The sequence below is a fragment of the Brevibacillus sp. HB1.4B genome (assembly GCF_013284285.1).
In the GTDB taxonomy this organism is placed as follows: domain Bacteria; phylum Bacillota; class Bacilli; order Brevibacillales; family Brevibacillaceae; genus Brevibacillus; species Brevibacillus porteri.
The window spans coordinates 57,672-287,578 of sequence record NZ_JABSUT010000005.1 but is presented as its reverse complement, the minus strand read 5'-3'; the positions used below and the strand labels follow the sequence as shown (position 1 = coordinate 287,578).

Below are 229,907 nucleotides of genomic sequence, written 5' to 3'. Positions count from 1 at the left end.
ACTTCTCCTGATTCACCCTACCCTTGATCCATTCCTTTGACAACCGAAAAGGCATCCGCATATACTTCGGGGTGAAAAGGAGCAGCATCTCCAACATCTCCATGAAAAAGCCTGCCTCGTACCATTTCGCTTGATGACGCTTGGTGATCAGAATCGTTTGGATCACGAATAAAAACGGAATCAGAAACAGGTTGAACAGATGAAAATGCGGATTGGAAAATAGAAAAAAGGTAAAGGCCAATAGAAAAATCGGAAGCGTCCATATCCAGTCGAATACTTGCTTTCGAGAAAAGCGTATAGGAATGCGTTGCCTAGCCTGCCAAATAAAAAGACCATACAAGCCGATTACGAACAATAGATAAGAGATGCCAAATCCTTTACCGTAAAACATCCAGTCAAACAGTAAGCCGATCCCAAATGCCCCCAGCAATAGCCACTGTAAGCCTTTTTGTTCTTGCGTAACATCAGCCACCTTTTTCACTCCTTACTCATGCTTTTTCCTTAAAAAAGTCAAGAACAGACCCCAATAAGGAGCTGCTCTTGTAAATACGCGCGCATCTGGATAAATGTTACATTTTTGGTTAGGTGTATCTATTTTAAATTCTGGGAAATCATCAGTAAATCTTTTTTCGTCAGAACAGGATTCATGGCAACCACTTCGATGAGTCTATTCTTGTCCTCTTGATAGACCTTTACGACCTTTTCTTCGGTTCCATCCATTAGCTTGCCAGCTATATACAGTCCCTCATAGTTTTGCACTTTCACTTTTTCTACGATGGCATCCTGTCCTGCTTCTTCCTCGATGTATTTCACACCTTCAAAATTCGTGATGGCGATGTATACGTCCCCGTCCCGCTCTTTTCCTTCACTCCCTTTGTACAACGTATAGACTCTATCAAAATTTGACTTAGGAGATACCTTTCGCACAACGATTTGCTTCTTCTCGTTCTCTGCTTCCTTGTACATTTCTTCGAATAATTCTGCTTGGCTATAATCAAATGGGTAATTTACATGCCCATTTACAAATTTGTAACCACCCGCTAGCTCAGCTGGTACCTCATAAAAGCTCCCCACTTCTTTCTGTAGTGGCGGTGTGGATTCATGAATAACAGGAATATAGGTGAAAGAAACACGTTTTTTCGGATTATCTGGGCCAGCCATATATACAGCTGCTCCCTCTCCTGGCTTAAGCGAATCCCTTACATCTTGAAAACTCTTCCAGTTTCCAGATTTACTTTGCGGTTGTGGAGTAGCAGTCTGCTGCACTTTTACAACGGCTTCCCCTTTTTCATTCTTCAATTCGTATACCTTCATGGCTGCATATGCGGATGTTCCCCCAAACACAAGAATCGCTGCGATAAGTAATCCCCATCTTTTTTTCACTTGCTTCCCCTCCGACCTCATTTTTTGTTCCTTCATTTTTTGAAGGACCTGTTCCTTGACATCGAAATCATCGGCGGCGGCAGTTAACTGTTGTTTCCAATCATCGGGTTGCTGAGATCGAGTCATGTCTATCACCGCCTTCATTCACGAGCATGTAGGATTTGCACTTTTTCAATGCCCGTTCATACTGTTTGCGCAGCGTAGCTGGCTTCGTATCAAACAACAAGGCCAGCTCGTCGTAGCTTCGGTCTTCCACCACACGCAAAATCAGGAGATTACGCTCCTTTACAGATAGCTTTGCTATTGCTACATGAAGAGGGTTGTTCAAATACTCCGTATCTTCTACCTTCTTTTCTCCCTCATGGCGACTGACCGTCTGAATCCCCGCTCGCAAAAAAGTGAACACACGATTCAGCTTCGCTCTGTTTAAGAGGTTCAGACAATGATGATACGCAATCTTATACATCCATGCCGAAAAAGAAACAGTGTGCCGATAGCTGTCCAGCTGCTCGAATGCTTTCAAGAAAACCTCCTGGACAGCATCCTCCGCTTCCTGTCGGTGTCCCAGCATGTGATAGCAGTACACGAACAACGGCTTTTGCATCGCATCGATGATCAAACCAAATTGGTCGATATCCCCGGCTCTGACCTCCTTTAGCGCATGCTCCATTTCGTTATGATCCAATCCCTCTCACCTCCGATTCGCACGTATAACAAACAAAGGCGTCATTTTGTGACACGATTTGGAAATTTTTTAACCGAATACTCCCAACAAAAAAACCTCTTCAACTCATGCGCAATATCTGCACAAGTCAAAGAGGTTTCTATTACTCTTAATCACCAAATACTAGCAAAAGGCCTTAGTCGTCACATTTCTCCGCTTTACCTTCAGCGAGTGCCGTCTTAAACGAAGATCCACAGCCACAAGAAGCGACTGCATTCGGATTCTCGATGGAGAAGCCTCCGCCCATCATCGATTCCTTGAAATCAATCTCTGTACCTTTAATGTATGGATAGCTGTCCTTGTCGACAACAATTTTCACACCGTTTTGCTCGAAGGTCTCGTCGCCTTCTTTTATCTCTTCGTCCCAGCCCATCCCGTAGGTAAAGCCGCTGCAACCACCAGTTCTGACACCTACCCGCAAAAACACATCGGGCTTACCTTCTGCTGCCAGCATTTCTTTTACTTTCAGACTGGCGCGCTCTGTCAATGTAATCATGCTTCTTTCCCTCCTTCACAGGCTCATTATTCCTGCACTTGTTACAACCAGTATATTCAGTTTACTAAGAAACGCTTCTTCCCACAAGGTTCCCCTGCACTTTACGCGTTCATTCTTTTCAAAATAAAAAAGAAGGGTTTCCCCTTCCTATGCAAAATGTGCATTGTTTTCCATTAGATAAAATCTATAAGCTTTCTTCCGGTTCCCTGCCTTAGACAGACTATGATCGATCTGGTTCAGTTCGTTGTGTAGTTGATCAATTTGTATACTGTATTCGAGGACATCTGGATGATCTAACCCAAACTCTAACCCCATATATACCATACGCTGTCGAAGGAGTTCGATTTTCTCGAGCAAAACGTCCCGCATTTGAAGCTCCTCCTAGTAATAGATCAGGCTTTCTTACTATATTTTACAAGAACAGCTAGAATTTCGCAAACAAAAATTCCTTTATTTCCGAAAATATACCAAAAATACGACGGTAATTGTTATATTTTTACATCCATAACTTCCTTCTAGAGAGTTGGAGAACTTATGATATTGTTCGTACTTACCAAGAGGTTTATAATATAGGTGCTCTTGTTGCCCGAGATTTACTCTATTCCTAAGAGCCTTTCCACTCCCATGGAACGAATATCGATTGGGTATGACTGGATTAAAGCTCTTTCATCTAAGAACCATTGACTTTGAAAGGAAGTGTTTGGAATGGCGCTTGAAACGATTGCCATACAAGACAAATCTCTCGCCGGAATCGCAGAAAAAGTTATGCATGGCGAAAGACTTACCTTGGAAGACGGTGTCACCCTTTTTAATTCCAACGATCTTTTGACGATTGGACAATTGGCTAACGTTGTTAACTATCGCAAGAATCAGGATAACGTTTACTTTTTGCAAAATCTGTACATCAACCCAACGAACGTATGTGAAGCTCATTGCAAATTCTGTGGCTTCCGCCGCGATGAAGGGGATGAGGGTGCCTACACGATGAGCACAGATGAGTTGCTTCATTATGTAGAAACGCGCTTCCATCCAGGTATCCGTGAATTCCATATCGTAGGCGGACATAACCAGCACAAGCCATTTGAATACTACCTCGACACCATTCGTACCTTGAGAAAAGCGTACCCGGATGTAACGATTAAATCGTATACAGGTGCAGAGATTGAGTTCTTCTCCCGCATTTCCGGTCTATCCATCCGCGAGGTTTTGCAAGAGCTGATGAAAGCTGGTCTTCAAAGCCTTACAGGTGGTGGCGCTGAAATTTTGACTGAGCGCTATCGTATGAAAATGAGCCCGGAAAAAGCAAGTACAGACATGTACCTGCAAGTACACCGCACGGCTCATGAGTTGGGCTTGAAAACACATACCACCATGCTGTACGGCTCCATCGAGACATTGGAAGAGCGCGTGATTCACATGCTCCGCCTGCGCGAGCTGCAAGATGACACAAACGGCTTCATGGTGTTCATTCCATTGGCTGTTCAACCGATCAAAGCAACAGCTGGTATCAAACGCCGCAACTCTGCCATTGATGATTTGAAAACAATGGCGATCAGCCGTCTGATGCTCGATAACTTCCAGCATATCAAAGCATACTTCATCAACATCGGTACCCAGCTCACACAACTTTCTCTGCAAATGGGAATTTCCGATGCTCACGGAACCTTGATCGAGGAGCGTATCAGCCACTCAGCCGGTGCACTTACCCAACAAGCTCTGACTGTAGATGAGTTGGTTTGGTTGATCAAAGGCGCAGGAAAACGTGCGCTGGAACGCGATACCTTCTACAACGTAATCAAAGAACATTAATCCATGAAAAAAAGCTGATGCTCCCTATCACTTGGGCATCAGCTTTACTATTTTGAAACATGCACGGTTGATCATGCTCCCCAATGAACATCCTAAGAGAACAACCTAAAGAGGAAAATCTGCATTCAGCAACTCTTCTTCCTCACGTAATTTCTTCTTGATTTTTACCAGTAATTCATCGGCTGTTGGAGCTTGTACCAATGTGCCGTTTACGAGCGCGAATGGCTCCATGTAGCATTCACCGCAATACCCCAGACAGCCGTACTCGAGTACGTCCACGTCCAGATCAGGATCATTTTCCAATGCATCCACGACGGATTGCGTATAGGAGGAAACATTGCTCGCGCAAAATTCTACTAGTGGTTTCATCTATTGTCACCTACCGATTATTTCGACATCATCACGTACTTTATTGTACCGCGACTTTGATAAAAATCCAGCGGAGAAAACGGGAAAAAGATTCTGCTTGCATTTTTAGTGAAAGAGACTAAAAATAGAGTGGGTGCTGTAAAAAACGGACAGAAGAAAGGACTAGACCTTCTATGAAACGACTTGTGATCCTTGGAGGAGGATACGGGGGTCTTCGTATTATTGAGCGAGTCCTGTCCCCTGATTTACCAGATGACGTGTTTATAACCCTCGTAGACCGTATGCCGTTTCATGGCTTGAAAACAGAGTATTACGCTCTGGCGGCAGGTACTACACCGGAATCTCACCTGCGTGTTAATTTTCCAAACGATCCACGCCTGACCGTCAAATACGGTGAAATTGCTGGTGTGGAATTGGACGAGCAGGTCGTCAATTTTGCTAACGGGGACACCCTCTCCTACGATTGGCTTGTAATCGGATTGGGTTGTGAGGATCGTTACCATGATATCCCTGGTGCTGAACAATTTACGTGTTCGATTCAATCCATGGGAGCTACCCGCAACACATACATGGCAATCAATAATGTGAACCCATACGGCACGGTTAGCGTTGTGGGTGGTGGTCTTTCCGGGGTGGAAATGGCTGCTGAGCTACGCGAGAGCCGTCCCGACCTGAATGTACGCATCATCGACCGCGGTCAAAGCATTTTGAGCCCATTCCCGAAAAAGCTTCAGGAATACGCATCTCAATGGTTCATTGAGCACGATGTACAGCTTGTTTCCATGGCGAATGTCACTAGCATCGAGCAAGGGATCGTGTACAACCACAACCAGCCTGTTGAAAGTGATGTTATCGTATGGACAGCAGGTATTCAAGCGAACAAAATCGTGCGCTCTCTGCCCATCGAAACAGATAACATCGGACGCGCCAAACTAAATCAGTATCATCAAATCCAATCCCATACGAACGTGTATGTGGTAGGTGACTGTGCAAGCACCATCATCGCGCCAAGTGCACAAACAGCTGAGATCCAGGGTGATCAAATTGCCTTGATGTTGAAAAAAGACATCAAAGGTGAGGAGTATCCAGCTTCATTGCCTGCTCTCAAGCACAAAGGCTTCCTCGGTTCCCTCGGCAAAAAGGAAGGCTTTGCCAGCATGGGGAAAATGTCTCTAGTCGGTCAGATGGCTCGTGTCATCAAGAGCGGTCAGCTATGGATGTACAAAAAGCATATGGGATAAAGCACAAGCCTGTTGGCCGGATGGTCTAACAGGTTTTCTTTTTGTATCATCTAAGGAACCTGGCTGATCATCGAGGCTCTATCGTCAAATAATTCGAACAATAAAACACCAAAGCTTATTCCAGACTTTCTTTTGGAATAAGCTTTTTGCTTAGAATTATATCAAATCCGTTTATAACGCGATAAAAATGACTCTACATCATTGTACAGCCCGCCCTGATTGGCATATTTCACGTAATTTTTAACTGTTCGCAGCCAGTCAATGGTAGAAGGATGTGTGGATGCAATGGATTGCTTCAAATCATTCATCTGGATTGGGCGTTCAACACCTGACTTCATAATTTCCGCAATCACCATTTCTGTAGCAATCTCGACGACATTCTCGATGTCTGCCCCAGAATACAGGTCCGTTTCCTTGGCTAACCAGTCGTAATCGATCTCAACCACTGGACGTTCGGCCAGCTTGATTTGAAAAATGGTCTTCCTCGCTTCTTCATCTGGAGGTGAGACAAAAATCATCTTGTCGAAACGACCCGGACGTTTAAAGGCAGGGTCTACATCCCATGGCATATTGGTCGCACCGATGATGAGCATCTTATCTGTGCTGGTATCAATCCCTTCGATCTCGGTTAAGAGCGTATCAACAACTGTCCGCATCGTATTAGACGAAGCACGGCTGCGATTGTAACCGAGCGCATCCATTTCATCGAGGAACAGGACACTCGGCTTGTTCGCTCTCGCAGACGAGAAGATCTCTCGGAGGTTTTGCTCACTAGCGCCGATATAAGGATCGAGAATATCCGAAATATGTATGGGCACAAAGCGGGCACGGCATTCCCCTGCTGTGGCTTTGGCAATGAACGTTTTCCCGCATCCTGGAGGCCCATACAGGAGGATTCCACCCCCTATTTTTTTCTTGAAGAGCTCGAACAGTCCAGGAGACACAAACGGCTTGATAATTTTCATATGAATGGCATTCTTCACTTCGTGCAAACCACCAACATCCTCGAAGGTCACGTGATCCTTCACCTTATCCCGTCTTCCTACTTGTCCGCCAGGAATGACTTGAAATGAATTGTGGTCATCATGAAGTTGTTCCTGATTATCCACTTCTTGGGTAGCTTCTGAGGCTCCTACCATAGCCTTTTGTGGCATGGAGCGCTGGCTAATGGAAGACTGGCTAGATGTAGTGTTTGCAGAAGCAATCTTTCCTAGCTCTACTATGATTTGCTGCTGAAGTGCATGATCGCTATAACGAAGCGCCTGGGTGAACGCTTGCAGCGCTTCGTTATTTTTGTTAATCTGCGCATATTCCAGACCTAACAGATACCATGCAGACCCATTTTCCGGATTGCTTTCTGCCATTTGCTTGACGACATCGATTTTATTCAAACGAAATTCCTCACTTTACAAACAATTTATAAACAAACCCCGAAATCCACGTGTAAACATTAAAGATGAGCAGAAAGAGAAGAATAGCCCCAAATGCTGGTGGATACAAGTAAATAGCCAGTAAAATGAGCCCCACACTCGCTATCCATGAACCAATAGGTCCTCCCAGCTTACGCACAATCCGGTTCGGAAAAAATAGGAAATGGGTCTCCTTTTCAATTCCGTCCAGAAGTTCCTTTACTCGCGAATTTGTCGGGTCTAGCATAAAAGCTTGGACCAGAGCTTCCTTCGCTGTTTTGTAATCATCTCGAAAGTAAGCCTCTTCTCCAATTTTGATTAGCTTGTACAAATCGTCTTCGGCTACTTGCATATACCCTGTCAGCGCTTCGTGCTTTTCTTTTTTCTTTCCGTCGATCATGCTCATATAAAACTGGTATTGCAGTACGGTTGAGTCCATCGGGTCTAGGCGTTTCGCTTCTTCCATCAGCAGCCTGGCCTTTTTTAGATGGCCCGTCTCGTACATCAAGAACGAATACGTAGCAATGATACTCGGTTCGCTGGGGTTTAAGGACAACGCAAAAAGCATCGCCTGCTCCGCTTCATACCATTCTTTTTGCTGTATCAGAATCAGTCCAAGGGTATTATATACATATTCTGTGACCAAGCCCTCATTGATGGCGTATGTACAAAGCTCATAGGCTTCTTCGTAATTGTCCAGTTGGTATTCACAATATGCCATCATATACAGCAGCCTGGGATGCGTTGCGTTTTTGGCCAATACCTGCTTAAATTGTTCTCTTGCCTGTTCATAGCGCCCCATCTCATAGTAGTGCTCGCCTAGCTGATAGAGGACAGAACTCTCCAAAACTTCAAGATCCATATAATAATGGCACTCCTTTTACTATATAAGCCACTTCGAGCATCCTGCCTACGAAAGAGCACCCAATAGCTGTTTGGAGCATTGGCTGAATTGTGGCATGGATTCCTTTATGAACCTTATATCTTCGTTCCATTAAAAAGTAATACGCAATCCCAATCCATGTCCCTAAAAAAAATCGGAGTATCCCTAGTGGTAAGACGAAATAAAGAATAATTCCCACTACCAAAATGATGCTACGCAACAGAGGGTTAGCCCGTAACCATACTGCATTTTGCATCCCCAACACAAGCGCGGGTAAAAAACCACCAATCATACATGCATACAGATAAGAGGTCAGATTGTACGATTTGGTTTCATAGTTTACACCAGGCTTCAGACTCGGTTGAAACAATTCTGGATTCATTCATTCACACTCTTTCTTTAACTAATCAACCAACTCAGGCTGGAAGCGCTGGGCCAATAATCGGGTCGCTCTCGCAGGATCAATCTCATACACGAGCAGTTCCTCGCTCCCTGAAGCTGCGACACACAGTCGTTCCCCCGTAGGCGAAATCAAAGCCGTTGTCACCTGTTGATTCGGAATCGCATAGTTCACGCTGGCAAAGTAGATGTTGTTTTCCAAGCTTCGGCAAACCATTGCCCCGTTGTAAAAATCGGGATTGCTGACTTCCCCTGTAAACATCGGATGGAAAACGATACTTGCCCCGCGGCGTGCCGCCCACCGTACCGTCTCTGGATACCGCCATCCTTCATGACAGATGACAATTCCAAAAGCCACGCCTTCCATTTCAAACAACTGGCGCCCTTCACCAGGAACATAATCGAACAGATCCTCATCTGGATCAATCTGATTTTTGATTTGCATCCCGAGGTCTTCTCCACTTTTTCCGATGACAAAGGCGACCAGATGATACCCGCGCTCATCCTTCCATTCTATCGGCAAAATCACGGCGAGCTTGCATGCCTTTGCCATCGCACGAATCTCCCCTAGTGCTCCCAGCTGAATCTGGTGATCGTAGGCTTCCACTTCATAGCCTACTCCTCGCAGCCCCGGAATGACGGATTCAGGAAAGCAAATCAGATCGCAGTTGTGGTTGGCGGCATTTCTCATCTGCTGCTTAATGATCGCAAGCCCCTCCGCCGCTGATTGGGGAAACCTCGTCTGGGCCAAACCTATTTTCATGGGTAGATACCTCTTCTATGTTAGATTTCCTTTTATCTTTGTGAAAAATTCAAATGTGTCAGCCTGTTCGGGCAGAGCAGACACCTGTGCATCCCCTAGCTCGAGGATGGTCCACGAGCCATTTTCCAGCTTTGCGATGTCCATGGTAAAAAAGCGGCTCTTAATTTTTTTCGCTACCTCTAAAAATGTCTGGAGGTCTGGCGGCGTATCGTCATATTGTCCTTCTTCCCAGTAATTTGCCATGTACATGGGTTCGCCATCCAAAAAGAAAACGCGATATTCCTGAGATAATGGCATGTTGCTCTGCGAGTGATGGGTCAAAAATTGAAGCTTCACAAATTCTCGAAAGACGATTCCCTCATTCAACTCATCCTGCTGCAGCTCCAGAAATCGATTGGTCACTTGCTGTACCTTTTCTTTATCGGAAGCATCGGGGATATAGCAAGCCTCATTCCAATCGTGCTTTCGAGATTTTACAAAATCTTTGATCATAATCGGAGACTGACCAAATCTATTTACGATCCGATACACGCTCTCAAATGACGCGTCTATCTCTTCCTTATACAGCCAGACCGAAAGCGGTGTGAAATCTTTGATGACTTCATAAGATTCAGGCAGGTAATGGCAATGCACGTACTTTTCGGGTGTATTGATTAACTCTATATTTTGGGCTAGCAGGGCGTTGTACAATTTTTGGTACAGGAATGGTTTTAGCATCCATCCCCTGTAGATAGCCGTTACTTTTTCAGGAGCGGGTTGTATTTGTTTCACAGCCGCTAACGGGTTGTCATGGTATATCAGTTGTTCCAAGCTGATCAGATGAATGTCCAAGCCGAGTTGTTTTGCGCACGTATACTCATATTCGTAGGTTTCATCGACTTTGTTTTCTTGAAATGGCTGGCTGCAAAATAAGACTTTCATCTGCACGATCCTCCTCCAGATGCTAGAGAAAAAGTAAGGAAAAAACAGGGATTTTCTATATCCTTCCATTATACAAAATAATTCTTTCCATGCAAAAAAACCGTCAAGATTAGTCCTGACGGTTTCCTCATTTTGCTAGTTTATCGCTTTTGGACACGTAAAACGGGTACTTTTTTCGGTTCAAAGGTGTCTGCCAACACCTTCTCATGGATGACATTCAGCTTGAGCAAACTCGAAATTTTCCCGGTATCCGCCTTCGACATGAGGCGCCAAAGCGAAGGATCTGGCAAGGCGTTGTAGAGGCGATCATCATTGTATTCTCGCCGCTCCTGATAGGAGATCAGCAGCTTGAATTCGCCTTCCTCTGCGCTGCCTGCTTCGCTGTAAGCTTCAATCAGTTTCCCCCGCAGCTCGTTCAACTCTTCCTCTACCTGCTTTTGAATTTCCTTCAACTCGTAGTAGCGAGCAATCGGTTGGTCCATCCGCTCTTCCTCCTTTGGTTACCCCTGTACCCAAAATCCATATGAGAAAAAGTCGGTTAGTAGAACCATTCGCTGGTAACGAAAAACAGCCTCCTTTTTCATTTCCGTCATGAAAAGGAGGCTGCGTATCAAGCTCTACAATTTTTACTTTTCAATCATCGTGTTGATCGCTTCACCCGGGTGTTTTTTCAAGAAAGTAGAATACTCTACTTCCCATGGATTCCATTTGCCGTCACCTTGGTAGCCCCAAACAGAATTAATGCGGGAAACGGTATCTGTGTTGTTCATACCTACAAGTCGTTGCTCTCCTACCAGCTCAAATGTACCGTTCGCATCCATATCGACTGGAGTCAGGGAACCGAATGGATAGGAGAATACAGAAACAGCATCTTCTGTTGGCTGTACTTTGCCTGCTTTGTCATACAGCTTGGCAGCTACGTATACATCCTGGTTGGCACTCACATCAAGCGTCAGCGGCTTATCCAGATGGGAGCCTTTGCCTTCTACTTTAAAGCCATCTACGAATTTCCCCTCGTACCGGATTCCTTCGTTTTCCTTTTCACCAAAAATCACGGCTGGCTTGTTGTTTTCAAAAGTAGCGATTACGTGGCTGTAAACACCGCCGCTTCCGCCAGTCGCTGTTTTAACGAAAGCATCTGCAACATGATCACCCGTGAAGTCTACGAGAGTCAGCTCGCCTTCATAGCCGCCCAACTCTTTGATATCCGTTTGACTATAAGCGCCGGATTTTCCGTCTTTCACTACGATGTTCATATTGGAAGCATAGATGTCATCTGCTTTTTCCTTTTGGCCGACCAGATATACGATGTCATCCTTTTTATCGCCATTGACGTCAGCCGTTTTTTGATCGATCACATAGGTGTTTTTGTCGAGTTTCAGTTCAGCCGCAGCCGAGAAAAGCTTTCCTTTTTCAGAGTCTGCGTGAGCTACTTGTGTATTCATTGCAGAAAATCCAGCTACGCCTACAACCCCTGCAAGCAGCAAATATGTAACAGGCTTCATCCATTTTTTATTCATCGTTATGGCCTCCACTAAATGGTAAGTTATTGGTTACATTTACTACTATAGGACGACGCCTGTTCCATTTCGTTACAAAAGGTTTACGAATGATATACAAATAGTAAACAGCCCATTACTTGACGTTTTCTAACACACTTTTGATAATGGCTGGCGAGTCTTGACGAATGTTCAGATTGTAATGCTATCTGACTGCCTGATAGACGGCATCTACGTTTTTGCTGCTTTTATTTTTGCGATAGGCAGCCACTTGCTTGGCAAACTTCGGATGGTGGATGAGATCACGGCTCCAGTCCCATACGCGGGGCTTCATCGCATCCTTGCGTGCCAACTCCAGCATCTTGGGGAAACGCGGAACGAAATACTGAAAAATTTTTCCCCTTGCATTCTGGTATTCCTTCGTTTCATCGATGGAGTACTCTCCGTTGTCCTTATATGGTTTGCCATTCACAAGGATGAACTCACGGAGTTGAACAGGCAGCATGCCATCTAACAGCTTGACTTGGTAATACTCCCAACCCTCGGCCGTCTTTTTCCCCGGCAGAACGAGCGTGATAAAGTGAAACAAGCGTTCATAAGCATATTCCTGCCCGTATTCGTTCGGACCAGGGTCCATGCTAAGTGGTGACTTTGGATAAATATATCCTTCTTTATCGACTTCAAATCCAGGCAAGCCTACCTCGACTGCCCACCGAACGGCAACATTCTCCGAGTCCTTCAGGTCAATCCCCCCATGATAGGGTCGGGTTGCTCCAAACATACGGTAGAGTACCGTTGCGACGAATTCCTTCGTTGCCATCTCATCATCAATTTCGTCAGGCATGACGTATCCAGCCTGGATGAGTGGCTTCAGTCGAGCATCCATATGGATTTGGGCACGACTTTGGATTACTTGTTCGTCTTCACTTGTTAGACGTTCGAGGCTCCTGATCCGCTTGTCCAGCTCATCCAGATTCACATCTGCGGGATAAGCTGGGGGAAGTGTTCCGATAAAATCGTACACATTCCATAGAAATCCTTTTTTCGAGGTTTGAAATTTCAGGTTATAAGAGTAGTACATTTTGTTTAGTGATTGTGGATCACCACCACCATGCATGTCCGAGTCACCAGACGAATAGGGACGCACCCCTACTGGAAGCGGTTGCGGATTCGTAATAGAGACCATCTGTTTATTCAAAAACAAGTACTTTTCCGGATTCGGCGGTAGCTTGTATGTAATCTGATAGGTAGCTGCTGCTGCCTGCGTTTGAGGCAAGGGAGCAGTTAACATACCGGCAAAGCAAATTGTACATGCCAGAGCACCGATCACCATTCTTTTCCTATTCATCCCAAAATTATCCTTTTTATCATAATACTCAGTAGACGAAAAAATGAACAATGTCGTTTCTCACAGATAAAAAAAACGACCAGGCTCATGCATCTGGTCGCTGTAAAAAATGTTTGTGGTTGCTCTTATGCTGTTATTCGGCATCGGCTGTAGAAGCAATCGGCTGCACGCCCATGTTCTCCAGCTTTTCATAGATATCCTTTAATTTCGGATTTCCCTCACCGACAATTTCCCCGGAAATTACGACAAGCGGATACCATAAATCTTCCTCGATAATGCGATTCGCCCAGCTTTTGTCATCGTCTGTCTGCGGCTGTTGAAAGTCGCTATAAACGATGCGGATGCTGTCACTCCCATATTTGCGAGAGAGTGCCGCCTCCAGCCACTCGGCTGTTTCCTTTGCAGATGGCAAATTGACGCAGCTTGCGCACAATTGCTCTGTCCCAAAAACCTTGATATCGACAGTCACTATATCCGCCCTCCCCCGGGTCAGCTAGCTTAGGACAATGCTTGTTCCAGGTCCTCGATCAAGTCCTGAACATCTTCAATACCAACAGAGATGCGCACCAAGCCATCCGTAATGCCCAGCTCAGCACGGCGCTCTGCCGGGATAGATGCATGTGTCATGCGTGCAGGTACGCTGATCAAGCTCTCCACTGCACCCAGTGATTCAGCCAACGTGTAGTATTTTACCTTTGCCAACACTTCGTCAGCACGCTCTGCGCTTCCTACGTCGAAGGAAATCATACCACCAAAGCCACGAGCTTGCTTTTGAATCAGCTCATGACCAGAATGGCTGGACAGTCCAGGGTAAATGACGCGTTTGATGTCACTGCGCTCAGACAGCCATTTTGCTATCGTACGTGCGTTGTGCTCATGCTCTTCCATCCGAATTCCCAGCGTCTTCATACCGCGCAGCAAGAGCCAAGAATCTTGTGGCCCGAGCACTCCGCCAATTGCATTTTGCACAAAATGGAGGTCTTCGCCCACTTGCGCATCTTTTGCTACGACCAGACCTGCTACTACGTCGCTGTGTCCGCCCAAATATTTCGTTGCGCTATGGAACACGATGTCAGCACCGAGATCCAGCGGATTTTGCCAGTATGGTGTCATGAACGTGTTGTCTACCACGAGCAGCACGCCTTTTGCTTTCGCGATGCCTGCCAACGCGCTGATGTCGCTTACTTTCAGCAGCGGGTTTGTCGGTGTTTCCATAATGATTGCTTTGGTTTCCGGGCGAATTGCCGCCTCTACTGCTGCCAGATCACTCGTGTCTACATAGGTTGCTTCCAGACCCATACGGGAGAATACACGTGTAACGACGCGGTAAGTACCACCGTATACATCGTCACCTACCACGAGATGGTCGCCTTTGTTGAACATGGAGAGGATGGTAGAGAGTGCCGCCATACCAGAACCAAATGCAAAGCCACGAGCGCCGCCTTCGATTTCTGCGATGTATGTTTCCAAAGCGTGACGAGTCGGGTTCCCGGTACGGGAGTATTCGAAGCCCTTGTGAACGCCAATTGCTTCCTGTTTATAAGTACTTACCTGGTAAATTGGAACGGATACGGCTCCTGTATGTGGATCTCCATCGATTCCGCCGTGGATCAGACGAGTTTTGATACGCATCTTAAATTCCCCCCTGGTAAATTTTCTTGCTTAGATAACGTTCGCTGCCGTCAGCAAACAGTGTAACGATATTCGTCCCTGGAGCAGCTTCTCTTGCTTCGCGCAGTGCCGCTGCCATAGCTGCACCTGAGGAGCTGCCTACGAGCAAGCCTTCCTTGGCAGCCAGCTGCTTGACCAGATCGAATGCTTCCACATCGAGAATCGTGTGAATAGCATTGAAGTAGCTCGTATCCATGAATGGAGGCAAAAACTCCATGCCGATCCCCTCTGTTTTATGCGGGCCGGATTCTCCCCCATTCAAGATGGAACCTTCTGGCTCGACAATTACCGTTTTTACGTTTGGGTTTTGTTCTTTCAAGTAACGAGCAGCACCCATGAAAGTACCGCCAGAGCCAGCGCCTGCCACAAATACGTTTACTTGACCGTCCATTTGACTCCAAATTTCCGGACCTGTTGTTTTGTAGTGTGCGTCTGGATTTGCCGGGTTAGCAAATTGCTGTGGTACAAAAGCACCTGGAATCGATTCTGCGAGTTCTTTTGCCTTGGCAATTGCACCCTTAATCCCCAACTCTGTCGGTGTATTGACGACTTCTGCTCCGAGGGCACGCATCAGCTCTTGCTTTTCCTCGGAAAACTTCGCTGGTACGCAGAAGATGACTTTATAACCAGTTCCTACAGCGGCCAGCGCTACACCAATTCCTGTATTTCCTGCTGTCGGTTCGATAATGGTACCACCTGGGGCCAATTGGCCATTCTCCTCTGCGGCACGAATCAACTCCATGCCGAGTCTGTCTTTTACGCTGCCTCCTGGGTTAAAATATTCCAGCTTGGCGAACAAGCGGACACCTTCAGGGAGCTCAAATTGTGTAATTTCGACGATCGGCGTATTACCAATCAGTTCCTTCACATTACGAAATACGTTCACGAAGATCTGACTCCTTATATTGAAGTACTTGCTTCTTTCTTTTTCATTATAACATGCAAAGATTACAAAAAGTCCATGCTACTAAACTTCGGTGTGTCAGCGGAACTTCAAAGTGTCAACAGGGCATGTAAGCCATGGATTTCTCACCATGGTATGATTATAATAAAGGAGAGGTTGGAAAGGAGTGAATGTAACATGGATATCATGGATCAAGTACAAGAAGTTCTCGATAAACTGCGTCCTTACCTGCAACGTGACGGCGGAGACGTACAACTCGTTGATGTAGAAGATGGCATCGTGAAGCTGCGCCTGATGGGTGCTTGCGGTAGCTGCCCTTCCTCTACCATCACCCTGAAAGCAGGAATCGAGCGTGCACTGGTGGAAGAAATCCCAGGCATCAAGGAAGTTCAACAAGTATTCTAATCCAGTCACATCGACATGAAAGCAGCTACAGCAACCGCGTAGCTGCTTTTTTCATTTCCTCTTCCCCATTCCCTTTTCCAAAAAAGCTACGACGCGCTTCTCGTATTCCTCTGGAACTAACGGATAACTGCGGACGTGACCCGCTCGCGGTACGATCCAAATCTCGGAATCTTTATCTTGCGTCAGCTCAAATAGTCGTTCGCTGTTCACCATGGGGATCGTCGTATCGCCTGTTCCGTGTATAAAAAGGATGGGTTTTTCCGCTTGCTTGACTGCCTGATACGGATTGACGTCACTCGGATTAGCTCCTAGCAATATAGGACACAAGGTAAGGATGAGCCAGTTGAATGGAAAGCGAGGCAGGCCCGTCCACTGCGGCAAGTTCTCAACCAAGTATTCACGCAAGGAATAGAATGGAGAATCCGCTACAATCGCAGTGATGCGTTCATCCACTCCTCCCACCATCAAGGAGGTTGCCGCCCCCATGGAAAATCCGACGAGACCCAGTGTATGTTCCGGCTTCTTGGCTGCCGCAAAATCAATGGCCCCCCGCAAATCCTGCTGTTCCCGAAGACCAATCGTAGTCAGCGCATCGCTGGACTCACCCGCATTTCGAAAGTCAAACATCAGGACGTCAAAGCCGGCATGAACAAGTCTTGCCGCTAGTGACAGAGCGGGAAGATGCGGTTCTAATCTGTTTTGGCTATACCCATGGGCGAAGACTACAGTACGTCCATTGGAGACTTTCCCATTTTTTTCAGCTGACAAGTACCATCCAGCTAACGAAATGGTCGTTTCCCTGCTCGAAAAAACGATGGATTCCACCTGTTCAATCCCAAAATCTCGGGGGTCCATGTTAACCCGCTTTCGTACGGGATGCGTCAAGCGCCAGGTTACGTGAAACGACACGGCTACTGCTGCAATCAAGAGTAGCAATAAGAGTCCTGTGATTCCTACAAAGAACGTGTTCATATGGCAGTCAGAGGTTCCCTCCCACTTAGTACAGCTACGATGTTAGCAGCAGCCAGCCTCGCCATCTCCGCCCTCGTTTGCACAGTTGCACTACCGATATGTGGCAATGCGACTACATTTGGCAGCTGCAAGAGCGGGTTATCCATCGGGACAGGCTCGACCGCAAAAACGTCCAGACCTGCCGCCCATATTTTTTTGTCTACCAACGCTTGATACAATGCGGACTCATCGACTGTCCCACCACGAGAAACATTGATAAACACAGCGGTTTCTTTCATGAGCGAAAATTGTTTTTCCCCCATTAACATGCGTGTGTCCTCTGTCAGCGGTGTAAGCAGAACGACGTAATCGGACTCTTGCAGAAGCTCCGCCAAATCAGCATACCGTGCTCCTGTCTCTTGCTCAGCCTGCGGTTTGCGATTCCGGTTGTGATACAAGATCCGCATGCCAAATCCTTTGGCGCGTCTCGCCACAGCTTCCCCAATTCGCCCCATCCCAATAATCCCCAGGGTCGAACCATATATATTTTGTCCAGCCATGAGGGTCGGACTCCACGATGTCCATTCCCCCTGCAATAAAAATCGATTGGCTTCCGTCAATCGGCGGCCTGTTGCCATCAATAAAGCGAAAGCCAAATCGGCTGTAGACTCTGTCAGCACATCAGGCGTGTTGGTTACGATGACCTCGTGTCGCCTGCACGCTTCCCAATCAATATTGTCGTAACCGACCGCCATGTTCGCCACGATTCGGAGTCGTTTTGTACGCGCCAAAAATTCCTCATCCACGCGTTCTGTCAGCATGGTCAAGACGGCATCTACATGTTCAATCTTTTCTAGCAACAACTCACGCGGGATCGGCGTATTTTTTGTCCATTGCTCGACCTCGGCTACTTTTTCAAGCATCGCGATCACTTCAGGATTGAGTTTCCTCGTAACGAAAACTTGTTGCTTGATCATCTTTTTTCCTCCACAACCAGTCAATTTGTGGAATGGATACGTCATAACGCTGTGCAATGAATAGGGGATACTTTCGAAGTCCGTCTTCCATTTTGGTTAGCTCGTCTTCCAACTGCGTTTGCCATGCTTGGATGTTGACTTCCTGGCGCTCTTCTACTGGCAACTCCATATAGGTCTCCACGAGCCTCAAGAACCTGCCTGGGTAGAGCATGAGCGCATAAATCACGGCATATTCAGCTGGCTGTAGTGCAGAGACGCTGTTGTAGCCGTCGAGAAAGCTGGTCACAGCCTCTTCATTCCAGCCGTTTCGCTTTGTCTCGGCTTTAATCCACTGCCCAACATCACGAGTACGCATATCAAGAACCCAGTTCCATTCACCTGCCATTAGACGTACATCCTTCTCTTTCCATAGCATATACCCTTGATCAAAATTTTGGTAGGCTACTTTCCCGAGACTAGCTGTTTCCTTCACAACTTTATCGTATCCAGCATCCAACAAATATTGAACGGACAATTCACCAAGCTGAGTAATGTAGGTGAAGCAGGTCAACAAATATTCATCCATTGGCGCGAGCTCTACATTATCCTCATCCATCTCATCCCGGTACTCATTAAAATTCCGTAGCTTTTTACGCCACATACTCGGCCAGTTGCCAAGAGAGCTATAAGGGATAAACATCTTGTCAGATGAAAAATCACTCGTGGCCAGATGGAACTGTGCGAGTGATTGGCCGCTGGCATAAAATGGATTGTCAGGAACCGCCTCCCGCACGCCTCTGTATAAATAGTAAAGCTGCTCATCATCAACGATATGAGCCTGCCCGCTTGTTGTATTCACCAGCTTTAACAAGCGAATGTTTTGCTGTTGACTCAAATGATTTTTTACTTTTTCAATAAACTTGCTTTTGTATTTATATCCGGCTGGCGCCTCGAACATGTAGTAAAGGCCTCGATCCGTTTCCAGTACCTTGCTTGCCCCCGTCGTGCGATATCCCTGGAGTTCAAAACCGTACTTCTCCTGAAGAAGCTCTTTTTCTTCCATACAGTCGTTCACCCTCCTTGCATACTGCTCTTCTGGCATTGTATGTCGTTAGATCGGGATAGGTGCCTATCTGTATGCAGATACTAGATACATTCATGCCGACTTTCTGGGTGCTGAAAAGTCGACGTTTTGAACTCGCACGTGAAAAAGGAGGAACCTCAAGCATGAGTGAGCATCCACTAAATAGTGAGAGTTGTCTGGACTTCGTTATTGAGCTTTTGGAAAAACGAGGAGTCAGTATGAACGACATTGCTGAAATTGTCATGTTCCTACAGTCAAAATATATCCCGGACATCACCTTGGACATGTGTCTGGACAGCGTCACTGCCGTCTTGAAAAAACGTGAGGTCCAAAACGCGTTGCTGACTGGGATTCAACTCGATATCCTCGCAGAACAAAAGCAGCTGCTGCCTCCGCTCCAGGCGATTATTGAATCAGACGAGCCTCTCTATGGCATAGACGAGGTACTCGCCCTCGCCATCGTCAACCTGTACGGGAGCATCGGATTCACCAACTTCGGTTATGTAGACAAGCTGAAGCACGGCAAACTCGCCGACCTCAACGACAAGCGTTTTGGTGTCCATACTTTTTTGGACGATCTCGTCGGTGCGGTCGCAGCAGCCGCCTCCAGCCGTATTGCCCACCGCCAGAAGCAGCAGGAAGAATGCGCAGAATCATAGGGAGATTCGTCGCTGCCATTCAGGCAAATCTTCGGCAATATGGGTAGGCGCAGCATGATGCTTGTCTGCTTCTTCGCGGGTGGAATAGCCTGTCAAAACGAGCAAGCTGTCCAAGCCGCTGTTGGCACCTGCCTCAATGTCCGTATATAAATTGTCCCCGACGATCAGCGTGTCAGCCGCAGCAGTACCAAGCTGATCCAGAGCATATCGGACGATGATGGACTCTGGTTTGCCAATCACGATTGGTTTGGTCGCAGACGCAACGGAGACGGCTGCCACCAGTGAACCATTGCCTGGGAACAGTCCGGCATCCGTCGGCAGGGCTGCATCTGCATTTGTAGCGATAAAGGTTGCTCCTGCACGGATAGCGCGTGCGGCGATCGCCAGCTTTTCATACGTAAAAGTACGATCAATCCCAACAATGACATAAGCCGGATCTTCTTCTGTAATCACATAACCTGCATCCGTCAGCTGATCATGCAAGCCCGCCTCTCCAATCACGTAGACGCGTGTACCCGCTGGTGCTTGCTCTCGTAAATAAGTAGCGGTCGCCATGCTCGTGGTATATACGTCCCGAGCCTCTGCCTCTATGCCCATTGCCACCAGCCGTTCCGCCACGTGCTTTGCAGAGGCTGAAGAATTGTTGGTCAGGAACAAATACGGAATCTGATGAGTTTTTAAGTGGGTGATGAATGCTGCGGCTCCCGGAATCGCTTCTTTTCCCCGATAAATCGTTCCATCCAGATCAAGTAAATAGCCTTTATATGGTTTCACGTTGTTCCATCTCCCATCTGTTTCGTAAGCCGGTTGTACAAGCTCTCCCCTCTTAGTGTAAACCTTCGTCCTTTCTATCGCAAAAAAAGAGGACCCGATCGGCCCTCTTTTAACGAACAATGCACGGAAGTCCACTTATTTCTTGAATTTAACCATGATTGGCTTGCCGTCTTCTAGGTTCATTTCCCCTTTATGACGGACATACACGGTCTGGTTCCCTGGAAATGTCGGTGGATTTTCGGGATCAAAATCCCGCCAGTTTTTTTGCTTGCCAACTGCGTACTCCATGTATGGCGTCGCGTTGACAAGCACATTATTATCATCATCTGCCTGTACATCCGGCGGCAACTGCTCGATTTTTCCATTATGGATGCCGAGCTTCTTAATGACTTTGTCGTGTTGGTAGTCATACGCTTGGATGACGACATCATTACCGTACACTTGCAAGCGCAGTCCTTGCTTGAAAGCCCCTCCATCCGGCGCGACTTTTTCGCCGCCGTCTGGACCGGCTGACATCCATCCCGTTTCAATCCCGCCTGTGTTTACGACGGTAAAACCGCGTTTGTCTCCGCCTTTGACTTTCTTTTTGCCTGCCCAGTCCGGTAGGTTCAGATCCCAATGGGTGTGACTCGTGAAGAAAACGACTTGCGGATAGTCTTTCAAGATGTCAAGGAGCTTGTCCACCTTCAGGTAATCGTTCATGTATGGATTTTGTTTGGAGCCGGAGACACTGTCTGGAAGCACATGGTGGGAGAATACGAAAATGGGCTTGTTCTCGTCCTGCTTGCTGTAATGCTTCAGATTTTCTTTCAGCCAATCCAGTTGCTCGTCGCTCATGTATACTTCATCCCACAATTTTGAATCGTGGTATTTCATGTATTTTTCTGTGCCGAGAAAGAGAAAGGGATATCCATTGATTTCTTTCTGGTGATAGACTTTGTCTTCTCCGCTGAATTCGTAGAAGTTATCGAACAACTCTTCTTCCGTTGTGCCGTTTGGCCAGCTACTTTGTGCAAGCGTTTGGGGATTCTTCCACTTCGGCACATAAAACTCATGATTACCGATGCTGTACCACACCTTTTCAGGGTGAGGATTTTTATCGAGTACATCTTGCACGGCTTGATATTCAAAATCATAGCCGCGAGGAGTAATATCACCGTTAATGATCAGCGCTTCGGAATTTGAATTTTCCTCATTGATGTCTTGCAAAACGTGATCAAAATCTCGGAGGTCTCCTTGGATGTCACTGATCACGTCAAATGTCATCGTCATCTTTTTCTCTTTTGCATGAGCGGAATCATCGACTGGAAGGATTCCACCCAACAAGATGGCAGAAGCAGCTATACTTGATACCATTTTTTTCATTACGGATCACTCCTCATCTGTTTTCGTCACGACACCCACCCGAATAACCAATATTATCCTGCTATCATTCCGCCTTTCTGTTGTTTTCCCTGTGTTTTGTTGTTTTTTACACCATAAATAGTAGATGTCCAACATAAAGAAAACGTTAAAACAACATTAAGATTGCGAGAATGTAGTAAAAGGGTACTTAATACCTGCCTGTTTACAGAAAAAAGGCACAGGATCCTAACCGAATCCTGTGCCGGGGAAATCTTGTAAACAAAAGAAAAAAATCCACCCGATTTGAGTGGACTTTCGTTATAGCTCGTTATTTCGCTTCCTTGATGTGGAACACGCATTTGTCTCCGCCTTTTGCCATGCACGTGGTTTGCTCGACATTGGCATTCAAGACCCGACGGAACAACGAGAGTTCACAGCTACACGCTTGGTTGAATTCACGAGCTACTTGCGAGATTGGGCAATTGAACTCCTGAATCCGATAGCCGTCTCCATTTTCGTCCTTTTCCCATTCCACCATGTAGCCTTTATCGTTTTGCAGCTCGGCTAGCTTGGCTACACGCTTTTCCAAGTCACCTTGCATGTGGGAGCGATAAGTCTCCTCCAAGCGATTCTCGCGGCGTCTAAATAGCATTTCTATTTTGGACAAACCATCGATTTCCTTTATGTCTTGTAAAAAATCTAATGTCAAATGAGAATAATTGCGCGGGAACAGTTCGTCTGCTTCCTGCGACAATGAATAAACATTCGTTGGGCGTCCCATCGCTTGGCGAACAAGCGTAGACTTGATCAAATTATCTCTCTCCAGGGTGTTCAAATGACGTCGAACCGCCATTTCAGTAATCCCTAGCTCGACGGCCATGTCGCTGACAGGGAGTGAACCTTTGACCTTGAGCATGTGCAGGATTTGATCACGAGTGGACGTTCCTTCGTTTGTCATACGTATCACCGTCCTTTCTCCCTATTGTAGTGGATCAAGACGTTTTAGTAAACAAACGAAAGTCTTTTGTATAAAATATCCGCTACCTAGTGTTGGAATGAAAACATTTTAAAACAGTTCTTTTTTCAAGAAGGCTCTCACCTGTGGCTCAAACTGACGAATGGCACCGGCAGCTTCTTCTACCAGGCTGTACATCTCATTGACCGGCACACTTGTATAATCATTAACCAGATGCTTGCGGAAATCAGTAACACGTGTCAGGATCAAAGCCTGTTCATCCGTGATGACTTGCTCATCCCGCAAAATTTCCACGATGTCGCTGTAGCTTCCTGGATCGCGCATAATGAATCCGTCGATCAGCGCGTTTCCGACATCCACTATTCCTTCGATAGACAAGTGCAGGGCTCGCTCCATCGCTGCAACAGCTACTTCATCTGCCAAAACCGCTTTGGCTCCTCGTTCGCTGAGCTTGTCCAACAGATCAAGCATACGAGACATATGTTCCAATACTTGGTCGATTCGTTTTGTATTCACGTCGTACATATATTTCTCCTTACTTTCGCTTTTTTGATTTGCGTTTTGAGTAGTAAACGGTAAACACAAATGTTAGCACCAGGACGAGAAGCACCAATTCCCCTTCCTGCAAATAGGAATTGCTCACCGGTTTCACCTCTTTTCATCCCTCAGTATACCAAATTTGTACGACCTGTCACGAATCACGTTCGTCTTTTGATCACGCAGTTGTGATCGTTCACTTTATGTTACAATGATGGGGTGAATTTTTGTCGGCAAGCATAAGGGGAGGAACACACTGTGGAACGCGAATTGGCTCTGGAAATTGTGCGGGTAACGGAAATGGCTGCACTCGCCTCTTCTCACTGGATGGGACGCGGGAAAAAGAATGAAGCAGATGGAGCAGCGACCAGCGCCATGCGCGCCATGTTTGATACGATTAACATGAGGGGTACCGTCGTCATTGGCGAAGGTGAACTGGATGAGGCCCCCATGCTCTATATCGGTGAAAAGCTCGGTAACCCGGAAGCAGGCGGGCCTGAGGTAGATGTGGCGGTTGATCCGCTAGAAGGAACGACGATTGTCGCCAAGGGTCACAACAATGCCATGTCTGTTATCGCCATCGGCGACCGTGGAACACTGTTGCATGCACCAGACATGTACATGATGAAAATGGCCGTCGGCAAACGTGCTGCCGGACAAATCAACCTTTACGATCCCGTGGATAAAATGATAGAGGTTGTAGCAAAAGCAAACAACAAGCGCGTGCAAGATGTAACGGTCATTATTCAGGAACGCGACCGCCACCAGGCGATTATTGACGCCATTCGTGAAAAGGGTGCGCGAGTGAAGCTTTTTGGAGATGGCGATGTAGGTGCTGCGATTGCTGCCTGTCTGCCGCATACAGGGATTGACCTGTTCTTGGGTATCGGTGGTGCGCCTGAGGGCGTGATCAGTGCCGCGGCGATCAAGTGCCTGGGTGGCGACATGCAAGCCCAGCTCAAGCCGCAAAACGACCTCGAGCGCGAACGCTGCATCAAAATGGGGCTCGACAATCCGGAACAGCTCTTGACGCTGAACGATCTGGTCAAAGGGGACGACGCCATTTTCGCGGCAACAGGCGTCTCTGATGGAGAGCTGTTGCAAGGCGTGCGCTATCTCGGTGATGATATGGTGGAAACTCATTCGATCGTCATGCGTGCCCAAACCAAAACCATTCGCTTTGTCCGCGCTGTACACAATACCGAACACAAACCAAATCTTTTATGGAAGTAGAGGGATACCTATATGGCAAATGATTTGTTTTACTTGTACGACGAAGCTGAGGATACGCGAACGCGCTTTGTCAGCTTCACGGGCGAAGCTACACGTTTTGACCTCGCGATTACAACGACCAACCGTTTTTATGGGAAGGCGATTGTCATCAACATTCAAAATGGACGCTCCGCTATTATTGGACATGATGATCTGGAAGAAGAAGGCTATCTGGAATTCGCGTTCAACTTGAACGAGAGTGAAGCAGAAGAATTGAAATCATTTTTGGAAGCAGCTATTTAATTCACCAAAGGAAGAGCGATTGAGGGCTCTTCCTTTTTTTATTTGTAGCTCCCGCCCATTTCCTACTGGACAATGCTCCTTACAGGCGTATGCCTCGTATACTGCTACTGCACAGATGCACAGACAGATAACGAGAGGAGTGCGAATCGCATCATGCAATCTTATCCATACGACCAAAGCTCATACGATCAAAGCTCATACGACCAAAGCTCATACGACCAAAACCAATACCATCAAACTCAATATGATCCAAACGAATACGATCAAAACCAATTTGTTCCCGCTCAATATGACCAACCACCTTATTACTCAGCAGACCAGGATTTTCGATACATTCCAGAAGATCAGGCACATCCAGTCTTTTTCCGAAGAAGACGAGGTCCTGAAGTCGTTGTCGTCCCACAGCCATATCCTTGGTGGGGATGCAATACATGCTGGCCTGGCTATTGGCCCACATGGGGCTGGCCTGGTTGGGGACCCGGTGGGTTTGGTGGTCCTGGTGGGTTTGGTGGACCCGGTGGTTTTGGTGGTCCCGGTGGTATTGGTGGACTCGGTGGTATTGGCGGACCCGGTGGTATTGGCGGACCCGGTGGTTTTGGCGGACCCGGTGGTTTTGGCGGCGGTTTTTAGAAGAAAAACGAAAAGAGCCCTGACATACAGGGCTCTTTTTTATGCTTCGGTTATTCTGAGTCATTTTTAGGATTCACGTTTCGGCGTATTTGGTCCTGTTGGGACTTTATCGCGTTCGCGATTGGGTTTCAATTGATTGGGACGGCGCTCTCGTGAGTTGGAATCCTTGCCGTTTTTATCGGGTCGATCCTTTTGAAACTTTGGCTTCTCCCCGCGCTCGTTTCTCCCTGCCCCATTGCGATCAGCGCCAGCATTGTTCTGGCGATCCTGTTTATTTTGACGCGGGTGATAGCGTCTGCGATCTTTTCGTTCTACAAAAGGCGAAGAGCCACCCTCTTCACGGGGGATGTCCTGACGAATATCAATGATGACATCAAAGCCAGATTCGTCATGCCCGCTCTGGTCGTCACCGTTGCCAACGTTTGCTTTTACCTTGCGTAAAACGAAGTACGGACAACCAAAATTGCAGAACTCATGCAGGTACTCATCCAAAGCGGCGATCCGCTGCTCGAACGGTACTTTGCGATTAGCGTCAGTATAAAACCCACGAAGACGAAGCTGACCATAGCCCCAGTCCCCTACAATATAATCGTACTTGTCGAGGATGTCGCTATAGCGCTCCTTGAACGCTTCAAGGTTCCAGCCGTCTCGATTTACTTCCATGACTTCATAAGTACCGGCTTGCGTGCGAATCAAACTCGCTTCCTCCTTACGCATGTATACTATGTCCATCTTATCATATTTCACGCAACATGAGCTAAATTTCCCACGATAACTGACCTGTGCCTTTGGACATTCTATCGTGTAGGGGGTGTTACCATTGAAAAAGACATGGTTGTATCCTGCGATTGCAGGGATTGCGCTCTTAGCTACTGGTTGTTACAACAATGCTGCGCCTAACTACACACATCCGAACAAGACGATGTCGTACCAGTCTGCTCCGCACGTTCGAAATTTTGATGGAATGCACGTCCGTAACTACGATGGCATGCGCTCGACAAACATTGACGGGTATCATCACACTCGTAATTACAATGGCACAAGCACCACAAATTTCGACGGCATTCACACCCGCAGCTACGATGGCATGCGTGACGGGCTTCATGTCCGCAACTACGATGGCATGGGACTGACCAACAATGCTGGGATTAACAACGGTGTCTATCCACATGGTACCTCTCCACGAGCAAATGTAAACAACTACAACGCCTTCACCAGCGGGATGAGACCGTACAATGCCTTTACGGATCATAAAGCTGGTATGGGTACGGGTACAGCAGGTGTTTACAATACTCCGACTGGAAGACACCATTCCATTTATCAACAGCATTCTTGGAATCGCGGTGGAGCAGGAGTCATGCAAACCGGAATGCCACGCATGGGCTATGCGCAGACTGACCGTCAGCATATGAAAACCGCCAGTGTAACAAACGTCTATGTAGACCGTGATGCATTGGCAAAAGCTGTAGGGAATGTCACTGCCAGTTGCCCTGGCGTTCAGCGTTCTACGGTCTTGGTAACGGATAAAGAAGTTTTTGTAGGTGTGCACACACAAGGAGCAGATGCGCACACAGCGAAAAAACAGGCAAAAATGAACGCTGAATCGGTTTCACCACGCTATTACAAAGTGTATGTTACCGATAATCCGAATGACATCCAAGAAATCGCTCGTGTAGCAAGCCGCTCCAGCAACGTGAGTACAGCACGTACAGAAGATGCGAAAAGCATTGAAACGCTTATCAAACGTATGGGTGGAACATCCCATAACGTGAAGGCAACTCACAAAGCTACAACCAGTCGCTAAAGCCCTCTCCCCCATATAGTGAAAAACCCCCTCTTTTCCGCTCGTGTAGAGCGGCTGAGGGGGTTACTTATTATTGCGCTTTCGGCATGGATTCTTTCGCAATCGTTTCCTTCGCGGCACTCGCCTGCTCATGAGCGTGGTACGAGCTGCGTACTAATGGACCTGACTCTACGTGACTAAAGCCACGCTTCATGCCTTCATCCTTCAAGTGAGCGAATTCATCTGGATGGTAAAATTTTTCTACCTTCAAATGCTTCTTGGTCGGTTGCAAATACTGGCCAATCGTCATGATGTTGACGTCGACAGAACGCAGGTCATCCATCGTTTCGATGATTTCCTCCATCGTCTCGCCTACACCAATCATCAGACTGGACTTCGTCGGAATGCTCGGCTGGAATTCCTTCGCCTTTTTCAACAGTTCCAGCGTCCGATCGTACTTGGCTCTTGCCCGTACGCGATCTGACATCCGGCGAACCGCCTCAATGTTGTGGTTTAGTACGTCAGGCTTTGCGTCCATGACCACTTTTAACGCATCCCAGTTCCCCATAAAATCGGGAATCAATACTTCTACAGAGGCAAACGGCAGTCGACGACGAATCGCACGAATCGTATCGGCAAAAATCTGTGCGCCTCCATCTGCCAAATCATCACGAGCAACGGAAGTAACAACGACATGCTTCAAACGCATTTGTTCTGCTGCTTCTGCTACACGTTCTGGTTCAGCTGTATCCAGCTCCGTCGGTAGTCCCGTTTTTACTGCACAAAACCGACAGGCTCGGGTACATATATCACCCAAAATCATGAAAGTTGCTGTACCGCTTGCCCAGCATTCATGAATGTTGGGGCATTTTGCTTCTTCACAAACGGTATGTAGCGTCTTCGTGCGCATGGTTTGCTTAAGCTCTTTAAAGCTGGCTAGTTCTGATCCTGAAACAAGGTTGATCTTGAGCCACTCCGGCTTGCGTTGCGTCATAGGGCTCACTCCTCATGTGACATCATGATACAAGACAATAACAATCTCCATTATAGAGGTTGGATTTCGGAGGGGCAACCTCTTTCCTCCCCCGGAAACAATTACCCGATCCGATGCACGGTATGACGGTTCTCTTGACGAAGCAATGGCTCCAGCATACGCAGCTCTCGTTCATGACAGGTGAAAAGAAACACTTGCTGTTCTTGTGCCAGCATCGCGACATAGTCAAGCGTTCGACGCAGACGCTCTTCATCATAATGGACAAAATGATCATCGAAAAACAGCGGCAATGGCTCCGACTGCTTGGCATGATGCACCAATGCCAAACGCTGGGCAAGGTATAGCTGATCAATGGTCCCCGTGGAACATTGGTCCTGTTCGAGCACCATTTGTTTGGTCGGCGAAAGCAAACGGATGGCAAATCCGTCACGGGGATCGAGTCTGACATCCCGATACGCTCCCCCTGTAATATGCTCGATGACCTCCGAAGCCTGCTGATTTACAGCAGGAGTGCTATCCCGTCTCCATTCCCCTACTGCCTCCTGAAGCATTTCCCGAGCCAACTGAAGGGCATCCCGCTTATTTTGCAGCTGACGAAGTGCTGCCTGCGCTTCCTCAAGCTCATCAGTCGCGCGAGATAATGACAGGCTCTCATGAACCGCCATCTCCCCATTTCCTCTGGCCATTTGTTCCCGCAGCTCCTGCAGTCTCTCCTCAATCTCCACCATCTCGATACGTAATTTGCCTTGCTCTGTCTCAAGCGCGTTTTTCTCCTGATCAAGTAGGGTTCGAAGTGCCTCCCCCCAGCTTGCAGACAGATTAGCCTCCTGCTTCGTTTTCGCCATCTCGGATAGTAGCTGCTCAGATTGTTGCGTGCGCGTGCTTTTCAGTAGCTCTTCCCGTCTTTCCAAAAATGTATCCCAATTACTCGCCCCCCATTTCTGAACGAGTATGGCGAGTTCAGCATCGAGTGAAGCGATCTCTTCTTGTACTCTTTGACTTTCCTGTAGCGTATCATTTTCTGCTATCTGTTTCGGTTCGCCCGTACTCTCTTTTACTCGCAGCAAGAAAACCCCAAAGCCGAACAGCAACAAAGCGGCAGTCACAGAAACTCCTCCCAGAACGGGATGTCCACTCACGAAGCCGATTACCCCAAGAACAGAGAATATCCCTGCGCCGCCCCACATGAGTGCAGCTCCCCGCTTCCTTTTCGCCTGATTGCCTTGGCGAGTCCTTCGTGATGCTGTACTTCGCGGACTTGTAGAAAGGGCCGATACAGCCAGTGACGCCAAACGAATATGCAATGCTTCTCGCTGTTTGAGCAATTGTACGCCTTTTTCATAATCGTGCTGTAAGGGTATGAGCTGGTCATCACTCTGTTGTACGACTACCGTCGGCATGTTTACCTGAGTGAAACCACGTCTTGCCTCTTCGTGAATAGCCAGCTCGGCTTCAAAGCGAGCCGTTTGCTCCCACCACGTCCAGTCTTGTTGACTGACAGGGGCATAGCTTCGTTGCCAGCGTTCCTGCAACGCTTTTGCTTGTCCGGTTGAGCGATCCAGACGCTGCTCCAATCTGCTGCGCCGCAGTTCTAATTGCTGACATTCTTCTGTGGCTTCCGCTATTTGCAGCGTCAGTTGGCTGATCGTTCGCCACGCTTCTTTTGCGTTTTCCTTCTCCTGCTCTTTTTGCGCCACCTTCGTAGCGGCTTTTCCCAAAAGTGTATTTTCGGCCCGTTCTTTTTTGCCGATGACCGCAACCTCCCGATCCAGCTCCGCCAAAATTAGTTGGACAGCCGGATTGGCTTCTTCCGCAGTCGTAAAAGTCGGAATCAAATGCTCAGCCGCCTGAAGCGGTTCCCTCCTGATCCACGTCAAATCCGTAAATAGACTGCGTGTAAGGCCCGTATGCTTTTCGATAAAATTCCGTTCCTTGCGTCTGTCTTCCAAATAAAGCTCAGTCATTTCCGTCCATTCGGGGTCCAAAAAGAGGCGCGCATCCTCCCGTTCCTTCGTCAACTGACGATGAAGGCGATAGGTTTTGCCCGCTAAATTGTAAGTAATGATCGTTTCGTACGCACCACTCTGCCACGGACGGTATTTTTCATATTCAGGCAAGTATCGCGCGGATTTGACGTAATCGCGCTTCATTCCATACAAGGCAGCGAAAATACCTTGTAGGATCGTTGATTTTCCTGACTCATTAGGGGCATAAAACAGATTGATGCCTGGAGCAAAACGAAAGGTAGCATCCTGCCATTTTCCGAAGCCCCCCAGCACTAGCTCCTCTATTTTCATCGAATGGTCCCTCCAATCCGCGCCAAAGCCTCTTGCTTGGCTAACCTGACGATTTCTCGCTCGTCCTCATTTTGCGCACGGGACTCCGCCTCTGCCAGCTTGGAAAGCCATCTCCCCCAGACGCCACCCTCTGCGATCAGCTTGTCCTCATCCACATCAGGCCAGGTCCGGTCTGTCAGCTGCAGCACAAAAAAACGGGAAAATCGCTGTTGAAGGACGGACACTGGAGGCTGAAAATGCGCAGCACGTTCTCCTGTCAGCGTGATGTACATCATATCGGAATCCTTTTCCTCTGCGAGTTGCTGCTCCATCCGATCAATGAGCTGCTCAGTCGTTTCGACTCCATTCCCTTTGATATCCAGCTTTCTAATTTTGCGTGACTGGACAGGAATCGCCGTGAGCCGCAATCTGCCATCATGATCTAGCTCTCCATACAAAACATTACGTTCTCCCCCTTCCTTACTCGTCAATCCTTCTGGAGAGCCGGGGTAAGCTGCGAACGGTTGTTTTTTGACAGGATGTATGAATTGCTCCAGCTTGTGAATGTGTCCCATCGCAACATAGTCCATGCCCGTCTGTACGAGCTGCTGCAAGGTGACAGGCGCATACGGATGATGCTCTTCGGTACCTGAATCGGAAAGCACACTGGCATGCAGAACCATCAAATGATGGGCATACCCTTCCAATTTGCCTGGAAACGTCTCGAGTGGCGACTCGTACACATGTGGCTGCCCAAAGCCCCAGCCATAGATCACGCACGACTTTTCGGGAAATTCATACACACCCCACTCGGGTGTAAACCAGTAGACGTTCCCTGACCATTCCAACGTTTGATAAAACGAATCTGCTCGCCACGGATCGTGATTGCCAGGTGCGATCACAACAGGAATTGGTGCGATGCTGGCAAAAAGATCACGTAAAAACATCGCAGTTGATCGTCTTCCCCCGTGGTATTCCAGCAAATCTCCGGCAATGAGCCAGAAGTCTGCTTCCTTTTCTCGGACGAGGTCACAGATTCTTTTCATCGTTTGACGAAAATCATCCTGACGCAGCTCGTAACGCTCCCCCAACATTTGAAGCGGCGCATCCAGATGGACATCCGCTGTATGAATAAATGACAGCACGATCAATTCCACTCCTCACATGAAACAGACGAACATACTTTCCCTTTATGATACAGAGGAAAAGGCTGGATGAAAAGCATCTATCAGAACGAAAAAACTTCCGCCAGCAGTGACGGAAGTTGGGGGGATTTGGTTTTTACTTGAGCAAACGAAGGAATTCACGCATGAAGCCTGGCAGGTCTGGCCATGCATGTCCGGAAACAAGATTGCCATCGACATGGAGCGTTTCTGTTTGGTAGATCGCTCCGCACGCCTCTACATCGGGTCTGCATGCCTGGTAAGCTGTGATTTCACGTCCGGCTAAGTGCTCGCGAACGATGGTCAATACTTGGGAACCATGGCAGATGGCTGCGACTGGCTTGTTGGTCTCGAAAAAGTGCGCCACAATCGGCTTCAAGTGCTCATTGAGCCTGATATGCTCAGGTGCCCGTCCACCCGGAATAATCAAGGCGTCAAACGCCTCAGGGTTAATATCTGAGAATGCAGCATGGGCGGGAAGCTGATAAGCTGGCTTTTCTGTGTATGTCTCACTGTGTGCTTCGAAATCATGGCAAACGGTGTGTAGGGTTTTCACGCTGGGTGCTGCAATGACCGTTTCATACCCTTCTTCCAAGCAGCGGTAATACGGATAGAAAACCTCCAGTGCTTCTACAGCATCACCTGTTACAATCAACACTTTTTTGCTCATCACACAGCCTCCTCATGACGATTTTTAAGGAATACACTCCTCCTGATTTCAATTCTTTGGCTGTACGGTATGCTCCTGCCTCCTTTTCTGCAAATTTACAAAACTTTCCCCGACAACAACCAAAACGCTTTCCAAAAGTATCTTGGATAATCCACTCCAACTGGCAGAAACTACAACAAAAGACTACGAGGCTGGAGGGAGACGGCATGCGAGTTTTCCGCCTAATCATTCAGATCAGCTTGTGCGTGGTTGCAGCTATTTCACCACTAGAATCCGTCGCCGGAGTTGCTCCGTCCGCCAATGAGCAAGACCCGGTTCTTCAAGAGCGCTTGCAAGTTTTTTTGCGCTTGGAATCGATGTACGGCATTCCGTGGAATTATTTAGCAGCCATTGATCAATACGAGCGAACCATGAAAATACGCCGGAAGAAGCAGGAGCAAGAAAACGTTTCACGACTAACTGCCGTGGACATTCCAAGCGATCGTTGGGCAGGTGCATTCAATCCTGATGCAGAGGATACGAATCCGGTATCCATCCAATTTTTTAAAGGCATCGGGATGGATGGAGATGGCGATGGTGTCGCAGATCGTCACAACGATCTCGATGCACTCACTACCTTCATTCACTACCTATCCCAATACGGCTTCTCCCATGAGGATTGGCAAATTGGTCTTTGGTCGTACTACCAGCGGGATCGTTCTGTGAAGACGATCAGGCAGTTCGCGCAGGTGTATGCAAAGTATCACCATCTGCACCTGGATGAGCGGCATTTTCCTATCCCCGCGAGGTACGATTACAGCTACCGCAGTACATGGGGGGCTCCACGTGGCTGGGGTGGTCGTCGGATCCACGAGGGGACCGATATTTTTGCGAGTCACGGCACCCCAGTACTCAGCACAGCGTACGGAGTCATTGAGGTAATCGGCTGGAACAGGTTTGGCGGATGGCGGATCGGCATGCGTGACATGGGCAATGTGTACCATTACTTCGCACATCTTTCCTCGTTTAAAAAGGGATTGAAGCCGGGTGACATCGTGGAGCCAGGAGAAGTGCTCGGATATATCGGCAGCTCTGGATATGGGAAGCCCGGCACCTCAGGCAAATTCCCTCCCCATTTGCACTACGGTATGTATCGGGAAACAGGTGGCGCAGATTGGTCATTTGATCCTTATCCGTATTTACGTCGTTGGGAACGGCAAAAGAAGCGGCAATGAAGCCGCTTCTTTTTTATGGGCAGCTCTTTTCATTGACAGACATCATCCGTAAAAATACAATAAAAATAGAAAAACTGGACAGTCGTCCAAAAAAAAGAGGTGAAAAAGTGACTACCCAGAAAAAAGCCGAAGCAAAACGGGCATTTTTGATTGAGCAAGCGACTGCTTGTCTGGCTGAAAAAGGGTATGCACATGTTTCCTTGCGCGACATAGCCAAGGAATCTGGCGTCTCACTTGGCATTCTGCATTATTACTTCGCAAGCAAAGAAGAGCTTTTGCTCGCTGTCATCTCTAGCTACAAAGGACGTTTCATGGAAGAGTTGGAACGCGAAGTGATCGCAGCTCCATCTGGTGAATGGTCAGCAGCTCTAGCTCGTGTCTTGTGCCGGAGTCTACAAGAGGATCGGAAGCTGCATCGACTCTGGTATGACTTGCAGGTACAGGCCATGTACGTTCCTGCGTTTGGTGAGCAGGTAAAAGTCATTCGGTCCCGTCTGCATCAGCTCATCTCTCGTATGCTCGTACGGTTACAGCGCGAAGAACAATCCTCATTGACCATCGACGAAGACTCCGCAATCTCCCTCATTTACTCTGCAATCGACGGATTCCTTTTTCAATTTTTGCTCGATGAGTCACAGAAACCGGAAGAAGCGATTGCCCGTTTTGAACAGACCTTTGCCTATTTGATGCATACACTCTTCTCTTCTGAATCTTTATCTTCTGAATCGAGGTGAATCATGATGGCAATCATGTCCATGCAAAATCCCGCCACTGGTGAGCTGCTTGGTTCTTTACAGGAAGCGACTCCAGAACAAGTAGAAGACGCGATGGCACGTGCGCGTCTCGCCTTTCCAGCTTGGTCCACTACATCGTTGGCTGAGCGTCTGGACTATTTGACACGGCTGCGGCACTATTTAGTCGATCACGGCGAAGAAATCGCCCGAAAAATTAGTGAGGCTACCGGAAAAGTTACATTGGAAGCGTACATGACCGAAATTTTCGTCACTGTCGACACGATTCGGTTTTATGAAAAACATGCTTATCAGATGCTTGCCGATCAGCCGGTACCAACCTCCCTCGTGCTGTGGCCGAAGAAATCGTATATCCACTACAAGCCGATGGGTGTCGTCGCGGTTATCTCTCCGTGGAATTATCCTTTTCAGCTTGCCGTTATTCCCGTATTATCTGCCCTCGTAGCAGGCAATACCGTTATTTTAAAACCTTCCGAGGTGACTGCTACTACCGGACTGCTCATGGAAGAGGTGTTTTCCGCTGTTTCTATGCCGGATGGAGTCGTTACCGTTCTGCATGGAGGACGCGAAGCTGGACAGGCGCTGGTAGCTGCTCGCCCAGATAAAATCTTTTTCACAGGCTCTGTCGCGACAGGCAAAAAAATTATGGCGGCATCATCGGAGCATTTGATCCCGGTAGAACTGGAGCTTGGCGGAAAAGACCCGATGATCGTGTTTGAAGACGCTCATCTGGAACGGGCAGCAAATGGTGCGGTATGGGGGGCTTTTACGAACTCCGGACAGGTATGTATGTCTGTTGAACGGCTTTTTGTCCATGAAAGGGTCTATCCTGAATTTCTCAAGCTGGTCACCGAAAAGACAAAAGCATTGCGCCAAAGTTATCCGAATCAGGCCGAGGTCGGTTCGATGACGTCTTCCCAACAAATCGGAATTGTCCGTGAGCATGTGAACGAAGCACTGGCTGCGGGCGCGACAGCAGTCACCGGAGGACTCCCTTCCTCTGACAGCATGTATATCGCGCCGACCATTCTCACAAACGTGACATCTGACATGAAAATCATGCGGGAAGAGACCTTTGGTCCGGTATTGCCGATCATGACTTTTGCCACCGAAGAGGAGGCTGTCCGCCTGGCTAACAGCTCACCGTACGGGCTGAATGCCTCGGTATGGTCAGCCGATAAAACAAAAGCGGATCGCGTAGCTCGTCAGCTCGAAAGCGGCAATGTGTGTATCAATGACGTCATTATCAGCTACGCCAATCCCCATCTTCCTTTTGGCGGGGTCAAACAGAGTGGCATCGGCCGTTATCGCGGACCTTCCGGATTGCAAGCCTTTACGCACAGCATCTCTGTCATCCATGATCCGGGCAAACGCAAGCGTGAGTTCAATTGGTATCCGTATACGAAAGATCAGGAGCTCACCTTTGTTGGATTGACGAACCTCTTGTACGGCAAGCTCCAAAATGTAAATCGTCGGACTTTGGGTGCGATCTGGCGCGAATTCAAGCGTCTGTTCTAACCACGCCGGAATGCTATCGCTCCTTATTTCAGTGTGCCAAAACCGACGATATCCACATGAACCTTAACGTTGATTTTCGCTTTTCTATAAAGGGCGAGACCCGTTTGCCGTGTCCATTTGCCATCATATTTTTGGCGAATGCTCTCTTCTAGCTGCGCCGGGTCAACCCCTTGCTTTTGAAAACGTACCAGCATCTCCATGCTTTCCTTTTTGATTCTTTTCTCAAGTTCTTGAACCATGGTCCGAAATTGAGCCCGCTTCTCCAAATCCTTGCTGCCTGAATAGCCTACCAGCATCCCTCTTATCCGAAGCTCGATATTGATGACAGGCTTTTTCAGGCTGCCTTTGCTTCTTACCTTCGTTTTTGCTCGCACAAAATCGAAGACGACCTTTTCCGTTTGTTTTTTACCTGTCTTCGTCTCGTGCTGGAACTCGAAGCTCATACGGGGCAAGCGTTCTCTTCCCAAAAACCCCTGAACCAGCTTCCCCTCTCGCTGCGTGTACATTCCGATCATCCTGTCTACTCGAAAAAGAGCCGCCTTGATGATCTGAATCTCTCCGTTGCTGTGAATGAGATAAGGAAGATTGGGGTCCATCGTGTTACTGGTCATCATAAAAACAAAATCGTGAATGGTCGAAAAAGACGAAAAGGCCGTTTCCACTCGCGGACGAAGCAAGTTGTTCAAATACGTGTTGATTTCCGGCCTGTGGTTATAGGTTCCTTTGATGACATCTTTCGCTTTTCCTTTTACGACGGCAATGTATACATTTTCTCCTACAATCGGATTGCGATAGAGATCAAGGATGACTTTTCCAATCCCGACTTTGCGGGCGTATTCTTCACTGAACAAAATCACACGCAATTGCGAGAGGGACATGGTCCTCTCTGCTTTTGTTGCGAGATTCAGCATTGCCTCGCTCGTCATCGAGGCATGAGTCGAGTACACCTGTGTCGATTCCTTATTTTTGGAGGGAACCGGTACCGCTACGGTGATATCTATCTTTTCACGATCCACATAATCGAAGCCCATAACCCCAATCATGGCCATGTCTTCCAGTGCCGGCCGTTCGAGTTCGCGCCCACAACCGCAAAGGCTGAGCAAGAGGATAACCGAAACAATGAGCCAGCTCGCCCTCTTCATGATACTCGCTCTCCTCTACCAAACCTAAAGGAATGCAGCAATAACAAAAAAATCGGCCACAAGATCAATCCATAGGCCATATAAACAGTCACCTTGTCATAAATGTAGCGTTGTTTTTCTACAGATAATGGCCCCACAATGAATAGAAACGAAATGATTGTCGGTACAAGTAGATGCCACAGCCTCGTCTTGTCTGCCATTTCTTCAAGGCCGGTACGCGCAACCCACAAGTATCCCGTACTCGTACTGAGAATGAGGAAGACCCAGAGACCAATCCCGAGATTTTCGATCCGCTCCAAAAAAGACAGCTCTACAGCCTTAAACAAATTCAAAATGGGATAAATGAGATTGTCCATTTGCCATTCGGAAAAATAAGACACACTCGTGAGCAGAATCATGACGTACAACAAAACAACGATCCATACCCCAATTAGCACATGCTTGTGTGCCTTGTTCTTCTCTTGGATATAGGGGTAAAAAAACAAGACCAATTCATACCCAAGCATGCTCGCGTAAGAATTGTGCACCGTTTCGGCTATACTGCGCCAATCTGTATGAAAAAGAGGAAAAATATGCATCATTCCTCCCTTTTGAAATCCGTACGGCAAAAGAAAAATCATCCAGCCCGTAAAAAAGAACGTTAGCAGGCAAAAGCGCGCGATCAATTTGATGCCGCCGTTTGTAATGTAGACCATGACTAATGTCAATCCTAGCAAGGGCAATGTGACAGTCTGATTGTTCAGCATGGAGGTTTGCACCAACCTGATATATCCTTCATTCGCAGTAGATACATTCAGAATGGCGTAGACGATAATCAGGATATTGAAACAGCCTCCCAGCCATTTTCCCAACAGCTTTTCGTGAATCCGAAAAAGATTATCCTCTGGATAACGACGGCACAAGGCCATCATCGGGATTAGCGTTAAGCTGACGATACATCCCAGCAAAATCGGAGACCACCACAGATTGTAGCCCATTTTGCTCGCATGATGAGCCAGTCCAAGTAAATTAACCCCTACCATCGTATTCATAATCAATCCGATTACCAGGATCGGATTCAGGCTGTGAATTCTCCCTCTATCCATCTACCCTAGTCCTCCCCAACTGGCCGGACATGCTTTTGCTTTGCCCGGGACATGCGGTTGCGATTGACGATAAATCTTAATGGTGCACGTACCAGACTATTCATCAAATCAGTCCATTGACGCGGAACCCCCGGAGCCATGTACGGCGTCCCGAGTGAAGTCAGATTGAGCAAGTGCGCGAATAAAAACGCCAGTGCCAGTATCTGGCCGTACATGCCCAATGCACCTGCCATCAAGATGAAACCATAACGAACGAGCCGAATCGCATTACTCATCAAAAAATTGGGTGGCACAAAAGAAAGCAGTGCCGATACAGAAACAAGGACGATCAAGATATTACTGGCTAACCCCGCTTGTACAGACGCTGTCCCGATCACGATACCACCAACGATACCGATGGTCTGGCCGATTTTAGTCGGCATGCGTATCCCCGCTTCCCGCAGGATCTCGATGACAAGCTCAATAATGAGCACCTCAATCACAGGCGGAAATGGCACCCGGCTGCGCGATTCAGACAAAATCGTCAGTAAAGCGGGGGGAAGCATTTCCGGATGATACGTCAAGACAGAGACGTAACTGGATGTGAGCATAATGGTGATAAATAAACCGAAAAAGCGAATCATCCGCAGCAGGCTCGCCGTTGACCAGCGATTGTAAAAGTCTTCAGGACTGCTAAACATCTCCAGAAAGGAAGTCGGACAGATCGCGGCATCCGGACTGCCATTCAGCATGATCACGATTCTACCGTCCAACAAAGCTGCTGTTGCATTGTCCGGCCGACCCGTCAAGCCAAACTGCGGGAACGGAGAGTATGGCTTGTCCTCCAGCATTTGCTTCAATATAGGCATCCCGACAAATCCGTGGTAAATGACATTGTCGATCCTTTTTTTCACGCGCTCCACATTTTCCGCGTTCGCGATATTGTCCAAATAAATCACAGCTACCTTGTTCTGTGCCTGGGTACCAATCGTGTAGCTCGATACTTTCAGATGAGGCGTAGCCAGTCTTCTCCGAAGCAAAGACAAATTGATCTCCAGCATTTCAACAAAGGAGTCTTGCGGTCCAAGGACGGTCGCCTCTGTCTCGGATTTCGTAATGGAACGGTGCGCCACCTGAAATGTATTCACATGCAGAATGAGGTCTCTTTCCAGGAAAAACAAGATGGTATGACCGCGTAGCAAGTTACTCATCAACGTCTCCATATCGTCAAGAAGACATTCCTGTGAGAAAGGAAGCGCCTGCATCGGATCTCTACCATCGGAACGCTGCAACGGAAGAAAGACATTCTCATAAATCTGGGACACATCCACCAGCGTATCGAGAAAAAAAACGTGTACCTCTTCGTCATTCATCTTCAATGACAAGCTACTGAGGTCATCCACGTTTTGCATGCATTGTTTTACCATATCGGGTGTAATTTGTTCGCTTCGCCGCGCATGAACCGAACCGATGCGCCGCTTTGCTTGTATGGCCTGTACTTGCGCTCTCCACCAATCAGTCGGCTTCACGCTAGATCCCCCCTTTTTTCAGGAAAATCTTTCTTACTTTGACCTGTCCGTGGTGATTTTATCCAAAAAAATAGAAAACGGGAGCCGAAGCCCCCGTCGAAACATCTCGTTCCCTATGAAATGATTAAGCGAACTGCTTAGATAAATTAGCCATTTCGATCGCTGCCGTTGCTGCTTCCCAGCCTTTGTTGCCTGCTTTTGTTCCCGCTCGCTCGATGGCTTGCTCGATATTATCTGTCGTCAAAACACCAAAAATAACGGGTATCCCAGTCGATAGAGATAAGGACGCAACTCCTTTTGCGGTCTCATTGCAGACGTAATCGAAGTGCGGAGTGGAGCCACGAATGACAGCTCCTAATGTAACAACCGCATCATAGCGACCGGATTCCGCCATTTTCTTAGCGATCAACGGAATTTCAAATGCCCCCGGTACCCATGCCACGTCTACCTGCTCATCTTCTACGCCATGACGCTTCAGGGCATCGAGAGCCCCTCCGACCAGCTTGCTCACGATCAATTCGTTAAAGCGTCCTGCCACAATCCCTACACGCAAACCTGTTCCAATCAAATGTCCTTCGAATGTTTTCATGCTTATTCCCTCTCCTTATCCGTGCAGATGAAGCAGGTGACCCAGCTTCTCTTGTTTTGTTGATAGGTACTTTTTGTTGTGCAGATGCTCCGGCATTTGAAGCGGCACCCGTTCTTCCACTGATAATCCGTAACCGATAAGCCCGCGGATTTTTCGTGGGTTGTTGGTCAAAAGCCGCATGCGTTGCACTCCTAGATCACGTAAAATTTGCGCACCGATACCGTAATCGCGCAGATCAGCGGCGAACCCTAGCTTTTCATTGGCCTCTACGGTATCCAAGCCTTCCTCTTGCAGCTTGTAGGCACGCAGCTTATTCAGCAAGCCAATACCTCTGCCCTCTTGGCGCATGTACAATAAAATGCCGCGTCCGCTCGCTTCGATCTGTTCCAAAGCAGCGTGTAGCTGTGGACCGCAATCGCAGCGATGAGAGCCGAAAATATCTCCTGTCAAGCACTCCGAGTGAACGCGGACGAGAATAGGCTCATCCGGTCCAATCTCTCCCTTGATGAGAGCCACATGCTCTTTTCCATCCAGCTCGTTCGTATAGGCCGCCATCCGAAAATCACCGTAGGCAGTCGGAAGCTGCACTTCGATTTCCCTTTTCACCATGGATTCCGTCCTCATCCGATACGCGATCAAGTCTGCAATCGTAATTAGCTTGAGATCAAAGCGGCGCGCGATCTCTACCAATTGCGGCAGACGTGCCATAGAGCCATCCTCGTTCATAATTTCGCAAATGACTCCCGCTGGAATGCTCCCCGCCAAGCGAGCTAAATCAACTGCCGCCTCCGTATGTCCCGCTCTGCGCAATACACCGCCAGACTTCGCGATCAACGGAAAAATATGTCCCGGTCTGCGGAAATCTTCTGCCGTCTTCTGATCGTCCAGCATCGCCAAGACCGTCAAAGAGCGCTCATGAGCGGATATCCCTGTGTGTGTACTCCCTTCATCGATGGACACGGTAAAAGCCGTTCCTTGCTTGTCTGTATTGGACTTCACCATCGGATGGAGCTGCAAGCGAGTTGCGTGCTCTTCTGTCACCGGTACGCAAACGAGTCCTCTCCCATGTGTAACCATGAAGTTGATCATTTCAGGCGTAGCCGCTTCGGCCATGCAGACAAAATCCCCTTCGTTTTCCCGATCCTCATCATCTACCACGATGACCGCCTTACCCTGACGCAAATCTTCCAATGCTTCTTCTATGCGATGAAACATGCTTTCTCCCTCCTCCTCACGCGAAGCCGTTTTCCTGCAAAAAGGCTAGACTGAGCCCGCCAGATTTTTCTGTACCGCCATGATTTTGATAGCCTAACAAACGCTCCACATATTTGCCGATAACATCTGTTTCGAGATTTACCAAGTCCCCAGGTCGTCTGTCTGCAAGACTCGTATTCGCCAGCGTATGCGGAATGATCGAAACGGTAAAACCGTTATCGTTTACGTCCACCACGGTGAGACTGATGCCGTCTATGCAAATCGATCCACGGGCAATAACATACTTCAACAGCTGCGGTTGGGCCTCCATCCGAAACACAACAGCATTCGCATTCACCTCTCGTGAAGCAACCATTCCGGTCCCATCTACATGTCCGGAGACGATATGCCCGCCAAAACGGTCACCCAGTCGCATCGCTCTCTCCAAATTCACTCGCTGCCCGCTGCGTAATTGCCGTAAGCTCGTCTTGTTCATCGTCTCTGGCATCACATCGACGCTAAACTGACGATTCGTATAAGAAGTAACCGTAAGGCAAATGCCATTGACCGAGATACTGTCCCCGAGCTTCACCCCTTCGAGTACCTGCTGTGCGCGGATGACCAGTCGACTCGCCTGCTCGTTCCCTTGAATCGATTCCAACACGCCCACTTCTTCGACCAGTCCCGTGAACATGCTCTCTCCTCCTCATTTGCTACGTCTGATCCTCCCATTGTGGGTACCCGATGATCTGTATATCACCTTTCCCGATCGGCGTGATCGAGACATTTGTCAGCGGTACCGCCTCTCCCATCGTCGCAAAGCCTTGACCACCGAATGGCGAAGGCGCGCCACTTCCTCCGATCAGCTTTAGCGCGATATGGCTCACGACCTTTTGAATCGCTCTCGCCTGCAAAAAGGAGCCATTGACTTCCTGCCCGCCTTCCACAAGCAACGAGGTAATCCCCAGCTCACCCAACGTATCCAGCACCTTTTCCACGCGAATTGGCCCTGCCGTTGTGATGACCCTTACTCCTCTTGCCACAAGCAGCTCCTGCTTTTCCCTTGGGGCTGCATCTGTCGTAAAGATCCACGTCTTCGCATCTGCATTCTGGACGACATGGGCATCCAGCGGCGTCCGTAATTGGCTGTCCAAAATCACTCGAACTGGCTGCCTTCCAAAACGCTGCTCTTCCTGGCGCGCCGTCAACAATGGGTCATCCGTGAGAATCGTCCCAACCCCGACCAGGATCGCATCGTGCTGCCGGCGCAGTTCATGCACCTCTGCCCGAGCCTCTGCTCCAGAAATCCACCGGCTGTGTCCCGTGAACGAAGCGATTTTCCCGTCCAATGTACTGGCCGTCTTTACCGTCACAAATGGACGTCTGGTCTGAATGTAATGGAAAAAGACCTCATTGAACACCCTCGCTTCCTCTTCGCTCACGCCCACCGCCACTTCCAGCCCTGCTGCCCGCAGCATCTCCATTCCTCGTCCCGCCACCAGCGGATTCGGGTCGAGTGTCGCTACAACGACACGACGTACATCAGCTGTAATCAACGCCTCTGCACACGGCGGTGTTTTCCCGTAATGACTGCAAGGCTCAAGCGTCACGTACACGGTCGCACCTTGCGCTTTTTCCCCAGCCATCCGCAGTGCGTGCACCTCCGCATGGGGCTCTCCTGCCCGCAGATGTGCTCCCATTCCCACGATGGTTCCATCCTTCACAACCACAGCTCCGACCATGGGATTCGGACTGGTTTGGCCTCGTGCCGATCGTGCCAGTTCCAGCGCCAGTTCCATGTACTTGCTGTCCTGTTCCATACCGCACTCCTTTCTGTCCAGCATTCCAGCCAAGCACAACGCAAAAAGCCCTTGAAACCTCAAAGCGTTTCAGGGCATAGGGAAAGAAGCCTTACCTCATCCGTTTTTCGAAAAAAACAAATGAAGAAAGCACAAAAATCTTCTTCCATCCGGACTGTACCGTCGGCTCTGGGTTTTCACCAGATCAGTCGCTGCAAGCGTGGTCAGCGAGTCGCGGGCTCAGACGTACGTACGCCATTACCGCCGGTCAGGAATTTCACCTTGCCCTGAAGATTGTCGCTATGAGGTTTTATGAAAAATAAAAACGCCCATGAATATTATGCTCAGGGCGTTCAGAAAGAAGCCTTGTTTCTACCGTTTTTTGAAAAAACAGCGAAACAGGCCGTTCCAAATACCTTCTCCCATCCGGACTGTACCGTCGGCCTTGGATTTGCACCAAGTCAGTCGCTATCAACTGCTTACGATAGCGAGTCGCGGGCTCAGACGTGCGTTCGTCATTACCGCCGGTCGGGAATTGCACCCTACCCTGAAGGCTGGTATTCAGTTAGGCAAAGTATAGCACATTTTTCGCTATTGTCTGTAATCATTTATTGGAGAAGTGCACATTCCCCTTACTCGCACTCTTCAAGGACAGTCAGGAGTTGTTTCAAATCATTTATGTACGCCCTTGGCACAACGCCATTTTGCTCCATGTCCTGCTCGTTCCCTTGATAGGCAATAAAAGCGACTTGTCCGTCACAGGCTGCCTTACCATCGATCCACGAATCCCCGATCATCGTCCAAGCTGAAACAGGCCAGCCCGGCTTGCAGCTGCGAATATAGTGAATGCCCGATGGAGATGGCTTCAAGGTCGTCATCTGCTCGCGGGCGACGATTTCGTCAAAGTAGGAGGCGATTCCCGTCTCGTTCAACGCCTCCTCTGCCGCGGCGTAGGCGTTGTTGGTCAGGATATACAAATAGTAGTTCTCTTTCAAGCGATCCAGCACTTCCACCGCATGCTTCTCCAATACAGCTCCATGCATGCCTTCCTTCTCAATCGCGGTTACTGCTTCCCACATAGCTTGTTCCAATTCACTCGTCATCTGCTCCGATTTTCTGCCAATCTCAATGAGCTGTGATGCGGTATACTTCTCCCAATCGAGAGTCGGCTCTACAATTCCATTGTTCGCCCACAGTTGAAAAATGGCCCGTTTCATCGCGGCAAAGTTGATTCGGGATTGCAGCAAGGTATTGTCCATATCGAAAATAATGCCTTTTGGATAGGATTTACTCATTTGTGGTCTCCTTTTTTAACAACTCGCCATGTCTGTTCAAGAGCAACGGTGTAGGCTTGAGCGTCGCCCGTCGGTGCCAGTTGATCATTAATCCACAAAGTCGCCGCTATATATTGCTTGCTGTCCTTCAGGCTTTGTCCAACGATCCCTCCCGGCTCTGCCCCAGCTTTTGCGAGTACGTTGTTTTCGCTTCCACAGACTACGCGAAGAACTTGAGCGCTCTCTAATCCATCCAGCAACTGACGATCATCGCTGTCTGTGAGCTTCGAGAAAAGCTGTACAGAAATGGCTTCATATGTCTGGCTCTGCCCTGTCTGATGAAAAATAGGATCGTGATCCTGCTCCATGAAAGATTGATAGTACTCTCTACTCTCCCAAACAGTAAGAATACAAGCTTCCAACGGCTGATGCTGATTCCACCCTCCGACTTGTCCCAGAAAGCCTTTTATGTCCTCTAATGATCTCCATTTCGCTTGGGCATGGGAAAACGATTGCTTCTGATTTTCCGTTACTTTACATGTAATCCATTTGATCAGCATTTCCAAGCCTCCTACGATCTTTTACAAAAAAGGAAAAGCAACAGTTCTACACTGTCGCTCTTCTCCACACACTACGGATTTTCCTTTATTGTTCCTTTTTCTTCGGGCTAGGAAACAATGCAGAAGTAACAGGGGGTAAAGAATTTGCTGCATCAATAAATTTCTGCTTGGCTACATTACCTGAAACAACAATTATCTTTTCAGTATCAAAGTAATACAAGTAGCTATTATTCAAATGATCCTTACCTATATATGCTTCGTTGCCATTTTTTAGTAAGACTGTTTCTCGATCAGAACTGGGTGTAAACGGAAAGCGTTTATATACGGTAATCGTAACGATCTCTTTTTCGTTTGCAAACACCCAAGCATTCACTTCTTTTTCTGGAATATTCATTTTTGTTGCATTGAACTTTTCGAAAGGTAATTGTAAACCCTCTTTATCTGTAAACTCTGTATTCCCCAACAACCTTACAAGCCCATAAACTCCCCAACTAGATGAGGGATTATGTTCATACAAAAAAACAGCAAAATTGTTTTTCCCCTCTGGAGAACGTATAGCCACTATACTCTTTTCTCCAAGGGTCGTTTCGAAAATGACAGAATCCTTCTTAGGAAATTCTGTGGTTCCATCTCTAAACCCAACCTCGTATTGATGGACGACAGCTTCAGAAGGAGAAGAGACATTTTGAGGTGGATCAACAACCTTTACCCACTCCACTTCTTTTAATGCATGATCCTCCGGTTTTGGAGCTGCAGTATTATTAGGTAGCACTTTATCGTTCGGTTCCTTAAGTTTATCTTCTTGGCACCCTAATAAGAGGCTGCATACAGCTAGGAGTATTATGGGTATTAGGAGTCTATTTCTCATTCTCAACTCTTCTCCTTCTTAGCAGTAATTAGAATTTTTCAGTTCTTGCTAGTTTGGCTTTGTGTTTTGGACCTATTACCTTGATTCTCTTTTTGTCTTGAATTTTGCAAGTGGGGGTTACATAGTAATGGTCTCCTTCCCAAGTCTCCGTATAAGCACCATAATCAATCCATCCCCACTCACCAGGGCCTACTGTAATGGTAGTTGACTCTTCTGTCGTCCATGTTATGCTACCGCCTATTTCGAAGCCTGCTGTCGCTTCGATTACACCCCAATTCCATTTTCCTGATCCAGTAACTTTACCTGAAATCGTAGTGCTGGAACTTAATTTCGACGTTTCAGTCAAATCTCTACTGGTTTTATTGATAACTCTCGTTCCAGAATCCCCTAGTTTGAAGCCGCTTGCTGTTCTTTTCGCTGTAAATACCCATTCACCTTGATCACACCCAGCTGTGGGTCTTACTTTACGCGCATCCCCTCTATATGACGTCGTTGATGTATTTGAGGTAACATGCGGCAAATTCGTGATTCTATTTTCATTTACGAAATTATAAATCTCGCTGTTCGGTACTTTATACTCAATTCCATCGATGTAATAATAGCCACCCTGAATATTACCAATATTATGATCAGTTTTTGCATTTGCTTGTAATCCCCCAGAAGTTACAAGAGAAGCACCAATAATTGTAGCCATTGCTACTGAAAACAGTTTTGATTTTTTGTTCATTCCCGTTTACCTTCCTTATTTTTATATTTTTACTATTCCGGTTTATTATACCAATATTTTACAAATATTCCACAAAAATAGAGATAATTCTCACAATGTATTGTTAAGCACAAAAAACAGAGGCTATCCCAACAGTAGATATTTCTACTTGAGAACTGCCTCTGTTCTTTTCATCTACTGTTGCTCAAATTATGTGCAAACGAAAGGGACAGCCCCTTTTAGGGGTCAGATGCCGAGTTCCTATTGCTTCTTCTTGGCGCTGTCTACTTCATACGGCACATCCTTTGGAACTCCTCCAGCTGGCCAATCCTGTGCCTTTTTGGCAAAGTCTGGACGTGGCTTGGACAAGATATAGGCTGCTAGGTCCGCTGCTTCTTGATCCGTTAACGAGCCTTGCTTGATACCGCCCATTTCACCTAGAGGCATATTGCGCTGAATGTAGCCAGCAGCTTTGGAAATTCGGGCCATACCTGCACCAATATTGAAGGAGTTATCTCCCCATAGCGCTGGTCCAGAGTTTGGTCCTGTTCCTGAACCATCAGCTGCATGGCATTGCAAACACGATTTTTGAAAGAGTGCTTCTCCATTTGCCACATTCGGTTGAGGTACGCTCTTCATATCATTTTTCTCTATCCACGGACGCTCTTTAATTCCTACTGGTACATCTGTTGAGATATACGTCAGATAGGCAACCATCGCTCTCATTTCATCGCTGTTGTAAGGCAATGGCTTTCCGTTCATACTTCGTTGAAAACAACCATTAATGCGATCCTCAATGGTAACCACTTTGCCAGACCTTGGAATGTACTGGGGATAGACTGCGGTGACACCCGTTAAAGGAGAGGTAGCATCCATTCCGGCATTCCCGTGACAGCTGGAGCAGGAGAGCTTATTCCCTGTGTATTCAGGGATCGCTGTACTCGTTTCATTCATTAACTTATGTCCATACTTAATCGATTCTCCCAATGGCCCCTCTGGTACCTTGTCCATACTAGGCGGGGTGTAGGTATCTAGATTGCTCGCTCCAGTTGCCCCACTCGCTGTTTTATCTTTGGCCTCACTCGCTGTTGGGGTGGGTTGAGCAGTCGGCTGTGTAGCGCAGCCTGCAAAGACCAGCATCGCCACTACTACCATAGACAGCTTCTTCCAGCCTGTCTTCTCTTTTTTAATCATAGGTCTCACTCCTCCATGTTGATCGTGCATTCACTACAGGAGAGTAGCAAGAGGCGTGCCATACGATAGATGCAGGAAAACGAACGGCCTAACGCTTCCAAACAGCAAGAAAAAGAAAAGACCATGCCAAAATGTCATGGTCAGTACGCGACAAAATGTCACGGTCGCAGCTCATACTCTTCGATTTTTCGGTACAGATTGCGTACGCTAATCCCCAGCTTCTCCGCTGTCTTGGTTTTGTTCCATTGCAGAACGTCCAGCACATGCTTGATATGTTCTCGCTCTACATTTTTCAGTAAAAACGCCTCTTCCTCCCCAGATTCTGCTGATGAAATAAGCTTCCTATCTGACGGGTTGTGAGGTACTGGCTGTTCGTGAGGAAAGAGATCCTTGTCGTCAATTTCCTCCCCTTTTGCCAAAACGACAGCCCGTTCGATCATATGAGCCAACTCCCGAACATTCCCAGGAAATGAGTAGGCCAAAAGAGCTGCCTGCGCTTTCACAGAAAGCGGTTTGACTGGATACTTACGCTTGAGTCGATTCAAAAAGAAAGCCGACAGTGGCAAAATGTCCTCTCTTCTCTCTATGAGAGGTGGAATCGTTATATCCATGACATGCAGCCGGAAATAAAGATCGGATCGAAACGTTCCTTCTTCCACTTTCTTCTCCAGATCAGCATTGGTAGCAGCAATGATACGAACATCCACCTTGTGCAGAATCGGGCTCCCTATTCGGCGAAATTCACCGGTTTCCAGAAAACGGAGCAGCTTGACCTGCAAAGGAAAAGGCAAATCCCCTACTTCATCCAAAAAGAGCGTCCCCAGATGGGCAATCTCTACCAGTCCCTTTTTCTGCGCCGTTGCGCCTGTAAAAGCTCCCTTTTCGTGCCCGAACAGTTCACTTTCCAGCATCGTTTCAGGTATCGCCCCCAAATTGATCGGTACGAATGCCTCTGCTGCTCGCTCACTACATTCATAAATGAGTCTCGCGATGACATCCTTCCCTGTTCCACTTTCCCCTTTTAAGAGAACGAGAAAATCCGTGCTGGCTACTCGCCTAGCAGTTGCTAGGACCTCTTTTAGCCTCGGGCTTTCCGCAACGATTTGAAACGTCGTTTTCCCGTTTGTCGATAGCACTTCTTTCAACTGTTGGTTTTCCTCGGTCAACTGCTGTTTTTCGACGGCCTTGGAAATCAAAACCTCCAATTCATTGAGGTTGTAAGGCTTTGTCAAATAATCATAAGCGCCGCGTTTCATCGCTTCGATAGCTGTTTCGATTGTTCCGTGTCCGGTCACAACAATGATTTGAATGGCAGGAGAGGTTTCCTTGCACCATTGCAAAAAGGAGAGGCCGTCCATCCCGGGCATTTTCAAATCAAGCAGAATGACATGAATCGTTTCGCTGGTTACTAGCTTCTGTGCGCTGATTCCGTCAGATGCTTCCAGCGTGGTATATCCCTTTCTCTTTAATCGACTGGTTAATAGATGGCGGAAATCTGCTTCGTCATCAACGATGAGTATACGTGTGTCTGCGTGCATCTTTTGTTCATTCCCCCTTTGCTGACGGCAGGATGACCGTAACAGTCGTGCCTTTGTTTGGTGTACTTTCGATCTCGATTTCTCCGCCTAAATTCGTCACAATCCCGTAGCAGACCGATAACCCGAGACCAGTCCCTTTTCCAGGAGGCTTGGTTGTATAAAACGGCTCCAAAACATGGGGCAAATCTGCTGCGAGTATACCGCATCCATCATCTCTGATCCACAGACGGAGTCGATCATTCGATGGAGAATCAGTTGCTATCTCAATATTTCCTCGCTCCGTGGTCGCGTACAGCGCATTGGTTAACAGATTGAGCACGATCTGCTGAAGTTGTCCAGGCGTAGCGAGAAGATACGGAGCAGAGGCCAACAAAGACTGGTTCACCGTTACCTGTTTGACACGTATTTCATGGGACAGAAGAATGAGAATGTCTGATAGGACTTGATGAATATCTACTTTTTCTACGGTAACGGGTGATTTCCCCGAAAAGTGCAGCAATCGGGTCGTGATTTCCTTGCAACGGTTAATTTGTTTATCCATCGTGTCCAAGTATTGGGTAAGCTCTCCTGTATCCTGCAAATCTCGAATATCCTCGTCCACGAGACGGTCTCGCAAGTCTTGTCCATACACCGACAGAATACCTAATGGATTATTGATTTCATGAGCGATGCCCGATGCCAAGAGTCCAATAGCAGCGAGCTTGTCTGCTTGTGCAATAGCGGCTTCTAGCTCTCGTTTCTCCGTGATGTCCTCGATGACCTCTAGAAAAGCAGACGACTCTTTCTCCGGATGCAGAGGGAAAACCTGATGTCGATAAGAACGGACACGTCCATCCTGATCGACTCTGGAGGAAATAAGGTCAGTCTGTTTTTCGTTTACCATTTGTCGCGTTCGGAGCATGCAACCACTGCATGAGCTGAATTGCTGACCAATCGTCTGATGGCAGTCTTTTCCCAGGAGATTAGACGCATCCTGGAACCACGCCGACGCTGTTTGGTTAATCCAGCGAATGCGAAACGACTCATCTACGAGAATCAGCCCCATCCCCATACCACTGACGACGAGATCAAGCCGTTTCTTTTCTTCGAGAAGCTGATTGGTCTTCATCTCCAGACTTTGTGCCATTGCATTACAGGACGCTGCTAACCTGCCAATTTCATCTGAGGTCGTCACTGGTATTCGTACGGATAAGTCGCCACCTGCGATTTTTTGCACAGCCGATTCGATCTTTTCCATTAATCGACTAAACGAGACAGAGAACACAATGCTAATCCCTAGAACGATAAGTGCGATAAATAAGGTCGTAAAGAGCAGAGATTGTTCCAATTTTGAAAAGGCAGCAAACGCCGTTTGGCTCGACTGCTCCAGCATAATGACCCAATGTGTGACCGAAGAGCGCATGGCATAGTTGACCATGACATCTCCATTGGAAGCTTGATACGTACGGATAACAGGCTTTTCCATTCGATCTGGTAGTGTCCAGGAGGGAGGAACCGCTTGTTCATAATAGGTCAAAGAGCCATCAGAAGGCTTGCCCAGCATAAATGGATCGGCAAACCTATCGCTTTTCCCATCTGTGACGAACAAATAGGCCTCGTTTTCATAGCGAGCTCGCAGTGTGACTTGTTCGAGTAACTGTTTTACATTGAGCTTTGCGTACATGCCGCCTTTTACACCGTTGGCAGATACATGAGGGATCGCGACAGTTACCAGTAGCTTCCCTTCTGCTGATCGGACAATGCTTCCGATGTATGGTTTTCCCGACTGGATCGTGGAAAGAAGTTGGGTGTCTCTCTCCTTGGGTGTGTCCTTCCTATGGTGTTTCCAGCGATTCAGCAAATACTGCGGCTCTCCATCCTGATGAAAAAGCGCGACTTCCTCCATGTAAGCTGACGTTTTCAATAACGTATTCAGCAAGAAATAAGCATCGTCATCGCTAGGGCGCTCATTGAGAAAACGCTGCTGAACCACCTGCATGGATTGGGACGTATGTAAAAAAAGCATATCTAACTGCGCCAACGTATTTTCCACGTAGATCTGATTGGCTCTGTCTACCTCTTCTCGAACCTTTTCTTTACTGGTATGCAAATTGATATAACCAAGAATCAGAAAAGGGATGATGGACATGAATAGCCCAAACAGGAGCATTTTTGTCTTCAGTCGATTGATGCGCGGTAGTCTGCTCCTCCTCATTTGTTCCTCACTCCATACCATTCTTGTGCCAGTGACCACTGTTGGTCGGTTACGGTAATAGGAAGCTTAGACAGAGAAGTGGCATTGACAGCTAACCGCACGTCATTCGGCCATTCGATTGACAGAGCTGTTGGAGGCACTCCATCCAACACCCGAGCCACCATATGAGCAGCCTGCATGCCTTGTGCATGAAAAGAAACGCCGTAAGCGGCATACAAACCAGCCTTCACCTGCTCGGGGTATGCGCCCATGACAAACAATTGCTTCTCGATCAAAAGAGGTAAACAATCGATAATCGCATCTTCCAGAACGTAGCTAGGTAAAGGAAGCATGGCATCGTATTCTCCTGGAGAGAGCCCACTGAGCAACTGCTCTAAGTCTTTTGGGGAGGCAACCTGCTTCACTTGTAAGCGAATGCCAAGCGAGGCAGCAGCTGATTGTGCTTCTACGATGGCTTGCTCTGTCGTAGGAGCATGAGAATCGGCAATGACCAGAAAGCGCTTGGCGTCAGGCAACAAACGAGTTGTCAGCTCCAATCTTTTCCCAATGACATTCATTTGGCCATTACTGATGCCACACGTAACCGTTCCCTCAGTCTCAACAAGGGGTAGCTCTGCCATTGAGGCGACACCAATAAAAACAATCGGAACCGTCGTTGTCTCCTGTTGAATCAAAAAGGTCTCATGCGCTCCTGTCGTTACGATTACATCAGGCTTTTTTGATATCAAGTCCTGGACAAGGGAGCGCTCCTCTTCTAGCGTCTGAACCGCATTCAAATAAACGGGCACATACTGAACACGTGCGCCTTCACTGAGACCTAACGATTGCAATCCCGCCTTTAATCCCGCTACTTTATCTTTTCTATCCTCATTGGCAATCACAATTCCTATCGTGTAAAGATCGACGTCCTGTTTTTGCTGACTACTGGACCAATCGAGCAGAGTTCCTGCCACTAACAAGATGAGAAAGAGGATTTTCCTTTGTTTCTTCATAGGTATCACATCCATCTCTCATCATAGCGGCAAATGATTGCAGAAAATGTGAATAATTAACAAACCTTGGTCTCTAACGAAAAAACAAAAAAAGCGACAGCCAAGAGCTGCCGCTTTTTCCTATTCCGCGATTACGGAGTGCTATTCGGTACATCCCCAGGAATCCGCGGCACATCCGGCTTGCCTTCCGGGTTGTTGTACAAATACGTCGGTACATCGCCAATGATCAAGGAGTGGGTGATCGGGATTTTCGTCGTGACCGTCTGCTCCTCAGTCGCAAAAGGGATAACGATGCGCAGATCGACCTCCACAAAAATATATACCGTCGCCAGCACCATGTTGATGCCTGCTTCTTTCAGCTCTGTCTCCAGCTTGGTCTTGACCGAGCCGATGGGCACGAAAGTCACTGGCAAATTCGGTCCCATCGATGCCAAAAAGGAGTTTCCGGTAGCCAAACCAAGCGGGATCGTGCGGTCTACTTTATCTTGTTCGAACTCTTGGAGCTTGTTCTGGACTCTCGCTGTTGTTTCGCCCACGATTCTCGCATATTCCTTGAAGTTGAACTGATACGCCTGAATCTGCCCCTCGTTGTTCTTCTCGATTTTGACAATCTGATTGAAGTCGACGCCTTGCTGTGAAATCCGCTTGGTTACGGCATCTGTTATCGCTTCTTTCGCCAATTGTTCAGCTTTTTGCGTAGCCAGGATCAAGAGAGTAGGCTCCAATCGATTTTGCAAAAACACAAGTGTCTGTATCGTCAAAACAAAAAAGATAACCAACGCGATCAAAAACGCTTTCGTACGTGAAAGCGGGTTTCTCCAACGCCGCCGGGGTCGAAATACGGCCAATCCCGACACCTCCCAACTGGTACATCCTATGGCTAGAAGGTGAAAAAAAGACTACGTGTATCAGGAGACCGATTTCGATTTTTTGGGAGAAATAACAAGGTACAAGCCAAATCCGATCAGCCCTGCGACAAACATCAATTGGGCAAAGACCAGCATCCCCAATAAAGTGAAGGCACCCGCCAAGAATGGAGCCATGAGAAAACCAGCGAAGTACCCGCTTCGACTCAAGAGCCCCTGCACCCCCATCACCTTGCCGCGCAGCTCATTTTGGGCTTGTTGCAAAAGTGTGCTCTCATAAACCTGTGCTGCGCCGGAAAATAGACCCGCGAAAATCAAGAGCAATAGCACAGCCACAGCATGGTTTGCCGCGAATGCCCCTACAATCCCCACGGAAAAAACAGCATAAGCAACGAGCATCCCATTCACCAGCTTCACCTGCAAGCGAGCTGCCACATAGGAGCCAATCAAGCCTCCGACGCTCATCGCCGTCCACATCAATCCGTGCAAGGTAGCGTCACTACCGCGCAACTGATCCGCCAAAAAAGGCAATCCGTAATTATACGCAGATGTACTCAGCGATACGAGAAAAGCTAACAGGCTAATCGTCAGAAGTACGGGTGTGTCCCGCAAGTAACGAAGGGTGACACGAAAGCCACTCGCTGCTTTTCCTCTGATATCCGCGTCAGATGAAGTAGCAAGCGCAGCATTCTCCTTCTCCTCCCAACGAAGTTTCGTCAGAATCCATGCAGAGAAAAGAAAGCTGGCAGCATCCAAAGCGATCACAATCGTATAACCATAGTGATCAGTCAGCCATCCTCCCAGCATGAAGCCCATGATGCCTACCAATGACTCCAGCCTGACCTTTAATCCATTGACCTGAACCAGTTGCTCACTCCCAAATATTTGTGGCAAGGATGCCTGAAAGCTAATATGAAACAGCGTATACAGCATTCCATTGAGAAAAGCCGCTGCGATTAATACATACGGTGTCGGATAAAATGCGATGGCCAAAATAGCAAGACCGGCCCCCAAGTCGCTTACGATCATGGTACGCCTTCTGTCCATTCGATCAGCCAACATGCCTGCCAGAGGACTAAACAGCATCCCCCCTAGCTGTCTTGCAACGAAAAAAGCAGTCATCCAATAAGCACTATGTTCAAATGTAAAAATCAACGCGCTACACGCAATCAAATTCATCCGTGATCCCAAGGATGACAACGCATTGACATACAAATACCATTTCTTATTCATCTACATCCAAACCTCCCGATCATGACAGGTGGTTTGAATCAACGCCCCCCTCTAGTGGGTGCGTACACTGATTATGGCAGTTGACATGCGCATGCCTCCTCTTGAATGAAAATCAAAAAAAGCTTATGTTACTCGAAACATTCGGAAGGGGGACGTTCCCCAAATCGTCCTGTACGGCATTTATTGCCGTACTTCCATAATAGGTGGTGGGCCAGCAGATTGTCGATAGCACAAAAAAGGACGCTTTTTCTTTAAAAGCGCCCTAAATTCAAGTAATCCTGTTGATTTACAATGTAATAATAATGGTAAATAATTCCCTTTTGGACGAGCTCAGGCTATCACTACTCTTGAAATTTGATCATATGGTGTAGGAAGTATGACTTTCGTTTGGGAGGTTTTTTATGAATCTGGAACGTCTGGAACAAGCATTTGGGTCTCTCGTTTCACCTACTCCTGCCCAGCTTAGACACGCTCTCATTTCCTTGTCCCCCTGCATGGAACAACTCGGTCCATACATCCCGGAGCCACTAAACCTGCCCTATGGACGCAAAGTATTATTCTCCACGCCACATGTAGAGGTTGTCTTGATCCATCTACCGACAGATCAGGAATCCATTCCCCATAATCACGGTGACTCTTTTGGATGGGAATTGGTAGTCTCAGGTACGCTAACGAATATGATTTATGTCCAAACGAATAATGAAAATGAAGTACAACGAGCACAAACCACTCATGTCAGTACGGGTGAATACTATTTTGTAGAGCCTGGGGAAATCCACGCCATTCGCAACAATGGACAAAGTCCGGTTGTTTCCCTAAACGTCTACAGTCCTCCATTGCGTAATTGCCGCCACTATTGTTCCCTTTGAACTAAAAAACTTACTATTTTTTACAGGTTTTCCGTTATTTCCGATAGTTCATCCGCAGAGCTGGCTACCTGTGCCACCGCTTGGTTCATATCTTCCATGACTTTGAAGAAGTTTTCCAGCTCCCGCTGAATCCGTGAGCTCTGTTCTTTACTGTCTGAGACAGCGCTCATGATTCCTTCAAAAAAGGCATTCGTCTCGTTTACTACCGCAGTGCTCGATTGGACCAGCGCCTGAATTTCTACCACGACAGACGAGAGGACCACTGTCTGTTGGTTCGTCTTCTCGATCAGCTCACGCACACCGAAAACCGACTTTTTGGTCTGTTCTGCCAGCTTGCGTACCTCATCAGCTACGACGGCAAATCCGCGTCCCTGTTCGCCCGCACGTGCTGCTTCAATCGCAGCATTTAGCGCCAAGAGATTCGTCTGCTCAGCAATTGCCGTCACGACCTCTACAATCCCTTGGATTTTTTCTGCGTTTTTCTCCATCGCGTTCATTTCTTCCGAGATTTGCTTGACGCTGCTCTGAATCAAGCACATTTGTTCCTGTTGTTTTTCCAGCTTTTCTTTGCCTTCACGGGACAGGTCTTGTGCTTTCGTGGAAAAGCCCGTGCCATTTTCAGCGAAACGAAGCACTTCTCTCGACTGTTCTGTCAATTGTACAACAGACGCGCTGTTTTCTTCTGAGACCGCTGCCAGCTCATGCGCAGAATTGGTCAGGAGGATTCGCAGCTCGTCCTTTTTGTCTTGTTCCGCTCGCCGCGCCTTCTCATGCTCGTTTTCATATTCCTCCAGCACAATTTGCTGTTCGATGCTGAGAATCTTCGTGACGACCGTGAGGGCTTGTACGAATTCGTCCTTGTCCGCGATATTTTTATGCAAGAGATCAATCAAGGAAACCATCATGTTTTGAAATGCACTCAAGTACCATTTTGGTTCCAAGCCTATTCGCATATGAATAACCGCAATTCTACTGCGCTGTTCAATGTAAGCGCTGTCGATGCGTCCGCTAAACATCTCGCAGATATGGCGGTTCAACGTTAATTTCAACCGTTCAATCGTACTGTTTTGGTTTACAATCTTCATTAAAAGCGGTTCTTTTTCAATACTGGTATAAAAATAGTCGACAATAGCGTCAATATTTTGAATGATAAGTGGCTGAAGTGCTTTCACAATGGCCAATTCTTCTTCGGTCAAATTGATCATTGCTAGTTGCTTCGCGAGGGTACTTTTCCCTACAATGTGCACTTCCCCCTTTTCCTTCACCCCCTGAAAAAAAGATTCACTTTTTCCTTTCCCTTTCAAACCAAAAAAGGTGGAAAACGGACATGTGCTCATAGCCTGAACTCCTTTTATCCGAGTACATATAACTCTGGAATATCCTTTCAATTATATACCCCTTTGCAAACGGGTGTAAACCGCCCACATGGGCTATGGGCGGTTGTTTGAGCCTAGCAAACACCTACATTTCCGCTTTCCTCACGACTGCCCGTTGCAGCTTCCAGCTTGTCTTGTCCCATTTCCAGTACGACTCCACATACGCGATCGTATCCGCATTGGCTACACCGCTGACTCTTTGTTCTCCTTTTAATTCACAAATACCATCACGATTCTCATCGATGGGCATGAGTACGCTGAACGTGTTAGGCATGACCTCTACTGGAGAAACTAGCTTCCCGTTCTTGTATACCCCATTTTCTTCATAGATTTTTTTGCGATCTGACAAATCCAGAACGACGGTCTCCCCCGTCTCCTTGATCGTCAATGACACTTTGTAATGATCCTGGTAGGAGCCCGAAATCGTCAAGGGCTGAGGAACAGGCAGAATCGCCGGCTTATTGTCCTTGTCTGCGAACAAATAAAACTCAGACGTCCCTGCACTACCCCCAGTCGGCGCCTGAAGTAAAATTTGTTGCACACCCCCGCCGGTAAAATCACAAAAGAACATCTCCGGCTGATAAGCGCCATACGGTGTTGTAAAAAAGGTTGTTTTTTTCGCAACGGGATCTTGAACCATGATTTTTAGGTGCTCGAAGTAAGGACTGTCTGCCGCAAACCTCTTTCCTAGCAACGTAACGAAATCCGGCCGACCATCGCCTGTCACATCCTGCCGTTTGATCTGGATTTGCTCGAACACAGTTGGAGGAGGCTGTACGTCTCTCCCCTCCAAGGCAAGAGCGACTTGTCCCCACCCGGCTCCTGTCAACATCCATACGATACAGCCAATCATACCTACCCTCTTGTTTGTCCACATATCGATACATCCACCTTTTCATCTGTTCAGCTTACCTGTAGTATGCAAAAAATGGCTTTGGTCAAACCGCTCGAAACGGTAAAATAAGAGAGAGGGATCGCAGAAAGTGAGGAACACTATGGCAATGAAACGTGCGGTATTATTTGGAGCGACCGGACTCGTCGGCCGTGCATTGCTACAACATCTCTTAAAAGATGACGCATATGGAAAAATCATCGCTGTCGTCCGCAACGCGCTCCCTTTCACGCATCCTCGCTTGCAGACAGTCGTCATTGACTTTCGTCAGTTGGGGGATTGCCGACAGTTTTTAGAAGGAGCAGACATCTTTTGCTGCTTGGGGACAACCATGAAAAAGGCTGGTAGTCGCGAGGCGTTTCGCACAGTGGATTATCAGTACCCGCTCGAAATTGCTCGATTGGCAAAAGAAGAAGGAGCCAGCCAGTTTCTCATCATCACAGCAATCGGCGCAAATAGCCGATCCGTCTTTTTCTATAATCGTGTAAAAGGTGAGCTGGAGGAAGCACTGCGCGAGTTGGCGCTTCCGAGTCTGCATTTGTTCCACCCTTCCCTTTTACTGGGCCCGCGACAGGAACACCGGCGATCGGAAGAGCTCGGTGCGAAGCTATCACACTCACTTTCGTTTCTCTGGATCGGACCGTTACGCGCCTATCAACCTGTCACTGCAACAGATGTCGCAGGAGCCATGCATCACATCGCCTCTCTTGGACTGGCAGGTGCGCATGTGTACGAATCAAGGGAATTACCACAGTTAGCCGCAGCGGGAAAAAGGACGAGTTGACGTTCATACGTATAGGATGAAGGCTTTTATCGAGGAGGCGAATTGGCATGACGACTCCCAAGCAACAGCGTGCATCACAGGCTCCGCCTAGTCGCCGAGCACTTCGTTCTGCTTATGAACTGATTCTCACACAGATCTGGCCCCGTCTACCCGCCGCAACCGAATCCACTAGCAGGAGAATCGTTCATGAAGATCAGACTCGTACAAAACGGAATCATCACTGAGATAGAAGACATCGAAGAGGCTGCTACTCCACCTGTGAACGGGTTTTACTGGATTCATGCCGCACCATTCGATTTGGATATTTTACAGCCGCTGTTCGGACTGCATCATCTGGCTGTCGAGGACTGCATCGACGAGGAAGAACAGCGGCCCAAGCTGCAACATTACGATGATCATTACTTTATGGTCATCAATGGCATTACCTTCCACAATCATGATATCTTCTTACGCGAGATCAATATTTTTTTGGGCAGCAGCACCATTATCACCGTAACGAAGCAGGAGGCCCCCGAATTCACTACCATGCTGTCAATCATCCGAGAAAAAGAAGTCAATCGGCCCGATGCGTTTCTGTACTACTTGGTAGATCAAATTGTCGATCGTTATTTTGATGTGACGGAAAAAATTGAAGACCTGCTTGAAGACCTGGAAGAACAAATTTTGATGCACACGAAAAAATCCCATCTGGATCAAATTATCGGGCTGCGCAGTGAAATCTTGTACGCTCGTAAAATGCTCGTTCCCCAGCGGGATTTGATTGACGCCCTACATAAAAAAGAACTCCCGCTGATTCAACCTTATTTGCGGAAGTACTTTGGCGATATTGTAGAGGATGCCAGCAAAATTGTAGAGAGCTTTGAAGCTTTTCGCGAACTCATCGGAAACTTGCGCGAAGCGTATCAAGCGGCGCTTGCTGGCAGAGCCAACGATATTATGCGTGTTTTTACCGCCTTGACGACGATTTTTATGCCGTTGACCATTGTGACCGGTATATACGGGATGAACTTTGATGTGATGCCTGAGTTGCGTTCACCCTACGGCTACTACATCGTGCTGGGAAGTATGGCGGCGATCGGCACGACGATGTTTCTCATTTTCAAAAAGAAAGACTGGCTCTGATTATACCAAATCTCCACAGGCGATGATCATGAGCGTCAGCATTTTGGACAAGTCACACTCATAGGGTTGCTCGACATCCCGACCTTCTTCATCCACCAGGACTCTGACGATCGGACGGCTCGGCATTCCTTTGTTCGAATCAACGACGACACCAGACATACCATTGTTCAGGCTGACGGTCAGACCAACAGGGTAGAGTGCAATCGTATTTCGCAAAGCCTCTACATACACATGGTCAAACAGTTTGCCTGAACCGGAGTAGAGCACCTCCATCGCTTCATGAGGGAGCATTCCGCGACGGTATACCCGATGTGACGTCAGGGCATCGAATACATCGGCCACTGCCATCAAGCGACCAAACGGATGAATCTCTTCTTTTTTCAGGTGCCGCGGATAACCGGAGCCATCCCAGCGCTCGTGATGCTGAAAAGCACAGTGGGCTGCAAGCAAAGGGATGTCGTCTTGACGACGCAGCATTTCAAAACCGATCTCTGCATGTCTTTTCATGATTTCAAATTCTTCTTGCGTAAGGCGGCCCGGTTTTTGCAAAATGTCGTCTGGGATATGCACTTTTCCTATGTCGTGGAGCATACCGCCAATACTAATCTCCAACACATCTTTTTCCGAGCAGCCAGTATTTATGGCGAGAGCTGTGCTATACAAGGCAACGTTAAATGAGTGCGTGAATATGTAATTGTCGAAGGCGCAAGCATCTGCCAATAAATTCATGGCTGAATCACTACTGTTTAATTCATCCGCAACGGTTTGCATGACATCCCGCAGCTTACGTCCCAAACCCTTGTCCGAAAAAAGCTGCTGCCATTTATCCGGAACTTGATGAACGGTTCGGAATGTATCATGAATCATGGACATTGCTTGTCTGCGAGTATTTTCGGAAATGACTGTCTCCACAATAATATCATCCGTGCGCTTGTCTTGGATGTAGAGACTGTTCACGTTTTTGTTTTTGAGTCGAGTTATCATTCGTTGGGTTAGTTCTACTCCAGCGCCAACGAGAATCGTTCCGTTCTCTGTATAGATGGAACGAGCCAGTTTATCACCCGGCTGGCATTTTTGAATGGATTTCAGTCGCATTTCCTTTCCTTCGCCTTTCCTCAGGGTATCCCTATTATAGCGTGATTCGACTTGATTCTACATGAAATTTTTTCTAGATTTTCTTTTTATGTCTACCGAGGAAAGACACTGGAGACGAGTTTGTCTGGAAGAATCCTTGTTTGCAAGGGAGACGATCGTATGTCGCTTATCGAAAAAGAATTAACGCAGCCTCTTTCATTATGTGATCAGGATGGCCGCTTGCTTCCCGAAGCGATTGGTTGGTCCCGTTATCCGTTGCATGACTGCCAATTTAGCGGGCATTGGCTTCGCCGGAAAAAATGGAATTTTTGGTTTATCACTGCACCTGAATGTGCGATGTCGATTGCGATGGTCAATCTGGATTACGCTGGCATTGTCTTTGTCCATTTTATTGATCTAACGACAGGGGAGACCGCGGACAGTGCCGTAACGGTTCCTTTTGGTGCAGGGATTCGACTGGGTGCCACCGTAGATGAGCCTTGTCATTTTGTGAGTCGCAAGCTCTCTGTCTCCTTTCAGCCAGGAGCCAGCGGAACGAGCGTAGAAGCGACTGCCATATGTCCCGGCGATAAAACTCTCTCGCTCGACATCGTGATTGATCCGCCATCCGAATCCTTAAATGTCGTGATACCGTGGAGTGCGGAGCGCTTTCAGTTCACTTCGAAGCAAACGGCCCGGCCTGTGCACGGCACCATTGCCTATAACGGGAAAACCTATTTGCTCGATCGGCAGAATACCTTTGCCAGTCTGGATTTTGGACGTGGCGTTTGGCCATACCACACTCGTTGGAACTGGACGACCTGCTCTTTCCGTCACGCGAAGGGTGTCGCAGGCTTTAACTTTGGCAGAGGCTGGACGGACGGAACGGGTATGACGGAAAATGGCTTGATGATTGATGGTGTCCTCTACAAGCTGAGCGAACAGATTCGTTTTTCCTACGATCCTGACAACCGGATGCTCCCTTGGACGCTTGCGAGTGAAGAATCTTCTGCGGTACGCCTCACCTTTACGCCGCTCTTTGCTCGAACCGAGCACAAAAATTTTGCGTTGGTGCGAACCACTTTGCATCAAGTAATCGGCCGTTACGACGGGACGATCTCAACAGATGATGGAAAAACCATTGCGGTGCAAAGCAAGATCGGAATCTGTGAAGAACAATCAGCCCGTTGGTAAACAAGGCCCGAGAAAACTAAAAAACCTTTGTCATGGGACAAAGGTTTTTTCTTATGGGCAAACCATTCTTTGTTTACAGCATTTTCACAACAGCATCCCGACCAGTCATACCAGCCGTAATCCCCTTCTGCTCCGCCGTCGTCGTCACAGACTCCAGCGGCGCATCCAGCAATTCCTGTATGGTCTTGACCCCTACCGCACGACCGGCAAGAATTTCCCTCGCTGCTAACCGCTCGTTCAAGAGCCCCACATCCAGTGCTCCACACATGATGTAGCCATGATCGGTCGTTACAGCCAATAGCGTCGTCTTGGGCAATCGAACGGTGACAGCAATAGCCGTCCCCTCTGGAAAGTGGATTGGCACTACCTCGACCATCAAGATTCCTCCTTTTTCTCTCCTGTCTGTTGGCGTTACCATCCTATGACATTCAGAAGAGAAAGGTGAGGTCTCTAAGAGGTGGTTCAAAAAGTTATGTTTTGATCACGAACTTGATCTTACGTTAATGCATGACGCTTGTCGGAAAGTGCTCATCCTCCATCGCGACTTTTCGTTTCATGACTTCAATCATATACGTCGCGAGCATATGAAACAGCTCTTCCTCGTCCATTTCCTCGACCAAATCCAGCAAATCATCCCGAGACTGCTCCGCGAGAATGCCGACGACAACTGCTGTAATGTCCTCTTCATCGCCATTAAAATGTCCTCTGTACAGCTCGTATACTTCATCTATGAAGCGCATCGCTCGTCTCCTCCCGTTTTTCGATAGCATTCCCGAAAAACCGGTCTCTACGATTGGTTTTTTGACGTTGACGATATCTTTTCCCAACGTGGACGAAACGCATTTTGCAGCATCTGTTGATCCTTTATCGTGGTGGCGAGCACTTCACGCAGCATCTCGGGCAAGAAAAATGTAACCTCACTGCCGAGCAGCAAATCGGGAAACATGCGATTGTACATAAACATGTCGATCGTCCCGACTCGATACAGACGCTCGCGATCAAGCGGTTGCCCGTTGACTTCAATCTTGATAATTTGCGGTTGGTCATCCTCACTGTAGCGGATGTACAATCCGTCCACACACATCCAGCCTTCTATTTTGCCGCGAAAACCGTACCCTCGCAGCTCCCGATGAACCATTTCCGGTTGAATCGCTTGCTCCAGAACAGTGGTGAGCTGCTCGCCTGTAATTGTGACCGCACAGGCATTGATCGGGTGAGGCATACTGTGCAGCAAATCGGCAAAGGACAAGCTACCCCGCGGCAAATCAGCAAGCAACAGCCCTCCATTTGCCATGCCGATCTCAGCACCCGTCCATTTACGAATACTCGCTGCGATGAAGGAACCATAGGGGGTCTCCTCCGTCCAGCCTATGTGCATGTCTTGCTCCAATTGAACTATCGGCTGAAACAAACGATTCTCTGCCCATACTTTTTCACTCTCAATGAACTGGCTCAATGATTCGTCTGACTGGTACTGTTCTGTGTGAAAAAGCTCTGCGCGCACGTCTTTGATGCCATTATGAATCCCGTCCCAGACGAGCTCTACATGACCGACATACTCGCCAAATCGCCCCGCTTGTGTGATTAAGGTACCGCCTATACGTTCTCCATGAGGCAGCGTCCGGTGAGAGTGTCCGCCCAAAATGATATCGAGCCCATCGACTTCCTTTGCCAGCAGACAATCTGTCTGATAGCCAAGATGCGATAGCAAAATGACAACATCCACAGACGAGCGCAGTGCCGCAATCTGCTCACGCAAAATCGGGATCGGTTCCTTGATCTCCCATCCCATACTTTGATAGGAAGGGCCAAAGGGAATCGTCATTCCCAAGATCGCCAGCCGCAGCTCGCCTACGGTATGAATGGCGTATGGTACAGCCCAAGACGGGACAGAATTTGTTGTCGGTTCAAACAGATTGCCCGTAATGATCACAAAACTCGCATATGTGTACAGTTCATTCAGCTTGTCTTTTGGGAGTGTGATGCCTTCGTTGTTTCCAATCGTCGCGTATTGAATCCCGCTTCTGTTCATGATCTCGACGTTACTTTTCCCAAAGCTCGCTTCCGATCGGATATCCATTCGATCCATATGGTCTCCAATATCGACCGTCAGCACATGCTCTCCCCTGGCCTCCCACTCTTCTCGGTGCTTCCTCAGGCAGGTTGCAATTCGCGGCATCGTATCAAAATGGCTGTGCAAGTCATTCGTGTGCAAAATGTGTAAGGTACAGGTGTCAGCCACGACTTTCCCCTCCCTCTCGTCTCATTATCCAAAAATCGCTTCTCCGATCATTTGTATGGCAATTCCCAATATCAGAACACGCAAAAATAGCACGATGGTGCGCCCCTTCATTTTACTGGCAACAATCGCTCCGAGCTTTCCGCCCGCCCATGCTCCTGGCGCGAGCATCGCTGCATACAGCCAGTGTACGTTGTCGTGGAAGATATTCGTGATGGATCCAACCACCGCTGATAAAAAAATGACCAGCATGGATGTAGCGGTAGCAATGTGTGGCGGAAAGCGAAACAAAATGATCATGGCTGGAACCATCAGAATGCCGCCACCCACGCCAAATAGCGACGAGGTAATCCCGACAAAGAAAGCAAGCGTAATCACGGACCATTTGCTATACCCGTACACATATTCATTTCCTTCGTTGTCGATGAAGTGGCGTTGGACTTCCCACTCCATGCTGCGTGGTTTGATTTTGTCTTTGACCATCAATACGACGAACATGGAGAGCTGAAACAAGCCAAACAGCAGCGAAAAGCCCCCTACTGCTAGTAATGTATTAAGATAAACGCCCACAATAGCACCCGGCGCACTCCCGATAAAAAAGAGCAAGGCACTCTGCTTATCTACTTTATTTTGCTTGAGATAAGAAAGGGAAGAAGAAAGGGCGGTTACCGCAATCACAATCAACGAAGTCGCCGCTGCTACTTGCGGGTTCATCGATCCAGGCATGTACCAGTTCGCAAAATACAGCAGAGCAGGCACGAAAAAAATCCCACCACCCAGACCCGCGATACTGCCAATGACGCCAGCCAGGACTCCGATGATGACAAATAAGATGGCAATTACTACAAGCATGAACTCCCCTTCTTTCTTGCTACGTGGAGAACAGGTCCATCTGACGAGGATTCAGACCAGTAGGTGCAAGGCCAAGCATCTCCGAAAACTGCTTCGCATTCGCTGCTGCATCTCCTCCAGAGTTATTGTTGAACAAAATGCAGACTTCATCCGCTTGCCGTTCGAGCAGTCTGATGTGTTCCACCCATTCTGCAAGCTCTGTCTCACTGTATCGATATAAATAACGGACATCCCGCCAATTTTGTCCCTCTCCGGGATCTCGCCAGCCCGCTTTGTTGCGCCCATGAAAGCGAACCAACGCCAAGGTTGGCTTCGTCACGGCAGGAACAATCGGGACCGAGCCTTTTCCCACTTGTGGTTCATCACATACGACATGTGTCGCTTCGATGTTATGCAAGAAATCCAGTGTTCGCTCCGAATACCGTGATTCAAACCAGCTTTGATGGCGAAACTCAACCGCAAACGGATACGCCTGCATGGCTTGGCGACAAGCGGTCACATACTGGACATGCTCTCGGGTACAATCAAACCACGGCGGAAACTGAAACAGTAACGCTTTGAGCTTGCCAGCCTCCACGACCGGCTGAATGCTCTCTTCGAACTGACGAAACAATTCCCGTCTGCTTCCCGAAGCGTCCCCCCGTTGATGCCCCGTCATCCCTTGATGAGGCTTGACGATAAAGCCAAATCGTTCAGGTGTATCCTTCACCCACGATTCGTAATTTCGCTGTGGTAAAATAGCGTAAAAAGAACTATCCACCTCTACAATTGGAAAGTGGCTGGCATATACCGACAGCTTGTCTCGACTGCGTACACCTTGTACGTACAATTCGTGCTGATCTCCCCAGCCGCAAACTCCCACTTGTATCGTAGTCATCGAATGCTAACCTCCAAATCATGGTCGAATAGAGAAGAAGGACGGAAGCCGAATGAAAAATCCCGCTTGGTTGGGTGAACCCTTTGCGATTAAGGATAACAAAATATTCCTGACGAAAAAAGTAGCGAAACGCCTCCTGGCCGAAGCACAAGAGGCGTTTCCTTATGAGTATTCTGCTTTGCTCGCAGGTCGTGGAGCAACGATTACGGCCTGTGTACCGATGCCCGTCTCACCCGACAAGCACGTGTTCGCTTGGGATGGGAAAACATTTCTTCAAGGCTTGCAGTACATCCGCAAGCACAATCTTCAATGGTTGGGGGTCTTGCATACACATCCCCATACGCCGCCAATCCCTTCTACACGCGACATAGCTGGGTGGCATTATCCCACGCTCAGCTATTGGATTGTGGGACTCGCATCCGAACAGCCAGAATGGCGTGTCTATCAATGGGTGCAGGATGGAAGTTGCGGCTCATTTGCAGCACGCGACTACACTTTGACAGAAGTGGATTGTGACGATGAGGAAACCAATGATTCCTCGGCTCCAAAAAACTCTTGATACAAAGCAATCACAGCACGATCTGCCTCTTCGGCTTTTACCCCGAACATCATGCTTACTTCTGATGACCCCTGATTGATCATTTCCAGATTGATTTTCGCAGCAGCCAACGCAGCTGTGGCTCTCGCTGTTGTCCCCACAGATTGACGCATGCCCTCCCCGACAATCATGACGAGTGCAAGACTATGCTGAACAGCGACATCATCAGCGAACAGCTCTCGGCGGATGCGTTCTACAATCCGCTGTTCCTTCTCTTCCGTGAGATCGCGCTCTCGCAGAATGACGGAAATGTTATCAATTCCAGATGGAGTATGCTCGTACGAAAGCTCCTCCTCCTCCAGAATTTGCAGCAGCTTGCGGCCAAAGCCAATTTCACGGTTCATCAAATACTTGCTGACGTAAATGCTGCAAAAGCCGCTATCACTTGCAATACCCGACACTCTGTTTGTAGCAGATCCTCGCTCGGCCACAATCATCGTACCAGGCGCAGACGGATTATTCGTATTCTTGATGCATACGGGTATATCTGCTTGATACGCAGGAATCAACGCTTCCTCGTGAAACACACTAAAACCGGAATAAGACAGCTCCCTCATCTCTCGGTACGTAATCTCTGTCACCTTCTTCGGATCGGCAATCAGGTTCGGATTGACCACATACACAGAATCGACATCGGTAAAATTCTCGTAGACCTCTGCCTGAAGCGCCGCAGCCAAAATCGATCCCGTAATATCCGAGCCACCGCGCGAAAAAGTAACCAGATCACCGGAACGTGAATAGCCGAAGAAGCCAGGGAAAATGACAATTCCCTCCCGCTCTCGCAATGTTGCCAATTTGGCATACGCTTCAGGGAGGATATGAGCATTGCTTGCTTCGTCCGTAACCAGCATGCCTGCATCCTTTGGATTGATGTAGGTCGCGACCTCGCCCAAGCTCTGCAAGTAACGAGCGACAATTTTGGCGCATGTATCCTCTCCCGCAGCTTTGACCGCATCCATGAATCTTTCCTTGGACAAGCCCTCCTTGTTTGCCAGAACCTCCCCGAGCTCCACTTCAATCGCTTGACCAATCTCGGCAGAAAGCCCGAGACCTGCCACAATCTCCTGATAGCGCAAGAATATTGCTTGTTTCGCTTCCTCTGTAGGCTCTCCAGCCAAAAATCGCTCAGCATATGCGATTAACAAATCAGTAACCTTCGTGTCTTCCTTATGTCGTTTCCCAGGCGCCGATACAACAATGAATTGTCTGTCCCGATCCGCCAATGCAATTTGGCATACTTTTTTTATTTGCTCGGCATTCGCCAGTGATGTTCCCCCAAATTTTGCTACCTTCATGATCGATTCCTCCATCTAACTCTCACGTCTTATGCTTTTACTAGCTTAAATTATCCGCATAAAAAGAACAAGTGTCTTTTCCCTGAGGACATTCAGGAATAATCATCAAGATTTGTCGCATAGTAACGGGGAGTACATCATCATGTACAGCTACCTAGCAGGAAAGTCTCTGATAAAGAGGTGAACGAATGAAAAAGCATATCCTCTTTTTCCCACTTTTGCTAGCTGTCATTCTTGCTCCTTCCTTCAGCGAGACAGCCAATGCAATCCGGGAAAAAAATCGCGAGTATTATGAAACAAGAGGAGATATCGTTTGGGAAGTGCCGACAGAGAGCAAGGTGATTGCCCTTACCTTTGACGATGGTCCTGACCAGGTATACACTCCGCAGATTGCAGCGCTGTTGAAGCAGTATCAAGCGAAATCCACCTTTTTTGTCGTAGGAAATCGTGTGAGCCAGTACCCGGAAATCGTCAAATCTCTCGTGAATGATCAACATGAGATTGCCAATCACACTTACAGTCATCCAGATATTCGAAAGCTGTCAGCGAATCGACTATTAGAAGAGGTGCAAAAAACGCAGGAGACCATTTATTCGGCAACAGGGGTTCGTCCCACCCTCTTTCGTCCTCCGGGAGGATATTACGACGAGAAAGTCGTCGATACAGCGAAGCAAGCCGGTTTTCTCCTGATCATGTGGTCGTGGCATCAAGACACACGTGATTGGAGCGATCCCGGTGTAAAAAAAATCGTCAACAAGGTTTTGAACAACGCGCGGAATGGAGACATCGTGCTATTTCACGATTACGGAGGCAATCGAAGACAGACCGTACAAGCCCTCGAGCAAATATTGCCTGAACTGAAAAATAGAGGGTATAAATTCGTAACGGTCAGCGAATTGTTGAGAGGATATGGACGTGCTAAGCAGGTAGACTATCCTTGATTTTCTTCCCACGAAAAAGTGCCCCTCGCTATAAAGGGGCACTTCTCCTCTGATCAGTTTGATTATTTGTTTTCGTTCTCCAAAACAGAATCCGTCTCTACCTGAACTTTTACGGGTACAGGCTGTTGCTGTGTGGGTACGGTACCACCCTTTTGCATAAAGTCTGCGATCATCTTATTCATATCCAAACCAGATACGTCTTTCAGCATCTCTGGCAGTTGGGCCATCAGCTTCGTAACATTCCCGCTCAGACGATTGATTCCATCTCCCTGACCGCCTCCTGCATCCACGATCGTTACCTTGTCGATCGCCTTTATTGGCTCGGCAATTTTCTCAGCCAGCTCAGGGAGCATTTTCGCAATAATATCGAGTACAGCCGCATGACCAAATTTTTCAAATGCTTCAGCCAGCTTCTCTTTCCCTTCTGCCTCGGCTTCGAGCTTGAGGCGCGTGACTTCTGCCTCAGCGCTACCACGTGCTTTTTCAGCCTCGGCAATCGCCAAACCTTCCAGACGCTTCTGCTCCGCATTTGCTTTTGCTTCCGCTTCAATGCGGTACTTGATCGCGTCTGCTTCTCTCAGCTTCTTCGCTTTTTCCGCTTCTGCCGCCTGTTCCACAGAGTAGCGGTCGGCGTCGGCCTTTTTCTTCACTTCCGCATCATATTGCTTTTCGCGGCGAAGAATTTCTTTTTCCTCCAGCTCGATTTCCTTCTGCTTGCGGACGAGATCGACCTTCATCTCTTCTTCTGTAACCTGCTGTTTGGCGACAGCTTCTTGCAGCTTGTAGGCTTGGTCAGCGCTCGCCTTCGCTTTGTCCTGCTCTTGCTTAAACGCCGCTACCTTCAGCTCTTTTTCCTTTTCTGCTTCGGCAATGTTCGTTTCCTTCAACAGCTCTGCCTTGCGTGCCTCTTCCTCTGCCTGTGCCTGCTTGATCCGCGCTTCTTTGTCCGCATCAGCCTGCGAGATGGTCGCATCGCGCTTCACTGCAGCGATTTGCGGTATTCCAAGGGCAGCTAAATAGCCGTTTTTGTCCCGGACATCCTTGATCGTGAAGCTGACAACGGACAGCCCCATTTTCTTCAAATCCTTTGTCGCTACCGATTGCACCTCTTGCGCGAATCGCTCACGGTTCTTGTAAATTTCCTCTACCGTCATACTGCCGAGGATTGCCCGCAAATAGCCTTCGAGTACCTCTTGTGCCTCTCCGCGCAGTGCCTCGTCACTCTTGCCCATAAATTGCTCGGATGCGGTGGCGATATCTTCAATCGAGCCGCCTACCTTGATGATCGCTACGCCATCTGCCATGACAGGAACGCCCTGCTCGGTGTACACCTCTGGCGTCGATACATCCAGCTTATGAGACAGAAGACTCAGAAAGTTTGCTTGTTGAAAAATAGGGAGGATAAATGCGCCGCCTCCGCGGACGATCTTCATTTTGCGGCCGGATTCGTCACTTAGTACATTTTTCGAGCCGAGATAGCTACCCGTCACGATCATGGCTTCATCTGCACCCACTGTTTTGTAACGGGCCCAAAAGGCAATACCCAAAACGAGAAAGACTGCGACGACAACACCTACTATCGTCAAAACACCAGGATCTACCATCACTTCTCATCTCCTTCGCCAGATTCAGTGTAAAAGGGGATCACATACAAGACATGGTCACGCACCTCGACCACGACGACACGGGTTCCTTGCGGGATAATCTCGCCCTCAAGACTCGCCGCCATATGGTAAGTCGTTCCACTAATCATCGGCAGCAGCACTTCTCCCAGTCCTTCTGCTGGGATCGTTGTCCCGACTTCCCCCAGCTTTCCTCCTAGTTGACTCATGGAATAGCTCGTGGAATTTTCCGCATGGCTCATCGGCTTTACCCACAGGAAGTATGAGACAAAAGCCAAAGCGATGCCAATGACTGCAGCCAGCATCAACACGACAAGCGTACCAAGAGAAGTGTATCGAGATAGCAAATACCCCGCTCCACCAAAGGCAGTCATGCCACTAACCAACAAAATGGGCTGTGCAAAAGGCAGATGCAGATGTCCCAGCCAATCCGAGAGCGTATCGCCAAACAACAGCGAGATGACCGTGTAGATTAGACCAAGTACAAGGCAGACCATGTAGACGGTTTCAAGTACGCCCACGACTGTCCCCCCTTTCTAAAATTGCCTCTATAGTGCATACGAGTGAGATGGGAATTAGTTTCATAAATAAGGAAATATTCCCTTTTCTTATCGCTTTTTCTGCTGAAGGACTCTTTGGATACGGCGTATTCCTTCCTCGATATTTTCCGGGCATTCCCACGAATAGGTCAGTCGCAGCCAGCCCGCTTCCGCTCCATAGACGCTACCAGGTGTAAATACGACACCTTCCCTAATCGCATCATCTAGCAATTCCTTTTCGTCCCTGGGAGCAAGCAACCGACACCAAATATGATAGCTGCCACCCGGCTCATTCCATACGGCGTAATCGGTGAGATGATTGTGCATAGCACGTATCATCGCTTGTTGCTGTTCCAACAAGTAACGAGACATTCGCTCCTGCTGATTGATCCAGCTGGCTCGCTCAACAAATTGCCGAGCGAATTGCTGGGAGACGCTGCTCGTGCCAAAGTCCATTTGCTGCTTGGCATCGGCTAGTCTTTCTACGACAGATCTTGGTCCTACCAGCCAGCCAATCCGTAAGCCTGGCGCAATCGTTTTCGAAAGGCTCCCGACATACAGAACAGCACCTGTCTTGTCGATGGCTTTGATCGGCTTGGGAGGTCTAGGGCTTCCAGCCAGTGTCAGTGCGCCGTAAGCGTCATCCTCCACAAGTGGCAAGCGCAGCTCCTGACAAATATCGAGCAACTGGGCTCGCCGTGCCTCGCTTAATATCGTCCCGGTTGGATTATGATAGGTCGGGTTCGCGAAAACCATGCGAATGCGATGTTCTCGCTGCAAATCGTAGACAGCCTCGGGTACAATACCGTCCTCATCCATCGGCAAACGAAATAAACGCAGGCCAGCTGAACTGAATAAGGGAAGAGAATACGAATAAGAGGGTCCCTCCATTGCGATTGCGTCTCCGGGGTTCAAGAGACATAGTGTAATGAGATGCAGTGCTTGCTGCGCTCCTGACGTCACCAAAATTTCGTCGGGAGAAGCGTGAATGCCGTAGTTTTCGTGCAAATGCACAGCTAGTGCCTCACGCAGACGCGGCTCCCCCTTTGGATGCGCGTAGCCCAGCTCAAGCTTGATCTCGTTTTTTTCCCCCTCCGTAGTTGGGATCAATGACGGGATCATCGTCGTCGCCAATTCTGCCTTTGCCAGATTGATAATCGAGGAATCGAAGCATGCATCCTGTATTCGTTTCGCGAGTGGATAAGCTGGCAAGAATGCCCCACCATTTGTGTAGGTATACCAGTTTGGCATCTGTTTGACGCCCCATAGATCACGACTGACCCAAGTACCGCTCCCTTGCCACGATTGTAATATACCTTTGGCCCGCAATTCTTCATACGCTGCCGATACCGTCCCACGATTGACGCCAAAGCGCCGTGCCAACACTCTTTCTGGCGGCAGAGATGTACCAGGGGGCAGCACTCCCAATACAATCTGTCGTTCCAGCTCTTTGGCGATTTGCATATAGATCGGAACTCCTGCGTCTTTGTCCGGCTTCCATTCCATCCCTATCCGTCCCCCATACTTGCTGTTTTCCTCCCTTTCGACAAATTGGCTTACTGCTCCTGCTGCCAATTGGCTCTACCGTTTATGCTTGGTCGCCTCTAAGATGGAACAACAGAAACTTTACTTCGACAAAGGATGGGATTCGGATGAGCGGACAGCTTCCGATCGAGAAGCAGGACGTACAAAAAGAGCAGTCAACTACTCCTGAGCAGCTGCATATAGAGAAAACGGGCTTGCTGTATGGCTTCATCGGGGTACTTAGCTTCAGCTTGACCTTGCCTGTAACGAAGGTGGTTGTTACCGTGCTCTCTCCCCTCTCGGCAGGGTTGGGACGAGCGTTGATCGCAGCAGTACTAGCGGCTTTGGTACTCAGCATCAAACGAGTACCGTTTCCTACCTGGCAAGAGACCAAGAAACTGTTGCTTGTATCTGCTGGCGTAGTAGCGGGCTTCCCGTTTTTCTCGTCATGGGCAATGGAGAGAGTGCCTGCTACGCACGGCGCAGTCATCATTGCACTATTGCCATTGGCTACGGCAGGCGCAGCTATATTTTTTTCAGGAGAACGCCCTACCCGAAAATATTGGATTTCTAGTGCGATCGCCTGTGTAACGATTCTCGCCTACGCGATCAGTTCTGGCTTTGGTGCCCTCCAATGGGCGGATCTCGCCTTGCTCGGGGCGGTCATCAGTGCGGCGATCGGATACGCGGTTGGCGGTGAGCTCTCCAAGACAATGGGCGGTTGGCAGGTCATCAGTTGGTCGTTGATCTTTGCCTTTCCTTTTCTCGTCGTTCCGCTCGTCGGTCCTCTGCTCGCTGAATTAAAACAAGCCACTTGGCCTGTCTGGATCGGTTTTGGCTATATTAGCGTAATCAGTATGTTTCTCGGTTTTTTCGCCTGGTATCACGGACTGGCAATCGGCGGCGTCTCCAAGGTCAGTCAAATTCAATACCTTCAACCCTTTTTATCAATCATCGCAGCCTGGCTCCTCCTGTCCGAGCCATTGACACTTGGCGCTGTTCTTTCGGCTGTCATTGTCGTGTTGGCTGTCGCAAAAGGAAGAAAGACTTCCGTTCAGCAAAAAGCGTAAGTAAAAAAACACCGCTCCTCTTCACTAGGAAAAGGGCGGTGTCTTTCGTTTTTATTCTGCTCGGCTAAACATATTTCCCAGGTACATCGGTTGATAAGTGGGGTCAGACAAGACTTGCTTGACTTGATCCGGGCGTGTCTTGTGGTCGTTCGGCAGTTGCTTCCACTCGTCTAGCGTGACCCAGCCAGCCCATTCGATTTCTTCATCGACGATACCGCCTGGCGTAGGGTTCGTCTCTTCACCGATGAGCTTCGCCAAAACTCCCACTCCGACTGTATGCTTGCCGTTCCCTTCCTGATCGATCCGGTCGTCTATCCAGATCAATCGCTCCATTTCCACGAGGAGTCCGGTCTCTTCCATCACTTCTCTTTTCGCCGCATCTGGAATCGCTTCTAAATATTCTACGATTCCCCCTGGCAGGTTGTAAAAGATGCCTCGTTGTGTCTGCTCACGGATGAGGAGGACTTTCCCTTCGTGTTCCACTACTACGGTGACTCTCAAGCGAATCGCTGACATTTCGCTCGCTCCCTTCTCAGATGGCAGGCGTACGCGTAACATTCAGGGAATCGACACCGGAGTGCGCTAACCATTCCTGTAATGCCATAAGTCCATATTGTTCTAAAAACTTTGCTTCAGAATCCGCGATTGCATGAAGCATCATGAACCTGATTACGTCCTTGCCGTTTGTATAATATTCAAGTCCAGCCTCTTCATAATAGGCAGGGGTCAATACCATATGATTCAAAACCGATTTTTCCACGATTGTATCCCCGAGCGAAAAGATGCTCCCAGACTCCATGCGGGTCGTTTGACTCTCCCACTGACGAATTACCTGGGCCGCTACTCTCGCCAAATGCGTAATCATTCTCTGCTCAAACTGATAAGAATAGACGAGGTACTCCGTTGCCCCCATCTTGTGCAGCTCAAGTGTGGCATACGTCCACCAACCTCGATTGCGTGTAGCCGGATAGACGGCAATCAGGATATCCGCATCCTCGGATTGATACAGCTCACCTTGACTCCCAAAAAAGCGGTGGCAATGATCCATTAATTGCTTTACCACTATCATATGTGCAACCCCGCTCCAAAAAGTATGAAAACCTCTACGGCTGCCTGCTCATAGAAGAGCAACTGCATCTTTGTGAAATGGTTGTGCTCGCCCGAAAAAAGCATGCCTGGATACGTAGGCATACTTCGATGATGTTGGGCAGCATTTTCTTGTATATACGAACATTTTATCATTGTGTGAAGCGAATGTACATGTTTGAGCACGTACAAAAAAGCCCCCGATTTTTCCGAGGGCCTTGTTCTTGTTTATTTCGTGACTTTCACCGAAATCGTCATGCTTTTTCCATAGTATTACTAATGGAAAGTCGATTCATCAGCTCTGCACCGCCCTCATAGACTGTCAGCTCGGATATTTTTCCGGCATATTTGGCTGAAATGACGGTCACACCCGGCGCAAGCCCGATGATTTCTCCGTTCTCATTGACCGTATCGAAAAAGTAACCAATATTCTCCATTTACGTAATAAAACGTGTAAGGAGTGAATTGCGCATGACCGACTTCGTATCCATCATATTGATAGCACTCCCCCTACTTAGTTGGGGGCTTATCGTAAATTCCCAGTCACTTCGTAAAAGATGGCTATACGTACTGTTCACATTCATCCTTTTTTGGGGGATTGTCGAATTAGTATATTACTTTGCCCCTCCATCCCCTCACTATGAGTAATCCATGAACTAAACTAATGGTGCGGTTTCCTCACAATTCTTACATATCAACTTGAATACAGGGAGTAATTTATCTATGAAATTATTTTTAAAGCTCACAGTGGGTACTTTAGCAACTGGCTGGTTCTTTCTTCTTTGGTGTAAGCAAATGATTCTTGCAAGTGACATTCCGGTAACAATTTCATTCGATGAAATGCAAGATTTCCTTGAGATTTTCAGCATTTCTACTATCCTTTCTCTTGTCTATATCAGGTTTGTTGATGATACAAAATTGCATTATTTTCTTGTAATCCCCATCCTATTATGGGGTGACAACACAATTCGAGATTTGAAGTACAATTACCATCCATACGATACATTAATGAGCTGTGTAAGTCTTAGTGGATGTCTGCTCATCTTTCTATACTCATTATTAAAACAGCGTCATAAGTTAAACTGACTCGATCATTACGACTTTGATATGGTACGATTTAGGAAACATTTTTGGAGGTGTTCCCGTGTTTAAAAAGTTTCAGGAATACACTCACATCGTATTGATGTCCATTTCATTTGTCATCGACTGGATAGCATCATATAGAAGGATTTCTTTTGCCCGATCCAATGGTCGGGCTTTCTATTTTCCCGTTCTACTGTTTTTCCTCCAGTTCTCATGTTTTCCTTGCTGTGCGACGGATCAACATAAATCAAAATGTATCTGTACATCTTTCAGACTGCCTGGATAGCCGTGGCACTTCATTTGGAAATTTGTAAATAAACAAATTTCGTGATACATTTTTTGTAAATTTGTTTCCATAGGTGAGTATTATGAAAAAAACAACTTTGCAAAAGACAGGTTCAATTATCATTTGCTTGATAGGCCTATATTTATTGTTAACGAGTGTGGCAAACGGATTGTTTGGTTTCCTCTATTTAGTTATTGGAATTTGGTGTGTTTTTACGTACTTTGGCAAAAGTGACGAGTGATTTAACTTAATTGGGCCTGTGCAGCTGGCGTTATTTTGTCACGAGCGAAGAGAATTGTCCTATTGATATTTTTGGGTTGCTCTCGTTTCGTCAAAAAATGTTTACCCACTCAAATCAGCACCGCAATAAGCGTCGGCATAAGATTAATCAAAATGATGCACTGGCTCTGCACAAATGAAGTACGAGAACACTTCAAAGAGCTTTGAAAAAGAGAAGGTATCCCCTTCCTTTCCCCTTATGCACTTAGACATTACCACGCAGTCTACGGGAGCAATAAAAAAACGTGTCTGAACAAATCAGACACGTTTTTACACGTTATCGAAACGATTATCCGATAGAACCTTCCATCTCGAACTTGAATACTGATTAATTTCATAGCGTTGCAACTCATCAGGAAAACATTGATTTACGCTATCTCAGAAATGTTGACTCGTCAAAACAATTCATTACTTTTCATCTTAAGTCGGCACAAAATCGGCACGTTAGAGAGTCCTAGAGATTATGTTCTAGGGCTTTCCTTTTTACTCCGCCTTCACAAATTTTTCAATGTATTTTGCGCGTTCTTCCTTGGTGAAAAACTTGTTCACAATTTCATTCCGCCACTTGTCTTTATCAGTTTTAGTTTCAGCAAGGTTTACCTTCAAATAATCCTCGATAGTCGCTCTATCAATCTCAGTGGTATATTTTTTTCCATGATTCAGTGTTACCTTCACCTTTTGCAGTTCAGGGAATTCCTTTAGCAATCGGATCGGCTCTTCCATCAAGGCTTTGTTGATCGCGTCTCCAGACTCCCAATAGTTCTTTGCATCTGCTTCTGTCATTCCGGTTTCAGGTTTAGTCTTTTTCAAAGTTGCAAAGTCTGCATAGGTGATTACCGCCTCGTTTTGGTTAACAATCTCTGCCTGGGTAATAAATGGCCCACCCTTTAAGTTCGGAGCGTACTCCTTAAATCTACTCACTTCCTCGGCTGACATAGTTTTCTGTTCAGAAGCAGGGGCTGGTGCAGATGAGGTAGTTGTGGCTGATGGAGCTGGCGTGTTATTCTCTGGCGTTGTACCGCAGCCACTTAACACGATGCCTAATGACAATGCAAGAATTGATGCTCTTTTCACTGGTAAAATCCCCCTGATTTTGGTAGTCACCCTCACCATAAGCCATAATCTTACATGGGACAAGATTTATCGACAAAAAGCCTCCGGTAAATTTCTCTGCCGGTGGCTTTTTCGTTAAGGATTCAATTCTTTTGGAGTCATCCTAAAGCAATATACTAATGGTACTTAATTTACGACCCCGTTACCGCTTTTACATCCGTGATGTGATCCATATTGATCCACTGACTATCTTCATCGGTCACAAGCTTAATTCTCCTGGCGTTTTGGTCAATCCACTTGACCACGCCCCACATCATGCATGTTGTTCCCAGGCTACCTTTCACTTGCTTCCACCAAGAAAGGGTAACAGCATAATCCTCCCGAGCTGCATCCCTTATGATGTACTGGAGCGATTCAAGCTCGTCTTGTTCAAGGATCGGCATGGGCACGAGTTTATCGTCTTCTTTCATTTGTAAGTATAGTTCACGTTGCTCCGGCAGCACAAAACGACTTGAAAAAGGATTTTCTATCTTAGAGGCCATTTCAACGCACCATCCCTCTCCCAAGTTTCAAACACTTCCATCTTATCAGGCTCTGACCTATGCTACTCAATACGTTTGATCTCGTAGTAACGCTGCCTACTCACTCCGATCTGTCGGGCTATGAAGTTATTTTTCTCTCCGTCCATAATTGCATCCAAAACTGTCTTTTCCTTTTCGTCTGTGATACATTCCACTGCCTGATCAATACGTTCCACAATTTCCTGTAGCTTCGACAGGCGCTTCCACTTTCTTTCCCTTCTTACAACCTCGGCGTGGGTTTTATCGCCGTTCTTTCCCTTTCCTTTTGGCTGAAAAGCGTCAATTCCGTATGCGCCAACTGTGCCCTCTCCAGCGTCTTTCAGATATCCTTTCAGACGGTCTATTTCGCGTAGCATGAAGGGATAGTCCCTCAGCTCTTCTTCTGTTCGTTGCAACCATTCCATTGCTGGTTCCAGGTCCGCGAAAGCGGTCTGTCCATCGTGATACTTCAATCCTCGCTGGCTTACAATATACTCGTCCCACTCCGGGCAGGTTTCGATTTTACCAACGTGGAGGTTGTGGACACTACAGATCGACTTCTTTCCCCATTGTGTAGCGGGGCACTTTTCACATACTCGTTCGATCAGCTTATCTTTCACCTACACCACCTACTCTTTTCTAGTAACATGAATGCTGTCGCCAGCTTCCTCAATTTAATTAATAACTCCATGTTTCTCTTCTGCCTCTATTGTTAATTCGTCTACATGCCCCGACATACATCCCAAGCAGCAAAAGTGATCAACAGAGGGTTTCTTGCTTATCAATATCCATTCGGGCTTGTCCGCTTCGATATCATGATCACAAAACGTACATTTCATCACTATTCCCCCTTACCGTTGTGATAAATCGACTTCTTGCCATTTGGCCCAATAATCCCATTCATAACCTTCTTCTTTTGGCGTGCACTTCGTCATTCTTTCCACATCTTCAATAGCGACCGCTCTTTTGATCACGACATAGTCTTCAAAATCATCTTCGCTACAAACCAGTTCGACAAAGCTGCTTTCGTCGATACCTTCTGACATTTGCCGATCTTTTGTATATTCATAGCAAGCCTCTGCCTTCTCGATATCATCAAATTCCTTACTTCCCCAGGATTGAGTATCCACCCGATATTTTTTCATCCTCGCCCCTCCTCCTTCTCTCCCTAACTATTAAGTTAAAAATCCCTGTCACTCAAACTGTAATATGATTGAAACTATTTGCTACTTTGTCCGTCTACGTTATAAAAGAACCTGATTGGAGATGTGAACAAATGCCATATATCAACCTTCAAATTACAAAAGGTGCAACACGTGATCAAAAAGCTCAGATTGTGAAAGAGTTCACTGAAACTCTTGTTAATGTTCTTGGCAAAAAGCCTGAACATACTCACATCGTTATTGAAGAGATTGACGATGAAAACTGGGGGTATGCGGGCATACTCACTGATGATTTCAGAAAACTTTAAGCATGTTTCGTAAAAGTTCCAGTTTGATACTGGGACTTTTTTTATTACACATTTTGTAAAACTAAGGGTTGAACGTTCTGTAACGTATTAGGGATTACGGCTGAATCACTCGCACAAGCCAAACTAGATGAAATGGAAACAATTGCAGCCCATCATGATGGAGAAGATTGGACCGAGGAAGAACTTGAGGAAATTGAGCGCTTTAAAGAGTTTGTGAAACTAAAGAGAAAACAGCAGGAGTGACGGAATGACCTACGAGGAACTAACTTGGGAGGCCGTACACCAGGGACTAGACATCTATGAAATGCCTTTGAAACCAAGGATTAAAGGATTATACAACAACAATGTAATTGCAATTAATAAATTTATTTCAACCAACGTGGAAAAAGTTTGTGTATTAGCCGAAGAACTTGGGCACCACCACACATCTTCTGGAAATATCTTAGATCAAACGAAAATCGTCAATCGGAAACAAGAGAAACGGGCAAGATGCTGGGGATATGAGAAACTTATTCCCCTCAATGCCTTTATTCAAGCCCATAAACAAGGTGTCAAAAATCGATTCGAACTCGCTGAGCATCTTGGCGTAACGGAGGAATTCCTAGACTCCGCTATTAATAGGTACATCGAAAAGTATGGTACTCATGTAAAGGTTGGTCTATCTACGGTCATCTTTGAACCACTAGGCGTTTTAGAGCTATTTGAGTAACTTTGCGCTTCCCAGCCGCAAGGCTGTTTACTATATACCTAAAACCGAACGAATGTTCCAGGAAAGGAGAATTGTAATGGCGACATTTCGAAAACTCCCTAGTGGTAAGTGGCAAGCAAGGGTGTCTCGTGATGGGAATGAATTCAGCATTGGGACCTATCGAACGAAAAAAGAAGCGGAAATCGAAGCAGCAAAAGTGGAAGAACGGATTTACTACGGGCAGACCTTAAACGATCGCAATAGGATGTTTGATGAGGTAGTAGATAGCTGGTTGGCCCATAAAAAGAACGAGCTGAAAGAATCGACTTTTAGGCAAATCGAAGTTATTATTCGATTGCACATTAAGCCAGAATTTGAAAACAAAAGAATTATGAAGATAAGACGGGCCGACATTAAGAAATGGATACAAGATTATGTGGACGAAACTGACAAAAGTGGCCGCCCAAAATATTCACTCGGATCTTGTCTGAAATACCTGTCCGTGATGAAAAGCATTTTTCATTACGCTGTTCACGAGTTAGAAGTATTGGAGAAGAGCCCGGCAGATCGCCTAAAGGTGCCAGTGAAGGACTCGACAGCAGAAAAAAAGAAGATTAAGTATTTCTCACTTCAAGAGCTGAACACACTGTTAGATTTCATGAAAAATTATAAGCACCAGCGCTTTGAAGGATACCCGCTTTACTATATGCTCATGTACTTTTTGAGCCGAACCGGATTACGCATCAGTGAAGCTCTGGCCTTGCGATGGACTGACATTAATGGTAATCAACTCACAGTGGAACGCCAAACGAGTAGAGACGATAATAACAACGTGAAACTGACCACTCTTAAAAATACGTCATCTTATCGCACAATCGGCCTGGAAGATGATCTCTTAAAAGAACTTAAAAAGTTCAAAGCGAAACAAAACGAGCTTATTCTTGGAAGTAAAACATTTCGTCAAAACGAGGATCAAATTATTTTTCAAAACTACCTAGGGAACTATTTAACGCCCTCGACAATACGTGAATCGATTCAGGAGTATTGTGAAAAAGCAGGAGTAGAGTACAAGGGTACCCATGGGTTTCGACACACTCACTCCGTCCTATTGCTCGAGTCTGGAGCCAGTCTAGTATATGTATCAAAGCGACTTGGACATAAGACGATCAAAACGACCGCCGACACATATCTGTCCATCACCGAAAAAATTGAAGAAGACGAACTTAAAAAGTTCGCCTCCTACACCAAAAGAACAATTTGAATCGGCACGAAATCGGCACGATTGTTTTTCTTACTTCGTATTCCACTTATAAAACGTTGGGACAACAACGTTTTATAGTTTCCTACCCGATACTGCCTTCCATCTCAAACTTAATGAGACGGTTCATCTCTACCGCGTATTCCATCGGCAACTCTTTCGTGAATGGCTCGATGAAGCCCATTACGATCATTTCAGTAGCTTCTGCTTCTGACAAACCGCGGCTCATCAGGTAGAAGAGCTGATCCTCGGATACTTTGGATACAGTCGCTTCGTGCTCAAGCGTGATGCTGTCGTTCATGATCTCGTTGTACGGGATCGTGTCGGACGTGGACAGTTTATCCAGAATCAGCGTATCGCACTTGATGTTGGACTTGGAGCCTTCCGATTTGCGTCCAAACTGGGACAGACCACGGTAGGTTACTTTTCCGCCATCACGTGAGATCGACTTGGAAATGATCGTCGATGTGCAATCTGGCGCCAGGTGAATCATTTTCGCACCTGCGTCTTGGTGTTGTCCTTTTCCTGCTACTGCGATGGAAAGAACAGTACCTTTTGCGCGAGGTCCTTTCATGATAACTGCTGGGTATTTCATCGTCAGCTTGGAACCGATGTTACCATCGATCCATTCCATGTTCGCATCCGCGTAAGCAACCGCACGTTTGGTAACGAGGTTGTATACGTTGTTGGACCAGTTTTGGATCGTGGTGTAACGGCAACGAGCGCGTTCTTTTACAATGATTTCTACAACAGCAGAGTGCAAGGAATCCGTGCTGTAGATTGGAGCTGTACAGCCCTCTACATAGTGAACGAAGGAATCTTCATCCGCGATGATCAGCGTACGCTCGAATTGACCCATGTTCTCGGAGTTGATGCGGAAGTATGCTTGCAGCGGAGTTTCCACTTTTACGCCTTTTGGAACGTAAATGAAGGAGCCACCGGACCATACTGCCGAGTTCAGTGCAGAAAACTTGTTATCTGCTGGAGGAATCACTGTCGCGAAATATTCCTTCACGATTTCTGGGTGCAGTTTTACTGCGGAATCCATGTCGCAGAAGAGAACGCCCAGTTTTTCCAGGTCTTCCTGCATGTTGTGGTAAACAACCTCAGATTCGTACTGAGCAGATACACCAGCTAGGAATTTTTGCTCAGCTTCTGGAATACCCAGCTTATCGAAGGTTGCCTTGATTTCTTCTGGTACCTCATCCCAGCTACGGCCTTGCTTTTCAGAAGGCTTTACGTAGTAGGTGATGCTGTCAAAATCGAGGTCATCCAGGTCGCCGCCCCATTTTGGCATCGGCATGCTGTTGAAGATGTCCAGCGATTTCAAACGGAATTCCAGCATCCAAGCTGGCTCATCCTTGATCTTCGAAATTTCTTCGACGATCTCGCGGGTCAAACCCTTTTTCGTACGGAATACGGAAACGTCTTTATCGTGGAAACCGTACTGATACTCCTGTATTTCTGGGCCTTTAACAGCCATCGTTGCTCACTCCTTCGTGTTCATGTCCCTTACCTATCCCTATTCCTGCTCTGCCTGTTTGACGCCTTGCTCCAATGCTTTCCAAGCCAATGTCGCGCACTTGATTCGCGCTGGGAACTTGGCTACGCCAGACAAAGCTTCAATATCGCCAAGATCAATCGAGTCATCGATTTCTTTACCTTGCATCATATCGGAGAATTTCTGTGACAGCTCCAGTGCTTCAGCAACTGGTTTGCCTTTGATCGCATCCGTCATCATTGACGCAGATGACATGCTAATCGAACAGCCTTCTCCAAGGAACTTGGCATCTACCACCTTGCCATCCTCCACTTTCAAGGAGAGCGAGATGCTGTCACCACAGGTCGGGTTATTCAAATTTACAATGAGTCCTTCGGATTCTTCCAGCTTCCCGCGGTTGCGTGGTTTCTGGTAGTGATCCATAATGACGCGGCGGTATAAATCATCAAGAGAAGACATTGCCGAAATACTCCTTCGTCTTCTTCAAGCCCGCGATCAGTACATCTACTTCTTCTTCTGTATTGTACAGATAGAAGCTTGCCCGAGCGGTAGCCGTCACATTCAGCCAACGCATCAGCGGTTGTGCGCAGTGATGACCGGCACGAACTGCGATTCCGTAGCTGTCGAGCACCGTCGCCAAATCATGCGGATGTACCGTATCCAGGTTGAATGTAATTAAGCAGCTGCGATCCTGCTGTGGGCCGTAAATCTTCAGTCCTTCAATCTCGCGCATTTGTTCCATCGCGTATTTCACGAGATGTTTTTCATGACGCTCGATATTGTCCATTCCGATCTCTTCCAAAAAGTCAATCGCTGCTCCCAATCCGATAGCTCCTGCGATGATCGGTGTACCTCCTTCAAATTTCCAAGGAAGCTCCTTCCAAGTGGAGTCGTACATATCCACATAGTCGATCATTTCTCCGCCGAACTCCATCGGCTCCACACGCTCCAGCACCTCACGCTTGCCATACAGGACACCTACGCCTGTCGGACCAGCCATCTTGTGCGCGGAAAACGTATAAAAATCGCAATCCAAATCCTGGACGTCGATTTTCTTGTGTGGAGCACCCTGCGCTCCATCAACAAAGAGAAGTGCACCATGCTGATGGGCGATTTGGGCAATTTCCTTGATTGGGGTAGTATCCCCCAATACGTTGGAAACATGGTGAATGGCAACGAGTTTGGTATTGTCCGTAATCGTTTCCTTAACCGCTTCCAGAGTAACGGTGCCGTCCTCTGCCAGCGGAATGAACTTAAAAGTCGCTCCGGTCGCCTTGGCTGCCTGCTGCCAAGGAATGAAATTGGCGTGATGCTCCACCAATGTGGTCACGATTTCATCTCCCGGCTTAAGGAACATGCGAGCATAGCCATACGCTACCGTATTACAAGCAGATGTCGTACCACGCGTAAAGACGATTTCTGCGGCTTCACGGGCGTTGATGAAGGCGCGAACTTTTTCACGCGCGCCCTCGTACCCATCTGTCGCTATGTTGCCCAAGGTGTGCACGCCACGGTGCACATTAGAGTTATACTCCCTGTAGTATTTAGCCATCGCCTCAATAACCTGAATCGGTTTTTGAGAGGTTGCACCATTGTCCAAGTAAACGAGCGGATGTCCGTTTACTTCCTGGTCAAGGATGGGAAAATATTTCCGAAGCTCCTTGGCGTTCATTAGCCTAACTTCCTTTCAAGCGCCTGACGGAGTCTGTTTTTCACTTCTTCTACTGGAATCTCAGCGACAACTGGCTCCAGGAAGCCGAGAATGATCAGACGTTCTGCGCCTTGACGGGAAATACCACGGGACATCAAGTAGAAGATAGACTCTTCACTAAAACGTCCTACCGAAGCTGCGTGACCCGCTTTAACGTCATCCTCGTCGATCAACAGGATCGGGTTGGCATCACCGCGAGATTTATCGCTCAGCATCAGGATGTTCTCCGCCTGTACGCCGTTTGCCTTTTCAGCGCCTTTTTCGATTTTCGTGATACCGTTCAGGATACTCACTGCTTCATCCGTCATAACAGCCTTGCTCACCATGTCAGACTCGGTGTGCGTGCCGATATGCTGAACTTGGGAAGTGAGGTTTTGACGTTGGGAACCAGTACCTACAGAAATGGATTTGGTCTCTGCGATCGAAGCAGTTCCCTTGAGGATGGTGGTATTGTTGGCAACGGTATTGCCATCGTTCATCTCACCCAAAATCCATTCCATTTTTCCATCGCGCTCAACGGTTGCACGACGGAAGCTGTAGTCGTGAACGTCTACAGACAGAGAACGTACAGAAGCTACTTGCACAGATGCGCCCGCGCCTACATATACTTCAACAAGGCTGTTCGCAACCATGCTTTTGCCTTCGCCAGATACATATGTATCGACGTAGGTTACTTTGCTGTTCGCTTCTGCCACGATCAAAACATGTGGAGCCAACAGAGCGTTGTCGCCTGCGATTTCATACACAGCTTGCAGTGGAACATCTACTTCCACGTTTTTCGGAACGTAGAGGAATACGCCACCATTCACGACTGCCGTATGCAGAGCAGTCAGCTTGTGCTCATCAAGTGCGATTACGTTCAGCAAATATTTTTGCACGAGATCGCCATGTGTTTGCAGTGCATCAGCAAACGTCGTGAAAATCACGCCTTGTGCCTTCAGCTCATCGGATACTGCTTGAAAAACGGTAGAAGCATTTTTTTGTACCAACAGGTTTTTCACGCTGTCGACATCGATTTGTGCTTTTACCAAATCGCTGAGTTCATTCGCCGCTGCCACCTTTGCAGTGGTTTGGAACGGATCGAAATCAACGGTATTCCATTTATCAATCTTCGTTTTCTCCAAGGCAGGGAGCGCCAGCTCTCCCGCCGCCTTCAGTCCAGCGAGGCGCTTTTCCAGGAACCAGGCAGGCTCCTGATTAGCTTTGGAGTACTGGGTGATCGCCTCGGAATCGAAGCGTAGCTGTACATCCACACTCATTTCACTGCTGCCTCCTTCATCCTACACGTTGGCGTTTACGGTTTCGTCCTCGATGCCGAGTTCTTCCTTGATCCAGTCATAGCCTTCTGCCTCCAGGCGTTCAGCCAGCTCAGGACCACCGGACTTCACGATACGACCTTGCATCATGACGTGTACGAAGTCAGGCTTTACATAGTTCAGCAAACGCTGGTAGTGCGTAATAATCAAGAATCCGCGGTCTGCGGAGCGCATTTCGTTTACACCAGCTGCAACGATTTTCAATGCGTCGATGTCCAAACCGGAGTCGATTTCATCCAGAATACAGATAGCTGGCTCCAAGAGCATCATTTGCAGAATCTCGTTACGCTTTTTCTCACCACCGGAGAAACCTTCGTTCAGGTAACGGTGGGAGAAAGACTCATCCATTTCCAGCGTGTTCATCTTTTTGTCCATCTCACGGATGAATTTCATCAGGGAGATTTCGTTTCCTTCGCCACGGCGTGCGTTGATCGCAGAGCGCAGGAAGTCAGAGTTAGTTACACCGCTGATTTCGGACGGGTATTGCATCGCCAGGAACAGACCTGCACGTGCGCGCTCGTCTACTGCCATTTCCAACAAGTCTTCGTCATTGATCAGCACTTCGCCATCGGTTACCTCATATTTTGGGTGACCCATCAACGTGGATGCCAATGTCGATTTACCGGTACCATTTGGTCCCATGATCGCGTGCACTTCGCCGCCCTTGATCTCCAAATTCAGGCCTTTGAGGATCTCTTTGTCCTCGATCTTGGCGCGAAGGTTTTTTATTTGCAAATGCGGTACTGCTGTCATCTGAATTCCCTCCATACACGTCAAAAGTGAGTTGGTAAATTCTCAATCCATTCTCAATAACTATCTTATAATAAGAATAATTATAAATCAAGGAATGAAACATATCTGTATTTTTTATATCATTATATTTAGAAAGTCCGTTTTTGCTCATGAATCCTTCCTAAATATTGTTGCTTCCGCAGCATTTTTCCCTATGTAACTTTTGGACATACGTTTCCGTCTAAATTCTAGGTAATTTTTGCAAAAAACACCACTGGATACCTAGAAAGGGATGGAGCATTTTGAAAAAGAGTAACAAGAAACTCGCTATTGTCTTACTACTTGTAGGTGGCCCACAGTCTTCGCAAAACGGACACAGAGAAAATATCTGCTCGTTTCTCCAACATTAAATTGATAGTCAATGACCACGTCGTCAAAACGAAAGCAGAACCATTCATATATAATGGTTATGTATCGCTATCACACTATTGAAGGGCTCCCTTGGGAAGCTTACCTGACTCTTTTCCGTCAGTCAAATGGAAAAGTTGTCCCAATCAATACCTCGAAAGTATTCGATGGCAGCAAGTAACGGATGAGCTAAAAACCGTCGGTCACTGACGGTTTTTTCTGTTTTCACGAAGAAAAAACGGATAGACCTTATTGTCTACCCGTTTCTTTCTTGTTCGATTACTTTACTTTAGGACCCGCTTTCGCAATATCTGCTGCATTCGGGAATTTTTTCTCGAAGTTCTCAATGAAGCGTGCAGCCAGATCAGCCGCTTGCTTGTCGTAATCTTCCTTGTTTGTCCATGTATTGCGTGGTTGCAGAACTTCAGCAGGAACGTTCGGGCAAGAAGTTGGTACTTGTACCCCGAAAATCTCGTCAGCTACATAGTCTACTTTTTCCAGCTCACCGTTCAATGCTGCTGTTACCATCGCACGCGTGTAGGACAGCTTCATACGTTGCCCAACACCTACCGGGCCACCAGTCCAACCAGTGTTCACCAGGTATACTTGAACCTTGCGATCGTCAATCTTCTTACCGAGCATTTCTGCATATACTACAGGATGCAGTGGCAAGAATGGAGAACCGAAGCAAGTAGAAAACTCTGTTTGCGGAGCAGTTACACCACGCTCTGTACCTGCCATTTTGCTGGTGTAGCCAGACAGGAAGTGATACATGGCTTGCTCTTTATTCAGCTTGGAGATTGGAGGCAATACACCGAACGAATCGGCTGTCAAAAAGACGATGACATTTGGTTGCCCGCCCACGCCTGGAATCACAGCACCCGGAATTGCTTCCACTGGGTATGCAGCGCGTGTATTCTCTGTATATTTGGTGCTATCGTAGTCTGCTACACGAGTCGCTTCGTTTACGTCTACATTTTCAAGTACGGTACCGAACTGGATTGCTTTCCAGATTTGCGGTTCGCCTTCTTCAGACAGCTTGACGCATTTTGCATAGCATCCGCCTTCGATATTGAACACGCCATTGTCAGACCAGCCGTGCTCATCGTCACCGATCAAGAAGCGGTCCGGGTCAGCAGACAGCGTTGTTTTTCCTGTACCGGACAAACCGAAGAACAGGGCAACGTCACCGTCTTTACCTACGTTCGCAGAGCAGTGCATCGAGAGTACGTTGCGCTCTGGAAGCAGCATGTTCATGACGCTGAAGATCGACTTTTTCATTTCGCCAGCATACTCAGTGCCACCGATCAATACTGTCTTTTGCTCAAAGCTCATCACGATGAAGGTCTCGGAGTTTGTTCCGTGTACCGCAGGATTGGCCTTGAAATTAGGCGCATAAATAACCGTGAATTCTGATTCATGCGCAGCCAGTTCTTCTTCGGACGGACGGATGAACAACTGACGTGCAAACAGGTTATGCCATGCGAATTCGTTCACTACGCGGATTGGCAGGCGATAGGTTGTATCTGCACCCGCAAAGCCATCGAAGACAAACAGTTCATCTTTTGATTGTAAGTATTGGAGCACGTCTTGTTGAAGTGCTTGGAATTTTTCAGTACTGATTGGTTGGTTAACCGGACCCCAGTTGATTTTATCGTGTACGGAAGCTTCGTCCACCACAAATTTGTCCTTTGGCGAACGGCCGGTAAACTTCCCTGTTAGCGCATTGAGCGCCCCCTTATCGGTCAAAATCCCTTCGCCACGCTTCACTGCCATCTCAACAAGATTAGCTACAGGTAAGTTATGATACACTTTTGTAGCTCCAAGAATGTCAGTAAGCTTTTGAACCGTATTGGTTTCCATGTGTGAACGATCTCCTTCCCAAAATGTGTATCATTTATTGTGACTTTCTAATTGTCGCTCGATTTGTAATTAGTATATCACATTTAGCTAAATAAGCTACATAATTTTATAATCTCTCATGGAGAATGTGTGAATAACCCTCCTCATGCGTATTATTCCCCAACAGCAGTATTTTGTCCACAAACCAATCAGTCTATCGACTATACGGGAAGTACACAGAGACATTTTCCCCACAAAAAGAGCAACACCAAGAGTTTACTCCCTTAGTGTTGCTCTCACAAGGCATAAAGATTTACGTATTTTCAAACGTTTTTACGACTGTCTGACACAAAATCGCCACACCTTTTTCCAATGCAGAGCGGTCAAAGTGCATCAGCGGATGATGCAGCCCTGGCACCAAATCACATCCAAGAGCCAGCATCGTCGCCTTGATATGAGGGCGCTCCACCGTATAGTAGTGGAAATCCTCCGCTCCCGGACTGACAGGAGCCGCTCGCAAATTCTCTTGACCGAGCACATCTACGATCGCCTGCTCCATAAATGCCTTCGCTTGATCATCGACCTCCGCCGCCACCATGCGAGAACCGGACTCTACCTCTATGCGTGCCTGAAAAGACTCCTCGACTCCGTTAATCATTTGACGAACGCGATTCTCGAGGGTCTCCATCGCCTCATTCGTCTGCGCTCGCAGATCGAGAGCAAAACGCGCCTTGTCCGGAATAATGTTGTAGCTCTCTCCCCCGGCTTGCAGCATGGTCATTTTAACGGTAGCAGGCACCATCGGATTGATATGTATATGCCCGAGTCCAGAAATAATGGCTCCCGCTACTTCTATCGCATTGATCCCGAGATGCGGTCTCGCTCCGTGCGCAGCCACTCCTGTGATTTCCCCGTAGAGAAACATGGCTGCTCCATTGTAGATTGCGGGTCCCGCCGTTCCATTTGCCATCTCCTGAATCGGTCTTAAGTGAACACCGTACAAATAATCGATGTCATCGGCGACACCCTTCTCCACCAGCTTCAATGCTCCCGTTCCTTTTTCTTCTGCTGGTTGGAACAAAATTTTTAACGTTCCCGGCGGTTGATATCCAGCGGCAACCAATGCTTCTACCGTTTCCACGATCAATGTCATATGGGCGTCATGACCGCAGGAATGATTCGCGCGCCATTCACCGCCCACTTCTTGCCAGAGAGCATCGATATCTGTGCGCAAGCCAACAACTGGCTTCCCTTCGCCCCATTCAGCTACTAATCCTGTACAATCGTCAAAAGTCGTAACACGCAGTCCCAAGGCACGCATGCGCTCCGCCAAATAACGAGTCGTTTCTACTTCCTTCCAGCTTATCTCCGGATTCTCATGTAGATGACGGAATGTTTCGGCAATAGCATCTTTACGTGCGGCAACCGTCTGTTGCAACGACATAACAGTAGACATTAAAGCGCCTCCTCCAAAACCGTTTCTTCCTATTATATCACACTGCCCTAATAGACAGTTCACCGACAGGTCAGTCGCAAAATGGCATCGAGCTTCAATTGGTCGCGCAATGGCCCTGCTATTTGCACCTTTTCTTTGGCGAGCGCATAGACGAGCTCATCGCCGCCAAACAGCATGTGCATTTGTTTCTCCGCTCCCCGGATGATCAGATCGGCAGACTGTTCTTCTGTCCACACATCCCAGGATGCAACGCCTTTTACTATCGTCAATTGCCACTGTGAAGGTGAATCATCGACCACAATTCCGATCCTGCGCTCCCATCCTGCTGTTATGAATCGCAAGTGTGCTTTTCCTTGCAGTCTCTCGCCCAGTTCAAAAAGCAGTCTGCCCATTCCGATCATCTGCACGCCACCCCTCTCTTCCCAATTGGGTTCGTGGCCTGTCAGGTCGAATCCTTTGGCGAGGAATGAGAGTCACTGTCGGCTGTTGTCAGGGTAGCTATCTTTTTCTCGACATTTTAGAAAGACCTTTAAAGAGGGCTTTTGAGTCAACATCGTGGAGGAGAAGAAAAAGCACAGTTCTCTTCGACTCTGACACGCCCGCAAAGGGATTCACTGACTGTCTCCACTTAATAAAGGGGACCGTCGAGCCAAAGCCACCCTACGGGCGGGAGTTTCTCAAGGAAGAAGTGTTCGACAAGCGTGGTCCCTTTTTTTAAGTTCCGACTGGGGAGGCTTTGTCAAGGTCTACGAGCCCTGTGCTTTTTCTTCTCACCAGCTTTGTTTGTTCATCGGTACCTTCTAAAACTAAAAAAACATCCGCAACCGCTTTTTTCGCACCACAGTAGTGAGATGGCAAATAAAAAAAGCATCTGCTTTACGCAGATGCTTCCTGAAACACTACTCATCAAACTCGTCTTTATCGAGTCGCACCTCAAGGTGGTGACCATCGGGTGTCTCAAAATACAAATTATAGCTAGTAGGCTGTGTAATTGGGCCACGATAGCAAATATTCTCTGCCTCCAGCTTATCGACCAGATAGTCCAGCTCAGCTCGGCTTTGCACAGAGAAGGCGAGATGATCGACCTGCCCTACGCCGCCTTTCCCAGCTTCCCCGCCATGAGGATGAAGACCGATCCGTGTGTATGTGCCAATTTGAAAGTAGACAGGTGCTCCTTCCGTCATATTCTCTTCCGGGATAGGGACTTCCAAAATGTCCTTAAAAAAACGAGCTACCTTCACAACATCACTACAATTCAATGCGATGTGGTGAACGGCTTTCAAATGAAACATTCACACTGCCTCCCACGTCAACTCAGGTCATGCGCTCTTGTGCGACATTAGCTTTTCTTTTATTGTACTGCTTCAATCGCTCGCTTAACCGTCTTAAACGAATCATCAATGCTTCCCGCCAATCGTCATCCTGTAACTCCTTGGCGACTCCGAGCAGATCAAGTGAAATATCGATCTGCTGCTTTAATACTTCGGCGAAGCTGGCCGCTTCATCCGTCATGGTACAATTCTCAAACAACTCGGATGTATTGTCAACACTCACAAAGTCAGCAAAATCCACTTCTGGAGCCTGATCTCCCTGAGCATATTCTACTAAAATTTCGTATTCTCCCTCAATACCGGGATGAACCTCAATTCTGTCACATACAGGACAAAACATGATGGGGACATTGTGTACAAGCGTTTTATAATGACGGACTGAGCCTACGGAACCTACCATTCCAGCACCACAACAAAAACTCATATAGTCTCCCTCCCTATTCGCCAAATGAAACGTCCATGTCCGTTTCTTGGTCGAAACTTCTGTCTGTATCCGCATTGTAGCTTATATACCCATTAACACTCCACCCGCAAATGATACCAATGAAGGAAATCGCATAAAGATTTGGTTTATCTATTTTACTCGATTTACTTTGATTTTTGCAACATTTTCTGACTAGTGTGAATATTTTCCCTCATTTGCCTAAATCCATCATACAAGATAGTCTTAATCTATCCGATAATAAGGAATAATAATCGTTTTAGCAAAAATTCAAAAGGAGAGCGGTTTCATGTTTCGTTTCAAAAGTCTTCGTGCTCGGACTCTGACTATTACCCTTCCTGTCATTATCTTGACACTTTTGCTCGTTGTGGGTATCGGTTTCTGGTTCTCTGTCGACCAACTGAACCAGGAAATTGAGGACAAAATGAATTATCAACTAGATATGGTCGGCAGCAATGTAGAAAAGCAACTGGAAGCCCACAGCAAGGTAACCCTGAGTATGGCTCGCTTTATTGAAATGGCTCCTATTACAAATTCGCTGGAGCAGTTAAATTCCCTGCTGTCCAAAACCGTTCTCATTAATGACACGACGGTTGGAATGGGAATTTTCATGGAACCTTACGCATTTGACCCGAACAAAAAACTCGTTGCTACATACGGGGCAAAGACTGACGGCAAGGTTAACATTACAGATGAATACAGCAGCGACTCCTATAACTATCCAAATCAAGACTGGTACAAGGTCGGCATCACGACCACAAAGAAAAGCGATTATTCAGAGCCGTACTTTGACGAAATTTCCAAGGTGTCAATGGTGACGGTAGTCGCTCCTTTTTACACCCCGGATAAAAAGCTTCTGGGTGTGGCCACAGACGATATTACCCTCACTGACGTGGAAAAGCTCGTCTCCAGTACAAAAGTAGGCGAAACAGGCTGGGCCTTTTTGGTGGATCAAAAAGGGAGATACCTCGCTCATCCTCAATCAGACAAGCTGATGAATCATTCCGTTCAATCTGACGAGAATGCTTCCTTGGCAGCAATAGGTCCTTCTCTTCTAGAAGAGAAGTCAGGCATGAAGACGTTTAACGATGAAAACGGCATCAATCGTGTTTATTTTCAAGAGCTCGGAGATACAAACTGGACAATCGCTCTCGTTATGCCAGAAAAAGAAATTGCAGATCCTCTCTATGACTTGTTCTTCGAGCTTTGTACGGTGAGCCTAATCGGTCTGTTGATCATGATTGCTGTCATTTATTCCTTCAGCAAATACCTGACCAAACAAATCGAGCGAGCCAACCAGCTGTCGCAAGCCCTCTCCAACGGCGATTTTACTGCTTCCATGGATATTCAGACAGTTGATGAGATAGGGGTTATGGCAAATCGCTTTAACTCCATGACGGCAACCTTGCGCGAAACGCTGGGTCAAGTCAGCTTCAACGCTCAACAGGTTGCTGCTACGTCTGAGCAATTGATGGCAAGTGCGGAACAGACGAGCAAAGCAACAGAGCAGATCGCTCAATCCGTTCAAGAAATTGCCTACGGTACTGAGCAGCAAGTGGATGCCACTGTTCAAGGCTATGAAGTCATCAACGAGATTGCCGTACACATTGAAGCGATGGAAAAAGGAATTGAGGATGTAAATCTCTCTACACAAGAAGCGAACCGCCAAGCCACAGATGGCAATCAGATGGCAGCTAAAACGGTCGAGCACATGGATGTGATCCATAGCCAGATGGCCAAGACCTCTACCATCGTCAATACGCTAGGCCAGCGCTCCCAAGAGATTGGAGAAATGATCTCACTCATCACGACGATCGCCAATCAAACCAACCTGCTCGCTCTGAACGCCGCTATCGAAGCAGCTCGCGCCGGAGAACAAGGACGAGGCTTTGCAGTTGTAGCCGACGAGGTGCGCAAGTTGGCCGAGCAGTCCAGCTCTGCCGCTGAGCAAGTCAGTCACATCGTCACCGTGATTCAGCAGGACACAGGCTCAGCGATCGCGGCAATGAATCATGGCGCTTCTATTTTGGGAGAAGGCATGACACTCGTTCGCTCAACAGGAAATGCATTTGAGCAAATTACTGGCTCCACGTCAGGGCTGCTCGACCGTATGAATGAAGTGACAACAGAAATGAGCAAGATCAGTCAGCAAATGCAAACGATTGTATCCGCTATAACGCATATTACACAAATCGCAGAACAATCAGCTGGCAACTCTCAAACAGTTGCAGCAGCAGCGGAAGAACAAACCGCTTCCATGGAGGAAATCTCTTCGGCTGCAACGATGCTAGCGAAAATGGCAGAAGAGCTTAATGATGCAATACGAACATTCAAGCTGGAGTAGTCCATCCCTATATAAAGAAAAGCCGGAGCATAAAAGCCCCGGCTTTTTTGTTTCCTATTCTTTTACCATCGCTTCGTATTTGTCTGCATCCATCAGCTTGTCCAGCCCAGCTGCATCAGACAATTCGACGACGATCATCCATGCTTGCTCGTATGGCGAGGAGTTAACCAGTTCAGGTGCATCTTCCAGTTCGCCATTTACTTCTACTACTTTACCAGTTACAGGAGCGTACAGTTCAGAAACGGTTTTTACCGATTCCACGCTGCCAAACGGCTCATCCTGTTGGATTGTCGTGCCTACCTCAGGCAATTCGACAAACACGATGTCACCCAGCTCTGATTGAGCAAAAGAAGTGATTCCGATGTACGCCTTGTTTCCTTCTACTCGCACCCACTCATGCTCTTCACTGTAACGTAGATTTTTCGGGAATTCCATCGTTTACATATCCTCCTATCGGGTACAATCCATTACACATACATAATTAGACGAACATTCTAGGATTCCTCTTCGATCCCCAAAATTCTGAACAAGCGTTTTTTTACCAGTTGGAGACCCTTCTCTCCTGCCTGAAAATGACGTAACTGAAGAGCCTCGTCAAACAAATAAAAAGCGGGGACGTATTCATTCTGGAATGCATCGGCTGTCTCTCTATCATTATCGATTGCAATAGGGTGTGTCAAATGTTGTTCTGCAATCGCCTTCTTGATCATCTCGATGTCTGTATCTTTTTCCGATTGAGGCATATGAATTCCAATGACTTTCAAACCGTTAGCAGCGTATTGATCTCGCCATTCGTTTATGCTTGGCATCGATTCCTTGCACATGTAACAACTGACGGACCAGAGATGCACCAAGACAGGACTTCCAACCAAATCAGCTTTGGTTACTTGCCCGTTGATCCACTCTGTAATCCCAGGAAAGTCAGGCATTTCTTCGTGCAAACGCATGAAAGCTCATCCCCTCTTTTTGGACTTCAACCGCTACACACTTGTTTTCATGTGAAGAATCCCGGATTGATCGATGGCAGCTACAGCCTCTAACAGGATCTCGGGAGGTTGAACGAGAGCAATTCGTACATACCCTTCTCCTTCTTCGCCGAAGGCACTTCCCGGAACGACGACGACTCCGGCTTTCTCCAGTAAAGCGAAGGCAAACTCTCGTGACGTCCAGCCGTTCGGTACAGCTGCCCAGACGAACATGGTCGCCTTGGGAGATGGAATGCTCCATCCTGCCTGTGCCAATGCCCCCAGCAGCACATCACGCCGTTCTTGGTAAACGGGTGCGACTGTGTTTTTCTCACCCGATTCCCGATCCCTTCGCAAAGCCTCAATGGCCATTTGCTGTACAGGCAAAAAGACGCCGTAATCGATATTGGATTTGACAATCGCAAGCGGCTTGATGATGTCTGCATTCCCTACAACGTAAGCGATCCGGCAACCTGCCATGTTGAAACTCTTGGAAAACGAATTAAATTCAATTCCCACTTCCTTCGCTCCTGGCACTTGCAAAAAGCTCGGTGCTTGGTCGCCGTCAAACACCATTTCCGAATAGGCCAAATCATGAACGACGATAATGTCAAAACGCTTGGCAAAAGCCACGACCTCTTCAAAAAAGGCAAGGGTAGCGACCGCGGAAACCGGATTATTCGGATAGTTCAGAATCATGAACGTTGCACGAGCCGCTATCTCCTCTGGGATGTCTGTCAGCTTTGGCAAAAATTCATTTTCTGCCCGCAGAGGCATCCGGTAAGGTACCGCTCCCGCCAAATGAACACTGCCTTCGTAGATTGGATACCCAGGATCAGGTACGAGGACGATATCTCCAGGATCGGTCCATGCCAAGGCAAAGTGAGCCAAACCATCCTGTGACCCCATCAAGGAATGAACCTCCCCATCAGGCGCCAGCTCCACCCCAAAACGATATTGATACCAGCGGGCGACCTCTTCTCGGAAGGCCGCCGTTCCATCGCTCAATGGATAGCGGAAAGCAGTTGGTTGCTGGATGGCATGGATTAACGTTTGCAGTAGCTTCTCGTCAGGCTGCTGATCAGGACTGCCGATGCTCAAGTCGTATACCGTTCTTGTTTTGGCAACTTCCCTTTTGCGAGCCTCCATCTCTGAAAAAATGTCGGCGGAAAGATGGTTCAGTCTGTTGGAAGGTTGGCGCATCATGCCTTCCCTCCCCAAGCCTTCTCCAGCTCTTCTTCTTTGAAACCAAGGGTTACCGTACGATCGCTTGCGATAAGAGGCCGTTTGATCAGCTTGCCATTGGAAGCCAACAGCTCAAGCATTTCATCCTCTGACATCGTAGGAAGCTTGTCCTTCAAGCCGAGCTCGCGGTAATGAACACCACTCACATTGAAAAACTTGCGCAAATCGAGACCGCTTGTCTGCCAAATTTGACGCAGCTCCTCTTTAGACGGCGGTGCATCAACAATCGGAATTTCTTCGAAGTCAATATGTTGATCCGTGAGCCATTTTTTCGCTTTGCGGCATGTATCACATTTGTTGTATAGGTAGGCTTTCGTCGTCATATTCATTTCCTCGCTTTTTCGTTTCTGTCATTTATTTATTGTATAAGAATTGGTAAACGTGTAGCAAACAAAAACGACAGCCGTCCCTCTCTTCTGGCTGTCGTCATACGTTTCCTTCTCATGTGGTATCTGTTATTCGGTGCGCTCGGCCTTAGCATAATCCTTATCATTCGTCTGGTCAGGATTTACCTGCCACATTTGCGAAAGCGGCGAGAAGGGCACCCCTAGTTGCTTGGCATTCTGGTCTTCCACAGCCTCAGCCAGTGTCCCGGTTAAAGGCATGGTGTACTCAATGTGCTCATCCATCTGCCCATCCTCCTTCACATTTCCTAGTGTGAGGAGTTTGCACGTCATTATGCAGACGGTTTTGCTTTGATCTCGACTTGGTAGCCAGCGTGCTTTCTCGTCTGGAATACACCATTGTCAAAAATCAAATACTGTGCTTTCACACCGATCAATCGCCCGCCGAGCTGTTCTTCTTTATCGAGTGTCTTGGAATTAATTTTATCTAGTGACTCCAAGATTGGATAGGCAATATCTACCCATTCGTCCTCGCGATATTGGAATGCTTTAAACTGTTCAGGAAAATGACCGTACACTTCGTCACGCATGGCGAGCAAGTCAATTTCCTTCACATCTCCCTTGAGCATTTTGCGCCAGTTGGTCTTGTCCGGCAAAAACTGACTCAAATGGAATTCAAGCTCCCCAGCCATCCGACGAGTGGGAAGCTCCGCAATCGGAATCGCGCGAATCGCACCTTGATCCACCCAGCGTCTCAATTCATTATGCTTGCGAGTCAATCCTACCTTTATATCACTCGATACTGCCAGATAGACAAAATGAGGAATCATGCAATATCTCTCGCCGAAGCTCTCGTCGCGGCAAGTCCCCAAGTCAAAATGACATTCATGCGGCTTGACGATGCACAAGTCATTTTCCGGCAGTTTGGTAAAACAGGGATAGCAATACCCGCTGTTAAACGTCTTGTTTGTTTTGCGGCCACAGGCAATGCAATTTTTTTCGCCCAAAAACGAAATCGTCAATTCACTGCCCAGCCATTCATTAAGCGGAAGGCGATCTTCACCGATATTCAAATAGTAGTCTACCGGCTTGTCCCCTCCATGGTACTCGTGTGTTAGTCCTTGCAAAATACCGCGGAGTTCCACCAAACTCTCTCCTCTCCTATGTACGGTTCTTCCATTTTAACATAACCGCCACCTACTCTGACCGCTGTTTTCTTTTGGTAGCATGTTTTCCCTGGCAGGAGGTGAACCTAATCACATCCCAGAAGAAGGAGGCGATTGTTCATGCGCAAATGCATACGGTACGCCTTGCTTTTCGCCTGCCTTCTTGGCTACGGCACCCTACCTACCTTTGCCCAGCAAACACTACCTTCGTATGAGCCGATCCACAGAATCGACACAGAGAAAAAGGTCGTCGCTCTCACTTTTGATGATGGGCCGGATGCTATCTACACGCCCAAAATTCTTGAGGTGCTGCACCAGTACAATGTTCGCGCTACGTTTTTTGTCCTTGGCTCACAAGTGGACAAGCATCCAAAGGTCATGCAGTGGATTTACAAGGCCGGGCATGAAATCGGCAACCACGGCTACCACCATTTTGACCTGAACAAGCTGACCGAGCATGAAGTGTACGAAGACATCAAGCATGCAGAGCGCTCCATTTTGAAGACGACCGGCATTTTGGCGCAATACTACCGTCCACCCTACGGCATCCTGACACATGACGTCATGAATGCGGTTCAATCCAGTGGCTACGACATCATTCACTGGTCCATTGATCCTCGTGATTGGTCTTTGGCACGCACGGCTAATGTCATTGCCAAAAGCGTCAAAAGCAATGTCTCCTCCGGGGATATCATCCTGTTTCATGATGGGGGTCTGAACCAACGGCAAACAGTCGCTGCGCTTCGGGAGCTCATCACGGATTTGCGTTCGCAGGGCTATCGGTTTGTCACGGTCAGTCAATTGTTGGATGCAGCAAAATAATACGGCACCAGTGCCTCGTTTTTCATGAAATGAAACGAAGCAACTGGTGCCCTTCTTTTTTACGCCAATACCTTGCCCAAGAACGAGCGTAAGCGATCGTTCTTGCTGTTGCCAAAAACCTCGCTGGGATGACCTTCTGCCATGATGATACCCTGATCCATAAAAATGATGCGGTCGCCCACTTCCTTGGCAAAATTCATTTCGTGTGTAACGACTACCATTGTCATGCCTTCTTTGGCTAAATTTTTGATGACGGCAAGCACCTCTCCTACCAGCTCCGGGTCTAGGGCGGATGTCGGCTCATCAAACAGCATAACCTTTGGATTCATGGCGAGCGCCCTTGCGATTGCGACTCGTTGCATCTGCCCACCAGACAGCCGCTCGGGATACACATCGGCCTTATCCTGGAGCCCCACCTTCTGCAAGAGAACCAAGCCTTGCTTGCGGGCATCTTCCTGGGACATTTTCTTCACTTTTACAGGGGCCAGCATGACGTTTTCCAGCACCGTTTTATGCGGAAAGAGATTAAAGCGCTGAAAGACCATCCCGACCTCTTCTCTGACTTTATTAATATCGGTCTTGGGGTCTGACAAATCATGTCCGTTGATGACAATCCTTCCGCCGCTCATTTCCTCCAGCTGATTCAAGCAACGTAAAAACGTGCTCTTGCCCGAGCCAGACGGACCAATGACACAGACTACTTCCTTTTCTGCTACCTGAGTCGTAATGCCTTTCAACACTTTCAGATCGCCGTAGTTCTTCGTCAAATCCGACACCTGTATAATCATTTGTCTGTCCCCCTATTGCGATAAAACAAGCTTGTAGTTCTTGTGATTTCATTTTACCGCAATAGTCTAAAAATTGCATGAATTTACTATCAGCCTACCTCATTCCCATTTTTTCCAGTGCTAGTCCTATGCGTAACTCTGCCCTCGACGGCTCATGCTAAGTGTGAGGTGGTTTTCATGCATCGAAAAAAATGGGTCGCACTCGTAATCGTACTGGTCGTTTTTCTATTAGGGCTTTTGGTGGAGGGTATTTACGGGACTTATACAGATCTCGTCGACCATCCTGGGTTCGCTTGGGAAGAAAATGTGGTATCGGGCTATGGCAACAGCAAAATTGTGCAGCTATTTGTAAACGGCGTTATTTCGGGGCAGCAAAATAACGCTGGGCTGCCTTCGATGACGGAGCTATTGACTGAACAGCTACGCCGAATTGAAGAGGATGAGATGGTGAAAGCCGTGGTCCTTCGCATTGATAGTCCAGGGGGAGAGGTCGTCGCTACCGATGAACTACACAGACGCTTGCTGCGGCTCAAGCAGGTTCGCAATCTTCCTATTGTCGTCAGCATGGGTTCCACAGCAGCCTCAGGCGGCTATTACTTGGCCACAACAGGCGATGCGATTTTTGCCAATCCCAACACACTAACCGGCAGTCTCGGCGTCATTTTCAATCTGTTTAACTATAGTGAAGCTGCGAACAAGCTAGGTGTACATCAATACGCGATCAAAAGCGGACGCTTCAAGGACATCGGCAGTCCAGCCCGGCCACTGACGGACCCAGAACGGCACATTTTCCAAACACTCGTCAACGAAAGCTACAACAATTTCGTCGACGTCATCGTCAAGGGCCGCAACCTCTCGCGTCAGCGCGTGCTGGAAATCGCTGACGGCCGTGTCTATTCGGGTGAACAAGCAAAACGCCTGGGGCTCATCGATGAATTCGGCGATTTGGAGGAAGCGACACGCTATGCCCTCTCTTTGTCTGGAGAAAAAGAAGCCATGGTCATACGCTATGCGGACCAACTCTCCATCAGCAAGCTGTTATTCAGTATGAAGCAATACTGGTCGAATCCTGATCCGCTTGGTCTCAATCGAATATGGGACCGCCAAAGTTCACCTCGCCTGCTGTATCAGTTCATGCCTTAGCCTGTTAAAACAAAAAAGGAGTGGCTTCTTATGAACCAGCTTCCCGACGAAGAAAAAGCACATGATCCTGATTCCCTTGATCCATATTCAGAAGCCCAACCACAACATTTGTATGCTGGCTTCTGGATTCGTGTGGTGGCGTCGCTCCTTGATTCGATGTTCTTGATCGGCATTAGCTACCTCATTTTCAATCCATTACGACGTTTTTTTGCCGTTCCATACGCCTCTTTTCATTTCATCGATTTGGTAGAGGCGTTGTTTGATCTCCTCTATATGATCTTGCTGACCTGGTGGACCGGACAAACCTTGGGAAAGCTGATCACAGGCATCCGTGTCATCAGTGCCAGACAGGCGCGAGGCAATCTGTCTGGCGGACAGGTATTTTTACGAGAAGTCATCGGCAAATTCCTCGCTTCACTCGTATTCGGATTGGGCTATCTATGGGTTGCATGGCACCCACGTAAGCAAGGCTGGCATGATCTGATCGCCAAAACGTATGTCATCCGGGATCGTAGACCATAACCTCCGCTCTATAGCGGGGGTTTTATTTTTGCATCCTTGGTCCCTATTTTTGTAGGAGCTTCCTGCCGATACCATTACCAACAAGGCAGATCCTATCCAACCGAGGAGGAAGATACATGCGAAAACAGAAAGTAACCAGCATCCTCGCCCTGAGCCTTTCGCTGGCTCTGCTCGGCCACGTTGCCCCTGTCCTTCCTGTTTCAGCTGCATCTGCTGCCCCTCAAGCAGCAGCCGTTAAAACGAATGTCGTCTATAACCTTCAGCTAGGAATGAGCACCGCACAGGTAGAACAAGCATTAGGCAAGCCTGCCCGCATTGATCCAAGTCATACGGGCGTGGAATGGTGGATTTACAATCAAGATTTGAACAACTATATTCAAGTCGGCATGCAAAACGGCAAAGTCGTGACGTTGTTTACCAATGGAGCCAAGCTGAATCTGAATGGCATCACGATTGGCTCTACTACAAAAGACCTACAAAACAGCTGGGGTGCACCGCAAAATACGCTGACGATCAACCCGAGTCTGCGTATCCAAAAAAATACCCTTACTCATCCGACCTATCTCCAAAACAATCAGGCGATCACTTTCTCTATTGATCAGCTGGGTGGAAATAAGGTCGCAGGGGTGCGCATCTCTACTCCTGAGCATTTTGCCACTATTGCGATTGGCTTGATGTATCCCATTTCCTATACGAAATTACCTGAACTGCCGAAACTGACAGACGCACAGATGAAGCAGGCAGCGCTCGCATACGAGAAACAAAATTTGGACTTGCTCAACGTGGCAAGGCAACGTGCCAAGCTGCCCGTTATCACGTGGGATGAACAAGTTGCAGCAGTTGCAAGAGCACACAGCCAAGACATGGCCCAGAATAACTTTTTCAACCATACCTCCCCATCTACGGGAAGTCCGTTTGATCGTTTGAAGCAAGCCAGCATTCGTTACAGCGCAGCTGGTGAAAACATTGCCTACGGACAGCTAGACGGGATCGAAGCCCACATGAGCTGGATGAACTCCGCAGGGCATCGTCAAAACTTGCTCTCTCCAAATTTCAAGCAGCTCGGTGTCGGTATCGTTATGAAAGATGCCCGCCCATATTTCACCCAAAATTTTGTCACCCGCTAACACTACAGCAAAAAGACACGCCTTCGTAAGTGGCGTGTCTTTTTTTCATGAACACAAGGGCAAAGCTATGGCTGCGAAGTTGCATTTGTAGTGGCAGGTGCAGGTGCAGACGGTGTCGGAGCCTGGCCGTCATCTGAGAAAAACGGAATGATTACCAGACTGAGCACGAAAAATAAGATCCAGGCAATGCCTCTTCTGAAAATGCATGGTGTCAGCATCGGGTAACCCCTTCCAATCATGCTGTTCTACTTACTATTCATACGCTTCCCACCTTGATGCCCGTTTATGCTTTTTTGGGCAAAAAAATAAAAGCCTCGCCAAAAGCTTGGCGAAGCTTATCCATCCTTGTTTTTACCCTTGTTTTTACCCCTGTTTTTGCAAGGGCATCGAATACGTCTGTTCTTGGGTTGCCTTTTGTTTGAAAAACAGGCAAGCTGCCGCGAAAACAATGAGTAGCGATCCCATCAGCCAAAAGATCGTCCACGGCTCCCACACGTCCATCAGCAGGCCATTCACATTCGGAGCCAAAATACTGGCGACACCAAAATTGACGCCCGCGATAATTCCTGCGGTAGGAACCATCGATGCTGGTAAAATATCTGCCGAAAAAGCCAAGCCTAACGAGTAAAAGGAACCGACAGCCGCTCCAGCTATAGCCAACAACAGCATCATCAGCCATACGTTTTCACCTGCAAACGGGAACAGGAAGAAGGCCAATCCCCCTACAAGCGCACACGCGAGCATGACCTGCTTGCGACCTATACGGTCACTCAATGCTCCCAGCGGCATCTGCAAAATAATACTTCCCACGACAAACGACGGAAGGATCAAGGAAACCCATTCAACAGACAAGCCAGTACGCAAAGCATAAACGGGAAAACTGCCGTTGAGTGACGTCTCCATGAATCCGAACAAAAACGAAGGAATCAGCGCCAGCCAAGCAAGTCGCAAAACAAATGCGTATTTGTTTTGCTTCTTTTCCGTTTGTTCGATCTGTGCAGGGAACTCATTTTTGATCCGGGATAATAATAAGAAGGCAATCAGATACAGAACGAGCAAGCCTCCAAAAGGTACCCAAATCCCCAAATGGAGCACGCTTAAGCCTAATGGACCAATGCTAAAGCCCACGCCATATGCCAGCCCGTAAATGGAAAGATCGCGTCCTCGATTCTCGGGAGCTGCGATCTTGGTCACCCACATTTGGCTGGCGTAATGTAAACCACTATCGCCCACTCCCATCAGTAAACGTAATACGAACCAGATCGCCAAATGGCTGAACATCGGGATGAGCGCTGTTGCGATCGTCACCAACAGCAACCCCCATAATATTGTGGATCGGTATCCAATGCGCCGCAGTGGGATTTCCAAAAATGGATTGACCATGACCATTCCAATATACAAGGCGGCGGCGTTGAGTCCATTCATCACGGATGAAACACCTTGTTTTTCCAATAAAACCGTCAGCATCGGGATCGTCAAGCCTTGGCTTAACCCCGCAATGCCGACAACCAAAATCAACACCCAAAAGGTGTAACGTGACTGTGACATGGTGTTGTTTCTCCTTCCTAGCTCCCTACTAAGCACTCTCTACGGAAGCACTCCCCTGTTGAAGCTGATACATTTTTTGATAAAGACCATTTTTCACCATGAGTTCATCATGTGTACCTCGCTCCATGATTTCTCCACGGGACAAAACAAGAATCTGGTCGGCGTGCTGAATCGTCGACAATCGATGAGCAATAATGAATGTCGTCCTACCTTTTGATAGTACATGCAACGCTTCCTGAATGGCTAGCTCTGTTTCACTGTCAATGCTTGCCGTTGCTTCATCCAAGATCAGCATCGCGGGATTAGCAGCCAGTGCCCGAGCAAAAGAGATCAGTTGGCGTTGGCCTGCGGATAACGTCATGCCTCGCTCGACGACTGGTTCGTCATAACTGCCCGGCAGCTTGGAAATGAATTCGTCAGCACGTACCGCTTTTGCCGCCCGCTTCACTTCTTCATCCGTAATCGTATCGTTGTACATGCGAATATTGAATCCAATGCTTCCCGTAAACAAGAACGGGTCCTGCAAAACCAGTCCGACATGACTGCGCAGCGAGTGCGTATCAATCTGTCTCATATCTTGCCCGTCGATCAAAATGCTCCCTTTCGTCACCGGATAGAACCCAAGCAGCAAATTCATCAAAGAGCTTTTTCCCGATCCGGTGTGCCCTACCAGTGCAATCGTCTGACCAGGCTGCGCCGTAAAGGAGACGTTTTTCAAGACGTAATCGTCACCCTGATAAGCAAAAGATACGTTATCAAAAACAACCTCTCCACGCGGGCGCTCGATTTGTGCACCAGCTTCTCTCTTCTCCGTAGTCTCATCCATAATTTCGAAGACGCGCCCCGCCGAAATGGTCGCCTGCTGCATTTGTGACAACCGATTCATGATCATGTTGATCGGCTCGAAAAAACGCCCCATGTAATCAACAAAAGCAAAAAGCGCACCAAAGGAAATTGCGCTGTGGAAGGAACTCGAGCCGTAATACCAAACGATCAGGGTCAAGGAAATTTTCCAGATCAGATCTACCGCTGGGCGCAAAAGCAAGGATTCGAGATTGATTTCTTTCATCCGCACCTTGAAGTAGTCTTCATTTACATCAGCAAACTCCTTTTGTACACCTTTCTCCCGACGAAAAGCCTGCACGATCGTCATGTTCTGGATCATTTCATTGATCGTTGTATTCATATCACCAAGCTTCGCGCGAATCACCGCATAGTAGCGAGAGCTGTACTTTTGATACACGTAGACCAACAGTACGAGCACTGGCACCGTCAAAAAGCAGAAGAGAGCGAGCTCAGGCTGCAAGATGTAGAGCGCGATCAAGATTCCGATCAAATAAAGACCATTCTGCACAAACGTCGCGAGTACACTCACATACAGCTCACGAATGGCTTCTGTATCATTGCTCACACGGGAGACAAGCGCACCGACTGGCGTTTTGTCAAAAAAGGCAACCGGGAGCTTTTGCAAATGGATAAACAGCTTCATCCGCATTTGCTGAATGATGCGCTGCGCGATCTTTTGCAGCCACAAAATCTGGACGTAGTTGAAACCAGCTGAGAGCAAGATCAGTGCTCCATAGCCTGCGGAAAGCCAGACAATGGGCAGGACATCCCCTTGATACATCGCCTTGACTTCCTCTGCGGTCAGCCGAATGCCTGTGGAGGTCATCTTTTGACCTGATTGATCCTTCGTTGTTACCTCGAAGCGTTCCCTGCCGTTTTCGGGCGTAATTGGGGTGAATTGCTTCTCCGTGTTTGGATTCACCTTGCCGGAAACCAAGTAATAGGTCGTGCCTTCTGTCAGCACGGTTCCTTCTTTTTGACGGATACTATCCAAAGCAATACCCGTCTTTGCTGCGACATCTTCACGAATATAGTTCGTACCGTTCAGTGAGGCGACCTGCCCCGCTGCTTGTGGTGGCACTTCGTCCAGTTGATACCAAGGCTTTTGGATCGCTAGGATGTGATTATCGATTATGACCTTGGCTAAAAAAGGACCCGCCAACTCTGCACTCGTTCCCAGCAAGAGCAGGAACAGCGCGCCCAGTATTTGCTTTTGAAATGGCCTGGCGTACTCGGTCAAACGCCCCCATACATTTTCTTTGCTCATGAAACGCTTTCCCCCTCTCTCAACCAGTCACATCCTGTTCCATTTGCTGACGACGGTACTGTTCTGCATACCAGCCGTTGCGCTGCATCAGCTCGTCATGTGTCCCCCGCTCAACGATCCGCCCCTCATCCAGCACGAGAATCAGTTGTGCATGCTGTACGGCAGACAGACGATGAGCGGTAATAATCGTCGTTTTATCTGCGCGTTCCTGTCTCAGATGACGCAGGATACTCTCCTCAGTCCGCGCATCCACAGCCGATAAAGAATCGTCGAGAATCAAGATACCCGCATCCATCAAAAGAGCGCGCGCAATGGAAATGCGCTGTTTTTGCCCACCGGAGAGGGTGACCCCCTTCTCTCCAACCATGGTTTGCAATCCATCTCTGAATTGCGCCAGATCTCTCTTCATCTCCGCAAGCTCCAACGCATGCATCACGTCATCGGTCGTCACTTGTGGTTTCCCAAATGTAACATTTTCTGCAATCGTCCGTGAGAACAGCAAATGCTCCTGAGGCACATAGCCGATTTTTTCTCGCAGCGTATCGAAAGCAAGTCCCTCAATCGGGATGCCCCCGATAAACAGAGCTTGTTCCTTCATCTGATATTGATGCAATAAAGCACGGCATAGCGTCGACTTGCCGCTTCCTGTCCGTCCGACAATCCCAAGCGTTTCTCCTTCACCCAAACGAAACGAGATGTCGGTGAGTGCCTGCTTGTCAGTCCCCGGATACGTAAAGGAAAAATGGCGTGCTTCTACGGTATTGGCGATTTGGCTCGTGACCGGATTCGCTGCCTCCGTCACATCTGGCTGCTCCACCATTAGCTCTGTAAAACGCTTGTGGGAAGCACCACCGCGCTGCAACACATTGACTAGCCAACCAAAGGCGAACATCGGCCAAATTAAAAGTCCCAAGTATAAATTGAACGCAACCAAATCCCCTAAGGAGATGACGCTGGTGAACACCAAATACGTCCCATAGCCCAGCCCGATCAAAAAGCTGAAGCCAATAATAATCGCGATTGTCGGCTCGAACAGGGCGTCGATCCGCGAAACGCTCACATTTCGCTCCAACGTTTTTTCACTGACCCGGCGATATGCCTCGATATCGGCCTTTTCTTGAACAAATGCTCTCAACACCCGAACGCCCGATACGGATTGTTGGACATGATCATTCATCTCTCCGAAGGCTTCCTGCGCTAAGTAAAAGCGCTCATGCAGCAACCTTCCATAGTACGCTGTTGACCAAGCCAAAAACGGCATCGGGATCAGTGCAGCAAGCGTCAGCTTCCAATCAATCGCGGTCACCATGACGCCCAGCGTTAACAAGGTCATGAACAACGCATCGACAAGCGTAAGCACTCCTGTACTAGCTGTTTGTTCAATGGCAGGAATGTCGTTGGTAGCGACGGCCATCAGATCCCCACTGCGTTTGCGATGAAAAAACGACGGGGTCATTCTCGTCAAATGGGCAAACAGTCGCTCGCGCAACGTCCTCTCCAGTATCAGGGCTCCCCCATTTAACAAGAACCGCCAGAGAAACCGCAATCCATACAAGCTAACACCCAAAACGAGCAAGATGACCACTGTTTGCGTCAAGTCAGCGTTTGTCAGGGAACTGTTGCGAATCGAATCCACCGTGTCCCCGATTAATTTCGGTGGCCAAAGCATGAGGACATCAATAATAAACAACACAGAGATTCCAATGACGTACCGTTTCCAATAGGCACGGAAAAACCAAGATAATTGCCGAAGTGTCTGCATGTAAATCACCTCTATTTATTCAAACCTAACAGCACGACTAAAAAAGGGCTTGCGAATCACACGCAGCCCTCTTGATCTGTCTTCACCATCGTAATTGACAGAATTTTCATTGTCAATCGAAGCATACAGTTCAATCCACTATTTTTTATCGGTTTTCCAGTCCAGCCATTCCTCTTTTAGCAGGCTGTAAGTGGCATGATCCACGTAATGATCGTAAAGGAATTCATTCCGGCGGAGTATCCCTTCCAGTTGAAACCCTAATCGTTCTGGAATTGATCTGCTCTTATCGTTTTCCGTAGCAGCCTGAATCGTTACTTTTTCCAAATCCCATGACCCGAAGATCAATACGTCCAAGTAGGTCGCCACTGCTTCTGTCATCAGGCCTTTGCCTTGAAATTGTGAACCCAGCCAGTAGCCAATAGACGTCTTTTTGTTGATCCAATCCACCGTATGTACGCCGACTGTACCAGCCAGACGTCCTTGGTACCAAATGCCGTAGTTGATGCCGCGATTATCGTTGTACTGATGGATCGTCGCTTTGATGAATTGGCGAGAATCCTCTACCTTCTTCGTATAATTCAGCCACGGCAGCCATTCCATAAGATTCTCCCGGTTCGAATCCGTAAGCAAAAATAACTCCTCAGCATCTGCTAATTCTAATTGTTTCAAGTATGTATCTTCATTGATTGCTATCCGTTGAATCGTTTGCATACGAATCTCCCCTTTTCTTGGATATTTTACTGGAAAACACCAAAATGAGCAAAAAAGCGCCCGCCAGCAACAACAGGGCGAACGCTTATCCATCATTCTTTTATGGTTTGCTATTGCCGATCTCTTCCGGCTTGAAAATGCCTGTCTCCGTGACGATCGCTGTAATGTACTTCGCAGGCGTTACATCGAACGCAGGATTGTACACCTTGATTTCGTCTGGAGCTACCTGTTTGCCCAAGCCATGGGTAATTTCCTCGGCTGGACGCTCTTCAATCGGAATATCTGCGCCTGTCGGTGTGTCTAGATCGACGGAGGACAAGGGAGCTGCCACGTAAAAAGGAATGCCGTGAGCTTTTGCCAATACCGCTACCCCATACGTGCCGATTTTGTTGGCGACATCGCCATTCGCTGCTACGCGGTCTGTACCCACGATGACAGCCTCTACTTTGCCTTGGGACATAACCATCGCCGCCATGTTGTCGCAGATCAGCGTCACATCAATCCCTGCTTGCTGCAATTCGAATGCAGTAAGACGAGCGCCTTGCAGGACAGGACGGGTTTCGTCCGCGTACACCTTCAGGTTCCAGCCGCGTTCCTTTGCCAAATAAAATGGAGCGGTAGCCGTACCGTACGCTGCTGTAGCCAATGCGCCTGGATTACAGTGCGTGAGAATTCCCATACCGTCATGCAACAGAGTGAGCAGATGCTCTCCAATGGTCCGGCATACTTCAGCGTCTTCCTTTTGAATCGTCAGTGCTTCATCGAGCACAGCCGCCTTCAACTCGGCAATCGACGCTCCGCTTTCTTTTTCAACACGAGCTTTGATGCGATCCAACGCCCAGAACAGATTCACGGCTGTCGGACGGGAAGAGCCCAGGTAGTCTGCCTGCTGGTTCAGTTCCTGCCAAAACTCGTCGTAGTTACTCGCTTCACTGCCACGAATACCAAGGTAGAGCCCGTAAGCCGCCGCCATGCCAATCGCCGGTGCGCCTCGTACTTCCAAGCGACGAATGGAACCCCATACTTGCTCGGAGGTAGTCAAGTTCAAATAGATCGTTTCTACTGGCAGACGCGTCTGGTCAAGCAAGACCAATGCGTCATTCTCCCACTTAACAGGTGCCAATTGAGTGCTGGTTGTCATACTGTTGTAGCCTCCTGATAGTAACGTTCGGTGACAGTGCGTACGATGTCCGTGATATCTGTCGATTCGTCGATGCCGCCGCGACCGAGAATCAGCGCTTCTCCAATCGAGAGAGCCAGACGCTCTGCTTCTGCGCGAGTCTGGTCGTCTTCAATGGCATTCAGGTCCGCTACGCCTGCCAAGCCGATGACACGGCGCAAGATTTTGCATCCGGCATAGCCTGCTGTATCCTGAATCAAGCGCTTCACGTAGCTTTGCCACAGTCCCTCGACATGGGCGCTGCGCTCTTTGGCTTGCTTGTGCCAGAGCTGAACGAATTGCGAAACGAATTCATTCCAGACATCCTCGACCGTTTCCAGTAAGTATTCGCGGTACGCTTCCCGTTCTCCTTGATCTTTTTGCAAACCGTGCTGTCCTGCGTAGTTGAGCAATAGATTGGCAATGACCGCCCCGATGTCAAAACCGATTGGACCGTAGTAAGCGAACTCTGGATCGATTGCTTTCAAGCTGTTTTCCGTGATGAAAATACTTCCCGTATGCAGGTCACCATGCAGCAGCGCTTCCGATCGCGTAAGGAAATCGTATTTCAGCTTGGCGATTTCCAGCTTCAGCGGCCTGTTGTTCCAGATCGCCTCGACTTCCCGGCGAATCAACGGGTTGAAGTCGTTGGTAGGCGCATTTTCATACGGATCGGTAAAGACGAGATCTTCCGTAATTTTGCATAATTCTGGATTTATGAATGTTCCGACTAGCGCTTTTTTATCGTACGGATGCGCGCCCAGATCGGAGGTGAAGAACAAGGTTTGCGCGAGAAAACGACCAATTTGCTTCGCGAATAGTGGGTACCGCTTTCCTTCGATCAGACCTTTGCGCATGATCATGTGGTCCCCGACGTTTTCCATAACAGTCAACGCAAGTTCCCCATCAAAATGATACACCTGCGGCACCAAGTCTGGAACGTATTTGTGCTGAATGCGGAGTGCCTCGCTCTCGATACGAGCCCGATCAATCGTAAGTGGCCAAGATTCTCCCACGACGCGGGCAAAAGGCAGTGCTTGTTTGACAATGACGCTCTTACCGGTTGCCAGCTCCTGAATGTCAAAAACCAGATTGAGATTGCCATCCCCGATTTCACGGCTGGTCAGCTCTGCTCCTTCGCTAAAAAGACCCGGTATTCCTTTTACGTACTCCACTGCTTCCTGTTCAGTCAATGCGCGATATGCCATGATTCCAAAACTCCCCTCTACGTATTTTTCCTCTATCTCTACTTGTTTTGTTTGAGTACCTGGAGCAATAAAAAGACCTCTTTTCCCGAAGAAAAGAGGTCGCTGTCGTCACGTGTAAGAACCGTGTTGATGTCCCCCTTATCTTCCAGACTACTTTTGTTTCTGCAGGAATTAGCACCGTGCATGTCGCCTGTCAATCAGTCGCTTCCTCGCGTCTGAATGGCGTCATGTCGGTTGCCGGGTATCATCGGGCCAGTCCCTCCACCTTCTCTGGATAAGGTATCCAAAACGTATTCGGTTTTTGATTTAGTTTGAATCATACAACCAACGCTTCCACGATGTCAACACCCTTTTGTGCAAAAATTCGCACCTTGCTATCAGTAGCTGTATTGTGTTCCCAATGCCGCAGGTGGCTCCAAATTCCACCAGTCTTTCTTGCCTAGAAACGCTGCTGTTATCGACTTTTCGGCCTTGAGCTTCAGCAGTTCTTTGGTAGGTCCGGTGAGGACGGCTCCGTAGATTCGCACTCCGTTTTGAACAGCCAAGGCCGTACTTTTTCCCCACGGTAGTCGTCCAAGGAAGAGTAGGCGCGACAAAAGGTTTCCTGTGTCCGCTCCTCTGCCAGCCTCTCATCTCGTGTCAGCCGGAAAAGATAGCGGTACATATCGTTTACATGCAGCCGGTACACATCCTCCAGACCTACTTTCCCAAGCCGTTCACACCCCTTCATCCCTTACCACGAAGGAAGTGCCAAATAGTTTCACCTTCGTCTCATTTTTCTTCTAACCTGCTGCACATTCTCTGCAAAAACAAGGATTGACTCCTGACAATGAACGTCATATCATGGGGGAAACGAATAACTCTTATCGCGAGCTGGCTGAGGGACTGGCCCTATGATGCCCGGCAACCGGCGCTATACCATGAATCGTACGCGGATGATGCGTACCTTGGATAGCGAAACGGTGCTAATTCCAACGGATAAGAGTCGAGATAGAGCCTCTTTGGCTTGTTTCGGCTACTGACCCGAGAGATGAGAGGAGACGAGACGCTTTCATAGTCGACAACCGCCTCCCCGCTCAATGGGGAGGCTTTTTTTAATCATTCAAGGAGGATGAGACGTACCATGAGTGAACAACGTATCCTCGTCACCTATCTCACACAAGCAAAAGACTTGAACAAGAAAGCGCAAGCCATTGCTGTCGGCATGACAGTCGGTTCCTGGACGGACCTGCCGCTTGCCAAGCAAGCTGAGCTAGCGCCGTATCTTGGTGAAGCCGTGAGTGCAACACCGCTTGCGACACTGGAAAACGGAGAAACACGCGGTTTGATTACCGTCAGCTATCCGACCCGCAATTTTACAGCAGACATTCCATCCTTGTTGACCGGAATATTCGGCAAACTGTCGATGGATGGCAAAATTAAGCTCGTCGACATCGTTTTCCCTGACTCATTCCTTCAGGCTTTTCCTGGACCGAAGTTCGGCATTGATGGTCTGCGCGAACGTTTAGGGGCACATAACCGTCCGCTCTTGATGAGCATTTTCAAATCGTGCCTGGGCCTTCCTTTCGATGACCTGAAGACGCAATTCCGGGCACAAGCCTTGGGCGGAGTCGATCTCGTGAAAGATGACGAAATCTTCTTTGCAGATGACCGCGCTCCTTTTATCGAACGGATCAAAGCGTTCAAGCAAATCGCCCAGGAGACAGAAGCCGAAACAGGCAAGCCCGTCCTTTATGCAGCCAACCTGACTGGACCAGTGCATGAGCTGAACGAAAAAGCGAAACGTGCGGTAGATGCAGGTGCTGACTGCCTCTTGTTCAATGTGCTGGCCTTTGGATTCGATGCCCTGCACCGTTTGGCAGCCGATCCCGATGTACGCGTACCGATCATGGCGCATCCAGCATTGGCAGGCGCTTACTATCCATCACCTGACTACGGTATCGCCACCCCGCTTCTGCTCGGAACCTTGATGCGCGTAGCTGGTGCAGATTTGGTACTCTTCCCATCTCCATATGGCAACGTCGCCTTGGACAAGACAGAAGCGTTACAGCTCGCCAAGCATTTGACCGACCCACTGAATGGTGTGCGCCGATCCTTCCCGGTTCCATCTGCCGGCATTCATCCTGGGCTGGTTCCACAGCTTTATCAAGACTTCGGTCTGGATCAAATTGTCAATGCAGGTGGTGGAATCCACGGTCATCCCGGTGGAGCAACCGCAGGAGCGAAAGCATTCGTCGCCGCGATTGAGGCTGTCACCGCAGGCCGAACACTGGAAGAGGCTGCCGCAGAATCGCAAGAACTGGCGATCGCCCTGGAAAAGTGGGGTGGTGCACGATGAGCAAGAAGCTCGTCCTGTTCTGCGATTTCGACGGAACGATTACCGAAAAAGACAACATTGTAGCGATTGTCCGCAAGTTTGCTCCCCCTGAGTGGGAAGCCTTGACGGAGCAAATCCTTTCGCAAAAAATAAGCGTTCAAGAAGGGGTAGGCAAGCTGTTTCAACTCTTGCCCTCCTCCTTGCGCCAGGACATTATCGATTTCATTGTCCAAGAAGCGACGATTCGCCCGGGATTTGCTGAATTCGTGAGCTATTGCCGCGAAGAAGGCATTGACCTGTTGATCACGAGTGGCGGCATCGACTTTTTCCTGGAGCCTATCCTGGCACCCTTCGATCTTACCGATGTACCGATCTACTGCAATGGCAGTGATTTCAGCGGAGAGCGCATCACCATTACGTGGCCCAACGCGTGCGATGAGCATTGCACGAACGGCTGCGGCATGTGCAAGACGACAATCATCCGCCGGTACGAACCAGCAACCCATTTCCGCATCGTCATCGGCGACTCTATCACTGATTTGGCTGGAGCCAAAATCGCTGACTATGTGATTGCCCGTCACTTCCTCGCTGACAAGGCGGAAGAGCTGCAATTGCCGCATAGCAAGTTTGCCACTTTCCACGATGTGATTCGCATTTTACAGCAAATCCAACAGGAGGTCGTCTAATTCATGACTGCAACACTCGAACAACGTCTGGATGCCTTTCGCCGTCTGGATGACGCCAAGCTGACATTTGCCCGCCGGGATTGGTTTCCCGGCACCAGCGGCAATCTCTCTATTAAAATACAAAACGATCCCTTGCAATTTGCCGTAACCGCAAGCGGCAAAGACAAAACCAAGCTGTCCCCCGAAGATTATCTAGTCGTAGATCAAGACTCGCGTCCGGTGGATGAAACTACGCTCAAGCCTTCCGCGGAAACGCTCATCCACGCCATCGTCTACAAATCGTTCCCGAAGGCGGGTGCTTGCTTCCACGTCCATACCGTGTGGAACAACCTCATTTCCGAGCTGTACTTTGGACAACGAGCCTTCTCCATTCAAGGACAAGAGCTGATCAAGGGACTCGGAATCTGGGAAGAAAACGCGCGCATTACTGTTCCGATTGTTGAGAACTTTGCCGATATTCCGACCTTGGCTACCGAAATTGAAAAAGTGATCACACCAGAAGTTCCCGGCGTACTCATCCGTAACCACGGTATCTACACGTGGGGCGGCAATGACTTCGAGGCCAAGCGCCACCTGGAAGCTTTTGAATTCCTATTCGAGTATCACGCCCGCTGGCTGCAATTACGCCAAGCAGTCGTGTCCACTACAACCACCAATTAAGGAGGAATAAACGATGGCACAAATTCGTTTTCACGACAACAATGAGTACATCTCAGCACCCGAGGAAGTTGTCTCCTTCCTGGACACCCAAGAGATCATTTACGAAAAATGGGGCGTGGATCGCCTTGATCCAAAGCACCGTGATAACTACAGCCCGACAGACGAGGAAAAACAAGAGATTCTCGACACCTTCAAGTCAGAAATCGATGCGATCAGCCAACGTCGCGGTTACTTGACAGCGGACATCATCGTCCTCTCTGACAAAACGCCTAACCTCGACGAGCTGTTGGTGAAATTCAAGGGCGAGCATCACCACACAGACGATGAGTGCCGCTTCTGCGTCGATGGTCACGGTATTTTCGCCATCAAAGGCAAAGATGATCGCTACTTCGACGTCGAGCTGGAGCCAGGCGATCTGATCTCCGTACCGCCGAACTACCGCCACTACTTCACCCTGATGGACGACCGCAAAATCAAAGCGATTCGCCTATTCGTCACTCCTGCAGGCTGGGAAGCAATCTATTAATAACGAACCCCTTGGCATTTACTGATTGCCAGGGGGTTTTGTCTTTCACCCTTCACTTTATGACGCCATTTCCCTTAATCGATACGTCAGGCTTGATTTCAACAGTGGCATTGGAAAAGGCTTTCGTCCAATCATCCTCTACCTTTTTGTATTCCTTATATTCATAGGCACGCGCATAGAGACCAAACCCAAATGGGTCTACACCGATTTCCTGGCATTTCTTGATTAACTTCGTGTAATCCTTCTGTAACTCGTCACTGATCATTCGCTCCATCTTTTTGTAGTCCTTTTTCATGTCGTACGGAAACATTCGCTCCGATATGGACACTCGCAATTTGAAATGAACGTCAAAATGAAACCGACCGTTCTGATAGGATGTTTTCACTTTTTTTTGGACGCCCTTGATAAAAAAACTGATCCTGTCTTTCACAATTTGATTGTGTTCGTTCGGCTCTTTAATCGGGATGGTGACGGACAGTTCCCCTTGTTTTTCATGGAGCAGCGTTTGCAAAAGAATGGTATCCCGCGGTTCTATCGAGCCTGCGTACGTTCCATTTTCTTTTAACAAAGCCGTCCCCATTACCTTTACCGCCTTCTTTTCTTTCTTCAACTCAGTCAGGGTAGGCGTCATCCCTTTTTCAAACATTTGCCGATGGAGCTCCTGCGCCCTCGTCTTTACCGTCAGATTTCTGCTATTGGCTGTGTCTATCAGCTTTGTAACATGAATGGACAGACGAGGCTTGTCCTTTGGTTTAAAATCAAACAACTCATTCACTGGACCATCATGTACAGCCATGCGGGCGTTGACACTAAACTTTGCATCCCGAAAAACGACATCTAGCAACCGAAACCAGTCCGGGTGAGCCAGCAGTTTTTTCCCCATTACAAGCACCTGAATTTTGCCTGGTTGGGTCAAGCCTGTCACTCGCTCATCAAAGCCCATTCTCGCCTCTCTAATCGTAGATGACCGGATACCGTATTGCTCAGATTTTTCCTTTGCTTCCCGACTGAACACAGGGCTTGAGATATAATAGAGAAGCTCGTTTTTTTCGTTCAAATCAATTCCGACCATCAGCGATAAAGTGGTATCCTCCAAATTGATCTGGTCCTTGCATCCTGCCAACATGATTACCAGGAAGCTACATAACAGAATCTGAAATACCCTCATGCTTTTTTCCCACCTTCTGCTCGTTTCGATAGCCTGATCGGTCCCCAAGCTAGTAACGGAAGCGCATAAGCAAAGAACAATCCTGTATAGCTCCAAATTTGTGACGCTTTCTTCAGATCGATAAAGGATGGCGTATATAACCATACCGCCACTGGAACCAAAAGAAGGAACAGACGCAAATGCTTGCGGTGATCCTTCATGCCAAATAACTGACTGGATGAAAAGACACAAAAATAGATGTACGGCGTTGCAGTTGTTGACAATATAAACAAATAACTAGAGAGAAATAGAATATCGACACGTTCCAAAAAACGGAACTCGATGGCTTTCCATAGATTGAGCGTAGGCCATGTATACTCCGTGATTTCATCGGGGCTAAAATAAGCAAAGCAAACGATGATGACAGATATATACACAAGCATCGTCAATGTATTCGCAATGACAATGCCGAGAGACGCATATTGTTTTTTTTGCAAAAAAGGGTAGGCGAAATAACCAAATTCAAATCCAAGAAAAGAGAGTACCGTGGATTTGCTCGCTTCCCATATTGGGTGCCAGCCATCCTTGATTACTGGCAGCAGGTTTAACCACTGAACTTCTCGATAAGCCGTCGTGAGAACAAAAGGTATCCAAAGTGTAAGATAGAACACGAGCTCGGCGTACCTTCCAATCGCACGAACCCCTCCCTGGATAATAAGATAGGTCGGCAGAGCAAAAAGGAATACGACGACATAGGCTGGTGTCTGAGACAGGAGCCACACATTAATGATTCCCGTGGCATTTATCATCAAAACGAACGCCGCTATCCCGCAATAAATGGACATCAAAGCAATAGCGACACGACCGAGCCACTTGCCCAGGATCAATGGAAATATATCGATAATCGTCTTCTCCGGGTACTGCTTCATCATGTTCGTGATGACAAGACTGACTAGCGTTGCCCCAAGCCATCCAATCACAAGCGATATCCATCCATCGGTGCTCGCCTTCTCCGCCAATTCTCTGGGAATCGTCAATACTCCGATCCCTACTTGTGCCCCATGAATGAGGAGAATGTACTGGAGGACGCTCAATTGGTTGTATGTATACTTTTTCATCACCCGTCCTCCCTTGGCCGATTATTCCCCTGCCTTTGCTCCTCAATCGTGTGGGCTGACAGGGGACGATCTTTCATTTTCCATAGTGGCAGGCGGATAAACAAATCTTTCCAATCTCCGAAACGCACAGGGGCAAGAGGGCTTCCATAAGGAACACCTAATGATTCCAGCGTAATCAAATGGCCAATCAGTGTCATTAATCCCACTATAATTCCAACGAACCCAAACATCGCAGCAAGTATCATCATCAAAAATCGCATTAGCCTAACTGCCGAGGCCATATCATAGTTCGGGATAATAAAGGATGAGATCGCTGTAAATGCAACGACGATCACCATAATGTTGCTCACAATCCCCGCTTGTACGACCGCTTGACCAATCACGATACCTCCTACGATACCGACTGTTTGTCCGATAGGCGCTGGCAAGCGAATTCCCGATTCCCGAAGCATTTCCAATGTGAGCTCCATAATGAATGCTTCTAACAAGGGAGGAAACGGGACCTTTTCTCGGGATTCCCCTACTGACAAAATCAAATCCAGCGGGATGACCTCATAATTGAAAGAAATCAACGCAATATAAATCGCAGGCAAAAAAGTAGCAATCAAGAAAGCCAAGTAGCGAAGCAAGCGAATGAACGTAGCGACAGGCCAGCGCGTACCGTAATCGTCAACATTTTGAAAAAAGGAAACGAAAGTAGCTGGTCCGATTAATACGCTTGGAGAGCGATCGACAACGACAGCAATCCTCCCTTGCAAGATGTGAGAGGCGACTGTATCTGGGCGTTCTGAAGTCAAAAACTGCGGAAACAGAGAGTAAGGATTATCCTCGATATACTCCTCCAGTTCAGACGCATTGAGAATCGAGTCAACCTTGATGCTCTTGAGCCGATCTTCCAACTCCTGTAATATTTCCGGATTCGCCACATCAGCCAAATAGATGATCGAGAGCTTTGAAAGGCCTCGTTCTCCTAACCACATTTCTTTTATTTTCATTTCACGGTTGGGAATATAGCGGCGAATGAGGGCAATGTTCTGCGTGTCCGTTTCGACAAACCCTTGGTGTCCACCCTTCAGCGCAGCCTCCAACTGCGGGTCTTCTATCGCCCGCTGCGGCCATCCATTCGTTTCAATCACAAGCACTTCTTTTCGACCCTCGATAAATAATAGACTGCTCCCAAGCAAAATCTCAGTTTCTACTTTCCGAAAGTCGTAGGCAACTGATACCTTTCCGACAGATAACAGGTCAAAAATACTCGATTTCTCACCCGCTGGATGTGACAAAAGTGGACGAAGCACATTGTTGTTAATCGAGTTTTTGTCAACCAAGCCGTTCAAGTAGACGAGTGTAACCATATCCTCTATATGCTGACAAGCAAACGTCCGAATGACCAAATCAGGTGTCAGCGTGAAAATCGCATTCAGCTCCGCAAGGTTATCACTTAATCGCTCACTGATCTCTCGTACACGGATAGGCTCACTCGAGTGGCTCATCCTGTCTTTGACAGATGTCTTTTTTCTTCTCAGCCACCCTCTCATCGCCATCTCCTACAGCTCCCGCCCTTTTACGAAGTATGTTCCATTAGCGTTCGTGAGAGCTTCCCAAAATATGCATGCGACTTGGCACATTCTGCCGCTCGATCGAATAAATCCCAACGCCCTGCAAATACTGTTGGGAGTACGAGATTACTTTGGCGGGGAAATCATGAAAAACGGATTATCTTTTACACAAATCGTCGTCATGCTGCTTTTAACCAACGGATTGATGAACCATGTCATCGTCATTCCGATGATGCTAGATTCGGCCAAAAGAGACTCCTGGATCTCGGTTTTGTTAGCTGGGGTGCTTTACTTGTTGTGGACTGTTTTACTCTATTCGGTCTATAAAAAAACAGAGAATGAGCATCTATTCCAGTGGATCAAAAAAACGTACGGCTTCCCGCTCTATTGCGTATTGGCGCTGCTGACATGTGTCTACTGCTTTACAATCGCCACCATGACGATGACCGATACGATTACGTGGGTCAATTTATCGTTTGCTCCAGAGACACCGCTGGAGGTACATACGATCTTGTTTGCAGTCCTTTGTCTCGTCAACGCGATGTTTGGAATCCGCTCCATCGCAATGACCTCTTCTGTACTTTTGCCATTCGTCGTCCTTTTGGGATTTTTCGTGATGTCTACTAACTTTCCAAACAAAGATTACAGTCTGCTCCTCCCTATGATGGAAAACGGGATTGCCCCTGTTTTACGAGGAATGATGTATGCGGGCACAGGCTTTGTCGAACTGATCCTCCTGTTATGTATGCAGCATCACCTTCAATCGAGAGTGCCGTACTATCAACTTTTCATTTTGGCGTTTGTCATGATTGGCCTCACATTCGGGCCAACCTTAGGTGCTATTGTAGAATTCGGTCCGGATAAAGCCGGAAAATTGCGCTATCCTGCCTATGAGGAATGGCGACTCGCCAATATAGGCCTATATATCGAGCATCTCGATACCCTGAGCATATACCAATGGTTTAGCGGTGCCTTTACGCGCATTTCTCTCTCGCTTTTGCTGATTGTCGAAATACTGATGATTCCGTATGGAAAGAAACGGATTTGGTGGTTAATCGGGCTATTTTTCTTCTCATCTGCCCTCTCCCGCTATCCCATAAGTGCGATCCAATTTTACAGCTTGTTATCGAAACAGCTTTTACCCAGTCTTTTCGTATTGGCCCTGTCTCTTTCCATCGTTTTTGCTCTCTTGACAGCCTTCGCCTCTAGGAGGAAACAACATGACGAATCGTAGGTTTGCCAAGGTCAAAGGGTACACGCCAGCAACAACCGTTAAAGAATTGCCTTCGATTTCGCTACAGGCATTTCATGATTTGTTTGAAGACTGCAATGACATATGCATAGATACGCACTCCCTCGTCCCAGGACACACTCCCACTCGCGTGCATTTTATCTACTCCGACTGCTTGTGCGATTTGAACCAGATCAGCGAGTATTTGATGCCACAGCTCGTGCAGCTTTTTGTGAACGAAAACATCCTAGATGCTGAGGATTTATTTGAAAAACGGCTCTTTTTCATGAATGAGCTGACACAGCCGACGAATGTTGATTGGATTTGCAGACACGTTTTCTCCGGAAATTTGTTGATGGTGTTTGAAGACTTTCATACTGTCTATTATGTAGAGACGGGAAATCCCCCCCGACGCGAACCTGAGGAAACCAATACCGACGCATCGATTAGCGGCCCGCGCGATGGATTTACGGAAGAAATCAATACGAATCTGGGTCTGATCCGCAAAAGGCTTCGGACGTATCAGCTAAAATTCGTTCCATATATCGTCGGGAGCCACACTCATACGCGCATTGGTTTATTGTATTTGCAAGACCAAATCGATCCGATTTTGTTGAAGGAAATTCACGACAGAATGGATTCACTTGATAGCAAGGGCATTGTAAGCGGTATGCAAGTAGAAGAACGGTTATCTCGATCCCCCTTTACTCTTTTGCCAGAATTTCAGTACACCGGAAGGCCTGATTATGTAGTGAACGCTCTTTTAAAAGGTCGGTTTGCCATGTTGATCGATGGCTCACCTATTTCATTAATTGGCCCGGTTAACTTTTTCATGCTGCTAAACGCTGCCGAGGATACCAGCTCATCTGTTTTTTCCGTAGTGTTTGTCCGTATTCTGCGGATGGCCTGCGTGATCATTGCGCTCTTTTTACCCGGCCTTTGGGTCGCGCTTATTACCTATCATCAGGAACAGCTTCCGTACACCTTGATTGCCACCATTGTGAAGTCGCGACAAGGCGTTCCGTTGCCAGCTGCATTGGAAGTTTTGCTCATGGTGCTCTTGTTTGATTTGTTTAAAGAGGCTGGTTTGCGCCTTCCTCTATCGATTGGTCAAACACTGTCCGTTGTTGGAGGCCTGATCGTTGGACAAGCAGCGATATCGGCCGGTTTGACCTCTACAGGCAGTCTGGTCATTGTCGCGCTTTCCGTAATGGCTACCTTTACGTTATCGAATCAACATATCGTCTCGTCTGTTACCCTGTTTCGGTTCGGGATATTGCTCTTATGCTCCCTTCTCGGGATGTTTGGCTTCATGATGTCGCTTCTAGCAATGGTTCTATTCTTTTCCAACATGCGCTCCTTTGGCTTGTATTATTTGTCGCCGCTTGCCCCGACCTCTTGGCCTGACTTGTATAAAACACTGTTCCGCACACCTTGGCGAAAAGTAGAGAAAAGCCCTGAATTCCTGCATGATCCCTCGAAAAGGAAGGGCTCCTGATATGGCTCGCATCCGTGTAATGGCCGTCATCCTCCTCCTCCCGCTCCTGCTTAGTGGCTGCTGGAACGCACGTGAAATTGAAAATCTGCTTTATGTCAATGCACTTGGGGTCGATTATGTTGACAATAAATTCGAGGTGTACGCCCAATTGCTGAACTTCTCTACCATCGCCAAACAAGAAGCGGGAGGAGAACGATCTGCAAGCGGGGTGGCCATTGCAAAAGGAAGCGGCGATTCTTTTGTGAGCGCCCTTTTTAGTCTGTATCCCACGAATCAGGCGCAAATGACTTGGAGCCATATTCGTTCCTTGGTTCTCAGTGAACAGGTATTGAAACGCCCACTTCTCGATCAAGTCATCGATGAGCTCGACCGGTTTTACGAATTTCGTTACACCATCTGGACGTATGTGTCCAAAGAACCACTGATGGATATTCTTACGCCCAAGCAAGTATTCAACCAGCCTGCCATTTACTCGCAATTGTCCAATCCACAGGATCTTCACAAGCAAAACTCGGCGATTTATCCGATGAAGCTGTTTCAATTTGTCAGGAAAAGAGATGAACCCAACAAGGTCGTCTACTTGCCAATGCTCTCCATTAACAGAAAGACCTGGTCGGAGGACAACAAACCTTTGCCCCAGCTTAAAACAACCGGTGCCTGCATGCTGCAAAACAAGGAGGTCAAGGGTTGCTGGCCGCGCTCTGAGTTGCTCGGATTGCGCTGGCTAGACGAGCATACCAATCGATCGTTACTGACCGTAAAAAAGGGCAAACAACCTCTGGCAAATCTCGTCCTGCAAAAACCAAAAGTAAAGATACAGCCGCTACTGCGAGACAATCAAGTCACGTTTCAGATCGATGTGGAGCTGCTGGGCTTCATACCGCTATACCATCACATAAGCCCCGTTCGGGAAATCGAGAAAGAAGCCGCGAAAAAAATCGAAGAGGAGATTCGGGGGTTGTACGAAAAAGGACGGAAGCAACAGATGGACACGCTTCAACTGGGGCACACCCTTTATCGCAAATATCCGAAAGAATGGAAACGAATGCAGCAAAATGAAACGCTACCGCTTAACCCGTCCTCTCTGGAGGCGGTGAACGTCAAAGTAACGATTTTCGATGGCGGGATTTCGAAGGTGAAGCAAGAGCGTTAAATGGGAAAGGAGCAAAGCGTTGAGCTTTGCTCCTTTCTTTGTCTTCTATTTGGAACTACACCACATATGCTCCCGCTTCGATCACACGATCCGCAATCGAACGTTTGAGTGCCACCGTATTGATCGGCGTGCGGCGGGTCAGCTTTTTCAGGATCGAGAGGCGCAGACGAAGCTCGTCGCCCTCTTCCATTGCCGCCAATGCTTCCTTCGCCCAGCCTTCGATACGATCGAATGCCTCATGCACATAGACAGCGGTCATTTCCAGCTTTTGCTGCTCGGCTTCGATGCCATTTGCCGCCATTGCTTTCTCTGTACGCTTCACGATGCTGTCCATTGCATATAGCTCTATCAGCATGTCAGCCGCGAATGCCAAGAGTTCTTGTTCTTTGGACATCGCTTGTTGGTATTTCATCAACGCAGAACCAGCCACCATCAAAATGATTTTGCGCGTGATGTTGATCAGATGCTTCTCCATAGCTAAAGGTGCATCTTCAATCTCTTCTGGATAATAGCTCATCAGATCTGCTTGCAGGCTGCTTGCTGCTTGCATGAGTGGCAGTTCGCCTTTCATCGCCTTTTTCACGAGCGTATCCGGGATGAGCATGCGGTTGATTTCGTTCGTTCCTTCGAAAATGCGGTTAATCCGCGAGTCACGGTACATATTCTCGATCTCATACTCGGACATAAAGCCGTATCCACCGTGGATTTGCACGCCTTCGTCCACGCAGTAATCCAAAACCTCAGTGGCAAATACTTTATTGATCGAGCATTCGATTGCATAATCCGCAATCGCCTTCGCAACCTCCGCGCCATCATCCGCTTTTTCACCCAAGCGAGTCAGTGCTGTATCGAACAGACCCACTGTCCGATAGACGGAGCTTTCAGCCGCATACGTTTTTACTGCCATGTTCGCCAGCTTGTTTTTGATTAAAGTAAAGTTGGCAATTGGCGTTTTGAACTGCTTGCGTTCTTTTGCGTAGTTCGACGCGAGTTCCACCGCTTTTTTCGCGGAGCCGACTGCACCCACCGCGAGCTTGTAACGACCAACGTTCAAGATGTTGAACGCGATCACGTGACCTCTTCCAGGCTCACCTAGCAGATTGTCTACCGGTACAGGTACATCTTGCAAAATGACTGTGCGTGTTGAGGAGCATTTGATCCCCATCTTCTTCTCTTCCGGCCCAAACGAAACACCTGGGAATGTCCGCTCGACGATAAAGGCAGTAAATTTCTCGCCATCGATTTTCGCGTATACGATAAATACATCAGCAAAGCCAGCGTTTGTGATCCATTGCTTCTCTCCATTGAGAATATAGTGCGTGCCATCTGCGGAGAGAGTCGCTGTCGTTTTCGCACCCAGCGCATCTGAGCCAGAGCCAGGCTCTGTCAGGCAGTAGGCAGCGATTCGTTTTCCAGATGCCAGATCAGGCAGGTAGCGCTGTTTTTGCTCTTCGTTTCCAAAATACACGATCGGCAGTGATCCGATACCGACGTGGGCGCCGTAGCTGAGCGCAAAGCCGCGAGCCAGCGAGAACTTCTCTGTGACGAGTGCAGTGCTGACTTTATCCAGCCCCAGTCCCTCGTATTTCTCTGGAACGTCTCCAGCCAACAAACCGAGCTCCCCTGCTTCCTTCAACAGACGAACCGAAATATCAAATTGGTGGTTTTCAAGCTCTTCCAAATGAGGACGAACTTCATTATTGACGAAATCCTCCGTCGTCTTGGCAATCATCTTTTGCTCATCGGTGTATTCTTCTGGCACGAATACATCATCAGCTGAACCTGCATCGATCAAAAAGCTTCCACCGCGGATCAAATCTTTTGTTTCTGCCATTACTATCCCACTCCTTATTTTAAATTTAGATCATCTCAAAAACGCCAGCGGCTCCCATTCCACCACCGATACACATCGTAACGACTCCGTATTTGCCACCTCTGCGCTTCATTTCGTTCAAAAGCTGGACGGTCAGCTTGGCACCACTGCAACCAAGTGGATGCCCTAATGCGATTGCCCCACCATTTACATTGACCTTTTCAGGATTGAGTCCCAGCTCGCGAATGACGGCAATCGATTGAGAAGCGAACGCTTCATTTAACTCAAACAGATCGACATCCTCCAAGCTGATTCCCGCTAGTTTCAATGCTTTTGGAATCGCGACAACCGGACCAATCCCCATGACATCAGGGTCTACGCCGCCAACCGTAAAAGAACGGAACTTTGCCATCGGCTCGACACCCAGCTCGGCTGCTTTTTCAGCAGACATCACAAGAACTGCCGCTGCGCCGTCGCTCGTTTGTGAGGAATTTCCTGCCGTTACGCTGCCTTGCACATGAAAGACCGGCCTGAGCTTGGCGAGTGCCTCCATCGTCGTGTCCGAGCGCGCTCCTTCATCCTTGTCAAAAACACGTTCCTGGACGTGAACTTTGCCAGCTTCATCTACAAAATGCTGCTTGATTGTCAATGGTACGATTTCATCTTGGAATTTCCCTGAAGTTATCGCAGCTGTCGCACGCTGATGGCTTTGCAGAGCAAAAGCATCCTGATCCTCACGAGAAATGTTGTACCGCTTCGCTACTTCTTCAGCCGTATGGCCCATGCTCATGTACGCTTCCGGCTTCGTTTCTACCAGAGTCGGATTAAGTGCGATTTTGTGACCGAGCATCGGCACCAGACTCATGCTCTCCACCCCGCCAGCGACAACCACATCGGAGCTGCCGACCATGATCTGCTGAGCAGCGTAAGCAATCGTCTGCAAACCGGAGGAGCAAAAGCGATTGATCGTGATACCCGATACATTGGTCGGCAATCCGGCACGCAGTCCGATCAAGCGAGCCATATTCATGCCTTGCTCAGCTTCCGGTACAGCCGTCCCTATGATGATATCCTCGATATCAGCCGGATCGAGCTGTGGCACGCGGCGCAACAGGTCGCTTACAACTGCGGCTCCCATATCGACTGGGTGAAAATCTTTGAGACTTCCTTTTTTCGATTTACCGATAGCGGTGCGGGCGCCCGCGACAATAACTGCTTCTCTCATCGTTATCCCTCCCTCTCCCTAGTTACGCAAAGGCTTGTTTTTGGTCAGCATGTGCTGCATCCGTTGCTGGCTTTTCGGTGTCTTAATCAGTTCGAGGAACGCTTGCTTTTCCAGCTCCAGAATGTAGCTCTCTGTCACTTCTGTACCCGCTGACACGTTACCACCGGACATGACATAAGCAACTTTGCTTGCGATCAGTTCATCATGCTCGGAAATATATCCACTCTTCTTCATGGCATAAATATTTTGGCGCAGGTTCGCATAACCCGTTTCTCCGATGACGCGAATTTTGCGTGGCGCTGGCGGCGTGTAGCCCTCTTTATCCATCGTGAGCACCAGCTGCTTCGCATCGTATAACAAATGATCGGCATTCACGCTGATGCGATCAGTCGGTCGCAGGTACCCTAGGTTGATAGCTTCCTGACCACTCGTAGATACCTTTGCCATGGCAATGGCTTCAAACGCCTTCGCCACGAACGGGAACGGATCAACTGGGACGCTGCCTCCCTCTGGAACGTTTTCCATTGCTCGGAACAGCATCTCCTTCGTTCCTCCGCCACCAGGCAAAAGTCCTACTCCCACCTCTACCAGTCCAAGGTATGTCTCTGCCGATACCTGTACACGATCCGCGAGATAGGCCACCTCGACACCGCCGCCCAGCGTCATGCCGAACGGTGCTGCGACGACTGGACGATGCATGTAGCGCAGTGCCCGTGCTGTTTTGTGGAAGTTCGTGACGAGCATATCGAGCTCCAGCCAGTTCTCATCCTGTGCTTCCATCAACGCCATTGCGAGATTCATCCCGACGCAGAAGTTCTTGCCTTGATTACCGATGACCAGACCAGCGAAGTTCTTCTGCACTTCCTCTGCGGCCTGACTTGCCATGTGCAAGACATCCATACCGAGCGCATTATGCGGAGAGGTGAATTCCAGACATGCGACTCCATCGCCCAAATCGATCAAGGCGGCACCCGCATTTTTCTTGATCAGCTTGCCTTGCTCCTTAAGTGCTGCCAAGTTGATGTTTTCTTTGCTCTCTTCGACGTCCTTGTAGGTGCCTCCGATGGAAAACACGCTGCGCTTTCCTTGCTCTTGTTGATAAAAGGAGGTCTTCCCACTCGCGAGCAGCTCCTCGACGAGTGCCGGAATCTTCTCGTTTTCCTCACGCATTCTTGCCACTGACTTTTCGAGACCGATGGCATCCCATGTTTCGAACGGCCCCATCTCCCAGCCGAAGCCCCACTTCATGGCCTGATCAACAGAGACGATATCATCCGCGATCTCATGAGCCTTTTCCGCAGAGTACAACAATACCTTTTTGAAGACACTCCAGACAAACTCACTGCCCTTGTCCTTGCCGTAAGCGAGCGCTCTCAACTTCTCAGGCAATGTCTTGGCTGTTTTAGCTGTTTCGAGGGAAGGGAACTTCGGCCTCACACTTGGACGGTATTCCAGCGTGTCAACTGACAGTGCCAGGATCTCTTTCCCTTTCTCCGTCTTCACCTGCTTGAAAAAGCCTTGACCAGCTTTTTGCCCAATCCATCTTTTCTCTACCATTTGCAGAACAAACTCCGGCACTTCAAAAACCGAGCGCTCCTGTTCATCCGTGCTTTTGTTCCTGACGTTTCCCGCCACATGTACGTACGTATCCAGTCCGACGACATCGAGTGTGCGGAACGTAGCGCTCTTCGGACGGCCGATGACCGGTCCTGTCAACGCATCTACCTCATCTACCCCAAGCCCCAGTCGCACCATTTCGTGGATCGAAACCTGCAATCCATATGTACCGATGCGATTCGCAATGAAGTTAGGCGTATCCTTGCAAACGACCATTCCTTTTCCGAGCACATGCTCACCAAAATGCTTCATGAAAGAGATGACTTGCGGGTCTGTATCAAGACCTGGGATCAGCTCCAACAGTTTCAAGTAGCGCGGTGGGTTAAAAAAGTGCGTGCCGAGGAAATGCTTGCGGAAGTCATCAGAGCGTCCCTCTGCCATTTCGTTGATAGAAACACCGGACGTATTGGAAGACACGATTGTCCCTGGCTTGCGATGCGCTTCTACCATAGCGAAGACGCTTTTCTTCACTTCGATATTCTCGACGACTACCTCAATAATCCAATCGACCTCGCTCAAGCAAGAAAGATGGTCTTCGAAGTTACCAACTGTAATCAGGTCGATGTTCTTTTTATCGTAGAGCGGCGCCGGCTTCTCCTTCAAAAGTCGGTCACGGCCCGCTTGTGCGATCCGATTTTTCACCACGCTATCAGACAAAGTAAGTCCTTTTGTACTCTCATCTGCTGTCAATTCACGCGGCACGATGTCCAGTAAATAAGTGGGAATACCGACGTTGGCTAAATGTGCTGCGATCCCAGCGCCCATGACGCCTGAACCGAGAACTGCCGCCTTGCGAATTTTGCGTTCCATCTCCAAATCCTCCTTTTTAAAAACCTAGTCATGGCTTATTCATGGTCAAAAGAATGGCCTCGCAACAGTGAATACCTAATATTCAGACTAGAGGAGCATTTTTAAAACTTCTACTTTCTCTATAGATATTCCTGTGTACATCAGCACATGTCTCTTATTGAATGAATGCTCATTCAGTATGTGGGTTAAAAAATGACATCCCACGTTTTGGCTGTCTTACATGCCCGGAGATGTTACGCTCCCACCAACTGAATCACCGTTCAGTTTTTATTGTAATCGAAAATTCTGTCAGTTGCAATCGTCTCTTGTCGCTTCTTTGTAAGAAAGAAAAGAAAAGGGACACTCGATTTTCCAGTGCCCCTTTTCCTGTGCTATTTTTGCGAGTAAATCAGCGTGGTGATCTTGCGTCCGTAAGTGTTGGACGCATCTCCTTCCAATCGGTATTCAATCTGGAAGTCTCCGTTTTTCGGGTCTAGATAATGTGCAATCACCCAGAGGGTTTTCGAATTGTTTTCGTCTGCCTTGACCGATACTTTTACTGGTCCGTTATATGTGGGCACTTGCTCCAGCTTTGTCATGCTTTTGAGCGCATCGTCTGTAAAGAGCACAGACAGCTGCTTCTGATTTTTTGTTTCGTACGCCAAATTCGCTGCTCGTAAATACACCTGCGCGATATGCTGCTGATTCGCAGGTGAACCACGGAACTGCGAAGCTACATCCATCCGGTAATAATCAATCAGTCGATCCATCACGACAACGTATTCTGCACGCGTCAGGATCTTGTTCGGAGAAAAGGTCTTGTCCGTGAGAAACAGATTGAATTCGCGGATCGCCAGTGGGTACGGTGAATATGTATCCCGATAGAATCGGTCGCGCTTCCATTCGTAATGGCTGTTAAAGAAAGAGACTGTATCTTGTGGTTTAATATTGGCTGTACGGAATTTTTGGGGTGCCAGCATATGAAACAGCATCAAGCTGGCCTCTTCTTTCATCAATGGCCACTGCATCCCGGCACTGGACATCCACCAGTTCGGATTTTCCTTCTCTTGCTTTTTCATCAGGTGTCCGGTTTCAGCCAAATATAGATAGTACAGCATCCGGTCTCCTGGATCAAACTTGCCCAAATCGTCTGTTTCGATTTTCATCATGGTCTTTAGATTGCTCAGCAGTTGATCTACTTCCCCCCGGAGTAGATAGCGATGATCCAGGTTTGGCTTGCGTTCTGGCTTTTCTATCGGTCCATATACCGTCTCAAATACGCGATTCAGCATAGCCAAAGCTTCGCCTCGAGTAATTGGCTTGTTTGGGTAAAAAGGCTGATATCCCTTCCTCTTTACGATGCCCAGATCCGCCATTTTGTTGATGTGCTCACGCGCCCAATGTTCCTGTATGTCCGTATACATGCCAGGTGCAGCCGCATTCGCACTCCCTGAAAAAACGCTTTGCACTACTAGCAGTGCCAAGAGAAAAACGATAGCAAAACGCTTTACCATGACTTACGATGACTCCTTTCTTTCCATGATCATTTCCTTACTCCCTTTTTTTGGAATTCGTCCCCAGTAGCATCCATTCCTGCCATATTGGTCTATTTTCCTGGGTCTGATCTCTCCCTTTCTTGTATCGGGATGAAAACGGAACTTTGTTATACTTTTTCAAAACAAATGAAAAAGAGCCGCACTTTGTAGTAGCGGCCCAATTATATCCTTTTTCTCTATGCGCTGACTATCCTTCAATCTGCTCTAACCAGCCTGGTCCCTTGGTTACAAGCAACCGATATAAGAAAATGTTAATGAGAGTGAACAGGACGATAATCCCAAGAGCGGTCCCTAACATGGATGTCCCCAGCGAAAAACTGGCGAGGACGACTAGACCTCCTGCCATAAGGCCTATTACCAGCGGGAAAAGGGGATTGAGATTTTGCTTGATGGCCTCTTGTTCGGAGCTCCAACGCAGCTTAGGCAGCTGTAAATCCACCAAGATTCCGATCATGTTGATAAAAATCAGCCCCGGAATTCCACTCACGATGGCAAGTATGATAAAGGCAGGCGAAAGCTGTAAAAACCATACGGCCTCTGTAAGAAGCAGCAGCATACTCACTGCACTTAGCACTAATCCTGGGAACAGCTTTGCCAACAGGATGTCGCGATATGGCATAGGCAGTAGCTTGTTCGTAAAGAATCCCTGTCCTTCTCTGGATATGGCAGTTACGGAGGTGCTATTCATGGCACCCATGATAAGAAAAGCAGCAAAGGCGATGGCTATGCTCATACCCGCTGCCGAGCCTTTCTGCATGACAGTTTGAATGAATGAAATCATTTCCCCGCTGTCACGACGGCTAAGTAATGGGATCAACATGAGTATCGGAATCAGAATGCTGGATAGCGTACAGTTCATCAAAAATGCCGGTGTCCGCCATAACATTCTCCATTCCTTGAGCGCGTATGCCAGCATAGCCGGACGTTTTTGGACAAGCTTGGCAAATGCAGTATCGACAACTTCTTTTCGTTTGGCGACTGACTCACTCATTCCCATCACACCCGAAAAGTAGAGATACGCTCCGGCGTAGAGAAAGGCGGCTATACCTGTAATCGCCACGAAAAGGAAAGCAAACAGATAGCCGAGAGAACCCCAAGTACCGCTGTCTATCAAAGCAAGGGCAGCCAGATTACTTCCAGGGAACAGCTGAGTGACAAAGCCCAACAGCCCATTTTCTTGTGTCAACAGCATTTGCTGAATTTGCTCAATACCAAATTCACTTCCGCTAGACTGACGTTGGAACAGCGCTTGAAAACCAACGACAATTCCAATCCCGATCAGCCCTCCAATAATACGGAAGCGCTCTTTGTATTTTTTGACGTTCGTAAAACGCATGAACAGCATCACGACAAGAGCAGCCAGCACAAGCGGCAAAACAGGAACAACCAAAAAGACAAGGATCGCTAGTAGATAATACATGATCCCTGCGCCGCTTTTCACGCCAAACGTAATGAACAGAGGCCCCAGGAAAACCACTGCTGTATAATATTCATACACGAGTGCAAGAGTAAATTTGGCTCCGAGAATATGTCCTGGAGCAAGCGGCATCGGCAACAAATGCTCAACATCCTTGGAATAGTAGAAAACACTCAAGACATACAAAATCCCGAATAAAAAGATGACAAGAGACGTCATGGCTACGCCAAATCCGAGTAAAGCCCCCTGCTGTCCGATCAGCGCCAATCCGTCATACAACTCAGAAATCACCAGTACAGCCGAAGCCATCATGGGAAGAACACCTAGTGCAATGACAATAAGCAACAGAGCGGTCTTCCAGCCACTCCCTTTCTCCACTCTCCAGGCTGGCTCCGCGTTTTTCATCATCATCTTCGTCAAAATCAGCACTTTATTCATGCTTGGTCAACTCCAGGAACAAGCTTTCCAGTGATACGTCTGACTGAAAATGCTCGCGCAGCTCAGCAAAGGTTCCACAGAACAAAATTTTACCTTTGTTGATGATCCCGACTCGATCGCACAACTTCTCAGCAACATCCAGCACGTGTGTGGAAAAGAATACGCTTCGACCGCTATCCGCATGTTCACGCATCATTTCTTTTAACGTAAAGGATGACTTGGGATCGAGTCCAGTCAAAGGCTCATCGAGAATCCACACTTCTGGCTGATGGATGAGCGCACCCATGATCATGATTTTTTGACGCATACCGTGCGAATAGCTCTGAATCGGATCCCCCAATGCGTTCTTCATGTCAAAGCGATCCGCCAACTGCAAAATCCGTTTTCCTCGTACCTCTTGAGGCACCTCGTAAATATCTGCCATGAAGCTGACATATTCCAGACCTTTCAGTCGCAAAAAAAGATCAGGGCTATCCGGTACATAACCGAATTGACGTTTTGCTTCCAGTGCTTCGGATCGAATATTTTTTCCATTGATCGTGATCTCACCGTGATCCGGACGTGTGATCCCTGTGATCATTTTGATCGTGGTTGTTTTGCCAGCTCCATTTGGTCCGAGGAAGCCAAAAATTTCTCCTTTGGGCACTGTGAGATTCATTTGATCAACTGCTTTTATGATGCCGTTGTAGCTTTTCGTCACATTGACAAGTTCTATCATCGCTGTGTCTCCCCTCTCCCCCGCTGTTTTCAACATTTTTTCCAATTTACTTCCACTCCATTTATTACGAGTGGTTCAAAGAAAAGTTCCGGAAAAGAAAAAGAGCCGTCGGTTATCCCAACGGCCCTCGTTAAAGCTTCTTAGTCTTGTGGTACAAAGCTGCCATCACGTAGCATAGTCAATTCACCCATGATGAATGCTAAATCTTCGCTCTCGCCGAACTTGCCACTTTCCTCCAACGCTTCCAAACGACGCAAAAGCATGTTAGCAAAATCTTGAATCTGTATCGGCTGCGCCTCCATATCTGCATCATCCAAAACTTCAAAACTAGTCAAGGCTTCCAAGTGGGTTACGATACGGAAACCGCCGATTTCCCCCAGGAACTCTTGCTTGTTCATTTTTGATTTCTCCAATTTTTGCAGCATGGACAAAATATCATTCGCTACCACGCTCGGAAAAGCAACCTGATAAAAGTTGCGATTTTTCGCTTCCTCGGTTTTGATTATCAAAACATCAATACCATCTGGCTTTTTTGCTTTTTTGCCAAACCCAAACATATATTCCACCTCAATCGTTCGATCTGTCCAACTCTCTCCATGATAGACATAATCCGAGAGTCAGACAACCCCTATCCATATATTAACTGGGCTATTTGTCTTTTTTGACACACACGCTAACGTAAAACGACTGCTTCCAAGTGAGGTGTGCCATGAAAGTCAACTGGAAAAATTGGATGTTTATTCTCGCTCTCTCTTTGCTCGTCACAGGATGCATGACGCAAGTAAAGCAGCAGCAGGCAAAAAACAAGGCCAAAACACAGAGTAAGCCTGCCAAGCAGTCTGCCATCCAAAAGCTTGGCGATAACAAAATGGATGTGGTCCTCTTTTTGAAGCAAGCCGAGCATCAGCTGGAAAATGTATATTATGCTGCTGCGGACAATGCGAAGGGCAAATCTGAGTTTGAGGATGGTCTCGTCTTTCGTGAATTGCCTGAGCGCTTCGACAGTAAAGACAAGATAACGGGGTACTTCGGCCGTTTTTGGAGCCGTCCACTGGCAGAAGCCATGTACGACAACATGACAACCAAGCTGGTGAAGGAAAAAGTATACGTAGCAATCCCACGCGTCGACTATCCGACTCTGATCTCGGTACGAAACACGACTGTTCAAAAAAACAATGGAGAACTCAGTGTGACCGTGGAGGATGTAACCGATTCTTCCTTTGCTTCTGACCGCACGCTGCGCTACCGACTCGTTCGCGATCAAAAGACCAAACGGTTCGAAATCAAATCACGGGTGGGCGCTTATGGGAATGAACAATTTCAATAAGCCTCTTGACATTTCTTGCAGACCAAGCGAATAATAGTGAATTAATAAGCACATAGTGAGCGGCAATGACGGGGAATAGTAAAACCGCCCTTCAGGTCCAGAGAGCGAAATCCACCGGCTGAGAGGTTTCGTCCTTGAATCGATTTGAACCCACCCCAGAGCATCCAGGGAAGACCTGGACAGGTTTCTTTCACCTGTTATCAAAGAAAGAGAGCCGGGCGTTTCTGGCTGAAGTATGCCTTCAGTCCAAAACGTCAAATAAGGTGGTACCGCGTGAGGTTATCAAGCCCTTTCGTCCTTATCAAAGAGACGAGAGGGCTTTTTTGTATGCAAGAAGGGGGTTTTACGCATGAAAAAGGGTAAGTTGCGTTTGGTAGTAAAGGTGGGGAGCAGTTCGATTGCAGCAGCTACAGGCGGTGTTGATCCGGCGAAAATGTCGCTGCTCGTCTCGGCTATCAGCCAATTGCGCGAAGCGGGTCATCAGGTTGTCTTAGTCTCCTCGGGAGCTGTCGCCAGCGGCTATCAAAGTCTCGGCTATCAGCAGCGACCGCGATCCTTGGCAGCCAAGCAAGCAGCGGCAGCTATTGGGCAAAGCTTGTTGATGCAGACCTATACACAAATGTTTGGCGCCCATAACTTCAGCGTGGCGCAAATCTTGCTGACACGCGGTGACTTTTCTCACAAGGAACGGTATCAGCACGCGTTTTCCACATTGTCACTGCTTTTGGATAAAAATATTTTGCCAATCATCAACGAAAACGACACGGTATCCGTAGCGGAATTGACCTTCGGAGACAATGATATGCTTGGCGCACTCGTCGCTGGTCTCATCCATGCTGATTTGTACACGATCCTGACTGATACGAATGGCTTGTATGATAAAGACCCACGTTATCATGCTGATGCCAAACACATGGGCTGGCTCGAATGTGTGACAGACGAAATCGAGGCACTTGCAGGCGGAGCTTCCCAACTGGGAACAGGCGGTATGCGCTCCAAGCTGATCGCAGCAAAAACCGCCCAATCATTAGGAATTCCGAGCTTTATCGGAAAATTGACGAATACCACTGATTTGTTGGCTGTCCTTACTGGCAACGGGAATGGCACCTATGTCAACTATCATCCAGAAGCACCTGCACCGAACGGCGTTCCTACACGCAAGCAATGGATTGCGCTTCACTCCCCTACCCGCGGAAAAATCACGGTTGATAGCGGTGCAGCGGAAGCGATTTTGGAAAAAAGCAAAAGCTTGCTCTTGGCAGGTGTCCGCGATGTATCCGGCATGTTCGAGCAAGGTGAGGTTATCGAGGTTTACTGTGAGGGTACGTTGATCGGTCGCGGTATCAGCAGATTTACCGCAGCACAGTTAAGTGATTTTCTTTCCCCTGATAACGTAACGCGACACAGCGGTACTGTTATACATCGGGATGAATGGACGCCTGTCATCTAAACGAATCCATGTAGATAGAAAGAAGGAGTTGGAGAAACCATGGAAATCTTGAAGGAAAAAGTGCATACACAAATAAGCCTGGCCAAACAGGCTTCACGAAAAATGGCAATACTCTCTCGCAAAGAAAAAGACCAGGTGCTCGTCGCAATTGGCAACCAGCTGCTGGCTGATGAGGACGTCATTCTCTCAGAAAACGCCAAGGACCTCGCCCTCGCGGAAGCAAATGGTCAGCCTGCTTCCTATCTGGACCGTCTCCTGTTGACGCCGGAGCGAATTGCACAGCTCGTGGATAGTCTAGCGCAGCTGGTATCCCTCGATGATCCGGTCGGGGAACGAATCGACTCGTGGACACGTCCAAACGGACTTTTTATCGAACAAATCCGCGTCCCTCTCGGCGTCATTGGAATGGTGTACGAAGCCAGACCGAACGTCACCGTTGACGCAGCAGCTATCGCTATCAAAACGGGCAATGCGATCGTCTTGCGCGGCAGCCACAGCGCTGTTCACAGCAATCTCGCGTTGACGACTAGCATTCGTCAAGCGCTCACTGCGACCGGACTTGACGCAGAAACGGTGCAGTACTTGCCTTTTGCCGAACATGCGTCTGTCGATTACTTGTGCACCGCCAATGGTCTCGTCGATGTCATCATCCCTCGGGGTGGCGCGGGACTGATTCAGCGGGTTCTGCAAATCGCAAGCGTACCTGTACTCGAAACAGGCGTCGGAAACTGCCACATTTATGTGGATGAAGCGGCTCAGTATGACATGGCTGAAAGCATCGTGATCAATGCCAAAACGAGTCGACCTGCCGTATGCAATGCTGCTGAAACACTGCTCGTGCACAGCAGTTGGCCACAGGAAAATCAACGAGCCTTGCTCCAAAAGCTACTGGCGAAGGGCGTTGAACTCCGTGCTTGTGAGCGTACGATAGAGCTGCATTCCGACCTCTCCACTCAACTGCACCATGCAACGGCAGAAGACTGGGATACGGAATACTCTGCGCTGATTCTTTCGGTTCGCACTGTTGATAGCCTGGGCGAGGCCATTGAACATATTACAGCGCATACTTCCGGCCATTCAGAGGCAATCGTAACGGAAGATGAAGTCGCAGCCCGTCAGTTTTTGACTGCGATCGATGCCACAGCGGTTTATCACAACGCCTCTACCCGCTTTACAGATGGTGGAGAATTCGGCTTCGGTGCCGAAATAGGCATCAGCACGCAAAAGCTTCACGCTCGTGGGCCAATGGGCTTGCCAGCGCTCACTTCTTACAAGTATGTCGTACGGGGAAACGGCCAAATCCGATAGTCCAAAGGGAGGGAATCACCATGAGTAACCAAGCAACAATGATTACAGAAGGGCGGATCGGTTTTCTCGGTGCAGGCTCGATCGTGGAGGCCATGCTTTCCGGTATCGTAAAGAAAGGCTTACTCCCTTCTGAGCGTATTACCGTCTCCAACCGCAATAATAGGGAGCGTTTGGAACAGTTGGCAAATGACTACGGGGTAACTGCTACTCAGGACAAATTTGAGGTAGTCCGCTCTTCCGATATTTTGATTTTGGCCATCAAGCCGAAGGATGCAGCAGAGGCTTTGCACGATTTGCGTGGAGTTGTTCGTTCGGACCAATTGATCATTTCGGTGGTTGCTGGCGTCTCCACCAGCTTGATCGGTGAGTGGCTCGGTGCAGAGTGCCCGATCATCCGCACGATGCCCAATACATCGTCTGCGGTTGGTTTGTCCGCTACAGGACTGTGTGCGAATCCTTTTGTCCAGGAAGAGCATCGCGAGCTAGCTACCAAACTTTTCGAAGCAATTGGCACCGTATATGAAGTCGCCGAGGAAGAGCTGGACATCATTACTGGATTGTCTGGAAGCGGTCCTGCTTATATTTACTATTTGGTAGAAGCGATGATGGGGGCAGGTGCCACAGCAGGACTGGATCGGGAAATGGCACGCCAATTAACACTGCAAACCGTGATCGGCGCGGCACATATGCTGCTCGATACACGCGAAGAGCCTTCTATTCTCCGCCAAAAAGTAACGAGTCCGGGTGGAACGACCCAGGCAGGACTGGAAGTATTGGAAGCCTATCAATTCCAGGAGGCCGTCACTGCAGCCATCCTGCGCGCTGCGGAAAGATCGCGGGAGATGGGGGCACAATACCAGTAAATTCGTTTTGTCCCCCCTCCTTGTCATGTATAATAAAAAAGATCAAGCATAGTCGAGAAAATGACGAAGGAGGTCCCATGGAAATTTACGCCTTGTACGGCACCAGTGGAACAGGAAAAAGCACCAGTGCATTAGAACTTGCTCACCGAATGAACATCGACGCCATTATTGATGATGGCATCCTGATTTACCAGGGACGCAAGGTGGCCGGAACCTCTGCCAAATATGAGAAGACAAAAATTCAGGCGGTAAAACGAGCTATTTTTCATTATAAGGAGCACGCTGAAGAAGTACGGCGAAGTCTCGGCGAGATTCAACCTAGCCGACTACTCGTGTTAGGAACTTCGCAGCGGATGATTGGTCGTATCGTGGAAGCTCTGCATTTGCCTTTGCAGGTGGACTTCATCCCGATTGAATCCATCAAGCCTCCGCAGGAAATCGAGGCTGCCCGCTACGTGCGGGAAACAATGGGCAAGCACACGATACCAATTCCGCGTGTCGAGGTAGAAAAAGATTTCCTCCAGCGCCTCATCTCCTCTGCCCAACAGATTTTCAGCTCGAAAAAAGAAGTGATTGGGGAAACAACCGTAGTTCATCCTCCGTTCTCAGGCGGACGTATCATGATTCATCCCCAGGTGTTGCGAAAAATCGTAGAAGCGACCTGCGACCAATTTGACGAGGTCCATCATGTGGTCAAGATCGTCTCCAGCTTTGAGGATTTGCCTCGGTTTCAGGTTTCGATAGCTCTTCAACTGCCTTACATGACAAATATTCCAGCACTTATCCATGCCCTTCAATCTACGTTGTACAAAGAAGCTCAATATTGTCTCAATATCGCTCCCGCAAGCATCGACATCGTCGTTTCTTCGCTGGAGCTATCCTGATCCGGTCCTTTGCGACCGGATTTTTTTTGGCTGCAATCCTCAGGGGTTACATCCTGACTTGTTGCTCATCCTAAACATGATTCCATCTGAAAGGAGCAACCCGATGCCATCCATCCTGTCTTCCAAACCCTTTACACAAGCTCCCATTCCTGAACCACCTAAGGTCATTACGACAAAGGACTTGAGCTATCTCAAGGATGCTTTGTCATGGGAACTGATCGCTTTCAAAAAGCTGCATGCTTTCGCACAACAAGCTACTGATCCCCAGGTCAAGCAATGTCTGGAGCAGCAAGGACAAATGCACCAGCGACACTACCAAAAACTACTGAGTCACCTGCAAAACAACAACACCGCAGTGATGGCGACCATTCCGCAGACACAGTCCCAGCAACAGCAATCCCAGCCACAACATCAAATGCAATAAGGGAGGAATCGGGATGCCAAACCAAAACCAGATCGCCAATCCGCAATCCAGTCAGCTGCCACAAGTAAAAGGTCCGCAAATGAACGATCGTGACTACCTTAACGACTGTCTGGCTACGTGCAAGTATTTGACGGATAACTTTAACGTCGCCGTTCGGGAAGCCAGCCACCAGCAGCTTTATGATGACATGGTACAAATTTTGAATGAAACCCATCAGTCAGCACGAGATGCTTTCAATCTCATGTTCCAAAAAGGATGGTACAAGCTGGAGGCTGCCGAACAGCAACAACTGCAGCAAGCTTATCAGCAGTTTAGCGGGTACTCCACGCAGTTCCCTTATCATTGAAATAGCAGAAGACACCTGACCCAAGCAGGTGTCTTCTTTCCATTAACCCTTACCACGGAGGAGCTGAGATAAGACAAATAACGCCTTTTCCATGTCGGCTTCCTCTGCATACACATAGGACAAGCGAAGATGATGACTATCCGTCTGATCATAAACAAAGCCCGGATTTAACAGGACACCTTTTGCCAATGCTTCCGTAAAAAGCTTGCGCATCGAAACCGCCTGATGCAGACGAAGCCAAATATAAAAACCGCCATGTGGTATACGCCAATCTGCCAAATCATCAAACCAGCGAGTAAGCCATTCGCACATCCTGTCCCTTCTGTGTCGCAGTGCCGCTCTTAGCTGATCCAGATGCCGAGAATATCTCTCGCTTGTGAGCCATTCTGTCGCCACCCATTGGGAAATAGCACTCGCTCCGTAGTCCGTCTGCATTTTCACATCCGCGAGGCGTTCAATGACAGGCTCAGGCCCTACAATCCAGCCAATCCGCAGCCCCGGACTGAGTGTTTTGGACAAGCTGCCCAAATACAAGACCAGCCCGCTCTGATCCCTCGCCTTCAACGGCAATGGCCCCGGTTCGTCTAACCACAATTCTCCATAAACATCGTCTTCCAACACAGGCAGTCTCTCCCGCTCGCATGCTACCAGCACTTCCTCCCTTCGATTCTCTGATAGGCTAATCCCCGTCGGATTGTGGTAAGCCGAAATCGTATAGAGTAGGGCAGCGTTATGCACCTGTTTTTGTCTCGTAAGCACTTGGGGAGAGATTCCTTCCTCATCCATCGGTACACCGACCAGACGCATTCCCGATGATTGAAACAAAGGCAGAGAGAATAAATACGAAGGCTGTTCGAGCAAGATGGCAGATCCACGGTGAAGAATGCCAATCGATATCAACTGCAAGGCTTGAAGCGCCCCCGAAACGACCAAAATAGAAGCCGGAGAAGCTTCAATCCCCCTGCTCCGCAAATGGTTGCTGATCGCCTGGCGCAACGGCAACAGCCCTTTTGGCTCCGAATATCCGAGATGTGTCATTTTGCCTTGCAAGCTAGCCATGACCTCTTCCATCTCCGCAACAGGAATCAAGCTAGGCGATAGCTCACCAGTCCCCAGGCGAATGTACCTCGGGTCTGGCTCATAACGATTGATATCCTGAATCGTCGGCGAGTTGGGTAGATGCGCCCCTGCCTGAACGTATCCCAGCCAATTCGGGGGAGGGGCGGTCGTCAGCAAGGACCACGTATTGTTGCTAACGACGGAACCACTGCCCACTGTTGCTTCAATGAAGCCATCCGCTTTTAGCTCTTCCAACGCCGTCACTACCGTGCTGCGGTTTACATCAAAGGCTTGCGCTAACGCTCTTTGTGTTGGCAATTTACTATTGATCGGCCACTCACCGCCTGCGATTTTCCCCTTGATATAAGCCACGATCTGCGCGTAAATCGGTATGTCAGATGATTTGTCAGGCTTCCAGTCAATCGTCAACACAAGCACATTCCTCCTCGTCTTATCATTGTACAAATTGGTTGGTTTAGATGTAAACCAATTGGCTGGAGACAACAGATTCACAACCGTGAATAATGACAGTAATGCAAATAGCCTTTGCATCCAGAGAGAAACGGGGAGGAAATGATCATGCTGGAAGCGATTTTGCACGGCTTTGTGCTTGCTTTTGGACTTATTTTACCGCTCGGCGCACAAAATGTTTTCGTTTTTAATCAAGGGGCTCTACAACCTACCTTACTTCGCGCCATGCCCGTCGTACTGACTGCGGCACTCTGTGATACCCTGCTCATTTTATTGGCGGTATTAGGAGTCTCTTTGGTTGTATTGACAGTCACTTGGCTAAAAACGGTTCTATATGTCGTCGGCTTCGTCTTTTTGATGTACATGGGATATTTAACGTGGCGTAGTCGTCCCAATACGGAGGATGGAGAGAAAGAACGCTTTTCTGCGAAAAAGCAAATCATGTTTGCTGCCTCTGTCTCTTTGTTGAACCCGCATGCAATTCTCGATACGATCGGCGTGATCGGCACCAGCTCGCTCAGCTATACCGGAACAGAGAAATGGGGCTTTACAATTGCCTGCATCCTCGTATCCTGCCTCTGGTTTTTCGGCCTTTCCGTAGCTGGTCGTACCGCAGGTCGATTGGATCGGTCTGGAAAATTGCAGCGTGGCCTGAATATGGTTTCCGCTGTGATTATGTGGGGAGTGGCTATCTATATGGCAGCCCAATTACTCACGACGTAAAGAGTTCGTGAAAAAGTGCATAATCCCCACCTCCTCCACTCAAAATACTCCTATTCGGGTTTTCGAAGTGGAGGTTTGTTTATGCTTTTTACCAAATCGGACGCACTCTTGGATGACTTGTATGAGATTGCGAAAAATGTGCATCAAACAGCGATCTATTTTAATGAATACAAGATTACTTCATTGGAGACTGTCAAAACCTTTTCTACAGAAATGAAAGAGTACGAAACAAAAGGCGACAAGCTCATCCATGAAATCATTGTGCAAATCAACAAGACATTTATTACCGCCATCGAGCGTGAGGACGTCCTGGACCTTGCCGTCAAACTGGATGACGTACTGGACGGATTGGAGTTTTGTGCTTCGAGACTCTATATGTACGACATCATGGAAGCAGATGAAACGATGGTGAGATTCGGGGAACTCATCGAAGACGCTACCAAGCAAATTCTTCTCGCCATCGAGCTGCTCCAAAAGCAAAAGCTGTCCGCTATGAAGGAGTACATCATCCGCATTAACGATTTAGAAAGCGAAGGGGATGAATTGGTGAGGGGGAGCATCCGGCAATTGTTCAAAACCTCTAGCGATCCAATTCACATCATGCAGCTCAAAGAGGTGTACGAAGTGCTGGAAGATGTCATGGATCATTGTGAGGATGTCGCGGATGCGATGGAATCTGTGATCATGGGCAACTCTTAAACCAAGGAGACCTACTTTCATGCATACGAGCCTTCCTCTAGTTATTGCGGTTATCATCCTGGCTGTTTCCTTTGACTTTATTAACGGATTTCACGATACAGCCAATGCCATTGCAACCACCGTATCCACCAAAGCTCTCCCACCTAAGATTGCCATTGGTCTGGCAGCTATCATGAACTTTATCGGTGCCCTGACATTTACCGGGGTCGCCAAAACGATCGGTGGAGATATCGCCGATCCAGCCAAGCTGGAATTCGGAGTGCTTGTAGTCATGGCTGCTCTCCTGTCTGCGATCCTTTGGAATTTGATTACATGGTGGTACGGTATCCCCAGCAGTTCGTCTCACGCTCTCATCGGCTCACTCGTAGGGGCAGTCCTCGCTTCCGCCGGGAGCGCGCAAATCAACTGGGCTGGTTTTTTAAAAATCTTCCAGGCGCTCATTGTGTCACCGGTTATCGCGCTGGTAGCTGCTTACCTCATGATGAATTTGGTTTATTTCATTTTTAGTCGGATCATGATCCCCCCTACCAGGGTCAATCGGGGTTTTCGCCTCTTTCAGATTTTCACGGCGGCCCTGCAATCCTTTACACATGGAACCAATGACGCACAAAAAGCGATGGGCATTATCGTATTCGCTCTCGTAGCCGCTGACCTGCATGCAGATACAAGCACCATTCCTTTCTGGGTGCAGTTCATTTGTGCCCTCGCGATGGGCTTGGGAACCTCTGTGGGAGGCTGGAAAATCATCAAGACGGTCGGGGGCAAAATCACCAAAATCGAACCAATCAATGGTGCAACTGCCGATCTCACCTCGTCCACGATCATTTTTACCTTTACGCAGCTAGGATTGCCTGTCAGCTCTACCCATGTCATCTCTTCCGGGATCATGGGGGTCGGCGCAGCCAAACGGCTGAAAAGCGTCAATTGGGGCGTCGCCAAACGCATTGTGATCACCTGGTTTATTACGCTGCCTATCTCTGCCTTGCTCGCTGCAGCTACGTATTTGTTGCTGCATGTATTTATCTAAAAGCAAAAGGGACGAGTAACAGGCTCGCCCCTTTTTTCGTTTACGTCCCTCATCAAATATTATATTTCCCCAAGAACTCCTTGTGTTTTTTGCTGCCTGCATGGCCCGTCTTTTACTTTTTCGTAAGAACCTTTATGCCTTCTTCTACAAACGTGTCATCCCGCAATTTGTCCTGCACGCTTGTACTCCATTTTTCTTTTGTCAAAAGCGATGCCAAATCCTCACCAAAGAGGCCTTGAATAGCAACTCGTGTGGCAACAATCGTCGTATCAGAAAAACGATATTCTACGGTTTGCAAATTGTCTACCAGCGCAAAGGCTGACACGGAGTTATACAGCATCGTTTGCTTGAACAATTTCGCCTCGACGTCGGTCGTCATGTCCTCGTAATGAATCTCAATCGTAAACTTCTCCGGACGGAGCTGAAAGGTGCGCTTGAGATGACTCAACGGCAGATGTTTGAACATGACCAAATTCGAAGTAGCGCCCATGTACTTGTTTTTGTATGGCAAAATGGATGCCAAATCGTGAGTCAGCGGGCTTTGCTGAGCTAATTGATATTGCTCTGATTGCGCTTCGTTCTCCGGGATAATTACGATCTGAATGACCATGAACAGGACAACCCCGATGAGAACCAAGGCAAGAATCATTTTATTTCGCAATGATGTCACCTTCCCCTGCATCGTATTTCAAAATCAGCCGCGGAATGGCGTGGAGCCATAGTGGTATGAGTATGGAGAGAAAAGGCAGCGCATACGCTACGGCAATGTTAGCGAATTGATACGGTCCAGTAAGATTCACTGGCTTTGAAAACCATAGATTGCTCCCAAAATAGAGCGCAGTCGTAAAAACGAGTGTCCCGACAATATAAAGCGCCCAAAGCATCCAGCCCGTTTTCCGCAGCAAAAAGGCAGACCGGACATTCATACTGGTCAAATTTTGCGTAGAAGCCGGTCGGTTGATCCCCAGCAAAATCAAATAAATGATTCCGATGAGTATGCAAATCGCAAACAGACCATAGTTCAAAAAGATACCCATGCCCCAAATTCGCAGTGGCATAGTCACAATCCAGGCAATGAGTGTGTACAGCAATCCGAGCTGCAGCAGTTCTTGCAGGAGTGGAAGTATGTAGACTTTGCGGCGTTCTCCGACAATCGAATCAATCGAAGGGAGATTGGCCTTTGCTTTTTTCACCGCTTCATCCAGTGATAGCCCATCTGCAACCAGGTCGGCGACCTTTGCCTCCAAATTGCTCAATACTTCCCATTTGAGCTCCTCGATTTGTTTACTTCCTCTATATTTTTGAAACAATTGATCGACATAGTGCTGTAAATTCTCCATCACACTTCCTCCCGCCTTTCGATGAGCTGGTCAATCAATTCTTTGGCGACTTTCCAGGATGCCAGCGCTTTTTCGTACGCCTCTCTGCCTGCTTCTGTCACCTGATAATATTTGCGTCTGCCCCCCTGGCTCTCATCTCCCCAGTACGAAGCGATCAGCTTGTGTGACTCTAATCTTTTCAGACTGGTATACAAGGAAGGCTCTTTCAGTTCGTAGCGACCGCCGCTGTTTTTGAAAATGGCTTTGATGATTTCGTACCCATAGTTATCGCCGTCACACAGGACACGGAGAATAATCGTATCGATATGACCGCGGATAATGTCACTGCTGATACTACTATCACTCATCTCGTTCACCTCGCAACTATAGCATAACACATATTACTATGTGTGTCAGAGTAATATGTGTTAAATTTCTTCTACTCACACAAAAAAAACAAGACCACTCAAAAAGTTGAGATGGTCTTGAACAAATAGGCAGCCCAGTCGTTTTATTGTTTCACCTGGTACACCAGATAGGGTGCTGGCGTCCGTTTTCCGTTTAATTCCGGCCAAACATAAAGCAGTTCCAGTGAGGGACTATTCTCCTTGTTAGGTTCTGTAGATGACTCGCCTATCTCTGAAAAATTCCCTTCCAGGCCTACTACCTGTCTGCTGGTGCTATCCACCCACACCTTATACCTGTGACTCTCCGCTCTTGCTCCTTGTGTAATGGCAATGAAGTCTAGCCTGATTGCTGAGTCTTCCACCGCCGCGCCCTCCATTGCAAGCTGTGTGATTTGTCTTGGCAAATAGTACGCCAGTTTTTTGGCACCGATTTGGGCTACTTCTGCTTGGGACAGCTCCGGGGAAGTATGTGACTCCGTATTTGTTTTCATCCGATACGCCAGCAGTTGACCAGATTTCTTGGCAAACCTCGCAGTGAGATAAGTAGCATCTGTCATTTTCCACGTATATTCCATGTGCGATTCTTGTTCTTCTGTTGATAATGGACGGTTAACCTCTTCGATACGTACACCGAACTCTTTTTGGATCAGAGAGGCTATCTCCTCATCTGAGTTGGCCATGAGCAGCTTACCTTGTGCCTGAATCGGGATGAGGCTATAGCTACCAGTTGCCGCCACGCTCTGAAAACGACGATCGAGGACTTCCCCGTTCAATGCGTTGATATAGCCCGCAAAAGTCGCTACTTCTTCTTGCTTCAAGCTGGCTGTCAGCCTTTGTACTGCGTCCTCTTTGGAAATTGCTTTTTCTGGATTGGGAAATAGCGAGAGATCCACTTCTGCATCGAGATTCTCCTCAATGACCATACCCGCTGGTGATCCATCTGACTCCAAGGGAACCTTCACGACACTGTCGGCGAACGGTATACCGTTAATGACGCGTTGAAAAACAGCCGTATCTTTTTCCAGATGGTTAGAAGCGAGTTGATATTGCTTACTCTTTTCGCCTAATTTCTGCTTCATATATTGCTCGACAGACAGCGTTGGCGTATTGCTAGCCGTGGTTGCCGTTTTGGGCAGTATTTGGCTTTTTGGGAGCGATTGTGATTGCGTAATGACACTCTGTTCTTTCTGTTTGGGCTGTTCTTTCACCTGGCTTATTTTCCGCTGCTCGGTAACAGGAGGAATATTCCTTTGCTCCGGTATGTCCTTCTCTTTTGCCAGTGAAGGCGCATTCTCTGTACGCTGCTCCGTACGTACACTGCTGGTCCCCTCTGGTGCTTCTTTTCCGTCAGGCACAGCTACCAAGAGAGCCAATACGACAGTTGCAGCTGCACCTCCTGCCATCGACAAGATACGGCCCACTTTTTTCCTCTGCTTCATCTGCCTTGCCTGTTTAACCAGCGTCTGATCCAAATAGGTGACAAATTCCTGACGAGGGGGTGGGTCTTGCCTTCTTAACCCTCGCAGTTGGACCGTCAGCTTCTCATCCTCTAGCCCACTCATTTAGAAAGCCCCCTTCCTCCGTATCATTCATCATTTCTTTGACCAGCTTTAATGCCCGATGGGTGTTTACTTTCACCTTGGATTCCGATACACCCAGGATTTCTGCCGTCTCCTTGACGCTGTATTCCTCGATGCAGCGCAAAATCAGAACCAGACGATAATGGGGCGCTAGCTTTTGGATCGCTTGCTTCAGCTCACGAACGTTTTCCCTCTTGGTCAGGACGTTTTCCGGACCCCCTTCCTTGGTCGCCAGCTTCATCAGCCAGTTTTCTGAGAAAAAGGACTTGACCTTCTGCTTGCGATGCTGGTCGATCGCCGCATGCTTGGCAATGGAGAAGAGCCATGTTTTCAGAGTGACTCTGCCATCAAATCCGGCGAGCCCTTTTAACACTCTCGTAAAAACCTCCTGCGTCAAATCCTCGGCATCATTCTGGTTGCCGGTAAAATGGAGCAGAAAGTAGTAAACGTCCTGATAGTGAGCATGATAGATCGCGCTGATCCGCTGCTCGATATCCTCCTGCACGGGTTAGCCTCCTGTCTTAGTACGGACTGTAATGAAATTCAGCTGTAGTAGTAAATTTGCCGGTTAGGGCATCAATTTCTCGGTGGTCTAGAGATATAGCTGTTCTGTACACCAGAATGGGTTGATAGTTTCGGTTATCCGACTCAATATCGGCATCTGATGTGAAATATTGCAGCTCCAGTGGACGTACTTTCAAGTATTCCTTTAGCGCCTGCTCATGTGATACAGCCTTTTTGGGGTCAGGCAGAATGAGTGGTTCCCAAGATACATCCTCCATATGCAGACCTATCACCTCTCCCGTGATACGGTCTATTCTGATAAAAATCTCATCATCCAGAACGGGAATGCCTTCGTGCACATTTACAAACCTGAAGCCCTGCACAGCGCCTCTCTGTTGAAACTCTGCTTTGCCAATCGGCATCACTTCTTTTAAATGCTTGGGTCCGTACTTTTCCAGCGCAGCAATAGCTAGTTTCATCGATTCTTCTGGCGTTAGCCATTTCTTTCCGTTTGGATCTTCTTTAGGGAATTTTATTTCTTTCTTTCTCTTGTCAACCACACGGTAGCTCATGAATCGTCCTGTTTCTTCCTCCGTTTCAATTTCAGCATCAAAGTCTTTATTGATTTCATGTGTATATTTCTTACCTTTTGTATCTTCAGAAATGCCTTCTTTTATTTTTTCAGCTTTGCTCTCGATCCCAAAAGCAGCGAACATAGCTGCTGCTTCCTCTGTCGTCTTTACGGTTACTTCCTTACCGACAGGATTCACTCTGACAATGGGATTATATGCACTCCCCGAACCGTTCGCCGAACCGACATAAGGAGGAACTTCCTCGCCTGTTTTGGCATCGATAAATTCCGAGAATTCCGATTTGTATCGTAATGTAGGAGAGCCATACAAGTATTTCTTCGTTTTCTCGTCATATCTCTCTACTGGCTGTTTCAAATAAAAGAGCTTCAGGTGTTTGGCGAAGGCTTTTTCAGCCTGATCCTTGGATATGGCTTCCTTTGGATCAGCAAACTTCATATTTTCCAAGGCGGGTGCATCGTCTCCAAGATTATATTTATGTAAACCTGATCCTTTCGAAATAATTTCTCCTTTGCTGTTTACGGTTAGACGAACATTTATATTCAGATACGGAAGTCCGTTTACCAATTTTGTAAAATGGGCCTCGTTGTCCCTTGAATAGTTAGGGTTATAGGCAAAGCCGCCCATATCTGGACCATACCATTGTTTCATAAAATCTGTTGCTTTGCTGACTACCTTGTCATGCTCAATCTTCGGCCTTCCTTCTTCGGGAAATTCCTCGTCGTAGCTAAACCAATCGGGATTCCCTTGTTTATCCAAACCGAATTCAAAAGACGGCTTCTTCTTCTCCTTGGACGTTTGCAAGATGATGGTTATATCATTCGTTCCATCATCTTTTTCTAAAATCTTAAGCGTACTGTAAGAAAAATCGGCTAAATATGGCAGCCTTTCCTTTACCTTTTGGATTGCAAGCTCTACCTTCACTTTCCATTCAGGTGCGAGCTCCTTTGCCTTGCTCTCCTCCGCCAGCACTTGACCATTATTCGTCAGATGGATTGGCGTAGTAGCAAGTAGAGTTGCAGTTGTTACCGAAAAAATCACCTTATTGAGCTTTTTCACCATTTACATCCTCCCGTATTTTTTCAATGTTAATTAATCGTAAAAAATACCAAAAGGTTACAAAAAATACAAAATAAAAAAGCTGTTGAATCAATATCAACAGTCTTTTTTATTTTGCATGACAGGGAGAGATACGTTTTTCCACTCCTTCTTCAATCGAATAGGGAAAAAGTGTTTATCCCCCTCCGGGGACAGGATACTAGTAACTTCCCATGCTATTGCCCTCAAAGGCGTTGAAAACAAAATGTCTCGTTGATGATCGTCAACACCGATACGCGCCCTCACAATCTATCCATTCGTGATCTAAACCTTACATCCACAGAATTGAAGCCGACTCAATCGACACTCTTACAGTTTTCAGCCGATAAACGCGGTCGGTATCATTTCGTATCAGACGCACCTGGCTATCCGGAAACAGGCTTCCAAGGCATGCTCGTCATTGACTATCTGGTTGCCGGTAAAATGGAGCAGAAAGTCGCTGATCCGCTGCTCGATATCCTCCTGCACGGGTTAGCCTTCTGCCTTAGTACGGACTGGAATAAAATTCAGCTGTAGTAGTAAATTTGCCGGTTAGGGCATCAATTTCTCGGTGGTCTAGAGATATGGCTGTTCTGTACACCAGAATGGGTTGATAGCTTGGGTTATCCGACAAAATATCGGTATCCGGTGTGAGATATTGCAGCTCCAGTGGACGCACTTTCAAGTATTCCTTTAGCGCCTGCTCATGTGATACAGCCTTTTTGGGGTCAGGCAGAATGAGTGGTTCCCAAGATACATCCGTCATACGCAGACTTATCACCTCTCCCGTGATACGGTCTATTCTGATATAAATCTCATCATCCAGAACGGGAATCCCTTCGTGCACATTTACAAACTTGAAGCCCTGCTCAGCGCCTCTCTGCCGAAACTCTGCTGTCCCAATCGGCATCACTTCTTTTAAATGCTTTGGTCCGTACTTTTCCAGCGCAGCAATAGCTAGTTTCATCGATTCTTCTGGCGTTAGCCATTTCTTTCCGTTTGGATCTTCTTCAGGGTATTCTCTTTCTTTCTTTTTCTTGTCAACCATACCGTAGCTCATGAATCGTCCTGTTTCTTTCTCCGTTATAATGATAGCCTCAAACTCTTTATTGATTTCATGTATATATTCCTTACCTTTCGTATCTTCTGAAATGCCTTCTTTTATTTTTTCAGCTTTGCTCTCGATCCCGAAAGCAGCGAACATAGCTGCTGCTTCCTCTGTCGTCTTTACGGTAACTTCCTTACCATCAGGATTCACTCTGACAATGGGGTTATATGCACTCCCCGAACCATCATAATGAGGAACTTCCATGCCTGTTTTGGCATCGATAAATTCCGAGAATTCCGATTTGTAGCGTAAGGTAGGAGAGCCATACAAGTATTCCTTCGTTTTCTCTTCCCATCCCTCTACTGGCTTTTTCAAATAAAAGAGCTTCAGGTGTTTGGCGAAGGCTTTTTCAGCCTGATCCTTGGATATGGCTTCCTTTGGATCAGCAAACTTCAAATCTTCGAGGGCAGGTGCATCATCGCCCCCGAGCCCGTATAAGCCTTTCCCTTTCGATATGACTTCCCCCTTGCTGTTTACGGTTAGACGAACATTGATATTCAGATACGGAAGACCGTTTACCTGTTTCGTAAACAAAGCTTCATTTTGATCCGAATAATTAGGGTTATATTTGAAGCCACCCATATCTGCTCCGTACCATTGCTTCATAAAATCTGTTGTTATGCTGACTACCTTGTCATGCTCAATCTTCGGCCTTCCTTCTTCGGGAAATTCCTCGTCGTAGCTAAACCCCTTGGGATTCCCTTGTTTATCCAAACTGAATTCAAAAGACGGTTTCTTCTTCTCCTTGGACGTTTGCAAGATGATGGTTATACGATTTGTTCCATCATTTTTTTCTAAAATCTTAAGCGTACTGTAAGAAAAATCGGCTAAATATGGCAGCCTTTCCTTTACCTTTTGGATTGCAAGCTCTACCTTCACTTTCCATTCAGGTGTAAGCTCCTTTGCCTTGCTCTCCTCCGCCAGCACTTGACCATTATTCGTCAGATAGATTGGCGTAGTAGCAAGTAGAGTTGCAGTTGTTAGCGAAAAAATCACTTTATTCAGCTTTTTCATCATTTACATCCTCCCGTATTTTTTTCAACGTTAATTAATCGTAAAAAATACCAAAAGGTTACAAAAAATACAAAATAAAAAAAGGCTGTTGAATCAATCATCAATCGAATAGGGAAAAAGTGTTTATCCCCCTCACTCCGAGGACAGGATAATAATAACTTCCCAAGCTATTGTCCTCAAAGGAGTTGAAAGCACAATGTCTCGTCACTGGTATCGGCTGCTTCGTTATCCAATCATCGCTCTGGCTGTGACATTAACGCTACTTTGGACGCATCATTACCATCGCCTGCCCGCTTCGTACGCTGTCGCGACACGGACACATACCGTTACGATTTCTAGCGCTGGCTTTTTGCCTAATCAATTGACCGCACACGAAGGAGAGCGAGTCTCGTTGATGATCGTCAACACCGATACGCGCCCTCACAATCTATCCATTCGTGATCTGAACCTTACATCCACAGAGCTAAAGCCGACCCAATCGACTCTTTTACAGTTTTCAGCCGTCAAACGCGGTCGGTATCATTTCGTATCAGACGCACCTGGCTATCCGGAAACAGGCTTCCAAGGCATGCTCGTCATTGACTAGCCTGCACTTCTTCGTCTGGTGAGATTTGCTTCCACCGTCCGAATTTTATCATGAGTAGAGGAATAATCCCGATCGCGGTGATCATTCCAAAAAACAAATAAATGGCTAGCACCGAAAACGAATCTTTGATCCACCCTGCTACCAAATTGCAAAACATCGCACCAAGCCCGCCTCCTACTGAAAAGAAGATGGCTAACGCCGTCACCTGAAGGGATGCGGGCGTATTTTCGCGCACAAATTGGGCTGCTGTCGCCAAATAAAAGCCTACTGAAATCCCTTGCACAAAGAACATGGCAATCACGGCAGTGGTACTCGGAGCTGAGCTATACCAGAACCAGCGCATCGCGCAAAAAATCGCAGATAGCAAGAGTGTCAACTCCAGCCCCCACCTGCGGACAATATAACCCGCCAGTTTCATAAAAGGAGCCTCACTGCCTGCAAACAACAAGAAGGCAAGACCGATTCCGGCAATGGTCCCTCCGATATCCTGATAAAACAGGGAAAACCAAATATTATTGGCGTTTACAGAGCCCATCATGCAGAACGATGAGATCAAAAACAACGCAAATCGCGGAATTCGCGCCAAATCTCTGATCCCTGCAAGCATACTGACGCGAAACCGCGAAGCCTCTGTCACTTCTTCCGGAACCTTCCGAAGAAACAGAATGGCAATCAGAAACGCCAAGCAAAACGAGTAAAAAAGAGCATGTGGCCCCCACTGCTCGACGAGAATACCTGTGATGAATGCCGCTAGTGCAAAGCCGATAGCTCCCCACAAGCGAATGTCGCCGAACTGCATGCCATGTCCCTTTGCATAACCTAGAGCCAAGCTATCTGAGATAGGAACAACGGCACTTTGAAAAAACGACAGTAGTATGTAGAGCAAAAATACGTAAACAAAGGTGGAAACACCCGTAAAGAGAAGTCCCACCAAGCCGGTGATGATCAATGTCAGAATCAGCACAGTTTTGCGAATTTGATAGCGATCACAGATCATACCCCACATCGGCTGTGCCACAATGGATACAATCGGCGCGACTGCACTGATGAGACCGATTTGGGTCCCAGTTAGATGGATGGATTCGTAGTATTGTGTAATGAGCGGAGCAAAAGCGCCAAACCCGTAGTAAATAAAAAGATAAAGGGCGCAAAGACTTACGTATCTGCCTTTTGCGCCCCCCAGCCCTATACCGGAAAGTGATTCTGGCATATAACTCTCCTATTTTGAGGTTCATTAACCGTGTAAGAAAACATAACGCAGAGCATGCCTCTATTATTTATTTTACCGTTGGCAATATTTTCGCCATGTTGACGGTGCGTTTTTTCTCCCATGTAGCCGGATTGAATTCATCGAACTGCTCCAGGAAGGAGATGACTTCCTTCGTCAATGGAGTCGGCGTCGAAGCACCAGAAGTAACCGCCACATTTCTCTTTCCACGCAGCCATTCAATGTCCAGTTCAGACAAATCAGCGATACGATACGAGGGAACATTCGCGATTTCTTCTGAGACCTGTGCTAAACGATTGGAGTTGTTGCTACGCGGATCGCCTACGACGAGGCACAAATCTGCCTCTCCAACTTGCTCCGCTACAGCTTCCTGACGAACCTGTGTTGCGAGACAAATTTCATTATGCACTTCCACACCTGGAAAACGCTGAAGAATGGCGTCCATCAGATGTTTGACATCCCATTGGCTCATGGTCGTCTGGTTCGTTACGATCAGCTTGTCTGTCGGCAGATCGAGCGCGTCCAGCTCTTCCAGCTTTTGAACTAGATGTACGTGATCCGGCGCGATTCCCATCGCACCCTCTGGCTCTGGATGTCCTTTTTTGCCGATGTAGAGCACATGGTAGCCTTCTGCTACTTTTTCACGGATCAAATCATGTGTCTTCGTTACATCCGGGCAAGTCGCGTCTACGACGGTCAAGCCTTTATCGCGCGCTTTCTTGCGTACCTCAGGAGACACGCCATGGGCAGTGAAGATTACCGTTCCTTCATGGACCTGATCCAAAAGAGCCAGTCGATCCTCTCCATCCAATGTTTTTATCCCTTGTTTTTCAAACGCCTCGACGACGTGAGCATTGTGTACGATCATGCCCAAAATGTGAATCGGGCGGGGCAAGTCAAAGTTTTGCGCTGTTCGCAGTGCCAAGACCATGGCATCCACTACACCGTAACAATATCCACGGGGGGAAATCTTGATGACTTCCATCTTTACCCCTCCTACTTTTTATAATGCGTGAGCGAAAGACATTCACCCCGTATTATACCTTATTTGTCTCCTGCACGCTTCTGTTCGTAAACCTTCAGATTATTGTAGACAACTTTTAAGAGCGGCGTGGACAAGCCTTTTTGTTCCGCTCGCTCCATGAGATAGCCTTGAAGATGATCCGCTTCCACCGGAAGACCTTTTTCCATATCACGCAGCATCGAAGATTTCGTTTGAGGACGCTGATTCTGGAAAGTCTCCATCTGCTTGTCGACGATATCTGGCTTGATCGGTGCCTCCAAGGCGTTCATGACAGAAACGATTTCCTCAGCGAGTTGACGAGTCAACTCTACGCCCCAAGCCGATTCCCGGATTGGACCGACAGCGGAATTCATCAGCGTGGTAATACCGGAAAACGTCGCAATAAACAAATATTTGTGCCAGGCTTCCCGTTGAATATTTGCGCTGGCACGGATCGTCCCGTTGATCTTGGAAAAGGTTTGCTCGATCCGCTCGACACGCTCGCTTTTGCCGCCCTCCCACTCCCCGAAAACCGTATCATGAATTGGACTTGTCTGCACGACATCTCCGTCAGCATTCAGCGTCGTCTCAATGAAACAAAGACCCCCGAGCACACGCTCCCGGCCAAAACGATCCCACAACAGTTCCATGTGCGCAATTCCATTCAATAGCGGAATGACGACCGTGTCCTCGCCTATGTACGGAGCGATGGCATCGATGCTATCTTCCAACGTGTAAGCTTTGTTGGACAATAGCACAACATCAAAAGGTCCTGCTTCCTCACCTGCTTGAATCAGTTGTGGCTGTTCCAAAAGCAAATCCCCATGAATGCTCTGAATGCGCAAGCCTCGCTCCTGCAGCTGTTTGTATCTACGTTCGCGCACAAGAAACGTTACATCTACCCCCGACTCAACCAGCCTGCCACCAAAATAACCGCCAATGCCCCCCGCTCCCAGTACGAGAACCTTCATCCAATATCGCCTCCGCGTTTATAAGTCATGGTTTGTCTACATTTTATTAAAAAGTAACCATTTTCTAAACCCCACAATATAATGTTAGAAATTCTGACATTCAACGTAAGAAAACCTCTTGACGAACAATGAGAATTGTCGATATAATTCGGAATATAGAAATCAAGCAAAAACCGAACGTTGATAATGAATTCATAACTTTAATTCGTGAATGGAGTGAATCATGTTGGATATGAAAACAGTCTTGTCCACAATTGACACAGAAAAAGTGGAATATGTAGATTTTCGCATCGTTGACCTGCTCGGCCGCCAACACCATGTCACCGTTCCTGCCTACGCGGTAGATGAAGGAACTTTCCGTAATGGCGTCGCATTTGACGGCTCCAGTCTAATCGGCTACAAGTCCATTGAAGAAAGCGACATGGTAGCGATGCCCGATCCGGCAACCGCCTTCATCGATCCATTCGTAGAAGCCAAAACCATGAATATCATCTGCAACATCGTCAATCCAGACAACACCGTCTACACACGCGATCCTCGCGGCATTGCCCTCAAGGCCGAAGCCTATCTGCAACAATCCGGCCTCGCTACCGCTGCTTACTTTGGTCCAGAATCCGAGTTCTTCCTCTTTGACAACGTACGCTATGCCTCTGGTCCATCCGGCTCCTTCTTCCACATCGATTCTGAAGAAGCTTTCTGGAACACAGGTAAAGAAGGACAAAACCTCGGCTACAAAGTACGCAACAAGGGCGGATACTTCCCTGTTCAACCAACCGACTCCCAAATGGATATCCGCAATGAAATGTGCACGTTGATGACGAAATGCGGCATGTATGTAGAGCGCCATCACCACGAGGTGGCAACAGCCGGTCAAGGTGAGATTAATTTCCGCTTCGATACACTGACTCGTACAGCAGACAATTTATTGCTGTTCAAATATATCGTGCGCAACGTAGCAGCCAAACACGGCAAAACTGCTACCTTCATGCCAAAACCAATCGTTGGAGACAACGGATCAGGGATGCACGTTCATCAAAGCTTGTTTAACGGCGATACCCCGTTGTTCTATGAGCAAGGCGGTTACGCAAACCTAAGTGAGACTGCGCTGCACTACATTGGTGGCATTTTGCACCACGCCCCTGCACTGATCGCTTTGACGAACCCAAGCACCAACTCGTTCAAGCGTCTGGTTCCCGGCTACGAAGCACCCGTGAATTTGGTCTTTTCCAAAGGAAATCGCTCTGCTGCCGTTCGGATTCCGATTGCTGCCGTTACGCCAAAAGCGTCCCGTATTGAGTTCCGCACCCCGGACTCTACGGCTAACCCGTACTTGGCTTTTGCTGCCATGCTGATGGCTGGCCTCGATGGTATCAAGCGCAAGCTCGACCCGCGTGAACTGGGCTTTGGACCATTGGATAAAAACATCTACGACTTGTCCGATGCAGAAAAACACGAAATCAAGAGCGCTCCCGGCTCTCTCGCAGAAGCACTTGTCGCACTTGAACAAGACCATGACTTCTTGCTCGAAGGGGATGTCTTTACAAAAGAAGTAATTGAAGGTTGGATTGCACAAAAACGCGGTGAGATTGAGCAAGTGGAACGGACTGTGAATCCGAAAGAATATGAGCTGTATTACGACCTATAAGTTACAGGAAAAAGCCCTTCTCTGATGAGGAGGGCTTTCTTATGCATTCGAATAAAAGGCCACTCCCCATCACAAATTAAAAGCGTATTGCGAAAAACAGATGATGGGATGCGCATTGATTATGTTGATTCAAAAGATAACTCGCTCTCTCATACAAGGGTCTGCCATTCTTCTTCTGACCATAAGCATGTCAGCCGCTATCGGTCAGAAAATGGCTTACGCCGATCACTCGTTACCAATCATAAGCGATCAAGGTATATATTCAATTGAGGTCTATCCGAGAAAACATCAGCTGATCATCCGAAAGCATGGGAAAGTATTGAAAACCTATGTGGTTGCAGTTGGCAATCCCTCTACACCTACACCTGTTGGAGAATATAAAATCATAGCAAAAGGAAAAGATTGGGGACCCTCTTTTGGTCCGAGATGGCTGGGGTTAAACGTCCCATGGGGAATATATGGCATCCACGGCACAAACAAGCCTCATTCAATCGGCCAGCATTTGAGCCACGGTTGTATTCGTATGAGAAACAAAGACGTAATCGAATTATTCAAGATGACTCCACTCGGAACAAAAGTCACGATTTATGGGCATATATTGGGGGACCCAAGCCATGATCCTAGAAATTTAGCGGAAGGCGACGTTGGTGGAGATGTACAGCTCATCCAATCTCGATTAAAGAGCGCTGGTTATTATCACGGGGTATGCGATGGCAAGTTTCGATCCTCGACAACTACAGCTCTAAAGAAATTTCAACGGGATCGAAAATTAAAGCCAAACGGCGTTGTATCAAGCAAGGTTTATGAAGAGTTGGGATTAGTGGAATAAATCCTGGCACGGTTCGTGTTTCCACTACATAAACCTTCTAAACATACTTCCAATCCCATTCGTTCCTTGGAAAGTTTTGAATACCTCGTTTGCTACTTTTACACCATTGAGGATTGTGCCTATATCAAGATTTAGATTAGAAAGCCGTGGTGGTCGAGACTCTTTTCTCGTCCGACGGCTCGTTTTTGACCACTCTTGATAATACTGCCCAAGGGATTCAGGATTTTTCTGTAGCTTTCTGATCGAGACCTTATTTGATTTCAGCCAATCCGCAAATTCAGGGCTAAAGCCATTCATTTGTCTAGCCACTTTTCATTCTCACCTCGTTTCATAAATGAATAATGCAAAGGGATCATATGTCCCTTTGCATTACTCTTTTGCTTAAACCCATTTCCTAATCACAATCACATCCGACAATGACAAGCAAAACAAACAGAACTAGGATCAGAGCAAAGTCATCAAAGCCATTAAAGAAACCCATTCTGCCTCCCCCTTTCCTTAGACACCCTACTGTATGCACATTTCTCATGATTTGCCTGTACACTCACCTAATAGAAAAAGGACGCAAGCATTTGCCTACGCCCTTTTTCACCCTATTGCAGTCCGATTTGCGATTTTACTTGCAGAATCCCACCTCGGAAAGAAAAATTCGCATTTGCTCCAATCGTCCCTTCTCCCTCATACATGTAGACGATCGTGTGTCCTTCCTCTCCTGCTTTACCAACCTCAGCGAGCAGTTCACCTTCCCCGCCCACTATTTTTTTTACTTCCTCAAAGCTCATCCCATTTTCAATCTGTTCAAATTCACTCTTCGTGATCGTTGCTTTCTCTGTCGCCGCAGGAGCAGTCGCTTCTGGTGTAGGTGAAGCTGGTGTTGCTGGCGCGGTTGCCTCAGGTGCTGGAGCCGTAGCAGTTGGCGTTGCGGGTGAATTTGCTGCCGTATCCGTTGATGGCCCGGAGCTACATCCAGCCAACATGATAGCGAAAGCCACTATAAAAAAAGACATTTTCTTCAAAGAAAAAGGACCCCCTTAACTAAAATGAATCTCCCCTACCATAATTCAAAATATTCCTCTCAACAAGAATAACAACCTGACATTTCTCGACAAAGACGAATCTTTTCGGGCATAAGAATGCAAAAAGAGCCTCAAAAAAGGCTCCCTTTGCGTTGACATTACTCTTTTACATAAAGCTGATACATCTCGGTTTCTTCATCCGTTGCTTTTGCGATTCGAAAAGCTTCTTCCACGCTTTTCTTGTTTTGAATTACCTCGTAGAAAAAGCGCAGGGCGAACATCAGCGCAGAATTTCCGTCCGGGTAATCATCTGGCCCGATATACGTATGGCAACCACTGTCCAGAAAGGCCTTCGCTAATTCAGGATCACCAAGCGAGCATCCGTTACCTAACACGATTTTTCCATCTAGCTTGGCAAAACGTCTAACGTCGTCAGGACCAAAATCACCCTTTGGTTCTCCTTCCTCGTATACGTCCTCGCCCAGCTCTGGCATGATGAGGCTTCCCTCATCCCCATGGAAATTCAGAACAATCATGTCGGTATTTGGGTAGAGGTCGCTACCATTCAATACATCAATCAAATCGCTCGGTCGACCAATCCAGTACGTAAAGACTCGCGCTCCAAAATACTCAAGTGTATTCCGGATTGCTTGGCTGTCCAGATCCGTATCCGGACCAATTACTAAGGCAACATTCATTTCAGGTTTACTCATCGTGATATTCCTCCATTTTGTTGTAAGTGGTTTTTATTTGTGGGTAGACAAAACCATTTACATGGAGGGGGTCGGGCCAACTGGTGGATGGCAAGACGTTACTTCTTCATCATCATGATATAGGTAAACTCCTCTTCAATTGGAAATTTTTAAAATTTATAGCAGTATATCACTCGTAACATGTCATGTAAAGTTTTTCCGCCCCTCGTTTTGCAGCGATTACGCAAACCCTTTTTTGATTTTGGTCTTCATGTCACGATACAGCTCTCCGTATGTAATCGCATGCTCGATATGCGAATAGGAAAGCACGGAGTCGCCATCCTTGCTCTCGCAGCACGCAAAGAACAAGCTTTCCATCAGATTGTGATTTTCGATGGAATTGGTAATGTGGACGCAATCCTCAATCGAATCATGAGCGTCATGCTTGTAAAAAAGAAATGTCCCTTCTTTGAACGCCCCTTTTTTGTTAGCGTCTTTCCAAATGAGCATGCCCAAGGTAATAAAGTAGCCTTCCTGGAAGCGGATGACGCCGGTAATGACAGAATTAATCGTGGTCGGAATGATCGCAATCGAGTCATTGAGCTGATTGACGTATTCAAACAATGCTTTATTGGATTCTTGAAGATCAGCGATTGGTACATGAAGAAGCTGCTTGTCTCTTAATTTTTCTACGAGTTGCTGAACGCATAGCGTCTTATTCAAAGTTGAAATCACAACCTCATCACTTCCCCCATTGTAAGTAAGTGCCTTCTTTACGTTATTCGTGATGAATGGACATATCCCTACAAAATCCGCACAATCTTCTTACTTTTTCAGCGAGAATCAAATTTTACCATACGTAAGAGGGCATGGAAGTCGGTAGTCTGTCTGCAAAAGGCGAACACGTCCCCCTTCAACAGGGTTCATGTTGAAAATTCCGGCAGGGTCGAGGGTGGGTACGGGGATCATTCCATGAAAAAAGCCCTTCACGCCTTGATGTGGCGAGAAGGGCTTCTTGGCGCGAGCTTACGCCTTTCCCTTTAAATAATCATCTTTTATCTTCTTTTCCTGCTCGACGGTAGTCATCTCTTTCTCCAATACTTGATACATCAGTTCATCCTTCACCTTACGTGAAATTCCTTTTTCCTGGTGATTCGGGACCGATGTACTCATGACAGAGTCTTGTTCCATACCAGCGTACCTCCATGGCTTTTTGGGGTTAGCTTGCCCGAAAGCCGCCACTCCATTCACCACACCTGCTGAACACTGAGCATTTTTCGCAGCTCGTCGACCGAGCGTGGAATATTTCCGCCAAGTTCACGCTTCCACTGCTCAGGCAGTGCCTCCCACACATCAACAAGCAACGGCATACCCAGATGAAGACTCTCCAGCATGGTTCTATTTTCCAATGCCTCCTGCGGATCTCCCGCGAAAACAAGCCTGCCTTCATCCATGATGCAAATCCACTCTGCCCATTCAAACGCGATATCCATATCATGTGTCGCCATCAAAACAGTCGTTCCTTGCCGGTGAATCGCATCGAGCTCCCGCAGCAAATTTTTAGTCTGATAGCGATCCAGATAAGCAGTAGGCTCGTCCAACAGCAAAAGCTCTGGCTCCATGACCATGACCCCCGCGAGTGCCAGACGCCGTTTTTGTCCCAGGCTCAAATGATGAATCGGAGCTTCTGCCAGCTCTCTCAACCCGAATGCATCCAGCACTTTTTCTACCTTTGCCCGGATGACTTCCGTAGGCAGCTTTTGATTGCATAAACCGTAGGATATATCTTCTGCGACCGTACTTGCGATCAGCTGATGCTCGGGATCTTGAAAGACCAAGCCTACCTTTTGCGTCATCTCTTGTCGTGCGGCTCGTTTGTAGACAAGCGGTTTCCCCTTCCACAGCACCTGTCCCTTCTGTGGCTCGATGATCCCGTTCCCATGCAAGAACAAGGTAGACTTCCCACAGCCGTTTCGTCCCAAAAGGACACATTTTTTCCCCTCTGGAATCCATAAGGACAGCCCAGACAGGACGGGTCCCCGCCCTCCTGGATACGTGTACTGCAAATCGATGAACTCCAACAACCGTGATGTCATAACTACCAACCTCCTGTCCACCACTCAAGCAGCACCAGCAGCATACAGCCTGCGATTGACTCCCACTCATAGCGTCGCGAACGAGCATGGGTATGAAACGCGAGCACCTGCATGCTCTCCCCGAAGCCTCTAGCCGCCATTCCTTTATGCAAGGCTTCGTATTTGCGCATCGCTCTGACAAACAATTGCGCAACGAGAACCCCTGCATCCCGAAGCGTCGCTCGGAAGCCGCGATGACCTCCACGCGAACGTTGGGCAATCCAGAGCTGGTGAGAAATCGTTACTAACACAAAAATAAACCGATACATGATCATTAATAAATCAGTCACAAGGACAGGCATACGAAGTCGGCGAAACACCTGCAAGATTTCGGCAAACGGCACGGTAAACAAAATGAAGGCAAAGCAAGATAAGCTCGCCATGGTACGCCAAAATAAGATCCAAACTTTACTGAATGATGACGTCGGCACATAGAGCACATACGAACCCAACTCCCATGCTGCCGCGACCTGGACCTGTACTTCGCCTGCTTTCGCCCCTTCTACCAATAGGGCAGGGAGCCCCGCCGCGAAAAACGAGAGCGACACGATCATAAAGGCACAATAGATACGGACAGGTATACGGGCATACACCACTACCCATACCGTCATCCAAACAACGACGGCCATCTGCATCCATACATGTCCCACCAAGACGAGCAGTAACAATGCACTCGCCAGCAAGAGCTTATGAGCTGGCGGCAGACGTTTCAGCCTGTTTTGATAAGAGAGAGAATCAAGCTGCAGCCCGTTCATTTTTTCCGCTTATCCAACCGACCTTTGTATAAGCCCACGGCGTAGCCAACCACTCCCGCTCCCAACGCCGCCTGCACCGCAAACAATAGGCTCTCCGTCTCTCCCCCTGGCGGTTCTATCAGCGGCTGGAACCACGGTTCGTAGTTCGGAGCAATTTCCTTGATCGCTTCCTCCGCCACGCCGTCTGCGCCGCCAAATTCCGAATCCTGCACCAGCAACAGTGGGACAATCGCCAGTACGATTACCCCCAAGAGTAATAGCCAGTTCCATCCTTTTTTCACAGCGATTCCTCCCGTTTGAGCAAACGAAGCTGTGTAAGCTCTTTTGCGTTGTAAGATAACAACCAGTTCCAAACAAGAACGGTCAACAGACCTTCACTGATTGCGAGCGGAACTTGCGTGAATGCAAAAATTCCTGCGAATTTGGCAAACGAGGCCAACACTCCACCAGATTCAGCTGGAAATGCGAGTGCCAGTTGAATCGAAGTCACCACATAGGTAGCGAGGTCAGCCAAGGCAGCCGCCGCAAAAACAGCCAGACGCTGGCTTCCGCGCACTTTCATGATCACCCGATAGATTCCGTATGCCACCAGTGGTCCTACTACTGCCATGGATACAGCATTTGCCCCTAGCGTAGTCAAACCTCCATGTGCCAAAAGCAAGGCTTGAAACAAGAGCACCATGCTCCCTAACACAGACATCGCAAAAGGCCCAAACATAATGGCGCCAAGGCCCGTTCCAGTCGGGTGAGAGCTGCTGCCTGTAACTGAAGGGATTTTCAGTGCAGATAAAACAAAGGCAAACGCTCCTGCAACACCAATAAGGAGCTTCATTTCGGGATGTTCTTTTACAATCTTGTTAATCGAGCGAATCCCAAGAATAAAAAATGGCAAGAAGACAGCCCACCAAAATAAGGCCCAGGATAATGGCAAATACCCTTCCATGATGTGCATCGCATGTCCTGTCTCTGGTTCATTGAGCAGGAAATACAGGACAAAGCCCGCGATCATCAAACAAGTAGATACGAGACGAGATCGATTCATGTTCCTTCCTCCTTCACTGACTTTCGTTCTTTTCCTACAAACAAAAAAATCCCATCCATCAATGGACGAGATGTGCACACAAAACAACAGACTGACATACAGCCTCATTGCCTCGTATTCACCGCTCCTTTCCGCGAAGGTTTTGTGGGTGTGGCTACTAGGTAGGTCTCCTGGCTTCCAGATCCATACGCTCTTTGTCCTTCCCCATACAAAAATGAGTGGTTTCCTTCTCAAAGAGAGCTCCCTGGTTACAGTGGCGGGACCGCTCGGGACTTTCACCCGATTCCCTGTTACCCTTTATGCGTCACATAAAGGCACCTAACGCCGATCATATGAAGTTGACAGACAATTCATGTTTGTCCCACATCATTATAACGGATCACTACATAAATCGGAAGAATATAAGCAAAAACGCATAAGCCGATGCCCCACTACAAACGGAGCCATCGACCTATGCGTACTTGTTCTATCTATTCTTTTGCGTCTACGCCAATTACTTCACTAATATGTTTAAAACCATCGCGCTGCATGAGCTTGAGTAGCTTTTTGTTAATTTGCTTGGCGATACCTGGGCCTTGATAAATCATCCCCGTATACACCTGAACGAGACTGGCTCCTGCTCGGATTTTCGCGTAGGCGTCTTCGCCGTTATAAATGCCCCCGACACCGATGATGGGTACCTTGTCTCCTACTTCTTGATAAATCTCCTTCACCCAAGCAGTGGAACGCTCCGTAAGAGGTCTTCCGCTCAAGCCGCCCGCTTCCTCGGCAAAACGATGTCCGGAAACCGCCTCGCGTGACAGTGTCGTATTGGTAGCGATAATTCCGGCAATGCCTTCTTCAACAGCAGCGTGAACAACATCGCGCATGTGCTCATCCGACATGTCTGGTGCTACTTTCAGCAAAATCGGCTTTTTCTTGATGGAACGTGCTTCCATTTCGGTTGCCTTTTCCCTTACTGCACGCACCAAATGACGCAAGCTCTCTGTCTCCTGCAAGTCACGCAGATTCGGGGTATTCGGAGAGCTGATGTTAATGACGAAATAGTGACCGTATGCATAGAGCATGTCCATACATTTGCTATAGTCGATGGCCGCCTCTTCATTCGGCGTTACTTTGTTTTTCCCAATGTTAATCCCAATTGGAACATCTGAGTATGCGTAATCGACCAAATGCTGGGAAGCCAAATACGCACCGTGATTGTTGAAGCCCATCCGGTTAATGACAGCTTGATGTTCCGGCAATCGGAACAAACGCGGCTTCGGATTGCCTGGCTGCCCCTGCGGTGTCAACGTCCCGATTTCCACAAACCCAAAACCAAGAGCACCCAACGCATGATAGACTTCCGCATTTTTATCAAAACCGGCTGCAAGTCCGACTGGATTCGGAAACGTCATTCCCCACAGCTTATTCTCCAACCGCTGGTCTTTTACCTGATAGATCATCTTCAGGATGCTTTTGCCTGGAGCAGAATCCTCCACCAGTCTTAAGGCACCAATTGTCTTTTCATGAATCTCTTCCGCATCATGCTGGAACAGATATTTTCTTATGAGCTGATACATCGGCTGCACTCCTTACTCCGTTTCTACCTTTTTACCTCATAGTAGAATACCATACTTTTTCGGGCGGATGTAACCTTTATACGTTGATACATATTTCCAAGCAAGCAGGCAAATCCTAACAGCACCACCACGTACAGGGGGATAAGTCTTCATGAAAGTGGACGGAAAAATCGGGATTGGTCAAGCCATTATGGTGATGATGCTGACGATCGGCATTACGAACCACGTAACCGTCATCCCCCTCTTATTGAGTAAAGCCGGAAGAGATGCTTGGTTGAGCGTGTTGCTTGCTGGTATCCCTTTTTCCTTCTGGGCGTACTTGCTGTTTGTGGTTAATCGAAATATGAAGCAACGTTCTTTGCATGAATGGCTCGCCCAACGCTCAGGAAAAATCGTCAGCCATCTGTTACTCATCCCCATCATGGTCTGCCTGTACATGATGGCCCTAACCAATCTGATCGATACCCAGACATGGACGACCGTCAACTACTTGCCTCGAACACCAGAGTGGGTGACCGCCTTAGCCTTAATGGGACTATGTATACTCGCTGCAATTGGTGGAATAACCTCTGTAGGAATCACAGCAGGAATCTTGCTGCCCATCGTGGTTATGCTTGGATTTTTCGTCGCTTTTGGCAATATTCCTAAAAAGGATTATAGTCTTTTGATGCCACTTTTCCAGCATGGGTATCGTCCTCTTTTTCACGGGATGCTCTATGTAGGTGGCGGCATTTCAGAGATGTTCCTGCTACTATTGCTCCAACCTCACGTACGTAAGCCATTGCGCCTCGTACACTTTTTGGTCATGCTCGGCATCACGCTTGTGCTGACACTCAGTCCGTTGACAGGAGCTATTGCGGAATTTGGACCAGTGGAGTCTGCACGCCAACGCTTTCCGGCATTTGAGCAATGGCGGCTGCTCACAATTGGAAAAGACATCGAGAACATGGAGTTTTTCTCCATTTTTCAATGGCTCGCTGGGGCTTTTATACGCATCACCATTTGCTTGTTGCTCTTGGGAGATTTACTCACGATCCGTAACCGAAAACAGCGCAACTTCATGATGATATTTCTAGGTGGAAGCATGATCGCCTTTACCAGCCTCCCCTACAGTGACATGCAGTTTGTATCCTTTCTGACGCACGTATACTATCCGCTTTACTTAGCCATTATCGTTGTGATTACTCTCGCACTCATGCTGGTTACTCTGCGCAAGCCATCCAAACAGGAGGGAATAGGCCATGACCCTTGAAGAGGAACTGCGGGAAAAATTCGCGCATTGTGCGGACGTCGTTTTTATGCGCACGGTCACATCCGAGGACCAGCCTGTATTGATGCTTTATTGCGAAGGACTGGCAGACGTTCGTCAATTACAAGATACGGCATTGCCGCAATTGGAGCGATTCCTGGCTATTGGTGATTTGCGTTCTCTGCCTCTTTTCCCGCTCTTCACGAACCCAGAGTTGTGGATTGAGAGACTGTTTGCAGGAGATTTGCTGATTTTTATTGGTGACTCTCCTCCGTTTGCCTGGGACATCTCCAATCGTCCAGAGCGCACTCCTGAAGAATCTAATACAGAGATTTCGATCAAAGGTCCTCGGGACGGCTTCGTCGAGGATCTCTCCACGAACGTTGCTCTCATTCGCAAGCGCATGCGAACGATTACTCTGGCCTATGAGCCTTTTATTCTCGGAACGCGCTCGCGCACAAGAATCGGTATGATGTATATCACAGATGGGGTATCTGAAGATCTGGTAGAGATGATGCGTGAGAGAATACACAAATGTACCTCAAAAAAAATTGTGAACAGCGCCATTCTGGAAAAGATACTGAGCGACAACACTCACTCCCTGTTTCCATTGGTTGATTATACTGGACGCCCTGACTATGTCATTTACATGCTGCTGCAAGGTAAGGTCGTCGTATTGGTAGACGGCTCGCCCTTGGCACTCGTGGCACCTGTAACCTTACTCGAACTAATCAAATCTCCCGAAGACGATCAGTACCCTGTTACCTATGTATGGCTGGAACGCATGCTGCGCCTAGGTGGATTTTGGATCGCAATCTTTCTGCCTGGCTTCTGGATTGCACTATCCGCCTATAATATAGAGCAATATCCTTTTCAATTGCTCGCTACCGTTACGCAGGGAAGAAAAGGGTTGCCCTTTTCCGCGCCGATGGAGCTATTTCTCATCTTGTTCATTTTTGAGTTTCTACGTGAGGCAGGCGCCCGTCTGCCCAAAAACGTCGGGCAAACACTGGCACTGGTCGGTGCACTGATTATCGGGGATGCTTCCATTCGTGCAGGCCTGACTTCGCCTTCGATGTTGTTTATCGGCTCCCTTACAGTCGTTGCCTCCTTCACACTGGTCAATCAGTCATTAAGCGGTGCGGTAACCGTGGCTCGTTTCGCTGTTTTCTTCCTTTCCGCAACCATCGGCATGTACGGCTTTATCCTCGGGATGATTGCCATCGTATACTACTTGTCCACCTTGACCTCCTTTGGCAGATCGTATATTTTGATGGGTTCATCCAACTCCTTGTTTACACTGTTCATTGTCTTGTTCAAGTCCATGACCAGTTTTTTTCGGACGAGAGCTGCTAAGGGTGGCGATAACAAATGAAATGCATGCGGATTGCTTCTGCTATGCTGCTGTTGGCAACGACTCTTCTTAGCGGCTGCTGGGATCAGAAAGCCATTCAGGACCTTCGCTATTTATCTGCCATGGGCATTGATTACGTCAACAATGAGTATGTTATGTACGCCCAATCCACCGATCTGTCTACCGTCGCGAAGCAGGAGTCATCAACCACCCTTCAATCGCCACCAGCGACCATTTCGATCGGAAAAGGGAAAACGCTTCAGTCTGCCTTTGATAACTTGCAAAAAAACGCACAGGTACCTGTATTTCTAGGCTTTGTATCCTCCATCGTATTTCATGAGCGGCTCTTGGAAAAGGGCGTCATCACCTCCCACGATATTATGAACAGATACGGTCTGATTCGTTACACCAAGTGGGTATTCGGAACGCGGGAGCCGATTGACAAAGTGTTAAGCTCCCATTCTTTGGTCGGATTTTCTCCATTGGACTCTCTCTTGCATCAGCCAAAGGATGTTTACGAGCAGCGTTCGTTTATCGAGCCGATCCAATTTTTTCGGTTTATCTCGAGCTTTTGGGAGCCATCAAACACCGTGTTATTGCCAAACATCACGCTGTACGAGCGATCCTGGAAAGAAAATAACCGTTTTATTTCTCGTCTCTCCATCGATGGCATCCACGCCATACATCGTGGAAATTGGCTGGGTTACTTCCCCAATCGTGATTTAATGGGGATTCGGTGGATGAATAGTGACACGGAATTTGCTGGCCTCGTTGTGCGACAAAACAACACTCCCAAAGCAACCATGCGCATCGAGCATGTTGAATTGGACATCACTCCGATTACCACTGGAGAGCTACCTCGTTATCAGGTCAATGTCCGACTAAAGGGGTTCGTTCGTGAAATGATGAGTGCCGTTACGCCTACTTTCGTACGGAAAAACTCCGAAGAACAGGTAGCCGAGCAAATTCGCGGGACGTTTCTAAAAGGAGTCAAAGCAGGGGTTGATCTGTATAGCTTGGAGGAACGTTTGTTTAAAAAAGACTACCAAGCTTGGCGAAAATACGAAATACGCAAGCGCAATAAGCTCACACCTGATTCCCTGACCCAAATCCAGGTGAATATGTATTTAAGTGATTCTGGAAAAATGAAGATGGGTTCGGCCAAATACCCTGACCCGCTTGGGCCGAATGAATGAAAAAAACTGCTTGCCGTAAGAACGGACAAGCAGTTTCTTCTTTCTATTTACCGTAAGGCTAGTTTTTCACCAGCAAAACTTCTTCGATAGAAGCATACGGCAGGTTATGCGCATCAGCTACAGCTTTGTAAGCTACTTTGCCGTCGATGACGTTTACGCCTTTTGCCAATGCTTTATTGTCGCGAATTGCTTGTGCGTAGCCTTTGTTCGCCAATTGTACCGCATAAGGAACGGTTACGTTGGTCAGGGCCAATGTAGATGTACGAGCGACTGCACCAGGCATGTTGGCTACCGCGTAGTGAATCACACCGTGCTTCTCATAGGTTGGCTTGTCATGAGTCGTGATGCGATCTACGGTTTCAATCGATCCACCTTGGTCAATCGCAACGTCTACGATTACAGAACCAGGTGACATGTCTTTTACCATATCTTCTGTTACCAGACGTGGAGCACGAGCACCCGGAATGAGTACAGCGCCTACCAGCAAATCTGCTTTTTTCACAGCGTTTGCGATGTTGAAGGAATTGGACATCAACGTCTGAACACGGCCTTGGAACAGGTCATCCAGTTGGCGCAGACGGTCTGCGTTTACATCGATAATCGTTACATTTGCACCCAGTCCAAGCGCCATTTTCGCCGCGTTTGTCCCTACGATCCCGCCGCCGATTACGACTACCTCGCCTTTTGGTACGCCTGGTACGCCACCGAGCAGAACGCCTTTTCCACCGTATTGCTTTTCCAAGAATTGCGCGCCGATTTGAACAGACATACGGCCTGCTACTTCAGACATTGGCATCAACAGTGGCAGAGCGCCATTGTCGAGCTGGATGGTTTCGTAAGCGATTGCAATCACTTTTTTATCGATCAATTCACGAGTCAATTCAGGCTCTGGTGCAAGATGCAAATACGTGAACAGAATCAGACCCTCGCGGAAAAATCCATATTCAGCAGGGAGTGGTTCTTTTACTTTCATCACCATGTCAGACGCCCATGCCTCTGCTGCTGTTTCTACGATCTCAGCGCCTACTGCCTTGTAATCTTCATTCGTAAAACCGCTGCCTTGCCCTGCACTTGCTTCTACACGAACCGAATGTCCGTTTTGTACCAAAGCAGCTACACCTGCTGGAGTAATGGCTACGCGGTTCTCATTATTTTTAATTTCTTTTGGAATTCCAACGATCATGATAAGTATGTCCTCCTTGGAAACGCCGTTTTCTTTGCGGTTACTATTATTGTACAGCGTATCTTCCGGCATACTCCTTGGAGATTCCTTTAATTTTAGCGTCTTTTCATTTGTGAAAATTCACAAACAAACTACTGTTCCCCATCTAATTTGGCTATTTTCAACTCTAAATATAAGGCAGCCCGCTGGTTCATATTGTCGAGATCGACACGCATGATCTCCTCAATTCGTCTCAGTCGGTAGCTCAACGTATTAATGTGGATATGCAGGCGCTCTGCTGTCTTGTTAACTTTGCCAGCGGCATCCAAAAAAGTCTCCAATGTCGTCAAAAGCGTGGTCTGGTTGTCGCGATCGTACTGTCTGAGCTTTTCCAGCCGTTCATTCTGATAGCCCTGCTCCTCTTCCCACTGCTTCAGTTGTAGTAGATAGCGATAAATCCCCAGCTCGTGGTACCCGTGAATCCCCTCATTTTCCTGTGGAAACAGCTTTTTGACCTTGAGCGCATGCAGCGCTTCCCTGTAGCTTTTCACAATATCCGTATAAGACTTGTAATCTCTCCCGTACCCGGCAATCACCTGGCGTCCTTCCGTGACATGTGCTTCGAGCTTGCCGAGCGAGTCTGCGAGGAACTGTTCCACCTTGCGAATGAGCACGTCACTCTTGTCTTTTTTCGCTTCGGACAGACCGATCAATAAGATGATTTGCGAGCCGTCGACAACCCAGAGCAGTTTGTCACGCATTAATAACGGATACAAGTACTGGTCCAGACGCGCTCCTGCCGCTTCAATAATACAAATTAAATAAGAGGTCGGAAGCTGCATCTGCAAGGTGTCTGCTTTTTGGCGAATGACAGCCTCACTGCTGTGATTCCCCAGCAACAGCTCCCACAGAAATTCCTTGCGTCGCTGCTCCTCCGCCTTGCGTTTTCCCTGCCGCTGGATGAGACGCGAGACGGCTACGCGTGCTGCCTGACGAAGAATTTCATCATCTTCCCGGGTAATCGGTCGATTCACCTCTTGTGCCCAAATGTAACCGAGCACGTCGCTCCCTCTGCGAATAGCAATCGCCACACGCTTACCCAAGCCAATTTCGTCCTTGGCCGGGATGTGTACGGGGTCGTCTTGCGTTAACAGCTCCTGGAATACGCCGTCCTTCCAAAGGCGCGTCAGCACTTTTTCCGGTACCCGTCGCCCCATGATGGTAGACCAGCGCGCTTCATCTGTGCTTTCTCCGTGTGAGCTGTAAGCAATCAATTTATGATCGGCATCTTCAACCGTTATCGGATTTTGCAAAAGTTCTCCAATGACATCAGCTAATTCGTCGATATCAGCATGCTGATACTGTTGAAAATAGTTAGGCTCTACGGGCACACTTTCACCTCTTTACCGCTCTTTTGTACGCGTTCCTCTATTATAGTAGAAAACATGACTTCGCTAAACGCTCTCGGTTAATTAATAAGGAGCAGTCGGAATCATGTCGCTGTCATGCGAATTGACACAAAGGAATCGGGTGACTTCACCTGTACGGTTCACCCAGTTGTGCGGTACGGATGAATCCATGTGAATACTGTCGCCAGGGAACAAATCATGCTCCTCTTCCCCCAGTAAAAGAGTCAGCACACCCTCGAGGACGTAAATAAACTCTTGACCCTTATGTATAAAAGGCGTGCCTTTTTCTCCATGCGGTGAGAGCGTGACAAGAATCGGTACCAGTGACGGATTTTCCAAATCACCGGACAGGTCCTCATACACAAAAGGCGCATGCAAAAGCCCAGATCGCTCTTTGCTCGCCCTGCGTACCTGCCCATTCCCTCCACTCGACTCACCCGAAAAGAAATAGCCTGGGCTCACTCCCAAGGCTTCCGAAATTTTTTTCAATGACTCCAGCGTAATAGAAGACTTCCCACGCTCTACTTGGGACAAAAAGCTGATCGACAGCTGCGTTTTTTCTGCAATTTGTTTGAGTGTCTTCTTTTTGCCGACACGAAGCGATTTGATTAATACACCAATGGTAGGTTCCATTTGCATACCTCGCCGTAAAAAGGATAGGTCTATCATACTCTTTCTCGAAAAAAGTTGTAAAGTTAGCATAAGTATCCATTTTTACTATTGCTGCAAATTGCATTGCATTTTATAATCTTTATTATTATCAGATTTGTAATCGCTTTATTCTTTAAAATTGAAGTGCTACTTCACTCATAAATTGAAGTGACACTTCAATATCTACCGACAAAGGAGGATTACCCGATGGCATTACAAACACAAGCGGGCGTTTCCAAAAAGGTTCAAAACAAAGCGTTGGTCGCGAGCCTTATTGGCAGCTCCATTGAGTGGTTTGACTTTTTTCTGTATGGAACCATGGCATCGCTCGTATTCAACAAGCTATTTTTTCCTTCTTCTGATCCAACTGTTGGCTTACTGCTCTCTTATCTGTCATTTGGTCTTCCCTTTTTCATCCGGCCATTGGGTGGCGTGATCTTCAGTCATATCGGGGACAAAATCGGTCGTAAAAAAACGCTAGTCTTGACATTGTCTCTGATGGGTGGCGCTACCGTCTTGATCGGTTTGCTGCCTGATTACAATGCCATTGGCATCTGGGCTCCGATTCTTCTCGTTCTGATGCGCTTGATTCAAGGCTTGGGCATCGGCGGTGAATGGGGAGGGGCATTGCTTCTCGCCGTAGAGTATTCCGGCAAAGGCAGACGCGGCTTTTTTGGAAGTATCCCGCAAATGGGTGTAACCATCGGCATGCTGCTTGGTACGTTGGCCATTTCTTTGATGAGTGCGCTTCCCGATGATCAATTCATGTCTTGGGGCTGGCGAGTTCCGTTTCTGTTGAGTGCAGCACTTGTCTTTTTAGGACTCTGGATTCGCAATGGCATTGATGAAACGCCAGCTTTTCAAGAAGCAAAAAAGACGGGGAACATTGCGAAAGTTCCCATCGTAGATACATTCCGCTATCACTGGAAAGCTGTTCTGATTGCCGTCGGAGCCAAAGTGGTAGAGACGGCGCCGTTCTATATTTTCTCGACGTTTATTATTGCCTACGCGACGAATTACTTGGGCTACGACCGAATAACGGTACTCAATGCCGTGACGATCGCCACATTGGTGACAACCATCGCGATTCCGTACATGGGCATGCTGTCAGATAAAGTCGGCAGAAAGCCTTTGTATATCGCGGGGACTGTAGCGATGATGCTGTTTGCATTCCCTTACTTTTATATGCTGTCATTGAAATCAGCCCTTTGGCTTACCGTCGCTACAGTCATCGGACTCGGGATTCTCTGGGCTCCTGTCACAGCTGTATTGGGTACGATGTTCTCGGAGATTTTCAGCACGAATGTACGCTATACTGGGGTAACGGTTGGCTACCAGCTCGGTGCTGCTTTGGCGGGTGGTACTGCTCCGCTGATCGCTACTGCCTTGTTAAGCTCCTTTAACTCCTGGGTGCCAATCGCTTTGTACATCGTAATTTCCGGAATTATTTCTCTCATTGCGGTTTCTGCTACGAAGGAAACAAAGGATTTGGATTTGGACGAATCCTGATGGAAAGGAAGAATGAGATGCTACTATTAAGCCGTGAAAACATTGAACAAATCTATACGATGAAAGATTGCTTGAAGGATGTGGAACACGTCTTCCGAGAGCATATGCTAGGAAACGTCAGCACCCCTGTTCGTACTGCTATTGACCATCCGAAATACGGAGCGACCAGTCTATACATGCCGTCCTATTTGGAAACGGACGATTACGTAGCGGTAAAAATCATCAGCATTTTCCCGGAGAATCACAAGCACGATATCAAAGCACTCCAAAGTGTAATCGTGTTGACCGAAGCAAAAACAGGACAGCATGTGGCGATGATGGACGCGAGCCTGTTGACGATAATGCGCACAGGTGCAAGCAGTGGCGTTGCAACCAAGTACTTGGCAAAAGAAAATGCGCAAAGCTGCGCTGTATTGGGATGCGGGGCACAATCCATCGGACAAATTCAAGCCGTCATGGAAGTCCGTCCGCTGACAAACATTTATCTCTATAACCGCACACGTGAGAAAGCGGACGAAATGAAACAAACACTCCTCTCCCTCTATCCGGAGTGGCAAGGCGAAATCACGGTTATGGATGATACCAATGAAGCGGTGGCGAATGCCGAAATCGTGATTTGCAGCACCAAGGCTACCAGCCCGTTGTTTGATGGATCACGCTTGCGTCCTGGTACGCATATCAATGCCATCGGTGCTTTTCTTCCGCATATGCAGGAAGTCGACTCAACTACCGTACAAAGCAGCAAAGTCGTGGTCGATACACTCGAGGGAGCCCGGCACGAGGCAGGCGATCTGCTCATTCCGATAGAACGCGGCGAATGGAGCTTTGAACAAATGCACGCTGAGCTGGGAGACATTCTGATTGGGAAAAAACCTGGCCGAGAAAACGATGAAGAAATCACGCTGTACAAATCCGTGGGTGTTGCCTATTTGGACACAGCCGTTGCCAAAACGGTTTATGAACGTGCGAAAGCAAACGGCATTGGAACAGAAATCAGCTTGTAAATCTTGGCTTATAGAAAAACAGCCGCCTTCCCACCCGGGATTTGGCGGCTGTTTGCTTTTTCCTTTCTACAAAAGTCGTGCGATTGCATCAAGTATCTGCTCTTTTTGAAAAGGCTTCACGACGAAATCACTCGCTCCTGTTTTCATCGCTTCCAGCACCTTCTGCCGGTGCCCGATTGCCGAGCAGATCAAAATTTTGGCATCACGGTCAAAATCCAAGATGTGACGCATGGCTTCAATCCCGTGCATGTGCGGCATGGTAATATCCATCGTGACAATATCTGGCTTGAGCTCCTTATACTTTTCAATTGCCTCCAAGCCATTCGTCGCTTCTCCACAAACTTCATGTTGTTCGCCTAGCATATCCGCCAGCACCCTTCTCGTGAAGGCTGCGTCATCTACTATCAGCAATCGGGCCATGCAGTCTTATCCCCTCGCATCTCGCTTGCTATTCTACTTCCTACTTTTGCAGAAATCGCAAGCCTTGTCCACGAGAGAAAATGACTTCTTTTGTCGAATAGCGCCAACTCCGATCGGTTTTATGAAATAAAGCCGATTCGCTCGCTGCTCTCTTTCGAAACATTGTCGCTGACGGGTTCAGCTGTCCCGCTCGACGCCAGAGGGCTATCTGGTTTCGGGTGTGGAGTGGTCTCACCAATCTCCGGTCGATCGACCTGTGTTACCTCATCAGGAATATGAATCTGGGGGATTTCCACCCTATCGTTTTCCATCGCGTGTACGCCTCCCTTCTGTTCCCGCTTGGCAGGATGTTCTCCATACGATTAGCCTGTCCGTATCCCTTTTTTCCATGCACAACCTTCAGAGAACCGATATAATAGGCATGACATGTATTTATATTTTCATGTGGTTTATGCTTTTTTTCTATGGAGGAATCCCGCATGCCAAAGCTGCTGCCATTTCCCGTCTTATTTACCGGTTTGGTAGTCGGGCTGCTTCTGCTCATTACCAGTCAATTCGTTACAAGCATGAAGCATCTCGATAAAGTCATAAATAAAAGCAGCCATTCTTCTGACAAAGTGCGTGTCGCCCTGTTGCTGGAGGGCCCCACTTATGATCAGGGCTGGAATAGCAGTGCACTGGAGAGTATGACAGAACTGCAAAAAAGATTTAACTTTTCACTCGAAATCGCCAATAATATAAAACCGGAGCAGATCACGAAGGTGGCTGAAAAATATGCAGCCAACGACTATGATCTCATACTCGGTCATGGCCTCATCTTCTCTGATCCTTTTACAGACGTGGCGCTTCGGTATCCGAAATCACACTTTGTTTCCTTTAACGGAGAGGCTCCGCATCCGAATCAGACGACGATTCGTTACGATATGAAGCCTGCTGGCAAGCTCGTCGGCATACTTGCGGCGAAGATGTCGAAATCGGATAAAGTTGGATACATCTTGGTAGATAAGCCCACAGAGTTCCTACAAGTAGAAGGCTTTATCGAGGGAGTGAAAAAGGAATCGCCCAACACGTCTATCGTCGTGGGAAAAGTTCCTGATTTCAATGATATTGAGGGAGCCATTCGCACAACTCGCGACATGATAGCTCAAGGTGTGGATGTCATCTACACCACAGGCGACAGCTTCAATCTCGAAGTGATTACAGAAGCGCAGCGCGCAGGTGTATTCACCATCGGATACATTGCCGATCAGCGCTACATCGCTCCAGACTACGTGCTGGTCTCCATGATGCAGGATGTTCGTCAATGCTACCGCATCATCATGGAACAGTTTATTCAAGGGGATCTCCCGAATGGAAAAGTCATGTACGGACTTGCCGAAGGAGTCAACCATCTCAGTCAATTCGGTCACATGGTGCCAGCAAATGTACGTGAAGATTTAGAACGGGAATTGCAAAATCTCATTCCTTCCCGTGGCTCGTATGGAGGTTAATCAGCATGCCCCTTTTCAGCAATCTCGGATTTCAGAAAAAAATCATGCTCAGCTATCTCGTAATGATGCTTCTCATCGGTTGCGTGACGACCCTGTTCAGCTATCAAATGACCAAGGTCACCTCTGATGAAGTGTATTTGACGCAAAACCTCTTGCCGCAAACGAGCGCCTTACTGGAAGTCAAAAACCAGATATACACCAAGACATATGCGTTGAACATGTATACATCGACACGCGACGAGTCTTATTTGGATCAATACTATACAAATCTGATCGATACGGCTCGCTTTTCCTCGCTTCCCAAAACCGAGGCGAACAGTGGCTTATTTACCATTATTGAATCGATATCCCAACTGGACTTTATCTTTTTGAACAAAATCAATCCGTTGCTGCAAGCAGGGAACGTTCCAGCCGTCAGTTATGTACTAGACAACGAAGTAAAGCCCTTGCTCGATCGATTGGAACGAGATCTCTCTTTCTCACTCAATCAGCTAGAGTATCAGACGAATAAAGAGTTTCAGAATTCGAATGAGAGCATCAAAGTCTCGTTAATCCTGACGTATTCGGTTTCCGTAGCCTCTATCTTGTTTGGGCTGTTCTGTACGTTTTACTTCCGCAATGAGCTGTTGCGCCCGATCCAGTCCCTGATGCAGCAAGCACGTGAAGTATCGAAAGGAACATTCGGTCAGCAAATCGTCTATACCCATCAAGATGAATTCCTTGAGTTGGCGCAGGAGTTCAATAAAATGTCGAGCAGCATCGCCAATCTATTCGCACAAGATGAAAGACAACGGCAAATTTTGACCGAAGAAAAAAACATCCGGGAGCAAATCTTAAACTCTCTGCCTGTTGGGATTATTACCCATTCCCATGCAACAGTTGGTCTTCATGTAAATCAGTTGGCACAGCATTTGGTCAAGCTCGACGATCACGGCTACCCCGTGTCCAAGGATTCCTTTGAAGCACCCACACGCAATGAGCCGACTCCCTGGTTCGTCAATCGCAAAATGACCTTGTACAAAAAAGACGACACGCCATTCATTGCCCTGGTCTCCTACATCCCTTTGCACAATCATCACCACGATCAGGAAACCGGGTGGATGTTCGCCTTCTTGGACATTACGGAGCAGGAGCAAATTCAAGAGTACTTGAATCAATCCGAGAAGCTGGCCATGGTCGGTCAGTTGGCAGCGGGAGCCGCTCATGAAATTCGCAATCCGCTAACGGTCATCTACGGCTTTATTCAGCTATTGGAACAGCGTTTATCGAATCAAGAGCGCGATTTGTACTACTTACCCTTAATCTTGCAGGAAATTGAACGGGTCAACCGTATCGTGACGGAGTTGTTGATGCTCTCCAAACCGTCCAAGCCCGATTATCGCGAGGTTGCGCTAACCGGAGTCGTTCATTCGATTCTTCCGTTGATGAATGCCGAGGCCATGCTGCATGGGATTCAAATCGTCGACCGCTGCGATCCGAACATTCGCATTCACGTCGATGTCGAGCAATTAAAGCAAATCCTGTTAAATTTAATGAAAAACAGCATTGAAGCCATGAAAGACGGCGGCGTTCTCTCCATCGAAAGCCGCCTGGACGATCAAGCTGTCCATATTCATGTCACAGACACGGGAGAAGGCATTTCCCAAGAGTATCTGGTCCGCATATTCGATCCGTTCTTCTCCTTAAAAGAGGATGGGACAGGACTGGGGCTGCCGATTTCCCGACGAATGGTCGAAAACCACGGTGGGGATCTGCACGTGAACAGTAAGCTGGGGAAAGGAACGGAAATCATCATCACGCTCCCGCTTACACCAAAAGAAGATTAGGCTTGCGCATCCAGCCAAGCGAACATCTTGCGCGTATACATCTCCATATCTTCTCCGACAAACAGATGGCTGGCCCCTTGCGCCAGCCATTTTTCATAGGGTTTGCCTGCCCGCGTCAGTGCATCTGCCAATTTATGAGCATGCTCCACTCCCACATTCTCATCTTCCGTTCCATGTATGATCAGCACAGGGCAAGAAATCTCGTCCATCCGATACAAAGGCGTCCGATCGCGGTAGGCATCCTCCTGCTTGCGCGGGTGACCAATGATTCTGCGCAGCATCCTTCTCAGATCAACCCGCTCCTCATAGGTCAAAAACATGTCGCTGACGCCACTCCATACGACGCAAGACAGCACGCCTTTGCACTCCATTGCAGCAAACAAGGCCATGACGCCACCGCGTGAAAAACCGTAGACACTGATTCGCCCCTTGTCCACCTTCTCCAGGTTGCGGAGCAATTCAAATGCGGCAAACACATCATGCCTGTCTGCCCCACCGAATTCATCCCGGCCCTCTCCGCCTTCGTTGCCACGGTAATGAGGAGCGAGGATCACGTAGCCAAAGGAGGCCATTTGACTGATTCGCTCGGGTCTGACGCGTCCCACTCCTTTTATCCCGCCTCGGCAATACAGGAGAGCCGGCAGACATGCTCCCTCCTGAAAATAGGTCTCTGGTACAGCCAATGCAGCTTTTACCAGCAAGTCTTGACTGTAGTAGCTGACGGTATAGAGCCGCACTCCCGGATGGACTGTCTCCTCAGGTGTACATGTGACAAATGGTGAAGTATCTAGCTGCATCCTGCTCACGATTCCTCTCTCTGTGATCTCGTAATCGTATCCACAAGCGTCACCATCGAAGGTGATAGCCATTTCTTTTTATGATAAATAAGCTGAATGGAATAAGGCGGCTTATCTGACTGAAACGGTATGGCTGTGAGCACCCCTTCTGCGAGCTCTCTCTTGACCGCCATGTGCGGCAGCAAAGCTACACCCAAGCCACAGCGTACACACTGCTTGATCGCTTCTGGATTGCTGAATTGACAGGCGATTCGCTGACTCATCCCAGCCTCTCCAAAAGCCTCCAGCAGCATCCCCCGATACGTACATCCTTCTTCGGTCAATACAAGTGGCTCTCCGCCCAAATCATGGACAGTGAGTGCTGTTGCTGTCGTAAATCGATGGGCAGGTGGCATGACGATCACCAATTCTTCCTCGCGAATAACATGGGTGACTAGCTCAGGGTCTGTACAAGGTCGGTCGAAAATGATCCCGATATCGAGATAGCCATCCTTGATCTGCTGTACAATTTCTACTTCCCCAGCCGTCCGCAATACTAAATCAACCTGAGGATATTGCTGACAAAAAGCCTGCAAATACGGCGGCAGAAAGAACGCCGCCAATGTATCGATCGTTCCAATGGCAATCGGACCTGTCGTCTGTTGCTTAATCACTTCTTTAGATTCCCCATACAGACGAATCAATTCCCGAGCGTACGGCAGCAAGGCTTCTCCTGCTTGCGTCAGTCGCAGCTTGCGTCCGTATCTTTCAAATAGCGGGGCTCCATACGACTGCTCCAGCTTTTGCATTTGTGCCGTTACCGTCGGTTGAGCATAGCCCAGTTCTTCTGCAGCCCGTGTAAAGCTCCCATACCGGGCTACTTCGCGAAAAGTATGTAAATAGACCAGCTCCATCCCGCTTCCTCCCATAGAAATTAGTAATGATCTTCATTGAATAGTATAGATAACTGTGATGATTGCTTCAATGCTATGCTTTGTACATAAACCATCACACGGTACGAGGAGGATTTGGATATGTCCCTTGTTTTGCAAACACCCGCCGCGTCATCTGAAGTAGCCCGCACTCATTTTTTCGACAAGCTTTCTCTCGAAACAGATGTCGCTGATGTATGGAATGACATCCAAAACCGAGTAGAAGGCTTCTACATCCTGGATGCTCGCAGCGAGAAAGCGTATCGGGACGGTCATGTTCCTGGGGCTCTGCATCTCCCCCATTCGCTTATTTCCGCTGAGACGACGGCTACTCTGGACCCGACCAAGCTCATGGTCGTCTACTGCTGGGGTCCCAACTGCAACGGTGCTGCAAAGGCTTGCGCGAAACTAGCCGCTCTCGGCTTTCGAGTAAAAGAGATGCTCGGTGGGATTGAATACTGGGAAAAAGAGGGGAATCCTCTCGAATAGGAAACGCAAAAAAGGACGGGAGCTAGATCCCGTCCTTCTTACGTTATCGCAAGGCTTAGTAGCCGCGTTTTGCATTCTTTTTGTTGATTGTCGCAAGGTTCTCTTCGCTGTGCTTCATCCATTTTTTCATCTTATCTTCGAAAGAAGCTCCGCTTTCTCGTTTTGCATTCCCTCCGCGGTCGCCTCCACGATATCCACCACCACGGCGCTCTTCACGTTCCGGACGCTCAGGCGCTGGGAGTGCTGCGCGAACCGAAAGCGAGATTTTACCTGCATCATCAATGGAGAGTACTTTTACCTTTACTTGTGCCCCCACGGTAAAGTGATCATTGATATCCTTAACAAAACCGTTTGCTACTTGGGAAATGTGGACCAGCCCCTGCTCGGTTTCGCTGACTGCTACGAACATCCCAAACGGTTTAATCGCTGTCACTTTTCCTTCGATGATGCTTCCCACTTGTACTGCCATCCAGTTTGCACTCCTTTTATTTTTTCAGAAAAATGGTGAGAACCTCAAACCAGAAGCCTCATTCTCTTAGTATAGCAGAGAAATTCCAATACTGAAAAGCCTATTCTTTCTAGGCGCATACTCCAAGCTAGTTATGGCCCAGTGCGAATGCATCCATCGCCATTACAAGTTCTTCATTTGTCGGGATTACCATGACTTTTACCGGAGAGTATTTCGTGCTGATGAATGCCTCACCTTTGCTAGTGCGGTTTACCTCACGATCCAGGTTTACCCCGGCAAATTCGAGACCAGAGCACACCAAATCACGCACGGCAGCACTATTCTCTCCAACACCTGCCGTAAAGATAATACCATCTACTCCATTCAGTCGAGCAAGGTACAGTCCCACATGCTTATGCAGAATAGTGGTAAACAATTCCAGCGCCAACTTGCTACGGAGATGTCCCTCTTCTGCTTTTTTCATAACGTCGCGCAAATCGTTGGATACACCCGATACGCCCATAAGACCGCTATTGTTATTCAGAATCTTAATAGCGCCAGCCGTGTCGGTCTTTTCAATTTCCTCAATATACGGGATGATACCTGGGTCAATGTTTCCGCTGCGCGTACCCATGGACAAACCAGCCAACGGTGTCATCCCCATCGATGTATCATACGATTCACCATTTCTGATCGCCGTGATACTAACCCCACTTCCGATGTGGCAGCTGATCAGACGAAGCTGTTCTTTCGAGCGACCCATCATTTCTGCTGCACGGCCCATTACATAGCGGTGAGACGTTCCATGGAAACCGTATTTGCGAATACCGTATTGCTCGTAGTATTCATAAGGCAGTGCGTACAAATACGAGGATGGTGGCATTGTTTGGTGGAACGCTGTATCAAAAACAGCAACGTGAATCAAATCAGGAAACAGACTTTGAGCAACTTCAATCCCGGTCAGGTTAATGGGGTTATGCAGCGGGGCGAAACGGGACAGGTTACGAATTTCTTCTTTTACTTGGTCATTGATAATAACGGACTGCTTAAATGCTTCGCCGCCGTGAACAACACGATGGGAAACGATATCTATCGAATATTGTTTGAGGGATTCAAACACTCCCCGAATAGCATCTTCATATTGGCCACGCTGGATTTGCTCCAAATAATCATGTGCAATCAATGTTTTGGAAGGCATTTCATACAGCTTGTACTTCACCGAAGAACTTCCGCAGTTCAGTACAAGGACATTCTTTTTTTCTACCACGATCTAATCCACTCTCCAATCATTCATCACAGCCTTCTCTCCTACTAGGATGGATAGGCTTCCTACATTTTATAACGATATGCTCTCCGTGAATACAGGTAATTGAGAGCAATTATCAACAACATCGTGACAGATCCAGATGCATCGAGCAAAACATCCTGTACCATTCCGGTTCGATCCGGTGTAAACGTCTGGTGCCATTCATCCAAAACAGCCGTCATCACACTGCAAAAAGCGCTCCAGGGCAGTGCTTGCCCAAACGAGAGATGATGCGAAAACACGCGATACCAGCTATAAGCCAAGAGGGCAAAAACAGTAAAGTGTGTCCCTTTCCGTATCAAGAACTCTATAAAACCAGCCGCTCCCTTTTCTTCCAAGCTCACATCCTTGCCTCCGTAAGGAATGGATATGTCGCCTATACGGTCTTGTAAGCTCTGTTCATCTACTAGCTTGTCTATCGTCCCTCGCATGTCTTGCTTGGCGTATGGCTGTGAAGAAGAAATGAACAACCCGAGTAGAATGCCAATCAAAAGCAAGTAATCCCATACTTTTCGATATCGACGCACGTGTTTGCTACCCCCTGCTTTCGATTCTCTTTCCTATCTTACCATGACGTATACCTAGTTAGTCGGTTACAGCTACGTGAACGATTGAAAAAGAAAAACGCCAACCTATTTTAGCGGTTGGCGTCATGTGTAGAAGAAGAAAGTGGCAGGAAGTCCTCTTGTACAGGTACATACTCCCTGGAATCGTGGTTCGAGGCTTCGACTTGCCCTGTTTTTTGTGAGCGAGCCTGTTCCCGTTTTCTTTCTTTGAAATCGCGGCGACGTACTTGGTTATTTTCCCACCAAATCCGCAAATGACGAGCAAGGATCGGCAAGGACATCTCAGAATGGGCAGCCTGTCTTTGAACAGCTGCATGTTGCATACCAGGAAGGAGTCCCATTGTGGCAAAAGCCCCCATTAGAACGCCAAGCAACAATACGCTGGCAAAGGACGCAAACGAATCATTCCCACTCCCCAAGCCCCCAGCTAGCGGAAGGCTGGCTAACGCGATCGCCAAATATATCCCCGCTTGATTAAGCATGGTGCGTTTTGCCCCCAGCTTGATACCGTCCCAAACTCGTTCCTGTTCGGCTTGGGCCTTGTACAGCTCATCCAGCGCAAGAAGTGCCTGCAAAATGATGACGGCAATGACAGCAACCATACCATAGAAGCTCATCACGTTCATCGGTCGATCCAGCCACAGCAATCCCAGCGCAAAGCCTCCAGACAAGACAGGCAAGAGAACGAGGGCAAATAATCCATCGCGCGTTCTGCGTTGCAAAAGCAAGCTCATGATAAGTACGAGGGCAATCAGACTGCCAATCGTCAAGAATCGGCTGCTCCAATCAACCTTGTTGAGCTTTTTCTCCTCCAATTTCTTCAGCTCATCGTTGTTATATACCGTGTAGCCTTCGGGTATCGTCACCTTTTCTTGCATGGAATATGGAATGATGTAAGACCATAGCTCAATTCGACTTTGGTCTGAGACGGCACTGCTTACCTTGAAGACATACAGTCCGTCTTCCCGTTGATAAGTGGGCGGTTCGCTGCCGATCGACCAATCTACCAGCTCAGATAACCGCACTGTACCTTGTGATGTTCGAATCAATATATTTTTTACTTGATCCGGATAGTCCATCCACCCGTCAGGGAATCGGACGTGGATCGGTACCTGACGTTCATTCCAATAGACACTGCCAGCTGTTTTTTCTCCCAAATAGCTCTCCAGTTGTCTCTTGATCTCCTCTTGCGTAATCCGGTAACGTGCCAGCATCTCTTGTTTCGGACGAATGTCGATAAAGGTCCCCTCTGCACCTGGACCGATTCGTTCATCTGTTACAAGTTCTCGCCCCTCTTTATCCTTCGCACTCTGTTTTTCCATGAATGCCAATACTTCATTGGCAATGTTCTGCGTCGTTTGCAAGGATGGCCCCATGATCGTCAAGACGAGACGTGTTGCCTTATCTTTATTAATGACCAGCGCAAACGGATCTGTCTGAGGAATATCTCGCAGCTCTTTGTCCAGTACTTTTTCCAGCTCCGAGACTGATTGCGTCCAATCGTATTTGTCCACGAGCTTTAGTTGAAAACTCAGATTTTCTTCGGAAGCAATCGTGTAGACATCTCGGACTTCGTCAATGGCAAGCAAACGCTCCTCGGCTATTTGTGCTGCCCGCATGGCCTCATCGATGCTGCTTCCCTGCACCATTGGCAAAGAAAGCGACTTTTCCCCATAATCAAGCTTGGCGTACGGATCTACAAGAATAAACGACTTGAGCAAAAAGACGAAGACAAGCGAGGCAACCAGTGTGATTCCATAAGGCAAATACCCTTGTTCCACCAGTCGTTCCCAACGATCTTGAAAAAAACTTGTCACCTTATTGGAGGCCCGTGGTGTTTCCTTCTCTACTCGTTCGGAAGCTTCCAGCCACGTTCCTGTCAGTACAGGTGTGATAAATCCATAGACAAGAATAAGAGCAAACGTCCCCAGCAAAAGAACGGGCCAAGCATCGTACAAGACAACCTTGTCTTCTGCCTTGAGGAAATCAGTGAATACGACACCTGTCCAACAGGCTGCCACTACGACAACCGTGAGTAAAAACGGCTTCATCAACCCCCACGCCATTTGCAAGCAACGAACAAACGAGTACGAGGGCAGGCGAGAAAACTGATGAAACAACGCAGAGCCTGCTCCTGTGAACAATAGCGAAAACAACACGAGTGGCCCAAGCGTGGAGAGCGTCAATGGGATTCCCCAAAGCCACATTCCCCCAAGAACACTGCCGACCGCAAGTACGTTTGCAAAAAGCGCAAGTACAGCCCCTGCCCATTGTTTTCGGGTCAAGTACATAAAGAGCGAACAGATGACAGCAGTTAGAACAGCTAATGCCCCAAGCTGCCTCAATGCAGCGGTGATTGTCTGCGCGTCGTCACGAAACAAATCGAGGCGGTACTTGCCGCCTGAAGCCTGGTTCAACTCGGCAACCGCTTCCTTTACTTGCTTGCTGATTACAGGCAATTGCCCGACATCTGCTGCATACACCGTGATTCCTAATGCAGGCGAGCCTCGATACATCCCGATTTGTTCGCCTTTGCTCCCGCGTCGATCACGAATGTCAGCCAACGTATGTAGTGGTACGTATCCTTTATCGGTGGGGATCAAGTGCTTACCCAGATCTTGCAGCCCTTCCGATTTACTCGTCCATTGAATAATGGTTCGATCCTTATCAGCTCCAACAGAGCCTACCTCTTCCCCAACCACATCTATCGGCAGTTGCGCCAAAACATCAGCAGGTGTGAGCCCGTAGGCGAGTAGCATGGACGGTCGGAAAATGATATCTACCTGCTCTTTCAAGGCTTGCTTGTCCATTTCGATGCGAGCGATCCCTGGCAGATTGATCAATTTGTCGTAGACGGTATTTTGGGCAACGTCAGACAAGGTCTGCAAGTCCGTGCCGTACAGTACATAAAAGCCAATTTTGCTGTCTGCCAGATTGCTTTGACTGACGCTCCATTCCTGTACTGGCAGCTGCTTCGTGATTTCTCCCAGCTTCTTTTCCAATCGTTCCTTGTAATCCGAACCGATTTGTTCCGATGTTTTTACAGTAATAACCGCCGACCCCGTCCGAGATTCGGAAGCAATCGTAAGCACACTGCCCAATGAACGTACCGCTTCCTCTACTTTTCTTGCGACTGATTCGTCTACTTCCGCAGAGGAGAGTTTGGGTGCTGAGAGACTAATTGTATATTCCGGCACAGACCGATCCGGAAAAGTCTTGATATCCAGACCGAACCAAGCTCCTACCGCAAGTAGACAGCAAATGACCACCAGAATGCGGGTAAAGGACGGGACAATCGATAAAAATGTCTTGTTATTCATCCGCCACCTTCACCGCCTCACCATCCACTACATACGACAAGCCTGCCGCGACAATCTGGTCACCAGGCACGAGACCTTCCACTACCTCATAGAAGGTTCCTTGCAATGCCCCCACTTTGACAAACGTCTTTTCCACTGAGTTTTCATTGATTTTCATGACGTAATATTCTTCATCAGAGACACCGATGCTGCTAACAGGAACGAGCGCAACATTTGACGCTGGCAGCTGATACTGACAAGTGACAGTCATGCCACCTTTCCACGCTACATTCTTGCCGTCTACGGTCACTTCGACTGGATAAGACCCTAAGCTGGTATCCATAACAGGTGAGACAAACGTCACTTTTCCTTCTGCTTCACTGCCGTCCGGAGCTTTCACCTTTACCACTTTACCTGCCTGCCAATGGGCGATTTGCTCCCTTTCTACCTGTAGCTTGACAAGCCAAGAGCTCGTATCGACCATCCGAATGACCTCTGTCCCAGGTCCTGCTTGCTCCGACGCTGTCTTGGAGATCGCAGCTACCACACCTGTAAACGGAGCTTTGATCACCGCATCAGCCGCTTCCTGCTTCGCGCGGCTCAATTGGACATTGGCCTGCTGGACGCTTGCATTCGCTTCTTCGATATCCAGTGGATCGGCGCCCGTCAGCAGGTTGTTGTACGCAACTTGCTCTTCTTCCAGACTCAGCTCGGCCTGTCGCAGTGCTGAGGCCAGCTTGTCTTTTTCATCTTTCGAGATGGCTCCATTCGCATACAGAACCTCCGCTTTGGAGAGCTCGTCGCGAGCTTTTTGCATCTGTTCTCTCGCTTTTTCTACCTGTAGCTTCTTGGTCTGCACCTCATGACTCTCCGGCCCCTTGGCGGCCTTTTCCCGCTTGATTGCAGCACTTGCTACCTGTCCTTGAGCTGCGTGAATTCCTTGCTGCAGGGCCGTTCCATCTAATGTCGCCAACGTCTGCCCCGCCTTGACAGTGGCTCCTTTTTCAACAAGAATGCCTGAAATTTTGCCTGAGGCGCCAAACGATAAAGCCAGCTCCTGACGCGGTGCCACTACACCTGCGACTTCCATCAGTCGCTCATCCTTGCCATTCTCCACTGTATACGCACTTACCGTTTTTACCTTGATAACCGTTTCTTCTTTTGTTCGTTTCAGACTTGAAACATCCTCATTTAGCTTTTCGCACCCTACGAGTAGCAGGACCACAACCGAGAGACTTATCCATTTATTCGTATTTTTCATTCCTGCAACCCCACATTTCCCCCTGAATCTTCCTATACTGACAAAGAAACGACGAATATTGACAAAATATATTTTACAGAAAAAAATGGTATAGTTGTACTACTTTTCTGTCATTTTACATTATTTTTTATAATCCAAATGTCTCGTCACTTGTTTGTAACTCGTATCTAGTATGATAGAAGGGCAGGAAAACGGGGCAACTGCATTGCTCCTATTGTTAGCGCTTACACAAATCCTTTATTTTTTCATGGTGGGAGTGATCGTCATGGCCAAAATTTACACTTCGTACACGGACATCGTGGCTGATATTCACGATGGTGCCACTTTATTAGTGGGCGGCTTCGGACTGGTAGGAATTCCGGAGAATCTGATTATCGCCCTGCGAGACAAAGCAGTGAAAAACTTGACAGTCGTCTCAAATAATTGTGGGGTAGACGATTCGGGACTCGGTCTCCTTTTACGCGAAAAGCAAATCAAAAAAATGGTCTCCTCTTATGTGGGAGAAAATAAGGAATTCGAACGTCAATTTCTGTCTGGTGAGCTCGAAGTTGAGTTGACACCACAAGGGACGCTGGCGGAGAGAATTCGTGCAGGCGGAGCTGGCATTCCAGCATTCTATACCCCAGCTGGAGTCGGCACACCTATCGCTGAAGGACGGGAAACGCGCGATTTTACAGGAAAAGAGTACCTGCTTGAATATGGCATCACGGGTGATTTCGCACTCATTAAAGCGTGGAAAGCTGACAAAATGGGTAATCTCGTCTTCCGCAAAACAGCCCAAAACTTCAATCCGATGATGGCAACAGCCGGAAAAATCACCATCGTCGAAGTAGAAGAAATCGTAGAGACAGGTGAACTGGACCCTGAGCATATTCACACACCAAGTGTCTATGTGCAACGTGTGATACAGGCACCTTCGTTCGAAAAACGCATCGAACGACGCACTGTCCGCTCGTAAACAGCAAAAGAGAGAACCGGATTACATTCAAGGGAGGAAAACACAGATGTCGCTTACACGTGAGCAAATCGCCACTCGTGCCGCTGGGGAAATAGAAGATGGCTTTTACGTCAACTTGGGGATTGGAATGCCCACGCTCGTCGCCAACTACATCCCGGAAGGAAAAACGGTCGTTCTGCAATCGGAAAACGGCTTGCTCGGAATTGGCCCTTACCCGACAGAGGAAAACCTCGATCCTGATCTAATCAACGCCGGAAAAGAAACCGTTACGGCTATTCCAGGTGCGGCCTACTTCTCCAGTGCTGAATCGTTTGCGATGATTCGCGGCGGCCATATCGACCTCGCTATTTTGGGGGCGATGGAGGTTTCTGCTGCGGGCGATCTCGCTAACTGGATGATTCCTGGAAAAATGGTCAAGGGCATGGGCGGTGCCATGGATCTCGTCCACGGCGCAAAAAAAATCGTCGTCATCATGGATCATGTCAACAAGCATGGTGAGACAAAAATCTTGAATGAATGTACCCTGCCGCTTACTGGCAAGAAGGTTGTTAACCGTATCATTACGGACAGAGCTGTCATGGACGTAACACCAGACGGACTTGTCCTCGTCGAAGTAGCAGAAGGCTATACAGCCGAAGATATCCAAGCCTGCACGCAGCCTACTCTACTTATCTCTCCAGAACTGAAAACCATTGGGCTGTAACCTATTTTTCAGGTACAGAACCCCGTTAGTAAAATAGCCGACTTCATCGCAGCCGCGTGAAGTCGCTTTTTCTTTCCTTTTTTTGCTTGGTGTGCGCACACTTGCGCGGTCGCCTCCTTCTCACCTTTTCGTATATAATATGGATGATCCATCAAATTTCCCAGTATCTGAGAGGAAGAGATTCCATGTCTGGAACAGTCGGTTGCTTACTCATCCATGGATTTGCCGGAGACATCAACGACATACTCCCACTCGCCAAAAAGCTCCGCGAGGCTGGCTATCACGTGGAATGCCCTACCTTGGAGGGTCATGGGACTACTCGTCGTCACATGGCAAAAAGCACCCGCCACGACTGGCTCCGCTCGGCAGAAGAAGGCTACAAGCGACTGGCCATGCGCGCTGACACCATCGTGGTCATCGGATTTTCCATGGGGGGACTGCTCGCCTTTCACTTGACGACGAAATACCCCGTCGCCCTGCTGTTTACCCTCAACACTCCTTATAAATATTGGGATGTCAAAGAGGCGATGCACTATTTGCGTGAGGATTTCTCTACCCACTCCAAACGCTACATACATGGCATCGGCAGAATCCCTTTTAGCAGCATGCTGCAATTTCGCAGGCTGTTGGCAGAAACGAAGCCGCTTTTGTCCAAAATTACGACGCCATACATACTGCTGCAAGCAAGGCGGGATGATACTGTCCACGCCGTGAGTGCACAAATACTCGCGACCAGTGTGGATGAAGCAGCTTCCCCGCACATTTCTTGGTACGAGAATTCCAATCATATGCTGCTGCATGGTCCTGATAAAGAGGCTGCGATTGCCCACGTCATGGCCACGATCAAGAGACGTTTTCCATCTTGATCAGCTTCGGTCGGCCCAACCAGGCGAGTGCAAGCATAAACAGCACAATAGCAATTCCGATGTACATCACACTCAGTCCTACATGTTCATCCAGCCAAAAGGCAAGGAGCGGCCCCAGCGCCGCGCCCAGATCGCTCACGACTGAATATTGTGTCATCCATGCATGGCTGTTGGCCTGTCTCGCTGCTACATCCGCCGCGAGTGTATCCAGCACAGTCGTGATAATCGTCGCGGTCAACTGAATGCCGAATAAAATGGCAAACCATATCACGAGTGCGTTCGTTCCTTGTAGGCGTGTCGTTCCCTGCAACGCAGCAAACAGCAACGAAGCGACAAGCAAAGTCACGATGAACATTTTCGTCCTGCCATGCTTGTCAGACAATGTACCAACTAACGGGGCAGCCCATGGTTCCCATCCCCAGCGTATGCCTTGTACCAGACTCGCAATGACTGCTGCCCCTAACACGACTCCGCCGACCACAATAAATGGATCGCGCACTTCGACCACTCTACTTAACGTGGAGGTAAATATCCCTTGGTACACCATCGTGACGAGTAGTGCCGTAATCATCGTCATCAGCATCGCTCCCTGATTCCATATACGTTTTCCTGTTACCATCCGCTTCACGTCTGTCTGATCCTGACTGCTAAAGGAAGGCCGTATATAGCGAAAAACGAGAATCGCTGCAAACAAGGAAGGCACCGCGAGAGCGATGGAAGCAACAGACAGCCCGTACCAAGAAGCCAGAATTGCTCCGACCAACATACCCCCGAGGCTCCCTAATCGATACAGTCCGTTGTACAAGCCCATGAGCTGCCCGCGATTATGCCCTTCGGAAACAGTCACGATCAAGGAATACGCACCTAGCCTTAAAAATGTCCAAGCTACTCCCCACAAGCATCGCATCACAAGCCACAGCCAAAAGCCTTCCAAGCTGTACGAAAGCGTCGTTAGAAAAGCCAGCCCCACTGCCAAAATCAAACCCGTACGTCCTCCTGAGCGCTCATACCATTTTCCAACAAGGGGCCCGAGTGGTACACGGATAAAGCGGTTCACCGCCAGTAATACCCCTACTTCCCACAACGAAGTTAACCCCGCCTCTTTCCAGAAAAGAGGAAGCACCACATACAGCATCGAATCTCCTACCATACATAATGCTGTCACCAGTGCGACTGCCACGACTTGTGTCTTTCCACTGACCTCTCTCATCTCCTGATCCTTCTCTCTACTCGTTTTCTGTCTTTCTGAGCTATACCTTACGCGCAATCACTCATCATTTCTAATACATATTTATCTACAACTCATAAACAAAAGTTATGAATCGAGGTACAAAATGAACTTACATGCACTCCGCATTTTTGTAGAAGTAGCGTCTCGGGGTAGTGTCACCGAGGCAGCAATCGCACTCTCGATCAGCCAGCCTGCCGTCAGTGCCCAAATCCGCAAACTCGAAAATGAATTGGGCATGACCTTGCTCGTCCCGGATGGTCGCGGCATTTCTCTCACCTATGAGGGGCGTTTTCTTTTTGAAAAAGCACGTCGTATTTACGACTGGGAACGCGAAATCGAAACACAGCTGACAGAGATGAAGCAAGGAAAGAAAGGAAAGCTCCGCATTGCTTCTACCTTTCTCCCCTCGCATTATCTCGTGCCACAGTGGCTGGCTCAGTACAAGCGCGATTTTGAAGGAGTGGATGTGGAAATTCGCACGCGCAATTCCATGCAATCCATTGAACTGCTTCTTAGCTGTGAGGTCGACGTGGCCGTTATTATCAAGGAATCGTGGGATGAGCTCCCTATCAATCGGCATCATTTGATGGATGTGCCTTATTGGTTTATATTGCCTGCTCACCATCCGCTTGCAGGAAAAAAGATCAGTATGGAGCAGCTCGTGGAGGAGCCGTTTTTGTTGCGGGAACAAGGCAGTTCTACCCGTGATTGGCTTTTTGCTCTCTGTCGCGAGCACGGTGTGAAACGTCCACAGGTCGGTATGCAGTATCACGGTCTGGTCGAGTCTATCCAATCCGTCCGGGCGGGATATGGGACGATGTTGGCTCCTGCTCTGGCCGTTAGGGAAATGGTAGAGCGTGGGGAGGTCGGTCGAGTAACCGTGCCAAGCGTAGAGATCAAGCGTCCCCTGTATGTCTGCACGCGTGATGATGAGACAGATCAGCGGCCTGTTGTGGCTCAGTTTTTGGATTTGCTAAAGCGTGAGAGGTCTTCGTGAATGCAGCCTTCTTCCAGAAAACACGCAAAAAAAAGAGGCTCTTCCTCGAAGGAATAGCCTCTTCTTATCCGCAATGCTTATGGGAACACTATTGTTTTGTTGCCGTACACCAGCACCCGATCCTCCAGATGCCAACGAACCGCACGCGCCAACACTGTACGCTCTACCTGACGTCCCAGCTGCTTCAGTGCCTCGACGTCCTCTTGATGCGATACACGTTGAACGTCTTGCTCGATAATCGGCCCTGCGTCCAGCTCTTCTGTGACGTAATGAGCAGTCGCCCCGATCAGCTTCACGCCGCGACGATACGCCTGCTCGTAAGGCTTCGCTCCGACAAAGGCTGGGAGGAAGGAATGGTGGATATTGATAATCCGCATCGCGTAGTCATCCAAAAAGCGCGGAGACAAAATCTGCATGTAGCGAGCCAGAACGATCAGATCAACGCCCTCTGCTGCTGCCAGCTGCGCTTCTTCTGCCTGCGGCTTGTTATCCTTCGTAACGGCGATGCAACGATACGGAATACCGAAGGACTCGACAGTCTCCTGCATATCAGGATGGTTGCTGACGACAACCGCGATATCCGCGAACAGCTCCCCGGACTTCCAGCGCCACAAGAGCTCCAAAAGACAGTGATCTTCTTTGGAAACAAACAACGCGACCTTCTTGCGCTTGTTCGCTTCAACCAAGGACCATTCCATGCCAAAGCTCTCGGCTACAGGGATGAATGCTTTCTTGATCTCTTCACAGCGCTCGTCCAGATTAATGAGATCGAATTCAATGCGCATGAAAAACCGGCCTGTTTCCGGATCGGTCGTGTACTGGTCAGATTGAACGATGTTTGCTCCTTGTTGGAACAAGAAGTTCGACACCGCCGCGACGATACCCGCGCGGTCCGGGCAAGAAATCAGCATGCGCGCACGATCTTTGTTTTTCTCTCGATACGCGAGCCATTCTCTCTCTGATAACAATTGCATGGTTTACTCTCCTCCATCATAAAAAACAGCAAAAAGTTGTTTGCAATTATACCATTCCCAGAAGAGATTTCTATACCCAAATCGAGAGAAAAATGTTCACTTATCGATAAAAATTTTTAGATAGAGTGATTTCCAATCCCGTTTAGCAAAATATCTACGGTCAGGGCGATTTGCTCGTCGTCGCTGAACTGTGTAAATTCATCGGTATCCAAAACTTGCCGGAACAAAACGAGTCCGATCATCGAGGACAGGATCGCCCGAAAGACAGCCTGCGTCGGGAGCGGACGCAATTCGCCCACATCTACCTTTGCCTCGATCAGCTTATTTGCCATCTCCTTCACACCTGTAAAAACTGTAGCGATTAGTGCTTCTCTGATTTCGTCGTGGAAAAAGGCTTCTTGCAGCAAAATGCGAATATGCTTTTCATTCGCCAGCACCAAGTCGATCCGGTTTCGATATAGCTCTGTCACGATTTGGGAGAATGTTTTTTTATTCTGCTCTTTGAAGATCTCACGGACATCCTTCAAAATGAACGGTGCCGCGAATTTGACCAACACAGGTGCTACGACGGCAAGTAAAATATCCTTTTTCGATTTGTAGTGGCGAAAAATCGTTCCCTCTGCCACTCCTGCTTCTTTGGCAATTTCAGAGGTTGAGCTGGCATGAAAGCCTTTTTCGGCGAACAGCTTCACTGATGCACGCAAAATATTGCGCTGCTTCTCCGTCATCTCACTCTCGTCTTTCAACTCTTCTACATATTGCAACAGGCCTTCTACAAATGTTGGCGGCTTGTTCATCCTTCTATTACGCTCCTCTTATTCGATCTTCTTGCGGAATCGCAGGATCGCGACGGTCAGGATCAAGAGACAAAAGCTGCTCATTCCGACGACATCCTTCCAGAGCGCATCGATGTCCACGCCCTTTAAGAAAATTCCTCGCAAGATTTCCAGAAAATAGGTCAACGGGACGAGCCCGCCTAACCATTGTATCACGAGCGGCATTGAATCGCGCGGGAACATAAAGCCGGAGAGAAGCACGCTGGGCAGGATAAAGGCGAATGCCATTTGCATCGCTTGAAGCTGGGTCTTTGCCACCGTAGAAATGAAAATGCCCAAAAGAAGCGTCGTCACCAAAAACAAGATAGACAACGTCACCAGAAGCGAAATGCTGCCTTTGACCGGAACCCCGAACCAATACGTTCCAACCAATAGCACCAGACAAAACGAAAAGAGACCTACACCTACATAGGGGGTAATTTTGCCGAGCATCAGCTCCAATGGACGTATCGGAGTCACGATTAACTGCTCCATCGTTCCCCGCTCCTTCTCTCGTACGAGGGAAAATGCCGTCAGAATCATCGTGACGTTTTGCATAATCAAGCCGATCAGGCCGGGAATATTGAAGACAATACTCTCCATATTAGGGTTAAACAGCACGCGTGTATCCAAGCCAAGTGGCTGTTCCAGCTCCCCCAAACCTTGTTTTTGCAGCTTTATTTCCTGCAACGTGATTGCTTGATGTTGAACGATCAACTGAGCTTGAGAAGTGGCAGTCCGGGCGATATTCGGATCGGAACCATTAATAAGCATCTGCACATCTACTGGCTCGTTGCGATCACGCTTGCGGGTGTAGTCTGGCCCGATAATGAGCGCTACATTTACGGAGCCATCGTCTAACATGGCTTCGATCTCCTCGTAGCCACTTACATGGGCTGCCACCTCGAATACACGTGTATTGACGAACTGATCCACCAGCTCTCGGCTGGCAGCAGAAGGGCTTTGATTCCAGACTGCCATTTGGATGTCATTGACGTCTGTGTTGACCGCATATCCGAACAAAAACAACAGCATCAGCGGCATGACCAGTGCAATCGCCAGACTGGGACGATCTCGCTTGATTTGGATAACTTCCTTCTTCACGACAGACCAGTAACGCTCCCAGACAAAATACCTCATCGGACTCCCTCCTCCGCCACCTGTCTGGCTTCCTCCTGCCTAACCAAATCAATGAAGACATCCTCCAGATTGCCTACTCCCATGCGATCAATCAATTCTTGGGGAGTGCCTTCCGCCAGCAGATTGCCAAAAAAGATAAAGCCAATCCAATCGCATGTCTGTGCCTCATCCATGTAGTGTGTGGTCACCAGCACCGTGATCCCCTGTCTCGCCAGCGCATGAATGACGTCCCAAAAAATCCGGCGGGAAACAGGATCGACTCCTGCTGTCGGTTCGTCCAAAATCAACAGCTCCGGCTTGTGCAAAAGAGCGCAGGAGAGCGCGAGGCGTTGCTTCCATCCCCCTGACAGCGAACCCGCAAGCTGCTTTTCCCTGCCGGTCAAGTCTGCCATCTCAATCAGTTCCGTTTTCCGCTGCTTACGTTCTGCGCTGTTTAATTGATAAACTCCGGCATAAAAATCGAGATTCTCTTCTACTGTCAAATCTTCATACAGGCTGAACTTTTGTGACATATACCCGATCCGTTGCTTGATTTCCTCGCTCTGTGTCATGACGTCGAAGCCAAGTACCGTCCCCTTTCCCGTCGTCGGGGTCAACAAACCGCAAAGCATCCGGATTGTGGTCGATTTCCCTGAGCCATTCGGACCCAAAAAACCGTAAATCGAACCTCTCGGAACCGTCAGCGTCAAGCTGTTCACAGCTACTCGCTCTCCGAAACGCTTCGTCAATTGCTCGCATTGGATAGCGGCGTTCATTGACCTCCCTCCTCGTCTGCAAGGAGCACATCGGCAGGCATACCTGGTTTGATTTTGTCGAGTCCTTCTGTGATGTGTATCGTAACAGCGAACACAAGCTTGGTGCGTTCATCTGGCGTCTGTACATTTTTCGGCGTGAACTCTGCTTTTTCTGAGATGCGACTGATCGTTCCCGTAAAGGTCTCCTCAGGATAGGCATCCACCTTGATGCCAACCTCTTGCCCTTTTTTCACCCGATTCAATTGTGCTTCCGGGATGTACACGACGAGCTCGAGCAGATTTGGCTTCATCATCGTAAACAAGGTAGCGCCTGTTTTGGCTACTTCCCCTTGTTCGATAGAGGAGCGCAAGAGAGTACCATCGTCTGTTGCAGTAATCTTGGACTTTTCCAACTGCAATAAGGCTTGATCCAGTTTCGCTTTCGCCTGCTGCTGGGTGGCGAGCATTGCCCGAATTGCGTAATCGGTACTTCCTTCCTTCACCTGATCGAGATCCGCCTGCGCTCCGGCTTGCGCGGCTTGTGCTGTACCGATTTGGGCCGCAGCAGCAGCGATGTCTTCTTGTGCAGAGCGATACTGTGCCTGTGTCTGAGCTACTTGTGCCGTCCATTGATCTGCCTGCGTTTTTGCCTGATTCACTGCTTCTTTTTGCGTGTCGAGGTCTTTGGCAGAGATTGCTCCTTTTTCGAAGAGCGCTGTTGCTTCCTCGAGTCTTTTTTGTTGATACAAAAGGGTCTGCTGCGCCCCCTGCCATTGCGATTCTGCCTGCGTCATCTGCTCAGTCGCTCGTGCTTTTCCTGCTTCCGCCTGATTTTTTCTCGCTTGTGCCAGTTGGATATTCGCATTTGCTTGCTGGACGTTGGCCATGTTTCTTTGGATCGTCGTGTCGCGTGAACCAGCTCTCGCCTCTTCTAGTCTAGCTGTCGCTTGGTCCAATGCTGCCTGTGCTTCTGCCACAGTAATTTGGTAGCTTCGTTTATCGATTTGGGCTAGCACTTGTCCTTTTTTTACTGCACTTCCCTCTTCTGCCGTAACGTTTGTCACCAATCCGCCTACTTCCGCTACGATCGGCAGCTCGATGGCCTCAATTGTGCCGGACAGAGACGGATGATTTTCGGATGTCCAATTGCAGCCCGACAATGCCAGTAACAGTCCCCCGATACATATAGAGCGAACAACTGGTTTCATAAACGCTTCCCCCTACCTACGTAATAGAGTGAGTAATCACTTTCTTTTTATGAGAAAAAAGCAAGCCACAGAACCAGGCTCTAGATGATCTTTTTGATTAGCGAGTGATTACTCACTTTTAATTGTGAGTATATGCTCCTCTTTTACGAAATGCAATTCCTTTTTCTAGAATGCGCAATCGAAAAGAAACCCTGTCTGATTATTCATGCTATGATGAAGACAAGTCCGTTGGCATCGTGTATCAGATACCGTCGGGATGGAAAGGATTAGGAGCATCGGGTTTTTAACTACCATGTAGGGAGTGAAAATGTCTATGATGATTAGCAAAGTCGGTCAAATCATGCTGTATGTCAATAACCAGGATCAAGCAGTGAGCTTTTGGACAGAAAAACTAGGGTTTCGTGTTGTTTCAGAAGAGAAAAACGGTGAAATGAGATGGATTGAAATTGCTCCCGCACAAGGCGCTGAAACAAGCATCGTTCTGCACAATAAGGAATGGGTTGCGAAAATGTCGCCCGGAATGAATCTTGGCACTCCTTCGCTCCTGCTCTTTTCGGAAAATATCGAGGACTTGCGTAACGACCTCATGAATAAAAATGTGAAGGTTGGAGACATTGTTACGATGCCTTCGGGCCGCGTCTTTAACTTCGCAGACGATGAAGAAAATTACTTTGCTGTGCTGGAGAAAAAGTAAATATAATGAGGCGGCTGACTTGAATGGTCGGCCGCCTTTTGTTTCATGCTTTTGTTTCATGCCTCTTTAATCGAACTTTAATTTGGACAGGGCGTCTTTCAATGCTGAGTTGATTCCTTCGTCCTGTTCCTTGTCTTGCCCCTTCAAATACTTGGTTACTTCTTTCTTCGAAACCTTGCTGCCCTTTTCCTTATCGCGACGCTCCTGGAAGGTCTTCAGTTTCTCCTTGTGCCCACAACCGCAGACAAAGGTTTGTCCTTCCCCTTCTCCGCGCAGCTCCAATCTTTTGTGGCATTTTGGACATCTGGCATTGGTCTGCTTGGCAATGCTTTTGCGATAGCCGCATTCCCGATCCTGGCACACCTGCATTTTGCCGCGCTTTCCGTTTACCTCCAGCAAAAACTTATTGCACTCCGGGCACCTGCTTCTGGTCAGGTTGTCGTGCCGGAAAGTCTGATCGCTGTTCTTGATCTGTTGGACGACTTCTTTGGCGTACGATTTCATCTCTTCGATAAACGCTCGCTTGTTCAAGCTTCCCTTGGCGATGGCACCGAGCTTTTGCTCCCATTGGGCGGTCAAGGTCGGCGACTGCATTTCATCTGGGACGAGCTCTAGCAATTGCTTAGCTTTTGCGGTGACAAAAAGATGCTTGCCGCGCTTTTCTAGCAAAAAGCTGTTGAACAGCTTCTCGATCACATCCGCGCGTGTGGCTACCGTACCCAGTCCGCCCGTTTCCCCAATCGTTTTGATCAAATCCTTGCTCTCGTTCGCCATGTATTTCGCCGGATTTTCCATCGCAGACAGCAGACTCGCTTCTGTGAAAGGCTCTGGCGGCTTCGTTTCGCCCTTAGTCTGGGATATCGACTGGATGTGCAGGCGATCTCCTTTGGCTAGAGAAGGCAGAATCTGTTCCTTTACGTCATCCTTCGCATCGTCTTCTTCTACATCGTGGTCATACGCCTCTCTCCAGCCTTGGGAGAGCACGGTTTTTCCTTTTGCCAGGAACGTTTCATTCCCGATTTTCGTCTGGATGGTCGTTTGCTCGTATTCGAAGGCAGGCAGCAGAACAGCCAGGAAGCGTTTCACGATGAGGTCAAAAATCTTGCGCTCCTTATCGCTCAAATCACCGAGAAAAACAGCTTGCTCTGTCGGGATGATCGCATGATGGTCCGATACTTTGCTGTCATCCACGAACGATTTGTTCGCTTTGATCGGCGCACGCAGGATTCTGGCAGCGAGAGGCGCATATGGCTTCATTTGGACAGCCTTGATTCGATCCGGCAGCGTCTCGACGATATCAGCAGAGAGATAGCGAGAGTCTGTTCGTGGATACGTCACGGCCTTGTGATGCTCATATAGCCCTTGCATGATGGACAGCGTCTGCTTTGGTGAGTAGCCAAACATCCGGTTGGCATCCCGTTGCAGCTCCGTCAAATCGTACAGCTGTGGAGCATACGTCTTTTTGTGTGCACGAGTAATCTCGATGACTTCTGCGCTTTTCTCCTGTTTGAGCGAAGCTGTGAGCTGATCCGCTTTCTCCTTGGAAAACGTTTTGACATCCTTCGTTTGCTGATCTTGCCATTGGAGTTGAATCGGACCTTGGGCCACCGCAGACAGCCCGTAAAATGGCTTGGGTGTAAAGCGACGAATCTCCTCTTCTCGCGATGCCACAATGGCGAGTGTGGGCGTCTGGACTCGACCGCATGAGAGCTGTGCGTTATGCTTGCACGTCAAAGCGCGGGTGGCATTGATTCCTACGAGCCAGTCTGCTTCTGCACGAGCAGCGGCGGAGGCAAACAAGTTTTCATAGTTTTTGCCGTCCTTTAGATTGCGGAAGCCTTCACGGATCGCCTTATCTGTCACCGAGGAAATCCACAAACGCTTGATTGGTTTATTCACGTGCACCAGCTCGAGAATCCACCGGGCAACGAGCTCTCCTTCACGCCCTGCATCCGTCGCAATGACGATCTGCCCGACATCGTTGCGACGCAATTGTTGTTTGACGACTTGGAATTGCTTGTTGCTTTCCTTGATCACGACCAAGCGCAATGGGGACGGCATAATCGGCAAATCCTCGATTCGCCACGAACTGAATTGTTGCCCGTACGCTTCAGGATCAGCGAGAGTGACCAAATGCCCAAGCGCCCACGTTACGATATATTTATCTCCTTCAAAAAAGCCGTTTCCTTTTTTGTGACACTGCAATACTTTCGCAATGTCGCGTCCAACCGAAGGCTTTTCTGCCAGTACAACTGTTTTACTCATGTACGACATCCTTTCAAACCAATTCAACAATCTGTATCCATTGTAAACAAAAAAGCAGGAAGAAGGGGCTTTTAAATGTTCCGAGATCATAAAGTTTTAGACGAATTGGAAAAAACTTCATAAGGATCCTTGACCATTACGTAACGTAACAGTTTATAGTGAAGTCACCGGTGAAACGCTAGCGACCCAGAAAGGGGCTGATCATGAAGCAACAGTGGAAAGTAGGAGAACTTGCGAAAATGGCGGGTATTACGATACGAACTTTGCGTTTTTACGATCAGATAGGCTTGTTTTCACCATCTGGCTATTCGCCATCCGGATACAGACTCTACACCGAAAAGGACATTTCACGTCTACAGCAAATTTTGTCCTTAAAGGAGTTGGGGCTATCGCTGGAGCAGATTAAAGCCGTTATGGCCGGAGACCAACTCAGCCTGTCAGACATTGTTACCATTCAAATAGATAGCCTGAAAGAAAGTATCCGCATGCAGCAGAAACTCTTGCACGAGCTTGAGAATGTATCGAGTCGGATGCAAAGGAACGAACCGTTTACCGTTGAGCATTTCATGAACATCATACGGACGATGAGAATGAAGCATGAGAAATTTTTCGCCGAGAGAAAATCGAGTATGGATCACCACCTCGATCGACTTGGTGAATATTTAGACGAGCATCCGGAAGAACCCGGATAAGGAGGTTTCGACTGTGAGTGAACGATCTGCCAAACATTCCACATTTGTTATCGAAAGGAACTATAAACATGCCCCTGCCCGTGTATTCGCTGCATGGGCGGGTCAAGCAGCCAAAGCCAGCTGGTTTCCTAAAGCCGAAGAGTTCGACTTCCGCGTCGGCGGACGCGAATTCAATCGCGGTGGTCCGCCTGGGGGACCCGTTTACACATTCGATGCCTGCTATCAGGAGATCGTTCAGAATAGGCGAATTGTATACTCATATACGCTGGACATGGAAGACAAGCGGATGTCTGTCTCCGTGACGACGGTGGAATTCGATTCCGTGGACGGCGGCACGCGCTTGATCTATACCGAGCAGGGCGTTTTTCTTGACGATCTCGATACGGCTGAACAGCGTGAGCACGGAACAAAGGTGATGTTAGATCGGCTCGGAGAGGTTCTGGACGGCCAATGAAAGATGCTGCAATTGAATCGAATATCCGGGCCGGTTTGAACGAATGGATTGGGCTTGCCGTGCTTTCTTTGCCTGCCTTGCTCGTTTCGATTGACTTGTCCGTCATGATTCTTGCACTTCCTCACATAAGCGTCTCTCTCGGCGCTGACAGTACAGAGCAGCTATGGATCATGGACATTTACGGCTTCATGCTCTCGGGTTTTTTGATCACGATGGGCTCGCTCGGAGATCGGCTCGGCCGCCGTAAGTTACTGATGATCGGCGCAGCGGCATTCGGTTCGGCATCGGTGTTGGCCGCTTACTCCAGCACCTCTGGAATGTTGATTGCAGCACGGGCGCTACTCGGCATAGCCGGGGCGATGATATCGCCTTCGTCCCTGGCATTGATCAGCAATATGTTCCGCGACCATAAGCAACGTTCCCTCGCCATAGGCATATGGTTCATGTGCTCCATGGGAGGCATGGCGCTTGGCCCAGTAGTCGGCGGGATGATGCTGGAGCATTTTTCATGGGGCTCGATTTTTCTACTCGGGGTTCCAGTCATGGCGCTGCTGTTGTTGACTGCATCCCATCTTCTGCCAGAATATCGGGATCCCGCACCTGGTCATTTGGATATGACTAGCGTCATGCTGTCGATGTGCACCATTCTACCGGCAATATACGGCCTAAAGGAAATCGCTAAGCAAGGTCTACATATCTTGCCGCTCATTGCCATCGTGGCAGGTGTTGTTTTCGGGACGTTATTCGTAAGACGGCAGCAACGGTTGGACAGTCCGCTAATGGATTTGCGCCTATTCGCAACCCCCGCCTTCAGCACAGCACTGGGCGGCATGTTCGGCATCACATTGACAGGCGCTTCCATGCTCTTCATCGCACAGCATCTTCAATTCGTGGAAGGACTATCGCCGTTTGCGGCAGCGATGTGCATGCTCCCGGGAGTGGTTGCGTCGATGGCAGGCATGTTGTTGTCGCCGATCATCGCTCGGCGGGTCCGACCGTCGCTCCTTATCGGGGCAGGCCTTGCCGTCTCGGCGACTGGTTGTATTCTACTGTCCCAGGTAGGAGCGGGATCCGGACTCTCTACCCTGATCGTCGGTTATATCTTTTTTAATATGGGAGCAGCCCCGTTTGCGAGCTTGTCCAGCGATATCATTATCGGCTCAGCCCCTCCTGCGAAAGCGGGTTCGGCGGCGTCCTTGCTGCAAACGAGCGGTGAATTCGCATTCGCACTGGGTATCGCTGTATTAGGCAGCATTGGAACGTACGTGTACCGCACTCAAATTGCCGGCTTCATACCGGGAGATGTTACGACCTCCACATCCGCAGCCTCCCGCGAAAGTCTCGCTGGGGCAGTCTCGGCAGCTAAAGCTTTACCCGAACCTATTCGTTCAACACTTCTTCATGGCGCCCAGATAGCATTTACCGACAGCATGCATGCTGTTGTGGCCGTTAGTGGCGGGCTCATGATCGCTATCGCCATACTCACCGTGATCAAGCTTCGGCATATCCCCCGCATCGGGCAGAAAACACCAGGTGAGATGTAATTGTCTGCGGCAGTCAAGGACTTAATTTTCTCGTCCTAGGCTGCCGCTGTCTCATGGATGCGAGACAACCTTTTCATAAACGCAAGCGCACCAATCGGCAATTCAATTCAAGCAACCCTGTAACGATTGTAAACAAAAAAGCCGTAGGAGGGGAAATCCAATGCAGGAATGAATGAAAAAAGGGCCGTCTCTGGAATAGGGACAACCCTTCTATCTTTACATTTCACCCTATACACTTGTCGCCCTTTCCTGTAGCAGTCGCAACAGAGGTGTCAAAGGAAGATGCTTCACTGATTTCTTCTACTCAACCTCTGTTGAGAGGTCACCTAATTCTAGATCATCCCCTCCATCAGATGGGGTGCCTGTTGAGAACACGGAAAAATATTTATAGCTTTCATTCCCTGATGTATCCTTTACTGCTCCTTGGGCTACCCCTAAGAAGTACTCTGCATTATTTTTTAAAGGTGCATTCGGTTGGATCGTTACCGTGTCATTTTTGACGATAAAAGTTGCAGGAACCTCCGCAGCATTATCATCCATTAATAGGAATTCGTTTGTGCCACTTTTCACTTTGCGATCATACTTCATTTTAATCACCGCATTTACATCCACTTTTGTTTCCTCTTCATACGGCACTACATCGATTACGATAGGCGCTTGGTTGTTGCTGGTCACAAACTGAAATGAATACTTATCGATCGATTTAGTAGAATCAGTGGTGCTTACAATTGCTCCTTTGTCGATCTCGATCGCATATTTCGTATTTGATTTCAAAGTCTTGTCAGGACGAATATAGAGTGAGTTATTTTTAATCTCCAATTTTCCGCTGACTGGTGATTTTCCTTCAACCTTATAGAGAGCTACTACTGTTGACGGATCATTGTCAAAAGCAATTGGCACCGAGAATGTAAGCGCAGGTTGAATGTTTGTAGGAACATCTGTCTGCGCAATAATAGGATTAGAAACGGATACGAACACATCCCCAGGTTTTGGATAACTGATTAGGTTGTCGGAAATATACGTGCTATCGAGCTGGTATTCACTTTCGAATTTCGCGTCAATTTCCTCTAGCTGCTCATCATCAAGGAACTGATTCGGTACACCAAGCTCTTCTTGCTCCGATTTTGCTGATACGTTGTTGCTGTTAAGCGTTAGACTGAACATGAGTGTTACTGCGAGTAAGGCTTGAAATAAACTCTTCATGCTTCTCCTCCAAAATGGTTTGTTTGTTCATAAAAATCGTATTTCATTTTTAAGGCGTAACATACAGTTTTTTACACGAAATAAAAATACGGTTATTTTGGACTAGGATCTCTTTCATCCATCGTGACCTTCCTAAATTAGAAAACTCGGAGCAAGCTCAAGGCCTTCGTCTCCACTCCAAAAAGCGGTACGTCGACCAAAAAAAGAACGAAAGCAACAACCGCCTTCGTTCTTCCATACGTTTATGCAAAAAAATTCGGAAAGTCAAAGTCATCCCGTTTGCCCGCCAAAATATTTCGTAATAAAAGATCAGCGGTCTCGGAGGCAAACTGGTGATCCTCGCTCGTGATAACGCCTTTTTTCAATGCCTCATCGAGCTCATCCTGATCAAGCAGGTATACTTCTCCTGTCGGCAGTACCACGATGTCGAGGTACAGATCGTCATACCAGATATGCCCGATCTCATCCTTACCATGTCCCCGGCAAATATCGATATACCATTGCACCGTATTCCCTAACTCATCCATCATTTTCGTAACGGCATAAGCTTGACCATGGGGAAAATACTGCAAGTACACATATCCTCGATCGCCCACACACAGAGTTTTATCCCCGACAGGCATGTAAGCAGGCTCACTTACTTCGTCCAGAGTCAGACGGACAGTGTACCCAGAGAAAGATAAAGCTTCTACCCACTTTTGCTGGTAGCCCAATCGCTTCACGCGTCTCCAACCAGGTCGATCTGCTCGTTTTCGTTTCATAGCCTGCTCTCCCTCGTCGTTTTGGTTGCTTTTACTCTATCATGAATGGGATCGCTTTGTCAGATAGCAAACAAAGACATGCTCACGTAGAACATGCCTAAACGGATGAACCTGCCACTTATGTTTGGGAGGAGTCGTCTTTTGCTGCCAATCGACTGTGTTTGCGCCCATAAAGGAAATAGACGATCGCTCCGACCGACAGCCAACCGAGAAAACCGATCTTGGTCAGCGTAGGCAGATTGAAAACGAGATATCCGCAAAAGAGAACCGCAAGCAAGGGAACAAGCGGAACAAATGGGACGCGAAAAGCCCGCGGTAATTGCGGATGAGTGCGGCGCAGTACAACTAGTCCAATCGAGACCAAAATAAAAGCAAACAGCGTTCCGATGTTAGTGAGCTGGGCCAAGCTCGAGAGGGGCAATAATCCACCGAAGGTTGCAACTAATACTGCCACGACGAGCGTGCTCTTTTGTGGTACCTGTGTGCGGGGATGTACGTGCGAAAAGAGCTCAGGGAGCAAGCCATCTCGGCTCATCGCAAAAAACATCCGGGCTTGTCCATACATCATGACTAACAAAACGGTCGTGATCCCGACGATAGCACCCAACGAAATGAAGCCTGCTACCCAGTCCTGATTGACATAACTGAGCGCAAAGGCTACCGGATTTTTGACATTCAACAATTTGTACGGAACAATCCCTGTCAATGTCAGCGAGACAGCAATGTACAAAATCGTGCACACGAGTAAGGACGAGATGATCCCGATTGGCATGTCGCGCTGGGGATTGCGCACTTCTTCGGCCGCACTGGACACCGCATCAAACCCGATAAAAGCAAAAAACACCGTTGCGGCACCAGTCGCTACTCCCGCAAAACCAAACGGCATAAATGGACTCCAGTTTTCCGGCTTGACATACATGACCCCAACGACGAGGAACAGGACAACTACCGTTATTTTTATTAACACCATGATGGTATTCAAGCTCGCTGACTCTCTCGTTCCCTTCATCAACAAAGCTGTAATGATGACAATGATGAGGACCGCAGGTAGATCGATGATTGTTCCTTTCGATGCATCAAACGCACTCGTGAGCGCATGCGGCAGGTGGATGTTAAACCCAGCTAGCAATCCCTGGGCATACCCCGACCATCCGCTTGCCACCGCAGCACAAGCCACTCCGTATTCGAGAATCAAGTCCCACCCAATCATCCACGCGACAAATTCGCCAAATGCCGCATAACTGTATGTATATGCGCTTCCCGACACTGGAACAGTCGAAGCAAATTCCGCATAGCAGAGTGCGGCAAACACACAGGCAAGTGCCGCAATAACAAAAGACAAAACAAGTGCTGGCCCAGCGTGCAAGGCAGCGGCAACTCCCGTTAACACAAAAATCCCTGTTCCCATGATCGCGCCGATGCCCAGCATCGTCAGGTCAAAAGCACCTAATGACTTTTTGAGCGAGCTTTCGTTTTTATCCACCTGCTCCAGCATTTGTGCAACTGACTTTTTCCTCAGCAATTGATTTTTCCATGACATCATGTGCGACCTCCCAAGCGGGTCATTCACTTCCAACCGTGATTGAAAACAGTTGGAGTATGATCCGTTTGGAGGAAAATTATGCACATGTGCAGTTTGGGCGGATTTTGTCAGGGCTACCTACTTGCTAATCCGCGCCCAATGACATTGGCGGAAACTGGTGTAATCCCAAGCTCTCTCGCCCAAATGGACAACTGTCCCATGTGATGAATCTCGTGGGCGATGACATGGCGAAGCAGCTCCCCCTTCGTGTACACTTCATCATCCCAGGCGACCTTTACCGATTCGTTCTCCATCTCGTCTGACCAATTCTCGATGAAATCACGCAATTCTATGCGCCATGCATCTGATAGTTCTTTTACCTTTTCCAGAGACTTGTAATCTTCATACGATACCTGAATATCCGGCTTCCCCTGTACACCTCGAAGCCAGCTATACTCCACATCTGTAATGTGAAACAGCGTGTACAAAATCGTGGCAGCCCCACCTGTACGCTCGCGGAGCAATTCATCTGACGACAGCTGCTTGCACCATTCCATCCACTCGTCCCGTACCTGCCAGTTATACTGGAAAAACATTTTCATTGGATTCGCTCCTTGTTTGATCATTATGTAGATTAGGAAAATTTTAACTAATTATAGCACGTACGTTCGTGTTTTGTGAAATCCTGTGTGCTTGTCTTCTAACGGTAGTGGTCGGGTGAAGCCCTGCCACATGTTTTCCAGTCGCCTGTATCCTCTCTTCGTTCGGGTGGTCTCCTTCCAAACATGTGACAGTGCTTTCGTATAGCTTTGATCTCTTCTGGCTGTTAGATCATAGTGGTGGGCAGGTCAAAGTAGCCTCCTCGAATTTACTTTCGCATTTATTAACCAAAGCCGCGTAGGAAGAAGTGTATTTCCAGTCAAAGCGCCTCTGGAGCCCACCTTAGCGCAGGAAAAAATGGCGGGGAATTTCAGCTTCACTTATGGACTACCTCCTCGAAACTTCTACGTTTGAAGCGCTCCCGCCATTTATTCCGGAGCGGACAGTCATTCCCGCTTGTGGGGCGTAGGCCGAAGCGTAGACTGGAAATGCGCTTCTTCCTCCACTACAGTAGCAGTAACTAACAAAAAGACCGCCAGAGCTAACCCTGACGGTCCAACATACTAATCCATGCTTTCATCCAAAAACGAAAGAGAGAATCCACCTGAGAGTAAATAAAGAAAACTAGACACGTTCCCTTTTGGCTTGATGATCTGCTTAATCGCCCGAACGTATAGCCTGATCTGGCCTTCGTATCTTCTTTTCATCTCTTCGATGGCTACGGCAGTCGCTTCTTTTGCCATCCAATCTGTCTTGAAATCGATCAGGACGAGGCTTCCATCCTGTTCCTCCAACAGGCAATCAATGACCCCTTGAACGACAACCTGCTCGTTGCTTTCTTCACCTAACTCCGCTTCTACTTCATAAGCAGGAAGCACGAGGGTAAATGGTAATTCACGATGCACGACCGCCGCCGCCTTCATTCGCTGCCCCAAAGGATCAGCGAAGAATCGGGCGATCTGGGGAACATCTACTGCTTGTACCTGCTCGTCAGTCAAAAAGCGACGTGCCGCGAGTGCCATCACCTGCTCCCGAATATCCGCTTCATCCAGCGGACGCTTCAAATCGAGATGCTGGAACACTAAGTGCGTGATTGTCCCTTTTTCTGCTGCTGTCAGTCGATTGGATTTTTGCTCAGACAAAAACTTTGGCTTTTCCGTAATCGACGGCAGTGTGAGTGGCTGTCCGCCTTTGCTGACTTTGGCATGTCGCTTGAGTTCGCTGACACTCCATTTCGCAGCGACGCGTGGCGCAATAGGATGCGGGTCCTGCCAACCTAATCTCGTGTCTACAATCTCTCGCAACGTGTGATCAGACGGCCGTTCCTCAATCGCCTCTCGTCTGGTCATACGCTCCCACAGAGACGCATCGTCGTTGATTGACTCTCCTTGAGCACGGAGCTCATCTGCCTGATAGAAATGAAACGACCAAACCGAATCATCTTGCACACTTCTGACTCTCACGACATCTCCTGAGCCTTGTTGCTCTGGATATGCCCGCAGCAATCCTGCGCCAGGATGTCGAAGCATCGCACGCCCTACCCAATCCAGGTAACCTTTTGCCTGTATCAAATCTTCGTCACTGAGCCGCTCGCTGTCATCCTGTCTGCCCCAGTCCGTCACACTTTTTGCGAGATCCTTCGATGAACCAACAAGAATGAGCTTCTCGCGTGCACGCGTCAAAGCCACATAAAGCACACGCATTTCCTCTGCCAGCATATCCCGACGTAGCTTTTGCCGGATGCCTAGCGCAGCCAGACTCGGATAGCGCAGCTGCATGGAGGGCTCGATTGCCATCGGGCCAAAGCCCAGATCTTTATGCAGCAAAAACTGGCTTTTCAAATCCATCGTATTAAACTGCTTGCCCATACCCGCCACAAAAACAACTGGGAACTCCAGCCCCTTACTTTTATGGATCGTCATGATTCGTACGACATCCTCGTTTTCTCCGATGGTTCTTGCTTCGCCCATATCATTGCCCGCCTCTTGCAGACGGTCGACAAAGCGCAAAAAGCGGAACAAACCTCGATAGGAGCCAGCTTCGTATTGTCTCGCACGATCATAGAGCGCACGCAAGTTGGCCTGTCGCTGCTGACCGTTTTCCAGAGCCGCCACATAATCGAGATAGCCCGTCTCCCGGTATAGCATCGTCAGCAGTTCCGATAAAGCACCTCTGCGAGCCTCTGTCCGCCATAGATCCAATCGGCCAAAAAACTGTCGCAGCCTTTTCTCCCACGACTCTTGGGCCGGGCGTTCCTCTGCATATTGGAGTACGGCTTGGTGAAACGGCCCTGTCGCGTAGTGAATGCGGATTTGAGCAAGTTGCTCCTCCCGCAAGCCCACGATAGGAGACCGCAATACAGCTGCCAATGGAATGTCTTGGAGCGGGTTGTCAATGACACGCAGCAAGGAGAGCATCGTTTCTACCTCCGTCGCCGCGAAATAACCCGCAGTCTGCTCCGCATACACGGGAATTCCTGCCGCGTGCAGCTCCTCTTGCATTGTCTGCCCCCAGCCTGAGGTCGCACGAAGCAAAATAACGATATCGTGATAGGCCAGCGGACGCATTCCCCCAGCCTTTTTATCGAAAACGAGCAGTGGCTCTTCTCCCTCGCCTGGCTCCATCCAACGTCGAATGCGGCTGGCAATCAGTCGCGCTTCCAGCTGTGCTACACTCGCTTCCTCTGCGGACTCTCCTTCTGTCTCGGGAATACCTGCTTCGCCCTCATCTGTCGACTCGGCAACTACCACCTGACCTTCTTCTGCTATCGCTGTATTCCGGTCGATCAGATGCATCTCTGCCTGCAAACGGTTCGGCTGTGCTTCAGGATAAGACGCACGGTTGATCAACTCCGCCGAAGGATCATAACCAATCTCACCTACCCCGTGAGACATGATCTGACGAAACAAAAAGTTAACGGCATCTACGACTTCTCTTCTACTGCGGAAGTTTGCCGCCAGATCAATACGCCGTCCGATGCACACTTCGTCAGCGTCCCTATCTTTTTGATAGGTCACATATTTTTCGAGAAACAGCTTCGGCTCTGCCAAGCGGAACCGATAAATACTCTGCTTCACATCACCTACCATGAAGCGATTCGCTGGCTGACCATCCGCTCCGTCTCGGGAAACCATTTGCAAGATGGTCTCCTGCACGAGGTTGATATCCTGATATTCGTCTACCAGCACTTCAGCGAACTGTTCACGCAATTGGGTCGAGATAGACGATGGAACAGTCTCCCCAGACTCATTCGTTTCGGTTAAAACGCGCAGAGCAAGATGCTCCAAGTCGCCAAAGTCGACTAAGCCACGCGAGCGCTTCTCCAATTGAAATGCGTCCGAAAATGCTGTCACCAGTCTTGCCAATGTCTGCATGTGAGGAGCAATCCGCTGCAAATCCGCAACGTACTGCTCGGCTGTCGTAGAAAAGTATTGCTCGATTTGCTCTGCCAGTTCCTTTTTCACGCTGTTTCGCAGGTCTTGCACCTGTTCCTTCACGAGCGGATCTGTACCTTTCACTGGAGGCAGCTTGGCAAATACAACTCCTCGGACAGCTCCGACAGTCGCTTCCCAGCCATCTATGCAAGCCGCTCCAGCACGCTCTAGGGCAGCTGCTTCCGCCTCAAGCAAAGGCAAATAGCCAGCAGGCCCTTCCGGTGAGCCTGCCAATAGAACTGCCCTGCGCATCTTAGCCGTCATTCCACCGAGTGCCAGCTCCACAGAACGCAGCACGCTTCTGGTCCACTCCAGTCCGTCCAGACCGTTTTTATCGTGAACCGCAAACATTCCAGCCGCTTCCCCGAGCCATTGTTCTGGTGCCGGATGACTGCGTGAAAACTCATACAGTCTGAGCAGCAAAATGGTGAGAGCATGATCGTCCTGACCGTCCAGCATCACATCAGCTAATGCATGAAAATCCACGTCATTCTCATACCAGCTCTCCAGCTGTTCCTCCAAGATATCCTGCCGTAAAAGCTCGCCTTCCATCTGATCGGCAATGCGAAAATCAGGATCGAGTTCAATCAGATAGTAATACTGGCGCAAAATCCCCAAGCAAAACGAGTGAAGCGTCGTAATCGTCGCCCGCTGAAGCAGCGCCAGTTGTCGACGCAGATGAGAAGAGTGCGGGTCATCTTTCAATGCTTTTCGCAATGCATCGCCAATCCGGTGACGCATCTCAGCCGCTGCCGCATTGGTAAAGGTCACCACCAACAGCTGATCGACTCCAACCGGGTCCTTCTCGTCCATGATCCGTCGGATAATCCGCTCAACCAGAACAGAGGTTTTCCCTGAGCCTGCTGCCGCTGCCACCAGGAGATTATTCCCGCGCTGGATAATCGCTTGCCATTGCTCGTCCGTCCATTGTTCAGGCTTGGCCTGCAATTGTTGATCCGCCATCGGTCATTCCTCCTTCTCCTGCCATCTGCTGTTCTGCCAGCATGCTCCATATTTGCTTGTTGTTCCACTTGGCAAGCTGTCGGTGCTCATTCCCGCCTGCATCTCCGTCAAACTTGCATACAGGCTTGTACGAACAGTAATCGCAAGCGGTCATCGTCCCATTTGTGTACGGTTCGATCTGGATTTCCCCGTTGGTCATGCGCGTACTGATTTGCTTTACAGTATCGCGAACATAGGAGGTCAAGGCTTGGAATTGCTCGGCTGTTGCCACAGATGATCGCGACGAAAGCGTTCCGTCCTTTTTGATTTCAAATGGCACCAGCTCTGACGCCCCTTGCTCTACATAGCCATCCATCATTCGTGCCAGCTCTGGGTCTGCGAGCATCAAGCCTTTCATGCGCAAGCGCTTTGCCCGCTCCTTTGCCGCTTCGTCAGCCGTTAGCAAGCGTTTTGCCGTCACAAAAGGATCGGCTACCTGATAGTAGAAAACGCCTCCCATTTCGGCTTTTTTCCCCAGCCATTCCTCCGCATTTGCCACGACGACATCCAGATAGACGAGCAGTTGCAAGTTCAGGCCATTCCACACGTCGGAGAGAGACAGCTGCTTGGGACTGGACTTGTAGTCAATCACGCGCAAATACGGGACCTCACTATCCAGTGATTGGTCAACGCGGTCAATTCGTCCGATTAACTGAAGCTCCACGCCATTTTCAAGTGTTAAAGCCAATCCCGGTAAATCTGAACTTGGCCCAAACGAAACCTCCAGTCCTACTGGTGCAAAACGGCTGCGCTTCGCATGCTCCCCGAGTACGTAAATCGCGCGGCCAACTGCTCGCTTCAGCTTGCCGGACAAATAACGATACCGGGCAGTCCGCGTCAAAATGCTGCTGCGAGTCGCAGGAACCAGTTCTTCTACAACCACATTTGCAAGCTGCATGCTATTGTCTTCCGTCAGCTTGCTCCACTCCAGATTGTCTTCGTTCATTTTTTCAACGGCTCGCTTGAGTGATGCGTGGAACAGCTCTCCCACATCGAAACGTTCCAGCTTGTACATCGTTCTCTCTGCCAATCTGAGACCGTGGGAAGAGAAATGCGAGAACGGACATGACTGGAACCGCTCCAGACGAGACACGCTCATTTTTAGTTGTTTGCCGTACAAGGTCGTGCTCGTTTCTAAATCCAGCTCCTGCGGCCGATTGAAGTAACGCAAGCCGGACAACAGCCACTGCTCCCGTTTGACATCGGAAGAGGTACGAATATACCAATCGTATACCTCCCACCAGAAATCTGGCAGCTCTCCTGTTTTCTTCATAGATCGCAATAGCGTCAACAGGTGGCGGAACACACGTCTCGGATGACCGAGCAAGAATGCATCGGTCTCGTGCTGCCCCGTCGGTTCGTTATAAAACACCTGATGCGGGATATCCGGCAGCACTTCCCGGATGCGTGTAAACACGGAGGAGGGCAGCAGTGCCTTGCCCTCTTCATCTGCCAACGCACAGCTCAGGATTAGTCTCTCCGATGGTCTCGTCATCGCTTGGTACAGCAGGTAAGGCTCAGCCATCAGCCGTTGCTTTGCACTCGGTGCCAGCGACATGCCCATTTCAGCCAGTCGCTCACGTTCCGCCTCATCCAGAATTCCTTCTTCTTTTGGACGCAACGGAATAATGCCCTCGTTAACGCCAAGCAAAAACAGAGCGTTGACATCCGGTTGACGGGAGCGCTCCATGGCCCCGATCAGCACCTGATCCAGCGCCGGGGGAACGAGTCCCAATTCAATCGTCTCCAGACCGCTGTCGAGCACACGAGCAAATGTCGCCAGATCCATGCTCTCGTCGCCCATGACCTCCACGACCTGATCCATCAGCTCGATCAATCCCGTCCATACTTGCCCGTGCACCTGTGCTGCATCGAGATCACCGTCATTTTCTGCCTTCCTCTGCCAATTCTCTAGCTTGTTAGGCACATCCAGCGCGATCAGAAGATTGTACAGGGCAAGAGTCATTTCCTGTACGTTATTGCCCGTTGCTTGCTTCATCTCTTTTTCAAAGAACAGGAGCGGCGCTGCGTATTTGCGTCTCAACTCATCGATTTTCGCGTCTTCCTCAGCGCCAGCTTGCCCGCGGAAATGCCAAGCAGATTCTTCTGCCCATTGATAACCAAAGACACCATGAGCCAGCACGTAGTTTTCCAGTCGGTCGATTTCCTTCCGGGCTGTATGCTCATCGGTGATATCCAACAGGAGCAGGTCTGTTTTCAAGCAGCGGAAAACAGCGTCGTAGCGCCATTTTGTGACAATGACCTCCAATGCCGAGCGCACCAGCTCGACCAAGGGATGGTGCATGACAGAGCGCTTCTGGTCCAAGAAGTGCGGGATGCCGTATTCGGTAAATACAGCCGAAATCTCGTCAGCGTACGTACCAATTTCCCGAAGCAAAATCGCCATGTCCTTCCAGCGATACCCCTCTTCTCTCGACAGAGTCAGGAGCTTCAGCGCCACAGCCTCTACCTCTGCTCGCCTGTTCACTGCTGAGAGCATCGTCACTTCGTCCGAACGTCCGGGCTGATCCGGGATTGGCGGGTCTCCCCATTGGAAATACACTTGTTCGACCTGACGCAGCCATGGACTGCTCTTGAATCGCTGTGCCTCGGTCAATAAAAGCGGCTTGGCGATTGAGACACCCGATTCACGCGCCATCAGTGTCAAGGCTTGGTATGTTCGCAGTGTAGGGTGGAACAGCCCCAGTTCATCCACAGAGGCGTCCCGTTCATTCGGGTCAAGCGTCAGCGCAATCGTCACCTGCTTGGCGTGCTGCATCAACTGTTCGATCAAGCGCAGCTCTTGATTCGTAAACCCGGTAAAGCCATCGATAAATATTTCAGCCTGCTTGATGTACATGGAATCACGTACCATTGTGGCCACTCGGTTCAGGATGTCATCCGCATCACAATACCCCTCCGACAAGTAAGCCTCGTACGCATTCATAATCAAGCGAAGGTCATGTATTTTTTGATTGAGATTGGCTCCTCCCCACTCCAGATTCTCGGAATCGGTGAAGGATACCCCATACGATTTGCACTCGCTAATCAAGCGACCGAGCTGAGAAGCAAACCCAGGCTGTGTCGCCGAGCGCCCGAATACGTTCAGCTCTTCCTTGTGCCGCTCCAAAAGCATGCGCAAAACCATATGCTTGCCCAGATCGTCAACAGGCACGGTAATCAGGTCGCCCAGCTCCTGCATGAGCCTGTGAGCCAATCGACCGAAGCTGAGCACTTGTGTCCCCATCACACCGCCTAGCTCTGGCAGTGTGGCGAGCGCATACTCTTCCTGAAAGCTGGCCTGTTCCGGTACGAGCAGAATCATAGGCGAACCCAACGGCTTTTCCCGTAGCCGGGCTTGCATCTGCCGATGAATCGATTCTGTCTTCCCCGTTCCTGCCCGTCCCAGTATAAATTGGACTGCCATGATTTTTCCCCTTCCCTACTCCATTTCCAGATGCAGCATGCTGCCTTTTCCCATCGGTTCTGCTGGTGTCACGACCAGACGACGCGGCATGCGCACACGTATTTCCGGGACGTGGCTAATGACCCCGATGGTAAAATCGTCCATGCGCAGTCGTTCAAGCGCATCCATAACGACTTCCAATAGCTCCGGATCGAGTGTCCCAAAGCCTTCGTCCAAGAAGAAAAACTCCAGGCGGCCGCCACGCATTTGAATCTCCATCGACAGGGCAAGAGCCAGCGACAAGGAAGTCAGGAATGTTTCCCCGCCAGACAATGTGCTTACTGGACGGCGCATTCCTCCAGCTCCTTCATCTCGCAAAACAAATTCGCCCTCGTCGCCGATTTCCAGCCCGTAACGATTGGCGGTCATCCGCTTCAGGTGATACGAAGCGTCTCTGGCGATTGATACCAGTTTTTCCTCCGCAATGAACTGGACAAACGCCTTGGCTTCAAACAACTTTTTCAACTCTTCCAAGCGGCTCTGCTCATCCTGCTGCTGTACCATCTCTTTATGAAGCTCTTGCCATTTGTCATGATTTTTTTCCATGCGATCCACGTGCTCTTTGGCGACAGCGACTTGCTTTTGCGCCTCCTGGAAGGCTTGCTCCCATTGCTCCCATGCCTCTTTTGCAGTGGTGAGCTCTTCTTGCGTAAACGAACGGCCTGCTACTGCTTGCTGTAGCCTTTCTTCCTCGTAACGAAGCTGCCCTGCGATTCGCGTGTAAGCCTCGACTTGTTCCTGTGCCTGTGGCAATTGCTCGCGCTCTGCGTACCGCTCCCGTACATACTCGACAGTGCCGAGACCTGTTTCTTGCAAGCCTTGGTACAATGTCTCGTGAGCTTCCGTACGTTGCCGTGTGAGGATGGCCAACGTCTCCGAATATTTGACCAGATTGTTTTGCACCGTTTCCCGGGCCTCGGCGGTCTCTTTGCGCTTTGTCTCTGCCAACGTGACTGCCTGACGCAAACCGAGGAGAGAATCCTCTACCCGCATCAGACACTCCTGCGCAGTAAGTCCTCCCGTGCGTTCCAGCCATTGGGCATGTTTTTGTTCCCACATGCGCTTTCTATCTTCAAGCTTTTCCTTCAGCGCCGCTTCCCGTGATTTGCCCTCTACCTTACGCGACTTGGCGGCTTCTACTTGCATCGTCAGCTTTCCGCGCAGCGTTTCTTTCTCGGATCGTACCTGCTGTAGTTCTGCTAAACGGCGATCTGATTTTCCGATTTCCTCGTACCGCTGTTCGATTTCCTCGATGGGAAGCTCATTGCGTTTCTTGTCGAGCTCTTCTCTTGCATGCTTTTCTTGCATGGATGCAGCGTCCAGGCGAGCTTTATTGTCATTGATTGCCTTCTGTGCCTGCTCGAGCAACAGCGTGCTCCGCTCCATCAAGCGTTTCTTTTCCGCTTCTTCCTCACGCAAGGCCTCCAGCTGCTGCTGCAATTGCTCACGCTCTGCTTTTAGTCGCTCTCTTTCCGCTTGCTTGGCGATCCGTTCTTTTTCCTCGCGCTGATAGACTCCGAGTAGCTCTTCAAAAGAATCCACGATCCAAGGCTGTCCGTACCCGCGACACTCTGCCTTGATCGCTTCCAAGCGCGCTTCCAGCTGTTCCTGTTCAGCCTTTACGCTTGCTAGGCGCTCATCAAAAGCAGCAAGCGCTCCCTTCGCTGCCAACCAAGCTTCCTTGGTCTTGCCTGCTTCTTGCTCAGCCGCACGCAAAGCCTCTTCTGACGCTTTGATTCGGGCACGCAGGGAATCACCCTCCGTCCCCACTTCAGACGCTTTTGTATGGTTCTGGTGCCCGTGTGGGTGGTGTTCGGAACCACATACCGGACACTCCTTGCCTTCCTCTAAACGTTCGCGCAAAAATCGCGCCATGTTTTCCTGCTGCCAGCGTTCCCATTCTTGGCGCAGCTCATCTCGTTGGACCAGTTGACTCTTCACAAGCGCTTCGCTTGTCTCTACTGCCCGAGTCAGCTCTTGATTGCGCTCATCCAACTGCTTACGCTCCTGGACGATGTGTTGCGACTTCTCCTGCCATGATGAGAAAGCCTGCAATACTTCCCGCCACTGGCGCCCTACCTGCTTCATGTCTGCCAGTACATTTCTTGCTTTCTCCCATTCTGCTTCACTCATCAAAGCCGAGTCGGTAGGTGCTGCCAGCTCTTCTCTTTTTTGTGCCAACCGATTCGCACACACTTCCCAGCTGCGCTTGTTCTCATCGGCCGTATGGGTTGCCGTCTGGATGTGCTCCTCTGCTGCGAGTTGTTCTTTTTCCAGCTCACGTACCTTGGCATAGTCCCGTTCCCACTGCTGCTTCGCTTCTCTGGCTGCCGCTATTTGTGCTCGCCATTCTGGAGAGATCGTGACCTGCTTCATCTGTTCTTGCAGATCCGCCCACGCTAGCTCCCAGTTTTTTAATTCGGCTTCATCCTTTTCCAACTGTTGTTCGATGTTGGTCAAGGCGACTGACACTTCATTCCACTCTCGCTCCAGACCTGTCCACTCTTCCCGGATCGCCTTTAGCTCCTCTTCCCACTCCTGTGCCTGTACCAGCCTGCCCTTTTGCTGAATCAGTAACGGCTCCTGTACAGCCAATTCGGCATGAACCTTCTGATACGCTTGCTCTACCTCATCTACGGCCAAACGAGCACTCTCCTGTTGTTCGCGGCTGCGTTCCAATGCCGTACCGGTCGCATGCCATTCCTGATCCAAACGCTCATATTGCTGGAGTAATGGCCACAATCGAATACTCGACTCCCATTCGCGAATCTTCGCGGTTAGGGATGCCATTTCCGCTTCATTTGCTTCCTGCTGCTGTAGTTGCGCCTGGACTTGCACTAGCTCCTGATGCCACTGGTTCAGCTGCTCCAGCTCCTTTAGCTTCCCGGCCAGCTCCTGTTTTTGCTGGGTGAATTCCTGCTCTTTTTGTGCAGCTTCCTCCCATGTATGTCTCGCCAGCTCCAAGGCTTCCGGACCTGCGTCACCCAGAGCTGCACTCGCCAGTTGCAAGCGATGCATCTGTTCCTTGACCTGCTCCAACGCGTGCCGTACGCGCTCGCTCAGCTTTTCCCCATAAATATGTAGGCGGAACATTCGTTGCAGCATTTCATTGCGCTCACTGCCCTTCAGCGTCAAGAAACGGGAAAATTGCCCCTGTGGCAAAACGACCGCCCGGGTAAAGTCCTGCAAAGTGAGACCAATCAGCGCCTCAATCGCGGCAGTCGCGGACGTGGCTTTGGATTCCAATACGACATCCGGCTCTCCGGTCAAGGCTCCCGACTGAATCAGCCTTACTTCCGGTTGTCTCTTGTTCCCCTTTTTATCCAGGCCAAATTCCCGTTCCACCGTATATTGCTTGCGCTCATCGCCAGTCCCCAGCTCAAAGGTAAAGGACACAAATACGCGCTGCTCCAGCTGGTTCAGCACTTCTTTCGGATGGTTTCCCCCGCCCAACCGGACGACCTGCCCGTACAGCGCTAGCGTGATCGCGTCCAAGATTGTCGATTTCCCGCTTCCAGTCGGACCGAATATCCCAAACAGTCCCGCCTGACATAGCACTTCGAAATCGACCTCTTGCATTTCTCTGTAGCTGTGCATCCCTGCCAGCTTCAATCGTATCGGTCTCACTCTTCTTCCCCCTCTCCTCCGGTTTCTGCCAATAGACGCTGGAACAAGGCCACCAGCTGCTCATCCGGCTCTGCTCCCCGTCTCCGTTCATAGAAGCGTTTGAACAATTGATCGGACGTCAGCTCTGTCAGCTCGACCCGCTGCTCCTCTTCCTCCTCACGCTCTTCCCTCACGACAACACGTTGTATTTTCAAAAAATCATCCGAAAGCTTGCGGACACGCTGAAATTCTGCCGGGTCGATCACGCCAGATACATGCAGCTCCAAGTCAATCCACGCCCCTGCATCGCGTCCCTCTTCCAACCAGCGCTCGACTTGCTCAATTCCCTCCGTCGCCCTCCAACGTGCCAATGGCCGTGCGCTCGTCAAATAAATGATCTCCTCACGCACTTCTTGCCCTGGCTCCACCTCGACCAGTACGACTGCCTTGCTCTGACCTGCTTCGGAAAAGCTGTACGAAATCGGTGAACCGCTGTAACGCACCAACGGCTTGTCACTGAGCTTTTGCAGTCGATGGAGATGGCCGAGCGCCACATAATCAGCGTTCTTCGGAAAAGCCTGCGGTGATACAGTCAACGCTCCCCCAATTTGAATCGGTCGCTCGGAATCTGTTTCCTTACCGCCCATGACAAATAAGTGGCTCGTGACCAGGTTGACCGTATCCTCACGAAAATGAACAGACAGATCAGCAAGCAATTGTGCAATGCGCTCGGAAAAAGCAAGCTGCATCTGCTCCTGGGTAAAGCTTTCGCTCAACAGCTCCTTTAATCGCGATTCAGAAGGATACGGCAAAGCCAAAATGACCGCATTCGCTGCGCAGCCAGGAATCTTCATTTCTAGCCAAGAAGGGCCTCCCTGCACAAGTTGCACGCGATCAGTCGATGCTTCCTGCGTCAGCAATGGCGCTTCCTTCGGCAACCCCAACAATACAATTCCGTGCTTTGTGGCAAGCGGCGCTGCTGCCCGCACCCGCTCAGGCTGGTCATGGTTCCCCGCGATCACGACAACACCTCGCCTGCCTTCCGAAGACAAGCGCTCTAATGCATCATAAAAAAGCTCTTCCGCCCAAGCAGGCGGATTGACCGAATCGTACACATCCCCAGCAATGAGCACCAAATCCACTTCCCGCTCATCAGCGATGTGACAGAGCTCGTCCACAAAAGCTGTTTGTTCTATCCGTCGGTCCCGCCCTTCCAGCTGCCGCCCGAAATGCCAGTCGGCTGTATGTAATATCCGCATGTCTACTATCACTCTCCACGATCATGTGTTTGCTTTTCATTGTAACAAAAGACAGCGCGGTTCGCGGTTGAAATTTACTCCACTTCCCCGTTACTTTTGCTCCTGACTGCTCGTCTTCCAACTGAAAAGGTCGCGATTGATCGATCTCATCCCGGAAAGGAGCTCGTTACCGTTGCGTAATTCCCGCCTGTTGCTCACCCTGACAGTAGGACTTGCCGTCTCCAGTCTCGTCCTCACTGCCCCCTCTTCCCTTGCCTCCAGAGAGCCTACCAAGACCCAAATAATGGATTGGATTAACAAGCAAGCCAAAAATCCAGTTGTTTCCGACAACTTTGATTTTCAACTCGTCAATCTCGATGATGACCCGGAACCAGAAATTGCCGCCAAGCATAACGGCAGCGTACATATCGGGAGTTTTTACGTTTTGGATCAAAAGCCTGATCGTACGTATGCCCTCATCGCGGAAGAGGAATGGAATCCACCGCGCCTGCAATTGGATCATTGGGACTATACACGTGAAGTAAATTACTCCGAGATTGATAAGAACACTGAAGTTGAACCGCGTCTACTCGCAGAAAAACGAGTATTTGAAACCGTCCAGCATACTGGCGGATCAGGCATATCGGTCTACCAGGCGAATCTGTGGTATTTGGACAAAGGTCGTTTGGTCAAAGCATGGGAAGGACTGCTGCGGGAAACGGTTTCCGTGCCGGGTGGTCAACTTTTCCGGACGGTCGGCAGTTATCAAATCGTACATGATGACGAAGCAAAACCACTGCTCTACCACTGGCAAACGAAGCAGGAGCTAAACCCGGATACAGGTGAACTGCTGCCGGGCAAGCCTGAGACTGCTGTGCAAATTTATCGTTGGGAAAATGGTGTTTTTGTTCCTATGAATGTGGAAAAACCGTCTGGGCAATAGCCTGACGGTCTGTAATTCGATGTCCTCTATCGATTGTGGTGGGGGCGAAGACCTGCCACATGTTCTCCAGTCGCCTTTTTCCTCTCTTCGTTCGGGCGGTCTCCTTCCGAACATGTGACAGGTCTTCCCAACAGCTGTGTATCTGATTCGATGCTTTTACATCATTGTGAAAGTATGACAAGGAGCTTCTTGAATTTACTCACAAGACGTTTAATAAAAAGTCGCGTAGGAAGAAGTGCATTTCCAGTCCAAGCGCCTCTGGAGCCCTACCCAGCGCAGAAATGAATGGCAGGGAATTTCAGCTTCACTTATGAGATCCTTCCTCGAAACTTCAACGTTTGAAGCGCTCCTGCCACTCATTTCGGAGCGGACAGTGAATCCCCCTTGCAGGGTGTAGGCTGAAGCGTTGACTGGAAATGCGCTTCTTCCCCACCACTACAGCTATATAATAAAAAAGCTGCCCTCCACGAATTAGGAGCGCAGCTTTTCCTCATTATTATCTTCTCAGCTTTTCATTTGTCGGTGACTTCAATGTCTGCAAGCACATGTAGCAGATGATCCCGAACAAAATGGTGATAATCATGGAATGAGTCAGCGTAGCGTACAGGTGAAGCTTGTAAATAATGACGAAGCCACCGCTGAACACCTGCGCGATGCAAAGAATAAAGCTCAGGATACTCGCACCGTATAAGTCACGCCGTTTTTCCTTGAAATGACGTATGCAGTAAATCATTGTCCCCAACAACAAGAATCCCAACACCATCGCAGCGATTCTGTGGGCAAAATGAATACCAGTCTGTCCGTACAACTCTGGGATAATCTGTCCCTGGCACAGCGGCCAGTCACTGCATGCCATACTTGAACCCGTATGTCTGACATACGCTCCGAGATAAACAACAGCGTACGTATAAGTAGCGACGAACCACATCCAGTTGCGGAAGCCTTTTGAGACGGTCGTTTTCACCAAGCTTTGCGTTTTTTCCCGCTGATAAACGAACACACTCAATAAGAACACGCCTGAATAAGCAAGCAAGGAGAATCCGAAGTGCAGAGCCAAAACAGATGAGGACTGTGGCCAAATGACGGCAGAAGCGCCGAGAATGGACTCCACTACGATGAAAAACAAACCAAAAATAGCGAGATTGCGAACTTCTTGGTTGCCTTTGTAATAGCGCCAGCAAAGTACAGAGAAAATCACGACAACAATACCGGCAACACCTGTAATCAGGCGATGAGAATATTCAATAATGGATGCCAACGTGTATTCCGGAACCCATTTTCCGTTGCACAGCGGCCAGTCATTTCCACAGCCGAGTGCTGAATCTGTCTTGGTAACAAGCGAACCGGCTACCATCACGATAAACATGATCAAGGTAGCAAGAAAAGCTAACGGCTTCAGCCATTTTTCCATAGTAATTCACCCTGTTTCTTGTGAGGATCAAACAACACCTCGTTCTATGTCCTCTTTTACGATAATGAAACATCCCCTGCTAAGCAAGGGATGTTCCGTGAACATTTAGTGAGTGTTTCGTGTCAATAATAGTTGACCATGGTACTAATGACAATCGCTGCACAAAACACGGTCAAATAAAGGATGGAATAGCCGAACAGTTTGCGTGCCCAAGCAAGATCATCCTTGGTTTTGAACCCCTGTAAAAGCAGAACCATGTACACAATCCCCATCACGCCCATGACAAGCAAATACACATAGCCTAGGCTAGCGTGGACGAACAGCAGCAAAGAAGCCGGGAACAACACCGAACCCCACAGCACCATTTGTCGCTTCGTCTCGGCAAAGCCTTTTACTACCGGTAGCATCGGCAGATTACCTGCACGGTATTCTTCTGTTTTCAGCATGGCCAACGCCAAAAAATGGGGTGGCTGCCACAAGAACAAGACCAGGAACAACAGCCAAGCCGTCATGTCCATGGTGCCTGTTACTGCTACCCACCCAATCACTGGAGGAGCTGCACCTGAAATACCACCAATCACCGTATTGAGAGTTGTTACTCTTTTCAGCGGCGTGTAAATCAAGACGTAAAAAATGTGACCGATTAATCCCCAAACCGCCGCCAAGGGATTCGCATATACAGCCAACACAGTAACCCCTGCCAACAGCAGGCCAATCCCTAAGAGGATCGCGTTACGTGCAGAAATTCTTCCTGTCGCTACCGCACGATTTTGCGTCCGCTTCATTTTTTTGTCCAGATCACGGTCGTAGAAATTATTTAAAGCCGCACCCGACATAATGACCAAAGCGGTTCCTAGCATGGTGAATAAAGCCAGTTTCCAGTTCGGATAACCGTAGGACGCTAACCATAAAGCAGCAAAAGTGGTCATCAAGTTTGACAGGGTAATACCAGGCTTCGTCAGTTGTACGTAATCCTGAAAGGTAGCTGGCCCTACCGGCTGTGTCTGCAAAGCAGCATCGGCATCAAGCGATTCCTGCATCGGCATTTGCTGGTCCACGTTTTGTACCTCCTGTTTCCTTCTATCTGAACATCCGAATCATGACTGGATAAACTAACTACATTGTATCCAATGCCCAAAAAACTACTAAAACGATTACTTACCAAAAATTACATCCAGTACGCCAGACGTCTCGCCACCCGGATAAATCCAGTACAGCAGCAAATAAACCGCCGCTCCTGTAATGGAAGTGACAAACCACACAATGGATGTCCAAGGACCGATCTTACGATGAGAAGCATAGTTTTTCGTGTAAGCGTATCTGAGTGTAATCAGACCCATCACACCACCGACTGTTGCCAGGATGATGTGGAAGAACAAGAACGTCTGATAGATTGGCTTGATGCTGTCTGGTCCGCCAAAATGTGTGTTTCCGACAAAGACCGTTCTGGATACATAAGTGATAAAGAAAATCGTGGCACAGAACGCAGCCCATTTCATAATCTTCATATGCTTTTCTACTTGCTTTTTCGCAATGGCGTACCAGCCAATCGCAACGAGAATTCCGCTAATCACGATAAAAGCCGTACTTACCGTAGGCAATATGAGCCCCATTTTTTCACCTCATTCAACAAACGTTTCTGCTGTTCGCGCATATTTAAAAAGTCGGCTTTTCAGCACCGAAAGATTGATCCATCGGCATGTCGTCCTGCTTCTCTGCCTTGTACCAATGGTAGAAGACATAGGCCAGCACACAGCCGTAAACAAGCTCCTGTACCAGCTTCATAATGATTCCGCCAAGACGCTGATCGTTAAACGCGTCGAGGCTTTGGAATAGCTGTGGCGCAGCTATATACGTAGCGTACAGCGGTTCCGAAGCAAAAATAATCAGCGCACAGGCGGGCGTAATCAAGACACCGTTTGCAAAAACGTACGACAGTTTTTTCAATCCAGCCAGTTGTCGCTTGTTATCAGACAACGGACTCACAATCGGCCACCACATCGCAAATGCGGCAATCACGAGAATGACATGATAAAACGTCATCCACTCATGGTTAATCGCGACGGCATCAAAAATAAATGGAACATGGTAAAACGAAAACAGTGAGTTGAACAACAGCGCTGCCACTAACGGGTGTGTCAAAGAGTTTAGTATGAACTTCATCGCTTTCGGACGGAAAATCTTGGCCAAAAGCCATTCAGGCATTGCGAGAAGCATAAGCGGTGGCAGGGCAAAGTACAAAATCGATTGTTGGAGCATGTGCAAACTAAACATGTAATGATGGCCGTAATAACTGATAGGGCTTCCTTGTGCGGTGTAAAACAACACGATTGCCAACACAAAAAGTAATCTTTGCTTGCCAGTCGCCGGTGTAGCGTTTTCAAAACGTTTATGCATAGGACCGGTTACGAGAAAATAGACAGTAGTCACGAGTAACGACAAAAGCATCACATCCGGACTCCACAAATCTGAAAAGGTTGCGGTTCCGACAGCCGGTGACATCTCGTGCATTTGATGTTCATTTCCCATGTTTATATCCTCCCTTCCAAAATGTAAAATCTTGGACGATACACTCTTGCTGGGCGTCGTCATATGTACATATTGCGTCAATATGAAATACCAATTTTTATCTATTAAATGTTGCCCTTGATCCAATCTCCATTATACCGTTGATTCCCTTTTTCTTTGTAGATAAAAATGAACAAAGTGTTGAACAAAACAATTCACAAAATTTACATAAAAAAAACTCCTTATGAGTGGAGTCAGCATAGTGGAGGAGAAGAAAAAGCACAGTTCTCTTCGACTCTGACACGCCAGCATGTGGGATTGACTGGCCGTCTCCACTTCAAAAAGGGGACCGTCGAGCCAAAGCCACCCTACGGGCGGACGTTTCTCAAGGAAGAAGTGTTCGACAAGCGTGGTCCCCTTTTTGAAGTTCCGACTGGGTTGGCGGTGTCAAGGTCTACGAGCCCTGTGCTTTTTCTTCTCACCTGCTTTGTTTGTTCATCAGTACCTTTTAAAATCTTTCCTATATGAAAATAAAGAAGAGTCCAGATCTTGTCTGAACTCTTCTTCTCTTCCTATCTTACAGTCCAAAGGAAACGAACTTGGTTTCCAAATACTCATCCATTCCGTAGCGGCCACCTTCACGGCCGATTCCGCTTTCCTTGAATCCGCCAAACGGCGCTTGCGTCTGCGTAGGAGAACCATCATTGATCCCTACGATTCCGTATTCGAGGAGCTCAGCCATACGGAAGCAACGCTGATTATCGCGGGTATACACATAAGCAGCCAAGCCGTAACGTGTGTCGTTTGCCATCTGTACAACATCCGCTTCCTCTGTAAAACGCACGAGTGGAACGACTGGACCGAACGTTTCCTCAAAAGAGATTTTCATATCCGATGTAACGCCAGCAAGCAAGGTCGGTTCGCAATAGAAGCCCTTCGCATAATCACCTTCAACCAAACGATTTCCGCCGTATACCACTTGCCCGCCTTTGTCCTTGGCGTCCTCGATATGCTCGAGCACCTTGTTCAAGGCACGCTCGTTCACCAGTGGACCGATCTCTGTCTCTTTCTGGCGACCATCTCCTACCTTCGCACGCTTCAGACGCTCTACCAGCTTTTCTGTGAACGCATCTGCGACATCCTCGTGGACGTACAGACGGTTCGTGCAAATGCACATTTGACCGGAGTTACGGAATTTGCTCTCAAACAGACCTTTTACGGCTGCATCCAGATCGGCATCCGGGAATACGATGAACGGTGCGTGACCACCAAGCTCCATGCTGACGCGCTTCACTTGCTTCGCCGCCCCCTCCATCAGCAGCTTGCCGACACGAGTGGAGCCTGTAAATCCGATTTTGGAAAGCTTCGGATTGTCGATGAACTCTTTCCCAATCGATTCAGGATTTCCAATGACGAGGTTTACGACGCCTTTTGGAAAACCAGCCTGCTCAATCAGCTCAAACATACGAATCGCAGACAGCGGCGTGCTTTCTGCTGGCTTTAAAACCACCGTGCAGCCCGCAGCCAATGCCGGAGCGATCTTGCGTGCAACCATGTTCACCGGGAAGTTCCACGGGGTAATCGCCCCAACCACCCCTACAGGCTGACGCAGCACCATGATTCGCTTGTTCGCAACGGAGGATGGGATCGTTTCTCCGTTGACACGTTTGGCTTCTTCTGCGTACCAAACGAAATTATCAGCGGCACCCAGAACTTCGCCTTTTGCCTCGCCCAAAGGCTTGCCCATTTCAGCAGAAATGATGCCCGCTAGTTCATCCCGATTGTTTTTCACCAGCTCGGACAAGTTGTACAAATATTTGGCGCGCTCGCGAGCAGTCAGTCGAGACCAGCTTGCAAATGCCTGATGAGCAGCGTCGATGGCCTTGTTGGCATCACGACCATCGCCGAAGGTTACTGTTCCAACTGTTTCGCCTGTAGCAGGATTCGTAATTTGAATGGACTCGCCACTCTCGGCATTCACCCATTCTCCATTAATAAACATTTGCTTGTACTCTCCCATGACATTCGCTCCTCTCAATCTCTCTCAATAGATTGGTTTTAGGGCCTCAAACGGATTTTTGCAGTGCCGGCAATACAAAATACTTCGACAAGCAGCAGGGCCAAACAAATTTTCCATTTGTGTATAAGGGGAATCACAGTAGGGACATGCCACTTCCCATGTATCTCCCGGTTTGAAGTCAAGCGGTGGCGGCGCGATGCCAAAGCTTTTCAGCTTATCACGAGCATCCAAGGCGATACGATCAGATGTCCAGGCTGGATCATAGACGAACGCTACCTGAACCTGATTGATTCCTTCTACCTCCACCAGCTTTTCTGTGATGTTCTTCTTCATGATCTCGAGTGCCGGACAGCCGACAAAGGTAGGGAGCACCTCGACGTGTACGACGTCTGTCTCGACGCGCACTTTGTGAATCATCCCCATCTCTACCATGCTGATCACCGGAATTTCGGGATCTGTTACTTGCTGCAGCAGTTCCCAGCATGTCGCTTCAAGCCCTTCATGCAGTTGCAGTTCTTCTTGCGCCATGAGAGAATCACTCCTTTTTACCAGCCTGCAGCCGGATCAATGCGGTACACTTCAGACAAGGTAGCCAAAGCTTGCACCAGATCAGCAGTATGTTCACCGTGACGTCCGCGCTCTTGTGGCACTCCTGGCTCCCCCTGCCATTCGAGTCCTGCTTTTTCGAAAATGTCTTGGGTCAGTGTCAGCCATTTTTGTTTCAGTTGCTCTTCTTCTACAATCAGGCCAAATTGAACGATATCGACCTCGTTTGGTCCGAGATGAGGCAGCTCCCCGGCATCCTTCCAAACTTTTGCAATGGCTGCCTCCAGCCTCTGACGTGCATCAGCCGTACTGTTCGCCAGTTGCTTCAGCCAAACTTGCCAGTGCATCAGATGATAGCGATGCTCTGTCATCATTTTGCGACTGACGAGCGCGAGTGGTGCGTATGACGACTGCGTAAGTGCCTCCAAGCGAACCTGCTTGTATAAGCCGTACACATAGCTGCGAACAATCGCATAAGCCCAATCGTAATGAGGATGATCGTTGTATTCACCTTCGCCGTTTTTACGCTCTACCAAGATCGCATTGGAAAACGCCTTCGCCTCGCGCAGCTGTGCGAGATCATCTGCTTTGCCCACTCCTAGTTGCTCCAGCATTTCATAAAACATCACGGCATGGCCCATCATGTCCTGGGACATCGAAGAAAAGGCCACATCTTCTTCAATATGCGGAGCAAGCCCAAGCCATTCCGATCCGCGATAAGCTAATATAAAATCGTCATCAGCAAGCTGGAACAACAGGTCGGTTAAGGCTTTTGCGAATGCCGGGTTTTGTTTTGCTACTTCCACTGTTTCTACATGTAAAATGTCGCCCATGATTGTATCCCTCCTGCTTAACTGCCGTTGCCTGCATGCTTCTGTTTTTCTTCGTACTGCTCGCGATGGTGACGCCATCTCGACTGCAAGTCGCCGTATCCTTTGGTCTCCCGATAACTCTTGTTGTCGAGTCTTTCCAGGAAAGGACGCTCCTCTGGCGGTAGTCCAAAAATGTCGTCGCGCTTGACTACCCACAAATTAAAACAAGGCTCGCGGCGCAAGAAATTTTCCCTCGCCATGCTCAATGCGACTTCTTTATTGGGTGCCAACAAACTGAACTGTTGGACGAACGGAGCATTTACGCTTTTTTGGCTGAATACTTCGTATATGAAAAAGTTTTCGTTGCTCATCCACATTCACCTACCCTACTTGTCGGCCGTACGACATGATCGCGTCACGCACCCATTTGGTTTCTTCATAAGACATTACCCGAAGATTCAGACGGTGAGCGGAGCGTGGTCCGTTCCCCTTGACGATTTGCTTGAACTCTTCCCAGTCAGGCTGTTGGTAGACCCATTTGTCTTCTGCCTCGTCGAAGTAAATCGTATCGTCTGGAACTGTGAAGCCAAGGTGGAAAATACGCGGCAAATACTTTTTCAGGAATACTTGGCGCAATTCTTCATTGGTCTGTGTACGAATCTTGTAGCGCATGTTGGATTCCTGATTGCTCGTAATGTTGCCGTTTTCCGGCGGTCCGAAAAACATCAAGAGCGCTGGCCACCAACGATGGATAGCATCTTGCAGCATTTGGCGCTGTTCATCGGTGCCTTCTGCCAACTCCAAGACGATGCTCTCCCCGTGTTGGGCGTGGAACTTTTCTTCCGCACAGATCCGATGCAGAGCACGGGCGTAAGGTGCATAAGATGTATCAAGGGACATCGATTGCGTAATGATAGCCGCGCCGTCAACCAGCCAGCCAATCACACCAGCATCAGCCCAGGTAGGCGCCTCCATGTGGAATACATTGTGAAATTTCAGTCTTTTTGTAAACAAATCATTCATGATATCCTCGCGCGTCTTGCCCAATGGCTCAAGCAAGTCTTCTACGACGCGAAGCAGCAATTGACCATGCCCCATCTCGTCCTGGACCTTCGCCATAATTGCCAGCTTTCTGCGCAGTGTCGGCGCCTTTGGTACCCATTCTTTTTCCGGCAAGGCACCCATGATCTCACTGATGCCATGCATCGAAATCAACTTGATCAACTGGTTGCGATAGTCGTCTGGCATCCAATCGTCTGCCTCTATTTTTTCCCCGCGTTCGATTCTCGCTAAAAACGCTTCCAACTTTTCGTTTTCAGTCAGATCGGCATGTTCGAGCCTCATTTGCATGGAGAACGCCCTCCTTTTATCAGATATGCATTATGTTAAAATTATAATACGTTTTTATAACGCAATAATAACATATCGTCATACGTTTTTGCAATACGCTTACATTGAGACTCTACTATTCTCCGCGCCCAGTTATTTCTGCTGCCTTTTTCAATTGCTCGGCCATTTGCCGCAGCTCCTGCATGACTGCATCCAGCTCCTGTATTCGCGTTGACTGCTGCACGCTGTGATTCATCGTCTTCTCCATTTCGCCCGTTACCGTCCCGACGAGTGCATTCATTTCATCTAATAGCTGGAAAATACCTTTCGCTGAAGTAGCGGTCGTCTGGGAAAGCTGACGAATTTCCTCTGCGACCACGGAAAAGCCGCGACCAGCAGTACCTGCCCGTGCCGCTTCGAGGACGGCATTCAAGCCGAGTACATTGGAGCGCGTCGAGATATTGCGGATCAATTCGTTGATTTGGGTCGTTTCTGCAATTTTCAGCTCTAATTGACCAGCTGCATCACTCAGCGTGTGGCTAGCTTGTGCCAAATTGTCCGCGTCCTTTGCCAGACTTTCTGTATGCTGTGCGATATTTTCCAGCGCGTCCGTCAAGTTTTGAGCCAAACCGTGCAAACGATCCTCTTCATCGGTCGTCACGCCTGTCGCCAAGCAACCAACTACACGCCCGTTTTCGACAAGCGGATAACCGACTGCGATATACGGAATGCCGTAGAGCTCTTTGGAAATCTTCTTCACGACCCGCTTGCCCTCTTTTACCGCCGTCGCATTGATACTCCCCGGGCGCAATTCGTCTCCTACTCGAATCCCCAGGTTCAAGCCCTGTGCCGGATAATAGGCGAGAAACTTCTCTTTGTCGGTGACTCCTACCATACATTCAGACAAAAACGCCTTTTGTAAAATCGGTGCGACCATTAAGACGCTATTCAGCAATTGAGACATGCATGATCCTCCTACCCTTGTGATGAAAACAACGATTCCCCCCGCATTCTTCTTCACGACGCGGAGGGAACGAACTTCTTTCTCTTATTTAACGAGCTGGAATTTTCCATCCTTCACTTCAACCATGATCATGCTGTCTTCTGTCAGACCGTTATGATCATCAGCCGTGAACTTGAATTCTCCGGTTACCCCTACGTATTTCGCCTTTTCCAATACTTCGCCCAGTTTAGAGGTGTCGCCGCCTGCTTGCTTCAAGCCTTCCACGAGCAGATTCAAGCCGTCGTATCCGTATCCCGCGAAGCCGTCTGGCTGTGTATTGTAGGCAGCTTGATAACCATCCACGAATTTTTTGATGATGGCAGATTGCGGATCGTCTGCCGCTACTTGTTCAGGAATAAGCAGTTTTCCAGCTACCATCAGGACTCCCTCGCCTGCGTCTCCAATCAGTTCGAGGAATTTGCTATTCGCAGAGCCATGGCTGCTAATGATCGGAATAGTGAGGTTCAGTTGCTTGGCTTCCTTCACAATCGTAGCGGGTCCAGGATTCGTACCTGCCACAATCAGTGCCTGCGCATCCGTCCCTTTGATCTTGGTCAATTGGGAGCTCATAGACGGATCTTTTGTGCCGTACTTTTCCTCGGCTACAATCGTGATGCCGTATTCAGGCGCATATTTTTGCAATTGCGTGGTCCAGCCACTTCCATATGG

The 229,907-nt window shown here is 48.4% G+C and carries 225 protein-coding genes, 1 pseudogene and 5 riboswitches (2 of these 231 cut by a window edge); of the genes and pseudogenes, 66 read left to right on the top strand and 160 right to left on the bottom strand.

Annotation, left to right across the window (positions count from 1 at the left end):
• The 5 genes from HP398_RS14755 to HP398_RS14735 form a co-directional block, all read right to left on the bottom strand.
• On the bottom strand, positions 1-472 hold the beginning of the coding sequence (locus HP398_RS14755; RefSeq protein ID WP_173622955.1) for a DUF4153 domain-containing protein. The gene continues 1,010 nt to the left of window position 1, outside the view; 472 of the gene's 1,482 nt are visible here — the first part of the coding sequence; its start codon is at positions 470-472; the stop codon falls past the left edge of the window.
• 119 nt (positions 473-591) lie between these two features.
• Complete coding sequence (locus tag HP398_RS14750; protein WP_173622954.1) at positions 592-1,509, bottom strand: hypothetical protein; 918 nt, start codon at positions 1,507-1,509, stop codon at positions 592-594.
• Positions 1,484-2,068 carry an RNA polymerase sigma factor gene (locus HP398_RS14745; protein ID WP_173622953.1) on the bottom strand — a complete coding sequence of 195 codons (585 nt, stop codon included), beginning with the start codon at positions 2,066-2,068 and terminating at the stop codon, positions 1,484-1,486. The genes HP398_RS14750 and HP398_RS14745 overlap by 26 nt, the downstream gene beginning before the upstream one ends.
• Before the next feature lie 175 nt (positions 2,069-2,243).
• On the bottom strand, positions 2,244-2,603 hold the full coding sequence (erpA, locus tag HP398_RS14740) for an iron-sulfur cluster insertion protein ErpA (RefSeq protein ID WP_017251346.1): 360 nt from the start codon (positions 2,601-2,603) through the stop codon (positions 2,244-2,246).
• A gap of 147 nt (positions 2,604-2,750) precedes the next feature.
• Positions 2,751-2,972: an aspartyl-phosphate phosphatase Spo0E family protein gene (locus HP398_RS14735; protein WP_017251347.1), complete on the bottom strand. Its 222-nt coding sequence runs from the start codon at positions 2,970-2,972 to the stop codon at positions 2,751-2,753.
• A gap of 336 nt (positions 2,973-3,308) precedes the next feature.
• Here HP398_RS14735 and mqnE point away from each other — a divergent pair, with 336 nt between their 5' ends.
• Positions 3,309-4,412, top strand: coding sequence for an aminofutalosine synthase MqnE (gene mqnE / locus HP398_RS14730; protein WP_017251348.1), 1,104 nt, complete (start codon positions 3,309-3,311; stop codon positions 4,410-4,412).
• Between the two features lie 105 nt (positions 4,413-4,517).
• On the opposite strand, the gene HP398_RS14725 is transcribed toward mqnE, so the two are convergent.
• Complete coding sequence (locus tag HP398_RS14725; RefSeq protein ID WP_173622952.1) at positions 4,518-4,781, bottom strand: YuzB family protein; 264 nt, start codon at positions 4,779-4,781, stop codon at positions 4,518-4,520.
• A 173-nt stretch (positions 4,782-4,954) separates the two neighbouring features.
• Between HP398_RS14725 and HP398_RS14720 the strand changes: the two genes are divergently transcribed.
• Positions 4,955-6,022 carry an NAD(P)/FAD-dependent oxidoreductase gene (locus HP398_RS14720; protein WP_173622951.1) on the top strand — a complete coding sequence of 356 codons (1,068 nt, stop codon included), beginning with the start codon at positions 4,955-4,957 and terminating at the stop codon, positions 6,020-6,022.
• Between the two features lie 161 nt (positions 6,023-6,183).
• On the opposite strand, the gene HP398_RS14715 is transcribed toward HP398_RS14720, so the two are convergent.
• From HP398_RS14715 to cysK, 10 genes are all read right to left on the bottom strand, one after another.
• The gene (locus HP398_RS14715) at positions 6,184-7,413 is read right to left on the bottom strand and encodes an AAA family ATPase (protein WP_173622950.1); all 1,230 of its coding nucleotides are present in this window, start codon (positions 7,411-7,413) and stop codon (positions 6,184-6,186) included.
• 10 nt (positions 7,414-7,423) lie between these two features.
• The gene (locus HP398_RS14710) at positions 7,424-8,293 is read right to left on the bottom strand and encodes a tetratricopeptide repeat protein (RefSeq protein ID WP_017251352.1); all 870 of its coding nucleotides are present in this window, start codon (positions 8,291-8,293) and stop codon (positions 7,424-7,426) included.
• A gap of 424 nt (positions 8,294-8,717) precedes the next feature.
• Positions 8,718-9,476: a carbon-nitrogen hydrolase family protein gene (locus HP398_RS14705; RefSeq protein ID WP_173622949.1), complete on the bottom strand. Its 759-nt coding sequence runs from the start codon at positions 9,474-9,476 to the stop codon at positions 8,718-8,720.
• A 15-nt stretch (positions 9,477-9,491) separates the two neighbouring features.
• Positions 9,492-10,397 carry an ATP-grasp domain-containing protein gene (locus HP398_RS14700; RefSeq protein WP_173622948.1) on the bottom strand — a complete coding sequence of 302 codons (906 nt, stop codon included), beginning with the start codon at positions 10,395-10,397 and terminating at the stop codon, positions 9,492-9,494.
• A 140-nt stretch (positions 10,398-10,537) separates the two neighbouring features.
• The gene (locus tag HP398_RS14695) at positions 10,538-10,879 is read right to left on the bottom strand and encodes a hypothetical protein (protein WP_173622947.1); all 342 of its coding nucleotides are present in this window, start codon (positions 10,877-10,879) and stop codon (positions 10,538-10,540) included.
• A gap of 144 nt (positions 10,880-11,023) precedes the next feature.
• Positions 11,024-11,917: a hypothetical protein gene (locus tag HP398_RS14690; RefSeq protein WP_173622946.1), complete on the bottom strand. Its 894-nt coding sequence runs from the start codon at positions 11,915-11,917 to the stop codon at positions 11,024-11,026.
• 184 nt (positions 11,918-12,101) lie between these two features.
• Entirely contained in the window at positions 12,102-13,244 is a 1,143-nt protein-coding gene (locus HP398_RS14685) for a hypothetical protein (RefSeq protein ID WP_254476114.1), read from the bottom strand.
• A 133-nt stretch (positions 13,245-13,377) separates the two neighbouring features.
• Complete coding sequence (locus HP398_RS14680; protein WP_106834341.1) at positions 13,378-13,713, bottom strand: YuzD family protein; 336 nt, start codon at positions 13,711-13,713, stop codon at positions 13,378-13,380.
• Positions 13,714-13,742: 29 nt separating this feature from the next.
• Entirely contained in the window at positions 13,743-14,876 is a 1,134-nt protein-coding gene (locus tag HP398_RS14675; protein WP_017251361.1) for a bifunctional cystathionine gamma-lyase/homocysteine desulfhydrase, read from the bottom strand.
• A 1-nt stretch (position 14,877) separates the two neighbouring features.
• Positions 14,878-15,801 (bottom strand): cysteine synthase A, encoded by a 924-nt coding sequence (gene cysK, locus HP398_RS14670; RefSeq protein ID WP_007715789.1) that lies wholly within the window; start codon positions 15,799-15,801, stop codon positions 14,878-14,880.
• A gap of 195 nt (positions 15,802-15,996) precedes the next feature.
• Between cysK and HP398_RS14665 the strand changes: the two genes are divergently transcribed.
• Positions 15,997-16,224, top strand: a complete 228-nt coding sequence (locus HP398_RS14665) for a NifU family protein (RefSeq protein WP_007715787.1) — start codon at positions 15,997-15,999, stop codon at positions 16,222-16,224.
• A 51-nt stretch (positions 16,225-16,275) separates the two neighbouring features.
• Here HP398_RS14665 and HP398_RS14660 read toward each other — a convergent pair whose 3' ends face one another.
• Genes HP398_RS14660 through HP398_RS14650 form a run of 3 tightly spaced genes read right to left on the bottom strand, consistent with a single transcriptional unit; the run spans position 16,276 to position 19,194 of the window.
• Positions 16,276-17,196 (bottom strand): alpha/beta hydrolase, encoded by a 921-nt coding sequence (locus tag HP398_RS14660; RefSeq protein WP_173622945.1) that lies wholly within the window; start codon positions 17,194-17,196, stop codon positions 16,276-16,278.
• Positions 17,193-18,152 carry a 2-hydroxyacid dehydrogenase gene (locus HP398_RS14655; RefSeq protein WP_017251363.1) on the bottom strand — a complete coding sequence of 320 codons (960 nt, stop codon included), beginning with the start codon at positions 18,150-18,152 and terminating at the stop codon, positions 17,193-17,195. Before HP398_RS14655 ends, HP398_RS14660 begins: the two co-directional genes overlap by 4 nt.
• A complete protein-coding gene (locus HP398_RS14650) occupies positions 18,109-19,194 on the bottom strand; it encodes a protein kinase family protein (RefSeq protein ID WP_017251364.1) in 1,086 nt (361 codons plus the stop codon). The genes HP398_RS14655 and HP398_RS14650 overlap by 44 nt, the downstream gene beginning before the upstream one ends.
• A 164-nt stretch (positions 19,195-19,358) precedes the next feature.
• On the opposite strand from HP398_RS14650, the gene HP398_RS14645 reads away from it, so the two are divergent.
• Positions 19,359-19,874: a phosphatidylglycerophosphatase A family protein gene (locus HP398_RS14645; protein ID WP_017251365.1), complete on the top strand. Its 516-nt coding sequence runs from the start codon at positions 19,359-19,361 to the stop codon at positions 19,872-19,874.
• Here HP398_RS14645 and HP398_RS14640 read toward each other — a convergent pair.
• From HP398_RS14640 to HP398_RS14625, 4 genes are all read right to left on the bottom strand, one after another.
• Positions 19,869-20,648 (bottom strand): TIGR01457 family HAD-type hydrolase, encoded by a 780-nt coding sequence (locus HP398_RS14640; RefSeq protein WP_017251366.1) that lies wholly within the window; start codon positions 20,646-20,648, stop codon positions 19,869-19,871. The genes HP398_RS14645 and HP398_RS14640 overlap by 6 nt on opposite strands.
• 135 nt (positions 20,649-20,783) lie before the next feature.
• Positions 20,784-22,013, bottom strand: coding sequence for a DUF4073 domain-containing protein (locus HP398_RS14635; RefSeq protein WP_173622944.1), 1,230 nt, complete (start codon positions 22,011-22,013; stop codon positions 20,784-20,786).
• A gap of 307 nt (positions 22,014-22,320) precedes the next feature.
• Complete coding sequence (locus tag HP398_RS14630; RefSeq protein ID WP_026043310.1) at positions 22,321-22,950, bottom strand: helix-turn-helix transcriptional regulator; 630 nt, start codon at positions 22,948-22,950, stop codon at positions 22,321-22,323.
• 108 nt (positions 22,951-23,058) lie between these two features.
• Complete coding sequence (locus tag HP398_RS14625) at positions 23,059-23,493, bottom strand: DUF86 domain-containing protein (protein ID WP_017251369.1); 435 nt, start codon at positions 23,491-23,493, stop codon at positions 23,059-23,061.
• Between the two features lie 270 nt (positions 23,494-23,763).
• Between HP398_RS14625 and glpX the strand changes: the two genes are divergently transcribed.
• The 3 genes from glpX to HP398_RS14610 all read left to right on the top strand — a co-directional run bounded on the left by glpX (position 23,764) and on the right by HP398_RS14610 (position 25,650).
• Positions 23,764-24,738: a class II fructose-bisphosphatase gene (gene glpX, locus HP398_RS14620; protein WP_173622943.1), complete on the top strand. Its 975-nt coding sequence runs from the start codon at positions 23,764-23,766 to the stop codon at positions 24,736-24,738.
• Between the two features lie 12 nt (positions 24,739-24,750).
• Positions 24,751-25,020 (top strand): DUF3055 domain-containing protein, encoded by a 270-nt coding sequence (locus HP398_RS14615; protein ID WP_017251371.1) that lies wholly within the window; start codon positions 24,751-24,753, stop codon positions 25,018-25,020.
• A 153-nt stretch (positions 25,021-25,173) separates the two neighbouring features.
• Complete coding sequence (locus tag HP398_RS14610; RefSeq protein WP_173622942.1) at positions 25,174-25,650, top strand: hypothetical protein; 477 nt, start codon at positions 25,174-25,176, stop codon at positions 25,648-25,650.
• Between the two features lie 66 nt (positions 25,651-25,716).
• Here the strand turns inward: HP398_RS14610 and HP398_RS14605 are convergent, their stop codons facing one another.
• Complete coding sequence (locus HP398_RS14605; protein WP_017251373.1) at positions 25,717-26,382, bottom strand: YutD family protein; 666 nt, start codon at positions 26,380-26,382, stop codon at positions 25,717-25,719.
• Positions 26,383-26,461: 79 nt separating this feature from the next.
• On the opposite strand from HP398_RS14605, the gene HP398_RS14600 reads away from it, so the two are divergent.
• A complete protein-coding gene (locus HP398_RS14600) occupies positions 26,462-27,454 on the top strand; it encodes a YhcN/YlaJ family sporulation lipoprotein (protein ID WP_173622941.1) in 993 nt (330 codons plus the stop codon).
• A 70-nt stretch (positions 27,455-27,524) separates the two neighbouring features.
• Here HP398_RS14600 and lipA read toward each other — a convergent pair whose 3' ends face one another.
• The 4 genes from lipA to HP398_RS14580 all read right to left on the bottom strand — a co-directional run bounded on the left by lipA (position 27,525) and on the right by HP398_RS14580 (position 32,536).
• Positions 27,525-28,427 carry a lipoyl synthase gene (gene lipA / locus HP398_RS14595; protein WP_017251375.1) on the bottom strand — a complete coding sequence of 301 codons (903 nt, stop codon included), beginning with the start codon at positions 28,425-28,427 and terminating at the stop codon, positions 27,525-27,527.
• A 101-nt stretch (positions 28,428-28,528) separates the two neighbouring features.
• Positions 28,529-30,724 carry an ATP-binding protein gene (locus HP398_RS14590; protein ID WP_173622940.1) on the bottom strand — a complete coding sequence of 732 codons (2,196 nt, stop codon included), beginning with the start codon at positions 30,722-30,724 and terminating at the stop codon, positions 28,529-28,531.
• Positions 30,721-31,848: a metallophosphoesterase family protein gene (locus tag HP398_RS14585; protein ID WP_173622939.1), complete on the bottom strand. Its 1,128-nt coding sequence runs from the start codon at positions 31,846-31,848 to the stop codon at positions 30,721-30,723. The genes HP398_RS14590 and HP398_RS14585 overlap by 4 nt, the downstream gene beginning before the upstream one ends.
• A gap of 136 nt (positions 31,849-31,984) precedes the next feature.
• Positions 31,985-32,536 (bottom strand): DJ-1/PfpI family protein, encoded by a 552-nt coding sequence (locus HP398_RS14580; protein ID WP_017251378.1) that lies wholly within the window; start codon positions 32,534-32,536, stop codon positions 31,985-31,987.
• Positions 32,537-32,742: 206 nt separating this feature from the next.
• Between HP398_RS14580 and HP398_RS14575 the strand changes: the two genes are divergently transcribed.
• The 3 genes from HP398_RS14575 (at position 32,743) to HP398_RS14565 (ending at position 36,020) form a co-directional block, all read left to right on the top strand.
• Positions 32,743-33,750, top strand: a complete 1,008-nt coding sequence (locus tag HP398_RS14575; protein WP_017251379.1) for a M23 family metallopeptidase — start codon at positions 32,743-32,745, stop codon at positions 33,748-33,750.
• Between the two features lie 107 nt (positions 33,751-33,857).
• Positions 33,858-34,484: a TetR/AcrR family transcriptional regulator gene (locus HP398_RS14570; RefSeq protein ID WP_017251380.1), complete on the top strand. Its 627-nt coding sequence runs from the start codon at positions 33,858-33,860 to the stop codon at positions 34,482-34,484.
• A 3-nt stretch (positions 34,485-34,487) separates the two neighbouring features.
• Complete coding sequence (locus HP398_RS14565; protein WP_173622938.1) at positions 34,488-36,020, top strand: aldehyde dehydrogenase family protein; 1,533 nt, start codon at positions 34,488-34,490, stop codon at positions 36,018-36,020.
• 23 nt (positions 36,021-36,043) lie between these two features.
• Here the strand turns inward: HP398_RS14565 and HP398_RS14560 are convergent, their stop codons facing one another.
• The 17 genes from HP398_RS14560 to HP398_RS14480 form a co-directional block, all read right to left on the bottom strand.
• Positions 36,044-37,162, bottom strand: a complete 1,119-nt coding sequence (locus HP398_RS14560) for a Ger(x)C family spore germination protein (protein WP_173622937.1) — start codon at positions 37,160-37,162, stop codon at positions 36,044-36,046.
• A complete protein-coding gene (locus HP398_RS14555; RefSeq protein WP_173622936.1) occupies positions 37,159-38,247 on the bottom strand; it encodes a GerAB/ArcD/ProY family transporter in 1,089 nt (362 codons plus the stop codon). The genes HP398_RS14560 and HP398_RS14555 overlap by 4 nt, the downstream gene beginning before the upstream one ends.
• Before the next feature lie 5 nt (positions 38,248-38,252).
• The gene (locus HP398_RS14550; RefSeq protein WP_173622935.1) at positions 38,253-39,755 is read right to left on the bottom strand and encodes a spore germination protein; all 1,503 of its coding nucleotides are present in this window, start codon (positions 39,753-39,755) and stop codon (positions 38,253-38,255) included.
• A 124-nt stretch (positions 39,756-39,879) separates the two neighbouring features.
• Positions 39,880-40,344 carry a 6,7-dimethyl-8-ribityllumazine synthase gene (gene ribH, locus HP398_RS14545; protein WP_017251385.1) on the bottom strand — a complete coding sequence of 155 codons (465 nt, stop codon included), beginning with the start codon at positions 40,342-40,344 and terminating at the stop codon, positions 39,880-39,882.
• A 15-nt stretch (positions 40,345-40,359) separates the two neighbouring features.
• Complete coding sequence (locus tag HP398_RS14540) at positions 40,360-41,559, bottom strand: bifunctional 3,4-dihydroxy-2-butanone-4-phosphate synthase/GTP cyclohydrolase II (RefSeq protein ID WP_173622934.1); 1,200 nt, start codon at positions 41,557-41,559, stop codon at positions 40,360-40,362.
• A gap of 16 nt (positions 41,560-41,575) precedes the next feature.
• The gene (locus HP398_RS14535; RefSeq protein ID WP_173622933.1) at positions 41,576-42,232 is read right to left on the bottom strand and encodes a riboflavin synthase; all 657 of its coding nucleotides are present in this window, start codon (positions 42,230-42,232) and stop codon (positions 41,576-41,578) included.
• A gap of 19 nt (positions 42,233-42,251) precedes the next feature.
• A complete protein-coding gene (ribD, locus tag HP398_RS14530) occupies positions 42,252-43,358 on the bottom strand; it encodes a bifunctional diaminohydroxyphosphoribosylaminopyrimidine deaminase/5-amino-6-(5-phosphoribosylamino)uracil reductase RibD (RefSeq protein ID WP_173622932.1) in 1,107 nt (368 codons plus the stop codon).
• A gap of 133 nt (positions 43,359-43,491) precedes the next feature.
• Positions 43,492-43,636: riboswitch (FMN riboswitch) on the bottom strand.
• A gap of 111 nt (positions 43,637-43,747) precedes the next feature.
• Positions 43,748-43,896, bottom strand: a riboswitch (FMN riboswitch).
• Between the two features lie 73 nt (positions 43,897-43,969).
• Positions 43,970-44,632: an HAD family hydrolase gene (locus tag HP398_RS14525; RefSeq protein WP_017251389.1), complete on the bottom strand. Its 663-nt coding sequence runs from the start codon at positions 44,630-44,632 to the stop codon at positions 43,970-43,972.
• Positions 44,629-45,171, bottom strand: a complete 543-nt coding sequence (locus tag HP398_RS14520; RefSeq protein WP_173622931.1) for a YdbC family protein — start codon at positions 45,169-45,171, stop codon at positions 44,629-44,631. Before HP398_RS14520 ends, HP398_RS14525 begins: the two co-directional genes overlap by 4 nt.
• Before the next feature lie 85 nt (positions 45,172-45,256).
• Positions 45,257-46,039 carry a hypothetical protein gene (locus HP398_RS14515; protein WP_017251391.1) on the bottom strand — a complete coding sequence of 261 codons (783 nt, stop codon included), beginning with the start codon at positions 46,037-46,039 and terminating at the stop codon, positions 45,257-45,259.
• A 28-nt stretch (positions 46,040-46,067) separates the two neighbouring features.
• Complete coding sequence (locus HP398_RS14510; RefSeq protein WP_173622930.1) at positions 46,068-46,766, bottom strand: hypothetical protein; 699 nt, start codon at positions 46,764-46,766, stop codon at positions 46,068-46,070.
• 240 nt (positions 46,767-47,006) lie between these two features.
• The gene (locus HP398_RS14505) at positions 47,007-47,939 is read right to left on the bottom strand and encodes a c-type cytochrome (RefSeq protein ID WP_173622929.1); all 933 of its coding nucleotides are present in this window, start codon (positions 47,937-47,939) and stop codon (positions 47,007-47,009) included.
• A 158-nt stretch (positions 47,940-48,097) separates the two neighbouring features.
• Complete coding sequence (locus tag HP398_RS14500) at positions 48,098-49,477, bottom strand: sigma-54-dependent transcriptional regulator (protein ID WP_173622928.1); 1,380 nt, start codon at positions 49,475-49,477, stop codon at positions 48,098-48,100.
• A 7-nt stretch (positions 49,478-49,484) separates the two neighbouring features.
• The gene (locus HP398_RS14495; protein WP_173622927.1) at positions 49,485-51,671 is read right to left on the bottom strand and encodes a sensor histidine kinase; all 2,187 of its coding nucleotides are present in this window, start codon (positions 51,669-51,671) and stop codon (positions 49,485-49,487) included.
• Entirely contained in the window at positions 51,668-52,663 is a 996-nt protein-coding gene (locus tag HP398_RS14490) for an ABC transporter substrate-binding protein (RefSeq protein ID WP_173622926.1), read from the bottom strand. The genes HP398_RS14495 and HP398_RS14490 overlap by 4 nt, the downstream gene beginning before the upstream one ends.
• A gap of 131 nt (positions 52,664-52,794) precedes the next feature.
• Complete coding sequence (gene yunB / locus HP398_RS14485; protein WP_017251397.1) at positions 52,795-53,520, bottom strand: sporulation protein YunB; 726 nt, start codon at positions 53,518-53,520, stop codon at positions 52,795-52,797.
• A 51-nt stretch (positions 53,521-53,571) separates the two neighbouring features.
• Positions 53,572-54,762, bottom strand: a complete 1,191-nt coding sequence (locus HP398_RS14480) for an MFS transporter (protein WP_017251398.1) — start codon at positions 54,760-54,762, stop codon at positions 53,572-53,574.
• Positions 54,763-55,163: 401 nt separating this feature from the next.
• Here HP398_RS14480 and HP398_RS14475 point away from each other — a divergent pair, with 401 nt between their 5' ends.
• The gene (locus HP398_RS14475; protein ID WP_173622925.1) at positions 55,164-55,631 is read left to right on the top strand and encodes a cysteine dioxygenase; all 468 of its coding nucleotides are present in this window, start codon (positions 55,164-55,166) and stop codon (positions 55,629-55,631) included.
• Between the two features lie 20 nt (positions 55,632-55,651).
• Here the strand turns inward: HP398_RS14475 and HP398_RS14470 are convergent, their stop codons facing one another.
• A complete protein-coding gene (locus HP398_RS14470) occupies positions 55,652-56,968 on the bottom strand; it encodes a globin-coupled sensor protein (protein ID WP_017251400.1) in 1,317 nt (438 codons plus the stop codon).
• A 124-nt stretch (positions 56,969-57,092) separates the two neighbouring features.
• A complete protein-coding gene (locus HP398_RS14465; RefSeq protein ID WP_035291759.1) occupies positions 57,093-57,884 on the bottom strand; it encodes a hypothetical protein in 792 nt (263 codons plus the stop codon).
• Between the two features lie 118 nt (positions 57,885-58,002).
• On the opposite strand from HP398_RS14465, the gene HP398_RS14460 reads away from it, so the two are divergent.
• Genes HP398_RS14460 through corA form a run of 3 tightly spaced genes read left to right on the top strand, consistent with a single transcriptional unit; the run spans position 58,003 to position 59,805 of the window.
• A complete protein-coding gene (locus tag HP398_RS14460) occupies positions 58,003-58,683 on the top strand; it encodes an NAD(P)H-binding protein (protein ID WP_017251402.1) in 681 nt (226 codons plus the stop codon).
• 47 nt (positions 58,684-58,730) lie between these two features.
• Positions 58,731-58,907, top strand: coding sequence for a hypothetical protein (locus tag HP398_RS14455; protein ID WP_173622924.1), 177 nt, complete (start codon positions 58,731-58,733; stop codon positions 58,905-58,907).
• Positions 58,870-59,805, top strand: coding sequence for a magnesium/cobalt transporter CorA (corA, locus tag HP398_RS14450; protein WP_017251403.1), 936 nt, complete (start codon positions 58,870-58,872; stop codon positions 59,803-59,805). The genes HP398_RS14455 and corA overlap by 38 nt, the downstream gene beginning before the upstream one ends.
• Here corA and HP398_RS14445 read toward each other — a convergent pair whose 3' ends face one another.
• Entirely contained in the window at positions 59,806-60,900 is a 1,095-nt protein-coding gene (locus tag HP398_RS14445) for an HD-GYP domain-containing protein (protein WP_017251404.1), read from the bottom strand.
• A gap of 159 nt (positions 60,901-61,059) precedes the next feature.
• On the opposite strand from HP398_RS14445, the gene HP398_RS14440 reads away from it, so the two are divergent.
• The gene (locus HP398_RS14440; RefSeq protein ID WP_017251405.1) at positions 61,060-62,073 is read left to right on the top strand and encodes a DUF2804 domain-containing protein; all 1,014 of its coding nucleotides are present in this window, start codon (positions 61,060-61,062) and stop codon (positions 62,071-62,073) included.
• 73 nt (positions 62,074-62,146) lie between these two features.
• Here HP398_RS14440 and HP398_RS14435 read toward each other — a convergent pair whose 3' ends face one another.
• The 5 genes from HP398_RS14435 to HP398_RS14415 all read right to left on the bottom strand — a co-directional run bounded on the left by HP398_RS14435 (position 62,147) and on the right by HP398_RS14415 (position 66,041).
• A complete protein-coding gene (locus tag HP398_RS14435) occupies positions 62,147-62,449 on the bottom strand; it encodes a YunC family protein (protein ID WP_017251406.1) in 303 nt (100 codons plus the stop codon).
• 124 nt (positions 62,450-62,573) lie between these two features.
• Entirely contained in the window at positions 62,574-62,813 is a 240-nt protein-coding gene (locus HP398_RS14430; protein ID WP_007715645.1) for a DUF6154 family protein, read from the bottom strand.
• Positions 62,814-62,860: 47 nt separating this feature from the next.
• On the bottom strand, positions 62,861-64,315 hold the full coding sequence (locus HP398_RS14425) for a bifunctional metallophosphatase/5'-nucleotidase (protein WP_173622923.1): 1,455 nt from the start codon (positions 64,313-64,315) through the stop codon (positions 62,861-62,863).
• A gap of 24 nt (positions 64,316-64,339) precedes the next feature.
• Entirely contained in the window at positions 64,340-65,164 is an 825-nt protein-coding gene (locus HP398_RS14420) for a sulfite exporter TauE/SafE family protein (protein WP_173622922.1), read from the bottom strand.
• 19 nt (positions 65,165-65,183) lie between these two features.
• Positions 65,184-66,041 (bottom strand): DUF72 domain-containing protein, encoded by an 858-nt coding sequence (locus HP398_RS14415; RefSeq protein ID WP_017251409.1) that lies wholly within the window; start codon positions 66,039-66,041, stop codon positions 65,184-65,186.
• 52 nt (positions 66,042-66,093) lie between these two features.
• Here HP398_RS14415 and HP398_RS14410 point away from each other — a divergent pair, with 52 nt between their 5' ends.
• Positions 66,094-66,600 carry a M67 family metallopeptidase gene (locus HP398_RS14410; RefSeq protein ID WP_173622921.1) on the top strand — a complete coding sequence of 169 codons (507 nt, stop codon included), beginning with the start codon at positions 66,094-66,096 and terminating at the stop codon, positions 66,598-66,600.
• On the opposite strand, the gene HP398_RS14405 is transcribed toward HP398_RS14410, so the two are convergent.
• Positions 66,531-67,934: an aspartate kinase gene (locus HP398_RS14405; RefSeq protein ID WP_173622920.1), complete on the bottom strand. Its 1,404-nt coding sequence runs from the start codon at positions 67,932-67,934 to the stop codon at positions 66,531-66,533. The genes HP398_RS14410 and HP398_RS14405 overlap by 70 nt on opposite strands.
• A gap of 188 nt (positions 67,935-68,122) precedes the next feature.
• Here HP398_RS14405 and HP398_RS14400 point away from each other — a divergent pair, with 188 nt between their 5' ends.
• Positions 68,123-68,875: a polysaccharide deacetylase family protein gene (locus tag HP398_RS14400; protein ID WP_017251412.1), complete on the top strand. Its 753-nt coding sequence runs from the start codon at positions 68,123-68,125 to the stop codon at positions 68,873-68,875.
• A gap of 62 nt (positions 68,876-68,937) precedes the next feature.
• On the opposite strand, the gene HP398_RS14395 is transcribed toward HP398_RS14400, so the two are convergent.
• The 3 genes from HP398_RS14395 to HP398_RS14385 all read right to left on the bottom strand — a co-directional run bounded on the left by HP398_RS14395 (position 68,938) and on the right by HP398_RS14385 (position 72,542).
• The gene (locus HP398_RS14395) at positions 68,938-70,479 is read right to left on the bottom strand and encodes a flotillin lipid rafts scaffold protein FloT (RefSeq protein WP_173622919.1); all 1,542 of its coding nucleotides are present in this window, start codon (positions 70,477-70,479) and stop codon (positions 68,938-68,940) included.
• Positions 70,479-71,018 (bottom strand): NfeD family membrane protein, encoded by a 540-nt coding sequence (locus HP398_RS14390; protein WP_017251414.1) that lies wholly within the window; start codon positions 71,016-71,018, stop codon positions 70,479-70,481. Before HP398_RS14390 ends, HP398_RS14395 begins: the two co-directional genes overlap by 1 nt.
• Positions 71,019-71,105: 87 nt before the next feature.
• A complete protein-coding gene (locus HP398_RS14385; RefSeq protein WP_017251415.1) occupies positions 71,106-72,542 on the bottom strand; it encodes an aminotransferase-like domain-containing protein in 1,437 nt (478 codons plus the stop codon).
• A 146-nt stretch (positions 72,543-72,688) separates the two neighbouring features.
• Between HP398_RS14385 and HP398_RS14380 the strand changes: the two genes are divergently transcribed.
• Entirely contained in the window at positions 72,689-73,630 is a 942-nt protein-coding gene (locus HP398_RS14380; protein ID WP_173622918.1) for a DMT family transporter, read from the top strand.
• A 51-nt stretch (positions 73,631-73,681) separates the two neighbouring features.
• Here HP398_RS14380 and HP398_RS14375 read toward each other — a convergent pair whose 3' ends face one another.
• The 7 genes from HP398_RS14375 to HP398_RS14345 all read right to left on the bottom strand — a co-directional run bounded on the left by HP398_RS14375 (position 73,682) and on the right by HP398_RS14345 (position 79,122).
• Positions 73,682-74,188: an NUDIX domain-containing protein gene (locus HP398_RS14375; RefSeq protein ID WP_017251417.1), complete on the bottom strand. Its 507-nt coding sequence runs from the start codon at positions 74,186-74,188 to the stop codon at positions 73,682-73,684.
• The gene (locus HP398_RS14370; RefSeq protein WP_069848803.1) at positions 74,163-74,699 is read right to left on the bottom strand and encodes a suppressor of fused domain protein; all 537 of its coding nucleotides are present in this window, start codon (positions 74,697-74,699) and stop codon (positions 74,163-74,165) included. Before HP398_RS14370 ends, HP398_RS14375 begins: the two co-directional genes overlap by 26 nt.
• Before the next feature lie 271 nt (positions 74,700-74,970).
• Positions 74,971-75,153 carry a hypothetical protein gene (locus HP398_RS14365; protein ID WP_173622917.1) on the bottom strand — a complete coding sequence of 61 codons (183 nt, stop codon included), beginning with the start codon at positions 75,151-75,153 and terminating at the stop codon, positions 74,971-74,973.
• 1,694 nt (positions 75,154-76,847) lie between these two features.
• Positions 76,848-77,438, bottom strand: coding sequence for a hypothetical protein (locus HP398_RS14360; protein ID WP_017251424.1), 591 nt, complete (start codon positions 77,436-77,438; stop codon positions 76,848-76,850).
• Positions 77,439-77,608: 170 nt separating this feature from the next.
• A complete protein-coding gene (locus tag HP398_RS14355; RefSeq protein WP_017251425.1) occupies positions 77,609-77,959 on the bottom strand; it encodes a YolD-like family protein in 351 nt (116 codons plus the stop codon).
• Positions 77,960-78,021: 62 nt separating this feature from the next.
• Entirely contained in the window at positions 78,022-78,597 is a 576-nt protein-coding gene (locus HP398_RS14350) for a hypothetical protein (RefSeq protein ID WP_173622916.1), read from the bottom strand.
• Between the two features lie 231 nt (positions 78,598-78,828).
• A complete protein-coding gene (locus tag HP398_RS14345) occupies positions 78,829-79,122 on the bottom strand; it encodes a hypothetical protein (protein WP_017251428.1) in 294 nt (97 codons plus the stop codon).
• A gap of 131 nt (positions 79,123-79,253) precedes the next feature.
• On the opposite strand from HP398_RS14345, the gene HP398_RS14340 reads away from it, so the two are divergent.
• From HP398_RS14340 to HP398_RS14325, 4 genes and pseudogenes are all read left to right on the top strand, one after another.
• Entirely contained in the window at positions 79,254-79,448 is a 195-nt protein-coding gene (locus tag HP398_RS14340; RefSeq protein WP_012685646.1) for a tautomerase family protein, read from the top strand.
• Positions 79,449-79,574: 126 nt separating this feature from the next.
• Positions 79,575-79,691: pseudogene (locus tag HP398_RS14335) on the top strand (helix-turn-helix domain-containing protein); the annotation flags it as partial.
• 4 nt (positions 79,692-79,695) lie between these two features.
• Positions 79,696-80,157, top strand: coding sequence for an ImmA/IrrE family metallo-endopeptidase (locus HP398_RS14330; protein ID WP_173622915.1), 462 nt, complete (start codon positions 79,696-79,698; stop codon positions 80,155-80,157).
• Positions 80,158-80,233: 76 nt separating this feature from the next.
• Complete coding sequence (locus HP398_RS14325; protein WP_173622914.1) at positions 80,234-81,397, top strand: tyrosine-type recombinase/integrase; 1,164 nt, start codon at positions 80,234-80,236, stop codon at positions 81,395-81,397.
• A gap of 82 nt (positions 81,398-81,479) precedes the next feature.
• Here the strand turns inward: HP398_RS14325 and sufB are convergent, their stop codons facing one another.
• The 10 genes from sufB to HP398_RS14275 all read right to left on the bottom strand — a co-directional run bounded on the left by sufB (position 81,480) and on the right by HP398_RS14275 (position 92,115).
• Positions 81,480-82,877, bottom strand: coding sequence for a Fe-S cluster assembly protein SufB (gene sufB / locus HP398_RS14320; protein WP_017251432.1), 1,398 nt, complete (start codon positions 82,875-82,877; stop codon positions 81,480-81,482).
• Between the two features lie 39 nt (positions 82,878-82,916).
• A complete protein-coding gene (gene sufU, locus HP398_RS14315; RefSeq protein ID WP_017251433.1) occupies positions 82,917-83,354 on the bottom strand; it encodes a Fe-S cluster assembly sulfur transfer protein SufU in 438 nt (145 codons plus the stop codon).
• Positions 83,341-84,567, bottom strand: coding sequence for a cysteine desulfurase (locus HP398_RS14310; RefSeq protein ID WP_017251434.1), 1,227 nt, complete (start codon positions 84,565-84,567; stop codon positions 83,341-83,343). The genes sufU and HP398_RS14310 overlap by 14 nt, the downstream gene beginning before the upstream one ends.
• Positions 84,567-85,865: a Fe-S cluster assembly protein SufD gene (gene sufD, locus HP398_RS14305; protein ID WP_056491930.1), complete on the bottom strand. Its 1,299-nt coding sequence runs from the start codon at positions 85,863-85,865 to the stop codon at positions 84,567-84,569. The genes HP398_RS14310 and sufD overlap by 1 nt, the downstream gene beginning before the upstream one ends.
• 21 nt (positions 85,866-85,886) lie before the next feature.
• Positions 85,887-86,675 (bottom strand): Fe-S cluster assembly ATPase SufC, encoded by a 789-nt coding sequence (sufC, locus tag HP398_RS14300; protein WP_017251436.1) that lies wholly within the window; start codon positions 86,673-86,675, stop codon positions 85,887-85,889.
• 666 nt (positions 86,676-87,341) lie between these two features.
• Positions 87,342-88,925 carry a phosphoenolpyruvate carboxykinase (ATP) gene (pckA, locus tag HP398_RS14295; protein WP_017251437.1) on the bottom strand — a complete coding sequence of 528 codons (1,584 nt, stop codon included), beginning with the start codon at positions 88,923-88,925 and terminating at the stop codon, positions 87,342-87,344.
• A 292-nt stretch (positions 88,926-89,217) separates the two neighbouring features.
• Positions 89,218-90,360 carry a M20 peptidase aminoacylase family protein gene (locus HP398_RS14290; protein ID WP_017251438.1) on the bottom strand — a complete coding sequence of 381 codons (1,143 nt, stop codon included), beginning with the start codon at positions 90,358-90,360 and terminating at the stop codon, positions 89,218-89,220.
• Positions 90,361-90,419: 59 nt separating this feature from the next.
• Positions 90,420-90,761 (bottom strand): SCP2 sterol-binding domain-containing protein, encoded by a 342-nt coding sequence (locus HP398_RS14285; RefSeq protein ID WP_017251439.1) that lies wholly within the window; start codon positions 90,759-90,761, stop codon positions 90,420-90,422.
• 498 nt (positions 90,762-91,259) lie between these two features.
• Positions 91,260-91,652 (bottom strand): VOC family protein, encoded by a 393-nt coding sequence (locus tag HP398_RS14280; RefSeq protein ID WP_007726371.1) that lies wholly within the window; start codon positions 91,650-91,652, stop codon positions 91,260-91,262.
• A gap of 22 nt (positions 91,653-91,674) precedes the next feature.
• Positions 91,675-92,115 (bottom strand): hypothetical protein, encoded by a 441-nt coding sequence (locus HP398_RS14275; RefSeq protein WP_017251440.1) that lies wholly within the window; start codon positions 92,113-92,115, stop codon positions 91,675-91,677.
• 307 nt (positions 92,116-92,422) lie between these two features.
• Here HP398_RS14275 and HP398_RS14270 point away from each other — a divergent pair, with 307 nt between their 5' ends.
• The gene (locus HP398_RS14270; protein ID WP_173622913.1) at positions 92,423-94,477 is read left to right on the top strand and encodes a methyl-accepting chemotaxis protein; all 2,055 of its coding nucleotides are present in this window, start codon (positions 92,423-92,425) and stop codon (positions 94,475-94,477) included.
• A gap of 54 nt (positions 94,478-94,531) precedes the next feature.
• Here HP398_RS14270 and gcvH read toward each other — a convergent pair whose 3' ends face one another.
• The 6 genes from gcvH to HP398_RS14240 form a co-directional block, all read right to left on the bottom strand.
• Complete coding sequence (gene gcvH / locus HP398_RS14265; protein ID WP_017251442.1) at positions 94,532-94,912, bottom strand: glycine cleavage system protein GcvH; 381 nt, start codon at positions 94,910-94,912, stop codon at positions 94,532-94,534.
• 59 nt (positions 94,913-94,971) lie between these two features.
• Positions 94,972-95,424 (bottom strand): redoxin domain-containing protein, encoded by a 453-nt coding sequence (locus tag HP398_RS14260; protein ID WP_173622912.1) that lies wholly within the window; start codon positions 95,422-95,424, stop codon positions 94,972-94,974.
• Positions 95,425-95,457: 33 nt separating this feature from the next.
• The gene (locus HP398_RS14255) at positions 95,458-96,648 is read right to left on the bottom strand and encodes an aminotransferase class I/II-fold pyridoxal phosphate-dependent enzyme (protein WP_173622911.1); all 1,191 of its coding nucleotides are present in this window, start codon (positions 96,646-96,648) and stop codon (positions 95,458-95,460) included.
• The gene (locus tag HP398_RS14250; RefSeq protein WP_305852149.1) at positions 96,645-97,010 is read right to left on the bottom strand and encodes an arsenate reductase family protein; all 366 of its coding nucleotides are present in this window, start codon (positions 97,008-97,010) and stop codon (positions 96,645-96,647) included. Before HP398_RS14250 ends, HP398_RS14255 begins: the two co-directional genes overlap by 4 nt.
• Positions 97,011-97,142: 132 nt before the next feature.
• Positions 97,143-97,364, bottom strand: coding sequence for a hypothetical protein (locus HP398_RS14245; RefSeq protein ID WP_173622822.1), 222 nt, complete (start codon positions 97,362-97,364; stop codon positions 97,143-97,145).
• Positions 97,364-98,176 (bottom strand): DUF2797 domain-containing protein, encoded by an 813-nt coding sequence (locus HP398_RS14240; RefSeq protein WP_017251447.1) that lies wholly within the window; start codon positions 98,174-98,176, stop codon positions 97,364-97,366. Before HP398_RS14240 ends, HP398_RS14245 begins: the two co-directional genes overlap by 1 nt.
• Positions 98,177-98,317: 141 nt before the next feature.
• Between HP398_RS14240 and HP398_RS14235 the strand changes: the two genes are divergently transcribed.
• Entirely contained in the window at positions 98,318-99,019 is a 702-nt protein-coding gene (locus tag HP398_RS14235) for a polysaccharide deacetylase family protein (RefSeq protein WP_017251448.1), read from the top strand.
• A gap of 59 nt (positions 99,020-99,078) precedes the next feature.
• Here HP398_RS14235 and HP398_RS14230 read toward each other — a convergent pair whose 3' ends face one another.
• Positions 99,079-99,807 carry an amino acid ABC transporter ATP-binding protein gene (locus HP398_RS14230; RefSeq protein ID WP_217368685.1) on the bottom strand — a complete coding sequence of 243 codons (729 nt, stop codon included), beginning with the start codon at positions 99,805-99,807 and terminating at the stop codon, positions 99,079-99,081.
• A gap of 177 nt (positions 99,808-99,984) precedes the next feature.
• Here HP398_RS14230 and sppA point away from each other — a divergent pair, with 177 nt between their 5' ends.
• The 3 genes from sppA (at position 99,985) to HP398_RS14215 (ending at position 102,599) form a co-directional block, all read left to right on the top strand.
• Positions 99,985-100,950 (top strand): signal peptide peptidase SppA, encoded by a 966-nt coding sequence (sppA, locus tag HP398_RS14225; RefSeq protein ID WP_017251450.1) that lies wholly within the window; start codon positions 99,985-99,987, stop codon positions 100,948-100,950.
• Positions 100,951-100,980: 30 nt separating this feature from the next.
• Complete coding sequence (locus HP398_RS14220) at positions 100,981-101,472, top strand: RDD family protein (protein WP_173622909.1); 492 nt, start codon at positions 100,981-100,983, stop codon at positions 101,470-101,472.
• 116 nt (positions 101,473-101,588) lie between these two features.
• Complete coding sequence (locus HP398_RS14215) at positions 101,589-102,599, top strand: CAP domain-containing protein (protein WP_173622908.1); 1,011 nt, start codon at positions 101,589-101,591, stop codon at positions 102,597-102,599.
• A gap of 65 nt (positions 102,600-102,664) precedes the next feature.
• Here the strand turns inward: HP398_RS14215 and HP398_RS14210 are convergent, their stop codons facing one another.
• From HP398_RS14210 to HP398_RS14170, 9 genes are all read right to left on the bottom strand, one after another.
• Positions 102,665-102,817, bottom strand: a complete 153-nt coding sequence (locus HP398_RS14210; protein WP_017251452.1) for a hypothetical protein — start codon at positions 102,815-102,817, stop codon at positions 102,665-102,667.
• A gap of 145 nt (positions 102,818-102,962) precedes the next feature.
• The gene (locus HP398_RS14205) at positions 102,963-104,147 is read right to left on the bottom strand and encodes an MFS transporter (RefSeq protein WP_017251453.1); all 1,185 of its coding nucleotides are present in this window, start codon (positions 104,145-104,147) and stop codon (positions 102,963-102,965) included.
• Between the two features lie 28 nt (positions 104,148-104,175).
• Entirely contained in the window at positions 104,176-106,260 is a 2,085-nt protein-coding gene (locus HP398_RS14200; protein WP_173622907.1) for an ABC transporter ATP-binding protein, read from the bottom strand.
• 19 nt (positions 106,261-106,279) lie between these two features.
• A complete protein-coding gene (locus HP398_RS14195) occupies positions 106,280-108,022 on the bottom strand; it encodes an ABC transporter ATP-binding protein (protein WP_173622906.1) in 1,743 nt (580 codons plus the stop codon).
• Positions 108,023-108,160: 138 nt separating this feature from the next.
• On the bottom strand, positions 108,161-108,733 hold the full coding sequence (locus HP398_RS14190; RefSeq protein WP_173622905.1) for a GNAT family N-acetyltransferase: 573 nt from the start codon (positions 108,731-108,733) through the stop codon (positions 108,161-108,163).
• A 100-nt stretch (positions 108,734-108,833) separates the two neighbouring features.
• The gene (gene mtnA / locus HP398_RS14185; RefSeq protein ID WP_173622904.1) at positions 108,834-109,874 is read right to left on the bottom strand and encodes an S-methyl-5-thioribose-1-phosphate isomerase; all 1,041 of its coding nucleotides are present in this window, start codon (positions 109,872-109,874) and stop codon (positions 108,834-108,836) included.
• Positions 109,871-111,100, bottom strand: a complete 1,230-nt coding sequence (gene mtnK, locus HP398_RS14180) for an S-methyl-5-thioribose kinase (protein ID WP_173622903.1) — start codon at positions 111,098-111,100, stop codon at positions 109,871-109,873. Before mtnK ends, mtnA begins: the two co-directional genes overlap by 4 nt.
• 135 nt (positions 111,101-111,235) lie before the next feature.
• A riboswitch (SAM riboswitch) is annotated at positions 111,236-111,381 on the bottom strand.
• A 96-nt stretch (positions 111,382-111,477) separates the two neighbouring features.
• Positions 111,478-111,627, bottom strand: a complete 150-nt coding sequence (locus HP398_RS14175) for an anti sigma factor C-terminal domain-containing protein (protein WP_371736745.1) — start codon at positions 111,625-111,627, stop codon at positions 111,478-111,480.
• The gene (locus tag HP398_RS14170) at positions 111,579-111,764 is read right to left on the bottom strand and encodes a sigma factor (protein WP_254476143.1); all 186 of its coding nucleotides are present in this window, start codon (positions 111,762-111,764) and stop codon (positions 111,579-111,581) included. The genes HP398_RS14175 and HP398_RS14170 overlap by 49 nt, the downstream gene beginning before the upstream one ends.
• 196 nt (positions 111,765-111,960) lie before the next feature.
• Positions 111,961-112,137, top strand: a riboswitch (SAM riboswitch).
• A gap of 86 nt (positions 112,138-112,223) precedes the next feature.
• Between HP398_RS14170 and HP398_RS14165 the strand changes: the two genes are divergently transcribed.
• From HP398_RS14165 to HP398_RS14150, 4 genes are read left to right on the top strand one after another with little or no spacing between them, the layout of a single operon-like run.
• On the top strand, positions 112,224-113,438 hold the full coding sequence (locus HP398_RS14165) for a 2,3-diketo-5-methylthiopentyl-1-phosphate enolase (protein ID WP_017251461.1): 1,215 nt from the start codon (positions 112,224-112,226) through the stop codon (positions 113,436-113,438).
• Positions 113,435-114,103, top strand: a complete 669-nt coding sequence (locus tag HP398_RS14160; RefSeq protein ID WP_173622902.1) for a 2-hydroxy-3-keto-5-methylthiopentenyl-1-phosphate phosphatase — start codon at positions 113,435-113,437, stop codon at positions 114,101-114,103. Before HP398_RS14165 ends, HP398_RS14160 begins: the two co-directional genes overlap by 4 nt.
• Before the next feature lie 3 nt (positions 114,104-114,106).
• On the top strand, positions 114,107-114,763 hold the full coding sequence (locus HP398_RS14155) for a methylthioribulose 1-phosphate dehydratase (protein WP_017251463.1): 657 nt from the start codon (positions 114,107-114,109) through the stop codon (positions 114,761-114,763).
• Positions 114,764-114,776: 13 nt separating this feature from the next.
• A complete protein-coding gene (locus HP398_RS14150; RefSeq protein ID WP_173622901.1) occupies positions 114,777-115,289 on the top strand; it encodes a 1,2-dihydroxy-3-keto-5-methylthiopentene dioxygenase in 513 nt (170 codons plus the stop codon).
• A gap of 52 nt (positions 115,290-115,341) precedes the next feature.
• On the opposite strand, the gene HP398_RS14145 is transcribed toward HP398_RS14150, so the two are convergent.
• The 3 genes from HP398_RS14145 to HP398_RS14135 are packed head-to-tail and all read right to left on the bottom strand — an operon-like array spanning position 115,342 to position 119,098.
• Positions 115,342-116,457, bottom strand: a complete 1,116-nt coding sequence (locus HP398_RS14145) for a Ger(x)C family spore germination protein (protein WP_173622900.1) — start codon at positions 116,455-116,457, stop codon at positions 115,342-115,344.
• Positions 116,454-117,554 carry a GerAB/ArcD/ProY family transporter gene (locus HP398_RS14140; protein ID WP_173622899.1) on the bottom strand — a complete coding sequence of 367 codons (1,101 nt, stop codon included), beginning with the start codon at positions 117,552-117,554 and terminating at the stop codon, positions 116,454-116,456. The genes HP398_RS14145 and HP398_RS14140 overlap by 4 nt, the downstream gene beginning before the upstream one ends.
• Positions 117,554-119,098, bottom strand: a complete 1,545-nt coding sequence (locus HP398_RS14135; RefSeq protein WP_173622898.1) for a spore germination protein — start codon at positions 119,096-119,098, stop codon at positions 117,554-117,556. Before HP398_RS14135 ends, HP398_RS14140 begins: the two co-directional genes overlap by 1 nt.
• Positions 119,099-119,162: 64 nt before the next feature.
• On the opposite strand from HP398_RS14135, the gene HP398_RS14130 reads away from it, so the two are divergent.
• From HP398_RS14130 to HP398_RS14120, 3 genes are read left to right on the top strand one after another with little or no spacing between them, the layout of a single operon-like run.
• Complete coding sequence (locus HP398_RS14130) at positions 119,163-120,347, top strand: endospore germination permease (protein ID WP_017251468.1); 1,185 nt, start codon at positions 119,163-119,165, stop codon at positions 120,345-120,347.
• On the top strand, positions 120,334-121,842 hold the full coding sequence (locus HP398_RS14125) for a spore germination protein (protein ID WP_173622897.1): 1,509 nt from the start codon (positions 120,334-120,336) through the stop codon (positions 121,840-121,842). Before HP398_RS14130 ends, HP398_RS14125 begins: the two co-directional genes overlap by 14 nt.
• Position 121,843: 1 nt before the next feature.
• Positions 121,844-122,995, top strand: coding sequence for a Ger(x)C family spore germination protein (locus HP398_RS14120; protein ID WP_173622896.1), 1,152 nt, complete (start codon positions 121,844-121,846; stop codon positions 122,993-122,995).
• A gap of 55 nt (positions 122,996-123,050) precedes the next feature.
• Here HP398_RS14120 and HP398_RS14115 read toward each other — a convergent pair whose 3' ends face one another.
• The 7 genes from HP398_RS14115 to HP398_RS14085 form a co-directional block, all read right to left on the bottom strand.
• The gene (locus tag HP398_RS14115; protein WP_017251471.1) at positions 123,051-124,829 is read right to left on the bottom strand and encodes an acyl-CoA dehydrogenase family protein; all 1,779 of its coding nucleotides are present in this window, start codon (positions 124,827-124,829) and stop codon (positions 123,051-123,053) included.
• 25 nt (positions 124,830-124,854) lie between these two features.
• On the bottom strand, positions 124,855-126,033 hold the full coding sequence (locus tag HP398_RS14110) for an acetyl-CoA C-acetyltransferase (protein ID WP_106834411.1): 1,179 nt from the start codon (positions 126,031-126,033) through the stop codon (positions 124,855-124,857).
• Positions 126,034-126,051: 18 nt separating this feature from the next.
• On the bottom strand, positions 126,052-128,460 hold the full coding sequence (locus tag HP398_RS14105) for a 3-hydroxyacyl-CoA dehydrogenase/enoyl-CoA hydratase family protein (protein WP_173622895.1): 2,409 nt from the start codon (positions 128,458-128,460) through the stop codon (positions 126,052-126,054).
• 371 nt (positions 128,461-128,831) lie between these two features.
• Positions 128,832-129,953 (bottom strand): S-layer homology domain-containing protein, encoded by a 1,122-nt coding sequence (locus HP398_RS14100; RefSeq protein WP_173622894.1) that lies wholly within the window; start codon positions 129,951-129,953, stop codon positions 128,832-128,834.
• Between the two features lie 229 nt (positions 129,954-130,182).
• Positions 130,183-131,850, bottom strand: coding sequence for a putative ABC transporter permease subunit (locus HP398_RS14095; RefSeq protein WP_017251475.1), 1,668 nt, complete (start codon positions 131,848-131,850; stop codon positions 130,183-130,185).
• Positions 131,843-132,568, bottom strand: coding sequence for an ABC transporter ATP-binding protein (locus HP398_RS14090; protein WP_026043318.1), 726 nt, complete (start codon positions 132,566-132,568; stop codon positions 131,843-131,845). Before HP398_RS14090 ends, HP398_RS14095 begins: the two co-directional genes overlap by 8 nt.
• 140 nt (positions 132,569-132,708) lie before the next feature.
• Positions 132,709-133,125 (bottom strand): hypothetical protein, encoded by a 417-nt coding sequence (locus tag HP398_RS14085; RefSeq protein ID WP_017251477.1) that lies wholly within the window; start codon positions 133,123-133,125, stop codon positions 132,709-132,711.
• A gap of 152 nt (positions 133,126-133,277) precedes the next feature.
• Between HP398_RS14085 and HP398_RS14080 the strand changes: the two genes are divergently transcribed.
• The 7 genes from HP398_RS14080 to HP398_RS14050 all read left to right on the top strand — a co-directional run bounded on the left by HP398_RS14080 (position 133,278) and on the right by HP398_RS14050 (position 139,170).
• Positions 133,278-133,895 carry a hypothetical protein gene (locus tag HP398_RS14080; protein WP_017251478.1) on the top strand — a complete coding sequence of 206 codons (618 nt, stop codon included), beginning with the start codon at positions 133,278-133,280 and terminating at the stop codon, positions 133,893-133,895.
• A gap of 349 nt (positions 133,896-134,244) precedes the next feature.
• Entirely contained in the window at positions 134,245-135,345 is a 1,101-nt protein-coding gene (gene proB / locus HP398_RS14075; RefSeq protein WP_017251480.1) for a glutamate 5-kinase, read from the top strand.
• Positions 135,346-135,384: 39 nt separating this feature from the next.
• Positions 135,385-136,653, top strand: a complete 1,269-nt coding sequence (locus tag HP398_RS14070; protein WP_173622893.1) for a glutamate-5-semialdehyde dehydrogenase — start codon at positions 135,385-135,387, stop codon at positions 136,651-136,653.
• A 20-nt stretch (positions 136,654-136,673) separates the two neighbouring features.
• The gene (proC, locus tag HP398_RS14065; protein ID WP_173622892.1) at positions 136,674-137,516 is read left to right on the top strand and encodes a pyrroline-5-carboxylate reductase; all 843 of its coding nucleotides are present in this window, start codon (positions 136,674-136,676) and stop codon (positions 137,514-137,516) included.
• A gap of 77 nt (positions 137,517-137,593) precedes the next feature.
• A complete protein-coding gene (locus HP398_RS14060) occupies positions 137,594-138,400 on the top strand; it encodes a hypothetical protein (protein ID WP_017251483.1) in 807 nt (268 codons plus the stop codon).
• Positions 138,401-138,503: 103 nt separating this feature from the next.
• Entirely contained in the window at positions 138,504-138,824 is a 321-nt protein-coding gene (locus HP398_RS14055) for a ferritin-like domain-containing protein (RefSeq protein ID WP_007718471.1), read from the top strand.
• Between the two features lie 13 nt (positions 138,825-138,837).
• On the top strand, positions 138,838-139,170 hold the full coding sequence (locus HP398_RS14050) for a spore coat protein (RefSeq protein ID WP_173622891.1): 333 nt from the start codon (positions 138,838-138,840) through the stop codon (positions 139,168-139,170).
• Between the two features lie 42 nt (positions 139,171-139,212).
• Here the strand turns inward: HP398_RS14050 and HP398_RS14045 are convergent, their stop codons facing one another.
• Entirely contained in the window at positions 139,213-140,661 is a 1,449-nt protein-coding gene (locus HP398_RS14045; RefSeq protein ID WP_017251485.1) for an aminotransferase-like domain-containing protein, read from the bottom strand.
• A gap of 147 nt (positions 140,662-140,808) precedes the next feature.
• On the opposite strand from HP398_RS14045, the gene HP398_RS14040 reads away from it, so the two are divergent.
• The 3 genes from HP398_RS14040 (at position 140,809) to HP398_RS14030 (ending at position 143,149) form a co-directional block, all read left to right on the top strand.
• Positions 140,809-141,423 (top strand): LysE/ArgO family amino acid transporter, encoded by a 615-nt coding sequence (locus tag HP398_RS14040; protein ID WP_017251486.1) that lies wholly within the window; start codon positions 140,809-140,811, stop codon positions 141,421-141,423.
• Between the two features lie 81 nt (positions 141,424-141,504).
• A complete protein-coding gene (locus HP398_RS14035; protein WP_017251487.1) occupies positions 141,505-142,122 on the top strand; it encodes a DUF47 domain-containing protein in 618 nt (205 codons plus the stop codon).
• 19 nt (positions 142,123-142,141) lie between these two features.
• On the top strand, positions 142,142-143,149 hold the full coding sequence (locus HP398_RS14030) for an inorganic phosphate transporter (protein WP_017251488.1): 1,008 nt from the start codon (positions 142,142-142,144) through the stop codon (positions 143,147-143,149).
• A 112-nt stretch (positions 143,150-143,261) separates the two neighbouring features.
• On the opposite strand, the gene HP398_RS14025 is transcribed toward HP398_RS14030, so the two are convergent.
• The 6 genes from HP398_RS14025 to HP398_RS14000 form a co-directional block, all read right to left on the bottom strand.
• Positions 143,262-143,798: a DUF4825 domain-containing protein gene (locus HP398_RS14025; RefSeq protein WP_254476108.1), complete on the bottom strand. Its 537-nt coding sequence runs from the start codon at positions 143,796-143,798 to the stop codon at positions 143,262-143,264.
• A gap of 1 nt (position 143,799) precedes the next feature.
• A complete protein-coding gene (locus HP398_RS14020) occupies positions 143,800-144,489 on the bottom strand; it encodes a permease prefix domain 1-containing protein (protein ID WP_173622889.1) in 690 nt (229 codons plus the stop codon).
• Positions 144,489-144,836, bottom strand: a complete 348-nt coding sequence (locus tag HP398_RS14015; RefSeq protein ID WP_017251491.1) for a PadR family transcriptional regulator — start codon at positions 144,834-144,836, stop codon at positions 144,489-144,491. Before HP398_RS14015 ends, HP398_RS14020 begins: the two co-directional genes overlap by 1 nt.
• A gap of 143 nt (positions 144,837-144,979) precedes the next feature.
• Positions 144,980-146,437 (bottom strand): hypothetical protein, encoded by a 1,458-nt coding sequence (locus tag HP398_RS14010; protein ID WP_173622888.1) that lies wholly within the window; start codon positions 146,435-146,437, stop codon positions 144,980-144,982.
• Positions 146,418-146,960, bottom strand: coding sequence for an RNA polymerase sigma factor (locus HP398_RS14005; RefSeq protein ID WP_017251493.1), 543 nt, complete (start codon positions 146,958-146,960; stop codon positions 146,418-146,420). The genes HP398_RS14010 and HP398_RS14005 overlap by 20 nt, the downstream gene beginning before the upstream one ends.
• A 16-nt stretch (positions 146,961-146,976) precedes the next feature.
• Entirely contained in the window at positions 146,977-148,611 is a 1,635-nt protein-coding gene (locus HP398_RS14000; protein WP_173622887.1) for a YcdB/YcdC domain-containing protein, read from the bottom strand.
• Positions 148,612-148,860: 249 nt separating this feature from the next.
• Between HP398_RS14000 and HP398_RS30950 the strand changes: the two genes are divergently transcribed.
• Complete coding sequence (locus tag HP398_RS30950) at positions 148,861-149,163, top strand: cupredoxin domain-containing protein (RefSeq protein WP_256436352.1); 303 nt, start codon at positions 148,861-148,863, stop codon at positions 149,161-149,163.
• Here HP398_RS30950 and HP398_RS13990 read toward each other — a convergent pair.
• Positions 149,132-150,748, bottom strand: a complete 1,617-nt coding sequence (locus tag HP398_RS13990) for a YcdB/YcdC domain-containing protein (protein ID WP_254476106.1) — start codon at positions 150,746-150,748, stop codon at positions 149,132-149,134. The two genes, HP398_RS30950 and HP398_RS13990, sit on opposite strands and share 32 nt — an antisense overlap.
• A gap of 196 nt (positions 150,749-150,944) precedes the next feature.
• Between HP398_RS13990 and HP398_RS13985 the strand changes: the two genes are divergently transcribed.
• The gene (locus HP398_RS13985) at positions 150,945-151,334 is read left to right on the top strand and encodes a cupredoxin domain-containing protein (protein ID WP_026043321.1); all 390 of its coding nucleotides are present in this window, start codon (positions 150,945-150,947) and stop codon (positions 151,332-151,334) included.
• On the opposite strand, the gene HP398_RS13980 is transcribed toward HP398_RS13985, so the two are convergent.
• The 3 genes from HP398_RS13980 to HP398_RS13970 all read right to left on the bottom strand — a co-directional run bounded on the left by HP398_RS13980 (position 151,324) and on the right by HP398_RS13970 (position 154,536).
• Complete coding sequence (locus HP398_RS13980; RefSeq protein ID WP_017251498.1) at positions 151,324-152,544, bottom strand: MFS transporter; 1,221 nt, start codon at positions 152,542-152,544, stop codon at positions 151,324-151,326. The two genes, HP398_RS13985 and HP398_RS13980, sit on opposite strands and share 11 nt — an antisense overlap.
• Before the next feature lie 67 nt (positions 152,545-152,611).
• Positions 152,612-153,547, bottom strand: coding sequence for a 4-hydroxy-3-methylbut-2-enyl diphosphate reductase (locus tag HP398_RS13975; RefSeq protein ID WP_017251499.1), 936 nt, complete (start codon positions 153,545-153,547; stop codon positions 152,612-152,614).
• A gap of 59 nt (positions 153,548-153,606) precedes the next feature.
• A complete protein-coding gene (locus HP398_RS13970) occupies positions 153,607-154,536 on the bottom strand; it encodes a ketopantoate reductase family protein (protein ID WP_173622885.1) in 930 nt (309 codons plus the stop codon).
• A 226-nt stretch (positions 154,537-154,762) separates the two neighbouring features.
• Here HP398_RS13970 and glnA point away from each other — a divergent pair, with 226 nt between their 5' ends.
• Both glnA and HP398_RS13960 read left to right on the top strand, forming a co-directional pair.
• The gene (gene glnA / locus HP398_RS13965; protein WP_173623065.1) at positions 154,763-156,181 is read left to right on the top strand and encodes a type I glutamate--ammonia ligase; all 1,419 of its coding nucleotides are present in this window, start codon (positions 154,763-154,765) and stop codon (positions 156,179-156,181) included.
• Positions 156,182-156,368: 187 nt separating this feature from the next.
• Positions 156,369-157,010: a L,D-transpeptidase family protein gene (locus HP398_RS13960; RefSeq protein WP_371736753.1), complete on the top strand. Its 642-nt coding sequence runs from the start codon at positions 156,369-156,371 to the stop codon at positions 157,008-157,010.
• 24 nt (positions 157,011-157,034) lie between these two features.
• Here the strand turns inward: HP398_RS13960 and HP398_RS13955 are convergent, their stop codons facing one another.
• The 11 genes from HP398_RS13955 to HP398_RS13905 all read right to left on the bottom strand — a co-directional run bounded on the left by HP398_RS13955 (position 157,035) and on the right by HP398_RS13905 (position 164,212).
• A complete protein-coding gene (locus HP398_RS13955; protein WP_017251503.1) occupies positions 157,035-157,319 on the bottom strand; it encodes a hypothetical protein in 285 nt (94 codons plus the stop codon).
• 85 nt (positions 157,320-157,404) lie between these two features.
• On the bottom strand, positions 157,405-157,491 hold the full coding sequence (gene yjcZ, locus HP398_RS13950) for a sporulation protein YjcZ (protein ID WP_017251504.1): 87 nt from the start codon (positions 157,489-157,491) through the stop codon (positions 157,405-157,407).
• A 112-nt stretch (positions 157,492-157,603) separates the two neighbouring features.
• Positions 157,604-158,017 (bottom strand): hypothetical protein, encoded by a 414-nt coding sequence (locus HP398_RS30695; protein ID WP_371736752.1) that lies wholly within the window; start codon positions 158,015-158,017, stop codon positions 157,604-157,606.
• A 167-nt stretch (positions 158,018-158,184) separates the two neighbouring features.
• A complete protein-coding gene (locus tag HP398_RS13940) occupies positions 158,185-158,739 on the bottom strand; it encodes a delta-aminolevulinic acid dehydratase (protein ID WP_173622883.1) in 555 nt (184 codons plus the stop codon).
• Positions 158,740-158,958: 219 nt separating this feature from the next.
• Positions 158,959-159,441 carry a hypothetical protein gene (locus HP398_RS13935; RefSeq protein WP_217368682.1) on the bottom strand — a complete coding sequence of 161 codons (483 nt, stop codon included), beginning with the start codon at positions 159,439-159,441 and terminating at the stop codon, positions 158,959-158,961.
• A gap of 303 nt (positions 159,442-159,744) precedes the next feature.
• Positions 159,745-159,909 (bottom strand): hypothetical protein, encoded by a 165-nt coding sequence (locus tag HP398_RS13930; protein ID WP_167403227.1) that lies wholly within the window; start codon positions 159,907-159,909, stop codon positions 159,745-159,747.
• A gap of 56 nt (positions 159,910-159,965) precedes the next feature.
• The gene (locus HP398_RS13925; protein ID WP_173622881.1) at positions 159,966-160,814 is read right to left on the bottom strand and encodes an energy-coupling factor ABC transporter ATP-binding protein; all 849 of its coding nucleotides are present in this window, start codon (positions 160,812-160,814) and stop codon (positions 159,966-159,968) included.
• 2 nt (positions 160,815-160,816) lie between these two features.
• Positions 160,817-161,608 (bottom strand): cobalt ECF transporter T component CbiQ, encoded by a 792-nt coding sequence (gene cbiQ, locus HP398_RS13920; RefSeq protein WP_017251509.1) that lies wholly within the window; start codon positions 161,606-161,608, stop codon positions 160,817-160,819.
• On the bottom strand, positions 161,605-161,889 hold the full coding sequence (locus tag HP398_RS13915) for an energy-coupling factor ABC transporter substrate-binding protein (RefSeq protein ID WP_007718520.1): 285 nt from the start codon (positions 161,887-161,889) through the stop codon (positions 161,605-161,607). Before HP398_RS13915 ends, cbiQ begins: the two co-directional genes overlap by 4 nt.
• A complete protein-coding gene (locus HP398_RS13910; RefSeq protein ID WP_017251510.1) occupies positions 161,886-162,650 on the bottom strand; it encodes an energy-coupling factor ABC transporter permease in 765 nt (254 codons plus the stop codon). Before HP398_RS13910 ends, HP398_RS13915 begins: the two co-directional genes overlap by 4 nt.
• 143 nt (positions 162,651-162,793) lie before the next feature.
• Positions 162,794-162,987, bottom strand: a riboswitch (cobalamin riboswitch).
• 133 nt (positions 162,988-163,120) lie between these two features.
• A complete protein-coding gene (locus HP398_RS13905; protein ID WP_069848916.1) occupies positions 163,121-164,212 on the bottom strand; it encodes a quinone-dependent dihydroorotate dehydrogenase in 1,092 nt (363 codons plus the stop codon).
• A 151-nt stretch (positions 164,213-164,363) separates the two neighbouring features.
• Here HP398_RS13905 and HP398_RS13900 point away from each other — a divergent pair, with 151 nt between their 5' ends.
• From HP398_RS13900 to HP398_RS13890, 3 genes are read left to right on the top strand one after another with little or no spacing between them, the layout of a single operon-like run.
• Positions 164,364-165,464, top strand: a complete 1,101-nt coding sequence (locus tag HP398_RS13900) for a GerAB/ArcD/ProY family transporter (RefSeq protein WP_017251513.1) — start codon at positions 164,364-164,366, stop codon at positions 165,462-165,464.
• A complete protein-coding gene (locus tag HP398_RS13895) occupies positions 165,454-166,836 on the top strand; it encodes a spore germination protein (protein WP_173622880.1) in 1,383 nt (460 codons plus the stop codon). Before HP398_RS13900 ends, HP398_RS13895 begins: the two co-directional genes overlap by 11 nt.
• A complete protein-coding gene (locus HP398_RS13890) occupies positions 166,833-168,011 on the top strand; it encodes a Ger(x)C family spore germination protein (RefSeq protein ID WP_173622879.1) in 1,179 nt (392 codons plus the stop codon). Before HP398_RS13895 ends, HP398_RS13890 begins: the two co-directional genes overlap by 4 nt.
• Positions 168,012-168,069: 58 nt before the next feature.
• On the opposite strand, the gene ald is transcribed toward HP398_RS13890, so the two are convergent.
• From ald to HP398_RS13875, 3 genes are all read right to left on the bottom strand, one after another.
• On the bottom strand, positions 168,070-169,194 hold the full coding sequence (gene ald / locus HP398_RS13885) for an alanine dehydrogenase (protein WP_026043323.1): 1,125 nt from the start codon (positions 169,192-169,194) through the stop codon (positions 168,070-168,072).
• 131 nt (positions 169,195-169,325) lie between these two features.
• A complete protein-coding gene (locus HP398_RS13880) occupies positions 169,326-170,564 on the bottom strand; it encodes a PucR family transcriptional regulator (RefSeq protein WP_173622878.1) in 1,239 nt (412 codons plus the stop codon).
• Between the two features lie 81 nt (positions 170,565-170,645).
• Entirely contained in the window at positions 170,646-171,215 is a 570-nt protein-coding gene (locus HP398_RS13875; RefSeq protein ID WP_017251518.1) for a helix-turn-helix domain-containing protein, read from the bottom strand.
• A gap of 225 nt (positions 171,216-171,440) precedes the next feature.
• Here HP398_RS13875 and HP398_RS13870 point away from each other — a divergent pair, with 225 nt between their 5' ends.
• Together HP398_RS13870 and HP398_RS13865 are read left to right on the top strand one after the other, a co-directional pair.
• Entirely contained in the window at positions 171,441-172,742 is a 1,302-nt protein-coding gene (locus HP398_RS13870) for an MFS transporter (RefSeq protein WP_173622877.1), read from the top strand.
• Between the two features lie 17 nt (positions 172,743-172,759).
• Positions 172,760-173,746, top strand: coding sequence for an ornithine cyclodeaminase family protein (locus HP398_RS13865; protein ID WP_173623064.1), 987 nt, complete (start codon positions 172,760-172,762; stop codon positions 173,744-173,746).
• 66 nt (positions 173,747-173,812) lie between these two features.
• Here HP398_RS13865 and HP398_RS13860 read toward each other — a convergent pair whose 3' ends face one another.
• A complete protein-coding gene (locus HP398_RS13860) occupies positions 173,813-174,166 on the bottom strand; it encodes a response regulator (protein WP_017251521.1) in 354 nt (117 codons plus the stop codon).
• A 119-nt stretch (positions 174,167-174,285) separates the two neighbouring features.
• Positions 174,286-174,477, bottom strand: a complete 192-nt coding sequence (locus HP398_RS13855; protein WP_017251522.1) for a hypothetical protein — start codon at positions 174,475-174,477, stop codon at positions 174,286-174,288.
• A gap of 168 nt (positions 174,478-174,645) precedes the next feature.
• On the opposite strand from HP398_RS13855, the gene HP398_RS13850 reads away from it, so the two are divergent.
• Entirely contained in the window at positions 174,646-175,656 is a 1,011-nt protein-coding gene (locus tag HP398_RS13850) for a BMP family ABC transporter substrate-binding protein (RefSeq protein WP_173622876.1), read from the top strand.
• A 5-nt stretch (positions 175,657-175,661) separates the two neighbouring features.
• Positions 175,662-177,482 carry a sensor histidine kinase gene (locus HP398_RS13845; protein WP_069848939.1) on the top strand — a complete coding sequence of 607 codons (1,821 nt, stop codon included), beginning with the start codon at positions 175,662-175,664 and terminating at the stop codon, positions 177,480-177,482.
• Here the strand turns inward: HP398_RS13845 and HP398_RS13840 are convergent.
• Together HP398_RS13840 and HP398_RS13835 are read right to left on the bottom strand one after the other, a co-directional pair.
• Positions 177,479-178,279: an alpha/beta hydrolase family protein gene (locus tag HP398_RS13840; protein WP_173623063.1), complete on the bottom strand. Its 801-nt coding sequence runs from the start codon at positions 178,277-178,279 to the stop codon at positions 177,479-177,481. The genes HP398_RS13845 and HP398_RS13840 overlap by 4 nt on opposite strands.
• A gap of 5 nt (positions 178,280-178,284) precedes the next feature.
• A complete protein-coding gene (locus HP398_RS13835) occupies positions 178,285-179,172 on the bottom strand; it encodes a LysR family transcriptional regulator (RefSeq protein WP_173622875.1) in 888 nt (295 codons plus the stop codon).
• Positions 179,173-179,292: 120 nt separating this feature from the next.
• Here HP398_RS13835 and HP398_RS13830 point away from each other — a divergent pair, with 120 nt between their 5' ends.
• Positions 179,293-179,679 (top strand): rhodanese-like domain-containing protein, encoded by a 387-nt coding sequence (locus HP398_RS13830; protein ID WP_173622874.1) that lies wholly within the window; start codon positions 179,293-179,295, stop codon positions 179,677-179,679.
• A 55-nt stretch (positions 179,680-179,734) separates the two neighbouring features.
• Here the strand turns inward: HP398_RS13830 and HP398_RS13825 are convergent, their stop codons facing one another.
• From HP398_RS13825 to HP398_RS13805, 5 genes are all read right to left on the bottom strand, one after another.
• Positions 179,735-180,148 carry a S1 RNA-binding domain-containing protein gene (locus HP398_RS13825; RefSeq protein ID WP_007718541.1) on the bottom strand — a complete coding sequence of 138 codons (414 nt, stop codon included), beginning with the start codon at positions 180,146-180,148 and terminating at the stop codon, positions 179,735-179,737.
• Positions 180,149-180,275: 127 nt separating this feature from the next.
• Positions 180,276-181,394, bottom strand: coding sequence for an acetate/propionate family kinase (locus tag HP398_RS13820; protein WP_173622873.1), 1,119 nt, complete (start codon positions 181,392-181,394; stop codon positions 180,276-180,278).
• Between the two features lie 62 nt (positions 181,395-181,456).
• Positions 181,457-181,960, bottom strand: coding sequence for a VanZ family protein (locus HP398_RS13815; RefSeq protein WP_017251529.1), 504 nt, complete (start codon positions 181,958-181,960; stop codon positions 181,457-181,459).
• 110 nt (positions 181,961-182,070) lie between these two features.
• Positions 182,071-185,319: an efflux RND transporter permease subunit gene (locus HP398_RS13810; protein ID WP_173622872.1), complete on the bottom strand. Its 3,249-nt coding sequence runs from the start codon at positions 185,317-185,319 to the stop codon at positions 182,071-182,073.
• Entirely contained in the window at positions 185,312-186,559 is a 1,248-nt protein-coding gene (locus HP398_RS13805; protein WP_017251531.1) for an efflux RND transporter periplasmic adaptor subunit, read from the bottom strand. The genes HP398_RS13810 and HP398_RS13805 overlap by 8 nt, the downstream gene beginning before the upstream one ends.
• Positions 186,560-186,824: 265 nt before the next feature.
• Here HP398_RS13805 and HP398_RS13800 point away from each other — a divergent pair, with 265 nt between their 5' ends.
• The 3 genes from HP398_RS13800 to HP398_RS13790 all read left to right on the top strand — a co-directional run bounded on the left by HP398_RS13800 (position 186,825) and on the right by HP398_RS13790 (position 189,086).
• On the top strand, positions 186,825-187,517 hold the full coding sequence (locus HP398_RS13800; RefSeq protein WP_173622871.1) for a CoA transferase subunit A: 693 nt from the start codon (positions 186,825-186,827) through the stop codon (positions 187,515-187,517).
• A gap of 46 nt (positions 187,518-187,563) precedes the next feature.
• The gene (locus tag HP398_RS13795) at positions 187,564-188,220 is read left to right on the top strand and encodes a CoA transferase subunit B (RefSeq protein WP_173622870.1); all 657 of its coding nucleotides are present in this window, start codon (positions 187,564-187,566) and stop codon (positions 188,218-188,220) included.
• A gap of 101 nt (positions 188,221-188,321) precedes the next feature.
• Positions 188,322-189,086 carry an alpha/beta hydrolase gene (locus HP398_RS13790; RefSeq protein WP_173622869.1) on the top strand — a complete coding sequence of 255 codons (765 nt, stop codon included), beginning with the start codon at positions 188,322-188,324 and terminating at the stop codon, positions 189,084-189,086.
• Here HP398_RS13790 and HP398_RS13785 read toward each other — a convergent pair.
• Positions 189,064-190,296, bottom strand: coding sequence for an MFS transporter (locus tag HP398_RS13785; protein WP_173622868.1), 1,233 nt, complete (start codon positions 190,294-190,296; stop codon positions 189,064-189,066). The genes HP398_RS13790 and HP398_RS13785 overlap by 23 nt on opposite strands.
• A gap of 124 nt (positions 190,297-190,420) precedes the next feature.
• Between HP398_RS13785 and HP398_RS13780 the strand changes: the two genes are divergently transcribed.
• Positions 190,421-191,314, top strand: coding sequence for a LysR family transcriptional regulator (locus HP398_RS13780; RefSeq protein WP_173622867.1), 894 nt, complete (start codon positions 190,421-190,423; stop codon positions 191,312-191,314).
• A gap of 77 nt (positions 191,315-191,391) precedes the next feature.
• Here the strand turns inward: HP398_RS13780 and purU are convergent, their stop codons facing one another.
• The 5 genes from purU to HP398_RS13755 form a co-directional block, all read right to left on the bottom strand.
• On the bottom strand, positions 191,392-192,288 hold the full coding sequence (gene purU, locus HP398_RS13775; RefSeq protein ID WP_017251536.1) for a formyltetrahydrofolate deformylase: 897 nt from the start codon (positions 192,286-192,288) through the stop codon (positions 191,392-191,394).
• Between the two features lie 116 nt (positions 192,289-192,404).
• Positions 192,405-193,085, bottom strand: a complete 681-nt coding sequence (locus HP398_RS13770) for a TetR/AcrR family transcriptional regulator (RefSeq protein WP_017251537.1) — start codon at positions 193,083-193,085, stop codon at positions 192,405-192,407.
• Between the two features lie 18 nt (positions 193,086-193,103).
• Entirely contained in the window at positions 193,104-194,243 is a 1,140-nt protein-coding gene (locus tag HP398_RS13765; RefSeq protein WP_173622866.1) for an ABC transporter permease, read from the bottom strand.
• Complete coding sequence (locus HP398_RS13760) at positions 194,240-194,998, bottom strand: ABC transporter ATP-binding protein (protein WP_173622865.1); 759 nt, start codon at positions 194,996-194,998, stop codon at positions 194,240-194,242. Before HP398_RS13760 ends, HP398_RS13765 begins: the two co-directional genes overlap by 4 nt.
• On the bottom strand, positions 194,995-196,185 hold the full coding sequence (locus HP398_RS13755; RefSeq protein WP_173622864.1) for an HlyD family secretion protein: 1,191 nt from the start codon (positions 196,183-196,185) through the stop codon (positions 194,995-194,997). Before HP398_RS13755 ends, HP398_RS13760 begins: the two co-directional genes overlap by 4 nt.
• A 316-nt stretch (positions 196,186-196,501) precedes the next feature.
• Here HP398_RS13755 and HP398_RS13750 point away from each other — a divergent pair, with 316 nt between their 5' ends.
• Positions 196,502-196,879 carry a VOC family protein gene (locus HP398_RS13750; RefSeq protein ID WP_026043325.1) on the top strand — a complete coding sequence of 126 codons (378 nt, stop codon included), beginning with the start codon at positions 196,502-196,504 and terminating at the stop codon, positions 196,877-196,879.
• 66 nt (positions 196,880-196,945) lie between these two features.
• On the opposite strand, the gene HP398_RS13745 is transcribed toward HP398_RS13750, so the two are convergent.
• Complete coding sequence (locus HP398_RS13745) at positions 196,946-199,144, bottom strand: DNA topoisomerase III (RefSeq protein WP_173622863.1); 2,199 nt, start codon at positions 199,142-199,144, stop codon at positions 196,946-196,948.
• Positions 199,145-199,347: 203 nt separating this feature from the next.
• Between HP398_RS13745 and HP398_RS13740 the strand changes: the two genes are divergently transcribed.
• Genes HP398_RS13740 through HP398_RS13730 form a run of 3 tightly spaced genes read left to right on the top strand, consistent with a single transcriptional unit; the run spans position 199,348 to position 201,834 of the window.
• Complete coding sequence (locus HP398_RS13740; protein ID WP_017251543.1) at positions 199,348-199,836, top strand: MerR family transcriptional regulator; 489 nt, start codon at positions 199,348-199,350, stop codon at positions 199,834-199,836.
• Positions 199,837-199,849: 13 nt separating this feature from the next.
• Positions 199,850-200,290, top strand: a complete 441-nt coding sequence (locus tag HP398_RS13735) for an SRPBCC family protein (RefSeq protein WP_173622862.1) — start codon at positions 199,850-199,852, stop codon at positions 200,288-200,290.
• Positions 200,287-201,834 (top strand): MFS transporter, encoded by a 1,548-nt coding sequence (locus HP398_RS13730; protein ID WP_173622861.1) that lies wholly within the window; start codon positions 200,287-200,289, stop codon positions 201,832-201,834. Before HP398_RS13735 ends, HP398_RS13730 begins: the two co-directional genes overlap by 4 nt.
• Positions 201,835-202,134: 300 nt before the next feature.
• On the opposite strand, the gene HP398_RS13725 is transcribed toward HP398_RS13730, so the two are convergent.
• From HP398_RS13725 to HP398_RS13690, 8 genes are all read right to left on the bottom strand, one after another.
• Positions 202,135-203,037, bottom strand: a complete 903-nt coding sequence (locus tag HP398_RS13725) for an Ig-like domain-containing domain (RefSeq protein WP_173622860.1) — start codon at positions 203,035-203,037, stop codon at positions 202,135-202,137.
• A gap of 242 nt (positions 203,038-203,279) precedes the next feature.
• Positions 203,280-203,798, bottom strand: coding sequence for a ribonuclease FAU-1 family protein (locus HP398_RS13720; RefSeq protein WP_173622859.1), 519 nt, complete (start codon positions 203,796-203,798; stop codon positions 203,280-203,282).
• Between the two features lie 118 nt (positions 203,799-203,916).
• Positions 203,917-205,338, bottom strand: a complete 1,422-nt coding sequence (gene bcaP, locus HP398_RS13715) for a branched-chain amino acid transporter BcaP (RefSeq protein ID WP_017251547.1) — start codon at positions 205,336-205,338, stop codon at positions 203,917-203,919.
• Between the two features lie 116 nt (positions 205,339-205,454).
• Positions 205,455-205,922, bottom strand: coding sequence for a DinB family protein (locus tag HP398_RS13710; RefSeq protein ID WP_017251548.1), 468 nt, complete (start codon positions 205,920-205,922; stop codon positions 205,455-205,457).
• Positions 205,923-206,483: 561 nt separating this feature from the next.
• Positions 206,484-210,317: a helicase-exonuclease AddAB subunit AddA gene (gene addA, locus HP398_RS13705; protein WP_173622858.1), complete on the bottom strand. Its 3,834-nt coding sequence runs from the start codon at positions 210,315-210,317 to the stop codon at positions 206,484-206,486.
• Positions 210,286-213,783: a helicase-exonuclease AddAB subunit AddB gene (gene addB, locus HP398_RS13700; RefSeq protein ID WP_173622857.1), complete on the bottom strand. Its 3,498-nt coding sequence runs from the start codon at positions 213,781-213,783 to the stop codon at positions 210,286-210,288. Before addB ends, addA begins: the two co-directional genes overlap by 32 nt.
• Before the next feature lie 15 nt (positions 213,784-213,798).
• Positions 213,799-217,449, bottom strand: a complete 3,651-nt coding sequence (locus tag HP398_RS13695; protein WP_173622856.1) for an AAA family ATPase — start codon at positions 217,447-217,449, stop codon at positions 213,799-213,801.
• Entirely contained in the window at positions 217,446-218,687 is a 1,242-nt protein-coding gene (locus HP398_RS13690) for an exonuclease SbcCD subunit D (RefSeq protein WP_017251552.1), read from the bottom strand. Before HP398_RS13690 ends, HP398_RS13695 begins: the two co-directional genes overlap by 4 nt.
• Positions 218,688-218,859: 172 nt before the next feature.
• On the opposite strand from HP398_RS13690, the gene HP398_RS13685 reads away from it, so the two are divergent.
• On the top strand, positions 218,860-219,609 hold the full coding sequence (locus HP398_RS13685; protein WP_173622855.1) for a hypothetical protein: 750 nt from the start codon (positions 218,860-218,862) through the stop codon (positions 219,607-219,609).
• Positions 219,610-220,105: 496 nt separating this feature from the next.
• Here the strand turns inward: HP398_RS13685 and HP398_RS13680 are convergent, their stop codons facing one another.
• From HP398_RS13680 to HP398_RS13630, 11 genes are all read right to left on the bottom strand, one after another.
• Complete coding sequence (locus HP398_RS13680; protein ID WP_017251554.1) at positions 220,106-221,020, bottom strand: COX15/CtaA family protein; 915 nt, start codon at positions 221,018-221,020, stop codon at positions 220,106-220,108.
• Between the two features lie 122 nt (positions 221,021-221,142).
• Positions 221,143-222,078 (bottom strand): heme o synthase, encoded by a 936-nt coding sequence (gene cyoE, locus HP398_RS13675; protein ID WP_017251555.1) that lies wholly within the window; start codon positions 222,076-222,078, stop codon positions 221,143-221,145.
• Positions 222,079-222,174: 96 nt separating this feature from the next.
• Positions 222,175-222,633, bottom strand: a complete 459-nt coding sequence (locus HP398_RS13670) for a DUF420 domain-containing protein (RefSeq protein WP_173622854.1) — start codon at positions 222,631-222,633, stop codon at positions 222,175-222,177.
• A gap of 43 nt (positions 222,634-222,676) precedes the next feature.
• Positions 222,677-223,549: a cytochrome c oxidase assembly protein gene (locus HP398_RS13665; RefSeq protein ID WP_017251557.1), complete on the bottom strand. Its 873-nt coding sequence runs from the start codon at positions 223,547-223,549 to the stop codon at positions 222,677-222,679.
• 556 nt (positions 223,550-224,105) lie between these two features.
• On the bottom strand, positions 224,106-225,548 hold the full coding sequence (locus HP398_RS13660) for an NAD-dependent succinate-semialdehyde dehydrogenase (RefSeq protein ID WP_017251558.1): 1,443 nt from the start codon (positions 225,546-225,548) through the stop codon (positions 224,106-224,108).
• Between the two features lie 24 nt (positions 225,549-225,572).
• Entirely contained in the window at positions 225,573-226,076 is a 504-nt protein-coding gene (paaD, locus tag HP398_RS13655; protein ID WP_017251559.1) for a 1,2-phenylacetyl-CoA epoxidase subunit PaaD, read from the bottom strand.
• A gap of 17 nt (positions 226,077-226,093) precedes the next feature.
• Positions 226,094-226,927, bottom strand: a complete 834-nt coding sequence (gene paaC / locus HP398_RS13650; RefSeq protein ID WP_173622853.1) for a 1,2-phenylacetyl-CoA epoxidase subunit PaaC — start codon at positions 226,925-226,927, stop codon at positions 226,094-226,096.
• A 17-nt stretch (positions 226,928-226,944) separates the two neighbouring features.
• A complete protein-coding gene (gene paaB, locus HP398_RS13645) occupies positions 226,945-227,277 on the bottom strand; it encodes a 1,2-phenylacetyl-CoA epoxidase subunit PaaB (RefSeq protein ID WP_015893218.1) in 333 nt (110 codons plus the stop codon).
• A gap of 10 nt (positions 227,278-227,287) precedes the next feature.
• Entirely contained in the window at positions 227,288-228,256 is a 969-nt protein-coding gene (gene paaA / locus HP398_RS13640) for a 1,2-phenylacetyl-CoA epoxidase subunit PaaA (protein WP_017251561.1), read from the bottom strand.
• Between the two features lie 115 nt (positions 228,257-228,371).
• A complete protein-coding gene (locus HP398_RS13635; protein WP_173622852.1) occupies positions 228,372-229,199 on the bottom strand; it encodes a methyl-accepting chemotaxis protein in 828 nt (275 codons plus the stop codon).
• 84 nt (positions 229,200-229,283) lie between these two features.
• On the bottom strand, positions 229,284-229,907 hold the 3' portion of the coding sequence (locus tag HP398_RS13630; RefSeq protein WP_069849014.1) for an ABC transporter substrate-binding protein. It continues 564 nt past the right edge of the window; the window shows 624 of its 1,188 coding nt (coding positions 565-1,188); its start codon lies beyond the right edge, outside the window — the gene reads right to left on this strand; it ends in the stop codon at positions 229,284-229,286.

Excerpts from the sequence above, each read along its gene's own strand:
- HP398_RS14750 (WP_173622954.1), bottom strand. The coding sequence starts at position 1,509 with ATGACTCGATCTCAGCAACCCGATGATTGGAAACAACAGTTAACTGCC.
- erpA (WP_017251346.1), bottom strand. The coding sequence starts at position 2,603 with ATGATTACATTGACAGAGCGCGCCAGTCTGAAAGTAAAAGAAATGCTG.
- HP398_RS14735 (WP_017251347.1), bottom strand. The coding sequence starts at position 2,972 with ATGCGGGACGTTTTGCTCGAGAAAATCGAACTCCTTCGACAGCGTATG.
- mqnE (WP_017251348.1), top strand. The coding sequence starts at position 3,309 with ATGGCGCTTGAAACGATTGCCATACAAGACAAATCTCTCGCCGGAATC.
- HP398_RS14725 (WP_173622952.1), bottom strand. The coding sequence starts at position 4,781 with ATGAAACCACTAGTAGAATTTTGCGCGAGCAATGTTTCCTCCTATACG.
- HP398_RS14720 (WP_173622951.1), top strand. The coding sequence starts at position 4,955 with ATGAAACGACTTGTGATCCTTGGAGGAGGATACGGGGGTCTTCGTATT.
- HP398_RS14710 (WP_017251352.1), bottom strand. The coding sequence starts at position 8,293 with ATGGATCTTGAAGTTTTGGAGAGTTCTGTCCTCTATCAGCTAGGCGAG.
- HP398_RS14705 (WP_173622949.1), bottom strand. The coding sequence starts at position 9,476 with ATGAAAATAGGTTTGGCCCAGACGAGGTTTCCCCAATCAGCGGCGGAG.
- HP398_RS14700 (WP_173622948.1), bottom strand. The coding sequence starts at position 10,397 with ATGAAAGTCTTATTTTGCAGCCAGCCATTTCAAGAAAACAAAGTCGAT.
- HP398_RS14695 (WP_173622947.1), bottom strand. The coding sequence starts at position 10,879 with ATGGACCAACCGATTGCTCGCTACTACGAGTTGAAGGAAATTCAAAAG.
- HP398_RS14690 (WP_173622946.1), bottom strand. The coding sequence starts at position 11,917 with ATGAATAAAAAATGGATGAAGCCTGTTACATATTTGCTGCTTGCAGGG.
- HP398_RS14685 (WP_254476114.1), bottom strand. The coding sequence starts at position 13,244 with ATGAATAGGAAAAGAATGGTGATCGGTGCTCTGGCATGTACAATTTGC.
- HP398_RS14675 (WP_017251361.1), bottom strand. The coding sequence starts at position 14,876 with ATGCGTATCAAAACTCGTCTGATCCACGGCGGAATCGATGGAGATCCA.
- HP398_RS14665 (WP_007715787.1), top strand. The coding sequence starts at position 15,997 with ATGGATATCATGGATCAAGTACAAGAAGTTCTCGATAAACTGCGTCCT.
- HP398_RS14660 (WP_173622945.1), bottom strand. The coding sequence starts at position 17,196 with ATGAACACGTTCTTTGTAGGAATCACAGGACTCTTATTGCTACTCTTG.
- HP398_RS14655 (WP_017251363.1), bottom strand. The coding sequence starts at position 18,152 with ATGATCAAGCAACAAGTTTTCGTTACGAGGAAACTCAATCCTGAAGTG.
- HP398_RS14650 (WP_017251364.1), bottom strand. The coding sequence starts at position 19,194 with ATGGAAGAAAAAGAGCTTCTTCAGGAGAAGTACGGTTTTGAACTCCAG.
- HP398_RS14645 (WP_017251365.1), top strand. The coding sequence starts at position 19,359 with ATGAGTGAGCATCCACTAAATAGTGAGAGTTGTCTGGACTTCGTTATT.
- HP398_RS14635 (WP_173622944.1), bottom strand. The coding sequence starts at position 22,013 with ATGAAAAAAATGGTATCAAGTATAGCTGCTTCTGCCATCTTGTTGGGT.
- HP398_RS14630 (WP_026043310.1), bottom strand. The coding sequence starts at position 22,950 with ATGACAAACGAAGGAACGTCCACTCGTGATCAAATCCTGCACATGCTC.
- HP398_RS14625 (WP_017251369.1), bottom strand. The coding sequence starts at position 23,493 with ATGTACGACGTGAATACAAAACGAATCGACCAAGTATTGGAACATATG.
- HP398_RS14615 (WP_017251371.1), top strand. The coding sequence starts at position 24,751 with ATGGCAAATGATTTGTTTTACTTGTACGACGAAGCTGAGGATACGCGA.
- HP398_RS14610 (WP_173622942.1), top strand. The coding sequence starts at position 25,174 with ATGCAATCTTATCCATACGACCAAAGCTCATACGATCAAAGCTCATAC.
- HP398_RS14605 (WP_017251373.1), bottom strand. The coding sequence starts at position 26,382 with ATGGACATAGTATACATGCGTAAGGAGGAAGCGAGTTTGATTCGCACG.
- lipA (WP_017251375.1), bottom strand. The coding sequence starts at position 28,427 with ATGACGCAACGCAAGCCGGAGTGGCTCAAGATCAACCTTGTTTCAGGA.
- HP398_RS14590 (WP_173622940.1), bottom strand. The coding sequence starts at position 30,724 with ATGAAAATAGAGGAGCTAGTGCTGGGGGGCTTCGGAAAATGGCAGGAT.
- HP398_RS14580 (WP_017251378.1), bottom strand. The coding sequence starts at position 32,536 with ATGAGCAAAAAAGTGTTGATTGTAACAGGTGATGCTGTAGAAGCACTG.
- HP398_RS14575 (WP_017251379.1), top strand. The coding sequence starts at position 32,743 with ATGCGAGTTTTCCGCCTAATCATTCAGATCAGCTTGTGCGTGGTTGCA.
- HP398_RS14565 (WP_173622938.1), top strand. The coding sequence starts at position 34,488 with ATGATGGCAATCATGTCCATGCAAAATCCCGCCACTGGTGAGCTGCTT.
- HP398_RS14560 (WP_173622937.1), bottom strand. The coding sequence starts at position 37,162 with ATGAAGAGGGCGAGCTGGCTCATTGTTTCGGTTATCCTCTTGCTCAGC.
- HP398_RS14555 (WP_173622936.1), bottom strand. The coding sequence starts at position 38,247 with ATGGATAGAGGGAGAATTCACAGCCTGAATCCGATCCTGGTAATCGGA.
- ribH (WP_017251385.1), bottom strand. The coding sequence starts at position 40,344 with ATGAAAACATTCGAAGGACATTTGATTGGAACAGGTTTGCGTGTAGGG.
- HP398_RS14540 (WP_173622934.1), bottom strand. The coding sequence starts at position 41,559 with ATGTTTCATCGCATAGAAGAAGCATTGGAAGATTTGCGTCAGGGTAAG.
- HP398_RS14535 (WP_173622933.1), bottom strand. The coding sequence starts at position 42,232 with ATGTTCACGGGACTGGTCGAAGAAGTGGGCGTGTTGGAATCGATTCAA.
- ribD (WP_173622932.1), bottom strand. The coding sequence starts at position 43,358 with ATGGAACAGGACAGCAAGTACATGGAACTGGCGCTGGAACTGGCACGA.
- HP398_RS14525 (WP_017251389.1), bottom strand. The coding sequence starts at position 44,632 with ATGAGTAAATCCTATCCAAAAGGCATTATTTTCGATATGGACAATACC.
- HP398_RS14520 (WP_173622931.1), bottom strand. The coding sequence starts at position 45,171 with ATGCTGATCAAATGGATTACATGTAAAGTAACGGAAAATCAGAAGCAA.
- HP398_RS14515 (WP_017251391.1), bottom strand. The coding sequence starts at position 46,039 with ATGAGAAATAGACTCCTAATACCCATAATACTCCTAGCTGTATGCAGC.
- HP398_RS14510 (WP_173622930.1), bottom strand. The coding sequence starts at position 46,766 with ATGAACAAAAAATCAAAACTGTTTTCAGTAGCAATGGCTACAATTATT.
- HP398_RS14505 (WP_173622929.1), bottom strand. The coding sequence starts at position 47,939 with ATGATTAAAAAAGAGAAGACAGGCTGGAAGAAGCTGTCTATGGTAGTA.
- HP398_RS14500 (WP_173622928.1), bottom strand. The coding sequence starts at position 49,477 with ATGCACGCAGACACACGTATACTCATCGTTGATGACGAAGCAGATTTC.
- HP398_RS14495 (WP_173622927.1), bottom strand. The coding sequence starts at position 51,671 with ATGAGGAGGAGCAGACTACCGCGCATCAATCGACTGAAGACAAAAATG.
- HP398_RS14490 (WP_173622926.1), bottom strand. The coding sequence starts at position 52,663 with ATGAAGAAACAAAGGAAAATCCTCTTTCTCATCTTGTTAGTGGCAGGA.
- HP398_RS14480 (WP_017251398.1), bottom strand. The coding sequence starts at position 54,762 with ATGAATAAGAAATGGTATTTGTATGTCAATGCGTTGTCATCCTTGGGA.
- HP398_RS14475 (WP_173622925.1), top strand. The coding sequence starts at position 55,164 with ATGAATCTGGAACGTCTGGAACAAGCATTTGGGTCTCTCGTTTCACCT.
- HP398_RS14470 (WP_017251400.1), bottom strand. The coding sequence starts at position 56,968 with ATGAGCACATGTCCGTTTTCCACCTTTTTTGGTTTGAAAGGGAAAGGA.
- HP398_RS14465 (WP_035291759.1), bottom strand. The coding sequence starts at position 57,884 with ATGTGGACAAACAAGAGGGTAGGTATGATTGGCTGTATCGTATGGATG.
- HP398_RS14460 (WP_017251402.1), top strand. The coding sequence starts at position 58,003 with ATGGCAATGAAACGTGCGGTATTATTTGGAGCGACCGGACTCGTCGGC.
- HP398_RS14455 (WP_173622924.1), top strand. The coding sequence starts at position 58,731 with ATGACGACTCCCAAGCAACAGCGTGCATCACAGGCTCCGCCTAGTCGC.
- corA (WP_017251403.1), top strand. The coding sequence starts at position 58,870 with ATGAAGATCAGACTCGTACAAAACGGAATCATCACTGAGATAGAAGAC.
- HP398_RS14445 (WP_017251404.1), bottom strand. The coding sequence starts at position 60,900 with ATGCGACTGAAATCCATTCAAAAATGCCAGCCGGGTGATAAACTGGCT.
- HP398_RS14440 (WP_017251405.1), top strand. The coding sequence starts at position 61,060 with ATGTCGCTTATCGAAAAAGAATTAACGCAGCCTCTTTCATTATGTGAT.
- HP398_RS14435 (WP_017251406.1), bottom strand. The coding sequence starts at position 62,449 with ATGGTCGAGGTAGTGCCAATCCACTTTCCAGAGGGGACGGCTATTGCT.
- HP398_RS14430 (WP_007715645.1), bottom strand. The coding sequence starts at position 62,813 with ATGCGCTTCATAGATGAAGTATACGAGCTGTACAGAGGACATTTTAAT.
- HP398_RS14420 (WP_173622922.1), bottom strand. The coding sequence starts at position 65,164 with ATGCTTGTAGTAATTGCCATCTTATTTGTCATCATCGGAGTCCTGGCT.
- HP398_RS14415 (WP_017251409.1), bottom strand. The coding sequence starts at position 66,041 with ATGACTACGATACAAGTGGGAGTTTGCGGCTGGGGAGATCAGCACGAA.
- HP398_RS14410 (WP_173622921.1), top strand. The coding sequence starts at position 66,094 with ATGAAAAATCCCGCTTGGTTGGGTGAACCCTTTGCGATTAAGGATAAC.
- HP398_RS14405 (WP_173622920.1), bottom strand. The coding sequence starts at position 67,934 with ATGAAGGTAGCAAAATTTGGGGGAACATCACTGGCGAATGCCGAGCAA.
- HP398_RS14400 (WP_017251412.1), top strand. The coding sequence starts at position 68,123 with ATGAAAAAGCATATCCTCTTTTTCCCACTTTTGCTAGCTGTCATTCTT.
- HP398_RS14395 (WP_173622919.1), bottom strand. The coding sequence starts at position 70,479 with ATGGTAGATCCTGGTGTTTTGACGATAGTAGGTGTTGTCGTCGCAGTC.
- HP398_RS14385 (WP_017251415.1), bottom strand. The coding sequence starts at position 72,542 with ATGGAATGGAAGCCGGACAAAGACGCAGGAGTTCCGATCTATATGCAA.
- HP398_RS14380 (WP_173622918.1), top strand. The coding sequence starts at position 72,689 with ATGAGCGGACAGCTTCCGATCGAGAAGCAGGACGTACAAAAAGAGCAG.
- HP398_RS14375 (WP_017251417.1), bottom strand. The coding sequence starts at position 74,188 with ATGTTACGCGTACGCCTGCCATCTGAGAAGGGAGCGAGCGAAATGTCA.
- HP398_RS14370 (WP_069848803.1), bottom strand. The coding sequence starts at position 74,699 with ATGATAGTGGTAAAGCAATTAATGGATCATTGCCACCGCTTTTTTGGG.
- HP398_RS14365 (WP_173622917.1), bottom strand. The coding sequence starts at position 75,153 with ATGGAGAATATTGGTTACTTTTTCGATACGGTCAATGAGAACGGAGAA.
- HP398_RS14355 (WP_017251425.1), bottom strand. The coding sequence starts at position 77,959 with ATGGCCTCTAAGATAGAAAATCCTTTTTCAAGTCGTTTTGTGCTGCCG.
- HP398_RS14345 (WP_017251428.1), bottom strand. The coding sequence starts at position 79,122 with ATGAAAAAATATCGGGTGGATACTCAATCCTGGGGAAGTAAGGAATTT.
- HP398_RS14340 (WP_012685646.1), top strand. The coding sequence starts at position 79,254 with ATGCCATATATCAACCTTCAAATTACAAAAGGTGCAACACGTGATCAA.
- HP398_RS14330 (WP_173622915.1), top strand. The coding sequence starts at position 79,696 with ATGACCTACGAGGAACTAACTTGGGAGGCCGTACACCAGGGACTAGAC.
- HP398_RS14325 (WP_173622914.1), top strand. The coding sequence starts at position 80,234 with ATGGCGACATTTCGAAAACTCCCTAGTGGTAAGTGGCAAGCAAGGGTG.
- sufB (WP_017251432.1), bottom strand. The coding sequence starts at position 82,877 with ATGGCTGTTAAAGGCCCAGAAATACAGGAGTATCAGTACGGTTTCCAC.
- sufU (WP_017251433.1), bottom strand. The coding sequence starts at position 83,354 with ATGTCTTCTCTTGATGATTTATACCGCCGCGTCATTATGGATCACTAC.
- HP398_RS14310 (WP_017251434.1), bottom strand. The coding sequence starts at position 84,567 with ATGAACGCCAAGGAGCTTCGGAAATATTTTCCCATCCTTGACCAGGAA.
- sufD (WP_056491930.1), bottom strand. The coding sequence starts at position 85,865 with ATGAGTGTGGATGTACAGCTACGCTTCGATTCCGAGGCGATCACCCAG.
- sufC (WP_017251436.1), bottom strand. The coding sequence starts at position 86,675 with ATGACAGCAGTACCGCATTTGCAAATAAAAAACCTTCGCGCCAAGATC.
- pckA (WP_017251437.1), bottom strand. The coding sequence starts at position 88,925 with ATGGAAACCAATACGGTTCAAAAGCTTACTGACATTCTTGGAGCTACA.
- HP398_RS14290 (WP_017251438.1), bottom strand. The coding sequence starts at position 90,360 with ATGTCTACTGTTATGTCGTTGCAACAGACGGTTGCCGCACGTAAAGAT.
- HP398_RS14285 (WP_017251439.1), bottom strand. The coding sequence starts at position 90,761 with ATGATCGGAATGGGCAGACTGCTTTTTGAACTGGGCGAGAGACTGCAA.
- HP398_RS14280 (WP_007726371.1), bottom strand. The coding sequence starts at position 91,652 with ATGTTTCATTTGAAAGCCGTTCACCACATCGCATTGAATTGTAGTGAT.
- HP398_RS14275 (WP_017251440.1), bottom strand. The coding sequence starts at position 92,115 with ATGAGTTTTTGTTGTGGTGCTGGAATGGTAGGTTCCGTAGGCTCAGTC.
- HP398_RS14270 (WP_173622913.1), top strand. The coding sequence starts at position 92,423 with ATGTTTCGTTTCAAAAGTCTTCGTGCTCGGACTCTGACTATTACCCTT.
- gcvH (WP_017251442.1), bottom strand. The coding sequence starts at position 94,912 with ATGGAATTCCCGAAAAATCTACGTTACAGTGAAGAGCATGAGTGGGTG.
- HP398_RS14260 (WP_173622912.1), bottom strand. The coding sequence starts at position 95,424 with ATGCGTTTGCACGAAGAAATGCCTGACTTTCCTGGGATTACAGAGTGG.
- HP398_RS14255 (WP_173622911.1), bottom strand. The coding sequence starts at position 96,648 with ATGATGCGCCAACCTTCCAACAGACTGAACCATCTTTCCGCCGACATT.
- HP398_RS14250 (WP_305852149.1), bottom strand. The coding sequence starts at position 97,010 with ATGACGACGAAAGCCTACCTATACAACAAATGTGATACATGCCGCAAA.
- HP398_RS14245 (WP_173622822.1), bottom strand. The coding sequence starts at position 97,364 with ATGACGTGCAAACTCCTCACACTAGGAAATGTGAAGGAGGATGGGCAG.
- HP398_RS14235 (WP_017251448.1), top strand. The coding sequence starts at position 98,318 with ATGCGCAAATGCATACGGTACGCCTTGCTTTTCGCCTGCCTTCTTGGC.
- HP398_RS14230 (WP_217368685.1), bottom strand. The coding sequence starts at position 99,807 with ATGATTATACAGGTGTCGGATTTGACGAAGAACTACGGCGATCTGAAA.
- sppA (WP_017251450.1), top strand. The coding sequence starts at position 99,985 with ATGCATCGAAAAAAATGGGTCGCACTCGTAATCGTACTGGTCGTTTTT.
- HP398_RS14220 (WP_173622909.1), top strand. The coding sequence starts at position 100,981 with ATGAACCAGCTTCCCGACGAAGAAAAAGCACATGATCCTGATTCCCTT.
- HP398_RS14215 (WP_173622908.1), top strand. The coding sequence starts at position 101,589 with ATGCGAAAACAGAAAGTAACCAGCATCCTCGCCCTGAGCCTTTCGCTG.
- HP398_RS14210 (WP_017251452.1), bottom strand. The coding sequence starts at position 102,817 with ATGCTGACACCATGCATTTTCAGAAGAGGCATTGCCTGGATCTTATTT.
- HP398_RS14205 (WP_017251453.1), bottom strand. The coding sequence starts at position 104,147 with ATGTCACAGTCACGTTACACCTTTTGGGTGTTGATTTTGGTTGTCGGC.
- HP398_RS14200 (WP_173622907.1), bottom strand. The coding sequence starts at position 106,260 with ATGAGCAAAGAAAATGTATGGGGGCGTTTGACCGAGTACGCCAGGCCA.
- HP398_RS14195 (WP_173622906.1), bottom strand. The coding sequence starts at position 108,022 with ATGCAGACACTTCGGCAATTATCTTGGTTTTTCCGTGCCTATTGGAAA.
- HP398_RS14190 (WP_173622905.1), bottom strand. The coding sequence starts at position 108,733 with ATGCAAACGATTCAACGGATAGCAATCAATGAAGATACATACTTGAAA.
- mtnA (WP_173622904.1), bottom strand. The coding sequence starts at position 109,874 with ATGACAACCAGCACTCAATTGGCACCTGTTAAGTGGGAGAATGACGCA.
- mtnK (WP_173622903.1), bottom strand. The coding sequence starts at position 111,100 with ATGGCATATCGCGCATTGACTGAACAGGAAGCAGTGGAGTACGTAAAA.
- HP398_RS14170 (WP_254476143.1), bottom strand. The coding sequence starts at position 111,764 with ATGTACCGCTATCTTTTCCGGCTGACACGAGATGAGAGGCTGGCAGAG.
- HP398_RS14165 (WP_017251461.1), top strand. The coding sequence starts at position 112,224 with ATGAGTGAACAACGTATCCTCGTCACCTATCTCACACAAGCAAAAGAC.
- HP398_RS14160 (WP_173622902.1), top strand. The coding sequence starts at position 113,435 with ATGAGCAAGAAGCTCGTCCTGTTCTGCGATTTCGACGGAACGATTACC.
- HP398_RS14155 (WP_017251463.1), top strand. The coding sequence starts at position 114,107 with ATGACTGCAACACTCGAACAACGTCTGGATGCCTTTCGCCGTCTGGAT.
- HP398_RS14150 (WP_173622901.1), top strand. The coding sequence starts at position 114,777 with ATGGCACAAATTCGTTTTCACGACAACAATGAGTACATCTCAGCACCC.
- HP398_RS14145 (WP_173622900.1), bottom strand. The coding sequence starts at position 116,457 with ATGAGGGTATTTCAGATTCTGTTATGTAGCTTCCTGGTAATCATGTTG.
- HP398_RS14140 (WP_173622899.1), bottom strand. The coding sequence starts at position 117,554 with ATGAAAAAGTATACATACAACCAATTGAGCGTCCTCCAGTACATTCTC.
- HP398_RS14135 (WP_173622898.1), bottom strand. The coding sequence starts at position 119,098 with ATGGCGATGAGAGGGTGGCTGAGAAGAAAAAAGACATCTGTCAAAGAC.
- HP398_RS14130 (WP_017251468.1), top strand. The coding sequence starts at position 119,163 with ATGCATGCGACTTGGCACATTCTGCCGCTCGATCGAATAAATCCCAAC.
- HP398_RS14125 (WP_173622897.1), top strand. The coding sequence starts at position 120,334 with ATGACGAATCGTAGGTTTGCCAAGGTCAAAGGGTACACGCCAGCAACA.
- HP398_RS14120 (WP_173622896.1), top strand. The coding sequence starts at position 121,844 with ATGGCTCGCATCCGTGTAATGGCCGTCATCCTCCTCCTCCCGCTCCTG.
- HP398_RS14115 (WP_017251471.1), bottom strand. The coding sequence starts at position 124,829 with ATGGCAGAAACAAAAGATTTGATCCGCGGTGGAAGCTTTTTGATCGAT.
- HP398_RS14110 (WP_106834411.1), bottom strand. The coding sequence starts at position 126,033 with ATGAGAGAAGCAGTTATTGTCGCGGGCGCCCGCACCGCTATCGGTAAA.
- HP398_RS14105 (WP_173622895.1), bottom strand. The coding sequence starts at position 128,460 with ATGGAACGCAAAATTCGCAAGGCGGCAGTTCTCGGTTCAGGCGTCATG.
- HP398_RS14100 (WP_173622894.1), bottom strand. The coding sequence starts at position 129,953 with ATGGTAAAGCGTTTTGCTATCGTTTTTCTCTTGGCACTGCTAGTAGTG.
- HP398_RS14095 (WP_017251475.1), bottom strand. The coding sequence starts at position 131,850 with ATGAATAAAGTGCTGATTTTGACGAAGATGATGATGAAAAACGCGGAG.
- HP398_RS14090 (WP_026043318.1), bottom strand. The coding sequence starts at position 132,568 with ATGATAGAACTTGTCAATGTGACGAAAAGCTACAACGGCATCATAAAA.
- HP398_RS14085 (WP_017251477.1), bottom strand. The coding sequence starts at position 133,125 with ATGTTTGGGTTTGGCAAAAAAGCAAAAAAGCCAGATGGTATTGATGTT.
- HP398_RS14080 (WP_017251478.1), top strand. The coding sequence starts at position 133,278 with ATGAAAGTCAACTGGAAAAATTGGATGTTTATTCTCGCTCTCTCTTTG.
- proB (WP_017251480.1), top strand. The coding sequence starts at position 134,245 with ATGAAAAAGGGTAAGTTGCGTTTGGTAGTAAAGGTGGGGAGCAGTTCG.
- HP398_RS14070 (WP_173622893.1), top strand. The coding sequence starts at position 135,385 with ATGGAAATCTTGAAGGAAAAAGTGCATACACAAATAAGCCTGGCCAAA.
- proC (WP_173622892.1), top strand. The coding sequence starts at position 136,674 with ATGAGTAACCAAGCAACAATGATTACAGAAGGGCGGATCGGTTTTCTC.
- HP398_RS14060 (WP_017251483.1), top strand. The coding sequence starts at position 137,594 with ATGGAAATTTACGCCTTGTACGGCACCAGTGGAACAGGAAAAAGCACC.
- HP398_RS14055 (WP_007718471.1), top strand. The coding sequence starts at position 138,504 with ATGCCATCCATCCTGTCTTCCAAACCCTTTACACAAGCTCCCATTCCT.
- HP398_RS14050 (WP_173622891.1), top strand. The coding sequence starts at position 138,838 with ATGCCAAACCAAAACCAGATCGCCAATCCGCAATCCAGTCAGCTGCCA.
- HP398_RS14040 (WP_017251486.1), top strand. The coding sequence starts at position 140,809 with ATGCTGGAAGCGATTTTGCACGGCTTTGTGCTTGCTTTTGGACTTATT.
- HP398_RS14035 (WP_017251487.1), top strand. The coding sequence starts at position 141,505 with ATGCTTTTTACCAAATCGGACGCACTCTTGGATGACTTGTATGAGATT.
- HP398_RS14030 (WP_017251488.1), top strand. The coding sequence starts at position 142,142 with ATGCATACGAGCCTTCCTCTAGTTATTGCGGTTATCATCCTGGCTGTT.
- HP398_RS14025 (WP_254476108.1), bottom strand. The coding sequence starts at position 143,798 with ATGATTCTTGCCTTGGTTCTCATCGGGGTTGTCCTGTTCATGGTCATT.
- HP398_RS14020 (WP_173622889.1), bottom strand. The coding sequence starts at position 144,489 with ATGGAGAATTTACAGCACTATGTCGATCAATTGTTTCAAAAATATAGA.
- HP398_RS14015 (WP_017251491.1), bottom strand. The coding sequence starts at position 144,836 with ATGAGTGATAGTAGTATCAGCAGTGACATTATCCGCGGTCATATCGAT.
- HP398_RS14010 (WP_173622888.1), bottom strand. The coding sequence starts at position 146,437 with ATGAGTGGGCTAGAGGATGAGAAGCTGACGGTCCAACTGCGAGGGTTA.
- HP398_RS14000 (WP_173622887.1), bottom strand. The coding sequence starts at position 148,611 with ATGGTGAAAAAGCTCAATAAGGTGATTTTTTCGGTAACAACTGCAACT.
- HP398_RS13990 (WP_254476106.1), bottom strand. The coding sequence starts at position 150,748 with ATGAAAAAGCTGAATAAAGTGATTTTTTCGCTAACAACTGCAACTCTA.
- HP398_RS13985 (WP_026043321.1), top strand. The coding sequence starts at position 150,945 with ATGTCTCGTCACTGGTATCGGCTGCTTCGTTATCCAATCATCGCTCTG.
- HP398_RS13980 (WP_017251498.1), bottom strand. The coding sequence starts at position 152,544 with ATGCCAGAATCACTTTCCGGTATAGGGCTGGGGGGCGCAAAAGGCAGA.
- HP398_RS13975 (WP_017251499.1), bottom strand. The coding sequence starts at position 153,547 with ATGGAAGTCATCAAGATTTCCCCCCGTGGATATTGTTACGGTGTAGTG.
- HP398_RS13970 (WP_173622885.1), bottom strand. The coding sequence starts at position 154,536 with ATGAAGGTTCTCGTACTGGGAGCGGGGGGCATTGGCGGTTATTTTGGT.
- HP398_RS13960 (WP_371736753.1), top strand. The coding sequence starts at position 156,369 with ATGTCAGCCGCTATCGGTCAGAAAATGGCTTACGCCGATCACTCGTTA.
- yjcZ (WP_017251504.1), bottom strand. The coding sequence starts at position 157,491 with ATGGGTTTCTTTAATGGCTTTGATGACTTTGCTCTGATCCTAGTTCTG.
- HP398_RS30695 (WP_371736752.1), bottom strand. The coding sequence starts at position 158,017 with ATGTCTTTTTTTATAGTGGCTTTCGCTATCATGTTGGCTGGATGTAGC.
- HP398_RS13940 (WP_173622883.1), bottom strand. The coding sequence starts at position 158,739 with ATGAGTAAACCTGAAATGAATGTTGCCTTAGTAATTGGTCCGGATACG.
- HP398_RS13930 (WP_167403227.1), bottom strand. The coding sequence starts at position 159,909 with ATGGAACAAGACTCTGTCATGAGTACATCGGTCCCGAATCACCAGGAA.
- HP398_RS13925 (WP_173622881.1), bottom strand. The coding sequence starts at position 160,814 with ATGACATCACGGTTGTTGGAGTTCATCGATTTGCAGTACACGTATCCA.
- cbiQ (WP_017251509.1), bottom strand. The coding sequence starts at position 161,608 with ATGAACGGGCTGCAGCTTGATTCTCTCTCTTATCAAAACAGGCTGAAA.
- HP398_RS13910 (WP_017251510.1), bottom strand. The coding sequence starts at position 162,650 with ATGAATCGATCTCGTCTCGTATCTACTTGTTTGATGATCGCGGGCTTT.
- HP398_RS13905 (WP_069848916.1), bottom strand. The coding sequence starts at position 164,212 with ATGTATCAGCTCATAAGAAAATATCTGTTCCAGCATGATGCGGAAGAG.
- HP398_RS13900 (WP_017251513.1), top strand. The coding sequence starts at position 164,364 with ATGAAAGTGGACGGAAAAATCGGGATTGGTCAAGCCATTATGGTGATG.
- HP398_RS13895 (WP_173622880.1), top strand. The coding sequence starts at position 165,454 with ATGACCCTTGAAGAGGAACTGCGGGAAAAATTCGCGCATTGTGCGGAC.
- HP398_RS13890 (WP_173622879.1), top strand. The coding sequence starts at position 166,833 with ATGAAATGCATGCGGATTGCTTCTGCTATGCTGCTGTTGGCAACGACT.
- ald (WP_026043323.1), bottom strand. The coding sequence starts at position 169,194 with ATGATCGTTGGAATTCCAAAAGAAATTAAAAATAATGAGAACCGCGTA.
- HP398_RS13875 (WP_017251518.1), bottom strand. The coding sequence starts at position 171,215 with ATGGAACCTACCATTGGTGTATTAATCAAATCGCTTCGTGTCGGCAAA.
- HP398_RS13870 (WP_173622877.1), top strand. The coding sequence starts at position 171,441 with ATGGCATTACAAACACAAGCGGGCGTTTCCAAAAAGGTTCAAAACAAA.
- HP398_RS13865 (WP_173623064.1), top strand. The coding sequence starts at position 172,760 with ATGCTACTATTAAGCCGTGAAAACATTGAACAAATCTATACGATGAAA.
- HP398_RS13860 (WP_017251521.1), bottom strand. The coding sequence starts at position 174,166 with ATGGCCCGATTGCTGATAGTAGATGACGCAGCCTTCACGAGAAGGGTG.
- HP398_RS13855 (WP_017251522.1), bottom strand. The coding sequence starts at position 174,477 with ATGGAAAACGATAGGGTGGAAATCCCCCAGATTCATATTCCTGATGAG.
- HP398_RS13850 (WP_173622876.1), top strand. The coding sequence starts at position 174,646 with ATGCCAAAGCTGCTGCCATTTCCCGTCTTATTTACCGGTTTGGTAGTC.
- HP398_RS13845 (WP_069848939.1), top strand. The coding sequence starts at position 175,662 with ATGCCCCTTTTCAGCAATCTCGGATTTCAGAAAAAAATCATGCTCAGC.
- HP398_RS13840 (WP_173623063.1), bottom strand. The coding sequence starts at position 178,279 with ATGCAGCTAGATACTTCACCATTTGTCACATGTACACCTGAGGAGACA.
- HP398_RS13835 (WP_173622875.1), bottom strand. The coding sequence starts at position 179,172 with ATGGAGCTGGTCTATTTACATACTTTTCGCGAAGTAGCCCGGTATGGG.
- HP398_RS13830 (WP_173622874.1), top strand. The coding sequence starts at position 179,293 with ATGTCCCTTGTTTTGCAAACACCCGCCGCGTCATCTGAAGTAGCCCGC.
- HP398_RS13825 (WP_007718541.1), bottom strand. The coding sequence starts at position 180,148 with ATGGCAGTACAAGTGGGAAGCATCATCGAAGGAAAAGTGACAGCGATT.
- HP398_RS13810 (WP_173622872.1), bottom strand. The coding sequence starts at position 185,319 with ATGAATAACAAGACATTTTTATCGATTGTCCCGTCCTTTACCCGCATT.
- HP398_RS13805 (WP_017251531.1), bottom strand. The coding sequence starts at position 186,559 with ATGAAAAATACGAATAAATGGATAAGTCTCTCGGTTGTGGTCCTGCTA.
- HP398_RS13800 (WP_173622871.1), top strand. The coding sequence starts at position 186,825 with ATGGCCAAAATTTACACTTCGTACACGGACATCGTGGCTGATATTCAC.
- HP398_RS13795 (WP_173622870.1), top strand. The coding sequence starts at position 187,564 with ATGTCGCTTACACGTGAGCAAATCGCCACTCGTGCCGCTGGGGAAATA.
- HP398_RS13785 (WP_173622868.1), bottom strand. The coding sequence starts at position 190,296 with ATGAGAGAGGTCAGTGGAAAGACACAAGTCGTGGCAGTCGCACTGGTG.
- HP398_RS13780 (WP_173622867.1), top strand. The coding sequence starts at position 190,421 with ATGAACTTACATGCACTCCGCATTTTTGTAGAAGTAGCGTCTCGGGGT.
- purU (WP_017251536.1), bottom strand. The coding sequence starts at position 192,288 with ATGCAATTGTTATCAGAGAGAGAATGGCTCGCGTATCGAGAGAAAAAC.
- HP398_RS13770 (WP_017251537.1), bottom strand. The coding sequence starts at position 193,085 with ATGAACAAGCCGCCAACATTTGTAGAAGGCCTGTTGCAATATGTAGAA.
- HP398_RS13765 (WP_173622866.1), bottom strand. The coding sequence starts at position 194,243 with ATGAGGTATTTTGTCTGGGAGCGTTACTGGTCTGTCGTGAAGAAGGAA.
- HP398_RS13760 (WP_173622865.1), bottom strand. The coding sequence starts at position 194,998 with ATGAACGCCGCTATCCAATGCGAGCAATTGACGAAGCGTTTCGGAGAG.
- HP398_RS13755 (WP_173622864.1), bottom strand. The coding sequence starts at position 196,185 with ATGAAACCAGTTGTTCGCTCTATATGTATCGGGGGACTGTTACTGGCA.
- HP398_RS13750 (WP_026043325.1), top strand. The coding sequence starts at position 196,502 with ATGATTAGCAAAGTCGGTCAAATCATGCTGTATGTCAATAACCAGGAT.
- HP398_RS13745 (WP_173622863.1), bottom strand. The coding sequence starts at position 199,144 with ATGAGTAAAACAGTTGTACTGGCAGAAAAGCCTTCGGTTGGACGCGAC.
- HP398_RS13740 (WP_017251543.1), top strand. The coding sequence starts at position 199,348 with ATGAAGCAACAGTGGAAAGTAGGAGAACTTGCGAAAATGGCGGGTATT.
- HP398_RS13730 (WP_173622861.1), top strand. The coding sequence starts at position 200,287 with ATGAAAGATGCTGCAATTGAATCGAATATCCGGGCCGGTTTGAACGAA.
- HP398_RS13725 (WP_173622860.1), bottom strand. The coding sequence starts at position 203,037 with ATGAAGAGTTTATTTCAAGCCTTACTCGCAGTAACACTCATGTTCAGT.
- HP398_RS13720 (WP_173622859.1), bottom strand. The coding sequence starts at position 203,798 with ATGAAACGAAAACGAGCAGATCGACCTGGTTGGAGACGCGTGAAGCGA.
- bcaP (WP_017251547.1), bottom strand. The coding sequence starts at position 205,338 with ATGTCATGGAAAAATCAATTGCTGAGGAAAAAGTCAGTTGCACAAATG.
- HP398_RS13710 (WP_017251548.1), bottom strand. The coding sequence starts at position 205,922 with ATGAAAATGTTTTTCCAGTATAACTGGCAGGTACGGGACGAGTGGATG.
- addA (WP_173622858.1), bottom strand. The coding sequence starts at position 210,317 with ATGGCGGATCAACAATTGCAGGCCAAGCCTGAACAATGGACGGACGAG.
- addB (WP_173622857.1), bottom strand. The coding sequence starts at position 213,783 with ATGGCAGTCCAATTTATACTGGGACGGGCAGGAACGGGGAAGACAGAA.
- HP398_RS13690 (WP_017251552.1), bottom strand. The coding sequence starts at position 218,687 with ATGCGGATATTACATACAGCCGACTGGCATTTCGGGCGGCAGCTGGAA.
- HP398_RS13680 (WP_017251554.1), bottom strand. The coding sequence starts at position 221,020 with ATGGAAAAATGGCTGAAGCCGTTAGCTTTTCTTGCTACCTTGATCATG.
- HP398_RS13670 (WP_173622854.1), bottom strand. The coding sequence starts at position 222,633 with ATGGGGCTCATATTGCCTACGGTAAGTACGGCTTTTATCGTGATTAGC.
- HP398_RS13665 (WP_017251557.1), bottom strand. The coding sequence starts at position 223,549 with ATGGGAAATGAACATCAAATGCACGAGATGTCACCGGCTGTCGGAACC.
- HP398_RS13660 (WP_017251558.1), bottom strand. The coding sequence starts at position 225,548 with ATGGGAGAGTACAAGCAAATGTTTATTAATGGAGAATGGGTGAATGCC.
- paaD (WP_017251559.1), bottom strand. The coding sequence starts at position 226,076 with ATGGCGCAAGAAGAACTGCAACTGCATGAAGGGCTTGAAGCGACATGC.
- paaC (WP_173622853.1), bottom strand. The coding sequence starts at position 226,927 with ATGGGCGACATTTTACATGTAGAAACAGTGGAAGTAGCAAAACAAAAC.
- paaB (WP_015893218.1), bottom strand. The coding sequence starts at position 227,277 with ATGAGCAACGAAAACTTTTTCATATACGAAGTATTCAGCCAAAAAAGC.
- paaA (WP_017251561.1), bottom strand. The coding sequence starts at position 228,256 with ATGCAAATGAGGCTCGAACATGCCGATCTGACTGAAAACGAAAAGTTG.
- HP398_RS13635 (WP_173622852.1), bottom strand. The coding sequence starts at position 229,199 with ATGTCTCAATTGCTGAATAGCGTCTTAATGGTCGCACCGATTTTACAA.